Source organism: Rheinheimera gaetbuli (assembly GCF_054781935.1).
Map to the genome: position 1 here is coordinate 115,344 of NZ_BAAGTL010000012.1, position 230,686 is coordinate 346,029.

The window sequence follows — 230,686 nt, forward strand, 5'->3', positions numbered from 1 at the left end:
TAAGCATGACTACCGCTGGTCTCGATTTATTTCGCGCAGACTACTCTGCAAACGGCCGTGCAGATTTTACTATCGCCAGGCGGATGTTAAATGACCGAAGATTAGAGTTTTTTCCCGTCAAGAGACACAGCGAACAATTCATACGGTTTGTAAACGCACTGTTTCCTGAAACGGCGTTATTAAACTGTACCGCGCTATCACCAGAATTTATCGATCAGTTTCATTACCTGAGTTGTGGATTGCCGGCAATTATGTCTCGTCTAGCAAGCCAGCACCATGAATTCTTGATCCAGTTAGTTGAGAAAAAAGGGCGGAACTCAATGCGCACTGATGATGTAAAACTGCTGTTGTCGGTGTACAAAAATCAATTCACATTCATCGATCCTGCATTGAGTAGCTTAAGGCTTGGGCTAGTGAATGAATTCGAGAAACGAGCGTCTGCAACGACAATTCAAAGATCGGCTCCTCTTAAAAAGAAGGTCGCCCCAAAGGAGACTGTTGTAGTTTCAAATAGCATGTTTTCACCTATCAAAAGCGATAACAAGGATAGTCGAGCAACGTCCACCCTCAAGACAGGGGAAATTTAGTATGTATTGGTCTTTTAAACCAACGCTATTGCCAGACGAGCACATGTTATCTGGTGTTGTGAGGATGTTACTTTTGATGGGGCAAAAAAGCTTGCAGTCTGCTCAAGGGCAACTATTGGGTCGCACTGTACCGTTAAGCAATTCCGTTATTGTTCATTCGGCGATGAAACATTATCTGGACGATGCGACAACTAAACCCGACAGGCAAAAATTATTACTAAGGCACTCTCTTTTGGGCTACTACAGCCATGGGCTGCCATACAGAGCTGTAAGGGCCGCCTTGGATGACACCATGCGTGATATAACAACACCGCGAATTCCGCAATTAACTAAGTTAAAGTTTGCTGGTGTTTGGCGATATTGCCCGTTATGTGCAGAGAGTGATTTGTTGCAATATGGCACGCCATACTGGCGGACGAGTCATCAGATCCCCTCATCAATTACCTGCAATCATCATCCAGAAACTCTCTTGATTAGTGGCTGTGAATACTGTGGTTCCGGTATTAAAGATTTAATTGAGCAACCGCTACCGGTTGTTGGCTCGTGCCCTCATTGCAACGCTAGTCTGGAAGCCAAAAACTTCAATCACAATGATGTAACAAAGTGGGTTCAGATACAGGGCTTAAAATTATTATATGAAACAGATGATTTGATCCGGCTTCGATTTAGCCATGCCATGAAATACGGCGTTGCCTTTAGGGCCAGCGTTAAAGGTATTTCTGGCTGGCAGCGTATTGATGCTGCTGAGCGTCGTTTTGATGCATGGCTGCGTGAAAATACTTTGGGAATTTACTTCACACCGGATGTCATGGAAAGCGACGATAGAGTTAAACGACTCTATAGCGCGATCCGTTACGCTGAATCTGTTCCTCCGGTCTGTCACTTGCTGGCGTATCAATTTCTGGGGATAAGCGATTTTAGTCAGTTGGAGTTGGAAGATGACAAGATTTCACCTGTCGCTACAGCCGAATGAAACCTTATACAGTGTGTTAAGTCGCATAGCGATAAGCATGGGTTACCCAACCGCAGGTATCGCACTTCAATTGCTTTTTGGCTCTAAGAACAAGCAATTGTCCTCAGCTTTTATTTCTGTCATTCCCCAGTTATCTGAGCTTACCGGGATTGATCGGCGCACTTTGACAGAGTATCACACGGTACTGCCTTTGTTCCGCTCCTTTGTGCCAAAAGAACGGTATCAAGTTGCTTTGGTGGAGCTTGCCGATGGGCGTAACGCCACACTAGATAAATTGCTATCTACATCGGCCAATGGCATGAAACTCTCGGGCGAAATGCGTTATTGCCCTTTGTGCTGTAAAGAGCAAACGCAAAGGTATGGTTATCCGTACTGGTATATTCACCATCAATTACCAGGAGTATATGTTTGTCTTAAACATCAACAGGTTTTGATTGCAGTAAAGGTAATTCGTAAAAAGTTAGCGCTACCTGGAGATACTAATATTTTGCACTATGCAAAACGGGATTTGCTGTTGAAGTTGGCGACATTCGCAACCGACGCTTGGAAAATGCCACTGGTTAACTACTGTGCAAAACGTTATCGCCATTGTATCCGAGAGAGATTAGACAGGTCCGGGTATGGTACTGAGCAAGGACGTATCCGGCAGGAAAAATGGCAACGTGAATTTACAGCGAATTGGACAGCATACAGTTATATTCCAGACATAGCTGAACTGTTGGAAAACGAAGCTGGTTTGTACCTGCAATCATTTTTCTACAATGAAGTTAAGGTGTTATCTCCTTTAAAAAATTTATTGGTGTTGGCGTGCCTGTTTGATAGCTGGCAAGACTTCAAAGAGTTTTACCGGTTGTTTGATGAGCAGAAAAATGAAGAGCAAGAATCGCCAGTTATTACAGATAAAGCGGTGAGAGTTCCTCACTATATTCCTGATCAACACGGCAGCCTGAGAAGCTTTGCAAAGCGTATTAATTGCTCAGTTATCACGGCCAAAAAAATTGCGCTGCAACAAGGTGTACAGATTGATCGCCGGCCGCAGCTATTGTTTGGTGCAGAGCGAGACATGATAAAACAGTTGCTTAAAGACGGCCTCTCAACAGCAGCAATTGCCGCAAAAATTGCCTGTAGCGTGGCATCGGTAGAGCAAATATTGACACAAAACCCCGATATCGTTGCCCTCCGTAAGAATTTGCGTTTAAAAAATACCCGACAAAAACACCGCACGACTATTCGGCTGTTACTTAATAACCACTCAGGCTGGCGCCGTAGTGACGTGCAAAATGAGGCAAGGGCCGCATATACCTGGCTATATAAGCATGATTCGGATTGGCTGTATCAGCAGTTGCCAGCAGAAACTCCGCGACAGCAGCGGTGGTCGCATTGACGAGTTATGAACTGGTTAATAAAAAATAATTGTAAATTTAGATGAGTTTATTTGACAAAATAAATTCATAATCTAATCTAAATTCGGTCCAGAGAGTTGTAAGATTGTTCATCGTTGTTGGATTGTTGAAACGGAAAGTTTTAACAACACGTGAGGAATGTTACTGCTCGCTGATCTTGTCAAGTTGTTTATCACCGATCCCCTCGTTGTCGTCTTGAATTCTTTCTATTTAGAACTGCGAACCTAATCGATATTGGGGGCATACATGGCTGAGCACATTCTAATTTGGGTTGGATCTTCATTATTTTTTTTGGTTTTTATTGCGTTTCTTGGTCTCAACATTAACAAGAGGCTACTAGGTATTCTGATTGATTCCCGTGGAAAAATGAGTTTGTCTCGTCTCCAGTTATTTCTTTGGACAATGTTGTTCGTCCCTTCAATATTTACTGTCGGAATTGCTCATGATTCTATGAATATTTTGCTATCACCAGAGCTGTGGGCCTTAATGGGGATTAGCTTAGGGTCTGCTACCGGTTCAATAATGATAAAAGGAGTTAAAAGTGCTCAAGAACCAGCGGTAGATTATTTGAATTTAGCTAACTTCTCTAAAAGTAGGACTGGTCTACTGCAAACAAATTCGGAGAGCACTCAAGCAAAATTTGTAGATATGTTCAAAGGAGAAGAAATTTCTGATTTCGATTACATGGACATTTCAAAAGTACAAATGTTCTTTTTTACTATTGCTGCATGGATGGGATATGTTGGTGTTCTTTATACACATCCGTTTACTGAAATTAATGGTCAGATTGCTTTTCCCGCCCTCTCTGCTGGAATAGTGACGCTCATTGGAATTAGTCACACAGGTTATTTGACCGTTAAGGCTTCAGACAAAACACCCAAAAGTCAACTCTGACTGCTTAGAGCTGGATAGTATGGATGAAATTGAACCCGACGTTTATGTTGCAGGATAAGAAGAATGATAAGGAATTGGTCAGGGTGATTACAAAGTAGCAACTAATTTAGGCTTATTTTAATTCTATTGGTTTACGTCATGTAAGCAACTGCTGTTATTTGTTTTATAAATTAGCACTATAACTCTGACCCGTGTGGGGAGGCGAAATGTCGTCATTGGTATATGGTGGCTTTGATTTACGTATTGGCGACCGTGATCGTGAGTCGGGCGTGTCTGGTTCTAAGCATCGTTATGGCGGTAAGGACGTAGACCCCACTCAGCTGCCGCATCCTGACCCCGGTCACGTCAAACGGCTCCAAATGGATCTAAAGACATTCGGATTCGCTATCGTGGGGGAGCCTGATGGTGTTTTCGGTACAAAAACGGAATTCGCGGTTCGCGAGTTCCAAGTTTATGCGCGGCTGCGCCAGGTGGCGTATCAGACGTCGATTTACGATCCCGATACGATCTACGCCGATACACTAGTATCCAAAAGCAATCAGAACCCCTATACGGGGCCGGTGACGGGCAGTGCCAATGCCGAAACACGCGCCCGGTTAGAATTATGGGGCGATATGAAATACCGCTGTCCTGTCGTGATCGAAGCATGGCGGATACATGGCGGGCAGATGGTCGAGTGCATTGAGCAGAACCTTTGGCATTCAAAGGATCTTCGTGATAGCAAGTTGAGAATGTTCGCCCGGGACTTTAGCGGGCGCTATGGAGGAACGTGGCCGCCTGTGCCGGACGGCAAAAACGACCGGGCGGTTGTTGGCGAATACACCGGCAGCAAGACCAGCCGTTACGTCGGCGGTCCTATATCGATGGCGCCGAGGCATGTCTGGCCATCGGCAGAAATTCTTCCAGGCAACATCGTCGGTAAGGCTTGGGCAGATATGTCCGCAGCCGAGCGTTCGACGTTCCGGGTCATCCGGACGATTTCTGAGGCTGAGGCGAGTGGGTATTTCGATAGCGTCAATGCCTGGGACACTGCCGTGTTGTCCCTTGGGTGCTACCATCACACGATCCTCCTTCTTGCATATAACAAAGAAAAAAAGAAATGGATACTCGACAAAGGGGAATTCGGCGCGAATCTAGTTTATATCAAGAAGAAATTTCCTGGGGCTTATGAGCGTTTCGCGGCCCAATGCGGCATCCATGTCGACGAGGATTGGGACCGCGACCGAACGAAGATATACGTCAAGGGTTTGCGAAAATACGAAGCTTGGGTGCGCGTGAAGGATCAAGACGACAACTGGATCGACACAAAGGACTTGAAGTACGCGGAGTACTTTAGGAGTTGGCACTGGTTCTACCGTGCACAGATGGCGATGCGCACTGACGCGGATTTACAAAAATCGTTCTGGCTCATGACTCGCATCAGAATCCGTGACGTTCTTGATACGCCATGGCCGAAGGATGACAAGTTTGAGCTTCGTTTCAATAAAGGGAGCGTCGATCGGGCTGCGACTATTGGCGATGTATTCAAGTCGGAATTAGCGACCGCGCTGATTATGCGTTGGCACGTCAACCGCCCGGCGCCCGTAGTAAGCAAGGGCGGAACATTTCTGAAAAAAATTCTTACTATTGCCAAGATTACTGAGAAAAACACTGCGAAGTGGACCGACAAGGATGAGACAAAGCTGATCAGTGCGATCATAAAGCTTCTCGAAACCGATCGGAGAGCGGGTCCAATTCAACTCTTTAAGGATTTTACAAAGATTGACGGATGGCCGAGTACGCTTGGCTCGTTGCACGGGTCGAAAGGGCGGTCCGCCCTGCGTCATAACGTCGACAAGAATGGAATGGCTCCGTTGGGGCGGCAAAGGATCGGCAACGGTGCATTCCAACTCGATACTGAGGGATTGTGACATGAAGCTTGTATCTCTGCGTATGATACTAACTTTATTGTGCATAGCTGCTACCGGAGGCTGCAGTATCGGCCATTTAAACGAAGTGGTGTTGCTGGCGCATGGCCCGGCGCCAGATGTATGCGAGTTATTTGAAAGTGATTCCGCGTATGGCAGAACGAATATGCAGCCCATGTTTAAGCCTGTGGGAAACGAATTGGTCTCATGTTCGTCGCAAAAAAATAAGAACTACTATCCAGCCTTGAGGCTACATTTTGGTGACAGGGTTAATCTTCATCAACTGACATTTGGGCAAGCGACATACAACTACATCAGTGTCTTTGACATTCGCCCACCCATTGATTTGGCTCTTACGTTTGTATTGCGCACTATCGGTGATGATGGGGCTTTAGCAGACGAAGAAGAAATTTTTTTGCATGCCATTCAGTCGGTTGCTCGAGCCGAAAATTATGGGGATACAAATGGCTCAGATGGGGCTACGACCATGGCTATTGCTGAAAAGTTTTCCGATCCTGATGTCAGACGGTCTTTGTGGAACAAAATGCCTGATGCACTACGCCTAGTTAACGTAGAACAGTACGATGAAAATAAAAAAGATCGGACGCGCTGGCAGTTAACAATAAATATGAAAGCACTGTGCAGCGTTTTTCCAGACCGCAATTTGTTCGAAAAGGCTTACGGCTCGATTGCGGCTGTTTGCGAGGACGATGTTTTCCGCCCTATCGATTTCGGGCAACGGGGCTTTCGGCATCCAGCGTATGCGGCAGCGTTCTTTGAATCAGGCGAAGCAGAGAGTAGAACTTACTACGATACTATCCCGGTCTCTGGCACATTCAGTTTCGTCGCCGTAGAAGCCCGCGGCGCTTCAATGCGGACCCCCGGTAGCCCCGAACAGAATTGGAGTTTGAAGGAATGGCAGGCTGCGGGAATATGCAGGTTTGACTCTATTCCCTCCGAAGTTGCTGTGATCCGGCGTTTGAAATTGAAAGGAGTCGGGCTGGTCGACTGGATAAGGATAATCTATGGCGACGTCGCCAAACCGCTAGTAACACACAAAGTTCAAATTGCTAATAATTTACCTACAGATCAGTCAGGACCACGTCGCCATCTAACGAAAGTGCGTGGCGGCTATCCATATCGTATAGATGCAGATGATCTCGATAAATTGCACCTGAGCGATATCACTGAGATCGAATGGGGTAGGGAGCCTGACGATGGAGCGTGGCTGGCTCGAAAATGGTCTGAATCCATAACTTCGCAGTGCGAACTGTGACGAGGGAGCTAAGGGCATGAACAGCACACTAAACCTTTTTGGAATTCCGCTGCTCTTCGATGATAACGGGTTGAAATACGACTCGCTAACTTACGAAGATCGGACATACGCCTGCATGGTTGAAGGTAAATTTAAGAACGCCGAAAGGACGCTGTTCGAATTAAGTGTCGACGGTGAACTCCCGAACGGTCGGTTAAAGTTACATCAGCAATTTAAGTGTACCGTAAACTCGGGTGTCGTTTACTTATTAGCGACTGCTGCAAAAATGATAGTGCCTTCCGCTGTGCTTCACCTCGACATTGAGTACCTGCGGACAAATATTTCTGTTGAACCAGACTCGAGTGGACGATTTGGAGTCGTCGTAATTGATGGGGCAAGTCCCGTAAAAAGTTATCTGTTGGAAGGCGGGTACAACGATGGCATCGAGACTGTCTCCTTGTTGAAGGACTCTTGGCGGTCGACCTCTATTGTGTTTGATATTCCGTTCGCTGCAATGCGTGCGATGCCGTCCAATACATCTGTCCGTTTCACCGATTTGATGGTGTCATCGAGCCGAGCACGAATTGAGAAGAAACAACAACTACCTGTTCGCGAGATCACTATTATCGGCGAAAATCTGAAGATCTATGCGTCGTCTTCCACTGGAGCACTGATGTTGCATCCAGACATTCTTGACACGAGGCGAGTTCGGCCCGTGGTCGGAGACAACGATTTCCTGTATCAATATGCCTTGGTAAACGGTCAGTTGACATGGTCGACTAGATTTGGTCACGAGAATGAAGATACCAGGCTTCGTTGGGTCGCAATAGATAGTGACGCCGATCCTGGCATGGTAGTGTTCCGTCACATTGATGAACACGGTAACCCGATAATGCTTGTGCCGCGTAATTCATCGGAAGGATTTCGCATTGGATATCGTAACGGTCTAATGTTCGATGTAGAGCGGAGTAAAAATGCGATTGACTGGGAACTCACCAACCGCGGTGCTTGCGTAGTGTTAGACCAGGATGAAAACGGAGCACGCATTCCCCTTGACTGTGAGTTGCGCGGCATGGACCCACTCGTATTGTATGGCCGCCCGCGCAAGACGGAGCCGGACGAAAACGATGACCCCTTCGACGACCCATACTGGTTAACCGGCGGCAAGGTGATATACGCCAGCCGCGTACCGGTGGAGCTGCACGGGCTTCTTAAGGGAACATACATGTGCTGCCCCCCGGACGTTGCGCAGGATGCCTGGGACCGCGGGCTGACGGGGCATGCAGCGCAGATCGTCGTCAACCCGGTCGAAGGCTTGAACCAGCAGGAAATCTTCCACAAGAGCGAAATCCTCCTAAAGCCGTCGTCGAATTGGGACGTCGCCGCCGAGATTGAGGAACGGCGCGTCTACAACGGAATTGCGCCAACCTTTGGAACCCCCGAGATACTGAAGCGGGTGGCCAAATCGACCAAACAGGTTGCAGTCCGTCTGCCATTGATTGACACCGCCTACGCGCTCGCCAACCTTGCCGGCGTTGGTCGGGGAAATACCGAAGGTGACAAACTCGGCGACGCTCCGATCTTGCGCGAAGGAGTCAAGTGGCTGAACGAGCTCGACGGCCAGTTCAGTCGAATGGAAATCTACGCTGCACCGGAATTGAAGGCGAATACCCATGTGAGTGGGCGCGGGCTTGTTCCGGCAGCAGCACAGCCGTTCGAAACGGTGATTACCTTGCCGCCGACTACTGCATGCAGCATCCTCGCAACCAGATTGCCTGGCCCTACAATGCTCGCGAATGTGATCTACAATCACGGCGGCGTCGTCGAGAATACGGCAGTCACAGTCTTGCGCCGGTTCGAATCGGCGTTTCACTACGGCGGTAATCGCGACCCTCAGTCCCAGAGCGATGTCATCGCCGTTCAAAACCGCATCGACACTTTGCTCAACCCAATACGGAACAACTTTTTCGAGAAGTTCCTAGACCCGGAAGGACTGAACTCGCTTACAAAAGAAGCCGTCATCGCGCTTAAACGGTATCTGGGTAAAGATCGTCCGTACACTGAGGATGGGGAAGGCGATGCACCGGATGCTTTTTTCAGCGACATGCTGGGGCGTACAATAGAACTGTTGGAAAATGAGGTACCGATATGGGGGATAGATGATGATGAACTCGACTTCCTTCGCACGTACTTGAATACGATTGACGCGCAGGAGTTTGAGGATTTTTGGCGCGCTCGTATCGACGAAGACTTCCTTACAAAAGGGTTCTTCGACTTCGTTTTCGCGCCGCCAGACGGCCAGACTTTCCGCCGCGCGGTTTCGGCGATCTATCCCGAACTCAAAGGCCTGAAGGACCCCACGAAATACAAGAATTTCGTCGCTGAGGAGTTGAAGGTGCACGTCGATGTGCTCCGCGAGCACGTGCTGCCCTTCACGTCTGTCGAGCTAGAGCATTTTCAGAAGCTGCTCAGCGGTTTCCCAATCACGTTCGAAGAAGGTGTTGACGCCTTGCAATTGCTCGCTCGCAATATCTGGGAAGAGCATCAGGACGAAGTAATGGATTCCCTGCGCCGCGAGTTCGGTCCATATCTAACCGACGACGTGTATGCGGCGCTGCTGGAGCGGACGGATCAGGCCGCGCAGTTCCTTGACATCCTGAAAGAGGTGAGCGGGCTTTTCGAAAAACTGAAGAACCTTGGCGACCTAAAGACCTTTAAGCCTGAATATCTTTTCTTCACGAAAAGATTCAAAACGAAGCAACTTGGCGATCAGACGAATGCGGAGAAACTCTGGTCGCAAAAGTTCGATCTCTGCAGGCTAGGCGACTCCATCAAATGGAACTTCTTCTTAGACTCTGAGGCTTCCGTTCTAGTCAAACTAACTGAAAAGAAATCCCTTCCTGAGCTCCTGCGCTCTCTGGAGGCCGAATACAAAACGCTGGCCAAGCCCAATCCTCTCGGATTGCCTTCGATCCCGCCCGACGAGGACGTGCAGGGTAATAGCACACCGCTCGACCGTTTCATTGATATGTTGCATCCCGCCTTGAAGACCGCCGACTGGACGGGTGTTTTTGTGATATCGCCGACGGCGGACATCAGCGAGGACGTCATTCTCCGTGACCTCGCCGGGCTGGAATACATCCAAGCAGCGTATGCCGCGATCGGCGGCGCCCGGCCGCATGGTCACGGACAGCAAGGCCCAGCCATAGATGTTATCGCGTCGATTTTTAACGAAGAGCCTAAACCGAAGGGTTCGAAAGGGTCAACGGAGAACCGAGGCGACCTTGACTTCGCGCTCGTCAAATTCGACGTGACTATCAAGAATACGAAGGTCGAGGAAGGCGAGATCGTCTTTCGGTTGGACCCTCAGACCCTTTGGGGGCGCACATGGCGCGACGACGAGTCTGACGACGAGGAAAAGAAGAAGCTGCGCCGTATGTTCGTCCGGGGCTCTATTCCAAAGGAGGAAAAAGCCTCCGGCGAGGAGAAAGCGCCGCCGTCATTCGAATTTGCTGCTTGGTTCGATCCGCCGAAGACGATCGACATCGACGTCGCGTTCATCAAGTCGTTTACCCTAAAATCTATTCGCGTTGGACGTCACAAGGGGCGCACGGCGATGGAAATAGACGGCAAGACGGACTTCCAGAAATACAGTGTTCCTGCCTTGGGAATCGAGATATTCGAGGGAGGAAACGGCAAAGTTGAGCCGCTGCAGCTGAGCGATTTCCGCATATTCCTGCCAGCTTTGACGGGGGGCAAGCAGATCGACTTTGGCGTGTTCCGCGATCTGGATTTCGACTTTCCGTCAATCAAGTTCGCGATCCCCAGGCCTCGAGGGCTCAATCTCTGGGGTATTGAGATCGTCCCAAAAGGGCTTGGTTTCTTCCGACGTTCGATGGAGAAGGGTTTTAGGGATCTGGAGGCCGGGTACAATTGGCTGGACGGTCTTAAGCTTGGTGGAGCCACCGACGGCTTGTCCGTCCCACTGATCGAGTTCTCGGTTGACTTCGGCAAGCTGCCGGAGTTCGGTGGCAGCAACCTTAAGGGCCTCAAGTTTCAATTGGCGCTGGCGATTGGCTGGCAGGACAACAGCCCCCAGTGGACTGCTCTAGGTCTCTCGGGACTGGATGCGAAGGACATTACGATCGATCTGTTCCGACTACTCACCCTCAAGATCGGCGATTTCAAGCTCGACCGCTTCAAGGTCGAGGATCCGACCGGGACCCACGAACCGGCAGTCGACGCAGGCGGCATTCTGGCAAAGGACGTCGAACTGAAACTGCTCAACTGGTCACCGCTACCGGAAGATAGCGAACTGAGCATGCTCTTCTTCCAGCCCGACAGTCGCACCAAGCAGGACAAGGCTGGGTTGGTGTATTACGGAATCAAGGACCGCGATCAGGTCAATGATGACTTCCTGAAGATTTTCTGGGTTCTTATTGGGCACAACCTAGCCCTTGATCCAAAGGTTCTGAATTTCCTGATGTTCGAGAACAGCGATGGCGATTACACATCGATTATGGATGACATTGTGCCGCGCGATGCACGCGGTGAGCGTGGCAAGATCATCAAGGCCAAGGTACTAAGCGAAGAGAGCTGGCTTGCGGGCGTTTCCTTCGGTCTTGGCGACATCCTCGACGAATGCAGCTTCGTCCTGCACGACAAACACTATTATGGCATTCGCCTCAGCGCGTTTTGGGTGGAGTCTATTTTCGGCCAGCGCACGATCGAGCTTGCCTATATTCCGGGCACCGTACCGCAGTCGGATCGATTCCGGACCAATCTTCGATTGCCCTTCCTGGATATGTTCGGGCTCATGCGCTCTGGTGAGTTCGCATTGGAGTGGGCGCCGAATTGGGACTACCTGATAGATGTCGGCTTTCCTTGGAAGACCAAGAACGGCGCCAACTGGTTCCGGTCTTTCGCGGCTGGCCAGGGCGTCGAGGCTAAGATCGGATTCTATTTCGACAAGCGGACCGAGCTGGTGCCGACCGGCGCCAAGACACTAACTATCTCGGCTGGCATGGGGTATTACGTCGGGTACTACTGGGGCAGCGGCAACGGCACGGCCTATGTGAGAGCGGGAATCGGCGTGTTCGCGATACTCGAAGGCAAGGTCACGTTTGAAAACAGCTCGGGAGGCAATCCGTTGCGTGGTGCCGTCGTCCGTCTCGAAGTGACCGGCGTCATCGGAATCTTCGCCTATGGCGAAGGTGGCATTGATGTTTGGATCCTGAGTGCGCGTTTCCGGGTCGCTGCGATCGCCGCAATCGAAGCCCAGATTCTCCTGCAGCGCGGTTCGCCCACATCGCTCAACTACACGGCTTATTTGTACGCTTACTACTCAGGGTCCGTGCGTGTGGGATCCGGGCCATTCAAATGGACGTTCAGAGTCAGTGGCCGGATCGGCACTGAAGTCACTGGCAAACTGTTGTTGAATTAGGAGTCATACAATGTCCGGGGGAAAACTCTATATCCACTTCGACACATTCTATCCGTCGGCCTACAAACCGAATCAACCGGTCGATGGTGCTGAAACTTATGAATCCGAACGCCGATACATTTATGTGGTGGCGAACGCGTATTGGTTACCGCCTGAAGAGGACGGTGATCCAGGTGGTTTAGCAGACTATTTCCAGTGGACCGGAGCCAAGCTCGACGAGCATGGCCAGGTCGTTCTGCTTGATGAAAATGTTTTCACGACCATGGACGTGGCCAGTCAACAACGCATGGTGCCTGTGCCGTTCCCGCCGATGACCGACCTTCGGTTCGGAGCTACTTGGGCGCCGCAATACAGCGGCATCGGATCCGTCATCGTTTCAGGCGCGTTGGGGCGTTACACGGTTGCACCTTCGGATCCCGATCCTACCGACCCACTGCAGTTGCCTGCCGACATGTGGCCTGTTTTCGCTGTTGCCAACTTCAGCGTTCCGACCGCGCAACGGTGGATGGATATGACACCGCCGCAGTGGACCGACGTCATCGAATGGTGCTGCGCCATCATTCCGCGGTTGAACGAAAAGTCCGACCAGCTGACCGGATTCGAGAAGAAGGCCTACGAACTTTACAAAGAAGATGCCGTGCTCAACCCGCCACAGGAAAGTGTACCGGAGGCGCGCGATATCCGGGATCCGAACAGCGACGATGTACTGCATCGTCAGTGGCGTGAAAAACTGCGACCGAAGGATTGGGACGAGCAAACGGACGACGTTCCACTCGCTGGGCTGATATTCGAAACGCTGGTCGGTGGTGGGAGCATGCTGAAGTTCGTGGGAACAGCGCCTAAATTCCTCGTCGACCCGGCGAAATTGGCGAACAGGCCAGAACTCGTGCTCTCGAATGCATTTCTAGAAGGCTCGCACGACGCCGGCAAGGAGTTGACGGGTATGAGCTACCATCGCCGGCTCTGGGAAAGCATGAAAGCGATAGTTGGGAAACCTTTTGCCGAAGGTGAGGCAGAGGATATTCGCGAAGGGCGTATAAAAGGCGAGCAAACCGCCTCGCAGGCGCTCGGACAATTGTTCGGGTATGGAGAGCGACTGCGCTGGAAAAAGCCGTCACAACCGGAAGGGGCCGCTCGGTTCATGGTTCCACAAGAAAAAAGCGAGCGGATAGCGAATCTGACGTCGAAGGGCGGGCCGTTGCATCACATTGCCTCCGGTCCGCAAAAGAAGATTGACGACTGGTTCGGGACGAATGCCCATTCGTTGCTCGGACAGGTCTTTAGAATCGGTCCACTCGCCGATGATCCTGAAAGCGGTGAGCTCAAGGTCGATGAATTACATGTAACGGAACTCTCCGTTGGGGCCGGTATCGACCTCGCGGCGGCGCGAACGCAACTCGCTGGTGTGCTTCGCGATCACATTAATGACGCAAACGAAGCTTTATCGCAGACATTCGCGGTGCGGCTCGAGCGGGATCGGGACAATCCGAATGGCCTGGTTTTCTATGCGCCGAAAATGGCACTCGGAGCTCCTTCGAAACTGACCTCGCCTGACGGTGGACTGATATTCGAACCTCCTGGCGTGCTGTTGGATTCGGTCGATCCGACACCGCGCGTCGACATGCCTGCGGCGAAAGATCCAAAAACATTCGGACAGAAAAACAACCTGTTGATCTTCAACCCAGCGCGTACCGCGTTTAGAAGTTCGGAATTATATCGACCGAAAATTCTGACTGATGATTATTGTCACTACTTCAGGGTCAAGTTGGAGGTTAACAAGGAACTCTTGCCATACGCCGATGAGACTGTTTTGCGGCTCACGCTACAAAACAAACTCGAGCCTGAAGAGTGGAGTTTCATAGCACCCATTTTCGAAAGCCTTGCCAAACCGGGATCTGACCCATATTGGACCCAGCGGGCGCCGGCGGTTTGGGTTGCGATTGACCTTGCCGAAGGTCCTGGCGAGGGAGTTGCGAAAACGGAGCGCGAGTTTTTTGAGGCGGGAGCCGTCCTTTCGATGGTTTCGACTAAGGACTTGCACGGCCGCAACGAAAAGATAGAGTTACTTTTACGCGATCCTGATGACCGAATTATGAGTTGTTTGAAGCGAGCGGCCAATGCCGCAAACAAACGCGGCAAAGAGGATCTACGCTGCTATTTGGCCGAATTTGTCGTGAATGTGTCCTTCGACGTTGACGGAGAATATGCGAACCTTTGGCAGTGGACAGGCGCCAATCCGACAGACACGCTCCCGCTGTTCATGCTAAACGGCGCGTTCACGAGCCGTGTCAGCCGCTCCGTCGAGCGATTAACGGAGAGGTTCCAGACTACTCTATCCCCGTCGCCTTGGGCAATCGGCAACGTTGGTGAGCGCATCGACGATCATTTTGGCAATTTCAACAAACTGCGATTGGCGCTGTTAGACCCCACCGTCGATGGCGCCAAACCGAAATTTCTGAATTACCCGGATGCGTTGGCGAACCTGATCACGCAGGCGGAAGCGCAAAGCCAGTATCCCGGCGAATTGGTTCGTAGCATCGACTGGGCGGAGCCGCCCAAGCCTAACGGACCGCACTACACCTACCTGGTTCCGCACATTTTCGCGCAGGAGATCGGTGAGGATCCGATGGAAAATGAAAAAATGCGGTTTGAAGGTTACCGTGATGCCGGCCGGGTGTGGCAGCTCACAGGCAATGTCGAGCATCAGTATTCCTATCGGTTTCCGTTCATTGCTGGCAATGGCGGTGATGATGACGGGACCCTGCGGCTGCAGCTCACGACGGACATCCGGCATCCGAGCGAACTCAGCCGGCGAGGAGTAGAAGGTGTTGTCGATGATTATAATGAGCGCAAGCAAAGCAAAGAACTTAGAAACCTGATTGCCTTCGATCATCGCCCTGGAAGCCCCGCTGAAGATGAATTGATTTCCATCTTTTTCCCTAGAAACGCGCTCAGGACGATGTTAAGGGCGTATGACAATGCAGAGCAGAATAATTCCAAAGGTGCGGTTCGCCCCGCGCAATTGCGTGAGCTCTACGAAAGTCTGCTGGATTTCCGTTTTGCCCTGCGTGCGCAAAGCGGGGATACCGATCTGACCGCAGGCGATCTGACCCTGTTGCTGGAGCGTTGGAACTTCGACAACGATAATCCCGTGGTCAGCGAGGCAGAGATTTTCGGTTTGAGCCCATATCCGAGCATCTCCGCCAATATGTTATGCGTTGAGACGGGTACCTTGTCTCTTAGGCAGCTTAAAGATATGAGCAAGACTGCGTTGGATACGTTGGATACTCTCTTGGATGGGACATTTAAGAACTTTGTCGACACACTCAGATCGCATGCGGCGCTCCCTGATCTACCAGAGTTCAAAAACGACGCGCCGTGGTTGCAACTAGATATTCCTATCGACCGCAGCGACACGACGCCCTGGAAATGGGAAGGTCAAAGCACGGCGTCGTTGTACGAGGATACCAACGCTATCCGCGTTGGGCTAACCATCAAACGACCCGCGTGGGCAGTGGCAGACGATACTTACGGCAAGGGATCGTTCTTTGGCATGACCTCTTACCAGACGGATATTTCCAGGGCCCCGGCGCTTCAGGGCGAGAGCTTTGAAAACGACGGTCTGCGTGAGCGCGCCAAGGCGGAATTGGCCGAGTATTTTGATCGCGACGCGGCGGAATTGTCGCCGCTGCACAGTAAGTTCATGTGGCTCCCGTCCTTGGATATCGACCCCAAGTCGAATCCCGTAATGCCGGTCGACAGCCCGTCTGATCCGGACAAATACGACCCGCAGCGGTACAAGCGGTTGTTCGGCGAAGTCCTACCGGTTCTGAATTTTCCGACTGGATCACGGCGTGACGTTCGCGAGGTCGTGAATGTTTATTATGTACCACACGCCTTCATTCCCTTGCAGGCGCACCCGTCAATGCGAGAAGCAAAAACCACTACTGAGTTTGCGCAGTTTCTGGTTCGCGCTATAGGCGAGATAGCCTCGAGCACTCTACCTTCCGAAATCGGCTTGGTGGATGAAGTAATCGATCCTGCCACGGCGCTTCTGCTCCGGACCACTTGCCGAGAATTGCTCGAGGACGATGGCGGCATCGCGGACAGTATTGCCAAGCTCGTTACGTTTGTAGATGACAGGGCGACGATATCGCAAAGCTGGGACGACCCAAACATCGATCCGGATACGCTAACGCGTCGGCAGGCTGAAAAGATACTCTTCAATCAAGTGTATAAAATACTCGACGACCGCGACACGCTGATCAAGGGAACGCTTCGTGCAATGCTGACCCGGGAGCCGAACCTGTTCGAATCGGCCAAGGGCTTCGGCATAGGACTATTCGACGACGTCACGTTCTCGGAACGCCTATACGACATTCAATTGCGAAAGGAAATAAGGCGCATCAACAGTGGCGGCGCCAATATGATGGTCGGGCCAACTCAAGACACTGATCGGATGTCATTCGCGCAATTTCTTGGCGAAGGCCGTGAACGCTTCTTCATCGATGTACTTGATGACAAGAGCTACGACAACGAGTTTAAGATTGACCAGAATACTTACGAAACTCGGGTCAGCTACGACGACGAATGGCAGGATGTCGACCATAGTCAGGCCGATCGTGACGGGCGGCGCGTGGAGATTGTGCGTGATCTCACGCGTATCAAGACCCGGGGGGGCGCGCTCGGTCGCACCGCCGAAGACCACATCGAACAAGATCACCAATTCAAGACCGCCAACGATCAGGTCCCGCGAAACGTCGAACTTAACGTCGTTCACTACAATCCGGAATGGCGCATTCGAGACGAAAAAAATAATGTGTCGGATTTGCTTTACATCCTTCCTTCCCGCTGGTTACCACCCATGCCGGTGACGCTTCAGCCAAAGCAAGATAGCGGCTCTGACAGTAATGGCGGGGTAAATGATGACAAAAGTCTCTGGCGGTCGGTCATCATGCGTGACTGGGCAAAGCCGCCCACCGGTCATTTGGAGAAAGAGTTCGAAAACGAGGCCAAGAGGGTGTTGGATCGCAAGGCCGAGGTCAGCCTGCCCTCGACTGGTAATGACGGCGGAAAGCGTAAGGCTACGCGATTGGAAGAGTCGATCCAAATCGCCGACGGCAAGGACGCCGAAGGATGGCATCACATAGAGAGCTATCTGAGCCACTACTACTTTATCATCGATGCAGACGAGGAGGGGCGTGGGGCCGATCCGCTGTTCTCGAACGATGCAATCGAAATTTTCACCGAAGTGGCCGACAAACCCTTCAAAAAGACTCCGCGCGACATAAAATCGGAGCACGCGAAGCCAGTTTCAGAATTGCACAAGTGGTTCCTCTACAGCCGTCGGCTTAAACATGGTACGAGCGAGACACTTTCCAACGACGAACAGCAGAAGGATATGAAGCTCGCCGACGTCGTTAGAGAACTCAAACTATGGATCAAAGATTTCGCTTCTCCAGATGCCTTCCCGTTCACTGAAGGCTTGTCTCTGTTGCGCGGACGGACGAAAGCTTCCGCGGAAAACCGGGGCTCTCTCAACGACATCACGGACGACGGCGATCGGTACGCCACTTGGTCACGATATTGGTTCAGTGGCGGCGCATGGAAGTTGGAACACAAGCAATCCGAAGGTGGTCCAGACAACGATATAGGCAACGTCGTTGCGGCGGAGATCTTTACCTTCGATGATCAGGACCCGAAGGACGCGAACCAGCAGTACGTCTTACGCGTCACCGTGCTGGACGAACCCTGGAAATTTACCCGGGCTCGTATTCGAGTGCGGCGGAATTTCCGCGATGTCGACGGCAATAACGATCCCGACATCAATCCGATTTTTGTCTTGACGAGTCCTTTGTCGGAATGGAGCGACTATGGGCTTCAACCGCTCGAAATTGGTCCAGCAGATTTCAAGTACTGGTCCATTCCAGAAGAGGTGTCGCGGTTGCTTGTGGTACCTGATGCTCAGAATGGCGTGCCATCACTTAATCAGTGGTACAACGCGAATATGTCGGACGTGAAGTCCTTCGGCCCACTCGTCAGGACTGCAACAATAGATACGAAGTTCACTGTTCAGCAGTCGGGATGCACGAAGACCTACAACTATTGGAACATTTATGAGATGTCCAAAGCGGTGCGCGAGGTCGGCGGAACGGTTGAGTACCCAGTAAAACAACGGTCCCTCCGGGTTGGGACTAACGGCGGCCTTATGGGTGGTGTCGATGAATTAGAATGGAATGTAGCTAGACAGTTCCTGAATCCGGTCGATGGCGCGACTTTGGAGAATCTGGCAACGGTCATCAAAAAGTCGGAAACGCCTGGAACTGAGTTGATCATGCGCGTTACCTGGAACATGGGTGGCCAGGACGAACCAATCCTAACAGTCACCTGGCCGGTTAAATTTGTTCAAAACTAGACGTACGGATTAAACGAATGAGAAGTAATCAATGTTAATTCGAGGATGATGACCTCTATGTCAGGTAATTACAAATTTGTGTCTTGGTGTCGTATGTTTAAGCGTTCGAACCTTGCTCAAATTGGATGTTAAGGAATTCACATGGATAACTATGAAATTAGTTCCGGCTTAGCGGTCGTGGCTATTATAGAACTTGTCAAATGGTTGAAAATGCCTTAACTCAACAGTTCAAGGATTAGGACCTTGGAAGGTAAATGGTATGGTGCTGTAGTCCAACCATCGCCGACTGATTCAAGCAATGTTGAGTACAAGATTATGCTTGATTTAAAGGTCTCATGGAGACGAGTCCAAGGGACACTTGAAGTCGAAACTTCTGCTATCGTTAATATCAAGCGACCCGTTAATATTCATTCACTCAAAGGCATTTTCCGTTTCTCAAAATACTTCCAAGGCTCTTATTCTAGCGAAATTGACGGGAAAGTTCACTTTGGACGTTTTTTTAGCTCTTGCTGACGAGGTAAGCATTTTGGCAGGTGGGGTTGCCGGAAATGGGAAAACCAGTGGCAGAATAATCATTGGAACTGTAAAGGTAGAAAAACGTTTAAATCATGAATATTTTACAACTATGATCACGTTAAAATTCTAATTATTCGTTCATTCCTGAGTTTATCAACTAGTCACAAACTTATTTAAAAGTTAATTCCGGCCTTTAGAATAAAAATGGCAATTTGTCACAAACTTAATTAAAAATAGTGTTGCTTAACTTGTTGACTTTATTGGATGGCGAGTCACAAACTTAATTACACGCTGACAAATTTTTATGTAATAACAACTAAAACCCCGGCCACCGTGCCGGGGTTTTTTATCAGCTGGTTTTGAGAATAGCCGGCCTTAAAAATCTGCCAACACTTATTTGTATAAATAATGTGAATTAAAAGTTTTAATTACGACGCTGATAGGGCAGAATTTCCTATCATGTTTATCTGCCAGAGTCTTCGTATGCAATTTCGCCTATTTGTAGTTACAACCTCCTTGTTTAGTGCGCTGGTAAGCTGTGCTGCATTGGGTACTGCAGAGCAAAATGCCAGAGTGCCGCTGGATCGTCTGCAAGCGCTAAACAACGGCAACCCTGTTACACCTTTACCGCCTGCATTTTCAGCGCAGGCAGCAAAAGGTATCGCTAATGATCAGCTTGCCATGTATCTGGCCGGTGTTATCGACAGTGGTGAAGGGCAAAGCTGGTGCGTAGCTGCATCTAATTTGCCACCGCATGAGGTTAATCAGCAGCTGTTGACAGAGCTACAACGTGATTTGGAACAGAAGAAATTTGCCGCGACAGCTAACTCCGCAGTATTGCTGGCCAGCAAGCTGAAAATTTTATTTCCTTGTAACTAACGTAAGTAGGGATGCGTTATGTCAGTTATCAAATACCAAGCTGTTGCCGATGCGTATGAAAAATACAATGCTTATGGCACCAGCGAACTTTATCAATTACTTGGCTGGGATGATCTAATCGGCCGGCCGGAGTGGGCCAATACCTGCGCGTTACCTAACCTGCAGCCGTAGTTGTTATTTCACCGCTGATGAAGTGCGTTTTTGACAGCTAAACTAGAGCGTATTCTCACGCGCTCTTTGACCTTGATTGTTCCCGAGCGTCGTTATGCCGCCTTCCCGGCACCCTTCGTTGCAGAGAACAAGTTCTGGCCAACGGTTACCCGTATCGACGACGTATACGGTGACCGTAACCTGATTTGCTCATGCCCAAGCCCGGAAGCGTATCGGTAAGCGTTTAGCGTTTATCGCTTAAATTGGCAATTGCAGAGCATATTTTTTAGGGCTATGCTTATGTCATTGCTGGTAATGACATCATATAAGCTATCATTTTATGAAAGTTGTGGTAGATACCAATGTGCTGATCGCGGCTTTACTAGGCGGGAAAGGGCCTAATAGAGCAGTTATACGACATTGTTTAACGGGTAGGTTGCTGCCACAGTTAGCTGCCGCGTTGTATTTTGAATATGAAGATGTGTTTGAGCGACAGACTGTATTAACGCTATGTAAGTTGAACAGTGAGCAACGACAGCTGTTTTTAGATGCCTTTTTATCTGTGTGCCAGTGGAATCAGCTTTATTTTCGCTGGCGTCCTAATTTGCGGGATGAAGGTGATAATCACTTGGTTGAACTCGCTGTAGCAAGTAATGCCAAATATTTGATAACGAACAACGTCAAAGATTTTCGTTTTGCTGAGTTACGCTTTCCGGCTTTAGAAGTGATTAAGCCTGAACAGATTTTGGAGGTACTAAGATGACAACGCTTACAATCAGAATGCCGGACGACAAAGCCAGCAGGCTTAAAGCACTGGCGCAAAGCCGCAATATCAGTGTTAACAAACTTATAGAAGAACTGTCTACCATTGCACTGACTGAATATGACGCGCAAGTCAGGTTTGAAGTACGTGCAGCCCGAGCTAACGCAACTCAGGGGTTAGCGCTGCTTGATGAATTAGAAAAGCTGGAACTGGCTGATTAAGTGCTAAGCGGTTATTTAGTAAATAATTCCCAATAGAACCACAGGGCTAAACTATGACCAACTCTGCCTTATCGGGTGCTTTTATTTCTATTCTGCTGGTGCTCAGTGTGTTTTGGTATTTAGCATTTTCTCACTCAGAGCACACTGTAGTGGATACACCGCAACCCGGGATGGATTATGCTTCATGTGGTCGGGGCATGAATGCTGATGTTGTATACCTTAGTACTGAGGGGCTATATCGTTATCATGGCGCAGTCTACGATGCTGCAGAACTACTACAACATATACGCAGGCATTTTGGAGTAAACAGTATTAATGAAGTTATTGTGGTGGCATCGTCAGAAACTGAAGTAGATAGAGTGCTGTATGTATCAGGTCTGATACAGCAACATTTTCCTCAGCTTCGTCTGAGTTGGCGACGGCAGGAAACCGGAGTATCAGCATCAACAAGCTGATGTCAGTTTAGTTGCAATTAACCCGTCTGATATGTTGCCTGAGCCATCACCTGCTGCAGTACCGCAATAATAATATCGATATCTTGCTGGCTGGTGCGCCAGTTGCTAAATGCGGCACGGATACCTTTTTGGCCCAGCCAAACGCCGGGAGTCATAAACACCTGGCCAGTTTCATTAATGCGTTTAAGGATCTGATCTACCTCAGAGTCTGCTACCTTAGGTTTGAATATCACCACATTTAATTTGCACGGGGTTAATAGCTCAAAGTGTGGCGAGGTTGCTATCCAGTTAGCCAACGCGGCAGCTTGACGACAGTTTTCTGCTACCAGGGTCTGATAACCTTGCCGGCCATACGCCTTTAAGCTCATCCATACCGGTAATGCCCTAAATCGCCGTGAGTTTTCAATACTCCAGTCCATTAAAGATTGGGTTGCGACGTTGGTAGCCAGATAGGGTGCTGTGACTGAACAGGTTTGCTGCAAATAATGGCTATGCCGGGTATAAAAAATGCCGCAGTCGTACGGCACATTAAGCCATTTATGTCCGTCGCTGGTAATGGAGTCAGCCAATTCTATGCCGTCGGTTAGATGCTGATGTTCTGGCAGTAAACGCGAGAACAAGCCAAAAGCACCGTCAACATGCATCCAGGCATTATGCTGCTTGCACAGTGTGGCGATTGCTTGCAGATCATCAAAGTCGGTACCGGTTACTGTGCCGGCGCTTGCCAGCACAATTTTACCCGGGCTGGAACTGGCAGCCAGTGCCATTTTCAGCGAGGCAACGTCCATCGCTTCTGAGCCGGGCAGGCAGTTTATCTGGGTAAGTTGCTCCCGGCCAAGCCCTGCCAAACTGAGCGCTTTGAACGAACTGGCATGCGCTGTAGCGGCAAACACTTCGATGTTGGCCTGCGCTAATCCCTGACAAGCAATATCGATACCTTGTTGTAGGCCGGCGAATTGGCGACCGCACAGTATGCCCAACAGGTTGGAAGCGGTAGCCCCTGTGGTTAGTAAGCCCTCGAAGTGATCAGGTAACTTAAACAATGAACGCAACCACTGCATAACTTGCAGCTCAACCGCAGTGCTAATGGAGTCGCCGGGTTTAGATACATTTTGGTCAGTTGCGGCAACCAACCAGTCAGCCAGCATGGCAGCAGGGGTGCTGCCTCCCGTGACAAAACCCAGATAGCGAGGGCCGGCAGACGCGCTTAAGTAAGGGGCAATAGTACGGGTAAAATGCTCAAATGCTACTAAGGTACCCATGCTAGCTTGTGGCAGCGGGTCTGCTGCCAGCTTAGGATCGCCCAAAACGGCTACGCTTCGCTGCGGTAGCGTTTGCAAAAAAGTGTGGCACCAGGCGGTGATCTCTGTGCTGAGTTTTGTTAGTTGCTGGAAATCTTCGCTGAGTTGGTTCATATGCAGGCTCCGGATAAAAAGTACCGTTGTAGTATCCGGTGCGGGCAAAAAAGAATACAGTACCAACTTTTATGTAAAAAAAGAGCACAGTATGGCGTTTCGTTACCGGGAGTTGGCTGAGGTATTGATACAACAGATCCAGTCTGGTTATTTGTTGCCCGGGCAGCGTTTGCCATCTATTCGCGCAATGAGCCAGCAACGTGCGCTGAGCATTACTACGGTTAAGCGCTGTTACGAATTGCTTGAGGCGCAAGGCTATTTGCTGTGTAGGGCACAAACGGGTTTTTATGTGCGCGAGCGGCCGGTTCGTCAGCTAGAACCAGAATTTCCGGTATTTGATCACGCCAGTCAGCAGGTTGATAATCTGGTATTGATTGCTGAAATACAGCAGTCAGCAATGAATGAAGATCGCGTGCAGCTGGGCACTGTGCAGCTGGCGTCAGCGCTTATTCCGGTTGCCGCCTTACAACGCAGCTTGGTTCGGGCAAACCGGCGCGCTCAGGCGCGGGCGTTGGCGTACAGCCCATCTGTTGGTGAACCTGTGCTGTTGCAGGCATTAAGTGCGCATTTTCAGCAGGATGGCATTAGCTGTGCCCAGCAAGACATGATTGTTACTAACGGTTGTATGGAAGCGTTAAGTCTTGCTGTCAGTGTTGTCACTGAACCTGGTGATACTTTGGCCCTGCCATCACCTTGCTACAGCGGTCAGTTACAACTGTTGGCGAGTATGGGGCGGCGAGTGGCAGAAATTCCCTCTACCGCCAAAGGTTTTGATTTGGGTCGGCTGGAGCAGTTGATGGCTAGCAAGGCGGTCAGTGCTTGCCTGGTTAGCAGTTCGTTTCAAAATCCGTTGGGCTATTGCCTGTCCGTGGCGGATAAGCAGCATATAGCTGAGCTGGCCAGGCGTTATCAATGCCCGGTAATTGAAGATGACGTATTTGGCGAGTGTGGTTATGCCAGGCAACGACCGCTGCCAATAAAATCCTGGAGTACGGAGGGTTGGGTTATCTGGTGTGGTTCGGTGTCTAAGACGTTGGCGCCTGGCTATCGTATTGGCTGGTGTGCCGGTGGGCGTTTTTATCTGCAACTTAGGCAAGCGCTGTTAGCCCGGCGTTTAGCGGTCAATACGCCATTGCAGTTGGCATTGGCTGATTTCATTTTAAGCGGAGAGTATCGCCGTCATCTGAACCAGTTGCGGATACAACTTGCCGATCAAGTTAATCGGTTATGTGACAGTTTACAGCAGCACATGGCGGAGCAAGGCCGATTTACCCGGCCTGACGGGGGCTATGCCATTTGGGTGCAGCTGCCAGAAAACTGTGATGCTATGCAGCTATATCAGATGATGAAAGCGCAGGGCGTTAACCTGGTGCCGGGTGTGGTATTTAGCGCACGTAATTTTTATGCGAATGCAATACGTCTAAGCGCAGGCAATCCCTGGAGTGAAGAATTGGAGCAAGCGGTAGCTCTTATTGCAAATACGGTTAAAGCCTTATCGAGGTATTTGTAGTGCTGGATGGCATGACGGTAATGCGTGGGACGTTGAAATTGTCGATTATCACTAATGGGGGAGTTATGTTTAAAAACGGCATGCGCGCAGTACACCCTGGTGAAGTATTGCGTGAAGATTATTTGTTACCACTAAATATGAGTGCCAATGTTTTAGCGCAGGCGCTACGGGTAACACCGGCACGGATCAATGAAATAGTGCTTTAAAAACGCGGTGTTACTGCTGACACGGCACTGCGTCTGGCTCGCTATTTTGGCGGCGATGCCCAAAGCTGGCTTAATCTGCAGGCGATATACGACCTTAAACTGGCTGAGCAACGAAGTGGTGAGCAAAGTAGCAAAGATATTTCACCTTATGCAGCTTTAACTTGAACATAGCTCTGCCAGATAGCGTTGGATCTTGTCGATAAATAGCCGTTATTTTAAGTTCATTATTTACATCAATGAGTTGTATTAGCTGTGGCTGTGTCTTTGGGGAGTGTTGCCAACAGAAATATCAATGAACCTGACAGATGCCAGCTTACAAGCTCGTTATTGGGCCTTCGCGCTATAAGCCTCAGTTCCCCACAGCGGCACGGTTGACAGGCTGTGCTTAAAGCTGCCGGAGGTTTCTTTGGTGGAGTAAGACAAATACATCAGAGTTTGATTTTCAGCATCGAAAATACGGCGGATCTTCATGGTTTTAAAGAAGATGCTTTTTGATTTGCTAAACAGCACCTCACCGTTTTTGCTTTTGTCTATTTGAGCAATCATTGCGGCGGTGATAGGGCCGGTCTGGCGACAGGCGATAGAACTGTCAGACGGGTCAGAGAAATCCAGATTAGCTTCGATACTGGAGACATGACAGGTAACGCCGGTTACTACCGGATCGTTAACGGCATCAAGCTTGATGTCCTTGGTGGTAAACAGTCCCAGCGATACATCACCCACTTCATTTTTGTCACAAGCTGCCAGCATTAGCAGCAATAATACACAGTAAACAGCGCGCATAGTGGGGCCTCCTTTGGTTAATTATTGCCATACTTTAGCGATAGCCATACTGGCACGTTGGCAGTCGGAAAAAAAGCAAAACTGCGGCAAAGCATTTTATCAGCCTTATCAAGCGGCCTCAGTGGCGCAGCCTTTAACAATTCAGCCAATCGGGTAACCAGGGTAGTTCTTGGTTTGCAATGACGATAATCAATAAACAGCTATACCTCTGAGCGTTGGCAAACACAAAGCAGCCTGGTTGTTTATGCCGGCCAGCTTATGTCGGCCAGCGAACAGACCAAAAAGTGGCAGTAATGTAGAACACTTGATGACACAGTAACCAGCATATAGAGGCGCTTTACTATGCAAACTGATCTTATAAAGGTAACCGGTATGAGCTGTGGCGGCTGCGCCACTAAGGTAACCCAAGCCTTGCAGGCTGTAAGCGGCGTTAGTGATGTAACGGTGACGTTCTCTGCCGGAGTGGCAGAGGTGCGTTACGACGAGATGCAAACCTCAGCCGAAAAATTAAAAGCGGCCGTAAAGGGCGCGGGCTATGGCGTGGATAAGGCTAACACTGCGGACATTGAACAGCCCAAAGGCGGCAGTTGTGGCTAACCAGTATCTGACAGAGATCACTAATCTATTCTCTGCTAAAGGGAGGGTAGGTTGATAACGGAAATGGGAGAGTATAATGACTGAACAGCAACAAGGCTCTGCACAAGGTGTTGTGCACGGCGTTCATCATCAACGCAATGATACTGTAAAAGACCCCGTTTGTGGTATGGCAGTTGACCCACAAGCGGCGAAGTATCGCAGCGAACTTCACAGTAAAACCTGGTATTTTTGCTCAGCACGCTGCCAGTCAACGTTCGAGGCAGACCCTGAACAATTCCTCAATCCAGAGGATAAGCCGGCAGAGTCTCTGCCCTCCGGCACAACCTATACCTGCCCGATGCACCCGGAAATTCGCCAGCAAAAGCCCGGTGATTGCCCAATTTGCGGTATGGCGTTGGAACCCGAAGAGGTGAGTTTGCAAGACGGCCCATCTGCAGAGCTGCAGGATATGACCCGCCGGTTCTGGATTGGCCTGGTGTTAACCCTGCCGGTATTTATGCTGGAAATGGGCGGTCATTTAATTAGCCTCGACCATCTCGTATCGCCGCAGCTGTCTAATTGGGTCCAATTGGTGCTGGCCAGCCCCGTAGTGCTTTGGTGTGGTTGGCCTTTCTTTGTCAGGGGTTGGAAGTCTGTGGTTAGCCGTAACCTGAACATGTTTACCTTAATCGCAATCGGTACCGGCGTATCGCTGCTTTATAGTTTGGTCGCGACGCTGGCGCCGCAGGTATTTCCCGCTACGTTTCGTTTGGCAGACAGCTCAGTGGCGGTTTATTTCGAAGCGGCGGCAGTGATTGTAGTGTTGGTGTTGCTGGGGCAGGTGCTGGAGCTGCGGGCCAGAGAGAAAACCTCAGGCGCTATTAAAGCGCTGCTTGGGCTATCTCCGGCCAGCGCGCGCAGAATAGACGAGCAAGGGTCGGAAACTGACGTCGCCCTTGAGCAGGTAAAAGTTGGCGATAGGTTAAGAGTGCGCCCGGGTGACAAAATTCCGTTAGACGGTGAGGTGCTTGAAGGTCGCTCAAGTGTCGATGAATCTTTGGTCACCGGCGAGCCGTTGGCCGTTAAAAAAGAAGTGGGTGCCCTGGTAATAGGTGGCAGCATTAACCAGCAGGGTAGCTTTATTATGCGTGCCGACAAAGTGGGTCGCGATACCATGTTATCCCGCATTGTGCAGATGGTAGCCAGTGCCCAGCGCAGTCGTGCGCCTATTCAGGCTCTGGCAGATAAAGTGGCGGGATGGTTTGTGCCGGTTGTTATCATTATTGCCCTGATTGCCTTTGTCACCTGGTCGCTGTTGGGGCCACCGCCTGCGATCACCTATGGTCTTATTGCCGCGGTCAGTGTGCTGATTATTGCTTGTCCTTGTGCCTTGGGTTTAGCCACACCCATGTCGATTATGGTAGGTATAGGGCGGGGCGCGCAAAGCGGGGTGCTGATCCGTGACGCTGAGGCGCTGGAGCGGATGGAAAAGGTAGACACCGTGGTAGTGGATAAAACCGGCACATTAACAGAAGGCAAGCCCCAGTTAACTAAACTGGTGCCCGCCGAAGGCTTTACCGAACAGCGTTTAATGCTGTTAGCCGCTGGACTGGAAAAACACAGCGAGCACCCGTTGGCTCAGGCGATCCTTGAAAAAGCAAAAGACATGAATTTGACCCTGCCAGAGGCAACAGACTTTGATTCGCCTAATGGTAAAGGGGTAAGCGGCAACATAAATGGCCAGCGGGTATTGCTGGGTAACCGTTTATTGATGCAGGCAGAAAACGTCGTCACCACTGGCTTTGATGATGAAGCCGAGCAGCTGCGTACGGATGGCGCTACGGTTATTTTCGCTGCAGTGGCTGGCAAAGTGGCCGGTGTGCTGGCCATAGCAGATCCGATTAAAACAACCACTGCAGCGGCTATTGCTGCGCTGCAAAAGGATGGCATCCGGGTGGTGATGCTAACAGGCGATAACCGTACGTCAGCAAACGCAGTGGCAAGCAAACTTCATATCGATGAGGTTGAAGCTGAAGTGCTGCCGGAAGATAAAGGCAAGGTTATTCAGCGGCTGAAAGACGAAGGGCGGGTGGTGTTAATGGCCGGTGATGGCGTTAATGATGCGCCGGCGCTGGCAACGGCCGATGTCGGTGTGGCAATGGGAACCGGCACCGATGTCGCTATTGAAAGTGCCGGTATTACTTTGCTACGGGGCAATTTGATGGGTATTGTTGAAGCCCGGACCTTGTCTGTGGCAACTATGCGTAACATCCGGCAGAATTTGTTTTTTGCGTTTTTCTACAACACAGCTGGCATACCCGTTGCCGCCGGCGTGCTGTATCCCTTTGTCGGCCTATTGCTATCGCCAATTATTGCCGCCGCCGCTATGTCGTTGTCTTCAGTCAGCGTCATTGTTAACGCGCTGCGTTTACGGGTCATAAAGCTGGCGCCGGACAGCAAGTAAGAGCATATTTTTAGTCACCCCCGTTGGGTGAAGCACGGATTTTAGTGGTAGAAACGGCCAGCAATGTTTGATAGGTTTTTAAGTTTATGACGCTAGACATACGGTTAATGACGCCGGCAGATTTAGCGGCGGTAGTTGCACTGCAAGACTGCTGCTACAGCGATGCCTTGTATGAAAGCCCCGCACTGTTAAGCCAGCGCTGGTGGCAGTGCAGGGCTCGGTGCCGTATTGGCAACGCCATGGTTTTGTTGTGGTTAACGAACTATCGGATAGTGCGATAAGTGCGCTGGCCGGTTATCATGGCGAGCAGGCGTGTTATATGCAATTAACTCAGATCACACAGGAAGCCTGATGTTACAAATCAATGCTACAGCAAGACTTCATTTTTCGCTGCTGTCTGAGCAAGACGCACAGTTGTTGTTTGAAGTAGACCAGGATGCAGAGGTAATGCGCTATCTGAACGGCGGTACGCTGACCAGCATGCAGAGCATTGTGGATGTGTTTGTGCCGCGGATGCTGCAGTACCGCAACCCGGCGTTGGGTTATGGTATCTGGCAGGTGCGGCGCAGTGATGACAATGTTTATTTGGGCTGGGTATTAATACGACCAATGGGTTTTAATACCGCCAACCCCAGCACAGATGACATTGAACTTGGCTGGCGCTTTAAGCGTGAGTATTGGGGCATGGGCTACGCCAGTGAAGCGGCAACAGCGGTGGCTGAGGCGGTGCTGTCGCAAAACCCTAAGGTGCAATTTATATCGGCGATAGCCATGCCGGATAATGCCGGTTCTATTGGTGTAATGCGCAAACTGGGTATGCAGTTTGTAAAACGCTTTTTGCATCGCGATGCGCTGGGCGATGTCGATGCGGTATTGTACCGCAGGAGCGTTAATGCGGCTGTCGCAACAGAGTAAGCTGGCTCAGGCAGTTGCTATAAGTAAAAAAAGCGCTGTAGCTTGTCAGCGTACAGCGCTTTTGTCTGTCGGGTCGGTGTTAACGGTCCAGGTTCATAACCTTGGTCCAGGCGTTGATAAAGTCGTCAACAAACTTTTTCTTTGAAGTATCAAAAGCATAAACTTCAGCTACCGCACGCAGTTCAGAGTTTGAGCCGAAGATCAGATCAACAGAGGTGGCACTCCATTTTTTGCTGCCTGTTTTACGGTCAAAGCCTTCGTATACACCTTCAGTGGCAGACTTTTTCCATACCGTAGACATGTCCAGCAGGTTGACAAAAAAGTCATTGTTCAGTGTGCCTGGCTTAGCTGTGAGCACGCCGTGTTTAGCGCCCTGATAGTTAGCATCCAACGCGCGCAAGCCGCCGACTAATACCGTCATTTCCGGTACAGTCAGATCTAGCTGATCGGCTTTGTCTATCAACATCTCAGTAGGTGATTTATAGCTAGCGGTAGCATCAAAGTAATTTCTGAAGCCGTCAGCAGTCAGTTCAAGCAGGCTAAATGAGTTAACATCGGTCATCTCCTGGCTTGCGTCACCACGGCCGGGTTTAAACGGTACTGTGATACTGTAACCCGCATCTTTAGCGGCCTGTTCTATTGCAGCTGCGCCGCCCAATACAATCAGATCGGCCAGTGAAACTTTACGTTTGCCTTTATTAAAGTCTGCTTGCACTTTGCTTAGCGCTGCTATTACTTTAGCGGTTTCAGCCGGGTTATTTACCGTCCAGTCTTTTTGGGGGGCCAGTGCAATACGGGCACCGTTAGCACCACCACGCATATCTGCATGACGGTAGCTAGCTGCTGCCCCCCATGCTACACGCACCAACTCTGGTACTGTTAAGCCTGTTTTTAAGATGCTGGCTTTTAGTGACTTTACATCTTTGTCATTAATGTTCGATTGGGTTTTTGCATCAATAGGATCTTGCCAAATCAGGATGTCTTTCGGTACTTCTTTACCCAAAAAGTTACGTGGTGGTCCCATATCGCGGTGTGTCAGTTTATACCAGGCTTTGGCAAAGGCTAAACGATACGCTTCCGGATCTGCCAGGAAGCGCTCGGCGATTTTGCGGTACTCTGGGTCAAACTTCAGCGCTAAATCGGCTGTGGTCATTACCGGCGGGTTAAACTTACCTTTAACGTGAGCATCCGGCACGATTTTATGTAGCGATTCATCGGTTGGGATCCACTGAATGGCACCGGCAGGGCTACGGGTTTGTTTCCATTCAAAGTTAAGCAGGTTGCTTAAGTACAATGACGTCCATTGAGTGGGTGCTTGTGTCCAGGCGCCTTCCAGGCCACTGGTAATGGTATCTTCTGAATGGCCTTTACCGCATTTGTTTTTCCAGCCCAGGCCTTGCTCTTCAATACCGGCTGCAGCAGGCTCCGGCCCCATGCAATCTGCGGGTTTGCGCGCACCGTGCATTTTGCCGAAGGTATGGCCACCGGCAATGAGCGCCAGGGTTTCTTCATCGTTCATTGCCATGCGTTCAAAAGCAACGCGAATATTTTTCGCAGAGCCCATTGGGTCCGGTACGCCTTTGGGGCCTTCCGGATTCACGTAAATCAGGCCCATGTGCGTAGCGCCCAACGGTCGTTGCAGCTTACCGTTGTTGTCTTCACGGTCACTGGCCAGCATTTCTACTTCCGGCCCCCAGTACACCATATCCGGTTCCCAGTCGTCGGCGCGGCCACCGGCAAAACCGTAGGTTTTAAAGCCCATGTTTTCCAGCGCAACGTTACCGGCCAGTACCATTAAATCTGACCATGACAGTGCTTCACCGTATTTCTGTTTAACTGGCCACAATAAGCGGCGGGCTTTGTCCAGGTTACCGTTATCAGGCCAGCTGTTCAGCGGCTCAAAGCGTTGTTGGCCACCGCCAGCACCGCCACGGCCATCCAGGGTTCGGTAAGTACCAGCGCTGTGCCAGGTCATCCGGATAAAGAACGGACCATAGTTACCAAAGTCAGCCGGCCACCAGTCTTGTGATTCGGTGAGTAGCGCATTGATATCTTTTTTTACGTTGTCCAAATTAAGCGTGTTAAAGGCATCGGCGTAACTGAAGTTAGGGCCGTAAGGGTTAGAGCGCTCATCGTGGTCACGCAGTGAAGAGAGATCTAGCTGCTGTGGCCACCAAAACTGGTTGTTTCGCACGGCCCCCAGCTGGGCACTACCCTGGCCGGTTGCACCGGCTGGCTTAGTCATTGTTTTGTCACTGGCAAAAACGGCGCCGGATACCAGCAACATACTAATAAGGCTGGCTAAGGCTTTTCTGTGAATGGTTCGATGTTTCATTGTTTGGTTCCTTTAGGTTAACGTTTTGTTGCGATGAAAGGCAACGTACTGATATCAATTAAACCGGTTAGCGTTTAGCTTTGAACCCAAGCTGCTGCCTAACCGTTTTGTGTAGCGGACGTTACAGTGCATTGCCCGCTTCGGAAAACAACAACAAAAATAGTATAGTAAGAATCTGATTGTTTTATGCGAATTAAAGCGATTGCCTTAATCTATATTATCGATATGTGACAAATGGCTGCCGTAAATAGCCACCAATACGTGCGCTTTAATACATAGTGTCGCCGCGTTAAATGCATTCAGTTTCATATGCGGAAATAGCAGCAATTAACAGTTTTTGTACTGGTGGCTCAGCCTTGTTTTAAGTCAGGATAGGGCTTTACTTTGCTATCAAAGGTTTTTGTATGTTAAAGCTAAACAGCCTGCGCACTGCGTTGAGCTTTGCTACCTTGCTGCTTATCGGTGAAGCGCAAGCGCAAAACCCGCTGGATTTTGGTTTATTAATTAATGGCAAACCCATTCGTACGGCAGACCCGTCAGCTCATGTCTGGCAGGATGGCCGCTTATATCTGTATACCTCGCATGATGAAGAGTGCCAGGCCGATTTTCATATGAAAGACTGGCATGTGTTCTCCAGCGATAACCTGACCGACTGGACTGCACATGGCGCCGTACTATCGGTTAGTGAGCTGAGCTGGGCGGATGACTATGCCTGGGCACCCGATGCAGCCTATAAAAACGGTAAGTATTACTTAGTGTTTCCGGCTGGTACCGGGATAAAAGACAGAGTAAACCCGAAAAATAGCACTAAATGGATGGGTATTGGCGTGGCCGAAAGCAACTCACCCGCCGGCCCGTTTACCGATGTAATAGGCGGGCCGCTGTGGCGTACGCCCTATGCTAATGACCCTGCGCTATTTATTGACGATGACGGCACGGCTTATCTGTATTTTCATGGTATTGATTTTGACTACCGCGTAGTAAAAATGCGCGACGATATGCGTGGTATTGCAGGTGACTTTATCAAAATGGACATGGGCGGCTACGAGCCGAAAATGGAAGGGCCCTGGGTGTTTAAGCGCGATGGTATTTATTACTTTACTATGCCCGAAAATAACCGCGTGCTGACCTACTATACGGCGACCAGCCCACTTGGCCCCTGGACCTACCGTGGTGAATTTATGGCGCAAGAACATCAAAGCAATAATCACCATTCGATAGTGCAATTTAATGGCCAGTGGTTGCTGTTTTACCATCGCTGGCTTGACACTGCTGCGTCAGGTTGCGAAAAAAGGCAGCGTCATGTGGCGGCAGAATACCTGCAGTTCAATGCCGATAGCAGTATTAGGCCGGTGCAAAGAACTGTCACAGGTGTGGGGCAAATTGCGCCACGCTAATTGCACATTGCTGTATACCAGTTGTAGCCAAGACGCTTAATGTGCTGCCAGTCTTCGTTATCTGTGTAGTGTTAACTGTTGCTTGCCCGGCAAACAAATTTGGTTGCTAAATGGTGATCAGGTATATTAGCTGCTGAGCACATTATATTGACTAAGCAGCAGGTAGTTGAATTGACTGCACCTTTACCTGAACACCTGACGCCAGGCCCAAGTGATTTATGGTTTTTACCGCTTGGGGGATGTGGCGAAATAGGCATGAACCTTAACCTGTATGGCCATGATGGTCGCTGGTTGATGGTCGATTGCGGTGTGACATTTTATAACCCATTGCAGCCAACACCCAGCCCTATAACAGCAGAAGTACAAGCCGCCGATCCGGCGTTTATCACTCAGCGTCGTGAGCAGCTTTGCGGCATTATTATTACCCATGCTCATGAAGACCATATTGGTGCCTTGCCATTTTTATGGCCGCGCTTTAATTGCCCGGTATACTGTACGCCTTTTAGCGCTGAAATTTTGCGCCGTAAACTGGCCCGTAGTGGCCGCTCGCAAGACATGCCAATCATTGAAATTGCGCCAGGTGGCACCTGCAATATAGGGCCATTTTTAATTAACTGGCTTAATATTACCCATTCGATACCCGAGCCGCAGGCGCTGTTAATTAGCACGGCTGCCGGTAAGGTGTTTCACACTGCTGATTGGAAAATGGATGCCGCACCCATTACTGGCAGGGCGTTTAAAGCGCCGGTGTTTAAACGGCTGGCAGCGCAGGGGATAACGGCGATGGTGTGTGATTCTACCAACGCGTTAAAGAGCGGTTTTTCACTATCAGAAACTGCCTGCTATCAGGCGCTATATGAAGTGATTTGCCAGGAACAACAACGTGTAGTGGTAAGTGGCTTTAGCAGTAATATCGGCCGGTTAATCAGTCTTGGCCGCATTGCCCAGCGCACTGGCCGGTATCTGGCGTTGTTTGGTCGGGCGATGGAAAACATGGTTGGCGCTGCCCGTGCCTGCGGTTACTGGCCAGACGATATTCCACTTATAGAACCTGCGCATGTTGGCTATTTACCGGCAGGTGAAGTATTAGTAGCCGCCACCGGCAGTCAGGGAGAGCCCAAAGCCGCACTCAACCGCATGGCAGAGCAGCGCCATCCGCATTTACTGCTGCAGGAAAACGATTTGGTGCTGTTTAGCGCCACACTGATCCCTGGCAACGAAATGTTAGTCAGTCGCTTGTTGGATAAACTTAAGCTGATCAAGGTGCGTACCTTACAGCCGGCTGACAGTTTATTGCCTATTCACGTATCTGGCCATCCGAATCAGGGCGAGCTGGATTTACTCTACCGTTACGTTAAACCGGCCATCGCCATACCGGTGCATGGCGAAGCGGCGCATATACAGGCAAATGCCGCTGTTGCGCGTGCGGCAGGTGTGCCACAGCAATTAACCGGGCAAAATGGCGATATTTTTGTGCTGGCACCAAAGGCACGCATCTGGCCGCAGGCTGTTGTTAGCGGTCGTATTGCCGCAGAGCACTAACGCCGGCTCGGTTATCGCCTTTTTACACAGGCAAACAGGGCGTTACCGGCGGCGTTGTCCCAAGGCGTTATTATGTCGTAGTCGTGCGCCAGTATGTGCACGTCAAAGTACGGCAACAGCAGCGCTTGCAGTTCATTAAAGCTGATGGCGACCATAGCATGCTGATCGCGCCATATTTGCGTATCATTGCCGCGGGTTTTGCTAATACTTAGCTTCAGTGCTTGTTGCTCGCCATCGCCGCTGTAGTGCCAGCCTGATTCAAACTGAAAAAAACTGTCGTCGTGTACGGTGCTGTGGCGCACGCTGCTGTTATTACATATGGTGGCTTTATCTACCGCATTAAAACAAAACACGCCACCGGGTGTTAACGCGGCGTGGGCGCTGGCAATACATTGCGCCAACAGGGCAAGACTCTGGTTGTAATGAATAGAGTATAAAAAACAGCTGATTAAATCGACCGGCTTATCCAGCGTAAAGCCAGCCATATTTTGCAGGATAAAATGAGCTTGTGGGCAGCGCGCTTTGGCTAAATCCAGCATAGGTTGGTTGATATCCAGCCCGCTGCACTGGTAACCGTAATCAATAAAATGGCGGATGTGCGGCCCGGTGCCGCAGGCTAAATCGAGGTGGTTGTTGCCGCCATTACCCAGCAACTGATGCAGACGGTGCACGGTATTGCTTTGTGCCGGATAATTGATGTCGCAGCACATTAAATCGTAGTAGCCGGATAAATCGGTGTATAACGCATTGGACGACATCATCGCTGCATACTGCCTGGGCGAAAATAGGGTGGCGCATTTTATAGCAGTTGCAGCATTTTGCGAAGCAGGATTATTAAGCGGGAACCACTATGCTGCTGTGGCAGCATGGTGCTAAAAGCGCTGCTGTAAATAAGCGATGATAGCGGCCGATTCATACAGCCACTTAACCTCGCCACAGGTACTTTCAATGCGCAGGCAAGGTACTTTTACCTTACCGCCGCCTTGTTCAAGTTCGTCACGGTATGGCTGATGATGCTGTGCATCACGTTTGGTAATATTAAGCCCCAGCCTTGCCATTTCTTTGCGCACCTTTATACAAAACGGGCAAGCCGCGAATTGATACAGTGCCAGTTGTTGGCATTCGGTGTCTACCCGTTGTTGCTCAGCCTGGCTGCGCGCTATGGCTTTTGGCGTAGTGAGTTTTTCTGCCAGTAACATAAAAGGGGTTAAGATAAAGCGAATCAGGCGGAAAAATAAACGGATAAACAAGCGCATAAACTACTCTGTTGGTTAAATTTTTATCGGCTAACACAGCAAAACGGCGTTAGTGTAACATTGCTATTGCAGTTATGCCTATGCTGCAGCGAGCCATAATTACCTAACCGCAGCTTTTCACCGCAGCGGATCTACGAACATTAAGTGTTAGCGTCTGGCGAAATATCAACGTGTCTTTGGCGTGAGGAGAGCATAGCTATACAGCCTACACAATATATGATTAATTAAGGTAACTTAAAGCGATCTTGTTTTTATTTATTGTTAATATTGATATTTATTAATGTGGCTTTATCCGTTAAAATTCGTCTGAATATTTAACATGCACCCAGGATATTACTTTGCCAAAGCCCTATTTGCCCACGTTATTGCTAAGCGCAGCAGTTTTTGCTGCACTGTTAACCTCAGGTTGTGTAAGTACAGCGAACGACAACCCAGCAAACACTACGACAGCTGATACCAGCCAACGTGCCAGTACAATATTTAGCTCAAGGCTGCAGGCGGCAGATGGCGTACAGACAACGTTGATAGCAGAAAACAGTGTTAAAGTCGCCTTTAATGGCAACAATATGTTTTCTCATGACGGCACTGGCATCAGTGCTCAGGCGCAGCAGCAGTTAGCACAGGTTGCTGCTGCGTTAAATAATATTCCTTATACTAATGCACTGGTGTTGGAGCACACTGATAGTTCTGGCCAACTGGCCTACAACAATAAATTGTCGCAACAGCGTGCCGAACAGGTAAGGGCCGTTTTGATACAGCAAGGTGTCGCTGTGCAGCAGGTAGCAGCCGAAGGCCGCGGACCAGCAGAGCCGATCGCTGATAACAAAACAGCTCAGGGCAGGGCGGCTAACCGCCGTGTTGAGTTGATAATAACATTTGAATAAAAGCCAACGTTAAGCGGGTAAACAAGGCGGGATTACCCCGCCTTGTTGCTTTGTAATGCGGTACTTTGTCTTAATATTGTTGCGGCGGTGTGTTTGTGAAATAACCTCTGTTACTCTATCGCCCTGACGATAAAGCAGGATCACTATTATGCAATTTAGTAAACTGGGCGCAGCTAATATCGATGTATCCCGTGTTTGTTTAGGCACTATGACCTGGGGCTGTCAAAACAGCCAGGCTGATGCTGACGCGCAGCTGGATTATGCACTGGCTCAGGGTGTTAATTTTATTGATACCGCTGAAATGTACGCTATACCGCCTGCTGCTGACACGTACGGAGCTACTGAGCGTATCATCGGAAATTGGTTAAGCCGCAACCGCACCCAGCGCAACAATATTGTGCTGGCATCAAAAATGGCTGGCAGCGGCCTCTCTTACATCCGTGGTGGCGGCGATATGACGCCGGCAACCTTGCTACAAGCGGTAGATGACTCGTTAGTGCGGCTGCAAACCGACTATATCGATTTATACCAGTTACACTGGCCTAACCGCGTATCGCCACATTTTGGTAAACACAGTGTCGGCCGTATTGGCTTCTCGCACGTTGATAGTGAGCAACAAACTGCACAAATGCTTGGCTTGCTGCAGGCACTTGATAGCTGCGTAAAGGCCGGTAAGGTCCGTTTTTGTGGTTTGTCCAACGAAACACCGTGGGGCATTAGCCAATACCTTCGCCTGAGCGCAGAGCATAATCTGCCGCGCATGGTGTCAATTCAAAATGAATTTAGCCTGTTGCATACAAAAGACTGGCCCTATTTGATTGAGCAATGCGTGCACGAAAACGTTGCTTATTTGCCGTGGTCACCGCTGGCAACCGGCGCATTAAGCGGTAAATACCTTGATGGAGCCAGGCCAAAAGGCGCGCGCTGGAGCATGTTGCAACGCCATGGTTTGTTTCGTGATACACCACAGTCGCAACAGGCCATAGCGGCTTTTACTGAGTTAGCACTAAGCCATCATGTTAGTGCTACGGGTTTGGCACTGGCTTGGGTTAATCAGGTAGATGGCGTAACGTCGACGATTATCGGCGCCACCGATATGACGCAGCTACAGCAAAATATCGCTGCCTTTTCAAAGCCATTAACCGCTGAGCTTAAGGAGGATATAGCGGCGTTTTTACAACAGCATCCATCACCTTTTTAGTCGGTAACAATATCGTTGCTTCGCGCCGCTGGAGGAGGCGCGCCTATCAGGTTTTTCTGCTGCTTTAGTACTCGTTTATGAAGAATCACTTGTACTGCCTGGCATAAAAGCCGGCCAGACTGCTGCAAAATAAGCCTGAAACGACAGCAAGCACTAGCCTATACCAGTGGCGATGTGCAGGAAAGCACCTGTCATAATAAAGAAACCTAACTGCAGACAAACCGTCAAAAAAGTACCTAATTAATGTAACTTAGAGTGTTTACTTTACTCCATCACTTTGATGTAGGTATAAAAAATGACGTATAACACTCCTAATAATTTCAAGAAAAGTACTTTAAGCGCGCTTATTTTAGCGTGTTTGGCCAATCAGGCTGTTGCTGATACCGCTAGCCTGGCCACAGAAGCCGATGTTGAACGAATTACCGTCACCACGCAAAAACGGGTACAAGCGATTAAGGATGTTCCGGTTACAGTGTCAGCCTTCACTGGCGAAATGCTAGAACAACTGGGTATTCAGGACTTGGATGTGCTGTCAGAAATTACTCCCGGCTTAATTATCCAAGAACAAAGCCCGAATAATCCCGGCTTTGTAATACGCGGTATCACCTCTGACAGTGGCTCAGCGCAGACGGCACCCCGCGTTTCTGTATATTACAATGGTACCGATATCTCCCGCTCACGCGGTTCGTATTTTGAACTGTTTGATATTGAACGGGTAGAAGTGGTAAAAGGCCCGCAAGCCACCTTATTTGGTACTGCGGCGTCAGTGGGCGCACTGAGCGTCACTACCAATAAACCGCAAGAAGAATTTGAATCCGCCATCAGTTTAGGCTTTGGTAATTTTGCGGCTAAAAATGCGCAAGGTTTTTTAACGGGCGGCACACAGCAAGTACAAGGCCGTTTAGCCTTTACCTATCGGGAGCGAGATGGCTATGTGAAAAATATCGCGGCCAATCAGCCAGACTTACACGGCATTGATCGGGTGGGTATTCGCCCATCTCTACGTTTCATGCCTCACGACGATCTAACCATTGATCTGGTGTATAACTACGAAAAAAATAACGATAGCGGTACCGCGTTTAAAAGCCGCCGCTTTGCGCCAACCGGTGGTGACACCAGCCCCTATAGTTTTGTCGAAGCCTCGGGTAGCCCTGTTGCCGCCCAGGTATTTGGCAAAAGTGATTTAGGTATTGAGCGCACTGTAAAAGATCTTAACCTCACGCTGAATTGGGAGCTAAGTGAGCAGTGGCAACTTACCAGCATCAGTGCCAAACGTAGTTTTGATTCTTTAGAAGTGTTTGATGCTGATGGTACCCAAGCATGGTTCTTAGAATTTGCCGAAGATGCAACCGGTGATCAGGTTAGTCAAGAGCTACGCTTAAACTATAATAGCGATAAACTAAACAGCTTCTTTGGCGTCAGCTATTTCGATGAAGAAGGCTCACAGCGCGTACCCTTTAGCACCGAAGAATCGATTTATCTTAATTGTATTGGTCAGCTTGCCGCATTAAACGTGCCTTGTATCAATCCAGATGGCAGTGTTACGGTATTAACGCCATTGCTTACGCAAGGCCAAGCTCAGATTTTACCGTATTCAGGCGTATTCCAAAACTTTGGTGAAAATACCGCTTATTCCGCTTTCGCCGATGTTAGCTATGCCTTCACTGACAAATTAGAAGTCAGCGCAGGCTTACGTTATGTCACGGAAGATAAAACCAGCCGTTATGCGTCAAACTTCCCTAATGCGGTGCTTGCGGGAGCCCCATTGCTACCTGTTGCCTCAACGGGTGGTGAGATTTTTAGCGCTGATGGCAGCTTTAGTAGCTGGTTACCGCGTTTTAACGCTCTTTATCGCTTTAATCCTAATGTGAATGTCTATGCTACGGTGTCTAAAGGCCGTCGCTCAGAAGTAGTAGATGTCGGTTCAGCAAACAGCAGCAATGGCACCATTCCAAGTATCACCGAGATCCCCGCTGAAACTATCTGGAACTACGAAGCCGGTGTTAAAGGCAATACGGAAAATAATCGCTTACGCTACGCCGTCTCGATGTTCTATCAGGATTATCAAAACTTCCAAGTGACCCTGCAAGATGATGCAGGTAACTTCTATACGGATAATGCCGGTAATGCTAAAAACATCGGTATCGAAGCTGAATTTAAGGTAGCTGTTAGCGACGAGCTAGAGTGGTTTAGTAATCTGGCCTGGATTGATGCCAAAATTGATGATAACAGCAGTAATGGCGATCTGGCCGGCAACCGCTTCCGCTTGCAGCCAGAATATACGCTCGGTACAGGCTTAATGTACTCGCGCGATTTAACGGCGGCGTACCGTCTGAATAGCTCAGTAATGTATACCTTCCGCAGTGATATCTTTTTTGAAGAAGATAATACGCCGGTTGCGGGTTTTGACATTAGCCAAGCTGCGGTGCAGTTAACCAGCCTGCGGATTGGCTTAGAGAATACCCAGCAAAACTGGTCGGTTACCCTCTCTGCCAGCAACCTGTTCGATAAGGCATACTTGGTGGATGCAGGTAACACGGGTGGCGCCTTCGGCTATCCAAGCTTTGTTCCTGGCGCACCACGTTTCATTGGCATTGAGTTCCGCAAAAGCTTTATGTAATTAATCTTATGCGCTGCGCACTCTCTAAGAGGGTGCGCTTTTTCTTTTTCAGCGTTTAAAATAGGTATTCTATGCGTTTATCCACTTTAGCCACCTTTCTGCTCACCAGCTGTTTATTTAGCCAAACACTCGCAGCAGAGCAACTTTATCAATCCCAGCCAACTGCCGCCTTACCCAGTTTAGCCAATAGCGGCAGCCATGCGGTGGGCGTAACGACCCTGACTATTGTCAATCCCGCCCAACTAGAACCACTAACGCAACAAATCGAAGATCGGCATTTGACCTTAGAGATCTGGTATCCAGCAGGCATTATTCCGGCAGACAGTCCCGCAGCTACCTATGAGAACGTCACCAAAAGCCACCGCCCGTTTCAGATCCAAGGCGTGGCTTTTCGTGATGTGCCAGCCGCCCAAGATCAGCGCTATCCGCTGGTGGTGCTGTCACACGGCTATACCGGCTATCGCACCCTGATGTATTATCTGGGTGAACATCTGGCCTCACATGGTTATGTGGTAGCCGCAATTGGTCATCCGCATTCAACCAATGCCGAGATTGATCAAAAAAATGCGCCATTTCGCGGTTTTTTAAATACGCTATTTCATCGCTCGCGCGATCAGCAATTTGTGTTGTCTTACTTTAAACAGCAGCCTGAGGCGCTCTCTGGCATTATTGACAGCCAAGCCGCGGCGGTGATTGGCTATTCCATGGGCGGTTATGGCGCCATTAATACTGTCGGTGGCTGTTTTAATTTTACGCCAGAAGGCATAAGTGCGCTGACCGGCCGACAAGATGCCGCCACTCAGCAAGCGTTACAGCAAGCACTCAACAGCTGTGCCGGTGGTCAGTATCAAAATGTGCAGGTCGATCCCGCCTGGAAAGCGGCAATTGCTATCGCACCTTGGGGCGGGCAACATCGCTTATTTAACGCCGATGCCTTAGCCAATATTCAAGTTCCTATGCTTTATACCGCTGGTGATCAAGACGATGTGTCGGGTTACGAGGGCATGCAATGGTTATACGAGCAAACCGGTAGCCCAGCGAAATATCTGCTTACTTTCCATCACGCCAGACATAATATCGCGCCGCATCCCGCCCCGGGCATTGCCCGTGAAACGCTGGTCGACTTTTCGCACTACCATGAGCCCGGTTGGTCTATTACGAATATTAACAACATTAACCGGCATTTTGCGCTAGCGATGCTCGATTGCCATGTGAAAGCCAAAGCCGGGCAATGTGCCTTTTTAGCGTTAAGTCCTACGCCAAGTGCAGGTAAAGCCAACGCGACGCAGCCAAGCGGTTGGGTAGGCTTTCCGGCACGGTTTGATACAGGTCTATCCTGGCGATATCAGCGTGCAGTAAGTCAATAATCGCTTAATGAAAAGCTGACTTAATGTCGCAACCGATGAATGTAAAAAAGTTGCTGTCGTTAAATGCTGAATGTAGTACAGTGACGCCGTTCAGTGTTTAACGTCAAATAAGCAGAAATCTACTTAATGCCGTATTCGTTTATAACAGCCAGCCGTAATTTGCGTAAAGTGAGTATCACTTTACTGCTTTTTATTCAGCTGTTATGTGCGTTGGCCAGTGCGTTTAATCTGGCGCCGGTGGCAGGCGAAACTGATATCCATCATGCTGGTTATAACCTTCTCGTGCCTGACCACGCTGAAGTGGCGGCTAGTAGTTTGGCTGCTGACGATGCCCATCAGCATGGCTGCGACCACTGCAGCCATTGCCATGCCAGCCATACGGGCTTGTTTAAAGCTGCCGTCGCGGTGGCGGTAGAACCGGATGTTCAGCCGGATTTCTATCTTAGCCATATACCGTTATTGGCCCAATCTGGTATTTACCGTCCTCCAATCGCCTGATTTTATTGTTGATTTATTTTTAGTCTGTCAATAATCAGGAATTATCTATGTATTGCATTTTTATAGGCAAACGCTTATCAGCGCTTGTCTTGCTGGTGTTATGGCTAGCAGCACTAAACACCACTGCGTTAAACGCTACTGAATTAGCCGCAAAACCGGACATACTTACGCTACAAGATGCGGCTAAACGGCTACTACAACAACATCCTCAATTGCAGGTATTTGACTGGCGTATACAAGCTGCTGCCGGTCAGCAGCAGTTGTCGGCCTTGAAACCGGGCTATGAGCTTGCTGTCAGCGCAGAAAACCTGCTGGGCAGCGGCGAGCTGGCCGGCGTGAAAAATCTCGAGCTGACCGTGGCCTTATCGTCAGTGCTGGAGCTGGGTGATAAACGTCAGGCCCGTATGGCTGCCGTGGGCGCTGAGCAGCAATTACTGCTGGCGCAGCGTCAGGCCGCGAGTTTGGATCTGCTTGGCGAGCTAACCCAGCGCTTTATCAGTGTACTGACTTTACAGCAAAAGCAGCAACTGGCCGACGATGCCATTGTCATTAGCGAGCAGGCGTTGCAAATGGTAAGCCTGCGGGTACAAAGCGGCGCAGCGCCACCAGCCGAGCAGTTACGTGCCAAAGTGCTGCTGCATCAGGTGCAGTTGCAGCGGGGGCTATTGCAAGCCGAGCTGGACAGCAGCAAGCTGGCACTGGCCAGCTTGTGGGGCGCGCAACAGGCTAACTTTAGTGTGGTGGCGGGTGACTTATTTGCGCTTAGCGAGAGTGCCGATTTTAATCGCCTGTATCAGCAACTGCTGAGTACCCCTCAACTGGCAGTATTTGCTGCCCGCCAGCGCGTGCAACAAGCCAGACTGGAGCGGGTACAAAGCCAGTCGGCCGCCGATGTGCGCTGGCAACTGGGACTGATGCGCTCGCAGCAAAGCGGCGATGTTGGCTTGCAGGCACAGTTCTCGCTGCCGTTGTTTAGCGCTCAGCGCAATCAGGGCGCGCTCAGCAGTGCCCAGGCAGAGCTGGAGGCTGAGCGCGGCAATGGCCAGTACGAGCTGTTACAACTGCGTGCCCGCCTGTATCAAGCCTGGCAAAGCCACCGTTATAGCGCCATGGCGGTAAGGGATCTGCAGCGTGATATTGTGCCGGCACTGCAACAGGCGCTGCAGCAAACCCAAGCAGCTTACCAGCGCGGCCGCTATGGTTACAGCGAGTGGTTGTCGGCGTGGCAGGCCTTGCTGGACGCCCGCTTGCAACTGGTCGATGGGGCCAGCACGGCGCTTAGTAATCAGGCAGTTATTGAACAGCTATCCGGTATGGCTTTTGGCGTACCGTCTTTTTCTTCCCCGGCTTTTTCTCAGCCCGTTATTTCTGCAGCAGGGACATCACAATGAATAACCGTATGATCATTATCACCGTTTTATTTTTACTGCTAAACGCCAATGCGCAGGCCGGGCCAGGGCATTCGCACGAGAAAGCATCGCAGCTTAAAGCAACAGCGTCGCCCAGCGCTGCCAATGAGCATGCTCATAGCGAGACCGTAACAATAAGTGCCGCTATGGCACAGCGCGCCGGGCTTAGTGTGGCGTCGGCAAGTGCCGGGCGTATTGAACGTCATTTGCCACTTTATGGCGAATTGAGGTTGCCACCGGCGCAACAGGCGCAGGTAAGAGCACGCTTTCCCGGTGTTATCACTGAAATAACGGTTGCTATTGGCGATGACGTAAAGCAAGGCCAGGTGCTGGCATACATTGAGTCTAACGACAGTTTGCAGCGCTACCCTCTGCTGGCACCCATTGCCGGGACGGTGGTACAACAGCTTGCCAGCCAGGGTGAATACAGCGCTGGTGAGCCGATACTTCTGCTGGCGGATGCCACAATGTTATGGGCTGAGCTAAAGGTGTTTCCGGCTATGCTCAATGACGTTAAACCCGGCTTACCGGTACATATCGACAGCCGCGCCGGGCGTATTGATGGCAGTCTGCTGCATATTGTACCCGCCGCGAATAAACCCTATGTGCTGGCAAGAGTGCCGCTGGATAATCGCACCGGTCGCTTCGCCCCCGGCGAGCGTATCAGTGCTTTGGTAGATGCCGAGATTATTACTGTGCCGCTGGTGGTAGATAATCTGGCGCTACAGCAATTTGAAGGTAAACCTGTAGTGTTTGTCCGTGAAGCAGAGCGCTATGAGCCACGGGTTCTGACACTGGGGCGCACTGATGGTCGCTACACTGAAGTGTTGGCCGGGCTTACGGTCGGCGAGCTTTACGTAAGCGCGAACAGCTATCTGGTAAAAGCCGAGCTGGAGAAATCCGCTGCTGAGCACAGCCATTAGGAGCACACCATGATTAATGCTTTAGTGCGCTTTGCTGTGATGCGCCGTTATCTGATGCTTAGCCTGATTATATTGTTGGTGGGCGCCGGATTTTACAGTTATCAGCGGTTGCCAATAGATGCCGTACCTGACATTACTAATGTGCAGGTACAAATAAACACCGCAGCAGATGGTTATTCACCGCTTGAGGTCGAGCAGCGTATTACCTTTGTCGTCGAAACGGCGCTGTTCGGCTTGCCACAACTGCAATACAGTCGCTCGTTGTCACGCTACGGCTTGTCGCAGGTTACCGTGGTATTTGACGAAGGTAGCGATATTTACTTTGTCCGCAACCTGATTAGCCAACGCCTGGCCAGTATTACTGCTACTTTGCCACAAGGTGTAGAGCCGCAGTTGGGGCCGGTTGCTACCGGGCTGGGCGAAATTGTCACCTATAGCCTGTCGTTGAAAAGCGGGGCTACAGATGCCGTGGGCCAGCCGCTTGACAGCATGTTTTTGCGCGAAGTACAGGATTGGATTGTCAAGCCACAGCTTGCTCAGCTCGATGGTGTTGCAGAAATCAACACCATTGGCGGCCACGATAAGCAGTTCCATGTGCTGCCTGCGCCGGAAAAAATGCTGGCGTTTGGCATCAACATGGTGCAGCTGGCCGAGGCACTGCGAAGCCACAATGCCAACCGTGGCGCCGGTTTTATTGAACATAATGGACAGCAATTGCTGGTGCGTTCTGAAGGGCAGCTTGGCAGTATCAGCGATATAGAGCAGGTTGTGGTGGCGCTGCAGGGCAACGTACCGGTGCGGGTAGCTGATGTCGCCGAAGTTGCACTGGGTAAAGCGTTACGTAGCGGGGCGGCCGGATTAAATGGCGAAGAAACCGTGCTGGGTACGGTAATGATGCTGCAGGGAGGAAACTCACGTACTGTTGCGGCTAACGCTGCAGCAAAACTGCAGCAGATTGCAGCCACACTGCCACAGGGCGTTGTGCTGCAAACATTGTACGATCGTACAACATTAGTAGATAAAACCATTGCCACCGTACAAAAAAACTTGCTCGAAGGCGCTTTACTGGTGCTGCTGGTGTTGTTTTTACTATTAGGTAATGTGCGTGCCGCGCTGATCACTGCTGCAGTGATCCCACTAGCGATGCTTGCAACGCTTAGCGGGATGGTAAGCAAGGGTGTATCAGCGAATCTGATGAGTCTTGGGGCGCTGGATTTTGGCCTGATCGTCGATGGTACCGTCATCATCGTCGAAAACTGCATGCGTCGTTTAGGGTTAGCACAGCAGCAACAAGGCGCTGTTTTAGCCTTGCGCCAACGATTAGCCGTGGTACACAGTGCGACAATGGAAGTGATTAAACCCAGCTTATTTGGTGTCGCTATTATTACCGTGGTGTACTTGCCGTTGTTTGCCTTAACTGGTGTTGAAGGCAAAATGTTTCACCCGATGGCGGCTACCGTGGTGATGGCGCTGCTGGCGGCGATGCTAATATCCGTTACGCTGGTACCGGCGGCGGTGGCGGTGTTTATGTCAGGTAGTATCAAACTGCACGAAAGCCCGATAATATGTGCGGCTAAGGTCGTGTACCGACCCTTGTTGCAGCGGGTGTTGCAGCTGCGTGTGTTGGTGCTTAGTGTTGCCGGCGCGCTGGTAGCATGTTGTTTGTGGCTTGCCACTACGCTGGGCAGCGAGTTTGTGCCGCAACTGGACGAGGGCGACATTGCTTTGCATGCGATGCGGGTAACCGGCACCAGCTTAACGCAATCGGTACAAATGCAGCAGCAATTAGAGCGGCAGCTGCTGCAGTTTGCTGAGGTAGCGCACGTTTTTAGTAAAACAGGGACGGCAGAAATTGCAACCGACGCTATGCCGCCGAATGTCAGCGACAATATCGTGATGTTAAAACCGCGCCATAGCTGGCCTGATCCGGATAAAACTAAGGCTGAGTTAGTCGCGCAAATGCAAACGGCGCTGCAGCAGCTGCCGGGTAACAATTACGAGTTTACCCAGCCAATCCAAATGCGCTTTAACGAGCTTATTTCAGGTGTTCGTGCTGATGTGGCGGTTAAAGTTTTTGGTGATGACCTCGATACGCTGCTGCAACTGGCCAACAGCATAGCGCAGCAAGCCTCGGTAGTGGCCGGCAGTGCTGACGTTACCGTAGAGCAGGTATCCGGTTTACCGGTATTAACAGTTAATCCTAAGCTAACTGAATTGGCGCGCTATGGCGTCAGTATTGCTGAGTTTCAACAGCTACTTAGTATGGCTATCGGTGGTGAAGAGGTTGGTTTAATTTATCAGGGCGATCGGCGTTTCCCACTGGTGTTGCGCTTGCCTGAGACAGTGCGTACTGATATTGCTAATCTGGCTTACTTGCCGGTACCGACACCTGACGGTGGCTATGTGCCGTTGCAAGAAGTTGCAACAATCGCTTTGCAGCAGATGCCTGCACAAATCAGCCGCGAAAATGGCAAAAGGCGGGTGGTGGTGTCGGTTAATGTGCGCCAGCGTGATTTAGGCAGCTTTGTTGCAGAGTTAACACAGCGAATTGATGCCGGCGTAAGCATACCCGCCGGTTACTGGCTGGATTACGGTGGTAGTTTTGAGCAGCTAAGCTCTGCCAGTCAGCGTTTGGCGCTGGTGGTGCCGGTTACGCTGCTGCTGATTATCATTTTACTGCTACTGGCATTTAATTCGCTAAAAGATGCGCTGATTATTTTTAGCGGTGTACCGCTGGCACTTACCGGTGGGGTGCTGGCGTTGTGGTTGCGGGATATGCCGTTGTCGGTATCGGCTGCAGTTGGTTTTATCGCCTTATCCGGGGTGGCGGTACTCAACGGCTTAGTGCTGCTGGCCTTTATTCGTCAGCTGTGGCACGAAAAAGGCGATTTGCTGTACGCGGTAACAGAGGGCGCCATTACCCGGCTGCGGCCGGTATTGATGACCGCGCTGGTAGCCAGTTTGGGGTTTGTGCCAATGGCACTTAATACCGGCACTGGTGCAGAGGTACAGCGGCCACTGGCGACAGTGGTTATTGGCGGTATTATCTCGGCCACACTGCTGACATTGCTGGTGCTACCCGTGCTGTACCAATGGTTGCATAGTAATGATAAGGCGCAGCCGGCTGACGCTGCCTGAGCTATTGGCGGCTTGATGTCACGCCGGTTTTTTTATGTAAATAATACCGCCGTACCACGGCGGGTGCTTTTTACACAAATAATACCGCCGTACCGCGGCGGTAAAGGGGCCACGCCAGTGTCAGGCCGCGCAGCAACATAAATACGCACAGCGCCAGCCACAGTGCATGGTTGCCTAAGCTATAGGCCAGGGCGTAACACAGTACAAAACCGGCAAAGCTTAGCAGCATGCCGTTGCGCATGGCCCGCCCCTGGGTAGCGCCAATATAAATACCATCCAGCAAATAGCTCCACACTGCCAGTAAGGGCAAGGTTATAAGCCACGGCAGGTAGTCGTTGGCAGTTTGCTGGACCGGCTCAATAGAGGTAAGCAGAGTAATTAGTGCTGGGCCGCACAGGTAAAAAAACAAACTAAACAACAGTGCTAATATCAGGCCCCACTGTGCCAAAATAACAAATAGATCCTGCAATTCGCTGTGATCTTTAGCGCCAACGGCTTTACCGGTGCAGGCTTCAGCAGCATAAGCAAAGCCATCTAAAGCATAAGACACCAGCAATAAAAAACTGATTAACACTGCGTTAGCCGCCACCACATTATCGCCAAGGCTGGCGCCCCGAAAAGCAAAAAAGGCAAAAACCAGTTGCAGGCACAGGCTTCGGATAAAAATATCGCGGTTAAGTGCAAATAAGCGGCTATAGTCGCTTAGTTGTTTAAGCACGCTGATACCAAGCGGGCCAAGCTGATATTGCTGCCACAGGCGGCGGGCTAAATAAAGCCCAAGCACTAAGGTGCTGTAATCGGCCACAACCGACGCTGCCGCCACACCCGCGACCAACCAGCCAAAACCCAGTACAAACACCACATCCAGCACAATATTCAGGCTTTGGTTAACCAGCAATAGCCACATGGGGTAGCGGGCATTGTGCAGGCCTAAAAACCAGCCCAGCAACACCATATTCAGCAGCGTTGCCGGCGCACTCCAGATGCGAATATCAAAGTAAATACCACCTTGTGTCAGTACCTCAGTGCTGGCAGCGCTTATTTGCTGCACTAACGGCCAAACAGCGCTGTGCAGCAGTAGCAGCAATATCGCCAGTGCCAACGCCACGCTGGCACCTTGCAGCAGGCTGTGGCGTATTGCCTGCGTGTTATCTGCGCCAAACGCCTGCGCGGTTAAGCCGGTGGTGCTCATGCGCAAAAAGCCCAACAACATAAACAGCAGGCTAATCACGCTGCTGCCAAGCGCCACTCCGCCTAAATACCAGGCATGGTCAAGATGACCCACCACGGCGGTGTCCACCAATGACAGTAGTGGAATAGTCAGGTTAGAGGCAATCATCGGCAGGGCAATTAACAACACCTGCTTTTGTTTCGGCCGGAAAAAGTTTAGCAAAGCGCGTGTATCATCAAGCAGTTATCAGTGTTTGGCATGTTAGCACATTATCCTGCCGTTACTCAGGCAACGGTCATTTTGTCTGGCAGTACCGCACCCGCCGGGCCCGATAATTTAACGGCGCAGCTGTCTAAGCATGGACATACTAAATGTTCTGTCTGAAGTTGAAAACCCACAGCAAGGCCCAATTAAATTCTGCAACCGTTAAAAATAAGGGAATAACGTGGAAATTAGTTTGCGCGAAGTAACAAAGGATAACTGGTTAGATGTTATTAACCTGCAAATAAGCCAGCAGCAACAAGACTATGTTGCGCAAAATGCGGAGTCGATAGCCGAATCACACTTTTACGAACATTACGTAAACCGCGCCATTTATCGCGGCGAAGAGGTGGTGGGGTTTTTACAGTATTACCAAGAGCTGGAAGAAGGCTTGCCGGATGAGTTTTATATCGCCCAATTTATGGTCGACCTGAAACTGCAGGGGCAGGGCATAGGTACTGAAGCCACCCGGTTGGCTATAGCAGAAATAAGCCAAATACCGCAGTGCAAAATTATCTCTATTTTGTATATGCCGGGCCATGATGCCATGCGCGATTTTTACGCCCGCTTTGGCTTTGTGGTTACCGAAGAAGATGAAAACGACGGTGTCGTGATGGAGCTTAAAGTACGAGACTAAAAGCCATTACCGCAGATTAACGCTTTTAAGCTGTAGACGTTAAATCGTGGCTATCGCAAATACTCAGCGGCAAGCGCTCGCTAACGCTGAGCCATATCCGCGCTTTATCCAAGCGCTTTGATATACCAGCGGCGAAGTTTGTTTGATATCGTCGCTGCGCATTTAGACGGCAGGTATGAGTGAAAAGCAGGGAATGCGTTTAATTTTGTTCTGACCCTAAAATTTTTGTTCTGACCCTAAAATTTATTCAGCCTCTTATTGCCCAGCGGTTTCCAACTCATGGCGTGCGGCCGTTGCCAGAAAATGGCTGCGATCACGGTATTTGTCCGGCGAGGTTTTTACTTTATTGTCTATTCGGCTGATTAAGGTGTCAGGTATGCTGATGTTAATCCGCTTGGGCTTACCTTCAAATGCCGACATATCGACATGTACCAACAGCCAGGCATCGCAAAAGGCATAGTCGGCTAATTTCTGATAGGCCAGTACACCGGCATCTCTAATATCCTGTACCGGCAAACCTTGTTCCTGCATCTGCTCCAGCAGCATAGTAATGGCTTCTGTAACCATCGGTGCTATATCTTCCTGACAATCTGCAGCGCTATAGCAACTGAAATTATCAGTGCACAGCGCAGGCACTACCAAGCCGAAAGCTTCACCGTTTTTGGGCTCTTCTATACCGACTGAAAAATACATACATCACCTCGCAGATGCAACAAGCTAAATACCTGCCGACTTCTTAATGGATTTAACTGTACCTATTGGCAGCGAACCTTTAGGGTGAGGCACAGCAAAGGTTTTTCCGGTAATGGGGGAGTACCAAATCTGGTGGCTGCCTTTACCCTGGCGTTTTAGCTCACAACCGGCTGCTGAGAGCTCCTTTATCAGATCCGTTGATTTCATTGCACCTCCCAACCTTGGAATAAGTATACACACAGATACACACACGGCAATGTGCAAAGTGATTTTCAGCCTCAGGAAGGCGAAAAATCGCTGGTATCGCAAATTTTAAGCGGCAAGCGTTCGCTAACGCTGTGCCATATCCGCGCCATATCAAAGCGGTTTGGTATACCAGCGGCGATGTTTGTTTGATAGCTTTACAGTAATAGTCAAACGACAGGTATGAAAAAAGCGGACTTAAAGTTTGGTTGAAGGGCGGGCTTTAGCCCGTCCCGGTTAGCGAAGCGAACGGTTTGAACCAGTTGTTAGAGGAATGCTCACGAGAACCATAACTTAAATACTGCTCCTGCAAGTGCTATTGCTATGCCAACAACAATTTTGGCGGCATGTTCTCTCCACCATGGCTCTGTCTTTTGATTGTTGTCAAAGGGTGATTTTGAATGCTGAATAAGTGAGTACATATCGCAATCTGAGTAATGCTCTGATGTTACATGTGCGTATAACCATCTAGGGTCTACTATTGGGACGTTCTCCCGCTTCAGGAAGGAATGCATTGCATCTCTATCAATTTCATCTGTGTGAAAGCCAATTCCAGTACAAAATAAACCAAAACGCTGATAGGTGATTTCAGGGCAGAAGTTTGAAATAAGAGATAATTTCTCACCTCCAATAAATGCAGAGGTAGCCTGTCCGTGTTAATGTCTTCGCTTTTATATAACAGCGAACGTCTTGTACAGGGCTTCTAAGGCTAATTCTGAAGTGGCGTTTACTGCGCCAATAACTTAAGTAGCCGCTCTTTACGGGCCAGGTAAACGTTATAGCCGTCATACTCTTGCCCTGATAAAGCAAGCGCTTTGTTGACTTGTGCGAGTGACTCTTCGTACTTCCCACTTTGCTCGTAGCCATAAGCTAGGCCATTGTAGGTGTCGGGTTTTTCCGGATAAAGCGTTATGCCGTATTTAAACAGTTTGATCGCTTCTTCAAGATCACCGTTATTAACGAAGTGGTAACCCAACTCCCGAACTACCCATTCCGGCGGCGGAGTCTGTTCGCCATATTGCTTTGATAGCCGGTTGTAATAATCTGAAATGGAGCGGGTTTCGCCGGTATAGGCTTGTATTGGCATTCGCAGCGGTAAAAACAGATTGTGATAGGCATTAAAAATGCCAGCGGTTGATGTTAAGCCATGTGATACGGTGTCGAACTTATCACTGATAAAGGTTAAGCCCTTGGGCGTGTTGGACGATATGAAGTTTTGCAAATCGTCGTAGCGCTCTCTCATAAAGCCGCTTTCTTCACCGATGTTCATATATAAATAGTTGTCTAAGGTTTTTGTTTTAGCCATAAACGCTTTAGTGCTTTTTGCCGTTGCGCCATGATTCCACCAAACGGCGGCACTGTAAGCTAAATGTGCCTGAAAAAGTTCTGGGTTGGTTTGCAGGGCATACAGGGCGAATACGCCGCCTGCGGAGGCACCCGCAATGACTTTAAAGTTATGAGTACGGTATTTATTATCCACGAAAGGGATAAGTTCGTTTTCTATAAAACTTAAGAACTTTGGCGCGCCGCCGCCAATGCCAAGCGGGCCCTGTGGTTCTTGATTGATTGTTGGAAATAAATCTCTCTGCCTGTCGGTATTTTCAATTGCAACAATAATAACTTCAGGCGCAGCGTTTGCTTCTTGCAGTCTCTCTAAAACCGCAGTAATAAGCGGGATGTTGCCTTTACCATCAAGCCGATAGATAACAGGATACTTTTTGTTGGGCGTAGACTCATAACTCTTAGGAAGTTGCACGGTGACCGTTCTGCTCTCGTTGAGCACATTAGAGTGAAGTGTGTCTGTCAGTAGTTTGTACTCTCCACCCGAACCTGATGCCTGCTGAGCAAAAACAGATGAAGCAATAACGGAGCAAACTATAAACAAAGTTATTCTTTTAGTGATATTGCTTTTTACCATTATGTATTCACCTATTTCACTATTTTTCATGAAGTTAACATACAGGCATGTGATTAGCAATCATAGCGTACCTTCTTTGGGGGCAAGGCGGCTTTGCTGTGCTTGCCCTAAACCAACTGCTGATACCGCTGCAAAAAATCGACAAAGGCGGTCACCCGTGCCGGGCGAAAACGCCCTGGCGGGTATACCGCGTAAATACCGGCTTGCGCTAAGCTCCAGTCGGGCAGTAGCCGGACGAGTTGGCCGCTGTTAACTAACTCGCGCGCGCTGTAGTCGGGCAGTATGCCAAGGCCGGCGCTGGCCAGCATGAGTGCCGTAATGGTATGGGTAGAGCTGGTTTTAAGCGGTGCCTGCAAATACTGCTCAACCTGCTGTTTTGCCCCGGTATGTCGGTTAGTGTGGCTAAAAGTCCACTGCTGCGGCTGGCTTAACGGCGTAAAAGCAATAAAGGCATGGCTGGCCAGGTCTTGCGGTTGCTGGGGTGTGCCGGCTTTTTCCAGATAAGCCGGCGCGGCCAGCAGCCATTGTTCAAAGCTGCCGAGTTTTCTGGCGTGCTGGCCCGAGTCTTTTAACCAACCGGCGCGGATGCTTAAATCGATACCTTCTTTAATGAGATCTTTAACCTGATCGCTGCTGCGAAACTCCACCTCTAAGGTAGGATGCAGCGCCATAAAGGCTACCACGGCGGGCGCCAGGATGCGGTTGGTGTAATCTTCTGGTGCGCTTAATACCAGCTTACCCTGTAATACTTTATCGCTGCTTTGTAATTGCTGTAAGGCGTGTTGCAGCTCGTCCAGTAGCGGCAGGCAATCGCGCAGTAACTGTTCGCCGGCGCGGGTTAAGCTGAGCTGGCGCGTGGTGCGGCGAAACAGCGCGACCCCTAATTGCTGCTCCAGCGCTTTTAACTGCAGGCTAATGGTAGTTTTACTGCAGCTCAGTTGCTCGGCAGCAGCGGTAAAGCTGCCGGCCTGTGCCAGGCGCTGCACCAGTTGCAGGCTATTTAAATCTGCTTGATTAGGCATGATTGTTTTAATTTATTAAACAGTGATTTTAATATTAATCTATTTTTCTGTGTTAATCGAGCCGCCATAATGTCGTCACATTAATTGTTCAGATAGCAACTTGTGAGGAAAATAGTATGGAATTAGTCATTTTAGGCGCATCAGGTTTTATCGGCTCGGCCATTACTGCCGAAGCATTGGCGCGCGGCCATAAGGTAACGGCGGTGGTAAGCCGGCCAGAGCGGCTGGCGGCAACAGCGGGTTTAAGCGTGTTAGGGCTTGATATTAACGACACTGCAGCGTTAACCAAGCTGCTTAGTGACAAAGCTGTGGTGATCAGTGCCTTTAGCGGCCACGCGCAGCAAGATGTAAAGGGCTATTACTTAAAGACGTTTAACTCGGTATTGAATGCGGCAACTGCAGCTCAAGTAGGCCGTTTGCTGGTGGTAGGCGGTGCCGCAACCTTACTGCTGGCTGATGGTAGCCGTTTATTGGATAGCCCCGGCTTCCCGGCAGAATACCGTGCTACTGCTGAAGGCGCGGCAGAAGTGTTACAGCAACTGCGTGGGCAAAACGCGCTTAACTGGAGCTTTTTATCACCGGCGGCAGAGATTTTCCCGGGCGACAAAACCGGCAACTTTCGGCTGGGGTTAGATAATTTACTTACCGACAGTGCAGGTAAAAGCCGCATATCTAACGGCGATTATGCTGCAGCTATGCTGGATGAAGCAGAGCAACCGCAGCATTTGAATAAACGCTTTAGCGTGGCGTATTAATAAGACCGTAAAATCACAGCACGCCAGGCAAAGCAGGTTATGCCAGGCGTTCGCGACGCCTGGCAGGTTTAAAGCGTTGCCATAGCAGAACCAAACCGCTTAGCGTAAACAGCAAGGACGCTGCTGCGGTGGTAATAAGCAGCGGGTTATTAAAGTTGCTGTGCTCCTGATAATCCATAATATGCAGCATCCAGAAAAAGTCGAACACACGCCAGCCGCTGGTTCTTACCCGTTGCACGAGGCCGGTTGCCGGGTCCAGATAAAAATGGGTGTTATCGGCATCGTTAAATTGCACCATCCATAGCGGCGGGTTCAGGCTTTTAACTTCCTGAGGCAGTTGCTGTAATAACTGTACCTTTTGCAATTGGCCTTGCCCAAGATATTGCGCCACTGCCAGTTGCCGGATTTCAGGTTCTGCTAATGCTGATACCGGTTTGCCGGTAGTGGCTGAATATCTGTAGTGTTGATCATCATCTGCTACCAGGTACACCGGGCTTGCGCTAAGTTGCTGGTCGCTAATATGTAGTTGCTGGCTGAGGCTTAAGCTGGCGTTCGCACTATGGTGTTTAAGTATGCTCGCCGGCGCTACAGATGCTGTATGCCAGGTTACGGTGCTACTGAAACGTAAATGCTCCCCCCGTACTTGCTCAATGGGCATAACCGCCATCACGAGGCCACTTAAAAACCAGAATATAATCTGGAGAACCAAGATTAAACCCAGCCAATTGTGCAACCAGCGGCAAGCTTTGATCATAAATACCACTCGACTACATAAAGTTAAAACGGATACCGGCATTTACCGAGCGGCCGGCACCTTTCAGTTGGCTAAAGCCGTTGCTGTTGTCCTGGCGGTATTCAGCGATATTGACGCCGCCAAGTGGCAGCTCATAGTCTTTATCCAGCAGGTTGCTGATGCCAAAACGCAGTGTTAGCTGATTATGTTGCCATTGGCTATTCAGATCCAATAAGGCGTAGCTGGCGGTTGGGTTTTCCAGCCGGCGACTGTCCAGACGGCTTTTGCCATCCTGCCATTGCCATTTTAGTGCAGTTTGCAGCTTACCCAGCTGATGTTGCAGCTGAACTGACGTATTAAATGGCCTTTGCTGGTAAAGGGGCTCGTTACTATTGTCGCGAGTAGCCCGGTTTACTTTGGCCTCTGCTTGCAACTGCCACTGACCCAAACGGGCGTCTGATGCTAACAGCCATTGGCCACTGGCTTCAACGCCATACAAGGTGGCGTCTAAATTAACAAACTGCAGCCGGTGGCGCAGGTTGTCGCCGGTATTAAAGCTGTCGGCGATGTTCACGTCGATAAAATCCGTTACCTTGGTATAAAATGGCCGCAGTTGCAGCATGGTGTTATCACTGCTGTAAAGATAAGCCACACTCACTGTGCGGGCGGTTTCGGGCTTCAGGTTAATATCGCCAATATAGCCGTTACCATCGCCAAACCAGCCAATCATGCTGATGGCCATTTGGCCCTGGCCCCAGCTGTAACGTTCATACAGGTTGGGGGCGCGGTTTTTCTGTGCCAGACCAAACTGCAGTTGCTGCGCATCATCCAACTGATAACTGGCCAAAAAAGTGAGATCTGCCAGCGTATCGCGCTGCTTACGGTCCTGCTGGTTAAAAGCCTGCGCGGCTACTGCATCGGCGGCCATCATGCCCATCATCATATTGCTGTAGGCCTGCACAGTACCTGTATTAGTGCTAACCTGCTCCAGCCGTACGCCATAGTTAAGCAGCAATTTTGCCGTTAATTGCTGGTTAAGTTCAGCAAAAATCGCCAGACGCTGGCGTTTGCCATCATTAATATTGATGTAATCGTTCGGGCCCATCATCATCGAGCCAGGCACTGCTGGCCAGATATCGTTTAAATGAAACTGATAAAACTCGTGGCCGACTTTTAGCGTACTGCCGCTTGATAGCGCAGTTTGCCAGTGCAGTTGATAACTGTAATCGTCACTGTCGGTCAACATCGGCATGGTGCCGGGCTTTTCTGCGGTAAAAAAGCCCATTTCGTGCTTAATGCCTTGCCAGTTTACCCGCGCCAGCAAGTCTCCATCAGCCAGAGGGCGCTTGTATTGCAGCGTGGCACCAAAGCTCTGGTTTTCTGTCATGTCCATATACTGGTTGGCAAAGCCCTGAAACGGAATGTACTGATGGCTAAGTTTAACCGCCAACTGCTCTTCGCCATCCTGCCAGGCGCCAACCAACTGATGGTTTTGCGCGCGGTACAAGGTGTCAGGTACCTTATCGTCGTTACCGTCGCGATAGCTGTTGGCATCGCTATAGGCGCCATCGTACTTCAGGCTGAATTGTTTGCTGGAAAACTCCGTGCCGCCACTGATATTAACTGCGTCGCCATTACTCTGATAACGGCTGCCAAGGTAACTTTGTTGGTGAGACAGGCCGGCGCTGTCGGTAAAGGTTGGATTGATGCTGCTGACGCTAATGACTCCGGCGATATTATCGCCAGCCATACTCACCGGGGAAATACCGGCGACTACTGTGACAGCATTTATCTGATTGGCGGAAATATACGACAGCGGCGGGTTCATTTCATTGGCACAGGCTGCGCCGATATCGCTACCGTCAATTAATACTTTAATGCGGTTGCCCATCATGCCGTTTAACAGCGGCAAGGCTGAAACCCCGCCCGCGGCAGAGAAATCAACGCCTTTTGCGCGCAATAACTGCTCGCTGTCGCTCTGGTTGGTTTGCCAGTTTAGCCCTTTTACTTCAATCACTTCAATCACTTCAAGCTCAGCACTGCTCGCCTGCGACAGCGCGCTGCAAGAGGTTAACAGTAACAGACTAAGGGCAGAATAGCGTAATGCAGGGCATTGGCGGCACGACATGGCGGGGGGCGTGGATAACATAAAGCAGTCCTTAACAAAAAAGTCAGGCTGCTAGTGTAATAAATTCAAACTATTATACGGGTGTGACATATTGTCGCAGCAAGTCGGGTTAACCTGCTGCCGTTACCAGGTAATACAGCAGCAGATGGCTGATACAAACCACCAACGTCAGCCGGTTGCGCAGAGCGCGATACTGGACGGGGTATTGCCGGTTAACGCCGCTGCGGTATTCTGCCAGACGCAATAACACAAACAAGCAGGCTTGGGCAGGTAAAAAGTATTCGCCGGCCAGCAGAAGTGCAATGATGCTGAGTACCGGAAAGGTCACGGCAAGCACGGCCAGCCGGTTTATTTTTGCTGTTGTCGCGCTGTTGCTGTGCAGCACAGGCCACAGTACACCTGCCATAAAACCTAATATCAATGCACTGTATAGCTGATACAGCTGCATAATATCGACGCTGCTAAGCCAGAGTTGTTGGCTGTACAGCAGCGGCAGAGCAATAAAGGGGATTAGGCCTGCGTAGCCAAGGCGGTTTATCAGCGTCATTCTGGTGCCTCCAATAGCAGTGCCAGGCGCTCTGGCTCGGTTAATATGCCTACCAACACTGTGCGCCGGCGCAGTTTACTCATGCGCTCGCCAGTATCGAGCAGCGCAGCTAAAAACAGTTCGGGTTGGTCGATACACTCTAAAATACTGTGCCAGTGTATGTAGCCGCTGTGTTTTAACTGGCCAGCCTCATAGCGGCGCTCCAGCGTGTGGCGTATATCCGTTATACGCCAGGGCTCGGCCAGCAGTTTATCGGCCATGGCGCGGTGCAGGTGCAATATGTGTTTATCTGTGGCCGCAGCAGGTTTGCTGACACTGCGCCTGCGCATTGTGGGTCGTGGCATAGTGCTTTATCTTAAATGGCGCAGTCGCCGCCTGAGCAGTTATTGCGTTTAGCCGCCCAGTAAGTATAGGCTTTTTTTGCCAACCAATAGCAGGGCGGCAGGCGTAAAAACGCTACCAGCCAGCTGTGCCCGGCCAGCTGCCAGTAGTGCAGCGTCGCGTCTATACCAATTAAAAAATGGTCATCTTGCCATAAATGAATTTGCTGCATCATGGCGGCTTTACTGACATCCGCAAAGCCGGTAAAGCCCTCTGCGCTGATATCTACCAGCTCAAGATGTGGCTTCAGTTTAGGCCCCAGCCAGTTTATCTCGCGCCGGCATAAGGCACAGCTGCCGTCATAAAACAATTTTTGCATTACATACTCATAAAAAAGCCCACTGCCAGCTATTACGCGGCTCGTGGGCTTTAGATCAAGCTTGTTTAGTCTACTTTAACAGCTCATCTACCGTACCCTGCGCCAGTGGGTGGTAGCCGGGGCGGGCTTTTTCATACACTGCACGGGCAAAAGCCAGGCCTTCAGGCGTAGTGGCCAGTTGCTTATAAAGCGGAATAATCAGCTTACGCCGGCCAATACCAATCAAATAGTGCTCCAGTGGTACGGCAATTTCCTGATAACCGGTTTTCAGTGCCAGTAAATACCAAGCGTGAGCAATTTCGCTGTTGGTTGACAGGGTTAAATTAAAGGTGCTGTCCAGTTTGGCCAGTTGCTCCGGCGTGATAGACAGCGGCAGGTTATTAATAAAATACAGCCACTCGTGCACTGTCCAGCTGTCGGTAGGCAGGCTGCTAAGTTCGCTGTTGCCATTAAGCCAGCTGTTGGCATGTTGCTGTACCTGGTTAAACGCATCAGATTGCGGATCCGGCGCAGTGGCCGGTAAGCCTGGCTGATAAATCCAGTTGTTGGCTTCATCTAATGACACAATCCCTGGGTATTTTTGCAATAAGTTGGCCGTTAGGTACTTAATAAAACGTTCGGTATCAATGCTTTGGAAGGCATGATCATCAAAGTATTGCCGGACAAAGGTGTCAAATTTATCGCGGCCGAATTTTTGCTCCAGAAACATTAAAAACAGCTGGCCCTTAGTGTAGGGTACGCCGCTGAACGCGTCGTCCGGATCACGGCCGTGTAAGTCGATATGTAAAATGCTGTCGTTGGCCGGTAACTCAGTCAGTTCATCTTTTAAGCCCTGTACCGACAAGGCTTGTTCCATCACGGCGCGGTCAACGCCGAACACTTGCTCCATAATGCGGTTTTCCACATAGGAGGTAAAACCTTCATTCAGCCACAAATCGCGCCAGCTGGCGTTGGTGACCAGGTTGCCCGACCAGGAGTGTGCCAGCTCGTGGGCAATTAAATTTACCAGGCTGCCGTCACCCGCTACAACGGTGGGGGTAATAAAGCTCAGCACCGGGTTTTCCATACCGCCAAACGGGAAACTGGGCGGTAAGATCAGCAAATCATAACGGCCCCAGCGGTAGTCGCCGTACAGCTGTTCGGTGGCGTCAATCATCGCCTGGGTGCTGGCAAATTCTTCCGCCGAGGCATTAAGAATATAAGGCTCGGCATAGACACCGGTTTGCTCACTCATGGCTTTAAACTGTATATCGCCGGCGGCGATGGCAATTAAATAGGCCGGAATAGCTTGTGGCATAACAAATTGGTAATCACCGTCGCGAATCATGCCAGGTTCATTATTGGCGCTCATAATAGCCAGAACATCGTCACGGCTTTGAATGCGTGCCGTGTAGGTCATGCGCACGGCCGGGGTGTCCTGAATCGGGATCCAGCTGCGGGCATGAATAGCCTGGTTTTGGCTAAACATAAAGGGCGTGGTTTTACCGGCGGTTTGTTCGGGCGTTAACCACTGCAGGCCGGAGGCTTTATCGGTAGAGCTGTAGTAAATACGCAGTGTTTGCGCCTGAAACGCCGGGCTTACCGTGAGTTTGCTGCCCAGCACGGCATCGCGCTCAGCTAAGGTAAAAGGCACTTTTTGCCATTGGCCGTCGGCCCTTTTGGCGTAAATACGCTCTATCAGCAGATCGCGGGTGTCCAGATACACCGTGTTATCTGTGCTGTTTAGCCAGTTAAGTTGCAAATCGGCAAAGCCGGTTAAGGCTTTTTGCTCAAAGTTAACCGCTAAGTCCAGGTGCAGGTGCTTTACCGTTACGGCATCAAAGTTGGCATAGCTGTAAGCATCGGTTGCAGCCAAAACATGACTGCTACACAGCAGCGCAGCACCCAGGGTGAGCAAACGTAAAGACATGGTGTTTCCTTAAAATCAACAGATGGCTGAGTGTAAAGGCAAACTCCGGCCAAATACAACTCTACAAATAGTAACAACTTAATGCGTAAAGCTTTGCTGTAATGCTTATTAAACACAACACGAGGTTTATATGAAACTGACCACACTTACTACTGCGCTGCTGTTAACCTTTAGCGGCGTTGCCCAGGCCAGCCCGCTGCCGGATTTTCCGTTTATTACTGTTACCGGTGAAGCCAAACTGGACGTAGCACCGGACAAAGCCCGAATTCATTTTGTCATCCGCCACACCGCGGCCAAAGCCGATGCGGCCACAGAGGCGGTGTACAAACAGGGCCGTGATTTAATGCAGTTTCTGGCGTCGCAGGGCATAACCGAAGCCGACATTGACGCCGCCCAGGTAAATAAAGAAGCACTGTACAAAGACTACAACGACAGAACCATTACCGGCTATGAAGCCAGCCAACCCATCAGCGTAACGCTGGATCAGCTGGGTAACTACGTGGCGGTGATGGATTATCTGTTTAAGCAGCCGCAGATTTTTTCTATTCAGGGCAGTTTCGACAGCAGTCAACGCGAACAGCACGAGCTTAAACTAAGCGAGCAGGCCGGCGCCGATGCCCGCCGCCGTGCTAATCATCTGGCTGGCGCTCAGGGCGTAAAAATCAGCAGTGTGTTTGCCATCAGCGAAACCGCAGGCTGGGGCAGTTTAGCTGGTGATTTTGGTTTTAGCGGCGGCGCAGTAAGCTACGGTGCACTGCGTAAAAGTGCCGAAATGGCCGACAGCAGCGGTAACCTGGTGCTGCCACGACATATTACGCTGCAAAAATCGGTGCATGTGATTTATAAAATTAAGCCGTGAAAAACCGGGCTAAACCCAGTCTGATCTTGAGATCCGACTGGGCTTTGGTTATGTTGGCACTATTATAAATTAGCCAGACATGTAGTAGCCAACTCTGATGAAGTCCGATTTTTCTGCCATTAAACTTACTGAATACAGCCACGGCGCTGGTTGCGGCTGTAAAATTTCACCGCAATTACTCGATAGCATCCTCAAAACCAACATCAATTTTACAGATACTAATTTGTTAGTGGGCAATACCAGCAAAGACGATGCTGCGGCTTATGACTTGGGTGATGGCAGCGCGTTGTTAAGCACCACTGACTTTTTTATGCCGATTTGTGACGATGCGTTTGATTTTGGCCGTATCGCCGCCACTAATGCTATTAGTGATATTTATGCCATGGGTGGGCAGCCACTTATGGCCATTGCCATTTTAGGCTGGCCGGTAACGAAATTACCGCCGGAGTTAGCGCAGCAAGTACTTGAGGGCGCGCGGCATAGTTGCAAAGAGGCGGGCATAGTGCTGGCAGGTGGCCACAGTATTGATGCGCCCGAGCCGATTTTTGGCCTGGCGGTCAGTGGTCGGGTTGCCATTGCACAGTTAAAACGCAATGACACTGCCAAAGCCGGCGACCGGCTGTATTTAACTAAACCATTGGGCGTAGGTATTTTAACCACGGCGCAAAAGCAAAAAAAGCTCAAACCAGAGCATGCCACACTGGCGCGCGATAGTATGGTGCAGCTAAACCGTATCGGTGCTGATATTGCCAAACTGCCGGGTATTCATGCCATGACCGACGTTACCGGTTTTGGTCTGCTGGGGCATTTATTAGAGATGTGTGAGGGCAGTGGCGTCAATGCCGAGCTGGACAGCCATGCGGTGCCGGTATTGCCGCACGTGGCAGACTATATCGCCCAAGGCTGTATCCCCGGCGGCAGCGCGCGTAACTTTGCCAGTTATGGCGCTAAAATATCACCGCTTGGCAAAGAGCAACAGGCACTGCTGTGCGACCCGCAAACCAGTGGTGGTTTGTTGGTAGCGGTAAGCCCGGATGCAGAAGCGGCCTTTATCCATCTGGCAGTAGAATACGATTTAACCCTGCAGCCAATAGGCGAGTTGCACGCGCATAAAAAAGGCCATCGCATCCGTGTGCGCTAAAGGCATTTGCTATGGGCAGTGATTTACCGCTGCTGGATAACTACCAGCAGATCCTGCAACTGCAGCTACCGCTACTGGATTTACGCGCACCGCTGGAGTTTAGCCGAGGTGCCTTTACTAATAGCTGTAATCTGCCGCTGATGAGTGACGCCGAGCGTGCCGCTGTGGGTACCTGCTATAAACAGCAGGGGCAGCAAGCTGCTATAGCACTGGGGCATCAGCTTGTGCAGGGCGAAGTGAAACAAAGCAGGGTTCAGAGTTGGGTTGCCTTTGCCAAAGCTAACCCGCAGGGCATGTTGTACTGTGCCCGTGGCGGTCTGCGCTCACAAATCGCCCAGCAATGGCTCAGTGACGCCGGTGTGGTGTACCACAGAGTAAAGGGCGGCTTTAAAGCACTGCGTCAGTCGGCAATCAACGTTATTGAGCAGGCGGCAACGCAGCCGTTGTTATTGCTGGCAGGCCCTACCGGTAGCGGTAAAACGCGATTGCTTAAGCAGTTAGAGGCGGTGGATTTAGAAGCGCTGGCAAATCATCGTGGCTCGGCATTTGGCCGCAAACTGGCACCGCAGCCCAGCCAAATTCGCTTTGAAAACGATTTAGCTGGCGCTTTGCTGCACCGCCAGGCCAATGCAACACGTTATCTGCTGCTGGAAGATGAAAGCCTGCTGATTGGCCAGCGTAATATCCCGCATCTGCTCTATCAGGCCATGCAGCAAAGCCCGCTGCTGTTGTTGCAAGAGCCGCAAAGTGAGCGCATAGAAGTGATATTGCAAGACTATATTGTTGAGCTGCACTTTGAGGCTACAACGGCACAGGGCGAGCAGGGCTTTGCGGTGTTTAGCAATATGCTGCAACAGGGTATGGCACGTATTGCCAGGCGCTTGGGTGGCGCATTGTACAGTGAATTAGCCGCTATGCTGAATCAGGCATTAGCTGTACAGCAGCACAGCGGTGATATCAATCTGCACCGGCTTTGGATAGCGCGCTTACTGAGTGACTACTATGATCCGATGTATCAGTATCAGCTGAATAAACGCGGACAAGCGGTGTTAATGCAAGGCAGTGCCAGTGAACTTAAGCAGTGGTGGCAACAACAGTTAATGAATACCTAATACCATAGCTTTAGTGCAGCGGCGCACTGCAGTTTACGCTGCAATAGCGCCAGGCTGCGCTGCTGATTGGCCGAGCTGTCGTTTAACCAGCAAATAAATACCGACACAAACAGGCTGGTTAATGCCAGCTCCTGGCCAATACGTGCCATGCCACTGGCGCTTAAACCGGCTGCTTCACGCAGCCATTGCACGGTGCGGCTAATGCGCAACACTCCAGCCAGCTGCAAGTGAATATGGCCCGGCTCCAGCTTATATAGCAGCATCTGGCCGCTAAGTTTATGGTACGGCGCCAGCGCTGCCAGCCAGTGTTGTGTTGCCTGCTGTAACCGTGCGCTGGCGGGCAGCTCTTTACTTATTTGTGCGCTAAGCAGCGCCATATCAGCACGGTCAAACCAGGCGTCGACTAACTCATCTTTAGTGCGAAAATGGCGGTAAATATCCGCCAGGCTAATGTGCATAGCTAAGGCGACTTGTTGTAATGTCAGCCGCTCCCAACTGGTTTTCGCTGCCAGTTGCAGTGCCTTGTCGAGAATTTGCTGTTGCATGGGGGCTACCTTGTATCTGCTGCAGATACTAAGTATAGGTATCTCTGCGTAAACGGCTGGTAAAGCGGTGTAAAACCGCTATAGTCATGCGATTAAGAGTGAAGTATTACAATGGATTAGCCAATGGTGATGTATGCTGAATGTCGCGCAGTTAATGACGCTGAAACCGGTAAGTGTTTCGCCCGATGATAGCCTGGCGGTGGTAAAGCAGATTTTTGATCATGTAAAGTTTCACCATGTGCTGGTGGTGGAACACGGCATATTGCTTGGCGTATTGTCTGACCGCGATCTGTTTAAAGCCCTTAGCCCGCATATCGGCACTGCAGCTGAAACCGTGCGGGATTTGGCGACATTAAATAAAAAAGTACACCAGGTTATGCGGCGCAAGCCAGTAACGCTGCAACCGCAGGCTAAGGTAATGAATGCGATTCAGTTGTTTAACAGCGAAGGGGTATCCTGCATTCCGGTGGTAGACAGCAACAACCGGCCGCAGGGTATTATCAGCTGGCGCGATATTATCCGCGCGCTGGACCGCACCGACAAGCGTACTGCGTCATAACCCTTTTACAGCTTTCCCGCCGCCTGGCAGAGAATAACGCATAATGCGGCCAAATACCGTGCTGTATTGGCGCACAAAGCTACCGGTATTGTATGGAATGCCGTATTTAGCGGCGATGGCCTGCACCTGTTTAGCCATTGCAGGGTAGTGCCGTGCCGGGATATCCGGATACAGATGGTGCTCTATCTGGCAGCTTAAATGGCCGGTTAAAATATGCAGCCAGGTTGGGCCGGTAAAATTAGACGAGCCCAGCATTTGGCGGTAGTACCATTGGCCACGGCTTTCGCCCTCGCACTCTGCAGCATTAAAGGCATACACCTCTTTGGTAAAGTGGCCGCAAAATATCACTGTTGATGTCCATAAATTGCGGATTAAATTTGCCAGTAAATTGCCGCACAATACCCACAACCACATAGGTCCGGCGATAAGCGGGAAAAATACATAGTCTTTAGCCAACTGGCGGGCACCCTTGCCAAAGAATGCTTTTTTCAGTTCGCTGTCGCTAACCTGCGTGTGGCGATCGGTCTTCTTTTTACCGGCAAAAACGCGCTGCGCTGCCAGTTCGTGATACGACACGCCCCATTGGAATAACATACTTAGCAACAGGTAAGTACCACCTTGCCACAGGTTACGCAGCCGCCAGCGAAAATCGTTACTTAAACGCAGCAGGCCGTAACCAAAGTCGCGGTCTTTACCTATGATATTGGTGTAAGTGTGGTGCTCAAAATTATGCGTGCGCTGCCAGGAGCCGGCATCACAAGCAATATCCCATTCGTAGCGTTTGGAATGCAGCACCGGGTCGTTCATCCAGTCGTATTGACCGTGCAGCACATTGTGGCCTATTTCCATATTGTCGAGAATTTTGGCCAGTGCCAACAACAATACGCCAGCAAGCCAAAGCCAGGGCGTAATAAAGCCCAGCACCATCAATACACGGCCACTAAGAGCGCTTAAACGCTGCACCAGCAATACCCGGCGGATATAACACGCATCGGCGTCGCCCAGATGCTGTTGTACCTGTTGTTTTACGTTGTCCAGCTCTTGTTCGAGTGCAGCAAATTGTTCTGTCGAAAGTGTCATCAATAATCCTGTTATAGCTTAATCACTAATTCAGTTACCGGTTGGCTGATACACAGCTGAATTTGTTCGGCGCCGTGGCCGCTTAACGCACCGCTGCGTATGTCACGCACCTGGCCGGATACTTTGTCGCAGACACATTGAAAACACACGCCCATACGACAGCCAAAGCGCGGCGCCAGATCATGTTGTTCGGCACTTTGCAGCAGGCTGAGTTGGCTGCTTAGCGTTACCGCCGTGCTGATGCCGGCGCGGATAAAATTAGCGTTTAGCAGCAGATCTGTTGTACTGCCTGAGGCCGGGGGCAGGGCTAAACCAAATTGCTCTTGCTGAATATTGGCATTATTTACGCCATGTTGGCTTAGTGTATTGCGCAGCTGCTGCATAAAGGTGTGCGGGCCACAGAGGTAAAACTGTTTATTGCGGATATCGGCGCAAAGTTGCTGCTGCAAGGTTTCTGCAGGCTCAGTGCGGCTATCCGACAGCAACAGGGTAAACAGTGGCTGCTTATCAGCCAGCTGCTTTAGCTCTTTGAGTAAGGCAGCGTTTTCTGCACCGCGTACCCGGTAATGCAGGGTTGCCGACGCTAACCAGTGGCGCTGGCTTAACAGCATAGCAGCAATGGGGGTAATGCCGGAGCCGGCAGCGATAAATACTGCAGGCATAGCAGGTTGATGCCAGTGAAAATCACCCTGCGCTGTGCTGATATTTAACACAGCGCCGTTTTGCAGCTGATTTAACAGCGGAGTAAATTCACCAAGGTTATTGATTTTGCAGCACAGTTCAATGTGCCGCTGGCTTTGCCACAGGCTAAGCGGCGAACAAATGCTGAACGGCCGGCTGATATAACGGCCATTATGATAAAGGGATAGCAGCAGATGCTGGCCCGGCACGAAGCCAGGCCAACGGCCGGATACCTGAAACGTCAGCTGCAGCATATCCGCCGTTTGCCATTGCTTCGCCAGTAAATGAGCCCGGTATTGGCCCGGTACAAAGCCCGGCCATAAGCGCTGCAACAGCGGTAGAAAATACAGCGTTAAGGAGGGCTGGTTACCCAGCATTAAACAAAAACTACGCCAGAGGCGGGCAAATAATGACTTCACTACAGCTTCACACGATCAGTTAATTTCGGCGTACAGTTGTACACTAAAATATCTGGTTTGGCCAGTTTGTTTGTTGTTTCACTGTGCTGGTATCTATTATGTTTATGAATATAAATGATTTAATTTTTATGGCTTATTTGCAAATGTCCTGCATTTCAGTGAACAGCTGTACATTTTGTGTTGTGCCTGTTGCTACTCAGCCTGTTCGAGAATAACCGGCCCGGTGCCTTCAGCGCCCAATACATCGTCCGGGTTATACAGCGGGCATTTGCTCATGCTCAGGCAACCGCAGCCGATACAGCCGGTAAGGTAATCACGCAGCTTTTGCAGGTAGGCAATACGGGCATCGAGCATTTTCTGCCAGTTGCTGGATAACAGCTGCCAATCTTCCAAGGTAGGCGTGCGGCTATCAGGCAGGGACAAAAACGCCTGTTTTACTTCTTCCAGGCTAATACCAACTTTTTGCGCGGCTTTAATCACCGAAATGCGCCGCAGTACTTCCGGCTTATACCGGCGCTGATTACCGTCATTGCGCCAGCTTTTGATCAGGCCCTTTTGCTCGTAAAAATGCAGAGTGCTTATCTTAACACCGCAGCGTTTAGCTACGCGGCCGACACTCCATGTCGCTTCTGTTGTCTTGCCCGCTTCTGTCCAGCGGATTGTTTTTGGCATTGTCTGCTCCGGTATTTTTTAATTCAATGGCAAAAAAGTGCTTTACCTTAACTTAGGTTAAGGTTTTAACCTGCCGGTCGACTTAATGCAAGGAGATAACTTATGTATTTAGAACAGGTTAATTCGATAGTTATTGATATATCAGCCGGGCGTAATTTCGCCGCTTTCGCGCAGCAGGAGGTAGTATGAAAATTCTTACTTTTGCTGCCAGTAATAATCCGCAGTCTATTAATCAGCAACCGGCGCTCAGTGTGGCTATGCACAGCAAGGCCGCTTAACTGCGGCTTGTTTAAACCAGCTAATTGAGCAAGATAGCTTGATAAAGCTGGCAATGATATGGAGGATTTAGTGATAAAAGTCGCAATAGTATTTCACTCCGCCAGCGGCACCACAAGACAACTGGCAGCAGCGGTGGCGGACGGTGCAGCTAAGGTGCAGGGTGTTACTGTAATACAAACCGAAATTGCTGGTAGTGATATTGTCGAGGGGCGGTTTTGTAACAGCAGTTTGGTTGAGCAACTAGACAGCGCCGATGCCATGGTGTTTGGTTCACCAACATATATGGGTTGCGTATCGGCACAATTTAAAGCTTTTGCCGATGCCAGTAGCGAGTGCTGGGAGCAACAGCGCTGGGCCAATAAAATTGCTGCCGGTTTTACCATTGGCAGCAATGTTAGTGGTGATCAGCTTAATACGCTGCAATATTTGCAAATTTTTGCCAATCAGCATGGCATGTTGTGGGCGGGGTTGGATATTCCCGGTAACCACCATGCAGCCGGGTTAAACCGGCTGGGTGCGCAATCTGGTCTTATCGCCCATTCCGCAGATGGGGTGTTGCACGAAACAGATTTACATACAGCACATTATTTAGGCCAGCGCGTGGCGCAGCTTAGCAAAAGGTTTGTCGCGTAAGCTTATCCTGGCCTCTTTGCATAAAAAAACCGCTTTCTGGCAGCGGTTTTTTTATTAAATTTATTAAGTTACAAGCCGAGCTTTGTCGGCATAGCCGGGGCTTTGCTGTGATCTTGTGGCGGGCTGGCATTGAGCTCGTTTAGCGTATGTTCGATAGCACGTTCCAGCTGCACATCAATGCCTTTGTTTACTGCGATAGGGTCCAGTTCTACCTCGATATCCGGCGCTACGCCTTCGTTTTCTACCCGCCATTCACCATCAGGGGTGTAAAAGCGGAAGAACGGCACCACATGAAAGCCGCCATCTATCATATCCGGGTTAGCCGAAATACCAATTAAGCCACCCCAGGTGCGGGTACCAATGGTTTTGCCTAACCCCAGGCGCTTAAAGGCCCACGGCAGGAAGTCGCCGCCTGAACCGGCATCCTGGTCTATCAGCATGGTTTTCGGGCCGTAAATTCCGGCGCCAGGCGTGGTAAACGTCAGGCCATCACGGTCTTTCCAGCCGGATAAAAACGGCCGGCCAAGAATTTCGGTAATGTAGTTTGCCGCCTGGCCGCCGCCGTTGCGGCGCTCGTCAATAATTACTGCGCTTTTGTCGGTTTGGGCGAAGAACATGCGGTTAAAGAAGTAAAAGCCACCGTCAGCGGTATTGGGCAGGTACACATAAGCCACTTTGCCGTCAGTTTTTTCTGCAACTAACTGACGATTGTGTTCTACCCAGTGCCATAGCCTCAGCTGATTTTCGTTGGCTATCGGCTCTACGGTAATATTGCGCCGGTTCAGGCCTTTGGCGTTGTCGGCAAGACTTAGCACCACTTGTTTGCCCAGGGTATTGTCTAACAGGGCGAACACGTTATCGTCAGCACGCAGTTCGCGGCCATTGATTGCCAGCAGGTAATCACCGGCTTTGGCGCTGGCGCCCGGTACATTTAATGGTGCTTGTAAAAACGGGCTCCAGCGGTCGCCCTGATATACCGTTTTAAACTGATATTTACCGTTGCTGATAGCAAAATCGGCACCTAACAGGCCGGCTTTACTACTACTTTCCTGATGCACATCACCACCGCCGATACGGTTATGGCCGACCTGCAGCTCGGCAATCATATCAACTAAAACGTCGTTTAGATCTTCGCGGCGCTGCACATGTTTAAGCATTGGCTGATACTTGCTATAAATAGCCTGCCAGTTTATGCCGTGCATATTGGCATCGTAAAAGTACTCTTGTTGCATACGCCAGGCATCATTAAATATTTGCTGCCACTCTGTCGCCGGGTCAACAAAGCTGCGCACGTCGGCCAGGCTTACGGCTTTGGCTTCTGGCTTGGTTTTGGCATCGCCCACCTGCAGGGTATTGGGCATACTTACCAATAACAGCTTTTTGCCATCGTTACTCAGGTGGTAACTTGCCAGGCTGTCTTTAACCTGTTCTGCTTTTTTCTCTTTAAAGTCATAGCGATATAAAGTGCCGTTGTTCTGGCCATTGCTACCTGGCGGTTCATTGCTGGCGCCAGGTTGGCTGCGCTCGATATAAAACAGGGCACCGTCATCAGCGACGCTTAAGCTGTCGTAGTTACGCTCGGCCAGTGGCAAAGCAATAATGCGATTTTGCAGTCCATTCAGGTCTATTTTTACTGGCTTCGCACCAGGTTTATCTGTGTCTTTATCTTTCTTCGCGGTTTTTTCTTCGGTCTTTTTCAGCGGTTCATCACCGGTTTCCGGTAACAACGGCGACTTGCCATCGCTTGCCAGCACGTAAGCATAAATGGCTTTGCGTACCGGCCGCTCACGGGTGGATAAATCCAGCCCAACCTGCGACGGACCGGTATTTACCGACGCAGTAAAGTACAGATAATCCTGGGTAAACACCGGATCGTCAGCGTGGCTCATACCATCGGTAATTTGTGTGGCTTTGCCAGCATTAAAATCAAACAACTTAATTTGGCTAAAATAGTTAGCGCCCGACACGGTATAGGCTAAGTAACGGCTATCCGTTGAGAACGACAGGCTAAAATCACCGCGCCGCTCTGAGCTGTCGATTTTTTGGCTGCGTTTGGTTTTAAGGTTAAACACATACAGATTTAAATGATTGTCGTGATAGGCCAGTAAATTGCCGTCGGGTGAAAAGCTCAGCAGGTTAAAATAGCCGGTGTCTGATAAGGCAAAGCTTTCGCCTGCGTTTAAACCATCTTGTGTCTGCAGCACCAGCTGATGTCTATTGCCAGCGTCAGAGATATAAGCCACTTGGCTGCCGTCCGGGCTCCACAGACCATCAAATTCGCGCACGCCGCTGCTGCGCGTCAGGTTGCGCGTACTGCCATCTTCTACCGGTACGGTAAAGACTTCACCCCGGGCCGATACTACCAGGCGTTGACCACTGCTGGATAGGCGCGCGCTGGTCAAGGTTTTGCTGGCATCTTTCCACTGTGGCCGCTTTTGCACGGAGGTGGTGTTAATATTCACCGTGATTGGCGTGCTTTGGCCGCTGCTAACATCAAAGTGGTGCAGATAGCCGCCAGCTTCATACACTATGCTCTTTCCGTGGCCTGCGGCGCTGCGCAGGTCCCAATCGGTATTGTTGGTTAGCTGTGTTACTTGTTTATCGGTGTAGCGGAACAGGTTTACCGCTTTGTTATCGCGGTCGGACAAGAAATACACGTTGTCGCCAAGCCAAAACGGGTTAAATTCATTGGCATTTGGGTGAGGGATTTTTTCCAGCTGTTGTTTTTCCAGATCAATGATCCACACTGGTGGTGTCATGCCGCCGCGGTGCAGGCGCCAGCCACTGGCCCCGCTGTGAGCCATGTTATTTGGCCGATACGCTAACTTTTTGCCATCGCTGTGTAAATCGCCTTCAAAGGCGACTGCCTGCATTAATTTGTCCGGGAAGCCGCCGCTCATACTCACTTTATATAGCTGGTTACTGCGGCTGTTGGCAATTTCGCGATTAGAGGCAAAAATGACGTTTTTGCCATCTGCAGTCCAGCCATTTACAGTATCTACACTTGGATGAAAGGTAAGCCTTGTGGCTGCACCGCCGATTACCGGCATCACATAAACATCGGTGTTATTATCGTATGCGGCAGAAAAGGCCAGCCATTGTCCATCAGGCGAGAATTTTGGTGCAAACTCACTGGCCGGATGCGTGGTAAGTTGACGTGGGTTTTGGCCATCTTTATCGCTAAGCCAAATATCGCCGCCATAAACAAAGGCTAAATGCTCTGCCGAGATATCCGGCTGGCGCAGTAAGCGGCTGCCGTCGCTGGCCATAGCAGAGCTGCTCGCCAGCGCACAAAACAGCGCAAGGTAACGTGGTTTAAACATAAGATATCCTTGTTGTTGTGGTTCTAGATAGGCAATCAGTAAAGCACATAGCAAGGGCTGGGCAAAATATCCGCTTGTAACAGTTGATGTCTGGCTGGAATCTTTTGCTAATGATATGGTCAGACAATCAACGTAAAAACAGAGGCAGAATCATGAACACCAAAGGTTTATTAGATCAGTTGTTTAGACAGGGTTCAGAGTTGTTATCGGGTAAAACGACGGCGCAGTCTGCCAGTGCCGGTGGTGGCGTAGGCGGTTTTTTATCCGGCAAAGGCGGCGCTGCGCTTGGCGGTGGTGCTTTAGGCTTGCTGCTTGGTAGTAAAAGCGGCCGCAAAATGGGCGGCAAAATATTAACTTACGGTGGTTTAGCGGCGCTGGGTGTGGTGGCGTACAAAGCGTATAGCAACTGGCAGCAACAGCAAGGCGGTACGGTGCAGCCCGCGCAGCCGCAAACGCTGGATCGGATACCAGCACCGCAGGCCGAGCAGCACTGCTATGGCGTGTTACGTGCGATTATCGGTGCCGCTAAAGCCGACGGCCATATTGACGATCGTGAGCGTGAATTGATTGACAACGAAGTTGCCCGGCTGACGTCAGACGGAGCTTTGCTGCAATGGTTTGATGCCGAGTTAAAAAAACCGCTGGACCCGGCTGATATTGCCAGCAGTGCAACGACACCAGAGATGGCTGCTGAAATGTATCTGGCCAGCATCCTGGTAGCAGATGAACAAAGCTTTATGGAAAAAGCCTATCTAACAGAATTGGCAGAGCAACTTAAGCTGGCGCCGGGGTTAAAGGCTGAATTAGAGCAGCAGGCGAAGCAGGCTGTTGCGGCAGCCTGACGGTAAGGCGTTTTTTTTGGCTGCCGCTTGAACTTAATCGCATAAGCGCCCATTATGCCGCTATACAGCCCGATGATGTGGCTGCAACGGTAAATAAGAGGTGTTATGCGCTGGTTTAGCGGCATAGCGATACTATTATATTTGTGCTTATTGTGTACGCCGCAAGCCTTTGCCGTGCACGACCCTCGCTTGTCACCGCTGGCTGATGCCGAGTTACTGGCGGTTTCGCCAACGCTACAACACTACCTCAATAATACCGCTGAACAAGCTGACTCTGACCCACCGCTACTGCCTGCTGCTGTAGACATTGTGACTCCGATGGGCAACACTACAGTAGTTTCAGTGAGCAACTGTGGTAGCCGCTCCAGCTTTTTCTCGGTAATTCAACCACGTGCACCTCCGGTACTTTCTTCGCACTAACTCTCTTTAGCAGCTTTGCTGCTGGTGTTTGTTGTCTGCAGGCTATGGCCATTGCCTGTCTGTATATGTGAAGGAACAATTATGCTTAATAAAAACCCGGCCTGGCGCTACGTTGTCGCGCTTGGCATGCTGCTGCTTGCGTTGTTGTACGCGCTGCCGAATATTTACCCACAAGACCCGGCCCTGAATATCAGTGCTAAAGCCGGTGCAGTGATAACAGAACACACCCGCGCTGAGTTGGAGCAACATTTTAGCCGTGCTGGTTTACCGGCTAAAACGGTGTCGCTGCAAAATAATCAGCTATTGGTCCGGTTTACCAGCCCTGAGCAACAGCTACGCGGTCGCGAGATTGCCGCTGTAGAGCTTGGAGATAACTATGTTACTGCGCTTAATCTGCTACCTGCCACGCCGGCCTGGTTAGAGGCTTTGGGCGCAACACCCATGAATTTAGGTCTGGATTTGCGTGGTGGTGTGCATTTTCTATTAGCGGTAGATATGCAGGCGGCGCTAGACAAACAACTTAATGACATGGAGCAGAGCTTTCGCAGTGATTTACGTAGCGACAACATTCGCTATCGCAGTGTGCAGGCTGATTTACAACAACAAATTGTGCGTGTTGAACTGCGCGCTGAGCTGGATTTAGCCACTGCTGAGCGGGCGTTAAAGCAACGTGACAGCGAGCTGGTATTCAGCGCTGACAAAGCCAGCTTAACGCTGCAGGTAGCGATGAGTGAGGCCAGAAAAAAGCAGATCCGTGAATACGCTATGACGCAAAACCTAACCATCATACGCAGCAGGGTAAATGCGTTGGGCGTGGCCGAGCCATTAGTGCAGCGCCAGGGCAGCGAGCGCATTGTGGTGCAACTGCCAGGGGTGCAGGATACCGCAAAAGCCAAAGAAATTTTGGCTACTACCGCATCGCTGGAATTTCGCCTGGTGGACGAAGATGCTGATCTGACTGGCGCATTGCTCGGCAGAGTACCAGCCAATACTGAATTGTTCTACAGTGCCGATGGCCGTCCGGTGCTGCTGGAAAAGCGCATTGTGTTGACCGGAGATCATATTAGCGGTGCCAGTGCCGGTTATGATGAAAATGGCCAGCCGCAGGTCAATATTAAACTGGATGCCCAAGGTGGTAGCAAGTTATCGGCATCCAGTAAAGATGCGGTGGGCCGGCGTATGGCATCGATGTTTATTGAGTATAAAGCCAGCACAGAACTGGCCGCAGATGGTACACCAGTGCTGGTGAAGCAACAGCAAGTGATTAACGATGCCACTATCCAGATGCGGCTGGGACGCGATTTTGTTATCAGCGGGCTTGGCACACCGGCGCAAGCACAACATTTGGCCAGCTTATTGCGTGCCGGCGCGCTGGTAACACCGGTACAGATCATTGAAGAGCGCAGCATAGGACCAAGCTTGGGCCAGGAAAACATTACACTTGGCTTAACGGCTATTGCCTGGGGCATGGCAGCTGTACTGCTGTTTATGTTGGTGTATTACAAGGCCTTTGGCATGGTAGCCAACATTGCACTGCTGGTTAATCTGGTGTTTATCATCTGCTTGCTGTCGCTGATCCCGGGAGCCACCCTGACGTTACCCGGCCTGGCGGGCATAGTGCTTACCGTGGGCATGGCGGTAGATGCCAATGTACTGATATTTGAACGTATTCGCGAGGAGCTTGCCGAGGGACGCTCGGTGCAGCAAGCAATACACCTGGGCTATGACCGAGCGTTTGCCACCATAGCCGATGCTAACATCACCACCTTACTGGTAGCGCTGATCCTGTTTGGTGTTGGCACCGGCCCGGTTAAAGGCTTCGCCGTAACATTGGCTATTGGCATTATCACCTCAATTTTTACTGCTGTGGTCGGCACCCGTCTACTGGTTAATTTATGTTGGGGTGGCCGCCGTTTGCAGTCACTGCCACTTTAAGGAGCGCGTTATGCAAGTATTTAAATTTTCTGCTCCGCTAAGCTTTATGCGCTACAAAGGCTGGGCAGTAGCCTTATCTGTGCTGTTACTGCTGGGCTCGTTGCTGTCTTTGGCTACCAAGGGGATAAACTGGGGGCTGGATTTTACCGGCGGCACTGTTATTGAAGTCGGTTTTGAGCAGGCCGCTGATTTAGTGGCCGTGCGCCAAACTTTGGATAGCGCGGGTTATGGCGATGCGGTGGTGCAGCTATTTGGTACCAGCCGTGATGTGATGATCCGCATACCGCTGCGCCCGGCTATTGACCAAGCTAGCCTGGGCGATAGTGTGGTAACGGCCCTGAACACATTACAAACTGCGCCGGTAACTAAGCGCCGCTTAGAATTTGTTGGCCCCAGTGTAGGCGAAGAGTTAAAACAGGATGGCGGCCTGGCCATGTTGGTGGCCTTGCTGGGCATACTGGCGTATGTGGCCATGCGCTTTGAGTGGCGGCTGTCGGTGGGCGCTGTGGCGGCGTTGGCGCATGACGTTATATTAACGCTGGGGCTGTTTTCCGTATTGCAGCTGGAATTTGATCTAACCGTATTGGCGGCAATACTGGCGCTGATTGGTTACTCGATTAACGATACCATAGTGGTGTTTGACCGCATTCGGGAGAGTTTTCGCAAATTGCGTGATGCTTCGGTAGCCGAAACGATTAACGAAGCGATAACCTCAACCCTAAACCGTACGGTAATAACATCACTGACAACAGTGTTGGTGCTGGTAGTGCTGTTTTACATGGGCGGTGCGCTAATTCATGGTTTTGCTACTGCATTGTTATTTGGTATTGCGGTAGGCACGTACTCGTCAGTGTATGTCGCCAGCGCGCTGGCGCAAATACTGGGCATTAGTCGTGCAGATATGTTGCCGGTAGTTGTTAGTGATGATGAAACAGCTGAGAAGCCTGTTTAGCAGCAACTGGCAGAGGACATTGTTGAGCAGCACCGGCGTGAGTATCTGTATACGCACGTAGCTTTGTTATAACTACTGCTTGATCTACCGGCGCTGCCTTATGTTAAGGTAGCGCCATGCTTCCATGTTAACCACTTCTAATGACAACAAAAACCTTCAGTTTTGGTCCGGCAACCTTAGTCACCGCCGCTTTTATTGGCCCCGGCACGGTCATTACCGCATCATTGGCCGGCGCTAACTATGGTTATGCACTGTTATGGGCGCTGCTGTTTTCCGTACTTGCTACTATGGTGTTGCAGGAAATGGCCGCCAGGCTGGGTATTGTCACCGGCCGTGGTTTGGGAGAGAACCTGCGTACGCTGGTGAGTGCGCCGCTGCTGCGTTGGCCGCTGTTACTGTTGGTTATTGCGGCTATTGTTGTAGGTAACAGCGCTTATCAGGCCGGCAATATCAGCGGGGCAGCTCTGGGTGCTGCTGCATTATTTGGTGATATTAAGCTGCTGCAGCCTGGGCAACTTTTAAGTACGGTTAATCTGTGGCCGCTTGTGTTTGGTGCTGTTGCTGCAACAGTGTTGTGGTTTGGCCAATACAAATGGATTGAGCGATGCCTGATTGTACTGGTGCTGCTGATGAGCCTGGCGTTTATTGGTACTATGCTGCTTACTAAACCCGATTTGCTGGCGCTGCTTCGCGGCGCTGTTTGGCCACAGCTGCCGGATGGTGCCATGTTGACGGTTGTAGCCCTGATTGGTACTACCGTGGTGCCGTATTCTTTGTTTTTGCATGCCGCCAGTGCGGCGCAAAAATGGCCGAAAAGCCAAATTGATACTGCAGCAGCGCTTAGCGCCTCACGTGCAGACATCGCTGTGGCTATTCCGCTTGGCGGCATTATCTCCATTGCGATAGTGTCTACGGCTGCGGCGGCTTTTTTTGGCAGCAACCAGCAGTTAGAGAATGTCTCGCAACTGGCGCAAAGTCTAACACCGTTATTTGGCAGCGCTGCTACCTGGTGCCTTGCCTTGGGGCTAGTGGCGGCCGGATTATCCTCTGCGATAACGGCTCCGCTGGCAGCAGCCTATGCGCTGGCGGGGATTATGGGCAAGCCTATTGATCTTAATCAGGTTTTATTTCGTGTCACCTGGCTGACTATTATCATCATTGGCGTACTGTTATCCTCGCTTGGCATTCGGCCGCTAAGTGTGATCTGGTTTGCGCAGGTAGCCAACGGCATTTTACTGCCACTGATTTGTTTGTGTTTGCTATTAGCCATGAATCACAGCGTACTGGCAGCTTATAAAAACAGCCGCTGGCAGAATGTGCTCGGCGTAGCAGTGCTGCTAATTAGCCTGTTACTGAGTGGCCGTAGCCTGGCACTGGCTTTTGCCTTAATTTAAGCTGTTAACAGTACAAAGCATGCTGATATTTCGCCGGTGCCAGTGGCGTAGTGGCACTGAGCCAGGCATAGCGGTGTTTGTGCAGTGCTATTCCAACCTGGCCAATACGCTCACTACAACTGCGGCGGCCCAGTATTGGCCACTGCTGTTTACCACCCGCCAGCCAGTCTGCGTGGCTTAGTACGTCGAGCTTGGTGGCAAAGTAGCTGTTTAAAGTTCCCACATCGCGCCAGTAATGCGGCAGGCTTTGTTCGCCTGGCAATGTGTTGTTGCTAAAATCATATACGCAGGCCCGGCCAGTGTTTATAAGCTGCGGTATAATATGGCAGCCAAAATCGACATGTTGGCCAGGTGTTATGCTATTAAGTGCTTGCTCCAGTGCTTTGGTGCTAAACAAATAATTGCCCATAGACACCAGGGCATATCCGGGGCGCTTTGGTATTTGCGGCACCTCGCTTTGTGGCTTTTCAATAAAACCCTGAATACAATTATTAGCATCGACAATAAACACACCAAACTGGCGTGCTTGCTCAACCGGCACTGCAACTGCTGCTACGGTTAAATCTGCCTGTTGCTGCTGGTGAAACTGCAGCATCTGACGATAATCCATTTTATAGATGTGGTCGGCGCTGAGCACGGCGACATGTTCTGGCTGATAATCACGGATTATATTGAGCTCGCGAGCTACTGCCCCTGCAGTACCGATATTCAGCGTCGCAGGCGCCTGGCAGCACGTTAAACTGCCATGTTGTTTAAAGCGTGCCAGCCAGTGCCGCTTTATATGGTTGTGTAAACGATGTGGCTGATACTGCGTTAATACCAGCAGATGATGGAAGCCTGAATGCAACAGATTGCTAAGAACGAAGTCAACAATACGGCGGCGAAACACAAAATTTAGTGCCGGTTTCGCTTGGTTTAACGTTAAGGGTTGCAACCGTTTACCGGCGCCACCCGCTAAAATAACACTCAGTACTGTACTCATGTTGTACCTCTACCAAGTAGGGAAGTAGGTCGTTAAATGTACAACAAGTGCAGATTTACGGTTTGATATGTATCAAATGAAAACTTGATATCGCTGTAGCGCCTGCTCAGGCGCTACAGCGAGTCAGGTTATTGGCCGATACGGGCACGAATTTCATTTACTAAGGGTGAGGCTTCAAAACCATTGCTACTTGCCCAGGCTGGGTAGTCAAACTCTGCCAGGGTTTTCGCTGGCATTTGTTTAACAATAAAGGTACCCGATTCATAGGCATCGCTGCGAATAGCAAATTGCAGCATATTTTCGTTATTGCATTTTACGCTGTCATAAATATTGCGCACGTTTAACTTGTTATCCGTTAGCATCTTGCGCAGCTGATTGCGGTTGTCATCTTTGATATAGCCACAGATGCTGGCGGCTAATTGATCATTAGCAATGGCAGGCATGCTCAGCAGCAGCGCCACGACAGGAACTAACAGTTTTTTCATAACCCCTCCACGGGTTTCTTTAGGATCGGCTGAAGTATAGCTGCAGTAAAGTAAACTGGCATTAGCAGGCTGAAAAATTCCTTTGAATATTTTCAGCAGCTTAGCATTTTTCTTCATCTAACAACGCTATACTGCGCAAGTATAAATATGCTGTGCAACAGACAATCAGGCCGGAGCCGCTATGACCACGCTGGAATATATATTACTGATGTTATTACTGGTCAGCGCCAGTGCGTTTTTTTCGGTATCAGAGATAGCATTGGCTGCATCACGTAAAATGCGTTTACGTTTACTGGCGTCAGAGGGTAACCTTAACGCAGAAAAAGTGTTGGCGCTGCAAGAACACCCGGGCAACTTTTTTACGGTTGTACAAATTGGTTTGAATGCGGTAGCCATTTTAGGCGGTATTTTGGGTGAGTCGGCGTTTACACCTTATTTTAATAGTTTGCTGGCGGTGTTTTTTACTGGCAGCTGGCTGCCGTCGTTAGCGTTTGCTATATCGGTATTTTTTGTCACCTCGCTGTTTATTCTGTTTGCCGATTTGATGCCAAAGCGGCTTGCGATGATTGCGCCTGAGACCATAGCGCTAAAAGTGGTCACACCAATGCTGTTTTTGATCACTTTTCTTAAACCCTTTGTCTGGCTGTTTAACGGTTTGGCTAATGTCTGCTTTAGCTTGTTTAAAGTACCTACCATGCGCAAAGACGATATTACGCCGGAAGATATTATCGCCATGATGGAGGCAGGTGCCCAGGCTGGCGTATTGCAGGAGCACGAGCATCAGTTACTGGAAAACGTGTTTGACATGGAATCCCGCACTGTAACGTCAGCGATGACGGCGCGCGAAAGCCTGATATTTTTCCCGTTAAATGAGTCACAAGACAATATTAAATCAAAGTTGGCTGAGCATCCGCATGCCAAGTTTCTGGTGGTTGATGGCGTGCTGGATAAGGTGGTGGGCTATGTTGATACCCGCGATATTTTGCTACAGGTGTTGCATGATCAGCCAATATCTCTGAAAAAAGAGGGCATAGTACGGGCGCCGCTAATTATTCCGGATACGCTGTCGTTATATGAGGTGCTGGAGCACTTTAAATCGGCAGGGGTCGATTTTGCCATTATCATGAACGAATACGCCTTGGTGGTGGGTATTATTACGCTAAAGGATGTAATGAGTATCGTAATGGGAGAGTTGGTAAGCTCTGAAGAGGATCAAATAGTAGCACGCGATGCTAATTCCTGGCTGGTTGAGGGCTTAACACCGCTACAGGATGTTATGCGGGTATTGGACATCAGTAGTTTTCCTGATGCGGAAAACTACGAAACCATCGCCGGTTTTATGATGTATACGCTGCGCAAAATTCCAAAGCGGACTGATTTTGTATTACACAGCGGCTATAAGTTCGAAGTGGTTGATATTGACAGCTATAAAATTGATCAGCTACTGGTCACCCGCATATCGGCAATTGAACCGGCAGATAAGCAGTAGCTTGACTGATAGTCGTTTTAAAAAGACTGTCAGCCGTTTTCTTTATTGTCATTGTCAGAGCTGTTATTGCCTGTGCTGACATTGTCGTCGGCTGGTGGGTTCGCCGCCAGTTCGAGCATTTTTTGCCGAAAGTTGGCCAAGCCCTGAGTCACTAAATCGTAGGTGCTGTTTACGCCGGTTTCTATGTCACCCTCGAAAACTTTAAGGCTTTTCAGAATATCTTTAGCGTCGCTAAAGCCTTTCTCCACTCCGGGCGTTATCAGCGCCATAAAATTGTCCAGAGTTTGCTCTTCTGTTTCAGCAGCGGCCAGTTCCTTATAACGGCTGTAAAACGCAGTGGCAAACGCGACAATGCGATCAGCCGTGGCTTCGGGTGAGGTGTCGATACCCGAGTCGTAGACTTTTTGCGCGGCATTTTCACCCAGTACCGGTGCTAATTCGGCGTTTATGCCCTCGAGAGCGGTTTTGTATAACAAGCTTAGGGTATCATTATTGCTGCGCAGCGATACCTGTTCATTGGCGCGCAGTATGGCAACATTTTGTGCTTGTTTTGCCTGGGCGGCGGCACTTTTGCCGCTGGTTTGGCCGGCAGTGGTATCGGTTTTAGCGGTATCTGCTTTTGTTGCACTATTGCCTTGCCTGGTATTGCCGACGGCAGCTGCATTGTTACCTGGTATTATGGCCATGAGTGAGCTCCTGAAATAGTCGCTTTAGTATAGTCTGTAGCAGGTTATCGGCGGTGCTTAGTTAAACTTTAGCTGTTTTTTGTTGCTCGTCTGGGCCGGCAAATCGTTTTATAATGGCGCCTTCCTTCGTCGTTGGGCTGCTGGCTTTGATTGATTATAAAACCGCTGCTTTTTATCGCTCTGCTTTTGCCTTATGTTTAGCGGCTGTGGTGGTATTTGCTAACTTACATCTGCTACAACCTTTGTTACCTCAGCTCAGTCGCGAGTTTGGCCTGACACCACTACAAGCCAGCTGGGCTTACACTGCGGGCACACTGTGTTTGGGCGTATCATTGCTGGTTTATGCGGCGTTGTCCGATGCCTGGGGCCGGAAAAATCTGCTTTTGCTTACCCTGACAGGTATGACACTAAGTACGCTGGCGCTGACTCAGGTAGACAGCTTTAGCGCCCTGGTATTCTGGCGGGCCGTGCAGGGTATATTTCTTGGCGGTTTACCGGCTATTGCCATTGCCTGGATGGGCGAAACCTATAGCAAGCCAGCCATGGTCGCGGCTGTCGGTTTTTATATCAGTGCTAATTCGTTAGGCGGGATCAGCGGCCGGCTAATGGCCGGCGCTCTGGCAGATCTTGGCCACTGGCAATGGGCATTTTGGCCGGTTGCGTTGCTCGGTGTATTAAGTTGTTACTTTATCTGGCGCTATTTGCCGGCGAGCAAGACCTTTGTTGCTAAACCATTTAGTTTGCGCCAGGCCTGCGTTGACAACTGGTTTCATCTGCGCCGGCCGCTGTTGTTGTTAACCTACCTTATTGGTGGGTTAAACTTTTTTATTTTCCTAAACCAGTACACCTATATTGGCTTTGTGCTGGCAGATGCCCCTTACAGCCTGTCCAGTTTTTGGATTGGCCTGTTGTTTATTACTTACTTTACAGGCACCTTCGGCTCAGCTATTTCCGGCCGCGTGGCGCAGCAGCTGCCCGTGCCACTAGGTATGGCGCTGGGTGTGATCATACTCATTTTGGGCACGTTAATAACGCTTAGCTCCAGTCTGTGGTTAATCGTGCTGGGGTTTTTTATCAATGCGTTTGGCTTTTTTCTTACCCATTCGCTGGCCAGTAGCTGGGTTAACCAATGCGCCAGCCGCGCCAAAGCCAGCGCCAGTGCATTGTATCTGGTGTTTTACTATGTTGGCGCCAGCAGCGGAGGCCTGTATTTGCAGCCGTTCTGGCAATGGCTCAACTGGCACGGCGTGGTAGTGGGGGCCTTGTTAATGTATGGCGTAACCTTGCTATTGTGTTTGTGGCTTTGGCTGCGCGTTAAGGCGCTGAAGGCCAGTCAGCTCTGATGGTGTTAGTGGCCGGTAGGCACCGCTGGGTAAGTCAGCCAATTGCAGTGTGCCCAGCGCCACACGTTTAAGCGATGTTACGCGATAGCCTAAGGTCTTACACATGTAGCGAATTTGCCGGTGTTGGCCCTCAGTCAGCACAATTTGAAATTGCGCAGCGCCACTGGCACTAACCTGGCAAGGCCTGGAGCTGTAACTTTTTGTTCCCAGTGTCCAGCTTACTCCTGCCGCCATTTGTTGCACAAAAGCGGTATTGATCGCTTTGTCGGTGTCGACGATATAGGTTTTGTTGTGATAGTGATCCGGGTGCATAAGCTGTTGGCTCAGGATGCCGTCATTAGTTAGCAGCAGCAAGCCGCTGGAGTCTTTATCCAACCGTCCTACGGCAAATAAACGCTGCGGTAACTGCATTAACACATGATAAAGGCTGGCCGGATCGTCCGGCCTGTTGTTGCAGTCTACGCCAATGGGTTTGTGATACAGCCAGTATTGTCGTTGTGCAGCTACCGGCAACGGCTGCTGGCCGATACTGATTTGATCAGTTTCACCAACCAGGTCGGTGTGCTTACCCGGCTTACCATTAATGCTGACAACGCCCGCGCTAATTAAGCGTTCTGCAGCGCGGCGCGAGCACCAGCCACAATGCGCTATCCACTTTGCCAGACGTTGCCTTGAGATCAGATTGATGTTATCTGCCATTAATATTCTAATTTCTGCCTGTTTCATTAAATTGTCTCCGGCATGTAACACAAATGACACAGGGTGCCCGCATACTTGCGCCTGTTCTACCTTCCTTCCTGGATTATATCTCACTAGTTAGTGACGGGAGCTTGCTCCCGTTTTTTCTTTTTTAAAAAAAATATCTGTGCTTTAAACCTTTGGCAGTACGCTATCGACTAATCAGTCAAACAATACAATAAAAGGCTATAGGGTTGATGGAGCTTGCAGCGGCAATCGATGCGGCGAAAGAGGGCGATAAGCTCGCCTTTAAAGTGCTGTATCAGCAGTTTATTGGCCGGGTGTATGCCATTTGTTTGCGGCTGTTGGCAAACCGGCAAAAAGCCGAAGAAGCCAGTCAGGATATTTTTTTAAAAGTCTGGCAGCAGTTACCAACGTTTCGCGGTGACAGCAGTTTTACCACCTGGCTGCACAGCATTGCCACCCGCACGGCGATAGATATCTGGCGTCAGGAAAAATATCTACGCCTGACCGACAGCAGCGATGAGCTGGAACTGACAGAACAAACGGTGCCCTGCCACAGTTTGCAGGCACCGTTAGAGCACGCCATAGTGCGCTTACCGCATCAGGCCAGAGCCGTATTTGTGTTGTTTGCCATCGAGGGGTATGGGCACCGTGAAATAGCTGCCATGTTGGGTATAGCCGAAGGCACGTCAAAGGCACAGTATCACCGGGCCAGACAATTATTACAGGAGTGGTTAGCCGATGAATGAATATCAGTTAGATGACGCTATCCGCAGTTTAAATAACAACATCGCGCCAGAGCGCGAGCTGTGGACCGATATTGTTAGCCGTCTGCCGGATCGCAGACCGGCCAGGCCGCCACTGGGTTACTGGGCCAGTGCAGCGGCGTTGCTGTTAGTGGGGCTGATTGGCTGGCAGTTGGCCATGTTGCCGGCAGGTTCGCAGCGCTCGGCAGCGATGCCGACGGCGGAGCTGGTGCTACTGCAGGTATATGAGCAACAAAAAAACCAGCAGTTGGCACAAATGGTTGCTGTTGCCGAGGGTTTCGATAACTGGCAGTTGCAACTGCAAATTTGGGATCAGGCCATCGCCCAGGTGCGCCAGGCCTTACAGTTTTATCCGGATGAACCGCAGCTGTTAGCGCAGTTGCAAAGCTTATATCAACAGCAGCTGTCGTATATTCAGCGGGCGACACTGCAACATCATTCAGTAATCAGTTAGGAGCAACACTATGAATAAATTAACAAAAACATGGGTAGTCAGTGTCGCAGCACTACTGCTGTTGCAGGTAATTCCTGTGGCATATGCCGACCAGCGCGACAGCGTAAACGAAAGCCGCGCCGTGGCCGCCAATGAAAAAATTTATATAGAGGTAATGAGCGGTGAGATAACCATTAAAGCCTCTGACAGCAACCAGTTTAAAATAAGCGGCAAACTTGATGAAAAGGCCACCGGCTATACGCTGGAATCAAAAGGCGGCTTTACCCGCTTTGAGATGACCATGCCACGTCAGGTGAATTATCGCGGCAGCGAGAAATCCAGTGGCGCTGATTTGCGTGTTGAGGTACCCAGTGGCAGTAGCATCGAGTTTAAAGGCGTAAACAGTGATGTAAGCCTGCAGGGTATTACCGGCGGCAGTAAAATCAGTACGGTAAACGGCAACATTGCTGCAGCCAACCTGTCAACCCTGGTACACTTAAACACCGTAAACGGCGAGATAGGCAGCAAAGACAACAGCGGCCAAATTGAACTGAGCTCGGTAAATGGCGAAATTATTGACGTTGGCTCATCCGGCCGGCTGAATTACAGTGTGGTAAATGGCAAAATTAAAGCCCGAACCAGCGCCGAAGAAGTGAGCGTAAGTACAGTAAATGGTGATGCCGAGTTAAAAATGACCAACACACAAGGTTTAAAACTGAGCACAGTAAATGGCGAAATTGAAGCCGAACTGGCCAATTCTGCCAACCCGCGCATCAGTGGTAGTAGTGTGAGCGGTGATATTGAGTTAAAACTGGATAGCAGTACCAGTGCCCGTTTCGATATTAAAGCCTCTGCCGGTGGTAGCATTAAAAACAAACTGAGCAATGATAAAGCCAGCAAAGCCAAATATGGCCCGGCGCGCAGCCTGCAATTTACCCTGGGCAGCGGTGATGGCAGTGTAGAGCTAAGCACCGTAAGCGGTGATGTCGAGCTGGATAAGCTGTAAGCGGGAAAATACCTATGGTATTTCTGTTAGCAAAAAGGCCGCGCAAGCGGCTTTTTTTGTAAGCGGTGCATTAATAATCAGATGAAGATTGTTGTTTTAGCAGTTTAGTGCGGCTTGCCTGGCTATTTATTGCGCTATCAGGCCGTAGTCTTTGTCCAGCACACTGATAATTTCTGCTTTAGGATCGGCAGACAAGGTTATTTTATGGCCAACCACTTTTTCTGCGATGCCTAAATAAGTGCGCGAGATATCCATCATCACCTCTGTCGGCAGTGCATTGTCGCGTGCCAAGGCTGCGCGCTCTGGCATGCGGTCTTTATTCAGCAGAATATCCGGCTCGGGGAAGTGGTTTAGCAGCCATTGCCTGAAGCCTTCTTTGGACTGCTCAACGATGTTGCCATTACGCCAGTTAGCGCCATCCCAAATGCGTGAGCTGTCTGGTGTGCCTACTTCATCCATATAAATCAGTTTGCTCTGGCCTTGTGCATCTTTGACATAGCCAAACTCAAATTTGGTATCAACAAACATCTGGTCCAGTTTCGCCAGCGCATCGCTTATTACGGCAAAACCTTGTTTTAACAGTTTTTCGTACAGGTCGATGTCGGATTTTTGCTCAAAGCCAAAGGCAGCGCTGTGGCGCTCGATGTCGGCGCGGGAAATATTAACGTCATCGGCTTCAGGTACGCCGTCCAATCCGGTCAGAATGCCTTTGGTCGATGGCGTAATTAAAATCTGTGGCAGCTTTTGATCTTTTTGCAAACCCTCAGGTAGGGTAATGCCGCAAAATTCGCGCTCGCCTTTACTGTAAGCGCGCCACATAGAGCCGGTAATATACTGCCGCGCGATAGCTTCAATTTTTAGCGGCCTGGCTTTTTGTACTATCCATACCAGCGGGTGCGGGATATCCAGAATATGGCTGTCGGCCAACCCATGCTGCTTAAACAGCGAAAACCAGTGGTTGGATATTGCATTTAGTGCGGCGCCTTTGCCGGGCACACCGTTTAAGCCGTGTTCGCCATGCCAGATGCAGTCAAAAGCTGAGATGCGGTCGCTTATTACCATAATGGCCAGCGGTGTATCAGCAGCAACCGGGTAGTTTTTTTCTCGGATAAGCCGGGCGCTGTCCGCTGCGGTTAACCAGTATACGCTGCGTACTTTGCCGGAGTGCACCGGTAGATCTGTACGAATAGGCAAGTCGTCATTGACTGCTAAAACCTGAGTTGCAAGAGTCATTTTCACTTCTTCTGAGGCTGGGAAAAAAGGCGGCATGAGTGTAGCAGAAACTGTTGCGTAACTGAATCAGTCTGCGCGCTGCAGCTGTTGTCTTATCGGGTAACTTACAAGTGTAATTAAGCGTAATTATCTGTTTTCATTAGTAAACTGCCATGGCTATCGCGGGCTGAAATCCTTACTCTGACGCCGGATTATTCTGGCTTTAGGATAGAGTGAATGAAAGCAACAGGTTTGACTTCGTGTGTGATATTGGCCTCGGCACTAGTGCTGAGTGCTTGTGGTGGCAGTAGCAGCAGTGATTCGGCAGCAGCCGCTAGTTATTTACAGTTTTATAATGGTGCGCCTGGCACCGGCAATTCGATACTCAGTGCCGGCGACACTAGTGCTGGCGCAGCAACCTATGGTGATGTGAGCTCAGTTGTCACGTTAAAACCTGACAGCTATACGCTGCAAGTTAAAGATGTTGCTAGCAGTACATCGCTGCTAAGTAAGGAACTGTCGCTGAGCGCAGACAACAAAGCGCTGTTTATTCTGACGCAGCAAGGCCAACAGTATGATTATCTAAACGTTAACGTTAGCCGTGCAGAACCAGAAGAGGGCAAGTTTAAGCTGCATCTGGTTAATTTATCTGCACAGAACACACAACTTGACGTATATATGGCGCAGGTTGGCAACGGCTTTAGCAGTGCCGAAAAGCTTGACAGTCTGAGCCAGAATGAAGTCAGTACTGAGGTTATTAGCAACGATATTGGCCAGTACCGCTTTTTTCTGACGGCTGCGGGCAGCCAGACACCCCTGTTTACCACTGAAGCGGTAAATTTTGCTTATCGCAATAGTTACGTGGTAATCGTGCGTGACAAGTTTGGCCCGATAGCTAACCAAATGTCACTGGACATTATTTTGAACTCGTCAACGGTTGCTGCCTACAACGATGTGGATGCTGCGGCGCAGTTTCGCGTGTACAACAGCCTGAGCACATCAGTAGCGCTGACATTGGACAATACCTCTGCTGGCAATGTTACTGCAGGGCAGCTAACGGCTTACAAAGCCAATGCTAAAGGTGACTTCAGTTTAACGGTGCATGACGACGACAACAATTTGCTGCTAAACAGTGCTTTGCTAAGTTTGGCTGCTGGTGAGAGCAAATCGGTGTTGTTGTATGGCAACGAACAAGGCGTAACTGAAGCCCTGGCAGTGACCGAAAAAGACAGCCCGCAGCAGAAAAGCCATGATCTGATAGTGGCGAACCTGGTACCTGATTTTGCCCGGTTGCAGTTTTATTTTGTTAAACAAAATGAAACCATTGCCAATGCCCGTTTTCATGTAAAGAACCTGGATTTTAAAAAGCAGCAATCGCTGACGTTGCCACAAGATTACTACGCCATTGCACTGGTACATGTTGCTGAAAATGGTAGTACAACCTTGTTGGATAAAACTGACTTGCTGCAGCTAACGCCGGGTAAGCATTATATGTTGTTGGCTGAGCAGGATGATACAGCGCCGTCAGGCTATAAGCTAACCCTGGCACATTAAAACGGTGTAAATGAAAAAGGCGATCAGATGATCGCCTTTTTAATGTCTGCAGCCGTTTAAAAGCGGTAGTTTGCCTGCACAGCAAGTAGCTGAGCTCTATTGCTGTAACGGCCTTGATAGCCGCTGTTGTACAGACGCTGGTCTTGCACATTGTATTCGTGCTCATCCACACTAACATCGCCGGTAAACAAGTAACCGTAGGCAAAATCCAGACTGAGTGTGTCACTCAGTTGCCAGTTTGCGCCAACAGTTAGCCATAGGCGGTCATCGGTAGGAATGCGTGCGGTTTTATGGCTTTGGCCTATCGGGTTTTCATCAAAGGCAACACCGGCTTTGAGTGTGAGCGCTGGTTGATAAATATAGGTAGCACCTACAGCGAAAGACCAGCTTTTATGCCAGTATTCCGGGATATAACCTATGTAGCCTTCGCTGTTTAAATTTGCCGGCCCCTGGGTGCTGAGCGAAATACTCGGTTTGGTATCATCGCTGATAATATCGATACTTTGAAACTTGCTCCATTGGGTCCAGGCTGCACTAAACTGCAACGATAACGCTGTTGTCAGCTGCTGATCCAGGCTAAATGCCGCAGTAGCTGGTGTAGTCAGGTCAAGCTTACTTTTTTCTGTCAATATAGCATTTGTTGCCAGCTTGCCAGTGCGGGCATCCAGCAGGGGCAGTTGTGGCATTCCGGGTACAGGCACCAAATAAGGCGCGCCATTTGCACTGGTCACCGGGGTGTTAGTAATAACAGAATCACCCTTAAGCGTATAGTTAACGGCTGAATGCCAGGTTAAGGCTAAACGGGTGCCTGCAATTGGCTCAGCGTACAGGCCCAGGGTATAACCAAAAGCAATGTCATAGCCTTCTACTTCGTAATGGCTGGCACAAATTGTATCGTTAAAAATGGCGCCCAGCAGAGGGCCTGCTTCACACAGGCCACTGTGATCTTTAAATTTGGATAAAGTACCTTCAGCATGGTTTAGCGAAATACCTATGCCGACAGACCATTGTTCGTTTAGTTTATATGCCAGTGCCGGTTGCAGGCTAACAACCTGTACCGCGGTTTCATCGGCAAAATAGCGGCCAACAAAATCATCGTCGTAGTTGGAAGACAAGCCAAAGGGCGCATAAAAGCCAATACCCCAGCTTAATTGTTCTGACACTTTATTGCTGTAAAACACAAAAGGTACCAGCTCGTTCAAACTATTTGCACCTTCTTCACGACCAATCACAGACTGACCGTTGGCACTTTGTGCGCTGGCATTGCGGTAGTTGGTTTTTGCGCTTATCAGGTTAAGGCCACCAGACAGTTGGCTGCCGTCAAGTTCAGTAAGAGCCGCGGGGTTTGAATATACCAGAGTGGCATCAGTAATTTGTGCACCACGCCCTGCATAGGCGTTACCCATACTACTGACTGACTGTTCAAATAATTTATAACCCTCAGCATGCGCTGACATGCTAGCAAGGCAGGAGAGAACGGCTAAAGACACGGCGGATTTTCTAATCATATACATACCCTGTTGAACGTAAAGGCGCCGATTATAGAGAGGTCAGACCTTAGAGTACATACTCTAGATCTTGTCCGCTTGTTGTTTGGCCGTTGCTGCAGTGGTTGTAATGACCAATAAATGGTTTTTTTGACTAACGATAATGACTATTTAGCACGGTTTAAAATAAAGTTTATGTTTTATGTCATTGAAAATATAGGTGAATTATTTATTTGGCTGGCTGGCATAGCAACTGCATTAGTGCCGTTAACTTGCTCAGTTTTTTGTTTTCTAAAGGATTAATAATGAAAACCCCACACAATTTTAAACTTACCGCCGCTGCAGCAATATTAGCCAGCATGTTACTAACCGGTTGTAATAACGCCAATAGTTCTACTGCTGCGACTACAACCGAGGCAATTGTTGCTATTCCGGTTGAAGCAGCATTAACCCGTCAGGGGCAAATCAGCAGCAGCTATCGCACCACTGCTACGCTGGAGGCGCGCGCAGAAGCTGAAGTGATCAGTAAAACCACCGGCATCGTGCAGCAAATACTGATAGAAGAGGGCGACAAAGTTGTTGCCGGCCAGTTGTTGGCCGTGTTGGACAATGAGCGTCAGCAATATAGTCTTAACAAAGAAAAAGCTGAATTAAACCGCCTGAGCAGCGAATTAAAACGCATGGAAGAGATGTACCAGCGCCAGCTGATTAGTGCCGATGTATTTGAAAAACTTAAATGGCAGTATGACTCGTTACAAGCTACGGTAAGCCTGGCTGAGTTGGCACTTAAAGAAACCGAAATTCGGGCACCTATCGACGGAGTGGTGTCACGCCGTTACGCCAAAGTAGGCCAATTGGTAAATCAGCATGCAACAAAATCGCTATTTCATCTGGTATCTAATCAGCAGCTAGAAGCCGTCGTGCATTTGCCTGAACAACAACTGGCGCAGGCTCGTGTCGGCCAGAATGCCATACTGCAATTTGCCGGTACAGCGCCGGTAAACGCCGAGTTAGTGCGGATCTCGCCAGTGGTAGATGCGTCCTCAGGTACCGTGCGGGCTGTACTGAAAGTGGCCAATGCGCAACAACAGTTAAAGCCTGGTATGTTTGCTCAGGTACAGCTGCAGTTTGATGTAAAAACCGATGCCTTGTTGCTACCCAAACGTGCTCTGATGAGCACTGACAATACGCAAACGGTATTCGTTATCGATACTGAGCAAAAAGTCAGCCGTAAGCAGGTGCATTTGGGTTATCAGGCAGATAACACAGTGGAAGTGTTGTCCGGTTTGGCACTGGGGGACCGGGTAGTGATTGCCGGCCAGTCAGCCCTTAAAGATGATGCTCTGGTAAACGTAGTGACAGAACGAGATTTTTAACAACCGGACTTTTCAGTAAGAAACGGCTTATCCTAAGCCAACCGTTGAAGCCCTGGACGGGCTGAGACGAGCCCCCAGGGATGGGTTCACGGCGTGTTGGTGTGGGTAAGCCGATTCTTACCTGCGCACTGAACTTAACATTACGACGACAATAATAACAACGCTCACAGGACATGACGCTATGAAGCTGGTCGATATCGCGGTAGCCCGCCCCGTTACTATCTGGATGTTTACCCTCGGTATTTTACTCTTCGGTCTGGTTGCCGCCGGCCGACTGGCGGTAAATTTACTGCCAGACTTATCTTACCCCTCGCTAACGGTGCGCACTGAGTTTATCGGTGCGGCACCGGCAGAAGTAGAACAACTGGTTAGTAAGCCGATTGAAGAAGCTGTAGGCATTGTTAAAGGTGTACGTAAGGTACAGTCGGTATCACGCTCGGGCCGCTCAGATGTGGTAATGGAGTTTGACTGGGGTACCGATATGGATTTAGCCGCACTGGAAGTGCGTGAAAAGCTGGATGTACTATTTTTGCCGTTGGAAATTGAAAAACCGCTATTACTGCGTTTTAACCCCAACCTTGACCCGATAGTGCGTTTAGCTCTAAGCCGGGAAAACGCCGGTGAAGCACTAAGCCCGGCGCAGTTAGTTAGCCTGCGTACCTTCGCCGAAGAAGATTTGCGCCGCGCGCTGGAGTCGTTATCCGGTGTGGCTGCTGTGCGGCCTGATGGTGGCTTAAGCCAGGAAATTCAAATTCTGGTGGACCCACAAAAGCTTAGCCAGTTGCAGCTGGATATCAGCCAGATCAGTAACCGTTTGCGCCAGGAAAACCTGAACCAGGCCGGTGGCCGGCTGGAAACGTCCAGTTATGACTATTTAGTACGTACCATTAATCAATTTGCCGACTTAAGCCAAATTGAAAACCTGTATATCGCCCAGGTCAACGGCAGCCAGGTGCGGCTTAAAGATGTAGCCGAAGTACGAGACAGCTTTGTTGACCGCCAGAGCATTACCTATATTGATGGCAAAGAAGCCATTGAAGTAGCCATTTATAAGGAAGGCGATGCCAATACGGTGCAGGTAGCAAAAACCCTTCTGGCACAGTTACCACAGCTGGAAAAAGCCTTGCCAGCCGGTTACCGGCTAACGCTGGTGTATGATCAGTCTGAATTTATTAAACAGGCCATCGACGATGTAAAATCTGCAGCGGTCGTTGGTGGCTTGCTGGCAATGCTGGTGCTGTATCTGTTTTTACGTAACGTATGGGCCACGCTGATTATTTCAATTTCTATCCCGGTATCTGTCATCGCCACTTTTAATTTGATGTACGGTCAGGGCATTACATTAAATATGATGAGCCTGGGCGGTATTGCGTTAGCGGTAGGTTTGCTGGTAGATAACGCCATTGTGGTGCTGGAGAACATTGCCCGGCATAAGGAGCAGGGTAAACCTGCCTTTGAAGCGGCTAAAGCCGGTACCAGTGAGGTGGCGATGGCTATTACGGCCTCTACGTTAACCACAGTAGCGGTGTTTTTTCCGTTAGTGTTTGTAGAGGGCATTGCCGGCCAGCTATTTCGCGATCAGGCACTAACAGTAACCTTTGCGTTGCTAGCCTCGTTAGTGGTTGCACTAACCCTTATTCCAACCATGGCTGCGCGTGAGCGTAGCGGCAAAGTGGCTAACGACGCACTAGTACCAGCCAGTTCTGCTGTTGAAGTTCGGCGCTGGCACTACTGGCCAACCTGGCCACTGCGGATGCTGGGTAAAGCACTGCGAGGTTTAGCGCTATTGCTGGTGACAGCTGCAACCCTATTGTTCCGTGTGCTTAGCCGTGGTTTAGCCTTACTGTTTAAACCGCTGCTCAATGCCGTACAGTGGTTGTTAAGCCATCTAGAGGCGGTGTACCGGCGCGCCCTAAGCGCTGCATTGCAACTAAAAGCGCTGACAATATGCCTGACGCTGCTGGCTGCAGCGGCCTGTTTTACCTTGTTACCACGTTTGGGGGCCGATGTAATTCCGGCCATGAGCCAGGGCGAGTTTTATGTGGAAGTGCAGTTGCCGGTAGGCAGCGCTATTGAACAAACCGATAAGGTGCTTACCACTCTGGCCGCACTTGCTAGTGAGCACACCGCAGTAAAACGCAGCTATGCCCAGGCTGGCACCGGCGCGCAGATGACAGTAGACCCAAGCATTGGCGGCAGCCACTGGGGCCGGTTGAATGTAGTATTACAACCAGGCAGCAGCCCGGAGCAAGAGCAGCAGGTGGTGGCCGCGCTACGGCAGCATTTGGCGCAGCAGCCTGATATCGCGGTAAAAATTGACCGGCCGCAACTGTTTAGCTTTAGTACACCGCTGGAGCTGGAGTTATCCGGCTATGAGCTGGCACAGCTGAAAACGGCTGCTGACAATCTGGTGTTAGCGCTGGAAGCTGATGCACGCTTTACCGATGTAAAAACCAGCTTACGGCCCGGTCAGCCGGAGATTACACTGTATTTTAATCATGGTTTGCTATCGCAACTGGGAATGAGTTCGCATGATGTAGCAAAACGCGTAGCGGCCTATGTTGGTGGCGAGCTGGCCGGGCAGTATTCAGTGAACGACCGTAAAGTGGATATTCGTGTGCGGCTAGCCGAGCAGTATCGCCAGTCAGAGCAGCAATTGGCACAGTTAATTATCAACCCGGGCAGCGACAAGCCGTTGCCGCTGTCAGCAGTGGCTGGGATTAAACGTGAAACCGGCCCGAGTGAAATTACCCGTATTGGCCAGCAGCGGGTGGCAGTGGTTAGCGCCAACCTGGCATTTGGCGATTTAGAACAAGCCACAAAAAGCGCGGCAGCTATTTTGGCGGCGCAAAGCTTGCCATATGGCGTAACGGCCGCGGTTGTGGGGCAAAGCGAAGAAATGCAGCGCGCCTATACGTCGCTGAGCATGGCGCTGCTGCTGGCGGTGTTTTTGGTGTACCTGGTCATGGCATCGCAGTTTGAAAACCTGCTGCAACCGCTGCTGATCCTGTTCACTGTGCCGCTGGCCGGTGCCGGTGCTATCCTGGGTTTGTGGTTAACCGACACCCGTTTATCAGTGATCGTGTTTATTGGTCTGATTATGCTGGCGGGTATTGTCGTCAACAACGCCATCGTGCTGATTGACCGTATAAATCAGCTACGCGCCGAGGGTATAGCCGTTAAACAGGCGATTATCGAAGCCGGCGCGAGCCGGTTACGCCCGGTATTGATGACGACATTAACTACCATACTAGGCTTGTTGCCGATGGCACTGGGCACCGGTGATGGCAGTGAAATTCGTGCCCCTATGGCGATAACAGTGATCTTTGGCCTGGCACTGGCCACGCTGCTGACCCTGCTGTTTATTCCGGTACTGTATGCGCTGGTAAGCCGCGACAAGGTGGTTAGCGTAGCCGCAGCGGAGGCCAGCGTATGAGCCAGCAACCGCTATGGTTAACCCGTTTTGCGCTGAGTCGGCCGGTGACAATTTGTATGTTGTTCTTGTCGATGTTGGTATTTGGCATTATTGCCAGCCGCATGCTGCCACTGGAAAAGTTTCCCGGCATTGATATACCGCAGATCTTTATTAACGTGCCTTACAACAACGCCACGCCCACCGAAATAGAGCGCCTTATTACCCGGCCACTAGAAGAAGCACTGGCTACCGTTACCGGCGTGAAGGAAATGCGCTCCTGGTCAAATGAAAACAGCAGTGAGGTATCACTGGAGTTTAACTGGGAAGAAAACATTAACAGCAAAAGCATTGAAGTGCGCGAGCGGCTGGACGGTATCCGCCATTTGTTGCCGGACGATGTCGAACGGGTGCTGGTGTTTCAGTTTAACACCAACGATATGCCGATATTTCAACTGCGCATTTCCAGCGAACGTGACCTTGCCATGGCCTACGATTTGCTAGAGCGGCAAATAAAACGGCCGTTGGAGCGCGTAGCAGGCGTATCAAAAGTGGAGCTGTATGGCGTAGAAAAACGCCAGGTAATTATCCGGCTAAACCCTGACAAAATGCGCGCGTTAAATATTGACGCGCAAAGTATTGTCCGCACCTTGCAAAGTAACAACTTTGCCATGACTGCCGGTGAGCTGCGCAACAGCGAAAACAGTATTTTGATCAAGCCGGTAGGTGAGTATCAGCAACTGGAAGAAATTGCTGCGCTGCCGCTGCGCCCCGGGCTTAGTTTGCGTGAGGTTGCCACCGTGCAACTGGAGTTGCCCAAGCGGGAAGATGGCCGCCACTTAGACCAAACCTATGCGGTGGGCATGAATGTATATAAAGAGTCAGGCGCCAATCTGGTTGCAGTGGCGCGTGCTGCGTTGGCGGTGGTAGAGGCGGCGGACAAGGATCCGGCATTTAACGGTATCAGCCTTTACATTATGGACGACATGGCCGATGGCGTTACCACCTCGCTTAGCGATTTACTTAGCGCTGGCGGTATCGGTGCCTTGCTGTCTTTTGCTGTGTTGTATCTGTTTTTACGTCATATCGGTACTACCATGGTGGTGGTACTGGCTGTGCCGGTGTCAATTTGTATCGCACTTGGCATCATGTATTTCCTGGATTACAGCCTGAATATCCTTAGCATGATGGGGCTAATGCTGGCCATTGGTATGCTGGTGGATAACGCAGTAGTGGTTACCGAGAGTATTTTTCGCGAGCGCGCCTTGGGCGGCGATGTAAAAGCAGCAACGGCACGTGGTGTGCGCCGGGTTAGCCTGGCGGTTGTCGCCGGCACAGCTACCACAGCCATTGTGTTTTTGCCTAATATTGTTGGTCAGAAAATGCAGCTGACCATCTTCTTAGAGCATGTGGCTATTGCTATCTGTTTATGTCTGGCCGTTAGTCTGCTAATGGCATTAACGCTGATCCCGCTATTAACTACCCATTTAACTATGCAGCCGGCACAGCAGCAACAGGCCGGTGCTGTTGAACGCGGCTACCGCAAAGCATTGAGCTGGGTAATGTATCACCCGCGCTGGTCGGCATTGTTTGCCTTATTGCTGCTGGTCAGCATTACGATACCGATGGCGGCAGTGTCCAGCGGTGATGAGGATAATGAAGACAGAGACCGCATTTTTGTTAATTACAATGTACAGGGTAATTATGCACTGGCTGAAATAGAAGCTGAAGTCAGCACTATGGAAGCTTACTTATATGCTAATAAAGACAGGTTTGATATCGAGTCGGTATATAGCTATTACCGTTCGGGGCACGCCAGCTCGACCATTATTTTAAAACCACAGCTTAGCCAAACAATGGCGGCGTTAAAAGAAGCTATCCGTAAAGATTGGCCGGCATTGGTACGTTCTAAACCGTCTTTTGGCTGGGGCAACAATGGCGGAATGCAGGTGCATCTGCTGGGTAGCTCTACTGAAGTACTGTTAAAGCTGGCTGCCGACATAGAACCGATGTTGTCATCTATTGCCGGGTTGGAAGATGTCAGCTCAGAAATTGCCCGTGGCCAGCAAGAATTGCAAATTCGTTTGCAGCTGGAACAACTACAACGCCACGGGTTAACCGCGCAGCAAGTTGCCGGCGCAGTGGCATTGGCGCTGCGGGGGACTAATTTGCGAACTTACCGCAGCCTGGAGCAGGGCGAGCTGCTAATGCGGGTGCTGTACGATGAAAAAGTCAGCCATTCTGAAGCTGAACTGGCCGCACTGCCTATTTTGAATAAAGATGGCGTGGTGATAAGCCTGCAGCAACTAGCCACGCTGACATTTGCGCCCAGATTGGATCAGATCCGTCGCTTTGACCGGCAAACCGGCATTGCTATCCGGATGAACCTGGCCAAAGACTATAAAATGGACACCGCACGTGCAGACATCAAAAAAGTGCTTGATCAGCTGGCGCTGCCGGCCGGTTATCGCTGGTCGTTTCAGGGCAGTTTCCAGCGCCAGGACGAGTCCCAACAGGTGATGCTGGTGAATATGCTATTGGCAGTGGCGATGATTTATATCGTGATGGCAGCGCTATTTGAATCTTTATTACTACCCACTGCGGTAATTGGCTCGCTATTGTTTTCCTTGGTGGGCGTATTTTGGACCTTTATGTTTACGGGCACCACTATGGGTATTATGGGCATGATAGGTATGCTGGTGTTAATGGGCATAGTGGTAAACAACGGTATAGTGCTGGTAGATCGCATTAACCAGGACCGGCAACAGCAACCGGATACCAGTCTGCGTGAATTGATTATCCATGCCAGTGAATCGCGGCTGCGGCCAATTCTGATGACGGTGTCGACTACCGTGCTGGGTTTACTGCCGCTGGCAATGGGCGGCACGCAAATTGGCGGTGACGGCCCAAGTTATGCGCCGATGGCCATTGCTATTATTGGTGGCCTGCTGTTTTCCACGCTAACCAGCCTGGTGCTGGTGCCGCTGACCTACTGGGGCCTGGTTAACCTGACCGCCGGCTGGGCCAGCTGGCGCGGGCATGCTAAACGTTGGGCTGATAAAGTCTGGGCCTGAGGACAATTCTGCCCTGATTAGCGCTTTACAGTGCCAGGCAGACTGATTAGAATGCCCGCGTCCTTGAGGGAGTAATCTGCTGCGGTGATTGACCGTGGCGCTACGGTCAACATACTTGTGCCCCAATGCACATGGCCGATGCGTTCAGCGCCCGCTGAATTGATGAGACTTAAGACACTACAGGGGCCCACTGCGGGAGCCACTGCGGTGTCTTATGTTATGTTCCCGCTAAGGTGAGTTGTTGATGGAAGCGTTGTTATCCTCTTTTACTGCTGTCGCTATTGCTGAAATTGGCGATAAAACCCAACTGTTGTCGTTATTTCTAGCCGCAAGGTTTCGTGCCAAAGGCGCTATTATTGCCGGTATTTTGGTCGCTACTTTGCTTAATCACGCAGCGTCAGCCTGGCTAGGCGTGTGGGTGGCGCAGTTTATTCCGGCTAACTGGCATAACTGGTTGCTTGGTGGGTCTTTTATTGCGGTGGCGCTGTGGTTGCTTATTCCGGATAAAGACGACAGCGAAGATACCGGCGTATTGCGTTATGGCGCCTTTGCCGCCAGCTGCATATTGTTTTTCCTGGCCGAAATTGGCGATAAAACCCAAATTGCTACGGTGTTACTGGCCGCCAGTTTTGAAGACGCAGTCTGGTATGTGATCTGGGGCACTACGCTGGGCATGTTGGCGGCAAATGTACCAGTGGTGTATGCCGGAACTTGGTTATTGCAACGGATACCGTTGAATATCGCGCGCTATTGCGCCTGTGCCGTGTTTATGGTGATTGGCGTGCTGATTGTTTTTTCCGGGCCCGGCCTTTAACTACTAACGCCGGTAATAAGTACCGGTCTGTAAATAATGCAGGCCTGCTGCGCTGTGTCTGCTATTTTGTTACAGTTTTTGTCATCATTTTATCAGTGTGCTGTTGTAGAATAGTGAGCCTTGCCTTGGTTCTGATCTTATTACGCCGTGACGCTGTAATGGGTTGGGGTTGTTCGTTTGGTTCGCAATACAGTACAAATACTATAAACGCCCTTGTCTAATATGCACTATCTGGTTGAATTTATGAATAAAATTAAAGCTTTTGTTATCGCAGTTATATTGTTGGCAGTAGTGTTTGCTGTATTGGCAGGGGTAAAGGGTAATCAAATTGTGATGATGATTGAATCGGGTGAGCAGTTTGTACCGCCGCCGGAGTCGGTCAGTACGACTGCAGTAGAGCAACAAAGCTGGAGTAATCATTTTACTGCAACCGGTACTGTACTTGCTGATGAAGGTATCACCATTTCAGCTGAGGTATCCGGTAAAGTTAAGCGTATCAGCTTTAAAAACGGTGCCTATGTTGAGGCCGGCACGGTGTTGTTAGAGCAAGAGTCCGGCAATGAACAGGCCCAGCTGCGCGCCGCATTGGCGCGGTTAACCTTAGCACAACAAAATTATCAGCGTCTGGTTGAGCTGCGCCGCGATAAAATTGCCAGCCAAAGCGAAATGGACGGCAGTAAACAACAGCTGGATTCGGCACAGGCCGAAGTTGACAGTTTACGCTCTACTTTAGATAAAAAAGTGTTGCGTGCGCCATTTTCCGGTCGTTTGGGTATTCGGGTGGTTGATGTTGGCGCCGACTTACAGCCCGGTACTGAGGTCGTGTCATTACAGGCCAGTAATGCGGTAAGAGTAAACTTCCCGGTGCCGCAGCATAAGTTGCCTGCGATGCGTATCGGCTTGCCGGTAAGCGTTAGTGTAAATGGTGATGCGGTACTGGTAAAAGGCGAAATTACCGCCATTGCACCACAGCTTAACAGTGCTACCCGTAATGCTGTGGTGCAATCGCTGTTGGATAACAACGCCAATGCCTTAGTGCCAGGCATGGCAGTAACGGTAACGGTGACATTAGAGCAGCCGTCAGATGTGTTAGTGGTGCCGGCAACCGCATTGATTTATGCACCTTATGGCGATACGGTCTTTGTCGTTGAAAAAGCCAAACAAGGCGAAGGCCTGGTTGCCAGGCAGCAGTTCGTCAGGCTGGGCGCGTCGCGCGGCGATTTTGTTGAAATTCTCGAAGGTGTTAAACAGGGTGACGAAGTGGTTACCTCAGGTGCGTTTAAATTGTTTAATGGTCAGAGTGTGGTTAAAACTGACAGCCCGGCGCCAAAATACAGCATAACCCCTACGCCGGCTGATGCCTGATATCGGTTAGTTTAAAAAAAACGTATTGAGATATTTATGAAATTCACCGATATTTTTATCAAAAAACCGGTATTGGCCATCGTCGTCAGCTTACTTATCTTGCTGGCAGGCTTTCAGTCGATGAGCAATATGACAGTGCGGCAGTATCCGCGCTCTGACATTGCCGTTATTAAAATTACCACCGTGTATGTCGGCGCCAATGCCGAGCTGGTGCGTGGTTTTATTACCACACCGATAGAGCGTGCTATAGCCTCAGCCGGCGGCATCGATTATATCGAGTCGCAAAGCACCATGGGCGTGTCGACAGTTACGGCGCACTTGCAGCTGAATTATGATCCGCTCAAAGCCATGACAGAAATCAGTGCTAAGGTGAATCAGGTGCGCGGCGAATTGCCGCCTGAGTCTGAGCTCCCAGCCATTGCGGTAGAAGCCGCCGATAGCCAGTTTGCTGCAGCCTATTTAAGTTTCTCTTCGGACATTTTGCAGCAAAACCAAATTACCGAGTTTTTAAGCCGCTCGGTACAACCGCGGCTAATTGCTATTGCCGGCGTACAAAAGGCCGACATCTTAGGCGGCCGTACTTTTGCTATGCGTATTTGGTTAAAACCAGAACAAATGGCGGCGCTTGGGGTAACAGCGTCTGATGTGCGCAAAGCACTGAGCGATAATAACGTGCAGGCCGCTATCGGCCAGACGCGCGGCGCCTACACTCAGGTAAATTTACGCGCCAATACCGATATGAAAAGCGCTGATGAGTTTAAGCGTATTGTGCTGCGTCAGAGTGACGATGGCGTAGTGCGGCTGGCTGACGTTGCCGATGTTGAACTGGGCGCTGATGATTACAATACCAACGTAAATTACTCCGGTGAAACGGCAGTGTTTATGGGCGTATTTGTCTCGCCCACGGCCAATTCACTGGACGTGATTAAAGCGGTAACAGAAGAGATGGCGCTGATCCAATCTGAGTTACCCTCCGGTCTTAGCGGTGAAGTGTCGTATGACGCGACTAAATATATTCAGGCCGCTATTGATGATGTGCTGAAAACCCTCGCCGAAACGCTGCTGATTATTGTCATTGTGATCTTTTTGTTCCTTGGCTTTAGCCGCTCAGTGTTGATCCCGTTGGTGGCCATTCCGTTGTCGCTGATTGGCGCGGTATTTATTATGAAGGTATTTGGCTTCTCGCTTAACTTGTTGACTTTATTGTCGATAGTACTGAGCGTGGGGTTGGTGGTAGATGATGCCATTGTAATGGTAGAGAACATTGAACGGCATATTCAGGATGGCTTAAAGCCGTTTAAAGCCGCTATTGTCGCCGCACGTGAGCTGGGTGGGCCTATTATTGCCATGACAGTTACCCTGGTGTCGGTGTATGTGCCGATTGGTTTGCAGGGTGGCTTAACCGGTACCTTGTTCCGCGAATTTGCCATTACGCTGGCTGGTGCGGTAACCATTTCGGCTATTGTTGCTATTACCTTATCGCCGATGATGGCGTCAAAAATGCTGAAACCACACAGCAGTTTAAAAGCGCCGCTGGATGGCATTTTTAACCGCTTTAAGCACTTTTATAGCCGGCAGTTAGATAAAAGCCTGAATAACCGCATTGGCGTTTATGTGTTCTGGATTGGTATCAGTGCGCTCTGTATACCGCTTTACAGCATGTCACCCAAAGAGCTGGCACCGGTAGAAGATCAGGGTGTTATCTTTGGTATTGTCGACTCACCGGCTAACTCGACGGTAGACCAATCGTCGTTTTATGCTAAGGCGGTCAACGAAGCCTTTATGTCGGTAGAAGAAACCGACTTCACCTTTCAAATCACCTTTCCAACCGGCGGTTTTGGTGGCATGGTCACCAAACCGTGGGATGAGCGCGAGCGCACGGTGTTTGACATGATGCCAGAAGTGCAGCAAAAGTTATCACAAATTGCCGGGGTGCGTATTTTACCCATTACACCGGCAGCACTGCCCGGCGGCGGCAATTTTCCGGTAGAGTTTGTCATTACCTCTACGGCAAATTCAAAAGAAATTTATGATTACGCGCTGCAACTGGAAAAGGTAATGCGGGAAAGCGGCACCTTTCCGTTTCAGCTTATCGATATGAAGGTCGACCAACCCGAATATTTACTGAACATAGACCGCGAAAAAGTCGCTGATTTAGGGCTGAATATGCGTGATGTGGTTAACGATTTAGGCACCTTACTAGGTGGCGGTTATGTTAACCGCTTTAATATGGCTGGGCAGAGTTACAAAGTGATCCCACAGGTAAAACGCAGCGAGCGTTTAACGCCGGACAGTTTGACCGATCTATACATCACCGGCCCCGGCGGTGAGATGATCCGTGTCGACCAAATCGCCAGCCTGAGCCACAGCACAGTGCCGCGCAGTATTAACCGCATGCAGCAGCTTAATGCAGTTAAAATCAGTGCCGTGACAATAAAACCGTTGGATGAAACGCTGCAGTATCTGGAAGCCGAAGCGAAAAAAATCCTGCCGGCCAGTTATTCCATTGATTACACCGGTGAATCGCGGCAGTTAAAGCGTGAAGGCAATACCTTTTTGCCTGCATTCCTGTTAGCTATTACCATGATTTTTCTGGTGTTAGCGGCGCAGTACAACAGCTTTCGCGACCCTATGGTGATTTTATTAGGCTCGGTGCCAATGGCGCTGTTCGGTGCTTTAGTGTTTACCTTCTTAAAAATACCGGCACCGATGCCGCACTTTACTGATGCCTTTACCAGCACGTTAAATATTTACTCGCAGGTGGGCCTGGTAACATTAATTGGCCTTATCGCCCGTAACGGTATCCTGGTGGTGGAATTTGCCAACAAGCTGCAAGAGCAGGGCAAAGCCAAGCTGGAAGCCATACGCGAAGCGTCAGTATTACGCTTGCGCCCGGTTATGATGACCAGCCTGGCCACCATTGCCGGCCATACACCGCTGATATTTGCTACCGGCGCCGGTGCCGGAGCGCGTAATTCTATCGGTATCGTACTGGTACTGGGTATGACCATCGGAACCTTGTTTACGCTGTTTGTATTGCCGTCGGTGTATATGCTGATTGCCAAAGATCACAGTAAAGACAAGTTAGCTGCAGAAGATGATATCGAGCCGGATACCGCGTCTGCATAAAGAATACTGATATCGCAAAAAGCCTGGTTTGTGCCAGGCTTTTGTTTATCCGCAACTTGCGTTTTACTTATCCGGCGCTAAATATTCCCGGTCATAAAAGGTGCGCAACCAGTGTGGCCGGTATATGGCCATTAAGGTTATTGCACTGCCGTTGAGCAAGGCTTCCGGAAACCAGATCAGCAACGACAACAGAGTGTAGTTATCAATGATAACACGCCAGCTGTAGCGGCCTTCCAGGCCAAACCAGAGTGACGTCAGGCCGATTTGCAGCACTATCGTCAGCGCTGCCGCGAGAAAACCGGCGACGAAAATGTACACAAACAGGTGCCGGCTTAAATAGCGATAACTGGCTAAAAATACGCCATAGCTAAACAGGCCGGGCAAGATAAAACCGCTAAGGGCAAACAGGCCGGCGTCTTGCCAGGGTAGTTTGCCAAAGCCAATCAGCATCAGCGTTGGCAGCAAACAAATCCAGCTGGCAATACGCCAGCCGTGACACAGCACCAGGCTGGTTAGCAGCAAAAAGTGCAGGCTCAAGCCATCTTTAATACCGGCCTGCACGCTCCAGAATAAGCTCAGCGCCACGGCAGAGGCAAAGACAAAATGCTGATAGCCGGGTTCATTACGCAGCTTCGGCAGTAATTCCCGCGGGTAGGCATACAACATCATCACCAAGGCCAACAGGGTACCGGCAATTTGCCAACTGGTCATAAGACACCATTTCGCTGCTCTGACATTGCGCTATTGTAACGATTGAGCCAGTTTCAGTCACGGCAGTAAAACGATGGTGAGTGGTATAAGTATAAAATAATCTCTGTTGATGCTTGCATGCATTGATTACATCTGTAATAGTAATTGTATTACAGATGTAATCAATGGGGCAACTTATGATTGAAATCAGCAATGCAGAGCTTAGTGTGATGCAGGTGCTATGGCAGCGTCAGCCGTTATCGGCCAATGACGTAGTGGCGGCACTGGGTAATGACAAAGACTGGCATGAAAAAACAGTAAAAACCTTATTAAACCGCCTGGTGGCTAAAGGTGCGCTGGGCTTTGATAAAGATGGCAGAGCCTATTTGTATTATCCGCTGGTGGCCCAACAGGATTATCAGCTTGAGCAAAGCCGCACATTTGTCGAGCGTTTGTTTGCTGGCCGGGTTGCTCCGCTGGTGGCGGGCTTTGCCAGCCAAAATCAGCTTAATGCTGATGACGTGCAGCAGTTAAAAAACCTGATTGCACAGTGGGAGCAGGAGCAGAAAAATGACTAGTTATCTGCTGCAACTGTCACTGCCTTTAACGCTATTGCTGCTGTTATTATTGCTGGCGCAGAAAGTGTTACTTAAACCCCTCGGTGCCCGCAGCGTTTATGCATTGTGGGCGGCGGTGCCGGTGTTTTTGTTGACCTCTATGTTGGTTTCCTTTTCACCGGTTGCGATTCACAGTGACGTGATAAAACGCTACCAGGTAGAGCTGCAACAGGTTTCCAGCGCTGTCAGTACGACAAATTGGTTGTTTTGGCTGTGGATGCTTGGTGTGGCGTTATGCAGCGGTTACTTACTGTTAAATTACTTCAATAGCAGGGCGCAGTATTTACGCGCGGCACCGCTACAGCTAACACCCGCAACACTGTATTGCCGCCAGGCCGACAATAACAGCGGCCCTTATATTGCCGGGCTTTTTGTACCGCGCATTTTATTGCCGCATGATTTCTTTACCCGCTTTGATGCTACCCAACAGCAGCTTATTTTGCAGCATGAGCTAACGCACTGGCGCCGTGGCGACTTACACCTGAATTACCTTGCACTACTGTTGCTGTGTTTATGCTGGTTTAACCCACTGTGCTGGCTGGCTTATAGCCGTTATCGTCAGGCGCAGGAGCTGGCGTGTGACGCCGTGGTAACACAACATGCCAGTAAGGCAGAAAGAATTGCTTATGGTTATGCCTTACTAAGCAGTACACAGCAGCCATCAGCAAACTGGTGGCCGCTTACTCACCACTATGGAGACTTTAACACTATGAAACAACGTATTATGCAGCTGCAGCGCCAGCAGGGGTTAAGCAAAACGGCGGTATTGCTGGTTTTGGCTTTAGTTACGTCAGTCACACTGATATTGCAGCAACCGGCAGTGGCCGGTGCAGACAAAGCCACTCAGCTTACTGCCGTATCACGGGTTGAACCGCGTTATTCAGTGCAAGCGGCACAGCAGGGGATCTCAGGGTATGTGCAGATCCAGTTTGATGTTGATGCACAAGGTAACGTAATCAATGCAGATGTTATTAAAGCGGTGCCTGAACAGGTATTTGCTAAAGAGGCGCTGTTTGCGGTGCAACAATGGAAATATACCGCCACAGGCCAGTTGCATAAGGCACAGCGGGTTCAGCTGGATTTCGAACTGGATGCACTAGCGCCTAGCGTAGAACGGCTAAGTGTTACGCCGCCAGCGCCGGCAAAAGGCTGATGTAGTGCAAGTGCAATAACGCAGCGTTAAAACTGCAGTGCCATGTATGGCGCTGCTTTATTGCATTTGTGAAACAGAGAGGACAACGATGACACCCGCTATAGATTTGGCGAAGCAGCAGGGTATAGCTTATACCGTGCATCAGTATCAGCATGATCCGGCAGCGGCATCCTATGGCCTTGAGGCAGCAGAAAAACTGGCGCTAAACCCGGCGCAGGTGTTTAAAACACTGGTGTTGCAGCTGGATGGCAAGCAACTGGCAGTGGCTGTGCTGCCGGTAAGTCAGCAGTTAAGTATGAAACTGGCGGCAAAGGCGTTGGGCGTAAAAAAAGCTGAAATGGCTAATGCAGCAGATGTAATGCGCAGTACCGGTTATGTTTTGGGTGGCGTTAGCCCGCTGGGACAGAAAAAACGGTTGCCAACGCTAATTGATAGTTCAGCAACGCCATTCAGCACTATTTACGTCAGTGCAGGCAAGCGCGGTCTGGAAATTGAGCTTGCGGCAGAGGATTTATGCCAGCTGTTACAGGCGCAGTTTGCCAAGATTTGCCTGTAGCGCTTGAAAACGGTTGCACTCAACGTTATTGGCGGTTAGCGTGTCGGCTTTAACCAACCGGATATTGCAATGAGCAGTGTGACCATTTTGGTCGATGTGCAAAACATCTATTACACCAGCCGCGAGGCCTTTGGCCGAAATTTTGATTACAACGCTTTTTGGCGTCAGGTTACTGCTGGCCGTACTGTAGTCAAAGCTATTGCCTATGCCATTGACCGGGGCGATGAGAAGCAGCGGCAGTTTCAGAATATTCTGCGCGCCATCGGCTTTAAGGTAAAACTTAAGCCCTTTATTCAGCGTGCTGACGGCAGTGCTAAAGGTGACTGGGATGTCGGTATAACGTTAGATGCAATTGAATACGGCCAGCACAGCAATGTACTGGTACTGGCCTCAGGCGATGGCGATTTCGGCCTGCTGGCAGACAAACTAACCACTAAATATAACACCGAAGTAGAAGTTTACGGTGTGGCAGGCTTAACCGCTCAGGCGCTGGTAAAAGCCGCCAGCCGTTTTATTGCGATTGACGAAGCCCTGCTGCTACCAAGGTAAATCGCGCTAACTCAACAGCCTGTTGCTGCGCTTAAGCCGGCGCTGGTTTGGTAGTATGGCAACATCAGGTTATTCGTAAATTACAAGCATGCCAATGAGGGAAAACGATGCTATCACGTAGCGTTATGGCGAAATGTCTGGAGCCATCCACAGAACACGATAAGCGCTATGTTTGGGTGGATATACTGTTAATTCTGCTGATTGGCCTGAATATTATAGCGTTGGTGTTGCAGTCAATAGAGCCGATTGACCGGTTGTATAACCGACATTTTTTCTATTTTGAACTGGTTTCTATCGGTATTTTTACGCTTGAATATGCCGCCAGGATTTGGAGCTGTGTTGATACCTTGCCATTTCAGCAACAAGCAGGTACTAACTTGCAAAAACGCTTACGTTATATGTGTTCGCCGCTGGCTATTATAGACTTACTGGCTATTTTACCGTTTTATCTTGGTTTCTTTTTTCACATCGATTTACGTTATTTGCGGGTGTTTCGTCTACTGCGCGTATTTAAACTCAGTCGCTACTCACGCGCCATGCAGCTGTTGCTAAACGTGTTTAAAGAAGAACGTTATTCGCTGTTTGCTGCGTTTTCGGTGTTGTTTATTATTATGCTGGTGGCGGCATGTGCTATGTATACTTTAGAAAAAGATGTGCAACCACAACACTTTAGCTCTATCCCACAGGCCATGTGGTGGTCGTTGGTTACTCTCACCACGGTGGGGTATGGTGATGTAACCCCGGTTACCGATTTGGGCCGCTTATTTGGCGGTTTAATTACTATTGTCGGTATTGGTATGGTAGCGCTGCCGGCGGGTATTCTGGCGTCGGGTTTTTCTGAGCAGTTATCCCGGCGGCGACAGTTTTTTCAACTGGCGCTGGAGCAGGCATTTAAAGATGGTAGAGTAATGGCTGATGCCGAGCCGGCGCTTAAACGTCTGCGTGCCGAGCTGGGGATCAGCCATACCGAGGCGGCGATTTTGCGTGAGTTGATGGAGAGGCGTTATCAGACGCTGCATCACAGTAGCGATGACAAATAAATGGCTAAGTTTTACACCTGTGCCTGCTGCAGTGGTCATTGCTGTTTAAGCCAAGAGTTGCTGAGCTTCTGGTTGGAGCGCCTGCAACATGCTGAACGTTTACTGCAGATCGCCGGGCGCTAACGATTATTACTTCGACTTATTTAACAACGCTTTTAAATCAGCAAAGGGGTTATGGGTCGCCGGCGCGACTTTTTGCTCAGTGGTGCCGCCGTACAGTATAAATTCGTGGAATTTATTGTGCTCGTTGTCGTGGCAATAAATACATAGTAACTCCCAGTTGCTGCCATCGGAGGGGTTATTGCTGTGGTTGTGATCAATATGATGCACGGTTAATTCGCGCAAATTGGAATGCACAAATTCACGGGCGCAGCGGCCGCACACCCAGGGGTACATCTTCAGCGCTTTATCGCGATAGCCTTGTTCCTGCTGCTGATAGGCCAGGGCGCCGCTGTTGGTTTTGCTCATAATGGTTCTGCTTTGCTGCGTGTTAACATTAAGGCCGATTTTAGCAGCCATAGCGGCTGAAGCAATGCTTGTTTAACTATTCTGCGCCCGGCATGCCATTAGCTGTCGTTGCGCAAACAAACGGATGTATTTATGTTAAGTGTTTCCCTGGGGCCGCTATCACTGCCCACTGCGGTATTGCTGTTGCTGTTAAGTAGTGTCTGCGGACTTATTGTCGCCCGTATTGTTGCAAGGCGCAGCGGCAATAGCGCTACAGACCCGTTGTTGCTGGTATTGCTTGGCGCTTTATTATTCGGCCGGTTAATCTTTGTTATCCGCTTTGCCGACAGTTATGACAGCCTGTGGCAGATGCTGGATTTTCGAGACCGCGGTATCGACATCGCCGCTACTGTATTGGCGGCGCTGGTATTACTGATGTTGCAGTTTAAACGCCATCCGCTACTAAAACGCGCTATGGCGGCTGGGGCCATCAGCACGGCTTTGAGTTTTTCGCTTGGCAGCGCCTGGTTACATTCGCAGCAACAACAGCAGGTACTGGCCGACATCCCCCTGGAGAGTTTATCGGGCTATCAGGTTGGGTTGGTGCAACTGGCACAGGGTAAACCTGTGGTGATGAATATCTGGGCCAGTTGGTGCCCGCCATGCCACCGCGAGATGCCGGCGCTGTTAAAAGCACAGCAGCAGTATGCCGATATCAGCGTTATTATGGTTAACCTGCAGGAAAATCGCGCTACCGTGCAGCAGTACTTGCGCCAACACCAGTTAGCTTTTGACAATGTGCTGCTGGATTACCGCGGTGATGTTGCCAGCTATTACGGTGCGCAGGGCGTGCCGGCTACCTTGTTTTTTTCTGCCGATGGCAGCCTGGCGGCAGCGCACTTTGGTGAGTTGTCGCATGCTATCTTGCTTCAGGGGATGGCCAAAGCCGGCAGGTGACATCTTTAAGCTGGCCACTCAATATTTTCTGGTGGCTTTTCTGTTAGCACTGAAACCCAGTGTTGCAGCGGCTTTGGTTTGGAGAAAAAGTAGCCTTGTACAACTTGAGCTCCTAGTGTCTTTAAAAAGCGACGCTGTGAGTCGGTCTCTACACCTTCTAAAATCAATGTTAGCTTAAGCGTCTTTGCCAGCTGCATTATGGATTGTACAAGCTGAGCTTGTCGCTGATCGCCGGGTAGGTGCAGTAAGAAGGTTTTGTCTAGTTTTATGGTACTAACCGGAAGTTTGCTTAAGGTACTTAAAGACGCCTGGCCAGTGCCAAAATCATCCAGCGCGATGTCGAAGCCAAGGCGGCTTAACACCTGCATTTTGTTAAATAGGGGTTGTTGATGCTGGACAATGCTGTTTTCTGTTAACTCAAGCTGTAGCATGTTCAGCAAAGGCGCTTGGTGCGTAGCCAGATCAATTAGCTGGTTGTAAAAGGCGTCACACAGTAGGTCTGAGCCGGTAAGATTAATTGCCACCGGATAGCGAATGTCTTGCGCCGTAAAGTGATTAATAATCTCTATCGCTTTTTTCAAAACAGCGGATGAGAGCTGCGAAATAAAACCATATTGCTCAGCCAATTCAACAAGATGGTTTGGTGCAATAAAGTTGCCTGCTGCATCTTGCCAGCGAAGCAGCGCTTCGAAACTGATAATTGTGCCATCAGGTGTTACTTTTGGTTGTAGCCAAAGCTGCAATGCATTTGCGACCAAGCCTTGCTTAAATTCATGCAATAAACGCAGCTGTTGGTTTTTCTGCTCTAATACATCGGCCTGGTAAAATGCCAGCGGTTTGGTATACGCATCGGCAGATTCCAGTGCCGCTTCGCACTGCTCAAGCATAAGTTCCGGTTGCGCAGTAACCTGGTTTGATACACTAATACCCAGCTCGTAGACAGGTTTAAAGTCGCCGTTGCTAAGCGCGAGTACTTTAGGCAACAGCCGGTGAATATTCGCTGTTTCTTCGCTAAATGAGGTACTGTGCTCTGGTAGTGGTAGCCACAATACAAACTTAACCCCACGTAATCTTGCCGCCAATGCTTGCTCGGGGATGCAATTACGGAACTCGCTGGCAAATGACGCTAACAGCTCGTCGCCGGCATGATAGCTATGTTGGTGGTTAAAGGCTTTTATGTTGCACAGCCTAACAATAATCATCAGGCTGCCAGCTTTACAAGTGGCGTATTGTTTTATTAATTGCAAAAAAAAGCGACATTCTGGTAGTGCAGTTAATTTGTCGTAGTTTCGCCACAAATTTTGTTTCTGTTTGTTGGAGGTGATTTTCTGGTGTAGTTGTTTTAGCTGTGTCAGATCATCCATTTGTACAAGATGATGTTGCTGCTCAGTGCGACACAGATGATTCAGCATGATATAGCCAGACGCAGAACCTTGTATCAGACATTCTGTCTCGTGGCCTAGCCAAAAATGCGCATTATCTGTGCCCTGTGGTGTTACCAGGGCGGCAATATTTTTTATACCTGTATGGTTACTGATCGTAATACCCAGAATCTGATCTGCTTTAGCATTTGCTTTTAAAATTTTGCCGTCATGGGTTAACAGCAACATTGCCTTACTTTGATGATCAAAAATATCCTCATACATGGTGTTACTTTGGCTTATAACGGTATTTTGTAGCTCAAGCGAGCGGGCATTACGCTTTAAGGTGCTAATAACCCGCATAACCGCCAGCGGGATACACAGGTTAAAAAATAAAAACAGTAAGCTATGCAAATAGATGGGTGTTGCTGGTAAAGTTATTGATATATCAAATAAATTTACCGGCCCCGTTCCCCATATCAAATAATAATAAGGGATAAAGTTAAGCAGCATTACAGCGATTGTCATGTTGCGTGAAAAAAACAACATGGCAATAATCGGAGCCGTATAAACAAAAATAACCCCGAGTTTTGACAACTCAAAATCGTCGATAAACAGCAGCATGCAAAACCCCGCGGCGAACACGGTTATCAATAGTAGGGTTTTGCTGAACTGCAGTAATTTGGACGAAAAATACAGCGCTAATAATAAGACCGTATAGAAACTTACAGTGATCCCGATAATGTACCAGGCTTTAACCTGGTAAGCTTGCCATGAGCTGTGTAAAACGATGACCAGCACCAACAGCAAGCCAGCACTTAGGATAATTCGTAAGGTACTTTGTTGCAGATGTTCTACCGAAGCAGAGTTGAGATCAGGCTCGGTTAACAGTAGTAAACGTTTAATACGGCTTAGCATAGGTTTTCCGTGTTAAAAGACTACAGAGCCATCCTTGCGGTGTTGTCTAAAGGTAACTTATTAAAATTATTAGTGTTCGGCTAGATGTTAACTTATTGCAGTATGATGCACAATGTTGCACAAATAAATACTTAGCCCGTGTAGTAAAAACATGTTAGCAACACTACCTGACACCAAAATGACAGTTCGTCTTTGCAGAGCTAAATTCATACTGCTCCGACGTTATGCGCTAAAGCCGCAAGCTCGCATATTGGTGAGACAAACTAAAAACTAAACCGGCCAGCAAACCAAGCAGAGGATCACTGTTATTAATTTTCTCACCAGATCTAACATAAAAACCCAGTTGGCTGTTGTATTACTGCTGGTTTTAGCCGCCCTATGGCTGGCAAACAGATATAGCAGCACAGCAGCTGTTGCAGCTGAAGGTGATAAACCGCAACCGCTGCAAGATAGCACTATAGCGCGTAAACCTGTAGAGAATGTAACTGCCGATCACGATCCGCTGAGCAACGCAAAGCTCGGTACAGCTACAGATAATGACGGCAAACTGGTGATTATGACAAGGCCAGACTGGGCGCTGGACAGCAATTTGCTGTCACACTTTAGTCGCTTAAATCACTCTGCACAGCAGGGCGATAGTGAAGCGGCCTATGTGTTGGGCATGAACCTGCGAAACTGTTATGTAGTGCCAGAAGACGCCGCCGCACTGGCTGAGCGGTTGCAACAAGCCTACCAGTTTAACGATAATGGCGAGGCAGCAGCACATATTTCTGAACGCTATGACTTTTGTTTGGGTGTTGATAAGCAACAGCGTAACCAGTTTTATGCTTATCTAGCCATGGCTGCCAGCAAGGGTTATGTGCCAGCACAAGAAGCGATAGCGATGATAACGCCAGAGCAGTATATGCTCGCGACAGGTTATGCCAGCCTCGAGCGTAATGGCTATGTCGCCAAACGTAGTGGCTTTATTCAACAGCAAGTCGACTTTTTATCTTCTGCTGCACAGCACGGCAGCCTTAAAGCGCTGATAAAGCTGTCGCAACTGCATCATGCACAAACTGTAGGGAAAGATGGCCGCTTACAAGCTTATGCGTTTAACCAGATGATTATGGAGCTAACCGACGACACCGAGTTGTACAACCGCTACAACTGGTTTCAGCAAAGGGGGCAGTCAGTATTTACGCCAGAGGAAATTGAGCAGGCAATGGCAATGTCAGAGCAGTGGTTAAGCATCATACAAGCCAATGGTACTTTGTACTTGCACAGCGACTAATAGCTGCTGGATGCGCCGCTTATGTCGTTTGCCTTTGCCGGTGAAACCCGCCATTCACTGCACGCTGCTTGATGGCGCAGTGCCGTTAAAACAGCACGGCCATTTTGCCGCTAAACCACAGCGCAGCGATTAATCCAGTGCAGCCCAGCGCGTTGATAGCAGTAAGCCATAGTTTACTTACCGGGCTGGCGCTGTGGCGGTTGATAGTGGCGAACAAGGCTGCTACGGCAATAATGTAGGTAGCAACAGGCAAAAACCAACCAGAGCTATAAGTGGCTGCCTGCATAAAAACAACCACGGCAAAAGTGGTTAGCACCAAATCGGTAGTTAAGGTTGGTTTTTTTGCTAAACGGTAAGCGTTATTGGTGTTGTTGTTTAACTGAGTCATAGTAGTGTCCTTTAGATTTTAATCAGTGTGTTTAACCAGCTTCATAACCAAGACACGGCAGCTAAGAGTAGTGTGACAAACTTTTTTAATTATTTTTTTGTCCATCAGGTTTGTATAGATAAAACAGCCGCAAGCCTGCACCTTGCAACCTAAAGGAACATTATGCGAATAACATTGTTAGTTGTTTTGTTACTTATGTCGTTTAACAGCAGCGCTAAAGACTGTGTTGTGTTGCTGCACGGCCTAGCCCGCAGCGCCAGTGCGATGGAGACTTTGCAGCAAGCGCTTGATGACGCCGGTTACCATAGCGTGAATGTTGATTATCCGTCGCGTGACTATAGCGTAGAAGCGCTGGCGCCGATGGCTATTACGCCGGCATTAGTGCAGTGCCGGGAAAAACAAAGCCGAGCTATTCATTTTGTTACCCATTCAATGGGCGGTATTTTGCTGCGCCAATATCTGCAGGATAACGTTATTACAGATTTAGGCCGCGTAGTGATGATGGGACCACCAAATCAGGGTAGCCAGGTGGTCGATAATTTAAAAGATGTACCGGGCTTTGAAGCATTTAACGGCCCGGCCGGTATGCAACTGGGCACCGGCAAGCACGACATACCCAAACAGCTGGGACCGGTCAGTTTTGAGCTGGGCGTTATTGCCGGTACCAGCTCTATTAACCTTATGTTATCTACCTTCTTGCCCAACCCGGATGATGGCAAGGTGTCGGTTGAAAATACCAAAGTACAAGGCATGTGCGCGTTGGTTACGGTAGCTGTATCGCATCCGTTTCTGATGAAACGGCAACAGGTCATTGACCAGGTGCTGCATTTTTTGCGCAGCGGCAGCTTTTTTGGCGACAGCGCACAGCAATTTGCTTGTCCGGCACAGTTAAAGACGAAGCTAAGTTGATTTAATTCTGTTACATGATTTTTGTCCCTTTAAATATAACAGCAAATAAAAGGTTTAATAATCTTGTTCGGTGGTTTTTGAGGGGGTGGGTAAAAGGCGAGACCTTATCCTGAATAAAGAGTAACTCGCTCCAGACTTACAACTTAAGTCACAGTATTTACAAAACGTTTGTAATTTAGTCCTGATTTTTATAACTATTTTCTTATCCCTCAAGTTTTTGCAAACATTTGCATCTCAGGACTTGAGCCTTAGCTCATTTAGCTTCTCAGCCAATTTAAGCTTTTTCTGGTTCTGATAATTTGATTTTTTACTGAACATGATGTTGACTGACGTATTGGTTAATAATTAACCAGAAAATAGTCATGTTTAGTAGGCGAAAAGGAGGACGTCATGGGTAACTTGCTTCGGCTTTTGGCAGGTATTATTTTAGGTATTTTCATTCCCGTATTCTTACTTTTTAATGTCATAGAGAATATCAATAATCTACAAAACTCTGTCAAAAACGACAACTCAGATAATATTATAAATTCATTTAGGGATGTCAAGCCATTGCTTAATACTGCCAATGATTACGCTTTATATTCTGTCATAATCGCTGAGCAAGCCAATCAGAAAACAATGATAAATAAACAAGTCATGAAGGTTGCAGTTATTCAGATAGGGTTTTCAGTTATATCAATAGGTTTGTTGTTTGTTGTATTGGGCTTTAATGATGGTGGGTTTGAAGCTTTTGGTTCAGGTGCAGGTTTTTCGTTTGATGTCAAAACAGGAGCTTCCGGGCTGGCGGCAATCATTATAGGCGCATCAATGTCAACGTTAGGTGGTGTCTTGAAAAATGAATACTGGACGGTAAAGCCTCCCGATTACATCGTTGAGTATTCAATGCCAGCAAGTGAAAGTATCCTGAAGAACTGCAAGAAAATTTTTATCAATCTCCCCAAAGACGACTTTCCGGAAAAGGTTTCTGTATGTGTACATGGTCAAACATTAAATTTACTTAAAAAGGAATATATAAATGATTAGATACTTTATTGCATCAATAGCAATTCTCCAATTCCTCTTTATGTCACATGTTAATGCAGACGAGAGTTGTAGCGAAGTAGAGATAAGTCTGGAAAATTTACAAGTGTTGGAAATTAGCCAATCTCAGATAATTAAAAGGGATGAAAAAATTTATGCCGTCGTATGCTTTATTATAAATGCTCCAATCAATATTGGCAGGGTTTCGGGTGGTGGTTGCGGTGGAAGTGGTAAATGCGGTGGTAACTTTTTGGTATTGGACAAATGGGTCTTTCCTATTAGAGATCCAGTTGATTATCCATCAAATGTAGAAGTATGGCATCGGTTTAGTCTAAATGAATTCAAAGGAAAAAGATTATCGATTGCAAAAAATGTCGAAATAGCTAAAGGGCTAATTTCTGAACGTGAAGAAGGTGAAATAATCATAATGGCACCTCAACTTGAAGTCGGTATCGACTCCTTTTTGAAAACAGAATTAGCCGACCCTAACATAAGGTTAGGTACAAGTCTCAATCCGGATACCATTAAGCATTTGAATGAAGCAGACAGCTTAAAACTCTTACTTGAAGACATGGATGGTGCAAAACTGATTAATATTCAGTCTCTTCCGGCTATAAATTACTGATAGTACACTTTATCAAAGTATTTAAGTAGGAGATCGAAGGAAGATATTGGTTAAACTGGATCTTTGAGTTCAGGCAAACGACAGCGTGCAGTTAATCGGTAACTAAAGCGAGCAAAACCTGCATAACTGCGCAGCATATTACTCTGATTAGTAGCTGTGTTAGTGAATAAGTATATTAGGTCTACACTGAACTCTGTTTTTGCGGACGAGGTGAAGTATGAGTATCTTTAACGATCTAAAGGATTCTCTGGCCGAAGCTATGAAGATTAAGCAAGGCCAGAAAACGACAAGCCGTGTGACCCTCTGTAAAGTGGCAGATGTTAAAACCCTGCGTGAAAGTTTAGCCATTACTCAGGCCCAGTTAGCCCAAGCGTTGAGTACCAGTGTTGATACGATAAAAAGCTGGGAGAGCAAGCGCTGCAATCCAACCGGCCTTGCAGCCAAAGTGCTGGCCACTATTCAGGATAACCCCGAGTTCTACCACCAATTGGCCGCGCATTAAGCTGGCTAGTACACCAAACTAATGCAGGGGCGCATTATTGCGCCCTTAACTTTTACAGTGGCTGTTAGTTATAGGCGCCGTTGGCATAATGTAACTCATAGCTGTGGCTGTAAATTTCCAGAATATTACCAAACGGGTCTTCCATATAAATCATGCGATACGGTTTCTCGCCAGGGTAGTAATAGCGCGGCGCTTTCATGCGCTTTTTGCCGCCGGCTGCAACAATGCGCTCTGCCAGGCCTTCAACATCCGGGTCTTGCACACAAAAGTGAAACACGCCGGTTTTCCAGTATTCAAAGTTGTTGTCGGGGTTTTGCTGATTGTTAAACTGGAACAACTCAACACCCACCCGGTCGCCGGTAGATAAGTGCGCAATGCGAAATTTCTGCCAACCTGCACCAAATACATCAGTGCACATCTGGCCGATGGCTGAATCATCTTCAATGATCTCGGTTGGCTGCATAATTAAATACCAACCCAGTACCCCGGTATAAAATTCTACCGCAGCTTCTAAATCCGGTACTGAAATACCAATATGCGAAAAGGTTCGTGGATACACCTTTGAATTATCTGCCATGGCTAAACTCCTGCTTTGTTAAGGTGTTGCTATGGTAGCTGGACAGGGTAGAAATAAAAAATTATGATTAGTTATAAAATTGATAACATGAATTTATAGATGCTAAATCCATTGTGGCTGCAAACCTTTGTTAGCCTGGTTGAAAGCGGCAGTTTTACCCGCACCGCAGAATTACGTTTTATGACTCAGCCAGGGGTAAGCCAGCACCTGAAAAAGCTGGAGCAAGCCTGTGACGCTGAGCTGTTGCTGCGCTTAGGCAAAGGGGTTGAGCTTACTGAGCAGGGCCGCAAGGTATATCAATATGCGCTGGCGTTGCAGCAACACGAGGATAAGCTGCTTGATAGCTTGAAGTTCGACTCACCATTCGAAGGGCATTGCAGCATTGCCTGTTCAGGCGCTTTGGCGCAGCGTATTTACCCTGCGGTGTTATTGCTGCAGTCGCAGCACCCGCGTTTGTGTATTGAGCTTGAAGTGGCACCGCAAAGCAGTATTTTGCAGGGTATAGCGCAATCCCATATTGACTTGGGTATCAGCACCAAGCGTGATGATAACGACAATTTCAGTTATCAAAGCTGCGGCAGCGAACCACTGGGTCTGATGTTGCCGGCAGATCGCGCTGATAATACTAATAGTGCTGATATTGTAAAAACGCTGCAATCACTGGGGTTAATTCAGCATCCGGACGCACTGCACTATCTGAACCTGTACTTCAGCCATTGTGGTGATGGCGCCCTGGCCTCGTGCGATCCGGCACTATTTAAACGCTCAGGGCGGATTAATCAGTTATCACAAATTTTACTGCCGGTAAGTATGGGGCTGGGTTTTACGGTACTGCCAGCCAGCACCTTACTGCAGTTTAGCGAGGCAGCAAAAGTGGCGATGTACCGGGCACCAAAGCCGGTGGTAGAGCCGTTATACTTTGTACAGTCGCGTCATCGCCAGTTAGCAGCCCGGTACGACACACTAAAAACAGCGATTTTGGCACGGTTAAGTAACTAGAAGTGCCGCGAGCAAAACCAACGTAAGGGCGCATTATTGCGCCCTTAGCTTTTGCAGCAAATAAAGCCTTGACCAAGTTTGGTTTTTCGGTAAATGTAACAACAAATTTAAGGTTAACTAACCTGTTCCGGTGCTAGCTGGAATAGCCAGGCAAACGGCAATATCTGGCACTGAGAGTTTGAGCCTGATAGTTCAGATAATTTTAGTTTTTTCAGATCCGGCGTTTTTTAAGGAAGTAATGTGTATACAGAATGGAAACCTAACAGCTGGATTGCCATATCTTTTGGCTTACTGTTTCAACCCTTTGTATTTTTATACGTAAACCGGCCACGCTATTTTTTCTTTTACATCGCTTTGACACTGGGCTGCATTTTTCTTACGCAGTATCCAATAGGCGCGGCACTATTTTCAGAAGGTGGCAAAGCGCAGTATTGGCCATACGCCATTACCATCGCTTGTGCCATACATGCCTATATCCTTAGCGCTAACTATGATGTTTCACAAAAAAGAAGCTGGTGGGCAAAATGGTGGACAACGTTGCTCTGTGTCATCGCGGTTTACTCGTCAGTGTTTGTTACCAAAACCTTCTTTTATGACGTGTACTCTATTCCCGCAGCATCAATGAGCCCGGCGTTAAATCCCAGAGATCATGTCGTTGTTAGTAAGCATGGTTTTGGTAACTATTCTTATGCTGGAATACCTGTGTTGCAAACTAAATCAACCGCGACAGTACAACGTGGTGACATAGTCGTGTTTAGAAAGCCCGAAAATGAAACAACAGATTTCATCAAGCGGGTAATAGCAGGTCCGGGAGATAAAATTTACTATCAACATAAACGCCTATATCTAACCAGAGCGTGCAATGGCTGCTCGGAATACGAGCTGATTGATAATGTGGAATTGGATAACGCAGCTGCGAGTGAGATTTCACAATATCAGGAGACGCTGGACGGGCAAAAGTATCAAATCCTGCAGAACACTGCTAAACCGGACTTTATACAACATTACTTCCGTCAACCGGGCATGCGCACTGGGGAATGGCTGGTTCCGGCCGGGCATTATTTTGTTATGGGGGATAATCGCGATAACAGTCTGGACAGCAGATATTGGGGCTTTGTGCCTGAGCAAAATATTGTCGGTAAAGCCGTGTATATTTTCTAACTAATTCAACGTAGGGGCGCATTATTGCGCCCTTAGCTTTTGCAGCAAATAAAGCCTTGACCCGTTTAGGTTTATAGCTAACTGTAATAGCATTATTTGTATGTAATTTAATCAGGTGAGAGTTTGCTCAATGAACATCCGTTCTGAACGGCTTGTGATGACGCCACTTACACAACAAGACTGGCCTCTGTTTCAGCTACTACACAAGACTCCCGACGTTATAGCGCAGTGTTTTGATGAACCAACAGACGCTGAGTTACAGCAGAAATTTCAGTCACGACTGCAGCCATGGCACAAAGACGCCAGCCACTGGCTATGTCTGGTTATGCGCCATCATGATACTGGTAAGGCTATTGGGGTTACCGGCATGGGAATGTCAGAGGGTAGGGCTGTAGTGGGGTATTTATTGCTGCCCGAGTTTCATGGTCAGGGTTTTGGCACTGAATCGCTACAAGCGCTTATTCAATGGGCCGCAGTGACACCGCGTATCAACCGCTTTAAAGCAGTGGTCACTGTAGGCAATGTGGCATCAGAGCGGGTATTGCAAAAAGCCGGGTTTAAGCTGGTAGCAAAGGAGCCAGATGCACATAGCATTGGCGGTAAACGCTATGCAGATCATATCTACCATTTTGACGCGGAATGATACTGCCAGCCTGCTAAACTAGATCTAGTTTATCAACGGAGCCTTGGTTCAGAAATGAAGACAAAACTGCTGGATTACGACGTAGCACAGCACCTGCGTACACCAGAGGAGATGGCGGCCTACCTTGAAGCCTCAATAGCCGAATGTGATGGTGATGCCAGCTTTGTTGCCAAAGCGCTGGGGGATATTGCCCGTGCCAAAGGCATGGCAACACTAGCGCGTGATACCGGCCTTGGTCGAGAGAGTTTATACAAAGCCCTATCGGCTGATGGCAATCCGCAACTAAGCACGGTATTAAAAGTCGCCAAAGCGCTTGGCTTGCAATTTAGCGTCAAGCCAGCGGCATAACGGCCATATCAAACCAACAGAAGGGCACAGTAATGCGCCCTTAGTTTTTGTAGCAAATAAAGCCTTGACCAAGTTCAGTTTTTCGGTAAATGTAACAGCAGATTTAAGGTTAGATAGCCGGTTCCATTGTAGCTGAAGTAGGCAAAAGACAAGACCTGCTCTTAGATTCTATAGCATAGGCCACGAATATGATTGAGTCATTACAAGCAGAAAATTATAAATCTTTTAGAAAAATAAATTTTGATATCAGTAATATCAATATCCTTTTAGGTGCAAATAGTTGTGGAAAAAGTTCTATCACGAATCTGTTATTAATGTTGTCGCAAACTGCGGATAATTACAATTCTTATGGTAGTCTGCTGAGGTTGAATGGAGGTAAGTCAAGTCTGGGAGAGCCAATAAATATTTTCCCTGATAAATGCATTGATAATGAAATAAAGATTGGCTGGGGGCTCACGGATGATTTTATTGAAAAGGGTTTGAAGCAGTTAAGATTAGTAGATGTGGTAGATGAACTCGATAGTTATTGTAGATTCATAGCATATACAGCAAGAAGGAAGAACAACAATGTTGATATGGATATTTATCGAAAAGCGATGGAGTATTTGGCTGTAGTATATAATAGCGCTATGTTTGAAAGCGATTCGCTGCTCAAGGATGGTATAGTTGATTCTTTTAAGGTCGGACTAAATAATGCGTTAAAAACGACTTTTAAATTTCATAATTCAGAAGATTTTGATAAATACAAATTTGAGAAAATAAAAACATCTAGATTAAATGATTTGATTGACGTTTTTACTATTCCTGAGAGCGTTCGTAAAGTTAAGTATATCGAATATTCAATATTATATAACTCAGCTCGGCAAGAGTGTGAGTTGAAGCGATTGAGTATATTTAACTCAAGTAAGAAGTTAGTGATTGGGGTGGTTGTATCTAAGTCTAAAAAGATTGAGTTATTGAGTGACATTTATTGTAAGTATTCTCTAGAAAGATCAAGGTTAGATATAGTTAGAGATATTGACTTAAATAACTTTACTTTATTAAGTGATGATTTTTCAGTTAAATGTAAAAACCCTTTTTCTAAGTATATTCGTTCATACATTGGTGGTGTCCTTAGGTTTTTTTCAAAAAGTATAGCAGGTAGTAATCTAAATCATGTAACTCCGCTACGGGCTTTTCCTCAGCGATATTATTTGCTTGAGAAATCCGCACAGCACAATGTTCTAAACTCTAATGATGGTTCTCAATTAGCTGAGATATTAAAAAATAATCCTATAGTTTTGGACAGAGTAAACGAATTGTTTAAAGACTTTGGAATTAAAATATCTACGGCAAAAACGAACGACATAATACATCGAATTACCGTGAAGCAAAACAATGTAACCGTGGAGTTAACGGATGTTGGTTTTGGTATTTCACAAGTTTTACCAATATTAGTTCAGGTCCTTCTTTGTCCGCCCCACTCACTAACTATAATAGAGCAGCCTGAAATTCATTTGCATCCCAAAATGCAAGCTTGGTTAACAAATGTTCTTGTTTCAATATCAGTTAAAGAAGATAAAAAGCTAATAATAGAAACTCACAGTGATATTATTATTAAAAGGCTTCAAATTTTGTTCTTAGATCCAAGTGTAGAATTTTCTAAAAATAACATAAACATATATCACTTAGATAGAAAAGATGATGGTATGACAGATATATCAAAAGTTAATTTTACTGCTGTTGGGGATATTTCTTGGCCTGATGGATTTATGGATCTGGAAATTGATGATGCAATAAAGTTTCAGAGGTTAAAGGTAGAAAAAATTAAGCATTTGAAAGAGGTTGATGATGTTTAATTTTAACTTGTACTGCTTCTGTCCTGATTTGATTTCAGAAAAGATATCGGAGCCAGAATTTTTTATTGATGTTCTTCTTCCTAGTACAGTTAATTCTCCTCACCATTTGTTATTGGATGATAGTGAACTGCTTTGGCTTGAGTACTTGGAGAGGGCAGGTAAAAACAAGAGTGCATTTGATAATTTGAATACGTGGAGGAAAAGTTTAGAAAGAAAGGGGAATAAAGTTCTTTTCTCAAAAGTTGATAAATCAATGCGCGTAGATGAAAATTTTCTTGCGGAAATCGCTATAAACGCTCCTTCTACATCTCGGCGGTATATTGTTACAAATAAAAATGATAATTTTTTACCTGATTTGCAACGATTAAAATCACAAAGCGTTCACCTTATATCTGAGTTTAACATTGTAAAATCATCTGAGTATGAATTTAATGGGGTTTCGTTTAATAAGCATGATTTTCTTGTTCATCTAATTCATGCAATCTCTTTTGTGGTTTATACGCGAAGGAACAAACTTGAGAACGAACACAATGATTATTTGCGAGATTTACTAAAATTTAAAGGGTACGAGGTACAAGACCAGCCGAGGTTAGGAAGTTCAGGCTCAGGAAAAGGCGTAGGAAATCTTGATCTTGTAATTACTCAAGGAATGAAGTGGCTAACAATAATCGAGCCATTGAGACTTACGTCTGTGGATAAAGGTAATATAACGTCCCACTGTGAAAAATTAATCTTCAACTACAATCCTTTAATGCTTGTTTCAACATATCTTGTCGTTTATTACATCGGAAATCCTTCGGGTTTTAAAGAGTTTTATGCAAAGTATTACAAATTTGTATCTGAACTTTCGCCATTAGAGTTTTCGTCTACAGTTGATTTCGAAAGTGTGTCGGATGTTAACTGTGATTACGATGCAGTTTTAGCGTTCACGCAGCATGGGAATATTAACGGTAGTAAATTTCAATGTAATCATGTTTGTGTATCTTTTTCGGAGTAATGGCATATCAATTGAGTAGGTTGAGTTTTTAGCCTCGCACAATTTGTGTATTTTTGCCAAGATGTGCAAGTTTATCTTGTTATTGGTATACAACTAAATTAGCTGTCTGTATAGGTAATGGACAGCTAATTATTTTGTGAATTCGCCTTTCCCCTTTACTCCTTGTATAATACGCGCCCTTGATACACTCTGGTGCTTAATTTATGTCCACTGTTGCTACTACCATTTCCCGCAAGTCTGCCCCTGTAGCACGCATGGCGCCTGAGCGCGACTTATTCAGCTACCCGAAATACTGGGCCGAGTGCTATGGCACGGCGCCGTTTTTACCTATGTCGCGCGCCGAGATGGATACGCTTGGCTGGGACAGCTGCGATGTTATTTTGGTAGTAGGCGATGCCTATGTAGACCATCCCAGCTTTGGTATGGCGGTAGTAGGGCGCATGTTAGAAGCCCAGGGCTATCGCGTTGGCCTTATTTGCCAGCCGGATTGGCACAGCAAAGACGACTTTATGCGCCTGGGCAAACCAAACCTGTTTTATGGCGTGTCGGCCGGTAACATGGACTCGATGATTAACCGCTACACCGCCGATAAAAAGCTGCGCCATGACGATGCGTATACCGCCGGTGATATTGGCGGCAAGCGGCCGGACAGGGCTGTAACCGTGTATACCCAGCGTTGTAAAGAAGCCTATAAAGATGTGCCGGTGATTATTGGCGGCATTGAGGCCAGTTTGCGCCGTATTGCGCACTATGATTACTGGTCAGAAAAAGTACGCCGTTCAGTAATCTTTGACGCCAAGGCTGATATTTTAATTTACGGTAACGCCGAGCGGCCGTTGATTGAAGTGGCGTATCGTATTGCCTCTGGTGTACCGGTAAGCGAGATACAGGATGTGCGCGGCACGGCGGTTATTCGTAAAGAGCCGCTGCCGGGCTGGCGTGGGGTGGATTCTACTGCGCTGGATAAAATCGGCAAAATTGACCCGGTGCCCAACCCTTATGGCGCCGATGATGTGGGTTGCAGCAGCTATTCTGAATTCGCCAAAGCCGGTATTGACCTGACCAAGCCTGCAGAAGTGGAAGCCAAGCCGATTTTAGTGCAGCCGCCACGGCAAAAACCTTGGGAGCAAACCTACGTTAAGCTGCCGGCGTTTGAACAGGTAAGCGTTAATAAGCCGCTGTATGCTCATGCCTCGCGGATATTACACCAGGAAACTAACCCCGGTTGTGCCCGGGCGATAATGCAGCGCCATGGCGATCGGCATATTTGGGTTAACCCGCCGGCCTTTCCGCTTTCTACCGAAGAGATGGATTTAGTCTTTGGCCTGCCGTATCAGCGCGTGCCGCACCCGGTGTATGGCAAAGAAAAGATCCCCGCCTACGAGATGATTAAAACCTCGGTCAATATTATGCGCGGCTGCTTTGGCGGCTGCTCGTTCTGCTCGATTACCGAGCATGAAGGCCGCATTATTCAAAGCCGCTCGAAAGAGTCGATTATGCAGGAGATCAAGGATATTCGCGACAAAGTACCTGGTTTTACCGGCGTGATATCCGATCTTGGCGGCCCGACGGCCAATATGTACCGCTTAAACTGTAAAAACCCCAAAGCCGAGCAAACTTGCCGTCGGCCCAGCTGTGTTTACCCCACCATCTGCGAGCACATGGACACCGACCAAAGCCCGACGGTAGAACTGTACCGCGAAGCCCGTACTTTACCCGGTATTAAAAAGGTACTGGTGGCCTCCGGCGTGCGTTATGACCTGGCGGTGGAAGATCCGAATTACGTGCGCGAGCTGGTGCAGCACCATGTTGGCGGCTATTTAAAAATAGCGCCGGAGCATACCGAGAATGGCCCGCTGTCGAAAATGATGAAGCCGGGCATGGGGGCTTACGATAAGTTTAAAGAAATGTTCGACCGCTTTAGTAAAGAAGCCGGTAAAGAGCAGTTTTTAATTCCGTACTTTATTGCTGCCCACCCGGGCACCACCGATCTGGACATGGTGAACCTGGCGCTATGGTTAAAAGAGCGTGATTTTAAGCTGGACCAGGTACAAAACTTTTACCCCAGCCCAATGGCGAACGCGACCACCATTTACCATACGGAAATGAACTCGCTGAAAAACATCAATAAAGCCAATGACGAAGTGGTAGCCGTACCGAAAGGCGAGCGGCAGCGCCGTTTGCATAAGGCGATACTGCGCTACCATGACCCTAAAGGCTGGCCGCAAATTCGCGAAGCGTTAATAAAGATGGGCTTAAAGCACTTAATTGGCCGCAGCAAAGGCTGTTTAGTGCCGGAAGAGGGCAAAGACGAGCAGTTTAGAAAGCCGCTTAAGGGCGGCCAACCGGCGCTTAGCCGCCATACCGGTTTAAACCCGGCAGCCAAAGCGATTGCCAAACAGGGTAAAAAGCCAGCGCATGGTAAAAAGCCGTTTAACGCCAGCGGTAAGCCTGCAGCCAAAAACGGCGCCGCTAACGCTAATGGCCAGAAGTCGCAGCGGTCTAAAGGCTAATGCAGCGGCTGTTTTTCAGCCTTAAATTCTCCGCAGGGCAGCAACAACAGTTGCTGCCTTATCAGCAGCAAGCACTGAATGTATGCCCGGGCGCTAAAGCTGTTGCTAGCGAAAACCTGCATTTAACGCTGTTTTTCTTAGGCCTGACAGATAGCGTACAGCAACAGCGACTGATTAGCGCTGCCGGGCAAATTAAACTCGCCCCGTTTAGCATCACGCTGGATACCTTAAGCTGTTTTATTAAGCCGAAAATACTGTATCTGGCACCGTCTCAGCTACCCGATGCGCTGTTGCAGTTACAGCTGCAAGTGGCAGAGTGTTGTAAGGCAGAGGGTTTTAGCGATATGCATGACAAGTACCGGCCGCATATTACTTTGGCTCGGCAGGCGTTATGTGCCGGGCAATTTCAGCAGCCGGTAACGCCACTAACACTTCACATCAGTGAGTTTGCCTTGTATCAGTCAGCGCAGTTTAACGGCCATTTACAGTACCGGCCACTTTATAATTTTTTACTGATATAACAACTATTTACCATCATAGGGTTAAGCGTTTTAAGGCAAACTGCTATAGTTCATCAGTGATTAATTTTCGCGGCTTATACTCGTTACAAACACCTTAACTACGCTACCTGATTAACAAGGATTGGTTATGCCTGCCTCTGCGTCATTTCTCAGCAAAATTTTCGGCTCGGTAAACTGGACGGCCCCCGGCTGGTTGCAGCAGCTGTGTCAGAGCGCCAAACAGCGCCCGGCTGGCTTTTGGGGCGGCCTGGCACTGGTGCTGGCCATTGTCGGCGCGGCCGGCGGCGGTTATTACTATTATCAGCAATTACCCAAACCGTTAAAAGTTATCGCGACAGTATACAGCCCGGACGTTGGGCATTATCAGGATGATGTAGAGCAACCCACGCCGCTGCGGTTGCAATTTAGCTATGATATCAGCGACCAGGCCGGGCGCATTGCGCCTGTGCCACAGCTTTCGGCGGCGCGGCTGGATTTAATTGGCGAAGTGCTTAGCAGCGGGGGCAGTATTAGCCCAGCGATTGCTGGCAAATGGTTGTGGCAGGATGACAATACCCTTACCTTTACACCAGCGCAGGCCTGGCCTGCGGCAACAGCGTATCAGCTGACACTGGATAACAGCATTTTTGCCGCTGATACTCTGCTGGCTAAACAACAATACCGTTTTGAGACAGCGCCGTTAACGGCTGCTATTAACCGGTTGCGGTTTTATCAGCATCCTACTGAACAAAGTACCCGGCAGGTAGTGGCGACGTTAAATTTCAGCCATCCGGTAGACAGCGACAGTGTGAAGAATTTGCTGTCGATGACGATGCGACCTGATGGCGGCGATGTACGCAGCAAAGGCAAAGCGCTGGAATTTAGTGTTACAACAGATAAAACCGGCCGCGAGGTGTATCTGCAGTCGGCAGCACTAACCTTACCAGAGCGCGAGCAATATTTAACCGTACAATTAAAAGCCGGGGTGCAGGCACAAACCGGCAACGGCAAAACCAGCCAAGATCACTCGCAGCAGCTGTTGGTGCCGGATAAAAGCAGCTTTTTAAAGGTGCAACAGTTACGCGCCGAAATTGTGTTTAGCCCAGAGCAGCAACCAGAGCAAATGTTGTTACTGGAATTAACCGACCGTATTAGCCGTGCCCAGCTACAACAAAACCTGAAACTGTACCTGCTGCCGAAGCACCCTAAACGCAATTCCAATTATTGGGCGCCGGGTGAGGTGACCAGTGCTGTGTTGCAGCAAGCGACGTTGTTAACGCCAGAGCTAATGCCTACCGCCGCGCCGGACGACAGTGCCTTTAGCCTTAAATTGGATGTACCGCCAGGCCACAGTGTGTTTGTTAGCCTGGCTAAGGGCTTGTTATCTGTCAGTGATTTTACGCTGGCAAATGAATACCGCAGTGTGGTGCAAGCGCCGCAGTATCCAAAACAGGCCAAACTGGTCGGTGAAGGTGCCTTGCTTAGCTTAAGTGGCGATAAAACCCTGCAGCTGTTAACGCGCGGGGTGACGGGCATAAAAGTGACACTGCATAAGCTATTGCCAGAGCATTTGAACCACTTTATCAGCCAAACCGGTGGCGATGTCAGCCAGCCATATTTTTACAATTATCAGTTTGATGAAAGCAATATCAGTACGGTGCATCAGCAAACCTTTAGCCTGGCACAAGCGCATCCAAAACATGCCAATTATCTGGCTTTACCATTACAACCGTACTTGCAGCAAGCCGGTATGGGGGTGTTTTTTATTAAAATAACCGAGTTTGATGCCAGATACCCGCAGCGACAAGGCACCGAGCTGGACAAGCGGGTCGTGCTGGTAACCGATTTGGGTTTGCTGGTAAAACATAATGCCGACACCTCGCAACAGGTTTTTGTCATGTCGGTTGCTGATGGCAAACCGGTAGCCGGGGCACAGGTAGCATTGCTGGGTAAAAACGGTGTGGCGGTGCAAAGCGGTACAACTGATGCACAGGGCAGTGTTGTGCTGGGCAAAACCACGTCGCTGCTGCGTGAGCGCCAGCCGGTAGTGTATCTGGTTAGCCGCCAGCGTGGCGCGATAACCGATAGTAGCTTTATTCCTTATAACAGATACAGCCGCCAGCTGGACTACTCAAAGTTTGATACCGATGGCCGTTATCAGGACGAGCACAGCGACAAAGCACTCAGTGCCTATATGTTCAGCGATCGCGGTATTTACCGCCCGGGCGAGCAGGTGCAACTGGCCGCTATTATCCGCAATAGTGATTTATCCCTGGCTGGCGCAGATTTACCGCTGAAAATTCAGGTTAATAGCCCGCGTGGTAATACCTTTTGGCAGCAAAATTTTAGTTTAACCGGCCGGGGCTTGCACAGTTTTAGCCTGGATACGGCAGTACAGAGTGAAACGGGTAATTACCATGCCTCTGTTAGCTTGCTCGACGCTAAAGGCAATGCCACCCGGCATTTGGGATCGGTTAGCTTTGTGCTGGAAGAATTTTTGCCGGATACGCTGAAAATAAACAGCCGCTTTAACCAAAGCGCCAAAGGGTGGTTGGCACCGGCAGATTTAAGTGCCCAGATCCAGCTGGATAATCTGTTTGGTACACCGGCGCAGCAACGCCGGGTTAGCGCCAGCTTAGAGCTTATCCCGGCAGACTTTAGCTTTGCGCAGTACCGCGATTACCGTTTTATTACGCCAAAGCAGGACGAGCAACGCAGCCGTGTGCGACAAAGCCTGGATGCGCAACAAACCGATGCTGACGGTAAAGCCAGTTTTAACCTGCCATTGGCGCAATACAGTGGTGGTACGTACCGGCTGGTAGTCAACAGTGAAGGCTTTGATGCTGGCGGCGGACGCAGTGTAAAAGCCCTAAGCACGGCCTGGCTGTCGCCATTGCCAGTATTGGTGGCGGTGAAAGCCGACGGGGAATTGGGTTATCTGAAACGGCAACAAAGCCGCAAGCTGGCGTTTATTGCCGTAGACAACAACCTAAACCAGGTGGCGCTGGCGGACATTAGCCTGAAACTGATAGAAAAACGCCCGCTGTCATCTTTGGTTAAACAGCAAGATGGCACCTTTGCTTATCAAAGCATAGTGCAGCAGGTTGAGCTAAGTAGCAGTACTTTTACGATTGACGCTACAGGTAGCGAATACACTGTGCCTACCGACAACGCCGGTGATTTTGAGCTGCAGCTGCATCACGATGGACAACGGTTAGGTAACCTGGCATTTAGTGTGGTTGGTGCAGGTAACAGCAGTGCCATGCTGGAGCAAAACGCGGCGTTAAGCGTAAAACTGGATAAAACCGATTACAGCGCGGGTGACTGGATCGAGCTGAGTATTACGGCACCCTATACCGGTACCGGTTTAATTACCATTGAAACTGACAAAGTGCATAACTTTAGCTGGTTTAGCAGTGATACCACCAGCAGCATCGCGCGTATTCAGCTGCCGGCCGACCTGGAGGGCAATGCCTATGTTAATGTGGCCTTTGTCCGTGCCAACGACTCGGATGCCTTGTTTGTCAGCCCACTTAGTTATGCTGTAGTGCCGTTTAATATTGATCGCAGCGCCCGCACACTGGCAATAACACTAACCGCGCCAGAGGAAGTCAGGCCCGGCAAACCTTTTACACTGGGTTATCGCACCGATAAACCGGCAGATTTATTGTTGTACGGGGTAGACGAAGGTATTTTGCAGGTTGCTGGCTACACATTGCCCGACCCGTTAGCGCATTACCTGCAAAAGAAAGCACTGCAGGTACGCAGCTTGCAAATGCTGGATCTTATTTTGCCCGAGTTTAGCGCCTTGCAGCGTCAACTGGCCGGTATTGGTGGCGACACGGAGCTTATGGCGCTGACGGCAGCACGAATGATGATGGATAAAAACCTCAACCCCTTTGCCCGCAAGGCTGAGCAGCCAGGCGTATTTTGGCTGGGTGTTGTAAAGGCAAATAGTCAGATGGGTAGCGCTGAAGTGACACTGCCTGAAAGCTTTAGTGGCAATATTAAACTGATGGCAGTGGCGGTGGCAGACAGTGCCCTGGCTGCCAGTAGCCGAGACGTGCGGGTGCGCGGGCCTTTTGTATTAACACCCGAGGTACTGCAAAGTGCAGCGCCGGGAGATGAGTTTGATATCAATGTCAGCGTTGCCAATGGTATTAAAGACTCGGGTACTGATGCACCGGTGCAGGTAAGCCTGCAGCTGCCCGCTGCGCTAACCGCAATTGGTGATGTTAGTATGCTGCTGAATATTAGCGAGGGCAGTGAGCAGAGCGCGCGTTTTAGGGTGAAAGCCGGCGCGGCACTGGGGGAGGCCACTATCCGCTTTACGGCCGGGTATCAACAGGGTGATATTGCTGAACAGGCCTCGCGCGACGTTAGCCTGAGTATTCGCCCGGCGACTGCCTATTTAACGACGCTAAATGCCGGTTACAGTAAAAGCGGTAACGCCGAAATATCGACCCGCTATCCGCTGCATAGCGAATTTGCCGAACTGAATGTGGCAGCGTCGGCCAGTCCGTTGGTATTGGTAGAGGGCTTTACCGACTATCTTGCGCGTTACCCGCATGGTTGTACCGAACAGGTGGTGTCGCAGGTGTTTCCGTGGGTTGGTCTGGTGCAACAGCCTTCATATCAGGCGCGTTGGCCAGAGCTAAGCGAAAAGTTTGCCGTGTTAATACAAAAGCTGGCGGAGCGCCAGCAAAGTGATGGTGGCTTTAGCTTTTGGCCTGGTGGTTACAACAGTGCTGATATTCCCAGCATTTATGCCATGCACTTTTTGCTCAGCGCCCGCGAGCAGGGCCTGGCTGTACCGGATTACCTGTACCGGCAGGGGCTTGAGTACCTGCGCAACACGGCACGCCAGAGCGGTGCAAACCTGTATCAGGCGCGCGCCCGGGCGACAGCAATTTATTTACTGACCCGCAGTGGTGAGGTCACGACTAATTATTTAACCGAGTTGCATGAGCGGCTGGAAAAACAGCATCAACAAGCCTGGCAGGGCGATATTACCGCCAGCTATATGGCAGCCAGCTACCAATTGCTGCAAAAGCCTGAGCTGGCGCGCGGTTTGGTTAACAATTACCGTATGGGTAAGGCATCAAAAATGCAAACTGCTTATCTGGCCCGCACCGGTACCCAGTTTGCCCCCTATGCTAACCCGGCATTTCAATCGCAGCTAAGTCAGGATGCGCAGCATCTGTACTTGCTGGCCAGCCACTTTGCTGACGACGCCCGTAAGCTGGCACCGCAAGATATATTGCGTCTGCTGCAACCGGTATTTGATAAGCAATACAATACCTATGCCACGGCTTACACCGTGCTGGCGCTGGCAGCTTATGATCAGTTGCTTACCCCGGCGCAACTTGCTGCACCGCAGTTCTATCAGCTTAATGCTGATAGCAGCAAAGCTGTGCTGGCACCGGCAGATAATCTTGCGGCATTACCCAAGCGCGAATTTAGTGTGCTGGCAGAGAAAATTCTACTGCAAAGCCAGCACCCACTGTTTTATGCCCTTAGCGAAGCAGGCTTTGCTGTCACACCACCAACAAAGGCTGTTGCACAGCAACTGGAAGTGACGCGGGATTATCTTAACCACGACGGCAAGCCGGTAACGGCGGCACGTCAGGGGGACGAGCTAACCGTGCGCTTGCGGGTGCGTAGCCTGAACAATAGCTGGCATGCCAATGTGGCGGTGGTAGATTTATTGCCGGCGGGCTTTAGTGTTATTCGCAGTTCAGTACCACGTGAGCAGCAAGGCTGGCGAGCTGATTATATCGATATCCGTGAGGACAGGCTGGTATATTACGCCACTTTTGGCCCGCAAATGACTGAGCTGCGTTATCAGGTTAAAGTTACTGCCGCCGGTGATTTCACCTTGCCGCTGGTGCAGGCTGAATCAATGTACGATAACAGTGTACGTGCCAGTACTGCGCCAGGCCGCTTTGTGGTGCAGGCTAAAAGCCAATAATGCGGCTTACTGCACTGCGCCGATTGTACAACAGCAAGCTGCTTTGGCTGGCCGTACTGCCGCTACTGCTAATGCTGCTGGCATTAGTGTTGCTTGCGTTTAGCCCAAAACCGGCGTTATACCCGGATTATCGCCAGGCCAGTGCTTATTTTGCTGCCGATGGCAGTTTGCTTAGCCTGCGCCTGGCAGATGATCAGCGCTACCGGTTAAAACTGCCGCTGAGTGATATTGCGCCAAAGCTTATTCAGGCAACGTTGTGGTATGAAGATCGGCGGTTTTACCAACATATTGGCGTTGATTTTACAGCAGTAGCCCGGGCATTTTGGCAAAGTGTACTGCAAGATGGCCGCCGGCAGGGCGCCTCCACTTTGACGATGCAGCTGGCGCGGCTGCGGTTTGGCCTCAATAGCAGTACCCTGGCTGGCAAACTGCAACAGGTGGCGTATGCGCTTTATCTGGAATGGCATTACGACAAAGACAGCTTGCTTGAAGCCTATTTTAACTATGCCCCTTATGGCGGCAATATTGAGGGCGTAGCGGCAGCCAGTTTGATTTACTTCGGTAAACAGGCCAGCGCGCTAACCTTGTCTGAAGCGCTGGCGCTGACATTAATCCCCCAAAACCCAAATCAGCGCAGCCCGCTAAGCCGCAAAGGCCAACAGCAACTGGAGCTGGCCCGCCAGCGTATAACCGCGCTGTGGTTAGCGCAACATGCACTGCCAGCAGATCTCGCCAGCTTACTTACTCTGCCATTACAATATAAAAACCGTGACGCTTTACCCTACAAGGTACCGCATCTGCTTAACCGGCTGCAGGCCGGGGGCGAGCGTGGTGGGCGGTTTTATACCAGTATTGATACTAGTTTGCAGCAACGCATAGAGCAGCAGGTAAACCGTTATCTTAACCGGTATCGCGATAAAGGTTTTGTTAATGCCAGTGTATTATTGGTTAAGCGCAGCAGCTTGCAAATAAATGCCTACCTGGGATCTGCCGATTTTAACAACGCGGCTATTGCCGGTCAGGTAGACGGTGTTAGCGCGTTGCGCTCGCCCGGTTCTGCGTTAAAGCCCTTTGTCTATGCGCTGGCGTTGCAGCAGGGGCATATTCATCCACAAAGCCTGCTTAGTGATTTACCGCGCCGTTATGGCAGTTTTAACCCGGAAAATTTTGATCGGCAGTTTGTCGGGCCACTCAGTGCCACCGAAGCATTAATTAACAGCCGTAATGTACCGGCGGTGCAACTGCAGGCTAAACTCAGCCAGCCGGATTTTTACAGCTGGTTAAAGCAGGCGCAGGTGCTTTTACCACAAAAAGCAGAACACTACGGCCTGGCGCTGGTGCTCGGCGGGATGGAAATTAGCATGCAGCAATTAGTGCAGCTGTATGCCATGCTGGGTAATGGTGGTAGCTGGCAGAGCCTGCAGTGGCAGGCTGAGCCGTCACCAGCAGCACCACAACCACTGTTAAGCGCAGAAGCGGCGTTTTTAACCCTGGATATGTTGCGCCAGCACCCGGCACCGCAGCCTGGCTTAATTAGCCACTTAACACAAAGTAGGCCGGTGGCATGGAAAACCGGCACCTCGTACGCTTTTCGCGATGCCTGGGCCATAGGTCTTAGCGGCGACTACGTGCTGGCGGTATGGCTGGGTAATTTTGACGGCAGCAGCAACCCTAATCTGGTGGGGCGCACCGCGGCCGGCCCGTTACTGTTTGAGCTGCTATCGTTATTGCAGCCGGATCTGCAGGCAGAGCAACAGTTGTTTACGCCCTCTGCAGTACTTAATGTCAAACAAGTGCCACTGTGCAGCCGCAGCGGTGACTTGCCAAACAAATATTGCCCGCAAACCCGGCCGGGTTGGTTTATTCCCGGCGTGTCGCCGGTTAAGTTGTCTGATGTGCACCGGGCGGTGCCGGTGTCTGTCGATTCCGGCTTGCGGGCCTGTCAGCACACGCCGCCGCATACCGAACTAAAGGTATTTGAATTCTGGCCATCAGATATTCAGCAGGCCTTTAGCCGGGCCGGCATTATGCTGCAACAGCCGCCTGCTATGGCCAATGGCTGCCTGCAGTATACACAGGGCCGGCCGCCGCTTATCCGCTTACCCCAACCCGGGCTGCAATATCAGTTGGATAGTCAGAATAAAACTTTGCCGCTGCTGGCCACGCTGGACGGTGCAGCAACAACCGCTTATTGGTTCGTTGATAACCGGTTTATCGGAGCCTCACAAGGCGGCGACCCGTTGTTGTGGCAGGCGCAGGCGGGGCAGTTTCGTATCAAAGTGGTGGATGACTCCGGCAATGTGGCAGATGTTATGACAGCAGTAGCAATAGCAAATTAGTAGCCCTTACAATTCTTTGTTGTCACAATTGAGTCGGTTTGTTAACATCGGTTTCCGCTTTGGGGGTTTATAAGGAAATACCATGCAAAATGCTGTAAGGGTTGTGCTGCTTTTCGTGGCACTGATAACGCAAGGTCAGGCTCTTGCTGCGGACAAGCCGCAGGATATGGTGGCACTGCTTAGCCAGAATCCAACCTATACCAATGTACAAATTTCACCGGATGGCCGCTTTATTTCAGCGGTTGTTAACATAGATAACAAATCCGCTCTGGCGATTATTGAGCGCAAAGATTTTAAGATGGTCAATGCTGTCCGCTTTCCCGGTCGGGAAGAAGTTGGGGGCTATTTTTGGGCTAATAACGAACGATTAGTGATTAAATTAGCTGAAAGCAAGCCCTGGAAGCAAGAACCATCATATTATGGTGAGTTGTTTGCAGTAAACTGGGATGGTTCCCGGTCGGCGTTGATTTACGGCTATCGTGCCGGTGAAATGCAAACTGGCTCGAATATCAAAAAGCGCGAAGCAACCCGCGGCTGGGCTGATGTTGTTAGTGTATTGCCGGGCAATGATAAGCAGATTTTAATTGCCAGTACGCCCTGGAGTGATGGCGGTGACAGATTAGCTGAGCTGATGCTGCTGGATATTTACAACGGCAGAATGCGTAAAGTTGGGCACTCACCAGCACCATACGCCTATTTTATTGCTGATCAGGATGGTGCTTTAAAGCTTGCGGTTGGTGTAGATAAAAACGATAACAAACAGGTGTTCCGCTATAACCCGAAAGATAAAGACTGGTCGGTTGTACCGCAATCAAGCTTTGGTAATAGTTTCACTGCTATTGGCCTGGATGAGACCGGAGACTCTGTCTATGTACTGGATAATTTACGTCAGGATAAAGCCGGTTTATTTAAACTGCGTTTAGCTGATTTTAGTTACCAGGAAATTTTTACCGATAAAAATGTCGATATTTCTGATTTTGAACACACTAAAAATGATAACCGCATTTTTGCCTTAAAACTGGACGACGGCTTGCCCAACTATGTGTTGCTATCAGACAAATATACCGAAGCACAGGTGTTTAAAGACTTGTTGGCGACCTTTCCCGGTAATGCGGTTACCATTACCAGTAAAACTGATAATGAACAGTTTTGGGTTGTGGCGGCCTATGCCGATAGCAATGCAGGCAGTTATTATATCTTTGATAAGAAAAACAATAGTTTAAGAAAGCTGTTTGATACGATGCCTGCACTGGCCAAAACTCAGCTGGCAACCACCCAGGCAGTGTCATTTACCTCGTTTGATGGCACTGAGATACACGGTTATTTTACTGCCGGTATCGGTAACAGTGCCAATAAACCGCTGATAGTAAATGTTCATGGCGGGCCTCACGGTATTCGTGATAGCTGGGGTTTTGATCGTGAAGTACAGTTGCTGGCAACGGCAGGTTATTCGGTGTTGCAATTAAATTACCGGGGTTCAGGCGGCTATGGCCTTAAGCACGAGTTAGCAGGATATCTGCAGTGGGGCGATGCGATACAGCAGGATATTATCGCCGGCACCCGCTGGGCTATTAGCACTGAAAAAGCCAAAGCGGGCAATATTTGTATTATGGGAGCCAGTTTTGGCGGTTATTCAGCGGTGCAATCGGCGGCATTAGCACCTGAGTTGTATCAATGTGTGGTAGCGGTTGCCGGTGTTTACGACTTAACCATTATGAAAGATGAAGGTGATATACCGAAGATGGCTTTTGGCGTGGCGTTTCTGGAAAAGGTGCTTGGTAAGGATGAGGCAGTACTGCGGCAGTTTTCACCGGTTAACCATGTGAGTAAATTGCAGGCCGAGGTATTTATTGCTCATGGTAAGCGTGACGAGCGTGCCCCGCTGGAACATGCCACCCGCTTAAAAGATGCCATGGATAAAGCCGGTAAAAAATACCAGTGGTTGCAGTTTAATGATGAAACCCATGGTTTTTACTCACCGGAAAACCGCAGTGTGTACTATCAGCAATTACTGGATTTTGTTGGCCAGCATTTAACGTTGTAAGGTTTTTATTGTAAAGTGAATACTGTAAGCCCGTTGTTATAACGGGCTTTTTTATTGCCGGTTTGCCGGTTATTTGCGTTAAAGCCCATTGTGCTGTAGCTCAATCAGCGTTAGGTTGAATTTTAACCGGATGTGAAAAGGCGACATAACAATGAAAAAAACACTACTATTCACCATATTAAGCTGTGTGCTCTGTGCAGCAGGTGCGTTGCAGGCAGAAACCACGGCTTTGGTTGGCGGCCGGCTGATTGATGGTTATGGCCACCAACCGCTGGCAAACAGCGTTATTTTAGTACGAGACGGCGTTATTGAACAGGTTGGCACAGTAGCAACGCTACCGGTGCCAGACGGTTACACTGTGGTGTCTACCGAAGGCATGGATGTGCTGCCCGGCCTGTGGGAAAACCATGCGCATTTAATGCTTAATGGTCATGCCAATTATGTGCATTGGGATAAGGCTTATATTAACCGGTTGTCGGATGAAATTATGCCGGCCAGTGCCTTGCAGCTGTTATTGGCCGGTATTACCAGCGCCCGTGATTTGGGCGCGCCGCTGGCAGATTCTATCAATGTGAAACAGCGTATCGAAAAGGGCGAAATCCCCGGCCCGCGTTTATTTGTCTCCGGCCCGTTTTTGCAGCACCGGGCTTACCCCGGCACGGAAGCGTTTCGCTGGAGCATTAAAGGCGTAAAAGATGCACAGCAAAAGGTAGATAAACTGGCGGCAGCCGGCGTGGATATTGTAAAGCTTATCGATCAGGACAAAATGACGCTGGAAGAAGCGCAGGCCATTGTAACTCAGGCGCATAAGCACGGCCTTAAAGTGGTAGCTCATGCGCACCGGCCGGACGAAATTCGCCGTGGCCTGAGTATCGGCGTAGATAACTTTGAACATACCGGCCTGACTACAGCACCGGCTTTTCCTGATGATGTCATGAACTTGCTAAAAGAGCGTACCGCTACCGGCCGGGTAGCCGGTGGCCCGCTGTTTTGGACACCGACGGTTGAAGGCTTATGGAATTATGATCTGACAGTGGCCAACCCTGAACACCTGGATGCCAATTGCTGGCAGCGCGGCTTAAAACCGGACACTATCGCCGATATTAAACAGTCGCTGAAACAGCCGGGTAAGCTGGCGTATATGCAGCTTACACCGCTGCGCAAACCAACACTTAAACACAAAATTGCCCAGTTGCGTGAGGCTGGCGTGGTGTTTTTAGTTGGCACCGACAGCGGTATTCCGACCAAATTTCATTGTCAAAGCACCTGGAATGAACTAGCCGTTTGGGTGGATGTAATGGGTATCTCACCGATGGATACCATTCGGGCTGCGACTTACTGGCCTGCAGTGATGATGGGCGTATCAGACAAGTTGGGTACGGTAAGTGAAGGCAAGTACGCTGATATTATTGCTGTTAAAGGCGATGTGCTGCGTTACATTAATAAGCTGTCTGATGTAAGCCTGGTAATGAAACATGGCAAAATTTACCGCCAGGATGGTCTGGTAGTCGAAAGCGCCTTGTAACTGGCGCTTGTTGTACTTGGTGATGCTGCGCTGAACCGGTAAACTAGGCGCAGCTGTTACCGGGGGATTTATGTATTGCCAGTATTTTGAAACCAGCCGCTGTCAATCTTGTCAGTGGCTTGATAAAAGTTATCCGCAGCAACTGGCAGATAAACAGCAACATTTAGCCGCATTACTACAGCCTTTTGTCCCGGAACAGCTGCTTGCACCGATGGCATCTGTTGAGGCAGGTTTTCGCTACAAAGCCAAAATGGTAGCGCTGGGCACGCTAGACGAACCGCTGCTGGGCATTATTAATGCACAAGGCGAAGCGGTCGATTTAGCTGACTGCCCATTGTATCCGCCGGCGTTTGTGTCGGCCTTTGCGCTATGCAAGGCCTTTATCCAACGCGCCAAGTTAGTCCCTTACGATGTTAGCGTCCGGCGCGGCGAGCTGAAGTTTATTTTGCTTAGCCAAAGCCGGCACAGTGGCCGTTTTATGCTGCGTTTTGTGCTGCGCTCAAAAAACTGCCTGGCATCGATTGAAAAACACTTACCCTGGTTATTGTCACAGTGGCCAGAGCTGGAGGTGTGCTCAGTAAACCTGCAACCTAAAGCAGCCGCGCTGCTGGAGGGCGAAGAAGAAATTGTCCTGACAGAGCAAACACTGTTAGCCGAGCAGCTAAACCAGGTGCCGCTGTATTTAACGCCGCAAAGCTTTTTTCAAACTCAGCCGGTGATGGCCGCCGCGCTCTACCAAACGGCAGCCGATTGGGCTGTGCAGTTGCAACAGCGACAGGGTGACTTCAGCCAGATTTGGGATCTGTTTTGCGGTGTCGGCGGCTTTGGTTTGCACCTGACTAAACCAACACAACAGCTAACCGGCATTGAAATTGCGCCTGCTGCCATTGCCAGCGCCCGGCGCTCTGCAGCGCAGTTGGGGTTAAACAAGGTGCAGTTTCAGGCGCTGGACTCGGCCGCATTTGCCGCTGCCGCAGCACAGGCACCGGATTTACTGGTCGTTAACCCGCCGCGGCGGGGGTTGGGGGAGACACTGTGCCGGGATATACAACGCTTAGCGCCGCACTGGTTAATTTACTCCAGCTGTAACGCCCAAACGCTGGCGCAAGACCTTGCGGTACTAGCAGATTATAAGCTTTTGAAAGTGCAGCTGTTTGATATGTTCGCCCACAGCAATCATTATGAGGTACTAACACTGCTGCAAAGACGGGTTTAATCCGCGCAGTTGCATCCTGCATATCTCAGTATATACTGTATTAATATGCAGTATTATTGGGTGTATTATGTCGGCATTACTTCAACAATTAGCCAGACGCCAGCTGCTATGGCATGGCAACAGCCAGCAGGCAGCCTATCAGGCGGTAACATCTGGCTACCCGCAGCTGGATCAACAACTGGCCGGCGGCTTTCCATCTACCGGCCTTATCGATATTCAAACCGATACCGGTATCGGCGAGCTAAGGCTGCTGCTGCCCTATTTGCAGCAACAACAACAGCGCAGTGGCCGTTTGCTGGTGTTTATCTCGCCTCCGGCACAGCCTTGTGCCGATATGCTGGCCGCTGCCGGCATAGTGCTGTCGCAGTTAGTGATTATTACGCCTAAAACGGCCAAAGAGGCGCTGTGGGCAGCAGAGCAGTGCTTGCAAAGTGGTTGCGCCGCCGCGGTATTAATGTGGCAGGTACCGCTGAAGCTGGCGTTGGCACGGCGTTTACAGTTGGCGGCAGAGCAAGGCGCCGCCAGTTTGGTGTTGCTGCGCCAGCCGGCAGCTGGCATGAGTTTGCCGGTAAATTTAAGCCTGGAGTTAAAACCGCACCGGCAGGGGCTGCAGCTTAGCGTGCATAAGCGCAAGGGCGGCTGGCCGGCAGCGGCATTTTTACTGGATATGCAGCAACACTGGCCGGCGCTGTATCCGGCGGCGGACAGCGCAGTGTTACCACAGCGTAAGGCCGGCTGAAATGGCGCTGTACCTGTATTTGCATTTTCCATCTTTGCAATGCGACAGCTTAACGGATGCCGTAAGCAGCAGCTTACCGGTAGCGATAGTGGATGCACAGCATTGCATAGTGCAATTAAACGCCCCGGCCGCACAGCAGGGCGTTAAATTACATATGGGGCTGGCCAGCGCCGCGGCCTTGTGTAACACACTGCACCTGCTGCCTTATCAGCAGCAACAGCAGCAGGCGGTATTAATGTCGATTGCACAGCAGTTGTATCAGGTTAGTGCTGATATTGCCTTGGATGAACCGGACGGCCTGTACTTACGCTTATGTAATATGTTGCAGCTATATCAGGGCTTGGCTGGTTACCGTGCGGCGTTAATGGCCGCTCTGGCGCTATTACCATATCAGTATTATTACGCCAGCGCTGCTACGCCATTAGCGGCAAAATGTCTGGCGCTGCAGCGGCTTAATTTACTGACAGAGGACTGCACCGGCACAGATGCAGCCCTTAAAAGCAGCCCGCTTAGCTTTACTGAGCTGGAGCCGGATATCCAACAGCAGCTGCAACGTTTGGGTATTGATAGCGTGGGACGTTTACTGGCGTTATCGACAGCGGAGCTGGCACGGCGTTTTGATAACCGTTTAGTCAGCTATCTTGGCCGTTTACGCGGTGAGTTTTTTCATGCGCTGGATTATATCCGGCCCGGGCCCGGCTTCAGCCGCTATCTGGAGCTGCTATATGACATCAGTGATATGGCGGTGCTCAGTGCGCCGCTTAGCAAGGTGCTGCAGCAACTGCAGCAACAGTTGGAGCGCAATAATGCCTTGTGCCATCAACTGACACTGCGTTTGTATTGCCGTGACAGCGAGACAAAAAGCTACAGCGTCGGTTCGGCACAGGGCGAATATCGCGCGGTAAACTGGCTGAAACTGTGTCAGCTACAGCTGGAAAGCCATCGCCTGACTGCGCCGGTATATGGCCTGCAGCTTGAGGTGATACAATTTGCACCGCAGCAGGTGCAAAGTGACGACTTATTTCAACCACAGCAGGGCAATGTATCGGCCTTGCAGCTGGTGTCGTTGCTGCAAGCCAGGTTAGGCCGCAATGCAGTAAGTGGCCTTAGCCTGCAAAACCAGCATTTACCCGAGCAAGCCAGCGGCCGGCCGCTGCCGTTGTTGCAAACCAAACCGCTGGCCGTGGCTTTGTTGCAACGGCCGGCATTTATCTTGCCACAGCCGCAGCCACTGCAAGAGGCGGTAGACATTAGCAGCGGCCCCGAGCGCTTGTGTCCCGATGGCTGGCAATTGGCTGCCCAGCGTGATTACTTTATTGGCCGCAATAGCAAAGGCCAGTGGTTGTGGCTGTATCGCACGGCGCAGCAACAATGGTTTGTGCACGGTTTGTTTAGTTAGCTGCCGCCTATGAGTTACGCCGAACTGTTTTGTCAAAGCCACTTTAGTTTCTTGCGCGGCGCGTCCAGCCCGCAGGAGCTGGTGCAACAAGCGGCAGAACTGGGCTACAGCGCGCTGGCACTGACCGATGAATGCTCGGTGGCCGGTATAGTGCGGGCTTACCGGCAAATTAACGAGCAAGCGCTTAATATTAAACTGATTGTCGGCAGTTATTTTAAGCTCGATAAGCTTAAGCTGGTATTACTGTGCCCGGACAAAGCGGCTTATGCTGAGCTGTGCCGCGTGATCAGTAACGCCAGGCGGCGCAGCACTAAGGGTGAATATTGCTTAACCGAATGGGATCTGATGTCATTGCAGCACTGTCTGCTGCTGTGGTTGCCCACCGGCGATAACGACAGCGATACACATTGGGCCCAGTGGCTGCAAAAATATCACGGCGAGCGGCTGTGGCTGGCGCTGCGCCGTGAGCTTAACCATAACGAAGCGGCTTTTAATCGCTATTGCTGGCAGTTGGTTCAGCAGTATCAGCTAAAGGCTGTCGCCTGTGGTGCCGTGCTGATGCATATTCCCGAGCGGCTGGCACTGCAACACTGCATCACAGCGATTAAAGCCGGTAAACCTATAGCCGAACTAGGCCGGCAGCTGCTGAGTAATGCCGAGCGCGCCCTGCGCCCGCTGGCGAAGCTGGAAAAACTGTTTAGCGCTGATTTACTGCAGCAAAGCGGTGTGATTGCCGCGCGCTGCACTTTTTCGCTGCAGGAGCTGAAATACCAGTATCCCAGCGAGCTGGTGCCGGCAGGCGAAACCGCCGCCGGTTATTTAGCGCGGTTGGTTGTAGCAGGCAGTGCATTTCGCTTTCCGGCTGGTGTGCCAGCGCGGGTGCAAGCCATTATCGACAAAGAAATGGCGCTTATCACCGAGCTTAACTACGAATACTTTTTTCTCACCATTTATGATGTGGTGCAGTTTGCCAAAACGCGCGGCATTTTGTATCAGGGCCGCGGCTCGGCGGCTAACTCGGTTGTGTGTTATTGCCTGGAAATAACCGCGGTCGACCCGCAGAAAATTCAGGTGCTGTTTGAGCGGTTTTTATCGCGGGAGCGCAAAGAGCCGCCGGATATTGATGTCGACTTTGAACACGAGCGGCGCGAAGAAGTTATCCAGTATCTGTATCAGAAATACGGCCGGGAACGTGCGGCGCTGGCCGCTACGGTCATTAGCTATCGCTTTAAAAGTGCGTTGCGCGATGTCGGTAAAGCGTTGGGGTTGCCGATTAGCCAGCTGGATTTTTTAGTGAAAAACATCCAGCGCCGCGACCCGGCACTAAGCTGGCAGCAGCAACTGGCTACGCTGGGGCTTGACAGCAATAGCCAAATTACACAACAGCTTATTACGCTGGTGGAGCAACTTCGCGGTGCCCCGCGGCATTTATCGCAGCATGTCGGCGGCTTTGTTATCTCACAAGGGCCCTTGTATGAGCTGGTGCCGGTAGAGAACGCCGCTATGGCCGACAGGACCGTGATCCAATGGGATAAAGACGACCTGGAAACGCTGCAGTTGCTAAAAGTGGATGTGTTGGCGCTTGGCATGCTTACCGCTATCCGCAAGTGTTTTACACTGCTGAAACAACATCAGCAACAGGAGCTCAGTATCGCCGGCATTAGTGCGCTGGGTGATGATGCTGCGGTGTATCAGATGATACAAAAAGCCGACACCGTCGGAGTGTTTCAAATTGAATCGCGGGCGCAAATGAGCATGTTGCCCCGGCTTAAGCCGGCCTGTTACTACGATTTAGTGGTACAAATTGCCATAGTACGGCCCGGGCCCATTCAGGGCGATATGGTGCACCCGTATTTAAAGCGCCGTGATGGCAAAGAAGCAGTGGATTATCCGTCTGAGGCGGTAAAAACGGTGCTGCAGCGCACCTTGGGCGTGCCAATATTTCAGGAGCAGGTTATCGCGCTGGCAATGGTGGCCGCCGGCTTTAGTGGCGGCGAGGCCGATCAGCTGCGCCGGGCTATGGCCAGTTGGAAGAAAACCGGCGAGCTGCTGCAATTTAAGCACAAACTGATTGATGGCATGCAAAGCCGGGGCTATGCGCTGGAATTTGCCGAGCGTATTTATCAGCAGATTTGCGGCTTTGGTGAATACGGTTTTCCTGAGTCACATTCGGCCAGTTTTGCGGTATTAGCCTATGTTTCGGCCTGGCTGAAATACTACTATCCGGCGGCCTTTTGTACTGCTTTGCTTAACAGTTATCCAATGGGGTTTTACAGCCCGGCGCAGCTGCTGCAGGACGCGCGGCGCCATGGGGTTACGGTGTTGCCATTGTGTGTTAATCAGTCGCAGTGGGATCACGGCCTGCAACAACAAGGTAAGGCCATACGGCTGGGTCTACGGCAGATTAAAGGTTTAAGTCGTGCCGGGGCAGAGTTACTGCAGAAGCTGCGCCCGGCTGGCGGCTATCGTGATGTACAACAATTGCGCCAAACCGGGCTTAGCCGCAGCGACTTACAAGCGCTGGCCAGTGCCAATGCGCTGAGCAGTATCAGTGGTGATCGTTATAACAGTCGCTGGCAATTACTGGATACGCAGCACAGCCTGCCGCTGTTTGCCACAGAGCATGAGCTGTTGTCAAAGGTGGCGCAGGTTGCACAACCGGCGCCGGCTTATTTAACGCCACCGGGTAAAGTAGAAGAAATGCTGGAAGACTACGCGGCCACCGGCCTTACGCTGTCAACCCATCCGTTGGCACTGCTGCGCCAGGCCGGCAAATTACCGCGCAGCGTGCCGGTAGACCAGCTGCACCGGGTGCGGCATAACAGCCCGGTGCGGGTGAGCGGCCTGGTAACGTTGCGGCAAAGGCCGGGCACCGCCGCCGGCGTCACCTTTATGTCACTGGAAGATGAAACCGGCACTGCCAATGTGTTGGTGTGGCTGGCCACAGCGCAGGCACAGCAAAAAAGCTTTTTAACCGCCACTATTTTACAGGTAGACGGTATTTTGCAGCGCGAGGGTGAGGTAACCCATATTATCGCCGGCAAGCTGGTTGACTTATCCGCGCTTTTGGCTGAACTTAAGCTTTCCTCACGCGATTTTCATTAACGGGAACTGCTATGTTATTGCAAGCCTCACAAAGCCTGGTATTACTGATTGATATGCAGCAAAAGCTGGCACCGGCTATTTTCGATAGCAAAGAAGTCGAGCAGGCCGCAGCCTGGGTGTTGCAGGTGGCCGTGCAGCTGGAGGTGCCGGTGTGGGCCACCGAGCAATACCCGCAAGGTATAGGTGCGACCTTGCCGGCGCTGGCAGAGTTGATACCCGAAACGCAGGTGCTGCAGAAAATGCATTTTAGTGCGCTTAAAGAGCCGCATATTGCCAGCAGCCTGGCCTGTACTGAACGCAAGCAAATTGTGGTGCTGGGCACTGAAGCCCATGTCTGTGTGCTGCAGTCGGTGATGGACTTATTGGCGCTGGGCTATCAGGTGTTTGTGGTGGAGGAAGCCGTAGGCTCACGCACCGAGCAAAATAAACAACTGGCCTTAAGCCGTATGCAGCAGGCCGGAGCACAGATTATCAGCAAAGAAATGCTGGCATTTGAATGGTTAGAATGTTGCGGCACTGATACCTTCCGCCAGATCAGCAAAGGCTGGATCCGCTAATGCGCTGCTGCTGGTTACTGCTATTTTTGGCGCTGCCACTGCAGGCCGATACGCTGATTGACCAGCAATTGCCGGACTTTTATCAGCAACTGCTACCACAAACAGTCTATCCGCTGAGCTGGCAACCGCAGCACTTTAACGATATTCAGTATTGGCGGGCACAGGGTCGGGCAGCGCTGCGCGAAGCTTTGCTGTGGCCGGATGAGCCGGTTGATTTTGCCGCAACACTGCTTAAAACCGAAGCGCGCGATGGCTACAGCGCCCAGCTCTGGTCGGTGCAGCTAACCAAACAAAGCCGGGTGCAGCTGATGCTGTTGCAACCCGATGTGGCCAAGCCTGCGCCGGCGGTATTGCTGCTGCATGATCACGGTGCCCGCTTTGATATTGGCAAAGAAAAATGGATACAGCCGTTTGCGACAGACGAGCGCTTACCATCAGCGCAGCAGTGGGCAGATAAGTACTTCAGCGGTAACTTTGTCGGCGATGCACTGGCTAAACAGGGCTATTTAGTGCTGGCGGCGGATACCTTTGGTTGGAGTGATCGCGGGCCGGTAGAGTTTAGCGCCCAGCAGGCCCTGGCCGGTAATATGTTTATGCTGGGCCGTTCACTGGCCGGTATGGCCGCTTATGAAGATTTACGTTTGGTACAGTATTTAAAGCAGCTATCACAGGCCGACAGCAGCCGGCTGGCCGTACTGGGTTTTTCGATGGGGGCATTTCGCGCCTGGCAACTGGCGGCATTAACCGACGATATTAAGGCCGGAGTAGCGATAGCCTGGTTAAACAGCTACCGGCATTTAATTTCACCTGGCAATAATATTCTCAAAGGCCAGTCGGCGTTTTACATGTTGCACCCGGGCTTAGCGGCAAAACTGGATATCCCCGATATTGCCGCGCTTGCTGCCCCCAAAGCGATGCTGTTTATTAACGGCGGCAAAGACAAGCTAATGCCCAAAGCCGGGGTAGACTATGCCTACACGCAACTGGCAACAGTGTGGCAGGCGTATGGTGCGGCCGATAAGCTGATGACGACACTGTATCCGCACTACGGCCATGAGTTTAACGCCGAGCAGCAACAGCAGGTGTTTAACTGGTTAGCGGCTCAGTTGGCAAGTAACTGATCGAGCAGCATAGCCAGCCTTACCGCGGCCTGTTGTATGCGCTGCTCTAAAACGGGCTGATACTGCCTAACATAATGTTCATCGAGTAACATACCGGGTTTATAATGCTGATAAATTTCCACCGTGATGGCTGCAGATTCGTTGGCCCAGCTTAGTACATCGCCTTGTTGCCACGCTAACTGTTGTTCTGTGCTGATTTGTGCAAGCAAGCTGTTGGCTTTTGTTGGCTCAGTTTCATAGCCCAGCTGTTTTAGCAACGCAAAATCCCATACGCCGTGCAGGTTGTTTGGCTGACCAAAAAAATACACCGCAGTGCGGTTGCCACCCAGGTCATCGGCAAAACTTACATGCAGTGGTTGATGTAAGTCGGCAATATGGTGGGCTAAAAATAATAATGCCTGCCAGTCGGCCTGGTTTTGTGCCAGCCGTTGTTGCATATCGCTGATAGCCGACAAAATACAGCCCTGAGCCGGGCAGTGCAGCATGCTGACAGCCGTTTCGCCGCGCGCCATATTGACATAATGATGTGGGGCGCTCCATTTAAACGCCTCTTGCGAGCGTACGTCATCCGGCCATGAGCACGCATTGGCAAACGCCGTGTGAGGCGACGGTTTCAGTAGCGTATCAATTTTTATTTTGCTATCGCTATTTACCAGTTGATAAGCTAAATCACACACCAGCTGATGGCCGGTTTTGCCAAAGGCAAACACGGGCTGGCTTAACAGCAATAACACTGCGGCGATAACAATACGCATTGCTTACTCCGGCACCAGCTGATGCACCTGAAACTCACCTTGTGCACTTAACAGCGGTGTTAGTTCATTAAGTGCTGCACGCATATCATTCGCAAGAGTATAAGGCGGGTTAATCACTAACATACCGCTGCCGGTCATGCCAAAGCCGCTGCTATCCGGCAGCGGGCAGTATTCAATGCGCAGCTGATCTTTAATGCCGGTGGCGACAATAGCGCTGATAAATGCCTCTACCGCTGCGCGCTCGATAACCGGATACCAGATAGCATAGGTCGCCTGCGGAAAACGCTGATAAGCGCTTTGTAAACCGGTAACCACATCCTGGTATTCGGTTTTTAGCTCATACGGCGGATCGATTAATACCAGGCCGCGTTTATGCAGCGGTGGCAGCATGGCTTTAAAACCGGCCCAGGCGTCCATATGCTCTATCCGGCTGTGGCGACGGCGGGCAAACTGGCTGGCCAGAATAGGGTAGTCGGTCGGGTGCAGCTCGGTGGCCTGAATGCTGTCGCCTGCGCGTAGCAGCAAGGCGGCAATTTTCGGTGAGCCCGGGTAAAACGCCAGCTCGCCGTCAGGGTTAAGTTGTTTTATCAAGGCAATGTAATGCGCTAAAGCCGGGCTTGTCGCCTGATACTGCCACAGTTTGCCGATACCGCCCTGATACTCACCGGTTTTTTGCGCCTGCTCGGCCAGCAAGCTATACAAGCCGGCACCGGCGTGGCTGTCGTGGTAGCAAAAGGGTTTATCTTTTTGCAGCAGGTAGTCAACAATAGCAACCTGCACCAGATGTTTAACCACATCGGCATGGTTTCCGGCATGATAACTGTGGCGATAACTGAGCATAAACAAGGCCTGTAGCGGCAAATTTAAAGGCCGTCAGCATACTGCGCACGCAGAAAAATACAAGCCGTTTTACGTTGTTAACCACTTTAAATAAGTAACAAACACCATATAAAAGCAGGCGGCAAAGGCTAAATAATTTATGCTGCCCATCACGGCTTTAATCCGCAACGACGTAAGCTTAGGCTCTATAAGCGAACTGTAAGATATAAAAAACAGACCGAATAAATAAGGAAACCAATATACAACCAGCGGGGGTTTAAAAAAGTAAGCGTCTATATATAAAGGCTTGTTTAAACACCAAAATACCAGCCAATGGGCTCCCAGCCAGAAAGCGTACATAAACGCAGCCATCAGCACCTGAGTTAGTAAGCCGGCGATAGCAGAGGCGAAAGGAGGCAGTGACGCTGGCGCATTATCAGGTTTGGCTTGTAAAGCCTGCTGTTGTATTAGCTTAAACTGTAGCAGCATGAAGAGGGTCATCATGGGCGTGAAAGCATTAAGCACATACATCCACCAGCTAGCGGTTTGCGCCATCAAATCACCTTCTCTAATAGCCACTGCACATGATTTACCAGCAGCAATATTGTCGCTATAAGGATAAATGGCGCAAAAATAAAGCCAGCGACATTACCCTCCAAGCCATGGCGTGAGGCCAGAGTAGCTAACGTAAATGCCGTTACTACGTAGGCAAAAAGCCAGCTCCAACCGGGTTGCACCAGCGCTATATCTTCGGCTGTGAGCGGTTGCTGTGCTAAAGGCTGCAACAGCAGGATTTTAAACCCGATAAAAGCACTACAGGCCACAACACAAAAGATAGCGTACAGCACAAGGTTAATGCGTTGTGAGTTTCCACCAACATCGTAAAATGCGTTAAGTTTCAGGTAGCGCAATGCGCTATCTTCAGAAAAGGCAAACATGTATGCCAGCAGGATGATTGGGTTTAAAAAGGTATAAGGAATAATATTAAGCAGTGTCAGGGTGTCCATACCATATAGTCCTGGCTGGTGCAGAATAGATCTGACCAGCCTTAAAACGAATTCAGTTAGCTTACCATTTCAATTGCCTGGCGAGCTACGCGATACATGGCTTCCAGTGTGACTTTAAACACCCAGCGAATAAAGCGCACACTAAGTTCGGTAATTGTGGTTGCCACTTTACCGGCAAATACCAGCATATGACCAAGTAAGCCCATTACCTGTGTTTCAAATTGCGGCGACATAAGCGCGACTTTCTCAATCGTGGCGGCCAGGTAATCATAAAACGTCATTATACCGCTTATGCTCATTTGCACCGATACGGCTGTTAAGAACCCCGCATCCTTCAATAAGGTTATAAGCGCATGAGTTAGTCGTTCTTGCCAATGAGTGCTAAAACTGCACTCAAAGCGGCGGTCGTACATTAACCGCACGGCTTTAACCACGTCGCCTTTGCGTTGTAAATCTTCCCACTGACCGCGAGAGGTTGTGACATAGCCCGGGTTTTCCATCATTGAATGCGACGAAATATTCATACCAGTCGCTGCCGTCAACAGCACACTGCTGCCATTAAGCGGCGCGTGGTAAAACGGCCATACCGGCACCATAGGCACAGGATCATCGCCATGCAGACAGCGATATATTTTATCTATACTACCGGATGATTTAAGCGCAAAATCGTTTAACCCTACTCGTGGAGCACCATAGGTATATAACGCTACACGATTACCAAAACGCTGTTTAATCCAGATAGCGGCAAGGCTGGCTAATGCACCACCTAAGCTGTGGCCTGCACAATGTACTACGCCATTGCTGTTGGTATTTAATAGCGGAGCCAACTGTTTTTCCAGCGCAGGCTGCATACTCTTAAACACTTTTTGAAACCCGGAATGCACCGCACTGTTATTGTCAGCGGTGGCTAAACTGGCATTAGCGTTACTAAACCAGTCACGGCCACTTGTAAATTTGGTTCCTCTAATCCCTAAAGCTACATCACCGGTAAAATGACCTTTACCTTTGCCTATAATGGCAAAGCCAGTTGTGCGATTAAACAGAGTAGAGATTACACTGCCTGAAGTGCCATGAACCACGCCTCCAGTCTGGTTGAAGTCAAAGTGCTCAGTGATAAACCTTTTCCCGGCAGTGTAATTTTGTCCTGCTTTTATATCCTGAGCTTCGTAAGGGGCTCGCGCCAGCCATACTGCGGTTTTTGGGGTAATAGTCTTCATAGTCCGTCCTTGTATATGGGTTTGGCGTTAAAGGCTCTCAATATTTTTTGCGTCTTCATCTATCAGCCGTTGCAACTCTTCATCTGAGAATACTGCTGTGCCAGAGTGGGTAAATCGACATTTTGATGAAAATGCTGGTGCAATGTCTGCCAGTTCAGGATTTTCTAGATACTTAAGTTGTTCTGTTTTGGTGGCGGCTGCTAATTCGCATTGCATATCACTGAGTATTAGGTCGAGGCTCTCGTAATTCAGGTGATTAAGGTTCGCGATACGAAAGACCAAATCTTGCTTATCTTTGCTCGGATAATCTGTAACATACAGCTCCATTGACACGCTGACATCAAATAAGACACGGCGAACTTTTTTGGTTTTCTGCGGAAAATGAAAACGTCCGTTGTCATCAGTACTTGTGCTGTCGTAGCGTTCTTCACCTTCATAGTAAGATCTGCGCTTAATTTCTCTGTTCGCTACAGGCTTACCATGTTCGGTGACCACTCCCTGTATTTCGGGCGACCACTTAATTTCTGTTCGTTTTAACCAATCAAACACACCTGCCTCCACGTTTGTTGCTAACACAGTAATTACCAGCGCTAAGCCTGCGGCCATCGCCTTGCTGCAAAGAGGCTGCCATCCAAGCATTATTGCAATCCTGTTGTTTATTTATGGCCGACATTTTAATGTTGAGCTGGTTAATGTCAAATATGTTTTTTAAATGTAAATTTAATTTGCGCTTTACAGATTGGCTCTTTCAACTGGATGTTGCGGCGCAAAATCGTTTAACCCTACTCGTGGAGCACCATAGGTATATAACGCTACACGATTACCAAAACGCTGTTTAATCCAGATAGCGGCAAGGCTGGCTAATGCACCACCTACTTTTTAGGTAAGTCAGACATCTTTTAGCCCTGTCTATTAAAGTCGAGAAGAAGCTGAAGAATTCGTTAAATCGTTTGTGGCAAACGTACTTGTTGTTCTTGTTCATCAACTTTATGCTGCATTAACAATGTCTGATGATAGTCCTGTGCTTCTGCTGCTTCGAGAATTTCTATGTCAGGCATTACAGCTTTAAGTCGTGTTTCTATTTCCTTAAGTGGCACTCTGAAAAACTCTTTACGGTTATTCACCATGTTCAAACGGTACTTATCAAAGTGTCGATGCAGTTCTGATTCAAGCGATGGTGCATCTTCTGAGTAAACCAGTGCATGAACGTCAAAAGTGAAGGGGACGCTGGCGTCACCGAGTTCTCGAACTCTGTCCATTGGCTCTAAACGTCTTGTCATGCCAATCTTGTAGACATCATGACCAAATGAGCCAATGTTGCTGATAACGTATACATAACCTGATTTGGTTTGTTGTGCCATAGAAAGAGCGCGTTCAGCCTTTGCTTGAGCCTCTGCCAATTGCCGTTCTAAATCGGCAAGTTCATTCTGAAGTTTGGCTAAATCTTCGCCTGTAGCTTTCTCAGCTTCAGCTTTTGCTTTTTCTACCAGCAGCGCAAATTTCAGTTCTTCTTTTTCTGCGTTTTCCCGATCTCTGATTAACTGCTGTTCTTCTCGCAATCTGCGCCGCTCTTCGGCCTGTTCCTCTTTTTCTTGCCTTAACTTGTCTGCATACTCGCAAGTTAGCCGTAACTCATTGATTTTTAAAGCGAAGTGGATTTCAGAAATCTCGATGTTATTCGATTTATTCAACTTGTTTATAGCGTCTTTAGCTTTGCTAATACGCTCTTACTGTCTCAATTTCATTTCTTATACTGGTCAGCACATTGGTCTGTCTGGTGATTTCGGAGTCTATATCAATAATGCCGGAATACTTGCTTTTAACTGATGACAACTCAGCGCTTGTTTGACTGAGTGTTTTATTGGCTAAACCAAGTTCTTGTTGAAGCTTTACAGCTTTGGTTACGGAACTGCGCCACAATAATAAAAGAACTATCGATAGCAGGAAAAATGCGACGATGCTGTATCCAGCAGTCTGAGGGGTTAAAAAGTCCATTTTGGTCCCGCTAGTTTCCAATTCAATACAGAACATTAACTGAAAAAGCTCCGTTTTCAAAGTGCAGCTCTATGCCGATCTTTGTTTTAGCTAACGTGAAGAATAGATACGGCTTTTTAGTCAACCATCTGCCATGTGTTGATCAAGTAGAGTTGCTTACTGCAAAACAGAAGTAATGTTGCTTAGTAGCTGCTAAAATTCGCCGCATTAATGATTGCTGGCCTTTAGGCTGATACAGGAATACCGATGTCGCAACACCGCCCGAATAAGAACAAAACCGCCAATCCTTTACACAAGCCTTGGACTAAAACCGAAAAGGCTGCCGCCGGTAAGCCTAAACGCAACACCACAGCTGCCAAACCACAGGCGGCTAAACCGGTAAAGTCGGTGCAGGGCGATGAGATTAAGGTATATAGCCCAAATGCTTGCCGAGTGCTGTTTCAAGAGCGGCCTGAAGCGGTGATTAGGCTTTATGTATCAGAGAAGGTAGCACCGAAATTTTCGGACGTAATGAAGTATTTAGCCGCGACGAAAAAAGCCTATCACATCGTCGAAGAGGCGGAATTGGAGAAGGTGTCTGCCAGTACCCATCATGGTGGCGTGGTCATGCTGGTTAAACGCAAACCGATACAATCTCTGGCGCAGTATCTGCAAAAGAAAGGGCTTAAAAAAGACTGTCTGATGGCTTTCGATGGCGTCTCAAATGCACATAATTTAGGTGCCATAACCCGCAGCTGTGCGCACTTTGGTGTTGGCGGCATTATTATGAAGCAACCTGAGCTGCTGCAATCTGGCGCTGCACTGCGCACAGCAGAGGGCGGCGGTGAGTTTGTTGATGGCTTAAGCTGCGATAACCTGCCGCTGGCATTGCAGCTGTGTAAAGAAGCTGGCTATACGCTAATTACTACCTCAAGCCATGGTGGCAGCTCGTTGTACAACACGGCATTGCCAGCCAAAGTGGTGGTGGTGTTTGGCGAAGAGATGTTTGGCGTGTCGCAAAACGTGGCTAAAAGCGCTGATATTGCGCTGCAAATACCAGGCTCTGGCAAGGTAGAATCACTTAACGTCAGCGTAGCGGCCAGCCTGATCTTAGGCGAATGGTACCGCCAGCAGTTATAGCGGTTAAACGTTAGCGGCTTAAGTGTCGGTAGTGGGTTTTGCCAAACGTTATCAGCTATGGCACGACTCAATTGCAGCCGCTGTTCCAGCCGTCCTTGCTCAATCTCCATATATTGCCCGGTGACTGGCGGTTTTAAATAGTGGCGAACGGTAAAGTATGCTTGTCCCTTGTCAGTTATTTATCAGCAAAACGTAATGAAATTCCCTATTTTATTGCTGGTTATTCCTGAGCATACGGCTAGGCTTGATACACTGCCGGGCTGGTGCTGATGTACCGTCTGTAGTAGCTGTGGTTAACAGCCGGCTAGTGGGTAGTCGGCGGCAACCGAAAAGCCTTAACAGAGTAGGTACAGCTAGCAGGGAGAGAGTCATGCCAAATCTTGTGCAGGAGCTCAATAGTTTAGATTTCAGTGTCTATATCGGTGGTCCGTTGCAGGCCGCTGTACAGGCACAACATGCGGCGTCGATGTCGCAGGTGAGTTTTATTCAGGCGGTAGGGTTTGAAGATAACGGTGGCAGCAAAGCCTTACGCTATGTCGACTTTGACTTTACCAAGTCAACACCTAACCCTCATGTTGGCAAAACCGCGCAGCAATTAACTGATGAAGGTTTGCCGCCCGGCACCGATGTTACCAGTAACTTTATCTCGACAGACGTGTCGATAAAGGTGCCATTTTTAACCATGCTGACGATACCGGCACTTAGAATTGAAGAAATTACTATCGATTTTAATGCCAAGCTCACCTCTACTGAAACCTCAAATGTCTCCAGTGAGTTTGCTGCCAGCGCCGAGCTGGGCATTAACTACAAAATTGTAAATTTTAAAGCTTCGGCGTCGTATAAGCGCTCGTCGACACGCGGGGTAAGTGTAGAGAAAACTTATAACCTTGGTGTTAAGGTAACTGCACTGAATGATGAAATTCCGGCGGGGTTAGACCGGATCCTGACGATGCTGGAAGACAGTATTGTCAGTGCCTGATTGGCGTTAGTACGGGTTTGTGCCGGTGGCGCTGCTGCCGGCCTTTTTAACAGGGATAGCAGCATGCCGAATTTAAACGAATACCTGGGCAGTATTATCAGCAGTATTACCAACGCCAGAGTCATGGCAGATATTCAAACTGTAAAAGTGGCTGAAGAGTACGCCAAACATGACTTACTGAAACATTTCGCCGTGCCGCATATGCGCGTAGGCGATGTTGAGCTTACTATTCCTGTGGCACTGGATGTACTGACAGAAAAAACCGAAACCCAGTATCAACCTATTGATAATAATAAGTTTAATAGTTTAATGTACAAAGAGCTGACTAACAGCCTGGGCCGCACCAGTTTACCGTCTAAAGCATCAAAAGCCTTGCGGGCGACATTGGTACAACAAACGCATAATCTGGAGCAGTCGCTGCGCATTAAGCAAGATATGGCACCGGTTGAGGAATATAGCCAACTGGCTGCCCGTCAGTTGGTACAACTGGCAGAGGAGTATCAGCTGGTAAGCCGTGAAAGCCTGCCGAAGCTTAATATTGAGCAGATAACGTCCAGAGTAGTGGCTGCTGCAACACAGGAAATTAAGGTATTAAGCCAGCGCAAGGTCATTGAAAATTTAAATGTGATTGCTGAGTCGCACAAGCTGCGTGAAGAAAAGCCGGAAAACATTATTTATATTAAGCTGAAAATCTCGGAAGACGGTATGGAGTGGCAGCAAATGGAAAGCAGTAACGGTGAGATCAGCCGCCGGTTATTGCCGGAATAACCGCTATGCAAAAGTCGAATGTGCATTTGGTTAACGCCTTAACTGACTTGCTGTTGCAGTTTCCGTCGTTGGTAACCGGGTTTGAGCGCAAGCAGCCGCAGGCGCTTGTGGCATTGCAGACCTGGATTGCTGCAGCTGAACAAGTGCTGAGTAGCTATGGCTTGGTTGCCAGTGCAGAATTAGCCGGTTTGCGTAGCAAACTCAGCGTGCCGGTGCACCGTGACGAGCATCGCGGTAAATTGCGTAAACAGCAACTCGTTGAGGCGGTAGAGATGTTGTATCCATTGCAGCAATGTCTGCAGCAAACACTTGCACCGTATCAGCAAAAGCTGCAGCAGAGCGCTGAGTTAATACGACATTTGCTGAGTGTGATTAGCCAGAGCGGGGCGCTGCATTACGATGCGGCGGCGGGTTTTGACAGCTTTGTGCAGCAATTGTGGCAATTAATTGGCCGACATGATCAGCTAAAAGCCGGTGCGGTACAGCTGCGCAGCTGGTTATCGCAGCAGGACATTATACTGCTGCTGGCGCAAGAGGTTAACCCGGCAGATTTTCCGTAACGGCGTCGGGTTTGTTTTGGCTGATAAACAAAAAGCGTGGCAGCAGTTCACCGGCAATGTCCACGTTTTCAGTAAACATTTGCAGCGGCCGCGCCCAAAGGCCAAAATCGCCGTACAGCGCGCGGTAAATTACCAGCCACTGTTCAGTTTCACTGTGCCGTGCACAATCAATAACCTGATAATAAGCGCCCTTGTAATGTTGGTAGTAGCCGGGTTGGATAGGGGGGTTAAGCTTGTTGTTCATACCAGCTCTCGAAGATAATTTTCGCCGATAAACTGTCCACTTTGTCTTTGGTCAGGTTGCGATAGCCGCCGTCGGCAAACAGCATGCTGCGGGCTTCAGTGGTGGTAAGGCGTTCGTCATGCAGTTCTACCGGCAAGCCAAAACGGCCGTGCAGCCGGTTGGCAAACTTACGCGTTCGCACGGTAAAGGGTTGTTCGGTGCCATCCATATTCAGTGGTAACCCCACCAGCAATAACTGTGGTTTCCATTCGTTAATCAGCTTTTCCAGCACAGCCCAGTCCGGGGTGCCGTCCTGAGCTTTAAGTGCGTTAAGCAGTGAGGCGGTGCCGGTAAGTTCCTGACCTACCGCCACGCCGATGCTTTTGGTACCGTAATCAAAGGTTAAAATGGTGCGACTCATTAAGCGTGACCGGCCTCATTGGTTAGCTGCCACGGCTTAATGCCAATTTTTGCTGTGGCACTTTGCCATTTTTCGGCATGGCTTAAATCAAAAATAATACCGCTGTCGGCCGGAATAATTAACCAGGCGTTGTCGGCAATTTCCTGCTCTAACTGTCCGGCAGTCCAGCCGGCATAACCCAGCGCCAGAATAAATTTTTCCGGTGCGTTATCGGTGGTTAAATCAAACAAAATATCTTTTGAGGTGGTAACCATCAGCTCGTCATTTAAACGCATACTGCTGCTGTAACCTTCTTTGGCGGTGTGCAGCACAAAGCCTCTGTCGTGCTGTACCGGGCCGCCAGCACAAACGTGCGCGGTGGCCGCAGAGCTTGTTGCATCAAATTCAATCTGTAGTTGTTGCAGCAAATCGGCTACTTTTACTTCCAACGGGTGGTTAATAACAATACCCATTGCCCCTTCATCATTATGTTCACAAATATAGGCAACACTGCGTTTAAACAGCGGATCATCTAACGACGGCATAGCAATTAAAAAATGATTCTGAAAATTCTGCATAGTGACCTCGTTACAACGTGGTTGTCACTGGCGGGCTGCCAGCAGCTGCTCAATTTCATCAAATAACAAACCGGTGATGCTGATTGGAAACGCCGCTTCAATTTCGCGGATACAGGTTGGGCTGGTAACGTTTATTTCGGTTAGCTTGTCGCCGATGACATCCAGGCCGACAAAAATTAACCCTTTGGCTTTTAGTGTTGGTGCTACCGCATTGGCAATGGCCAGGTCAGACTCGGATAAAGGTCTGGCTTCACCACGGCCGCCGGCTGCCAGGTTGCCGCGGGTTTCACCGCTAGCCGGTATGCGTGCTAAACAGTATGGCACGGGTTTACCGTTTACTACCAGAACTCGTTTATCACCGTCACTGATTTGCGGGATAAAGCGCTGTGCCATCGCATAGCGGCTGCCGTGTTCGGTGAGCGTTTCAATAATAACACTGACATTAGCATCACCCGGTTTTAAGCGGAAAATAGAAGCGCCGCCCATGCCATCCAGCGGCTTTAATATCACATCTTGCTCGGCCTGGTAAAACGCTTTTAAACGTTTGGCATCGCGGCTAACCAGGGTTTTCGGCGTGTGTTGGCTAAACCAGCTGGTGTACAGCTTTTCGTTGGCATCGCGCAGGCTCTGTGGTTTATTTACAATAAGCGTGCCATGATCTTCAGCGCGTTCCAGTATATAGGTAGCGTAAATATACTCTGTATCAAACGGCGGATCTTTACGCATTAAGATCACATCCAGTTCGCTAAGGTTAATGTCCTGCTCAGTGCCAAACTGATACCAGCCGGCAGGGTCTTCTTGCACTGTCAATAATTTAGTGGCAGCACGGGCCTGGCCTTCCAGTAAATATAAGTCTGCCATCTCCATGTAGTGGATTTGATAACCACGCTGTTGTGCCTGCAGTAACATGGCGAAGCTGGAGTCTTTTTTAATATTGATAGCCGATATCGGGTCCATCACTATGCCAAGCTTAACGGGTTTACTCATCTTGTGTCCTCAGGCCAGATCGCCAAATTGCAGTTGTAATGCGCTGATAGCGGTAAGTGCTGCAGTTTCGGTGCGCAGTACCCGTGGCCCCAACTGAATGCCATTAAAGCCAGCAGCCGTGGTGAGTGCCATCTCCTGTTCACTAAAGCCGCCTTCAGGGCCTATTACTAACCGGATATAAGGGTTGGATATAAGTGTCTTAATGGTGTCTTTGGCCCACGGATGCAAGGTTAGTTTTAATTCTTTTGTGTCTTGAGCAAGCCAGCTATCAAGTGACACAGCAGGGTGCACAGTAGGCACCACACTGCGGCCACTTTGCTCGCAGGCACTGATGGCAATCTTTTGCCATTGCTCATTGCGTTTGGCTAAACGCTCACCGTCCAGTTTTACACCACAGCGTTCGGTAAATAACGGCGTAATTTCAGTCACACCCAACTCTACCGCTTTTTGAATGGCAAAATCCATCCGGTCGCCGCGTGAAATGCCCTGGCCCAGATGAATTTTCAGCGGTGATTCAACCGGATTTGGCTGCTGTGCGCTGGCAGTTACGTTCACACGCTTTTTATCGCTATTGCTGATATGGGCGCTGTAGTTAAAACCATCGCCGTTAAACAACACAAGTTCACTGCCAACAGGCATGCGTAGCACACGGCCGACATGGTTTGCCGCGTCGTCATCAAGGGCAAATTCGTGGTTAAGTGCAATAGCACCATGGTGATAGATTCTGGGAATACGCATACAAACTTCTGCTAATGAACAATGCCGTTATGTTAGCAGGCGGCAACGGCGAGCGACAGAAAAAACAAACCCTGCCAAAGCAGGGTTTGTAGTTAATTTAAGCAGACTTAGTTTGTGGCTGGGTAGCTGTAACTGGAGCCCAGGCCTAGTGGGATATCTAACGCCCAGAAGCCGAGCAAGAACGCAGTCCACAGTACCAGCATTACCACTGAATAAGGCAACATAAGCGCTACAAGGGTACCTATACCGCTATTTTTGACATACTTCTGACAAAATACCACGATCAGCGGGAAGTAGGGCAGTAGTGGCGTGATGATATTGGTAGAGGAGTCACCAACCCGATACGCAGCCTGTGTTAGATCAGGTGATACGCCAAGCTCCATCAACATAGGCACCATAATCGCGCCAATAAGTGCCCATTTTGCCGATGCAGAACCTACTACCAAATTAACAAAACCCGACAAGAATACGATACCCACCAGCGTCATGCCTAAAGGAAGGCCCATGGCTTTGAGCGCATTGGCACCTTTTAAGGCCAGCAGCACGCCCAGGTTAGACTGGCTGAAAGCATATAAAAACAAGGCACAGAAAAACGCCATAACAATGTAATAGCCCATACCACTCATGGCATGACTCATTCCAGCGACGACATCACGATGGTTTTTCACTGAGCCTGAGACATAGCCATAGACAATACCCGGCACCAGGAAAAAGATAAAAATAATGCTGACAATAGATTTCATCAATGGTGCAGCAGCGGTAAGTAGCGGGTTAACACCCGGTAATACCTGCTCAGGTTTCGCTGCCCAGGGCGTCGTTTCTGGTAATGCTATGGTTAACACTAACAAGACGATTACTGCCAACATGGACAAGCCAGCCGCTTTCAAACCACGTAATTCGTTCGGCTTTAGTGCGTCCATTGTTACCATCTGTGAAGTATCACCGTCTACTTTGGTGGCTTTTAAGCGTGGCTCTATCACTTTGTCGGTAAGTATCCAGCCAATAATAACAATCAGAAAAGTAGAGGCAGTGGTAAAGAAATAGTTATTCAGCGGATTTACCGTTACCGTGGGATCTAAAATTTGCGCCGAAGTTTGTGTTAAACCTGCTAGCAACGGGTCAAGGCTGGAGGGTAAGAAAAACGTAGCAGAAAATCCGCCTGATACACCAGCAAAGGCAGCAGCAATACCGGCCAGCGGATGACGCCCCGCGGCATAAAATATTACTGCACCCAGCGGTACAACTAACACGTAGCCAGCATCTACTGCGACATGGCTTAACACACCAACGGCAACTAACACGGGTGTTAACAGCATTTTAGGTGTTACGGTTAAAATAGAGCGCAAACCGGCGTTAATAAAGCCGGTATATTCTGCTACCCCCAAACCCAGCATGGCAACCAGCACTACGCCTAAGGGGGGGAAGGTAACAAAGGTATTAACAATGTTGGAAGTGAAATTGGTTAATGCATCGCCAGACAGTAAATTAACAATTTGTATTTGTTGGCCTGAACGCGGATCTAATTCGGTAAAGGTTACGCCGGATAGTAGCCATGAAATAACCCAGACAATCACCATCAGCAAGGCAAATAACACAGCTGGATCGGGTAACTTGTTACCTACGACTTCTATCGCATTGAGCGCGCGGTTAAGCCAACCGCTTTTTTCAGCAGGCGCAGTATGTTCTGACATTTTGGTTCCTTTCTTATAGTTTTGTTTCACTCTGCCTGCAGACAGAGGACCCTGGATACAACACAACGGCTTATAATACACAAAAAGCCGCAGATGATAAGGCTAAAGTGTGCTGGCTGCTGCCAGCCGGTTGTGAAAAAGGAGAGCCTTGCTCTCCTTTTCGGGTAGTAATGTCGCTATTATTTAGCGTACTGGCGCAAAATGTCTGCTTTGTCGGTTTGCTCCCATGGGAACTCTTCGCGGCCAAAGTGACCATAGGCTGCAGTTGGCAGGTAAATTGGCCGCGCCAGCTTTAACATTTCAATTAAACCGTACGGGCGCAGGTCAAAATGCTCGCGTACCAGCTTAATCAGTTCGTCTTCGCTCAGTTTGCTGGTGCCAAAGGTTTCCAGACTGATCGAGGTAGGCTCTGCTACACCGATGGCATAAGACACTTGCAGCTCACAGCGATCGGCCAGGCCGGCGGCAACAATATTCTTCGCCACATAACGTGCAGCATAAGCGGCTGAACGGTCTACTTTGGACGGATCTTTACCGGAGAAAGCGCCACCACCATGACGTGCCATGCCGCCATAGGTATCAACAATGATCTTACGACCAGTTAAACCACAATCGCCCATAGGGCCACCGATAACAAAACGGCCGGTTGGGTTAATAAAGAATTTAGTTTTGCTGGTTAACCATTCTGCCGGTAGCACTGGCTTAATAATGGTTTCCATTACTGCTTCACGTAAGTTTTCAGTGCTGATGGTGTCGCAGTGCTGGGTAGACAGTACTACAGCATCGATACCTACCGGTTTGCCGTCTTCGTATATAAAGCTAAGCTGTGATTTTGCATCAGGGCGTAACCATGGCAAGGTTCCGTCTTTACGCACTTGTGCCTGGCGCTGCACCAAACGGTGTGAATAGGTAATAGGTGCTGGCATTAACACGTCAGTCTCATTGCTGGCGTAACCGAACATTAAACCCTGGTCGCCAGCGCCTTGCTCTTTTGGATCGGCACGGTCAACACCCTGATTAATATCTGGTGATTGCTTGCCAATGGCGTTTAACACGGCGCAAGAGTCGGCATCAAAGCCCATATCAGAGTGGGTATAGCCAATTTCACGCACTGTTTTACGGGTGATTTCTTCAATATCTACCCAGGCTGAGGTGGTAATTTCGCCGCCAACCAACACCATACCGGTTTTAACGAAGGTTTCGCAGGCTACGCGGGCTCTTGGATCTTGTTCAAGGATTGCATCCAGTACGGCGTCTGAAATCTGGTCAGCGATTTTATCCGGGTGTCCTTCAGATACCGACTCAGAAGTAAAAATATGTTGGGCCATAGGTTGTATTCCACTAAATAAGGTTAATGCCGTAAGTTTGCCGGGCAAAACAGCCAGCGAACCAAAAAAATAGGCGCGTATTCTAGAGAAAGTACCATTACTTTGCCAGAAAAATCTGCCGCCCAGACGTCTTTAATGCTATTTTAAGTTGCTACTTACGTTAGCACAGCTTGTTGGATCTGCCAGCTAGCAAATTCTGTTAACCGGCAGATTTAAATTTGCCATACGGCGGACGCTCTGGGAAAATAGCGCGCCGTACGTCTTAACATGTCAGCATTATAATAATCAGCTTCGTCAGGTGAAGCCGCGCAATGTCAGGAGTGAAGATGCCATCTCGTAAACAACTCGCCAACGCGATCCGTGCCTTAAGCATGGATGCAGTGCAAAAAGCTAAATCAGGACACCCGGGCGCCCCTATGGGCATGGCTGATATTGCCGAAGTGTTGTGGCGTGATTTTCTAAAACACAACCCGCAGGACCCACAGTGGCCAAACCGCGATCGGTTTATTTTATCCAACGGCCATGGTTCTATGCTGCTGTATTCTTTGTTGCATTTAAGTGGTTACGATTTAAGCATTGATGACCTGAAGCAGTTTCGTCAGTTACACTCCAAAACGCCTGGTCACCCGGAGTACGGTTATGCGCCGGGCGTAGAAACCACTACCGGCCCGCTGGGGCAGGGCATTACTAATGCGGTGGGCATGGCGATTGCTGAAAAAGCTTTAGCCGCGCAATTTAACCAGCCTGGCTACGACATTGTTGATCATCATACTTACACCTTCCTCGGTGACGGCTGTTTAATGGAAGGTATCTCGCACGAGGCCTGCTCATTGGCCGGCACTTTAGGCTTAGGTAAATTAATTGCCTTTTGGGATGACAACGGCATTTCAATTGATGGCCATGTTGAGGGCTGGTTTACCGACAATACCCCGGCGCGATTTGAAGCCTATGGCTGGCAAGTAATCAGTAATGTTGATGGCCATGATGCCGCTGCTGTGGAGGCTGCTATTACGCAGGCCAAGGCCGACACCACTAAGCCGACATTAATATGTTGCCGCACGGTAATAGGATACGGTGCGCCAAATAAAGGCGGCAGCCATGATTGCCATGGTGCACCGCTGGGTGATGCTGAAATTGCTGCAGCACGTGATTTTTTGCAGTGGCCGCATGCACCATTTGATATTCCGGCTGATATTTACGCTGATTGGGACGCCAAAACCAAAGGTAGCGCGCAGCAACAAGACTGGCAGCAATTGTTTGCCCGTTATAGTGCAGCATTTCCTGAGCTGGCCTCTGAATTCAGCCGTCGTGTAGCTGGCCAGCTACCGGCAAATTGGGCCGAGCAATCTCAAGCTTACATTGCACAGTTACAGGCCAATCCTGCCAATATTGCCAGCCGTAAAGCTTCACAAAATGCATTAAATGCTTTTGGCCCGTTGTTACCCGAGTTTATGGGCGGCTCGGCGGATTTAGCCGGCTCTAACCTGACTATCTGGTCTGACAGCAAGCCACTTACCGCTTTAGATGCCAGCGGTAATTACATTTACTACGGCGTACGTGAGTTTGGTATGTCGGCTATTATGAATGGTATCGCGCTGCATGGCGGTTTTGTACCTTACGGCGCTACCTTTTTGATGTTTATGGAATATGCGCGTAATGCGGTGCGCATGGCAGCACTTATGAAGCAGCGGGTGATCTTTGTTTACACTCATGATTCTATCGGTTTAGGTGAAGATGGCCCTACGCACCAGCCGGTTGAGCAACTGGCGGCGCTGCGTGCTACGCCAAATCTGATGAACTGGCGCCCTTGCGATCAGGTAGAGTCGGCAGTCGCCTGGAAAGCGGCAATTGAGCGCACTGACGGTCCGACAACATTAATCTTCACCCGGCAAAATCTGGCGCAGCAAGCGCGTAGTGCGCAGCAACTGGCAGATATTGCCCGTGGTGGTTATATTCTGCGTGACTGCGCAGGCACGCCAGAGCTTATTATTATCGCTACCGGCTCTGAAGTTGAGCTGGCAATGCAGGCTGCTACTAAGCTGGCAGAGCAGGGGACTGCAGTGCGCGTAGTCTCAATGCCATCTACCGATGTGTTTGAGCTACAAGATGCCACGTACCGCGAAGCAGTATTACCGGCATCGGTAACTAAGCGTATTGCCGTTGAAGCTGGCATTACCGACTGTTGGTATAAATATGTTGGTTTAACCGGTAAAATTATCGGCATGACCAGTTTTGGTGAGTCGGCGCCGGCCGAGCAGTTGTTTGAACACTTTGGTATTACCAGTGAAAAAGTGCTCGAAGCGGCTGAGCAGTTACTGGCGTAATGTTTAATACAATGGGATCAATTCTGGTCCCATTTTTCTATGTGGTGTTATGGCAATCAGACTGGCAATAAACGGCTTTGGCCGTATCGGGCGCAATATTTTACGCGCTATTTATGAAAATGGCTGGCAACATGAGCTGCAGGTAGTAGCAATTAATGAGCTGGCCGACGCTAAAGGTGTAGCGCATTTGCTGAAGTATGATACTTCACACGGACGCTTTGGCTTTAGTGTCGGCGCCTACGACGGTGGTATTACTGTAGCTGAGCATAAAATAGCCTTGTTTTCCGAGGCTGATCCGCTGGAGTTGCCATGGAGCGAGCTCGAAATTGATGTGGTACTGGAATGTACCGGCGTATTCCACAGCCGCGAGCATGCCAACTGGCATTTAACGGCGGGCGCGAAAAAAGTATTGTTTTCGCACCCGGCTGACACCGATATCGATGCCACTATTATCTATGGTATTAACCACAGTAGTTTAACCGCAGATATGACGGTGGTGTCGGCAGGGTCTTGCACCACTAACTGTATCGTACCGGTGATCCAGGTATTGGATCAGCATTTTGGCGTTGAAAGCGGTACTATCACTACTATTCATGCGTCGATGCATGATCAACAAGTTATAGATGCCTACCATCCGGATTTACGCCGTACCCGCGCGGCCAGCCAGTCAATTATTCCGGTCGATACTAAATTGGCGCTGGGCATTGAACGTATATTACCGAAGTTTGCCGGTCGCTTTGAAGCCATAGCGGTACGGGTACCCACCGTTAACGTGACGGCAATGGATTTAAGCGTCACCCTGCATCAGGACGTTAGCATAGCCGCGGTTAATCAGGTGCTGAAGCAAGCTCGCATTGGTGAACTGGCCGGTATTTTGGATTACACCGAAGAACCTTTGGTGTCAGTGGATTTTAACCACGACGCGCATTCTTGCATTGTGGATGGTTCACAAACCCGCGTTAGTCATAAACGGCTGGTAAAATGCCTGGTGTGGTGTGACAACGAATGGGGCTTTGCTAATCGTATGCTCGATACTGCAAGGGCGATGATGTAAACGAATTTACTACTAGGAGCAACAAATGTCTGTTATTCGCATGAGCGATTTGGATCTTAACGGCAAACGTGTACTGATACGTGAAGACTTAAATGTGCCGGTAAAAAACGGCAAAGTAACCTCAGATGCAAGGTTAAAAGCGGCCATGCCTACCATTGAATTAGCGTTGAGCAAGGGCGCAAAAGTAATGGTGATGTCGCACCTGGGCCGGCCACAAGAGGGCGAGTATGAGGCAGAATCATCGCTGCAACCGGTGGTGGATTATCTGGCAGAAGCATTAACTGCACCAGTACGTTTAGCCGCTGATTATCTTAATGGTGTCGACATTGCCGCAGGCGAGATAGTGGTGTTTGAAAACGTGCGCTTTAATAAAGGTGAAGGTAAAAACGACGATGCGCTGGCGCAAAAGCTGGCGGCATTGTGTGATGTCTTTGTTATGGATGCCTTTGGCACCGCGCATCGCGCTCAGGCTTCTACCCATGGTGTGGCGAAATTCGCGCCTGTAGCCTGTGCCGGCCCGTTATTAGTAGCAGAGTTGGAAGCGCTGGCGGCCGCGCTAAAAAACCCGAAACGGCCTTTGGTAGCCATTGTCGGTGGTTCTAAAGTCTCTACCAAGCTTACCGTGCTGGAGTCGTTATCCGGCATAGTTGATCAGCTTATTGTTGGCGGCGGTATTGCCAACACCTTTATTGCCGCTAACGGCAATAATGTTGGCAAGTCTTTATATGAGGCTGATTTAATGCCTGAGGCGCAACGTCTGATGGCACAAGCCAAAAGCCGTGGCGGTAACATCCCGGTACCTACCGATGTGGTTGTTGGGCAAGCGTTCAGCGAAACAACACTGGCAACGTTAAAGCCGGTATCAGCGGTTGACAATGAAGACATGATTTTTGATATCGGCCCTGATACCACAGCAGAGCTGGTTAACATTTTAAAATCAGCTGGCACTATCGTTTGGAATGGCCCGGTAGGTGTGTTTGAGTTTGAACAATTTTCCGCAGGCACCAAAGCACTGGCACAAGCGATTGCTGACAGTGATGCCTTTTCAATTGCCGGCGGTGGCGATACCCTGGCCGCGATTGATAAGTACAATATTGCTGACAAAGTGTCCTATGTGTCGACTGGCGGTGGTGCCTTCCTTGAGTTTTTAGAAGGTAAAACTCTGCCGGCAGTGGCTATACTGGAACAACGCGCACTACCACAATAATAAAAACGTCATATTAAAACTGTACCCTAAAAGATTAAGAGAGGATTTCATGGCCCTTATTTCCCTGCGTCAAATGCTGGATCATGCTGCCGAATTCGGCTACGGCATACCGGCTTTTAACGTAAATAACCTTGAGCAAATGCGTGCAATCATGCTGGCTGCCGATAAAACCGACAGCCCGGTCATAGTGCAGGCATCTGCCGGCGCGCGTAAATATGCAGGAGCGCCTTTTTTGCGCCATTTAATTCTGGCTGCGGTAGAAGAGTTTCCGCATATTCCGGTGGTAATGCACCAGGATCACGGTACGTCGTTGGGTGTATGCCAGCGCTCTATTCAGTTGGGTTTTTCGTCGGTAATGATGGATGGCTCTTTGGGTGAAGACGGTAAAACACCAATGGATTACGCCTACAACGCTGATATAACCCGTAAAGTTGTCGAAATAGCGCATGCCTGTGGTGTGTCTGTAGAGGGCGAGTTAGGTTGTTTAGGGTCACTGGAGACCGGTGCGGCTGGCGAAGAGGATGGCATAGGTGCAGATTGCATTTTAAGCCATGACCAGATGCTAACTGACCCAGAGGAAGCCGCTCAGTTCGTGCGGGAAACGCAGGTTGATGCGTTGGCAATTGCTTGTGGTACCTCACATGGTGCGTATAAGTTTAGCCGGCCACCGACAGGCGATATTCTGGCTATTGATCGGATAAAAGCCATACATGAACGCATCCCCGATACCCATCTGGTAATGCACGGCTCATCGTCAGTACCACAGGAGTGGCTGAAAATCATCAATGAAAACGGTGGTCAGATCCCAGAAACCTATGGCGTTCCGGTAGAGCAAATTCAGCAGGGTATTAAGTACGGTGTGCGTAAGGTAAACATTGACACAGACTTGCGTTTAGCCTCAACCGGTGCTATTCGTCGTTATATGGCACAGCATCCGGCAGAGTTTGACCCGCGCAAATATTTACAAGAGTCAGTCAAAGCTATGACAGAAATTTGTATTGCCCGTTATGAGGCATTTAATGCCGCAGGACACGGCAGTAAAATAAAGCCCATTTCATTGGATGATATGGTGGCACGGTATCTGTCAGGTCAACTGACACCGAACATTAAATAAGCAAATAATTTAATAAGTTATATCTATTTAATTTTTAAATGTTTAACTGTGCATAATTTGGGTAAAAAGCTGCAAAGTATAACAGGAACAGAGCAGACCTCTGGACGCCTGCGTCGTCTTGACAAGGTCGTTTTTAACTGTAATGATGCGGACGGTTTACCCTCTAACCGAGGGCTTTGTTGTCTCCGTAAACAACATGCCCTTACTACTTCAGGTTACGTTAATCAGCAATAATTGGTTGGGAACTATGTTTAACAATAAAATTCGCAAGAGTCTTGTTGCAACAGCTCTGGCCGGTACTTTCGCTCTGTCGGCGAATGCACTGGCAACAGATTTAAAAGCGTTGCATCAGGAAGGTAATCAAATTCAGCGCGCAGCTGTGCAGTCTCAAGAAAAAATCAACAATATCTTTGACCAGTCTCAGGAATTGCTCGGTGAGTACCGCCAGGTTGTTGACCAAACAGAAAACCTGAAAGTGTATAACGATTTTCTGGCCACTTTGGTTGCTGACCAGCAACGTCAAATTAACTCTATTCAGCGTCAGATTGATGGTTTAGAAAATACTAACAAAGGCACAGTGCCGTTAATGTTCCGTATGATTGACGCATTAGAGCAGTTTGTTAAAGCCGATATTCCGCTGCGCACTGAGCGTCGTATGCAGCGTGTAGAAAACCTGCGTGAAAACATGGCTCGCTCTGACGTACAGCGTTCAGAACAGTTCCGTCAAATTCTTGAAGCATACAGCATTGAGATGGGTTACGGTTCAGAATTAGCTGCATTCCAGGGTACTTTGACCATCGGCGGCAGCGAAATGACAGTCGATTACGTGCACTTAGGCCGTTTGGTCTTAATGGCACAGTCATTAGATGGCAGCACTGGTTGGGTATGGAATAAATCAACGCAAAGCTGGGACGAATTACCAGATTCGTACATGAATTCAGTGACCAATTATATCAAGATGGCGCGTCGTGAAGCCCAGCTTGAAATGGATCGTGTACCTTTATTCGCAGCGGAGTAAGAGCAAATGAGCATGAAATTTAAATCTTTCGTCGTAGCTGCGGCAGTAACGCTTTCCGCGTCTATGACTTTTAGTGCAGTAGCTGATACCGCCAAGTTGGATCAGTTACTTGAACAAGTAAAAAAACAACGTGTTATTGAAGGCCGGGTTAATCAGGAGCGCGAGCGAGCGTTTTTAGCTGACCGTGCAGATAAACAAGCATTATTAAATACAGCTAAAAAAGCTTTCAGCGATGAAGAAGCCCGTGGTAAGCGTTTGCAAAAGCAATATGCTGACAACGATATTCTTATTGCACAAAAGCAAACTGAACTTGAAAGCGCTCTGGGTACCATGGGTGAGGTTTTCGGTGTAATTCGTCAGTCTGCTAACAAGGCAATCGGTGATATTTCTACATCATTGATCAGTGCTCAGTACCCAGACCGTGATGTACCACTGCGTACTATCGCTGAAGCTAAAGAAATACCATCTTTGCAAGAGATGGAAGATCTGTGGTTAGCTATGCTGACCGAGATGACTGAGTCAGGTAAAATTGCCAGCTTTGATGCTGAAGTAGTAAAACTGGATGGCGGTACTGAAAACCGGCGCGTAACCCGTTTTGGTACTTTCCACGTGACTGCTGAGCAAGAGTATCTGTTACGCAATGATACTACTGACCAGTTGCAGCCGTTAGGCCGTGCTCCGCAGGCGAAAATTCATGATTCTGTAGCAGACTTCCACAAAGCATCTGCTGGCGAGTTAGTAGGTTTCTACCTGGATCCAACTAAAGGTAACTCACTGCTGCGGTTGAACCAGCAGCGCAACACTATGATGGATTACTACCATCAGGGTAAACAAGTTGGTTACCTGATCACTATCTTATTGGCGATTGGTTTACTGATTTTTGCTGAGCGCTTTATTGTACTGAGCGTTGTTGGCGCGAAAATCCGTGCCCAGCTGAAAGATTTGGCTAACCCATCAAAAGACAATCCGCTGGGTCGTATACTGACGGTTTATCACCAGAATACTTCTGCCGACGTAGAAAACCTGGAACTGAAACTTGACGAAGCTATCCTGCGTGAAACACCAAAAGTTGACCGTGGTATTGGTATTATCAAACTGTTCGCTGCAGTTGCACCGTTAATGGGTCTGTTAGGTACCGTAATCGGTATGATTCAAACGTTCCAGACCATCACATTATACGGTACTGGTGATCCAAAACTGATGGCCGGTGATATCTCTCTGGCACTTGTTACAACTGCACTGGGTCTGATTGCAGCTTTACCGTTGATCTTTTTACACAGCGTTGTTGCTTCAAAAGCGAAATCAATCCTGCACGTTTTAGATGAGCAAAGCGCCGGTATCGTTGCTGCTCATGCGGAGAAGGAGAAAGCCTAATGATGCTCCAGCTTATTGAGCTGTGGGAATCGGTACAGGATTTTATACATACCGGTGGCAACGTGTTATACGTTGTCGCCCTGGTGCTCTTCGTTATGTGGTTTATGATGCTAGAGCGCTACTGGTACGTGACATGGGTATTCCCGAAACTAAAACGAGATATTATTGCTCGTTGGGATGCCCGTGCAGATACCACATCATGGTATGCACATAAAATTCGCGATACCTGGATTTCCGAAGCTACGCTTCAATTGGATCAAGGCATGTTGCTGATTAAAACGCTCGTAGCTATGTCACCTTTAGTTGGGTTACTAGGTACGGTTACCGGGATGATTGCAGTGTTTGATATTATGGCTGCAATGGGAACAGGTAATCCAAGAACTATGGCTGCTGGTATTTCGATGGCTACAATACCAACAATGGCGGGTATGGTTGCTGCATTATCAGGCGTATTTTTCAGTTCGCGGCTGGAAGTTAAAGTTAAACGGGAAAAAGCAGATCTCGTTGACAGCTTACCGCATCATTAAGAGAGATTTTTATGGCACGTAAACGTATTCGTGAAGACGATGAAGCCGCAATCGACATTACGCCGATGATGGATATCGTGTTCATTATGCTTATCTTTTTCATCGTTACGACGTCTTTCGTTAAGGAAGCGGGTATCGATGTTAATAAACCAGAAGCAGCTCAGGCGCAGAAAAAACCAAGCGCTACCATCTTTATTGCTGTCCGTGCAAACGGCGAAATTTGGATGGACAAGCGTACTGTTGATATTGAGCGGGTTTCTGCCAACATTGAACGGTTAAGAGCTGAATCGCCAACCGACACTATTATTGTGCAAGCGGATAAAGAAGCTAAGCACGGTATAGTGATGGAAGTGATGGATCAGATTAAAGCAGCTGATCCGGCATTGGTGATTAGTATCGCCGGGGAGACTAAGTAATTATGGCACGTTTCCTGACATCGTTATTAATCGGTGCTGTGGTAACGTTCGTGCTGTTTCTGATTATGGCTCTTCTGGTTAAAGGTTCCGGAGAGCGTTCGGTGGTAGATCAAGAGCGTATAGTGATTGAACTAAACACTACGCCACCCGATTCAGATACACAGACACGTCGGCCACCACCACCACCACCACCGCCACCGCCGGCGCAGCCGCCAAAGGCTCCGCAGCCTGAGCCTGATACGGCAAATGCTGGTGGTACTATCGGCTTTAATATGCCGGGATTAAACCTGGGTTCTGCAAACGCAGGCTTAGGTGACCCGTCAGGCATGATGCGCGACGGTGACGCAACACCCATCGTGCGTATTGAGCCACGTTATCCGGTACAAGCAGCCCGTGATGGTTTGCAAGGTTGGGTGCGTCTACGTTTTAGCATAATGGAAGATGGCAGTGTTGATGAGGTTGAAGTAATTGAAGCCGAACCACGTCGCGTATTTGACCGTGAAGCTATTCGTGCACTGCGCCGCTGGAAGTACAGCCCTAAAGTGGTTGACGGCAAGCCGTTAAAGCAAACCGGGCAGGTAGTTCAGCTTGATTTCACTCTCGATATGGCAGGAGGTTAATATGAAAAAGTTTAATAAACTTACCTCAGCTCTGGTTGTTATGGCCGCCTTGGGCGTAGCTGTAGCACCGGTATCGGCTGCGGTGCAGCCGAATATGGCCAAAGTGGAAGAACGTAAAGCACGTAAAACACAAATAGTTGGTGAACGCGTTGGTAAAACATTGGTTAAAGCCTTTGATTTATACAACGAAGATAAAGTTGACGAAGCTATAGCTGTTTTGCTTGATACTAAATCCAGCAACGAGTTTGACACTGCTACGCTGAACCGTTTTTTAGGTAATTTATATGCCACTAAAGACGAAAAGCAGGCGATTAAATATCTGACTCTGGCGGTAAAGCCTGATCAACTGACATTTAATGACCAGGCAGCGACAATGAAGCTATTGGCTGATTTGCTTATTCAGGACAAACAGTATCAGAAAGCGATTAAAGCTTATGAAGACTGGATTATGTTTACTGGTGAGCAAAATGCAGATGCCTATTTGCGTATTGCTAATGCCTATTGGTTGACAACGCAGTACGATAAGGTGCTGCCAGCTGCTGACGATGCTATTCGTTTTTCACCAAAACCAGCTGAAGGCCCATACCAGCTCAAAATGGCTGCTTTATATGAATTAAAGCGCTACAAAGAGTTGATCTCTGTTGTTGAGACTATGGTTCAGTTGTTTCCGGAGAACAAGCAGTTTTGGGTTTATCTTGGCAACTTTTATACCTTAACTGAAGAGTATGGTAAGTCTTTAGCTACGCTACAGATGGCATATTCTCAAGGGTATCTGGAAAAAGACTCTGAAGTGCGGATGCTGGCACAAATGTTTGCGAATAATAATATTCCTTACAAAGCGGCCAGTGTGATGGAAAAGCACATGAAGGAAGGCTTGGTTAAGAAAGATAAAAATAACATTAGTTTTATCGCTTCTAACTATCAGTCTGCCCGCGAGTTTGCCCGCGCCGCCGAGTATTACGGCGAGTTGGCTAAACTGACCAACGACGCCGATGCATATCGTCGCCAAGGTTCTGCTTTGGTATCTGTTCAGAAGTATAACGAAGCTATTGCAGCTTTTGATAAAGCTCTTGCTCTGAACGTAGATAAGCCTGGTCCGGTTTATATGAGTCTGGTAGATGCTTACTTTAATCAGAAAAAGTACAAAGAAGCCTATGCAGCTTTGATGAATGCGAAGAAAGATCCTGCCATGTCACGTCAAGTGCGTAGCTGGGAGTCATACATCAAAGATAAAGCGAAACAAAAAGGCATTACGCTGTAATAAAAAACCCCACGTTAGTGGGGTTTTTTTTATCTGCAATATAACCGGGTAGATTAATTACTATAACTGTTGGCTTTCGGCTTCTAAATTACGCAAATCGTGTAGACGGTACTTATCTATTAATGCATACAAGGTTGGCCGGGTAATACCCAAACTGTCAGCAGTTTTAGATAAATTTCCATTTGCCAGGGTGTAAGCGTGGCGAATAGCATGAGTTTCTGCCTGTTCACGTACTTTTCTTAAGGTTTCCGTTTTACTGCTTTGGTTACTTAACCCTAAGTCAGCTTCAGAAATATGTTTGCTGTCGGCCAGAATAACGGCTGATTTCAATTTATTTTGTAATTCGCGGATATTACCTGGCCACTGATAGTGCAACATCGCTTGCATAGCTGATTCGCTAAAGCCTTGAACCCGGCAGTTAAACTCATCATTAAAACGATGTAACAAGGCTTTAGCAATGACAATTATGTCGTGGCCGCGTTGGCGTAGTGGTGGTATGGTCAGGCTAATTTCACTGATACGGTAGTATAGATCTTCACGGAAGCTTTGCGCTGCAACCATTTCAGCCAGATTACGATGGGTGGCGCATATTACCCTGACATTTACTTCGATTTCCTGGCGGCCACCGACACGTTCAATGACGCGCTCTTGCAAAAAACGTAGCATTTTAGCTTGCAGACTAAGGGGCATATCGCCTATTTCGTCCAATAACAAAGTGCCGCCATTTGCGCATTCAATTTTTCCCAGCGTGGTTTTATTTGCTCCGGTAAAAGCGCCTTTTTCATAACCAAACAGCTCACTCTCCAGCAAATTTTCTGGAATAGATGCACAGTTGATCGCGACAAAAGGTTTGTTTATACGCGGGCTTTGGCGGTGGATTGCCCGGGCAAACACCTCTTTACCTGTGCCGCTTTCACCAAGCAATAGTGTGGTTATTTCAGTGGGGGCGATTTTCTCTACTGTACGACAGGCTTTTAAAATAGCTTCGCTATTGCCGATGATATCGCTATTGTTAACATTCGCTGATTTAAGGGCACGATTTTCTGTTTCAAGCTCGCTGATTTTGAATGCTCTGGCTAAAATAATATTCAGGACGTCGGTATTTATCGGCTTTTGATAGTAGTCGTACGCACCAAGTGCCACAGCTTTTAACGCATGTTCATTATCGGTATTGCCTGTGATAACAATGACCTTGCAATCAGGTTGTGTTGCCAGAATATCACTGAGGCAGGCAAGGCCCTCAGAGGCATTTGCCGGATCGGGCGGTAGGCCTAAATCCAGTGTCACAACCGCGGGCTCATAGCGACGTAACTGCGTTAATGCACTGGACCTGTCGGCCGCAAAAACCAGTTCGTAATCACTTAAACTCCATTTGAGCTGCTTCTGGATCCCAATATCATCTTCAATAACCAAAACTGTTTTCATGCCACGATCCTTGTAGTTACAACCTGATACTTATTAGTGTAACGGAAGCGTTAAAGTAAAGGTAGTTCCAATACCTTCAGTACTTTTAACCAAAAGTTGCCCGTTATGTTGTTGGGCAAAGTGTAGCGCATCATAGGCTCCCACGCCCATACCTGAGTTGCCTTTTGTTGAGTCAAAGGGTTTAAATAGTCGAGTACTGATAAAATCTGCGGACATGCCGCAACCATTATCAGTGATCTGCAAGATAAATTGCGCCTGCTGCACATCCAGCGATACATCAATACGGCCATTTTCAGCTGTTGCATGCTGTGCGTTGTCCAGCAGATGATAGATAACGCTGCTAAAGCGATCTTTATTAAGCTGCAATTGGCATTGTTTAAGTACACGAAGCTGCGGTAGTGGTTTCTTCGCCGCACAACGTTGTGTAATAACGTGCTGGATTACATCAGCAGCATCAAAGATGCTTACGACATCATTGTTAAGCCGCTTACAGCTTAGTTGCGCTAACATGTTTTCCAGACGCTGTTGCATGGCTGAAAGGGTGTCGAAGGTGTCTTCAATAAATTCCGGATTGTGCCTGTGTTTTTTTGCGTTTTGTAATGTGAGATCAATTTGAGCTTTAACGTTTTTCAAATCATGTACTACAAAAGCAGACATACGACTGAATGCGGCAAACTGTGCATTTTCACTGAATACTTTACTTGCTTCCATTAGCAGTAAATAACTTGCTGCTTGCTCGGTAACTAACATCAGGTAGTCACGCAATTCCCAGTTTAATTGTTGTTTATCAATGTCGGGGGTATTAATCATACATAATCCCCACAACTCGCCCTCGGCGTGAATGGGTAGCAGTAATTGTACATCAAGGTTGTATAAATCTTGCTGTTGTTTGACAAAGCTGTTGTCGAGGTCAGACAGATCGACTATCCAGTGTTGGTCGGCAAAACGTTGTTTATAACGGGATATTAGTTCTAGTTCGTCAGGTGTTAGCTCGCTGCGATTAGTTATTGCCAGGCAATAAGGTGTTGTGGTGTACGGTAATCTAACCAGGCAACCCCGGCTATAGCCCACAGCACTTAGCCAGGCGTGTAAAATGGCATCATATTGATTCGCTTTACTCAGATCGATTTGACGGAGCAGGCGTGTCAGCTCGAGCCATTTCAAACGATAATCAAATTTGTTGGCAAAGAAATGTTTTTCGATAAACACTTTGAGCTTTCTGCGCAAAGCGCCGGAAAACAGCAGAAACGCCAGCATCGCAAAACCCAGCGCAAAGAAGGTAGCTTGCAGCAGGTTTGACCAGTTTCCGCCAATATATCGGATATAAAACCCAGCAATTGCAATAAGACACAAGTAAGCACCAGATGCCAGTACCAGTGAACTTTGTAGCACGATATCCCTTGAGACATAAACGCTGATACCCCAAGCGCTGATGCGTCGTACTGACAGTATCATAAATGGCAGCAATGCTGCGCAAACATAACCTCTTGCGGCCCAAAGCTGGTTGTCTACCTGAGCAAATAAAGCAGACTCTGCCAACAAGACAAAATCAAACAGCAGGCAAAGCCCAAGGCTTATAACCATAGGTTTGTATTGCCACCGGTCATCACCGGCGCGTCGATACAACGCTTCGAGAAACGCTAATTGTAAAATGCACAGCGCCAGACTGCCGGTGAAAATAAGGTTATCGGATATCAGTTGCCAATAGCAAAGCGGATACCATAGCAATAATATGGCGGTTAACAGTTGCGCTGCTTTGTTACGGATAAGCAGACTGAAGTTGCTGGTTACAGAGTTAAGAGCACTGATTAGAAATAACAGCAGGACATAGTATCTTAATAGTTCAAACAGTAGCGATATGCTCGAACTATAAGGCGTAACAGTATATAGCAAGTAGTAAGCTGCCCAGGCGCAACATATCAGTGTCCAGCCCAATAGCAGTAAACGTGGCAGGTTTTTGACCCTGGTTACCACTAGTAACAAAAAGAAGATCAAACTGGCTGCAGCGGCGAGCGCGTAGCCCACTTTGTCTAGTGCAAGATATGGCAGAAAATCCATTTATTATGGTCCGTTAAATAAAACATCAGAGATACAGTTAGTCTGCTAACAGCGGTAATAAGAACTGTACCGGTATAGCATAGCTAATGGCGCTGGGATCACTGAGTACAGCTTCACGGGTGGATTTGACAAACACTTTGTTGATGATGCCGATTACCTGAGCTGTACGGGCATCGTACAACGGGCTACCGCTGTTGCCTGGGTACGCTGTAGCGTCGAGTTGATACACCATATAGGGCTGCTTTAATCGCAGTAACGCTGCAGTCTGCAGCTGGCTGGAATTATCAGCAGGAGCAGCGATAGGGGTTATCGCTGAAATAATGCCCTTATGCGTTGCCGGATAAAGGCCGAGTACATTGGTTATAGGAAAGCCGGTGAAAGCGATTTCGGTGCCTTCAACGCGTAGCTTAGCGTCAGCAAGCTCGGTAGATGGCAGGGCGGTGTCAATGGATAGCACCGCCAAATCGTATGCTGGTGCCGTTTTTGTCTGTGTTATGCTGTGCATCTGTATGTCAGAGCCAGTGCCGGACAACACCACATAACGCTCATTTCTTACTGCACTCAGTACCGGCGCAATGACGTGGTAGTTGGTGACAATTTTTTTACCATCAGCAACAACAAAACCAGTGCCAGTTAACCGTACTCTGGGCGAGCCTAGCGGATCATGTACGCCGATGGCAACGATGGAGGGTTTAATTTTACTGATGCTGTCACTTAGGGACATTTCTGCCTGACTGGTCCAGGTTAGGATCAACAGCATCACGGATAACATCTTTCGCAACATTTCGACAATCCATATCTAAGTATTTGTGCTATTGAGTAATCTTAGCGCAGTTTCTGCTAAATAGCTGCGCTATTCTGTGGCGCTAACCAGATTATGTCTCATACTAAAACAGTTGTTATCAGTCTAAGGATAGTGCTGAGATGCCTAATAAGACCAACACAGAAATAGTACCCATTTTTTCCGGTGGTGGTACCCGGTTAAGTTGCTATATCGGTATTTTACACGCATTGCTGGATATGGGCTTTGTGTTTCGTCATCTGGTAGGCGTGTCCGGAGGTAGCATAGTTGCGGCACTGTACGCTGCCGGTTGGAGTCTACCGGATATTAAAGCGTTGGCTTTGCAAACCGATTTTAGGCAATTTTGGAGTTTTTCCTTTTCATCATTGATCCGCACAGGTGGGTTATGTAACGGCAACAAACTGGAAGCCTGGTTGGACAAGCAGTTAAAAGGGATAACGTTTGCCGAATTGCCCTATGATTTACACATACTGGCAACAGACATTAATGGCGGTGGCCCTGTTGTTTTTAATCGTGATAAAACACCAGATTTTAAAGTATCTAAAGCAGTGCGTTTTTCTATGTCTATTCCGCTGTTTTTTTCGTTTCAGCAGTTTGAAAATCATATTATGACCGATGGTGTAATCTTGTCTGAAGATGCGTTGCACCACGATTGGTCAGGTGCTGGATTGCCATTAATGTGTTTTCGTTTAAAAAGCGATGCCGAAGCCAAGCCATTGCAACCGAGGCGATATTTTCCTGCAGTGTCTTACATCATGATGTTGATCAGAACCTTTATGAGTGCAGTATCACGTGAATACGTGCATGCCGAGTACTGGCATAATACGATAGTGGTGAATACAGGTAGTGTATCTTCTGTCGATTTTGCCATGACAGCTGAACAAAAAGAGCAGCTATTTGATATAGGTTATAACACGGTAACCAATATAGTACCGCGTAAACTGTCGGTATTGTTTCAGCCTCACAGTACTAAAGATATCGGTTGATATGGTGTTAAACTAAATTCATAAGCCACCGCTATAGTGGCTTAAAAATATTGGCTGTTTAGCACTTGCCGCGACGAATTATCTCTTGAGCCATTAAATCTGCGACCACGCTGGTAGACTGTTGTTCAGCGTCTGCACGACGGAAAATAGTCTGCAGAGTGTCGTAAATTGCCAGTACTTTAGCTGTTGATTCATCAGCGTTATAACCTTGCGGACGCATTTCAAAGGCTACGTTGATAATTCCACCGGCGTTAATAACGTAGTCTGGCGCATACAGAATGCCTTTTTGCCGTAATACTTCACCATGACGTGCTTCTTTTAATTGATTGTTGGCACAGCCACCTATTACCCGGGCTTTTAACTGTGGAATGGTGTCATCGTTAATAGTAGCGCCCAGTGCACAAGGTGCGTAAATGTCGGCATCCACAGCATAAATCTCATGCAAGCCTACTGCTGTGGCACCAAATTGATTAACCGCGCGTTGCACGGCGTCTTGATTAATATCAGTAACAATCAGGTGTGCGCCTTCTTTATGCAGGTGCTCGCACAGATAGAAGCCAACACTGCCTAGACCTTGTACCGCTACTGTTTTACCTGCCAGATTGTCAGAGCCAAACTGGTGTAACGCGGCAGCTTTAATACCACGGTAAGTACCCAGTGCAGTAAAGGGGGCAGGGTTGCCACTTTTACCCTCTAAACCAGCAACATAAGGTGTTTCTTTGTTGACGTTCATAATATCACCGGTAGTGATATTGACGTCTTCAGCACTGTAATAGCTACCAGACAGCCGGTGCACCATGCGGCCAAAAGCGCGGAACAACGCTTCAGATTTAATGGTTTTGGCATCACCAATTATAACGGATTTGCCACCACCTAATGGCAAGCCTGCCATGGCGTTTTTGTAGGTCATACCGCGTGACAAGCGCAGCACATCATTAATGGCTGCCTCATCTGATTCGTAATTCCATAAACGGCAACCGCCTACAGCCGGACCCAGTGCGGTGCTGTGTACAGCGATAATAGCTCTTAAACCGGTTTCTGCGTCGGCGCAAAATACCACTTGTTCATGATTTTCGAATTCAGGATGATTAAAAACTGCCACGACCGATTCTCCGTTTTGCACTGCTGCTTGCGACAGTGCTGACTTTGTTAGTTAGGTTGGTTCTGCTCCAACTTTTGCGCCGCGCAATGTAACATTTCACCTGGGGTTTCACCACAACACCACTAAAAAATACCCTGGTCAGTCCAGTGTGTTGTCGACAATCTTTCGCAACACTTGATTGTTGAAACTGACTCCCCTAAAGTAACGCCACTAATCGTTGAGGATGTAAAGTTATGAGTGAGCAGTTAACTCAGCAACAAATTGAACTGGCGGAGCAAACCAGACAAGAATGGGTTAGAACCCAGTATCAAAAAGCTAACGAGTATTTAGCCAGTAAAGGCATATTGCCAGATAATGTAGCTGTGTCTGAAAGCCGTTATTTGCCGCCGTACTTTGCGGTATGGAAACTAAATACTAAAGATAAAAAGTCGTTTTGGGTTATCAGCGGTGATTTACCTACCGACCATATGCCGTTTTCTACAGCAAACAATGCCAGAGAAGCAGTGCGGGCTTTTTCATTACATTGGCAATTGAAAGCACAGCAGATCATTGATGCGGGAGTTACTGAGCAAACGCAAAAAGATTTTGCTAATTTGCTGGTTAACAGGGCGCACAGTTTATACGATATGTTCAATGCTGATGAGCTGTGGCAACAAGAATCTGTCAGCTAACAAAGTGTTTAGCTGACATTAATAAAAAAAACCGCACCGAGTGCGGTTTTTTATTTTCAATCCTAAATCCCCTGCTATTGAAGGGGGGATCGTTTACTCACTAAAGTACCAGTAAGCTTGGTTTATCAGATTGGTTATTAGCATTAATCGCTCTGGTGAGCTAATAAAATGCTGGTTTTGTGCAGCGTCAAGTTCAGTGTAATCACACAATAATTGCGCCGTTGTCAGTTCATTCGCAGGTAGCGTTATCTGATCACCATTGATAAATAGCAACAGGTCGCTGTCAGCGTTTTGCTGGTAATAACAGCAGCGTAAGCCGCCCGTGCGTGTTAGTACCGAACCTTCTTCAAGGTATTCTGCAATTTCATCATTGCCATAATGCGGGTCGGGTTCATTTAAATCTAACTCATGTTTAGCCCGGGTGATCAGGCTGCCAAACCAATGTGGCAAGTGCTGCCGGTCTGCAATAAGCTGTTGCAGTAATTGCTGTATGCTGTCCAGATCGGTGTCACAGATTTTGCCGACTGAAACGGCTGCTGGCCGGGCGGCATCAGTGAAACGTTGGCCAGTGATATCGTGGTCAATCAGGTAATCAGCCACGCCGATAAGCAGATCTTTTTGTGCCGGAGCACGAAAACCGACAGAGTAATTTAAACTGTTTTCAATACTAACGCCTTCATGCGGGCAACCTGGCGGAATATACAAAATGTCGCCGGGCTCTGTTATCACATCAATACAGTCGGTAAAAGCGCTAACCTGCAACAGACGCGGGTGCGGGCATAGCTGCTGCAAACTGCTATCGGGCATGCCAACGCGCCAACGCCGCTTACCTTCACCTTGAATAATAAATACGTCATATTGATCCAGATGCGGCCCGACACCGCCACCGGGTGCAGAAAAACTGACCATCAAATCATCAATACGCCAATTGGGTATAAAACGAAACGGATCAAGCAATTTGGCTGCTAGCGGGTGCCAATGATCAACCGCTTGTACCAGCAAAGTCCAGTTGCTATCGCCAAAAACACTGAAATCTGTAAATGGGCCAGTGTGCATATCCCATTGTTGCTTTGTACAGCTTACAATACGCGATTCTATCTCTTCTTCAGTAGCTAGACCGGCCAGCTCGTCTGCAGTTAAGGGGTCCGTGAAATTTTGAAAACCGCCTTTTAGCAATAGCGGTTTTTTCTGCCAGTACTCATTGAGAAATTCAGTGATACTCAGCTCACCTAAATGCAGTTGGTACATATGATCTTCCTAAGAAAAAAGGCGCTGTATACAGCGCCTTATCGTTAATCTGATATTACAGCGTATCAGTTATTTGTATTGCAGCGCCGATGTAATTAGCCGGTGTCAGCTGTTTTAGCTGCGCTTTTACCTGTTCTGGCAGCGCCAGTTTATCAATAAACAGATGTAAGTCTGCCTGGTTGATCCGCTTGCCACGGGTAAGTTCTTTTAACTTTTCGTACGGCTGTTCAATCCCGTATTTACGCATTACGGTTTGCACCGGCTCAGCCAGTAGTTCCCAGTTTGCATCTAATTCTGATAGCAAGTTGGCGGCATTAACTTCCAGCTTGCTGATACCTTTTAGTGTGGCCTGATAAGCAATCAGCGTATAGCCAAAACCCATACCCAGATTACGCAGTACGGTAGAGTCTGTCAGATCACGCTGCCAGCGTGATACCGGTAATTTGGCTGATAAATGGTTAAACAGCGCATTGGCTATGCCCAGGTTACCTTCAGAGTTTTCAAAGTCGATGGGGTTAACTTTGTGCGGCATGGTTGATGAGCCAATTTCACCAGCAATAGTGCGTTGCTTAAAGTGGCCAAGCGCGATATAGCCCCAGACATCGCGATCAAAATCGAGCAAAATAGTGTTAAAACGTGCAATCGCATCAAACAATTCGGCAATATAATCATGCGGTTCGATCTGAGTAGTGAACGCATTCCAGCTCAGGCCAAGGCTGGTAACAAACTGTTCAGATATAGCATGCCAGTCAAGTTCAGGGTAGGCCGACAAGTGGGCATTATAATTACCAACAGCGCCATTCAATTTACCTAGTATCTCGACATTAGCAATTTGCTCACGCTGGCGCTTTAATCGCATATAAACGTTAGCCATCTCTTTGCCCAGTGTCGTTGGCGAAGCTGGCTGGCCGTGAGTACGAGCCATCATCGGCACAGTCTTGTGCTGTTCAGCCAGTTGTTTAATGGCGTCGAGCAAGGCGTCACATTGCGGCAACAACACAGTATTTCTGGCTTCATTTAACATCAAGCCGTGCGATAAATTGTTAATGTCTTCAGAGGTGCAGGCAAAGTGAATAAATTCGCTAATCGCTGACAGCTCGGCGTTAGATTGTACTTTTTCTTTTAACAAGTACTCTACTGCTTTGACGTCATGATTGGTGGTGCGCTCGATGTCTTTTACCCGCTGGGCATCATCTAAACTGAAATTGTCGACAATGTCATTTAGTAGCTGATTTGCCAGTGCCGACAGTGATGGTACTTCTGTGATACCTGCAGTAGCTGCAAGCTGCTGCAGCCAGCGTACTTCAACCGTTACCCGGTATTTAATCAGGCCGAACTCACTAAAATACTGACGTAAATCAGTGGTTTTGCTGCCATAGCGCCCGTCAACGGGCGATATAGCGGTAAGGGCGTTCAGTTGCATACGAGCTCCTATAAACCTGGTGACGGTAATTGCGACAACATCTGTTGTGCCTGCGCGACCAGCTTGCGACGTTTAAAAATAAAGTTAAGACGGCTACCACCAGCCTGGCGCCACAATACGGCGCTGCGAATAGCGGCTAACAACAGGGCGCGTACTTTGTGCTGTACGGCGGTTTGTTTCAGTAAGTCAGGTTGACCATAGATTTGAATGCGGCTGCCAAGGCTACTAATGCACTCGGCGTAGATATCGGCCAGATTTGCCAGCATGTTGTCGTCGGTAATGGCAAAGTGCTGTAACTGTCGCTGCAAATGCTGCAGTTTATCACCAAGCGCTTTCATTTTGGCGGGTGTTTTATGCAGCCGGCGCTCTAGTGCGAGTACGCCAACAATATAACGGGTTAATTCGACATCTTTTTGTGGCTTGTCGCCCAACTGATCGACGATCAATTTTAAACCGGTGACCAGATTTTCGGCTTTATTGCCATAAATTTGTAGTGGTTCATCAGCGCTTAACACGGCCACACTACTTAGCATGGTTGTGAGGGCGTCACTGTTAACTTCGGCACTGCGTGCAACTTTTTGCACCAGTTGTAACGCCTGACATAACCCTGCCAGCGCAATAATCTGGGTGGAAAGTGAATACTGCATAATTAGTTTATCGCCTCGTCAATGATGCCACCGCCTAAGCACACCTCGTTCAGGTAAAACACCGCTGACTGCCCGGGCGTTACCGCTTTTTGTGCTGTATCAAACAGCACGGTAACGCTGCCATCAGGCTTTGGTGTAAGTAAACAGGGAATATCCGTCTGACGATAGCGGGTTTTTACACTGCAGCGCACCGGTTGTTGCGGGCCGGTGCGATCAGTCCAGTGTAACTGGCTGGCAATCAGGCCGTTAGCCAGTAAGCTGGGGTGGTCGTGGCCTTGCGCCACTATAAGCTGGTTAGACTCGACATCTTTAGCAACCACATACCAGGGCTCTTCACTGCCGTCTTTAGTGCCGCCGATGCCCAAGCCTTTGCGTTGGCCAAGGGTGTGATACATCAACCCTTCGTGGCGGCCAATAATGTCACCGTCGACACTGACAATATCGCCCGGTTGAGCGGGCAAATATTGCTGTAGAAAATCTTTGAATTTTCGCTCACCAATAAAGCAAATACCGGTACTGTCTTTTTTATTCGCAGTAATTAAGCCTTGTTGCTCTGCAATTAAGCGCACTGCTGGTTTTTCCAGCTCACCCACCGGAAACAGGGTTTGTGCTACATGCTCTTCCCCCAAAGTGTAGAGGAAGTAACTTTGATCTTTGTTGCTGTCCAGCCCGCGCAGCAATTGCCAATGCCCGTCATGATGACGGCGGCGCACATAGTGGCCGGTAGCAATATAATCTGCGCCCAGTGCTTCTGCAGCAAACTCAAGAAAGGCTTTAAACTTAATTTCTTTGTTGCACATAATATCGGGGTTAGGTGTGCGTCCTGCTTTGTATTCTGCCAGAAAGTACTCAAACACGTTGTCCCAGTACTCGGCAGCAAAGTTTACTTTGTGCAGCACGATACCCAGTTTGTCGCACACCTGCTGTGCATCCGCCATGTCTTCAGCTGCGGCACAGTATTCGTCGTTGTCGTCTTCTTCCCAGTTTTTCATAAACAGGCCTTCAACCTGATAACCTTGCTGCAATAGCAAATAGGCTGAAACGGAAGAATCTACCCCGCCGGACATACCAACGATGACTTTTTTACTGCGATTTGCACTGATAGGATCTGACATAGCACCTTATTCAACAGGGCGAAAAAACAAGGCGCGGATTATACACTACTTTTGCCATATGCGCATGTTATCGCACGGCTTGAATTAGCTGCAATGGTAAGCGCACGCCCTGGCGATACAATGCAATAGCATCGCTTACCAATGCGCTGCGCAAGGGAAGGGGGGCTTTGTCTATTTCAGCGCTGCTAAGCCAGTGTAATGCGGCAATATCGCTGTCTTGTGGCGCGTAAACAGCAGGTAGTTTTGTTGGCTCAAATATAAAGTTAACCCGGACATAGCGGTGGCCATTGGCTGCTTTTAATTGAGAAATGCCCAGCCAGGCACTGGGTTCTAGCGCTAAACCGGTTTCTTCCAGCAATTCACGCTTTACCGCGCTAACTAAGTCTTCATCTTGTTCGACATGGCCAGCCGGTTGGTTTAACACTCGTTTGCCGGTTAACTTGTCAGTTTCTTCTACCAACAGAAACTTGTGCTCAAAGCAGACTATGGCCGCAACAGTAAGGTGTAGCATGTCTCTGCTCATGGTATTGCTAATATCCTTATTTAAGGTTTAACACTGTGTATTGGCCCGGGGCCAAATCAGCAAGCGTCCAGTCGCCAATTTGTGCGCGGATCAAGCGTAAGGTAGGAAAACCAACAGCGGCTGTCATACGCCTTACCTGACGGTTACGGCCTTCAGTGATGGTTAGACTTATCCAACCGGTTGGGATGTTAGCACGCTGGCGCACCGGTGGTTGGCGCGGCCAAACCTCTGGCTCTGGCAAACGCTGCGCTATAGCTGGCGAAGTTAAACCATCATTTAACAGCACTCCTACCGCTAACTGTGCCAGCGCTTCGTCAGTTATTTCACCTTCAAGCTGCACCCAATAGGTTTTTGCCATTTTGTGTTTAGGGTCGGCAATACGATGTTGAGTTTGACCGCAATTAGTTAGCAGCAGCAAACCTTCGCTGTCGCGATCTAACCTACCGGCAGCATAAACATCCGGCAATGGGATATAATCTGCCAGCGTGGCACGCGGTGTAGGACTATTGTCGGTGAACTGACACAACACATCATAGGGTTTGTTAAACAGCACCAATAATGGCTGTCCGACTTTGGTCGTATTGCGTTTTTTCGTATATGGATTATTTTGCCGATTGTGTTTGTTGCTAGCGGATTTCACTGTTGTTTGTTCTCTGGAATTTATAGCATTGAGCTGTGATTTCGCAGCTGTAAGCCAAGCTGAACACCAGGCTGGCTGTGTGCAGTTTTGCTGCAACTATGACCAGTGTGTAGTAACAGCCCGTTACCTATTTTATTCAATGTCTTGCTGCTATACTACCGCCGCTTGCAACAATTGCGTTTAAAACATACACATCGCACGGATGTAGTGCGACTGGCGCCTCGTGCCAGCTGTTCGCAAACACTTTACAGGAATTAACATGTCAAAAGAAATTGCAAAAATCATTTATACTGAAACTGACGAAGCGCCGGCGCTGGCGACCTATTCATTGCTGCCTATTGTACAGGCATTTTCTGCAGCTGCTGGCATTGCCGTTGAAACCCGTGATATCTCATTGTCGGGTCGTATTATTGCCAACTTTCCAGACTTCCTGCAAAGCGAGCAGCGCATTGCAGACGCATTAGCTGAACTGGGTGAACTGGCTAATCAGCCAGAGGCTAATATTATTAAGTTGCCAAATATCAGTGCGTCTATTCCGCAGTTAAAAGCCGCTATTAAAGAGTTGCAGCAACAAGGCTATGCGTTGCCAGATTATCCGGCTGAGCCAAAAGATGATAAAGAGCGCGATGTTAAAGCGCGTTATGACAAAATTAAAGGCAGTGCTGTAAACCCGGTGCTGCGTGAAGGCAACTCTGACCGTCGGGCTCCGGCATCGGTTAAACAGTACGCGAAAAACAACCCGCATAGCATGGGAGCATGGGCAGCAGATTCTAAATCTCATGTTGCGCATATGACGCAGGGGGATTTTTACGGCAGCGAAAAATCGACTACGTTTGCAAATGCCGATACATTGAAAATTCAACATATCGCCAAAGACGGTACTGTATCGGTACTGAAAGAAAAAGTGTCTGTACTTGCAGGCGAGGTAATTGATGCTGCCACGATGAGCAAGAATGCTCTGCGGGCTTTTTACCAGCAGGAAATTGCGGCTGCTAAGCAACAAGATGTGCTGTTGTCACTGCACTTAAAAGCCACCATGATGAAGGTGTCTGACCCTATTTTGTTTGGCCATGCCGTTACAGTATTTTTTAAGCCGGTGTTTGAAAAACATGCTGCTTTGTTTGCTGAACTGGGTGTAGATGTAAACAACGGTGCCGGCGATATGTTCGCTAAAGTGGCTACCTTGCCACAAGCACAACAGGCTGCCGTGCTGGCAGATATTAAAGCCTGTTACGCTGTACAGCCAGAGTTGGCTATGGTGAACTCTGATAAAGGTATTACCAACTTGCATGTTCCCAGCGATGTGATTATCGATGCGTCTATGCCGGCAATGATCAGAAGCTCCGGTAAGATGTGGGGTACGGATGGTAAGTTAAAAGATACCAAAGCCATGATCCCCGACCGTTGTTATGCTGGCGTTTATCAGGAAACAATCGATTTTTGCCGTAAAAATGGTGCTTTTGACCCGCGCACTATGGGCTCAGTGCCGAACGTTGGCTTGATGGCACAAAAAGCCGAAGAATACGGTTCACATGATAAAACCTTTGAAATTGCTGCTGATGGCAAAGTGCAGGTAGTAAATAGCAAAGGCGACGTTGTATTTGAACACAATGTAGAACAAGGTGACGTATGGCGTATGTGTCAGGTAAAAGATGCGCCTATTCGTGATTGGGTGAAGCTGGCGGTAAACCGTGCCCGCTTAAGCGCGACTCCGGCAGTATTCTGGTTAGACAGTGACCGTGCTCATGATGCGCAGATTATCAACAAGGTTAAGACGTATTTGCAAGACCATGACACAGCTGGCCTGGATATTCAGATATTGTCGCCAGTAGAAGCAACACGCTTGTCACTGCAGCGCATGCAACAAGGTTTGGATACTATCTCCGTAACCGGCAACGTGCTGCGGGATTATTTAACTGACTTATTCCCAATTCTGGAGCTAGGCACCAGTGCCAAAATGTTGTCAGTGGTGCCGCTGATGAATGGCGGCGGCCTGTTTGAAACCGGCGCGGGTGGCTCAGCACCAAAACATGTTGAACAATTTATCGAAGAAAACTATCTGCGCTGGGACTCACTGGGTGAGTTCTTGGCCTTAGCGGCGTCATTAGAACATTTAAGCCAGGTAACAGGTAACATTAAAGCCAAAGTTCTGGCCGATGCGTTGGACAATGCAACTGCTAAGTTTTTGGACAAGGATAAATCACCGCGGCGTAAATTGGGTGAGCTGGACAATCGTGGCAGCCACTTCTATCTGGCGCTGTACTGGGCTGAAGCACTGGCAGCGCAAAATGCCGATGCAGAGTTGCAGCAGCGTTTTAGCAAACTGGCTGATACCTTGACACAGCAAGAAGCCGCCATAGTGGCTGAGCTTATTAATGCTCAGGGTAAAGCTGTTGATATCGGTGGCTATTTCCGGCCAGATCCGGCGCTGGTATCTGCAGCAATGCGGCCAAGTAAGCTATTCAACAAGGCGTTGGAGAGCGCTTGATATTTAGGGCATTGCAATAAAAACAAAAGCAGGCTTAGGCCTGCTTTTTTGTTTTTTGTCACACGGAGCGATGTTACTCTGACAGATCACCGGGTAATTTAATATTCACAGCGTGTAAGCCTTTAGGGCCTTCTGACAAGTCGAACTCAACGTCTTGTCCTGCCTTTAGCGTGCGGTAGCCGTCCATGCTAATGGTTGAATAATGTGCAAAGATATCTTCGTCACGGCCATCTTCACGGATAAATCCAAATCCTTTGGCATTATTAAACCATTTTACTTTACCGGTAGCCATACAACTTACTTCCTTCTCTAAGTTAGCTAAATTCTGTATTCTTTGTCATGATAGTGGGAATGTTGTTAATCCCAACAACTACTGTAGATAATTTGTTCAGACAGTCAAGTTATTTGCAAAATTAAACTTAAAATTTACCTAAAATTAACTGAAAGCTCCTTTGATGGAATACACAGGCATGGCTATAGTTTATGAGCGGCAATAAACAAACGAATGAACAGCATGGTGATCTGGAACAGCTGACCCGGCAGCGTGTGGCACCTCCTCCCATGTACAAGGTGGTTTTGCACAACGATGATTACACCCCGATGGATTTTGTCATTGATGTGTTAAGTCGGTTTTTTAACATGCAATATGAGCAGGCGACAGAAGTGATGTTGAAAGTGCATTATGAAGGTAAAGGCGTCTGCGGCGTGTTTACTGCTGAAATTGCCGAAACGAAAGTGCAGCAAGTGACGCAGTATGCCAAAGAGCATCAGCACCCGTTGCTATGTTCTATGGAACGCGCATAAGGTTATTATTGGCATGATTCTGGTGTCGTTACTCAGGTGGATTAGGAGTGGTGTATGTTGAATAAAGATCTTGAGTTAACTCTGAATTTGGCTTTCAGGTTCGCGCGTGAACGCCGTCATGAGTACATGACGGTAGAACATTTGTTGCTGGCTTTGCTGGACAACCCCGCCGCAGGCGAAGCATTACGCTCTTGTGGCGCCAATATAGAAAAACTGCGTCATGAATTGGCCAGTTTTATCGATTCTACAACGCCAGTGCTGCCTGAAGGCGAGATTGAGCGTGATACCCAGCCAACGCTAGGCTTTCAGCGTGTTTTGCAGCGCGCCGTGTTTCATGTGCAGTCATCAGGTAAATCTGAAGTCACTGGTGCCAATGTATTAGTTGCTATTTTTAGCGAGCAGGAATCACAAGCGGTTTATTTGCTGAAGAAAATCGATATCACCCGTCTAGATGTGGTTAACTTTATTTCTCATGGTGTGATGAAGACTGAAAAGTTGGAACAACATGATGAACATGCTCAGGACGAATCGACCGATACTGCTGCTGATGACAGTAAGTATTTAGAAAATTTTACTGCCAACCTGAATATACAGGCCAAAAATGGCTTTATTGACCCATTGATTGGTCGTGAGCATGAAGTTGAACGTGCTATCCAGGTGTTATGCCGGCGCAAAAAAAACAATCCTTTGCTGGTCGGTGAAGCTGGTGTAGGTAAAACAGCTATTGCTGAAGGCTTGGCTTATCGCATCGTGCATAATGAAGTTCCTGAAGTGATTGCTAACGCTACCATCTATTCATTGGATATGGGCGCTCTGCTGGCCGGGACTAAATACCGTGGTGATTTTGAAAAACGACTTAAGTCGTTGCTGAAAGAGCTGGAGCGGGAAAAAGACGCTATTTTGTTTATCGATGAAATACATACAGTTATTGGTGCCGGCGCAGCCTCTGGTGGGGTAATGGATGCCAGTAATCTAATCAAACCGTTGTTATCAAACGGTAAGTTACGCTGCATGGGCTCTACAACTTATCAGGAATTTAAAAGCATTTTCGAGAAAGACACTGCTCTGGTGCGACGCTTTCAGAAAATTGATGTAGTAGAGCCCAGTGTTGATGACACCACCCGAATATTATTAGGTTTAAAAGAGCGTTACGAGCAACACCATAACGTGCGTTATACGCAAAAAGCCATTCGTGCAGCTGCGGAATTGTCTGCCAAGTATATTAATGAGCGGCATTTGCCTGACAAGGCGATAGATGTGATTGACGAAGCCGGCGCCAGCCAGCGCTTGCTGCCATCGTCTAAACGTAAAAAAGTGATTAACGTGCCGGAGATTGAGCATGTTATTGCCAAGATGGCACGGATCCCGGAGAAGTCGGTTTCGGCGTCAGATAAAGATGTGCTGGCCAATCTGGACCGAAACCTAAAACTGGTGGTGTTTGGTCAGAATGAACCGATAGAGGTTTTAACGTCGGCAATCCGGCTATCTCGCTCAGGTTTGGGTAACGAAGAAAAACCGATTGGTAACTTTCTGTTTGCTGGCCCTACAGGGGTGGGCAAGACTGAAGTTACCAAACAACTGGCAAAAGCCTTGGGCGTAGAATTACTACGCTTTGATATGTCAGAGTATATGGAGCGCCATGCCATCAGCCGCTTAATTGGCGCGCCGCCGGGCTATGTTGGCTTTGAGCAGGGTGGCTTGCTAACTGATGCTGTATCAAAACAACCTTATTCGGTTGTATTGCTGGATGAAATCGAGAAAGCCCATAGCGATATATACAATATTTTGCTGCAGGTAATGGACCATGGCACCTTAACTGATAACAATGGCCGTAAAATAGATTTTCGTAATGTCGTTCTGGTGATGACAACAAATGCCGGGGTGCAGGAAACAGTTCGTAAATCAATAGGCTTTAAACAGCAAGATCATAGTCATGATGCTTTATCTGAAATTAACCGTACCTTTAGTCCGGAGTTTCGCAACCGGCTGGATGGCATTATCTGGTTTAAACACCTTACGCCAGAGATCATTTTGCAAATAGTCGATAAGTTTATTTGTGATCTGCAGGTGCAATTGGATAAAAAACAAGTATCTATGGAACTGTCATCAGCCGCCAGACAGTGGTTGTCTGACAAAGGTTATGATCAAGCGATGGGAGCCAGGCCGATGGCAAGGGTGATTCAGGAGCATTTGAAAAAGCCGTTGGCAAACGAAATATTATTTGGCCGCTTGATCCACGGTGGTGATGTTAGAATTGACCTTGTTCAGGATCAGCTGAGTTTTGACTATCAAACAGAGCGGGAGATCGCACTGGCAGATTAATATTTTTCTGCGACTTAAAAACAAACCCGGCACCAGGCCGGGTTTGTTTTATACAAGATGTTGCAGTGGTATTAACGTTGACGAAATACGATGCGGCCCTTGGTCAGATCGTATGGTGTCAGTTCCACCGTTACTTTGTCGCCAGTCAAAATACGGATATAGTTCTTACGCATTTTGCCGGAAATATGAGCGATAACGACATGGCCGTTTTCCAGTTCAACTTTGAACATGGTATTTGGCAGGGTATCCAAAATGGTACCTTGCATTTCAATTACGTCTTCTTTCGCCATTCAGCGTACGTGCCTCTTAAATTGGGTGATCCTGTAAAAAACTGCGCAGATTGTGCCGAAATCGCCAGCATAAGTAAAGCGGCAAGCGCTTTTTTAACCAAATGAATGCCATATTCCGGCAATAAAGCGCTGTTGTGGCAAAAATGCGGCCTTATATGCCATTTTATTGCAGGCATCAATTTGGTATCCCAGGTAAAGCCAGTCTTTGTTTAGCTCGATGCTAACCTGTAATAAAGCCAGTATAGCCAGTACGCCGGGTGAAAATGAGCTAAATGCCGGATCGTAAAACGTATACACCGCAGAGAGAGCATCGCTGGTAACATCCACTATGGTGATTGCCACCAATTGTTGTTGCCAATATTGTTCAAGTAGCTGAACTTTTAGCCAGCTGCAGCTCAGCATGCTTTGCAATTGTTCGCGCGAGGGAGGAAACATGCTGCCATCAGCATGTTTGTGGCAGATATAGTCAGCGAATAAACTATAGTAATCAGCCGTTGTTTGCTGCGTTATTTGGTAATGCCAGCCAGCGCGGCTGGCTTTACGTAGTAAACGCTTTTGGCTGCGGCTAGGCTGGAATGTATCAGCGGCAATGCGGACTGACTGACATGCCTGACATGAGGGGCAATGAGGTGTGTAAACTTGCTCACCACTGCGACGGAAATTTAGTTGCAGTAACTGCTGATATAAGTTGTCGCTGATCGGTTGATCCGGTAGCAGAAATACCAATTGTTCGGTCTGCTCTGGCAGATAGGCGCATGGCGTTGCTGCGCTAAGGCCAAACTTTAGTTCAGGCATGGTTAGCTTCCAGTTCAACAAAGCGGCTGTGCCAGTGTCGTTCAGGCAAAGGTCTGGTGCATTGTTGCTGCAGTAAATGCATATACTCATTGCGCGATAAAGGTGTTGCACCAAGCTGCAATAAAAACGGGTTGGGCATCTGACAGTCTATCCAGCCTGGTGCTTCGTGCTGCAAATGTTGCTGCAACATAATCATTGCCAGTTTGGCCGCATCAGGCACCAGATTAAACATAGATTCACCGCAGAACAGACTACCAATCTGGACGCCATAAAGCCCTCCGACCAGTTTATTTTGTTGCCAGACCTCAACACTATGGGCGTGGCCTAAATGATGTAATGCAATATAGGCTTGCTGCATTTGCGGCAAGATCCAGGTGCCGGCCTGTTTCGCTCGGGGGGCGGCGCATTGGCCAATCACCTGACTAAACGCTTTATTGACACTAAAACTGAAATTAAAACGGCGTAGTTGTTTGGCAAGGCTTCGATTTACTTTTAAGCTGTCGGGTGCAAAGACAGCTCGTATTGACGGACTCCACCATAACAGCGGATCGCCTTCACTGAACCAGGGAAAAATGCCTCTTGTATAGGCACTTAACAGACGTGTCGGCGATAAATCCCCACCCATAGCCAATAAACCATCGGGTTGCTGCAGCGCATGCTGCAGCGCAGGGAAGCTGTCATCAGTTAGCGATAATTCCGGCAGATAAATAGCCACAATAGACCACGTATTACTTGGCCAGTGCATCCAGATAGCGTTCGGCATCCAACGCTGCCATACAGCCGGTACCGGCGGAGGTAATGGCCTGCCGGTAAATATGATCAGATACATCTCCGGCGGCAAATACACCGGCAATACTGGTTTGGGTGGCATTGCCATCGCTACCACTGTGAACTTTCAGGTAACCGCCATTCATTTCCAGTTGGCCAGCAAAAATGTCAGTATTTGGCTGATGGCCAATAGCAATAAAAACGCCCTGTAATGCTAACTCTTCAGCTGCTTCGCCACGGGTTGATTTTAATCGCACACCCGTTACACCCATATCATCACCTAATACTTCTTCCAGCTCGCGGTGGGTGTGTAGCACGATATTACCACTGCTAACTTTAGCCATTAGGCGGTCTACCAGAATTTTCTCTGCTTTGAAGCTGTCGCGCCGGTGCACCAAATGTACTTCAGCAGCGATATTCGATAAATACAGTGCTTCTTCAACGGCGGTATTTCCTCCACCAACAACCGCTACTTTTTGGTTGCGATAAAAGAAGCCGTCGCAGGTTGCACAGGCAGAAACGCCACGGCCGCTGAATGCCTGCTCAGAGGGTAACCCAAGATATTTGGCCGAAGCGCCGGTACAAATGATTAATGCATCGCAGCTGTACACTGCGTTGTCGCCTGTAAGAATAAATGGGCGCTGTTGCAGGTTAACGGTATGAATGTGATCAAACACAATTTCAGTGTTAAAGGTTTCAGCATGTATCCGCATACGTTCCATCAACGCAGGGCCTGTTAAGCCATGCGCATCACCTGGCCAGTTTTCTACTTCAGTTGTGGTGGTTAATTGGCCGCCTTGCTGCATACCGGTAATTAACACCGGGTTAAGGTTGGCACGGGCAGCATAGACTGCAGCGGTATAGCCCGCCGGGCCTGAGCCTAAGATAAGCAGGCGACTGTGTTTTACATCTGACATGAATTTCTCCGGAAACAACATAATAAAGCGGGTTATGGCGTCGATTCTAAAGAATTGCAAGCCTAAGCGAAAGTAGCGGAGGATATTTAGTCATAGCGGCAAAGGTCAAGATTTAGCAACACTTGTTATCACTGACCGTAAAGTAGCAGCTAAAAATCGGTCAATATTAAGGTTTATAATCCGCGCAAGATTAACACGTGTGATTAAGTGTTTTTACTGAAGTAGTAAGTTCCTGTAAAAGTCATTTTGTTTCTGATAGTTATATTTATTTCCCGCAACGGGGATCTATCTGCAATTTATAATATATTTGTAATTGATTTGTAATGTTTATCTGTATTGGTTGGCTACGTTTTGAACTGCAGGACGCTGGAGTGCAACAAGGACAATAATAATCAATCAAGGGTAACACAATGAAAAAAACTACTACTTTGCTGGCAATCGCCTCTGCCGGCTGTTTTGCGTTAAGCCTCACCTCTGTTGCTGTTGCTGAGGGTATGAAAAAGACAGATCCAGGTTTGGACTTGTTACAGCTTAATGATGACACTACAGAGCAGTTTATAATTAAGTTTAAAGATGAAACAACGCAGAAATCAGCAGATGGCCAGTCAGGTCAGTCTCTAGTCTCTTCTTTAAGGGCTAATAAAGTTTTGGCCAAGGCCAGTATTAAGGCCCTGGCACACTTGCCATCAGTTAATGCCAGCGTAGCAAAACTCACGGCAAAGCAACGGGCTTTATTGGCTAATGATCCTCAGGTGGAGTACATCGAGGAAGATTCTAAACGCTATTTGATGGATGTTATCACACCGCTGGCGCAAACAACGCCATATGGTATAACGATGGTACAAGCTAATCAGGTTAGTGATAGTAGTGCGGGTAACACCAAAGTCTGTGTTATTGACACAGGCTGGGCTGCTGGTCATGAAGATTTACAAAACTCCGGTGTTACCGGTTTTTCATTTTCTGGCCACGGTAGTTGGAATACCGACGGCAACGGCCATGGTACTCATGTCGCCGGTACTATGGTCGCGCTAAATAATAACAGTGGTGTGGTTGGCACTATTGGCTCGGGTCAGGCGGGCGTGCATATTGTTAAAATTTTCAACAACTCCGGCAATTGGACAACCGCATCGAACTTGATCACTGCTATTCAGTCTTGTAAAGATGCAGGTGCCAAAGTGGTGAATATGAGCTTGGGTGGCAGCTCGTCTAACCAGACTGAAAATACAGCCATGACTAATTTTTACAATGGCGGTATGTTACTGGTTGCCGCAGCCGGTAACGGCGGCAATACCAGCTTTTCTTATCCTGCATCCTATAATGCTGTAGTCTCGGTTGCCGCAGTTAACTCCAGCGCCAGTCTGGCGAGTTTTTCACAGCGTAACTCACAAGTTGAAATTGCCGGTCCAGGTGTCGGCGTTAGCTCAACCTGGAACAACGGCGGTTACAACAGCATCAGCGGTACATCGATGGCATCGCCGCATGTGGCCGGCGTAGCGGCATTGGTGTGGAGTAACCATCCAGGTTGTAGCGCAGCACAAATTCGCAATGCGTTAAATACGACTGCTGAAGATCGTGGTGCCGCCGGGCGCGATACATCTTATGGTTGGGGTATAGTTAAAGCTAAAGCCGCCCACGATTACCTTACTAATAATGGCTGCGGCGGGGGTAATCCACCACCACCACCACCAACAAACGGTGCTACTTTCCCTAACTTGTCGGGTACCACGGGGCAGTGGTTAAGGGGTAGTTATACAATACCATCGGGTGTGTCGTCGGTAACCTTCCAGATTTCCGGTGGCAGTGGTGATGCCGATTTGTATGTGCGGTATGGCTCTGAGCCAACGACAACAAGCTACAACTGCCGTCCATATTTAAATGGCAATAATGAGGTCTGTACGTTTAACAACCCGCAAGCAGGTACCTGGCATATCGGTATTCGTGCTTATAGTGCCTTTAGTGGTGTAACTTTCAGTTATCAATACTAATTATACCAAACAGGCCGGAGCAATCCGGCCTGTTATTTTAAGCCGACACTTTACTGTTATGCTGACAATACGTAGTAATACACGGCAAAAAAATGCAATACGCTGCCACCCAATACAAACAGATGCCAGATAGCATGATGCAGAAATAGCTGCTTCCATGCATAAAAAATAACACCAATTGAGTAACTTAAACCGCCCAGCAAGAGTAACAATAAGCCGCCGCTTGCCACGTTGTTTAACATAGGTTGAATGGCAATAAGAACCAGCCAGCCCATGCCAAGATAGAAGCATAGCGACAGTTTTTTGTATTTAAGCCCGGTTGCTAATTCAATAATAACGCCTGCTAAAGCGACTGACCAAATCAGGGCAAATAATGGCAGGCCCCAATTATCGCGCAAATTTATCAGGGTAAAAGGGGTATAGGTACCGGCAATCAGAATAAAAATAGCGGCATGATCTAACTGACGCAAACGACGTTTAACGTCAATGTTGCTAATGGCGTGATATAGCGTAGAGCTGCTGTATAACAGGATTAAACTGCAGCCGTACACCAAACTACTGGCAAGGTGCCAGACATCGCCATGCTCTAGCGACAGCGCTAACATTAAAACTAATGCCACAATGCTAAGTAATGCCCCCAGACCGTGACTTAACGCATGCAATAGTTCTTCAAATGGTGAATAGGAGGTACTGGTCATAGTCACGCAGTTCAGCTTGTGTGTGTTAAGGTGTAGCGGCTAAAATAGCAGTTTTTCAGAAGAAGTGCTTGTTGTGCAACAAAAACCGTTATTGGTCGTACTGGGGTATGTTTGGCCGGAACCAAATTCGTCGGCTGCCGGCTACCGGATGTTAAGTTTGCTGCAGCTTTTTTTGCAGCAGGACTGGAGGGTTATCTTTGCCAGCGCTGCAGAAACAGGGCCTCACCGTTATCCACTAGCTGATATGGGCATCACTGAGCAGAGCATCCGGCTAAACGACAGCAGCTTCGATCACTGGTTAGCTGAACAAGCGCCGCAAGCAGTAATGTTTGACCGTTTTATGCTGGAAGAGCAGTTTGGTTGGCGGGTTGAGCAAGCATGCCCGGCGGCACTGCGCATTTTGGATATGGAAGACTGTCATGCACTGCGTGATGCGCGCCAACGCTGCTTTAATAGCAACACACCGCTTGATGCGGTAGCGCTTAACTCCGAGCTGGCGCTGCGCGAGATAGCTGCCGTTTATCGCTGCGATGTGACACTGGTTATTTCTGAGTACGAAATGCAGCTGTTGCAGCAGCATTATAAGGTGCCGCTACAGTTGCTATGTTATTGCCCGTTTTTAGTCAGCGAACCTCCTGCGCAGAGCGTGCCGCAATACGCTGAGCGTAGCGACTTTATCGCTATTGGTAATTTTCGTCATGCACCAAACTGGCACAGTGTACTGTGGTTAAAACAACAGATTTGGCCGCTAATTCGCCAGCAGTTGCCCAAAGCGCAGCTACATGTCTATGGTGCTTATCCGCCGCCTAAAGCCAGCGCATTGCACAACACACGGGAAGGTTTCTTGGTTAAAGGTTGGGCCGATGATGCCATGACCGTTATGAGCCAAGCCCGGGTATGCCTGGCGCCATTAGCGTTTGGCGCTGGGCTAAAAGGTAAATTGCTTGATGCCATGCGCTGCGGTACGCCAAGTGTTACGACTGATATTGGTGCGGAAGGTATGGCTAATAGCGAGCAATGGCCGGGGTTTATTGCTAATGACGCTAAAGCTCTGGCAGATGCTGCAGTATGCTTATATCAACAGCAAGACATTTGGCTGCAGGCTCAACAAACAGGGTTTACTGTATTGCACAGCCGGTTTAGTCTGATGCAACATCAACATCGGCTTTGGCAAAGCCTGCAGCAGAGTATGGCCAATATACAACAACATCGGGCGAACAACTTTACCGGCTTGATGCTCAAACACCATGCATACCGTAGTACAAAATTTATGGGGCAGTGGATAGAGGCAAAAACACGTCTGGCTGAACTAAGCAGCCAGACAGACGCTGATTAGCGACAACCGCGTGGTTGACGCTGGGCACTAGTGCGCTCGGCCCATAGTGCAGAGGCCGACTTACCGCCAGTACTGTTGTTTTTTGCTGTTTTAGTGGGTTTGGCCGCGCTTTTCACTACAGCAGGCTTTGCCACAGCAGCTTGCGGTTCGGCGCTGTTGTAACTGGCGCCTAATTCTGCCAATTCGGCCAGACGGATATTTTTTCCGCCATCTACGCTGAACCAGCCGGGCTTTTGCTCCAATTGCGGTGCTTTACCAAAAGCGGCGGTGTAAGCTGCGGTAAAATCGGCAACAACCTGATCTTTGTCCAATTTGCTCATAAGGGTCCTTAACTGACATTATTTGCGCATTTAGCTCGCTATTTATACAACATTTTGTGGCCATAACACAAATGTGCCTGATTTTTTTAGCTGTTGCAGTACAATACGGCTACCAACAACAGCGGAAAGCCAGTCGATGATAGATCGCGACCAGTTAGTTGAATTTCTAAATACAGAGTTACAAAGTGATAAAATTCGTGATTATTGTCCCAATGGTTTGCAGGTAGAGGGCAAGGCGAAAATTGCCCGGCTGGTTACCGGGGTTACTGCCAGCCAGGCGTTACTGGATGCAGCCGTGGCAGTAAAGGCTGACGCGATATTGGTGCATCACGGCTATTTTTGGAAAAACGAAACCGCGCCTGTAACCGGTATCAAGAAAAAGCGTCTGCAGACCTTACTGTGCCATGACATCAATTTATTGGCTTACCATTTACCGCTGGATGTGCATCCGACGCTTGGCAATAACGCGCAATTAGGGCACTTACTTAAAGCGAAAAATATCACTGCTGTTACCACCGCAGAGCCCAATGGCGTGTTAATGCAGGGCGAGCTGACACCGATTTTGCCGGTACAACAACTTGCTGCCAGCTTAGAGCAGGCGCTGGGACGGCACGTACTGTTGCATACCTCAGGCAGCAATGCGGTCAGTAAACTGGCGTGGTGCACCGGTGGTGGGCAGGGCTATATCGAGCAAGCCGCGGCGGCCGGTGCGCAATTGTTTATTAGCGGCGAGGTATCAGAGCAAACAATTCATTTATCGCGTGAGCTGGGTATTCATTTTATCGCCGCCGGCCACCATGCTACCGAGCGCTATGGTGTTAAAGCGCTGGGCGAATTTATTGCGCAGCAGTTTGCTTTAGATGTGCAGTTTATTGATATTGATAATCCGGCATGACAAAAAAAACTGATCGCAGCTTTGATGGTATCGCGGCCAAATTTGCGCAGAATATTTACAGCAGCACCAAAGGTAAATTGCGCCAATTAGTCCTTCTTCGGGATTTAGCCGAACTTACGCTATTACAGCAACCATGTCAGATCCTTGATGTCGGCGCCGGGCAGGGGCAGTTAGCGCTGGCTCTGGCTGCGCAGGGTCATAGTGTGCATTTAACCGATATTTCTGCCGACATGTTACAACTTGCACAGCAACAAGCACAGGAGCAGGGCGCTGATAATGTCAGTTTTGCGCAGATTGGTCTGGCGGAGCTGGCGGCCACACAACAGCAACAGTATCAGCTGGTGTTGTGCCACGCCATGCTGGAGTGGCTGGCACAGCCTGAACTGGCTATTGCCCAACTGCGGCAGCTGTTACTGCCGGGAGGTGTGTTATCGCTAATGTTTTATAACAAAGATGCTAAACGTTTTGGCAATATTTTGTTCGGCAACTTCGATTATGTCGCAGCAGATTTTCAGGTAAAGAAAAAAGTCAGCTTAAACCCACAACATCCGTTGACCCCAGCCGATGTGCTGCGCTGGTGTGAACAAGCTGGCTTTAGTGTGCTGGCTAAAACCGGGGTGCGTTGTTTTCATGATTACTTACGCGATCGAAGTCAGCAGCAAAGCCATTTCGAGCAGTTACTCGCGCTGGAGTTGCAATACAACCGCACTGAGCCTTATGCATCGCTGGGCCGTTATCAGCATTTATTACTGCAGGCAGTTTAGTCAAACTCAAATTTGTACAGCAAATCAACGGCGTTATCTAAGCTGTTTACAGCTTCCAAATACAGGTTTCGCATTACGCGGTAGCGCAGGGTAAATTCGCCAACAGCATTAAAAATGCCATAGCCGTATTTAATCTGCAGATCGCGTGATAAGTAGCCGCTTACTGTTACCTGCGAGTTATCTCCGGCACCGGCTGTATCCAGCGTAAGATCGCGAACACCAAATGCTTCGCCCAGCTCACCAACCACAGCGCCGGTAGAAGAAATAGACAAGCCAATAAGGCTGGTGGTAAGCGCTGAACCGGCGCTGCCTGAATCGCTGCCGATATCACGGCCCATAAGCAAATATGCCAACGCATTAGCCTGCGGCTTGGCCGGCTCGGAAAAAATACTGACCGTTGGCTCATCTGCCGGGCCAATAACGCGGATACCTGCAATAACATCATCTTCCATATTGGCCGGATTACGGATAGCTTCCACATTTAAAAACGGCTGATCGGCCGGGCCGTTAAAGCTCATTTTACCCTGACGGATGACTAAGTCCTGGCCATAAGCCCGAAAAGTGCCGTCTTGCAGGCTGACGTCACCGTTAACCGTTGGCTGTTGCTTCGGCTGCTGGCGCACTCTTAAATTCCCGCCAAGGCGGGTTTGCAGGCCAAAAGCCGATAACTGTACCCGTCTGCCCAACACAACATTAACATCGGTTTGCAGCGCAAAAACGGTTTGCGCATTTTTGGGGATGGGCTGCAATGCTTCGTCCAGCAACACCTGGTCATCTGATATCTCCACCGCAGTTTGCGGCAGACTATCGATGTTGATGCGGGCAAACGGAATTTGCACCGTGCCGCTAAGCGATGTAATGCCGGGCCTTGCTGTTAAGGTGAGATCCGGGGCCACTTGCAACTGTGCCTGTGGAATTTGCAAGCTTAGCTCATCGCCTTTTATTTTAACGCTTGCTTGCCAGTTATCTATTTGTGGCCATTTTGCGTCACCATTTAAATCTATCCGGCCCTTGCTGGTAGTTACCAAACCCTCCAGTGTTGCTTCTTGTCCGTTAAACGTAAGCGCTATGTTGGCATCTGTCACATCCAGCGGGGCTTGTTTACCGGCCAGTTTAAACCCACTTAGCGCCAGCTTGCCGTTAATGTCCGGATGGTTTAAGTCACCGCTAAAGCGCAAGTCGCTGTTCAGTGTGCCTGCAAGCGCACTGTTTTGCTCCAGCAAGGGTTGCAAGAAGGCCAGGCTGAACTGCTGTAGCAGCAGCTTACCCTGGAGTTGACGCGAAGCGGATGGTATGTCGCTAATGCTGACTTCAGTTTGTAATGTGCTGTCGCTGTCAAACTGCCAATTCAGGCTGCTGCTAAGCTTATCGTCAGCCAATCCCGCATCCAGTGTCCAGCTTTGCCAACTCAGTGCAAGAGGTTGTTCTGCCTGATAGTGCCAGCCGCCGTTGCTGCCATTAATCTTGAGCTGTGCCTGTGGTTGTTGGTCCTGCTGCCAGTTGACGCTGACATACGCATCAACTTGGCCTTGCAATGCCATCTGCGCGGGTAAAAAATCAGCCAGAGCGGACAGGGCAAACTGCTTTAGGTTAAACTCGAGTGCTATCTGTCTGGCGCTGATTAGCAGAGGTTTAACTGCGCACAGCTCAGCAGGGGCTTGCTGCCAACAGTGTGGCTGCACAGTGAGCTGGGTGTTGGCAAAACTGTAATCAAGTGTCGCACTATCAACCAGGTGCCAGGGCCCCGCCAAGCTGTCAAGCCTGGCGCTTAGCAATGTGCCTTGCCAATATTCGTTTGCTTTGAATCTGCCTGTCAGTTCTAAGTCGGCATTGTGCTCTGCACCGCTCAGGTGCAGAGTCAGTTGATGCTGTAATTCGCTGCCGCTGAGTGTCAGCTGCAGTTGGTCAATACTTTGCTGCTGATAGTTAGCGTTGCTCGCTTGCAACAATACCGTTGCCGTGATATTGCGCTCGCTGTTTACGCTAAAATCGGTGTCCAGCGTTAACCGCTGAAGGCTTGCGTCCTGCCATTGCAGCGCATTGGCACTAAGCGATCCTGTCAGCTTTGGCGTCTCGCGTTGGCCTGTAATGTTGAAGTCAGCGCTGATGTTGCCTTGCGTGCCTTGTATGCTTTGCGCCAATGTCGGTATAGCAACTTTCATTGCCAGTTGCCATTGTTGATCCAGTGAGCCGGTCAGTTGGATCTGGTTTTGAGCATGGCGCAGCGTCAGGCCGGGAGTTTCTAATTTGTAGTCGCCTTGTCCGCTGTGATCAGCCACGCTTAAACTGCCTTCCAGATTAAGCCCATAGTCACGTAAGGTGCCGTTAAGGTCTATTTGCGGCAGAGCCAACTGCCAGCCGCCCTGCGGTGTCAACTGGCCGCTAAACTGCATATTGCCGTTTAGCTCACCATTATAGTCCGGCCAGAATTGGCCAGGCTGAATGTGGTTTAACTGCATTTTGCCAAGCCAGTATAATTGCTGTTGCCAATTTAGCTCAGCCTGGCCGCTAAGCTCGCCGCCAAGGCTGTTAACCACAATGTTTTCCAGCGTTACACCAGCCAGGCTGCTGTGGCCATTTAATTGCACATGGCTGGCTGGCAGCTGGTTACCGCTTAAGGCTAATCCTGCATCAAAACGCAGCTGCTCCAGGCTGCCGTCGGCGGCCATTTGCAGCTGGTTCAGCTGTATTTCTGCGTTGCCACTTAGTGGCCATTGTACCTGTGTGGCATATAAGCTGGCATTTATCGGTAGGGTGCTGTCTAACAGGTTTAGCCACAGCGACAATTCAGCATCCAGCAGCTCACTGGCTTTGGCGTGCAGTTGTAAGTTACTTAAGTCGCCATCCAGCGTTAGGCGTAGTCTTTGACCTGCCAGTGTAGTGTCTTGTAGTAACAGCCGGATATCGGCTTTGAGCGGATAGTTGCCAACCGGTTCTAATCTGGCTGAGGCATATAAGGTGGCTCGCGGATGGCGAATATCCAGCTGCGTCAGCGTGATTTGCTGCGGTAGCAGTTGCAGGCTGAATGCCAGCTCACTGAGGGTGTGTGCTTCAGGCTCTGCTCCTTGCTGGTGAAGGGTGAAATCAGTCAAACGAAAGCGGTCGATAAACACACTCAGCGGCAAGGTGATATCTTGCAGGTGCGGCACCTGGTAGGCAAAGGCGTCATTAGCTACAGTATCTGTAGTTTGCGGCAATGTTAGGGCAACCTGCTGCCAGTGCGGCTGATTTAGTTGCACTTTATTACCCCACAGCTGCGCTGCGGTGTCAAATTGTTGCCAGTGTAATGTCGTGCCGCCAACCACAACTGTGGCATCCTTCAGTTGCAGCTGAGTAATATCAATGGCAAAGGGTAGCCATAATCTTGCCGCGGGTTGCGGGGGAACTGCCGGCGGTGGATTGTCGGTGTCAGCAATACTAAGCCGCATGCCTTGCAGTGCAAGCTGCTCCACACAGAGTGTAAAGCGCAATAAACAGCCGTTACTAATCTGCAGAGTGCTTTGCTCTAACGTCAGCGTTAGCGCATCATCTTGCCAGCGTAAACCATGCAATGTATTGCCGCCGAGCAAGCTGCCCTCGCTGCGCTCAACGCTGAAACCATTGACCAGATGCTGTGCCAGCCACAAGTTAAAGCTTAGCCCGGCTGGGCTATACAACAGCGTAAACACTATGGCAAAAAGCACAGCGCTGGGCAGCACTAGTGTCCAGTTCAGCCATTTTAATGTGCGTTTGCGCCAATGTTTAGCCCTTTGGTGGCTCATAATTCGGGCCCCAAGGCAAAGTGCAGTTGAAAACCTTTGTCAGGGCCATCCAGACCCCAGGCAAGGTCAAGCCGCACCGGCCCAACAGGAGAGGCCCAGCGCAAGCCGAAACCAACGCCCTGCACCCAATCGGGTTTGTCATCCCAGGCGCTACCGTAATCACTGAATGCTGCCAGCCACCAATTTCCCTTCACACGGTACTGATATTCCAGCGCAGCGGTTGCCATATAGCGGCCGCCGGTTAGCTCATCTTCGTTGTTACGTGGTGATACGGTTTCATAGCCATAGCCCCGTATACTGTTATCGCCGCCGGCAAAAAACCGTAGTGAGGGCGGTAATTGTGACAAACCTTCCATCAGGATAGCACCACCATCAAGCCGGGTTACAAAGCGATGATTGTTACCGGCACTGCCAATCCAACCAATGCGACTACGTAAGCGCGCAAAGCTGGCATCTGAGCCCCAGGCCTCATCTGATACCTCAACGCCCAGTAATAACCGGTTGGCCGAGGAGGGCATTGGGCCACCTGACTGTTTGCTGCGGTTATAGCTTATTCCTGGCATGATCAGACTGATACTGTCATTTTGGTCAGCCTGGACAAAGTCTTCATATAACCAACGCACAGAAGCGGTGCGGTACCAGTCGCTTTTCAACAGCCAATGGCGCTCTAACGCCAAATTAGACTCACGGCTTTGCGTGTCCTGATTATCACGGTTACGAAAACCAAGTTGTACTTGATAAAAGTCATTGGCGACGCTGGCCAGCGGTAATTTATAGGCCGCCTCTACGCTTTGCTCGATGTCTGACAAAGCAAGTTTGCTGTGGAGACTATGGCCTGCTTTATTAAGCCAGGGTTTAGTCCAATTTAGTTTCAATCGCGCTTTAACGTCGGTAGAGTAACCGATACCTGCTTCTATAATGTTGCGCCGTTCCGGCTGCAGTGCCACATTTATCGGCAGCCTAAAATCCTGCAGTTGTGTGGTGTTGCCTTCAAGTAAAATTGACGAAAACCAGCCGGTAGCGGCTAATGCTTGGTTAAGCTCGCCCAACTGACTGGCCAGATAATAGTCACCGCGGCTAAAAGGCACTAAAGTGAGCAGCCCTGGCTCTGCTATTTGGTTACCACTAAAGCTTACGTTACCAAATTTGTAGCGAGTACCAGAGTCAAAATGTAAACGGACAAAGGCTTGCTTTAGCGCGGGTGCAACCTCAAGCCGGGCTTGCGTGAAATCCGCATCAAAGTACCCTTTACGCAGTGCCAGGCTTTTTAAGGCACTTTTGAAACCATCATAGGCGCCATGATGCAACACCTGGCCTTGCTTAGGTGCCTGAGTTGCCAGCAAGGCGGCAAAATCAGCATCTGTTGTGGCATCGCCAGACAACTTTATATCGCTTTGGCTAATCCGCACGGGTTCGCCAGCGTGCACGTGAACTTGCAGCACCCGTGGTGTGGCTTCGTCGTGTGTTATGGTAATTTCGCTGTGGTAATAACCCAGTGCTTGCAAAGCAGTTTGAATTTCCTGCTGTAATGTAGCTTGAAACCGCAATCCCGGAGTGTTGTCGGCATCAATGTATTTTTGCAGATAAATAGCGATATTATCGCGTAAATCGTCATTTACCCCGCTAATGTTAAAACGATAAGCTGTAGTTGAACGCGCGGGAAAGCTAATACTGAGTATAACTGCCAGCACTGCTGTTATAAAAAAACCGCGGTTTTGCATTGGCGTGTAAAAGTCCCGTTTTAAGAAAATGAAAAAACTAAATGTGCGGGCTATTATGGCTCACGCTGCTTGCCAATGTACACCGCGTTGCCTAAATAGAGACTGAACAGACCTCGCAATATGTGGATAATACAACAGCACAGTACAACTGAGGTGGCGATTTCAGTTATACTGCCGACACGGCAAAGCGGTAGTATAACCGCCATCTGACAAGGGCAGTACTATGAAAAGTGTTGTTATCAGCGGCTCGGGCCTGTTTACGCCTGAGCACATTATTACCAACGATGAATTGGTCGCCAGCTATAACAAGTATGTCGACCAGTTTAATGCGGAACATGCCGAAGCCATTGGCTGCGGCGAAACGCTGGCACTGGAGCACTCCAGCAGCGATTTTATTGAAAAAGCCTCTGGTATCAAAGCGCGCCATGTGTTGTACAAAGATGGTATTTTAGACCCGAATGTGATGCACCCGGTTTTTGAGCGTCGTAGTGAAGATCAAGCGCCGGAAATGGTAGAGATGGCGTTGTCGGCAGCACGTGAAGCCATGGCGCAGGCGAATAAAACCGCAGCAGATATTGATTTGATTATCTGTGCCGCCTCAAATATGCAGCGGCCTTACCCTGCATTATCAATTGAGCTACAACAACTGTTGGGTGTTGCCGGCTATGCTTTTGATATGAATGTAGCGTGCTCTTCGGCTACCTTTGCCATCAGTAATGCGGTAAACGCTATTCGTGGCGGCACGGCTAAAGTTGTGCTGGTGGTAAACCCCGAATTTGCCTCGCCACAGGTGAATTACCGCAGCCGCGACAGTCATTTTATTTTTGGTGATGTGTGCACCGCGACCATCATCGAGGCAGAAAACAGCTGCACGGCTGATAATGCCTATCGCATCAACGGAATGCGGCTGAAAACCGAGTTTTCCAACAATATCCGCTGCGATGTTGGTTATACCGAACACTGTTTAACGGCTGACCCACTAGTACATTTTTTTAAACAACAGGGTCGAAAAGTGTTCAAAGAGCTACTGCCTATAGTGGCAGAGGTTATTCAGGCAGAAATGGCAGAGCAGCAAGTTAAACCGGAGCAACTGAAGCGATTATGGCTGCACCAGGCCAATATCAATATGAATATTTTTGCCGCGAAAAAAATTCTTGGCCGCGATCCGTTGCCGGAAGAAGCACCGTTGGTGCTGGACACTTATGCCAATACCGCTTCAGCCGGCTCGGTTATCGCGTTTCATAAGTACAAGCAGGGTATTAATGCTGGCGAGTATGCCATTTTGTGCTCATTTGGTGCTGGTTATTCGGTGGGTTGTTTAGTACTGCAAAAGTGCTGAGCAAAGAAGCGCTAATACCTGATCATAAAAGGGCAGCACAGGCTGCCCTTGGCTGCAAATTACAAGCGTACGACTGAGTTGTGGTCATATGATACTGGCGACGGTTGATAACTGTCTGCTGCATCATCATTGAGCCAGGTACCGCCGTTTACCAAATAGCGGAATTGATAATCCTTATTTTTTTCCAGGTTGAGTGTGGCGGTAAAGTCGCCACTTTTGCTTTTCTTCATTGGCAACGCAGCCGGATCCCAGTCATTAAATTCGCCCAGCAAGGCCACGTGCTCAATATTTTCCAGCCGCTGAGCTGGCAACGTAAATGTGACCTTGCACAGCGGTTTAGTTTTAAGATACTGCTTATTAATACTCATAGTTTCACCCTCAATGCTAATGATTTTCCGGTATACGTCCGTCAATGTCTGCAGTACATATTGCGCTGTTAATATGTTTAATTTATGAACACTTTTTGGCAATGCTTACCTTAAGAAAAATTAGCAGTTGCAGCAAATATTAATTTTAAAGGTTGATATAACTGAATTTGCAGAAATAGGCTGTGGTTGCCTGAAATAGCAGTTGTAACAAGATATTACTAAATAATCATCAGTTGTGATACCGGCAGTAGGCGCAACCTCGGATATTATGATGTCCGGCTGTCGCCAACCCCTTGTATTTCGCTAGTTGACGGCGCTTGATACAAAATCAGGTTTAACTATTACGGCAGAAAAAAAGGCGTGAAGTTAGCAAAGCTGATACAAAGCGTAACATTCTGCCAATTACTTTGCACAGCTATCGTTTTAGTATATAGCCAGTGCAAATTTAAAAATAACGTGGGAATCAACATGGCAGCAAAAATTATAAAGATTCTGATACCAGTAGCTGTAATAGGCATTGCAATAGTTGCTGCCGGTAGTCTGACCAGTATGCGCAAGCCGCCGGAAAAAAAAGAAGAGCAGCGCCAGGCGATTTTGATTACGGCTCAGCCAATTGAACAACAGGATCTGGTTTATGGTATCCAGTCACAAGGTACTGTCAAGCCCAGACTGGAGACCAGTTTAGTTTCAGAAGTGAATGGCCGTATAGTCGACGTTGCAGACAGTTTTATCGAAGGAGGCTTTTTTAACGCCGGTGATTTGTTAGTCCGGGTTGAGCAGGCTGATTACCTTACCAATGTCAAGGCTGCGGAAGCGAGTCTGGCCAATGCGCAGGCTGCTTTAGAAGAGGAAAAAGCCCGTGGCCGGGTTGCCGAAGAAGAATGGCGCTCTTTTACCGATGGCACTGCGCCGGAGCTGGGTTTACGGCGGCCGCAGCTGGCTGGCGCGTTGGCAAATGTTCGCTCGGCTGAAGCCGAAGTAGAGCGGGCAAAACGTGATTTGGCCCGGACAGAAATTCGAGCGCCCTATGCCGGTATGGTCAGAAGCCGTGCGGTAAATCTTGGGCAGTTTATCAGCCGGGGCACAAGCGTAGGTGTGGTTTATGGTACTGATATCGCTGAAGTGCGCTTGCCGATTACTGACAACGATGCTGGTTTTGTGCAGTTGCCACAATCTATTGATGATCCTTTTCAATCTGAAGTCACGTTAACGGCCGTTGTGGCCGGAGCAATCACGCAATGGCCTGCAAAACTGGTGCGTACCGAGGGTGTGTTAGATGAACGCAGCCGGGTAATTTATGCCGTAGCACAGGTTGACGACCCATACCGGCGAAATTCACCCGGTGCTACGCCGCTGCGTTTTGGTCGTTTTGTACAGGCCAGAATTGCCGGTGTAGCAACCACTGATGTTGTTGTGATCCCGCGGCATTTATTGTTGGCACAGCAACAAGTGTTAGTGGTAGATGCTGACGATCAGCTGCAGTTTCGTGATGTTGTAATTGAACGCTCTGATGAGCAGTTTGCCTATGTCCGCAGTGGGTTTTTAGCAGCAGATCGCTTGGCCACATCTGCTATTGCTAACCCATTAGCGGGTACGCTGGTGAGGATTGCCGGTACTGACTCTGCTACCGAGCTAACTGCAGATGAGCAGGGCGAGGCGGCTGCGGTGCTAACTTCGCAGGTTAAGGAGTAAGCCAATGGATACCAACAAAGGCTTAATTGCCTGGTTTGCCCGCAATAGTGTGGCAGCCAACCTGCTGATGGCGATTATTCTGGTCGCAGGTGTGTTTTCATTGTTTACCATTAAAAAGCAAATTTTTCCGGAAATTGTGCTTGAGCAGGTCAATATTCGCGTGCCTTATTTAGGTGCGGCACCGCAGGAAGTTGAAACCGGGGTTATTGATAAGATTGAAGAAAGTCTGCGCGGTGTTAACGGTATTAAGCGTGTTCGTTCTACTGCGGTTGAAGGGTTGGCGACAGTGCGTGCTGAAATAGCCAACAACTACGATGTGCAGGAGGTGATGGACGAGATTAAAACACAGGTATCGGCTATTTCATCCTTGCCAGAGCAAACCGAAAAGCCGGTGGTATACCGGATGCGGTTTCAAAGCAACGTAATGTGGTTGTCATTGTACGGTGATGCCAGTGAACGCACATTAAAAGAGTTGTCAAAAGATGTGCGTGATGAGCTGAAAAAACTACCCGGTATTAGCAAAGTAGATGTAGTTGGCGCACGTGATTACGAAATTGCTATTGAGCTATCCGAACTCAAGCTGAAGGAATATGGCCTGACGTTTGATCAAGTTGTGGCGGCCATTCGCGGCAGCTCAGTTGACTTACCTGGTGGCTCTATTAAATCTGAGAGTGGCAATATTTTGCTGCGAACTAAAGGTCAGGCCTATTTTGCACAGGATTTTGAAGATATCGTGCTGCTTACCTTCGCAGACGGCACCCGTTTAGCGTTAAAAGATATTGCCAGTATTAATGACGGCTTTGTCGAAGGTGAAGACTTGTCTACCTTTGACGGCAAAAACTCAGTATCCATTCGGGTTGATGCGGTAGGTGATGACAATACACTGAAAATAGCAGAGCAAGTTAAAAGTTATGTTGAGCGTAAGCAAAAAGAGCTACCGTCTTCGGTATCAATAGCGCATTGGGGTGACTCGAGCTATTACCTGCAAGGCCGGCTTGATTTAATGAGCAATAATTTGCTGATGGGCGCCTTTTTGGTGTTGTTGGCATTAACATTGTTTCTTGAGTTTCGTATTGCGTTCTGGGTGATGGTGGGTATTCCGGTATGTTTTCTTGGCGCTATGGCCATGCTGCCGCTGCCGTTATTTAATGTGTCGATCAATATGATCAGCTTGTTCGGCTTTATTCTGGTGCTGGGCATAGTGGTAGATGACGCGATTATTATCGGTGAAAGCGCCTACAGCGAGATTGAGAAACGTGGCAAATCGGCTGAAGCGGTAATCGCTGGCGCGAAAAAAGTAGCCATGCCTGCCACCTTTGGTGTGTTAACTACCATTGCGGCGTTTACTCCTATGCTGATGGTTGGTGGTGCTCAGGCGCCTATTTGGGGGTCAATTGCCTGGGTAGTGGTGTTGTGTCTGATTTTCTCACTGGTAGAGTCAAAAATGATCCTACCAGCACACATTGTTAATATGGATACCAAGCCTTGGGATCCTGAGCGAAAAGGTGTGTTTTACAGTTTAGGCCGCAGCTGTAGCAATAGCTTAAAAGCCGTACGTATGACTATTGCCGGCGCAATGCAGCGCTTTGTTACTAACCGCTATCAGCCTTTTGTCGAACGCTGTATTGAGTATCGCTATATTACTATGGCGGTGTTTTTTGCTATGTTAATTTTGATGTTTGGCGTGCTGGGCGGCGGCTTGGTGCGTTGGGTATTCTTTCCAAATATCCCCAGCGATTTTATTAACGCCAACCTCATCATGCAGCAAGGGGCATCTAATCAAGCTACCGCTAATGCTATGCGTGAAGCCGAAGCAGCCCTGATGCGGGCAAACCAGCAGCTAAACGACGAGTATGACGAGGACATCGTTAAGCACAGGCTGATGTTTCTACAAAGTGATACTGCCGGTCAGCTCGTTGTAGAGCTGGAAAAAAGCGAAGGCCGCGAAATTGATGGTTTTGAAATTGCTAATCGTTGGCGCGAGCAAATGCCGGAGATCCCTGGATTAAAAGCCTTTAAAATTAATGCGTCCACTGGCGGTGGTGGTGGTGCCGATATTGCATTACAGCTGCGCGGCACCAATCTGGATAATCTCAAATTAGCTACAGAAGAGTTAAAAGCCCGTTTGGGTGAGTATGCCGGCGTGTACGATATTGAAGATAACCTGCTGGGCGGTAACGACGAAATTGTGTTGCAACTTAAACCTGAAGCGCATTTGCTCGGTTTAACCCTGTCTGATGTGGCGCGCCAGGTGCGCTATGGCTTCTACGGTGCCGAAGCACAACGGGTGCAGCGAGATGGTGAGGAAGTTAAAGTGATGGTGCGTTATCCGCGTGACGAGCGCAGCTCTGTCGGCAGCCTCGAGAATATGCGCATTCGGACCAAGGATGGTGGTGAAATTCCGTTTGCACAAGTTGCCAGCTATACATTGCAGCCTAGTTTCAGTGCTATTAACCGGGTTAATGGTGAGCGGGCAGTTACCATTACTGCTGCTGCAGACAAAGCAACTGTAGAGCCGGGTAAAGTGGTTGGTGAGATGAAGAAGAAAATAATCCCGGAGATTACGGCTAAATATGAAGGTGTTACCGGCGAGCTAGACGGTGCCAGCCAGGATGAAATGGATGCGCAGGTCGATTTGATGAAAGCGGGGGTGTTTGCGCTATTTTGTATTTATGCATTAATGGCGATACCGCTGAAATCCTATAGTCAGCCGCTAATCATTATGAGCGTGATCCCTTTCGGTTTGGTTGGTGCCGTAGTAGGGCACATGGTGCTAGGCCTTAGCATGAGCATTATGTCGATATTCGGTTTAGTCGCCCTGGCAGGTGTGGTGGTAAATGACTCTTTGGTAATGGTTGACTTTGTTAACCGGGCACGTGCAGAAGGTCTGTCAGTGCGTGAGGCGGTGTCGCAAGCCGGGGCGCAGCGTTTTCGGGCGATTTTGCTGACCTCGTTAACCACCTTTGTCGGTTTGGCGCCAATTGTGCTTGAGAAAAGCTTACAGGCAAAAATCGTAGTACCAATGGCTGCGTCGCTGGCATTTGGTATTTTGTTTGCCACCGTTATTACACTGCTGTTGATACCGGCGCTTTACGTCATACTTGAAGATGTGAAAAACCTGTTCCGCAAAAAGGAGCATAAACAAGATACACGACTGGGCTCAGTGGTATCTAAATAAGATAGTATTGCTGATAAAAAAGCCACGCTAAATGCGTGGCTTTTTAATTTTCTGGCTCAATTTAATAGGCTTGGGTATGTACGTCACGCACGGCACGACCTGAAGGATCGGTCATTTGCGCCATTTTGGCATCCCAGGCTAATGCCTCAGGCGTCGAGCACGCTACTGATTTACCGCCAGGCACACAGGCAATAGCGCCAGCGTGTGGGAAATGCTCCTCAAAAATGACCCGGTAGTAGTATGCTTCTTTGCTGTCTGGTGTGTTTACCGGGAAGCGGAAGCTGGCGGTAGCCATTTGTTGATCAGTCACTTCTTTTTCGGCATGGGCTTTTAAGCTGTCAATCCAGCTGTAACCAACACCGTCAGAGAACTGCTCTTTTTGGCGCCATAAAATTTCATTTGGCAGCACGCCATCAAACGCCTGGCGCAGAATATGCTTCTCCATTTTGCCGCCACCGCACATTTTTTCCTGTGGGTTTAAGCGCATGGCTACGTCCATAAACTCTTTATCTAAAAAAGGCACCCGGGCTTCAATACCCCAGGCCGACATGGCTTTGTTGGCGCGGTTACAGTCGAACATATGCAAGCGGTCCAGTTTACGCAAGGTTTCTTCGTGGAACTCTTTAGCGTTTGGCGCCTTATGAAAGTATAAGTAGCCACCAAACAGCTCGTCTGAGCCTTCGCCCGACAGCACCATTTTAATGCCCATCGCTTTAATTTTGCGTGCCATTAAATACATAGGAGTAGAAGCACGGATGGTGGTGACATCATAAGTTTCCAGAAAGTAAATGACATCGCGTAACGAGTCTAAACCTTCCTGCACGGTAAAATGTACAGTGTGATGCACTGTACCTATAGCGTCAGCTACCTTTTGAGCCGCGATTAAATCCGGCGACCCGGCCAAACCCACGGCAAAAGAGTGTAAACGGGGCCACCAGGCTTCAGACTGGCCGTCATCTTCAACCCGGCGTTTGGCAAATTGCTGGGCAATAACTGATGTAAGTGATGAATCCAAGCCGCCTGACAACAGCACCCCATAGGGTACGTCAGACATCAGGTGGCTTTTAACACTGTGTTCCAACGCTGCTTTAAGCTCGGTAAGGCTTGCCGGGTTGTCTTTTACTGCGTCAAAACTTTGCCAATCGCGTGTGTAATACTTGCGCAGCTCACCGACTTTACTGTCAAAGTAGTGGCCTGGTGGGAACTCTTTAATTTGTTTGCACACCGGTACCAAAGCTTTAAGCTCTGAAGCCACAAACAATTGGCCATGTTCGTCATAACCGTAATACAGCGGAATAATGCCGATATGGTCACGGGCAATTAAATAACGGTTTTGTTCAGCGTCGTACAAAATAAAGGCAAACATGCCCTGTAACATATCGATGAACTCAGTGCCGTGCTCAAGATACAACGGTAATATGACTTCACAGTCTGACTTGGTTTTGAATGGATAAGGGCTGCCGAGCCCTTTTTCGAGCTGCTTATGATTGTAGATCTCGCCATTCACTGCCAGAATGTGATTTCGATTATCATTAATCAGAGGCTGGGCGCCATTTTCAGTATCTACAATCGCCAGGCGCTCGTGCACTAAAATGGCATTGTCGTTATTCCATACGCCAGACCAGTCTGGCCCGCGGTGACGTAATAACTTGGATAACTGTAGCGCCTGCTGGCGCAAGGCTTTAACATCAGTTTTGATGTCAAGCACCCCGAATATCGAACACATGATAACCTCTATTAAATTAATTCGAATAAACCCACTGGTTTAAACACATTGTTTGGCAGTATGTACGTCTAAACGCACCCCCTGAATGTGCCATGCCATGGTAAAATTGCAAGCGCTTTTTCGCGCTTTTTATAAGTAATTAACGCTGAGAACTTTCAGCTGCAGCAACAGAAAATACTGCTTATGCAAAAAACTGATGTAAAAAACCGCTTTACGCCACCGCTAGATTGGGATGCGAGCCTATTACACCGCAGCCCGATTTTTGCAGATCTTTGTCAGCGTGTCAGCCTGGAACCGCTATCGCAATGGCCCGATGTCGCCTGGTTTAATCAGTGCGTGCCGCATGCGACTGTGCGTTTTGTTGACAACGATGCGCTAGCTGCCGATGGCCGCTATTACGAAGAATATATTTATGCAACCCGGTGTGTGCCAACACGAAAAGACAACTGGCACGACTTTTTTGGTGCGTTAATCTGGTGTTTATTTCCTAAAACCAAAAGTCTGTTAAATCAGTTGCATATGGACGAAATAGCCCAGCATGGTTTAAAACAGCGCAGTAGACTACGTAATAAACTCACCTTGTTTGATGAATGCGGTGTAGTGTTGTGTCTGGAGCCAGCTGCCAATGGACATGCAGACCTGCTGCGCCAGCATCAGTGGCAGCAGAGTTTTGTTAAAAAACGGCAAGAATGGTGGCATGGCGTACGGCCAATAATTTTTGGCCATGCTATATACGAAATGGCCACTGCACCTTTTATTGGTTTAACCGCTAAGGCACTGTTTGTCGAGGTGCCTGCAGGTTTTAGCCAATGGCCTTTAACAGCTGCTTACAGTTTTATTGATGACAAACTGCTTGAACAAATTGCTAACCAGGCGCTACTTCTTGATAATCAACAGCTAACGCCTTTGCCTTTATTGGGCGTACCAGGCTGGTATAACGATAATGAATCCACCGGTTTTTACCAAAATACTGACTACTTTCGGCCGCAGCGCGTTACTTAGCGGCCTTAACAACGGGATGGTTGCATGATTGAAATTCAGGACTTAGCTAAAGCCTTTGCGCTTAGCAAAAATAACAAATTGTCTGATACGGAAAAGCAGGACGTACGTTACAGCAAAGATGCCTTTCATTCTGTACGCAATGTCAGTTTCAACTGTGGTAGCGGTGAAGTGCTGGGGCTGTTGGGACCCAATGGTGCCGGTAAAACGACTACTTTGCGTATGCTGTCTACGGCGCTGAAACCAGATGCCGGCTCTGTGCTGTTAAATGGCGTTGATGTGTTAAAGCAGCCGGTAAAAGCGCGGCAGCAGATTGGCTTTTTATCGGCCGATACCGGCTTATACGGCAAGCTCACCGCTTATGAAAATATTGCCTATTTTGGCCGTTTACACGGCATGAAAGAGCAGCAGCTGAAGCAGCGTATTGATGAGTTATTTAGCTTATTAAATATGCATGATTTTGCTAACCGCAGGGCCGACAATATGTCGACCGGTATGAAGCAAAAAACGGCGATTGCCCGTGCTGTAGTGCATAGCCCCAAGGTGGTTATTTTAGATGAGCCAACCACAGGGTTGGATATTATGACAGTGCAAACTGTACTGGATTTTATTAAAGGCTTAAAAGCCGCCGGCACGCCGGTGATCTTCTCTACTCACCATTTAGATGAAGTGGCCTCGTTGTGTGACAGGGTGGTCGTTATAGATAAAGGTATCAGCGCCTTTTCCGGCGATATTCACCAGTTTAAAGCCTTGGCTGATAACGGGGATTTGCGTGACGCCTTTTTGTCGGTGTTACAAGGTGAGATTGGTAAGCAACAGCAAGGAGCAGCGTAAATGTGGCAGGTTTATTTTAAAGAACTTACAGAATTGATGCGGGATAAAAAGACGCTTATTTTCGTTATTTTACTCCCTATTGCTATTTTCCCGGTGCTGTTTGCCATCGTTGGTGCGGTGATGGCGACCACGACAAATAAAGCGATGCAAGAGCAACACCGTTACGTGATTATTAACGAGCAGCAGGCACCGGAATTTGCCGAAGCACTGTTTTATCATAAAAACTTCAAGAAAGTAGACACCTCGCTCAGTACCGAGCAAGAGCTGATCAGTGCCATTCGCAACGAAGAATTTGATGTGGCGCTGGTGATCCCGGCAGACTTTGCCAGTCGCAAAGCGGCGGTACAGCAAACAGAGTGGCAACTTATTTATAATAGCTCGTCGCAACTTGATTTTATGTATAACCACTTCAATGACATACTGACTACTTATACCGAAGAGTTACAGCGCGGTGCCTTAAGCCAGCTTGGTGTAGATTCGGCAAACTTAAATGCCATTATTAAACCGGTAGAACTAACCCGGGTTAACACGGCGGAGCAACGTGAAAACCTGGGGGAGAGCTTAGGGGCTGTTTTAGCTTATGCTCTGGTGCTACTGTGTTTAAGCGGCGCCATGTATCCAGCGGTAGATATGGGCGCGGGCGAGAAAGAGCGGGGCACACTGGAAACCTTGTTAATATGTCCGATCAGCCGTACGTCTATCGTGTTAGGTAAGTTTTTAACCGTGTTAACTACAGCACTAATGACGGCGTTGATAACCGTGGTAAGCCTGGGCGTTTGGGGTGCTATTATTAGTGCTTTTGCCGATTTATCTAAAGTATCAGAAGCCCTTGCAGCTATTTCTGTGGTTGATTTAATGTTGATGTTTTCGTTATTGCTGCCTACCGCTGCCATATTCGCCGCGTTATTACTGGCTATTTCAATCTATGCCCGCACTTTTAAAGAAGCACAGAATTATATGAGCCCGTTAATGATCGTGGTGATAGTGCCATTAATGGTGGCGATGGCACCTGGTATGGAGTTAGATGCCACAACCGCATTAATACCATTGACCAATATTGCCCTGGCTATTAAAGAGTTATTAAAAGGCACTGCAGATTACGGTTTGCTGGCACTAATATTCGCTTCAACGGCGGCGATTGCTGCAGCGTTGATTGCCTTTTGTGTTCGCTGGTTCCAACAGGAAAAGGTGCTGTTTCGCTAATTAAGTTAGGCCAAGTTTCCTAACAAGCCACAACGCCAGCTATATGCTGGCGTTGTTATTAGTAATGATTCAATTTCACAAATACTATTGATAATGGTTCTTAATAATATTAAAATGCCAGCGTACTGTTACCTGGAGTGCTGTTATGTACGTCTGTTTATGTAAAGCTGTGACCGACAAAACCATTAAACAAAAAGTGGCCGAAGGCGTAGCAAGCATGCGTGAGCTGAAAATGTGCACCGGTGTGGGCAGCCAATGTGGCAAATGCACCTGTCAGGCACAACAAATTTTGCATAACGAGTTAGTACGCTTGTCAGATAACAACCTCAATTTAGCCCAACCTGCGGCTTAGTTTGCATTTGTATTCTTTTTTATAGCATTTAAATTCTTTATCTATTCATTTCGTTGATTGTTATGGTCATAATAGCCGCCTCAAATTAGGCTAAGCTCTGGCTTGGTGGATCGGTGGAGGCAAAATCAGCGTATGGACAAAATTAAACAGGTCGCGATTGTCGGTGGGGTACACGGCAATGAATTTTCAGGCATTTATTTAGTTAAGCAATACCAGGCTAAGCCTGAACTAGTTAGCCGAAGTAATTTTAATACTGAATTAGTATGGGCCAACCCCGAGGCCCATTATGCCAACAAGCGTTACCTGCACAGTGATTTAAACCGCCAGTTTAAAAATATCGATTTAGCCAACCCGAATTTAGCCAACTATGAACAAAGCCGCGCTAAAGTGCTTAACACGCAGTTAGGTCCCAAGGGCAACGCCAAAACCGATTTGCTGATCGATTTACATAATACCACCAGCAATATGGGTGCCTGCCTGATCCTTACCCAAGCCGGGCCGTTTTATAACCAGTTGGCTGCCTATGTAAAAATGCTGATGCCAGAGGCCATTATCTCGCGTGATGAAGATCACTTTGCCGCCGAAGACCATGCGCTAATGTGTACATTGGGCCGCTATGGCGTGTTGGTGGAGGTTGGGCCGCAACCGCAATCAGTGTTAAGGCAGGATATACTGGAGCTGATGGATAAGATGACACGGCATATCCTTGATTTTGTTGAACTGTATAACAGCAATAACCTGCCCGCCCTGCCAAAACATACTGAAGCCTTTCGTTATTTGCACAGCATTAAGCTGCCGATGAATGACAAAGGAGAGCGTATCGGTATGGTACATAAAAATGTGCAGGACAAAGATTACCAGCCAATAAACCCGGGCGATGCCATTTTTACGCTGTTTGATGGTACCGAGATTTATTACGACGGCGATGTGACCGTATACCCAACCTTTATTAACGAGGCGGCGTACTACGACAATAATTTAGCAATGTCGTTAAATGAAAAAGTGCTGATTACGCTGGACGATGAATAACAGATGCACAGATTACAGGCCAGGACACACCTGGCCTGTCGTGGGTATTACAGCGTATCGTAACGCTGTTTCTTTTGGATAAGTTCAATAGCATAGTTGTCGGGGTCGCGCACAAAAGCAATTTCAGTGCTGCCGCCCTTTACCGGGCCAGGTTCACGGCTGATTACGCCACCCTTAGCGCGGATCTTGTCACAGGCCTCGTATACGTTTTCTACTTCCAACGCGATATGGCCATAGGCATTGCCCAAATCATAGCTGTCGGTACCCCAGTTGTAGGTCAGCTCCAGCACGGTGTGTTCACTTTCATCGCCGTAACCAACAAATGCCAGCGTATATTTATACTCAGTGTTTTCTGACTGGCGTAGCAGTTTCATACCCAGTATCTCGGTATAAAAGGCGATGGATTTTTCCAGGTTACCCACGCGCAGCATGGTATGTAGCATTCTCATATAAACTCCTGTTCGGTTTGGTGTTTAAACGCGCACTGCAGGTGGCAATGGTAACATATTCTGTGATCCCGGCAGGATACCTTTGTACCAAAAGCGGATATTCGTTCGGGCACTTAACTTCTGCAAACCCCTGCATATAATGCCAACGCCTGGCTCAAGTTTTGTTAGACGGGTTAGCCCGTATTTGTCGCCGACACAAATATCAGTTGTACCTGTAAGTTGTTGTAAGTTTTAAAGATGCGGTGTAATGTTCTGTACATTAAATTTACAAAGACAGGTCGCCCTGTCGAATAAGCGTTGTGTTTGCATGAGGGTATCGTGATAAACGTATATATAGACAACAATATTTGGGATTTTCTTTTTAATAATAATCTCAACCTGCTTGATTACTTTCCAGCGGATAAATATCGTCTATTAATCACCAAGCATGGTCGTTTTGAAATTGAGCAAATGCCTGATACAAAGGATAAAATTGAGTTAAAGCAATTCATATTCTCGGTTCTTGCTGCTGATGTGGAAGAGAAGCATACTTTTGGTTTTTCAAATCCCGCTCACTCCAGCGCTGAGCAGCGTCGTTCTGGTTTCGGAAAGGGCACCCTAACATGTGTGACTGAGAGTAGAGAAAGAGCAAGACTAAAAAGTGAATTTGGAAGCACAAAGAAGCGGAAAGAAAGCCAAATCCTTTATAAGCAAGAGGCTGATATAGAGCTAGGTGCTTTATCAGTAAATAATTTTGTTCTCACATTAGACAGAAAGGACGGCCCTTTAAAGCGAGCAAGTGAGAACGGCGGAAAAGTTATCTTTCTAAATGAGATTTGCTCGGAATTGGGACACCAAGCTCTTAATCAGGCAGTCAAATTTATTGAAAGCAAAATATAAGATGGCGCTATTGGTGCAATTATCGAGACTGGTGACTTGGTGTGTTCACCAGCCATCTAAAAGCTTTGCGCTGTGTTAGTAAGTCGGAGAGTGAATTGGCATGAAGGTGATAGCAGCGTTTGCCTAACGTTCAGCAATGCAAACGTGAAAGTAGAAGCTTGTCTATTTGGAAGTTCAAATCTTCCTGAAACTTTGATTAAAACCCGAGAGGGAAAAACGACTGTCCTGAAAACACCAAAAGAGAGGAGAAAGCCTATGAAAATAAATAGTTTAGTAACCAAAGTTTTGCGTTGGGTCAAGGCGACTGTTATCACTGTTTCACTGGGGTCAGTCGGTGCGATCCACCTTCAGCCCAATGCGCTCTCACCACATAACATGGCCAGTTAGCATCGCTCCCGTTGGTCGCTGGAACTCAAACCCGCGGCTGGCTGCATTAACTGTGTTCCAGGAGAACCAATGAGCAAAATTATTGAATCACTTTTGGACAATGCTTATCAAGATACGCAACTCTTGATCGGTAATGATCAAAAGGGAGATGACTTATCTATTGCTAGAGATGTAGATTTTACGTTGTACGCAAAAGATCGAGGTAAAGGTGAGTTGGTTGCAAGTTTTATTAACGACAATAACTATGGTGTAGCGACTTACGAAGAAGTCTCAGATAACCATCGAATTACCGTTGTCATAAATATGCCAACCACTCAAAACCTAATATGCACTGTATCGGGTCTAATGACTTGCTTGGCTGCATTATATGAACTGGAGTATGACGGTTGGGGTTTTGCGCTAAAAACAAACACATAAGAAGCTGCTATCGTGGCTGGGTCGGCTACGCTGCGCTCTAGCCGCCCAAAAGCTTTGCATTATGTGCCAAGGAGCTAAGGTGTATAAATTCTGGTTTATTGCAGTTTTTGCACTTTTAACTGGTGAATCGATTGCATGTAGCTGTGCCGGGTATGACATTGAAGAAAGCTACCATAAATATCCTTCAGTTTTTGTCGGTACTGTTGAAAAAGTAGACGTGATAAAAAGAAGGGAGCCAGGTTCGTGGTTTAGCTACGTCGAGTTAATGCAAGTGACGCTAAAACCAGACAAGCTTTTTAAAGGCAGCTCGGCTAAAAAGTTGATAGTGATGACACGGCCTGGTTATGGTGCATGTGGCTTCCCGTTCAAATTAAACCAGCAGTACGCTGTGTTTGCTTATCAAGATAATAAAGATTTAGCCGTAAGTTCTTGTAGCCCAACTATCCATACAGAAAAAGGTGCACAGCATTACGAAGCAGAGCGGTTAACAGTATTAAACTTTTTAGCGTTGCAAAACGGCAGATAAACAAAGTACCTTAGCTTCCATTGCTTGCCTGATACGGCTTATTGATCTGTCTTGTCTTTAAACTCACACAAATCCTCAATTAAACACGAGCCACAGCGCGGTTTTCGCGCGACACAAGTGTAGCGGCCGTGCAGAATAAGCCAGTGGTGCACGTCGAGTTTAAACTCGTCTGGCACCACTTTAAGTAGTTTGTGTTCGACCTCGTCGACATTTTTCCCGGGTGCCAGTTTAGTGCGGTTTGATACGCGGAAAATATGCGTATCTACCGCTATGGTTGGCCAGCCAAAGGCCGTGTTAAGCACCACGTTAGCGGTTTTGCGGCCGACTCCGGGCAGGGCTTCTAAGGCTTCGCGATTTTGTGGCACCTGGCCGCCGTGTTGTTCAACCAGTATGCGGCAGGTTTTAATTACATTTTCGGCTTTGGTATTAAATAAGCCGATGGTTTTAATGTAGTGCTTTACTCCGTCGACGCCTAACTCCAGCATTTGCTGTGGCGTGCGGGCAACCGGAAAAAAATGTTTAGTGGCTTTGTTTACGCCGACATCGGTGGCCTGGGCTGATAGCAGCACGGCGATTAACAGCTCAAACGGTGAGCTGTATTCCAGCTCGGTGGTCGGGTGTGGATTAGCCGCGCGCAGCCGGCTTAACATCTCGATACGTTTTTGTTTATTCATAGCTTTAACTGCGCAGTTTACTGCACTGCTCCGGTAACGCGGGCGCGGGCGATACTGCCTTTTTCAACCGTCTGTTGCTGCTTAAGTTTGTTGTCTATCACGTTTTTCAGTGCGATTAACAGCCCCATGCCAATAAAGGCACCCGGCGGCAACATCGCCAATAAAAAGTGGCTGTCTACGCTAAACAGCTCAATGCGCAGCGCTTTGGCCCAATCGCCCAGCAGTAAATCGGCGCCGTCAAATAAGGTGCCCTGGCCTAGTATTTCGCGCATGGCGCCCAGCGCCAGCAGCACCAGCATAAAACCCAGCCCCATCATAATGCCGTCAATGGCAGAGGGTAGTACGGCATTTTTTGAGGCAAAGGCTTCGGCACGGCCGATAATGGCGCAGTTGGTGACAATTAACGGAATAAAAATACCCAGTGACAGATACAAGTCATACGTGTAGGCGTTCATCAGCAATTCTACAGCGGTAACCAGGCTGGCAATAATCAGTACAAACACCGGGATGCGTATTTCGTTGGCAACATGGTTACGCACTAAAGAGACCGCTACATTGGAGCCCAGCAGCACGAGCAGCGTAGCCGCACCCAGACCCAGCGCATTGGTTACCGTAGCCGTTACAGCCAGTAACGGACATAGGCCAAGTAATTGCACTAGCCCTGGATTGTTTTTCCACAGACCTTGTAAGCTTAACTCTTTAAATTGGCTCATCAGTGGCTTGTACCTTATTAATCTGTGCAACTAGCGGGCAAGGTGTCCAGCTCTGGATGCTGCTGAACATAGAGTACGGCGTTGCGTACTGCATTGATAACGGCGCGCGGTGTGATAGTTGCACCGGTAAATTGATCAAACTCTCCGCCATCTTTGCGCACGGCCCATTTTGCGGCGTTATCGACGGTGACAGTTTTATTGTTGAAACTAAACATCCAATCAGAGCGGCGGGTCTCAATTTTATCACCCAGGCCAGGTGTTTCTTTGTGCTGCAGTACCCGGCTGCCTAATACAGTGCCATCAGGGGTCAGTGCAACAATTAAATCTATATTACCGCTGTAGCCATCCGGTGCGGTGGTTTCAATAATATAGGCATTTAGCTTGCCATCCTGACGCCAGCGATACAAGGTTTGAGCCGACGCTTTGCCCAGCAGACTTTCATCGGTTACCTGCAAGCAATCTTGCAACAAGGCGCGGCCGGCATTCACACCGGGTAACACTTCAGACAACATCGCCAGCTTGGCGGCCAGCCGCTGCTCGCTGATCCGCGGTGCGGTTTGCTGATTAACCAGGCTGAGTATGGCGACACAAACTGCTGCTGCTGCACCCAGTGCCAGCGCGTTTTTACTGATAGCACGGATCATTTCAGTTCACTCCGCGTACGATGGCCATAAGTACGCGGCCGGGTGTAGTAGTCGATCAAGGGTACCGCCATATTTGCCAGTAATATGGCAAAGGCATAAGCGTCTGGGTAACCGCCAAAATTACGGATCAAAAACACCAGCAGGCCAATCAGGGCGCCGTAGTATAAGCGGCCAATATTGGTGGTAGAGGCGGATACCGGATCGGTGGCAATAAAAAATGCCGCCAGCATAGTACCGCCACTAAATAGATGGAACAGCGGGCCAGCAAGGGTATCTGGTGCAAACAAGCTGCCAAACGTGGATAACAAAAAAATACTAGCGATAACCGCAGCTGGAATGCGCCAACTGATGATTTTTTGTTGGATAAGCAGCAAACCACCGGCCAGGTAAGCCAGATTTACCCATAACCAGCCGCTACCGGCAAACGCAAAAAATACCGGAGCTTGCAGGCTTTCTGACAAGGTTAAACCCTGGCTTAAATCGATACGTAGCGTGTCTAATGGCGTTGCCATTGTGACGCCATCAACGTTGCTCTGCAGTTGCGATAAGCTAAAGCCACTGCAGCTGTATTGGGTAAATATACTGCACACTGCATCCAGCGGAGTAAGTGAGACCTGTTGCAATGAAACGGGCGGTAGCCACTGTGTCATCTGCAATGGAAACGATACCAGCAGCAATACGTAAGCAGCCATTGCCGGGTTAAACAGATTATTGCCCAGACCGCCGTACAGTTGCTTCACCATAATGATAGCAAAAGCAGTACCTATGACGATGATCCACCACGGTGCATAAGGCGGAATGGCTATAGCCAGTAACACTGCGGTTAATAGAGCACTGTTATCGCGCAGGCGCGGCAATACACTTTTACCGCGTAATTTCAGTATTGCCGCTTCACTAAGCCAGGCGGTGATAATCGCCAGCAACAATTGTATCAGTACACCATAACCAAATAATACGGCTTGCACTGCAATGCCTGGCAAACAAGCCAGACATACCATACGCATGATTTGTGCAGTGCTGCGCTGGTTATGCTGATGTGGTGAGCTGGCAATTTTAAAACTCATGAGTTCTCACTATCGGCTTGTTTACGTGCTTTGGCCCTGGCAATAGCAGCGGCAACGGCGGCTTTGCGTGGGTCTTCTGCAGGCGCGGTTGTCTCAGCTACCGGGATGTCGTCAGCCTGAGCAGCGCTCTGTTGTTTGGCTTTTGCCCTGGCAATGGCAGCGGCAATCGCGGCTTTGCGTGGGTCTTCTGCAGGCGCGGTTGTCTCAGCTACCGGTATGTCGTCAGCCTGAGCCGGGCCCTGTTGTTTGGCTTTTGCCCTGGCAATGGCAGCAGCAATAGCGGCTTTACGCGGATCGCTGTGTGCTGCCGTCGCTTCAGATGCTGTAGCCTGTGGCTCTGTTGCATCAGAGCAGGTTTCAGGGTTTTCCATAGCGGCTTTTTTGGCCTTAGCTCGGGCCAGGGCGGCAGCTACTGCTTCGGCTTTGCTATCGCGGCTGTTGTTGGCCGAATCATGGCCGGCTGCAGCGTCACCGGCTGCGGGTGGTGGCCCTTCAGCCTGTTGTTGCATTTTTTGTTGTTGATATTCGCGAGCCTGCTGCTTTTTCAGCTCACGCTCAGCCAGAATGTGTTCTTTGCTGCGTGCTTCATTTTGCTCGGCTGATGTCTGGGTTTGCTTGGCTTTAATTCGCGCCAGAGCGTCCGCGACAGCATGGTTAGCACCGCTGGCTAGTTGCTGTTGCTGCCGTGCTGCTGCCAGTTCCTGATTGCGCTGCAGCCGTAGCTGCTTTTCTCGTTCCAGACGTTCATTGCGCGCTTCAAAGCGCGCTTTGGCTTGCTCTGCTTTTAGTGCTTCACGCTGCTGTTCGCGAATATCAGCCTTAGCAATACGATAGTATTGCACCAACGGGATTTCACTAGGGCAAACATACGCGCAGGCGCCGCATTCAATACAATCTGCCAGATTATATTCGGCCAGTTTGTTCACATCTTTTGCTTTGCTGTACCACAGCAGTTGCTGAGGTAATAACGTAGCGGGGCAGGCATCGGCACAGGCACTACAACGAATGCAATCTATTTCGTTGTCCGCAGATGGCAGTTCTTCCGCTGTCGGCGCTAAAATACAATTTGTGGTTTTAACAACCGGCACCGCCAGATCGGGCAGAGTAAAGCCCATCATAGGCCCACCCATGATCACGCGTTGCTTAGGTTGCGGCTGAAAACCGCAGGTGTTAAGCAGCGCTGATACCGGGGTGCCTATCAGCGCCAGCACATTCTGCGGCTGGCTTAACGTTTCGCCTGCTACGGTCACAATCCGCGAAATTAACGGATGGTCGTCCAGCACAGCCTGGGCTATCGCGAAAGCTGTGCCGACATTATGCATAACTATACCAATGTCTATTGGCCTGCGGCCATTTGGCACTTCTTTATTGGTTAATAGCTGGATCAGCTGTTTTTCACCACCAGAGGGATACTTAGTCGGTACACTACGTACATAATAGTGTTCACGTTGGCTGCAGGCGGCCATCATTGCTGATGCGGCTATGGGTTTATCATCTTCAATACCAATCAGCACTGCTTTAGGGTTTAGCAACTGGCACAGAATATCGATGCCTTTAACAATGGTGGTTGCCGCTTCCTGCATTAACAGGTCATCGGCGGTGATGTAAGGCTCGCACTCTACAGCGTTAATAATTAAGTAGTCGACCGGTTGCGATACCCCGGTTTTCAAATGTGTTGGAAAACCCGCCCCCCCCATACCGGCAATGCCGCTATTTTGGATCCGGTTTAACAGTGTCAGTTTATCGCAATTGGCCAAGTGCAGCGGTTCGCGTTTACGCCAGGTTTCTAAACCATCCGGTTGCATTACTAGTGTTAGCTCAGGCAGGGCCGACGGGTGCGCGCTGGTATGTGGGCCGATACGTAGCACCGTGCCCGATGTTGGCGCATGCACCGGCACAGCCATAGAGTTATCTGCACTGGTCAATGGCTGACCTTTTAGTACATGTTGTCCTTCGCGTACCAGTATCTGCCCGGCAACGCCGATATGCTGGCGCAATGGAATATATAAACGATCGGGTAACGGCATAACAGCAATGGGTTTTTGGTTCGTTTGCTGTTTGCGCGTTGGGGGGTGGACACCCCCGTGGAAATCCCACAGCACACCGGCTTGAATTTGTTGAAATAAACCTGGCATGGCGTTACTCCACCATCCTTACTGGTATTGCTGCTAAATCCCACTTCCAACGCTCGGGAGTTGTGGCAACCGCTACCATATCAATACAATCTACCGGACAGGGCTCTACACAGAGATCACAGCCGGTGCATTCGTCAGTTATTACTGTGTGCATCAGTTTAGAGGCGCCAACGATAGCGTCTACCGGACAGGCCTGAATACACTTAGTGCAGCCGATGCATTCATCTTCACGAATGTAAGCGACCCGTTTTACTGTTTCAGTTTGGGCGGCGTTGAGGGGTTTGGCCTCCACGCCCATCAGGTCTGCCAGCTTACGAATCGTCGCTTCACCGCCTGGTGGGCATTTATTGATGTCATCACCGTTGGCGATAGCTTCAGCGTAGGGTTTACACCCGGGGTAACCGCATTGCCCGCATTGCGTTTGTGGTAAAATGTCATCAATTTGTTCTACCAGAGGGTCGCTTTGAACTTTAAAACGAATGGCTGCAAAGCCCAACACAGCGCCAAATATCAATGCCAGGCTGCCAAGCGCCACAAGTGCTGTAAATAATGTCATCAGGCTTTCACCAACCCGGTAAAGCCCATAAAAGCCAACGACATTAAACCGGCGGTAATCATTGCAATGGCTGCACCTTTAAAAGGCACGGGTACATCAGCCGCAGCAAGCCGTTCGCGCATGGCTGCAAACAAAATAAGAACCAATGAAAACCCAACTGCTGCCCCAAAGCCATAAACTACTGAGTTAACAAAATTATGCCGGGCGTTGACGTTCAATAAGGCCACCCCTAACACAGCACAGTTGGTGGTAATAAGCGGCAAAAAGATACCCAGCAGACGATAAAGTGTCGGGCTGGTCTTGTGCACCACCATTTCTGTAAATTGCACCACAACAGCTATAACCAGAATAAAACTCAAGGTGCGAAGGTACAAAAGATCAAGAGGCGCGAGCAAGTAGTGATCGACCAGGTAACTGCATAAAGAAGCCAGCGTTAGCACAAAAGTGGTTGCCAGCGACATGCCAATAGCGGTTTCTAACTTGCCAGATACCCCCATAAAGGGGCATAAGCCGAGAAATTTTACTAAGACAAAATTGTTTACCAGTACGGTACTGATTAACAACAGCAAAAATTCAGTCATCGCGTCGCTCTGGAAAAATTGAGGGCCATATTATGCTATTAAGCGCAGTGTGACACAACCGGATAAAATATGCGGGTATTACGACTGCGCCGCTGCGCAGCCTGTAAAAAGATGTTGAGGCGCATCACTGCACCCTGTTTTACATGGGCGCGGGTTTACCGACGTAGTAGCCTTGATTGCCGTCTATAAACAACGACTCGAGCATGTGTTTCTCTTCCTGGGTCTCGACACTCTCGGCAAACACACCAACACCAATCCGATGCGCAAGATCAATCATTAACCGCATAAAATACTGATTGTTCTTATCTTCGTTTATATGACGGGTATAACTACCGTCCATTTTTACGTAATCCGGTTTCATATCACGGAAAAACTTAAACGAGGTAATGCCAACACCAAATTTCTCTACTGTAACGCGCGCGCCGGCACGATGGATCATATCAATAAAACGTTTACTGGTTTTCAGATTCTGCTGCAGGCCAAACTCGGTAACTTCGAAAACCAGTTTTGCTGCAATATGCGCGTCTTTTAGTAAGCGGCGTTCCAACCAGATAATAAACTGATCATCATGAACGCAGCGGGCTGACAAATTGATACCGAAATACTGATCTTGCAGATTTTTGTTTTTGATGGTGGTTAGCGCCGTTTCTATAATCAGCCGGTCAACAGCAATAATGCGGTCCAGCTTCTCTGCCATCGCCAAAAATGATGCCGTGGGCAAGATTTGGCCTTCTTGTGTTTTAAAACGAACCAACACTTCTGAGTACGCCTTGGCAGAGCGATTAGATGGTTGGATTAATTGCACCAACAAACTTAGCCGATGATTATTAAGTACATCGTCAATCACATTGCGCCAATTTTGGTTACCATAGCTGCCCGCTGCCATCTCCAGACCGGCAGATTCTTTTTGTAAGTGCCATGCATTAGGCTGCTTTGTCTGTGCCAAACTGATAGACGTATCGGCAATGGCCAGCAACTCACCAAGAGCTTTGCCTGATTCATAAGCCACCAGGCCGGTATAGGCAACAGAGTCAAGTTCGGCATTTTTTTGATATTCATTGAAGCGGCTTTGCAATTGTAATGCAAAGTTCTCCGCTTCTTTAGGTGTTACCCTGGGCAACAAAATGCCAAAATCCGAGCTGTTTAAACGAAATATCTTGTGCTCTTTATAAGTACCACAAAGCTTTCTAACGATGTCAGATACTTCACGGATATAGGTATCGCCTTCCTGATAACCACGGGTTTGGTTGAGTGTTTGCAGTTCTGTACAGCGGGTAATAGCAAAAACACCAAAATCGCTCTGTTCACTTTGGCGGATGTTTTCTTCATAAAATTGCACAAAGCGATTGCGGTTTGGCAGATCGGTTACCGGGTCTTTGTAAGCCTCTTCAGCGATCTGATGGGCATTGGCTGCCATCTCGTTATATTGTGAGCGGGTATAATTGGCCAGTTTTTGTAGTGCTATATTAATATCAGCAAATTCAGCCGGGATTTTTTGCCAGTCGGGCTCCGCTTTTTGTGGGTCTTTAATAAATCGATCAATCAGCTCGTTGACCGCGTCTGTGGTGCGGCGATAGCTGCGTCCAATACTGCTTTTACTTAGCAGCACCGGTATCCAGCCTAATAAAAACGGCAGAAAAAATAATACCAGCAAAACGGACTGAAATTGTACCAAGCGCTCGCTAAAATCGAGTTGGTAGCTCAGTTGGATATTTTGTTCTTCGCTACGGATAGTCCGTGGCTTGAATTCGCTGCCGAAAGCTTGCAATAAGGCACTGGCTAACGCCGCTTTATTACCACGTAGATTTTGTTCATGCAGTATAGTGCCGTCCAACTGGCTAATACGCAAACTACGCAATGCAAAACTGCGGTCGAGCTGCCGGCTTAAAACTTTGCCATCACCAGTAATATGATTGCTAAGAATTTGTTCGATAGTGATGTTGGCATTTTTTTCGGCGGCAGACAGCTGCTGCTGTGTATAGATGACCAATGTTGCCAGCGCAGCAATAGCCAGTACCACTGCTGACAGCAGCTGGCTTACAAGCAAAGTTCGCAGTATTCTCATAAGCAATGACCACCAGGTTAACCAGTTTCCTTGTCCTAACGCTTAATATAGTTTTAGGCTCAACCAATAGAAAGCTAATTAAATCAAAAAAATACTGATAAATACACAATTAAAGTCAGAACGACAGAAAAACACTATAAGAGAGTGGCTCCCCAGACTGGACTCGAACCAGTGACCTACGGATTAACAGTCCGCCGCTCTAACCAACTGAGCTACTAGGGAATAGAAAGAAATATCAGAGTGCTACAACCAAAAATGGCTCCCCAGACTGGACTCGAACCAGTGACCTACGGATTAACAGTCCGCCGCTCTAACCAACTGAGCTACTAGGGAATTGTACTGCTGGAATTACAGTGTGTTGTGTGCTGTTGGCTCCCCAGACTGGACTCGAACCAGTGACCTACGGATTAACAGTCCGCCGCTCTAACCAACTGAGCTACTAGGGAACAGCATTCAACGGGGCGCAATACTAATGCCAGCTCCAGGTACTGTCAACACTTTGGTATAGGGATTTTTATCAATATCGTTTACTTGCGTATTGTTTAAACAAAGCGTTGTTTTATACACCAGTTTTCGTTGTGTTTTTTTTCAAATTGGCATCGCGCATTTTTGCTTAGTCGCAAAGTACTGATTAACGTGGCTTGCGTAGAGTTACTCACAGTTTCTGTGGATAACTCTGTGAGTTAGCGGGGTGTTAGCTGGGGGAAGGCGTATCGCCGCTGCTTTTGCCGCGGGTCAAGTCAGTTGCGATGAAAAAAATTATCTATTAAAAACAATTGTTTGCGTTTTTGCTGCGTGGTGGGTGTTTTTTCGCTGTACTTAAAATTTGCGGCTGTGCCAAAGCGGCGCTAATGTGAACTGTTTTCGCGGCGTCAGCATGAATTTTTGTTGGTTTAACATGTAAATTCAGGCTTTAATCAATTTTGCATGGTTGTCAGTCTGGCTTTTCTTTACAATAACCCAACGCCGTATCCAGCCTGAGACTATGACAACTTCGACCAACAAATCCGGTTTTTCACTTACCAGTGATGATATCCGCGCTACGCTCATCAGGATGACGCTACCGATGTTAGCGGGCATGCTGACATTAATGACTTTTAACCTGGTTGATACCTTTTTTATTAGTATGCTGGGTACAGATCAGTTGGCTGCCATCAGCTTCACCTTTCCGGTATCATTTTCATTAATCAGCCTGGCAATTGGTTTAAGTATTGGTACTTCAGCAATAATAGCTAAAGCACTGGGTGCCAAAGAGCTAACTGCTGCGCGTACTGATGGCCAAGTGGCCTTGTGGCTGTCTGCCGCACTAGTGGCATTACTGGCTTTGGCAGGTTTTGTGTGGTCAGACGCGCTGTTTAAAGCATTGGGCGCCGAGGGCGCGGTGTTACAATATATCCACGATTATATGGATATCTGGTTTTGCGGTGCAGTGCTATTGGTGCTGCCTATGGTAGGCAATGCTATTCTGCGTGCAGCCGGTGATACCCGTACCCCCAGTATTATTATGGCGGGATCCGGTTTAGTTAACGCCGTGCTGGACCCGATACTAATTTTTGGTGTCGGGCCTATTCCGGCCATGGGTATGCAAGGTGCAGCTATTGCAACTGTTGTGTCCTGGCTGGTCGGTTCGGTACTGATTATTCGTTTGCTTATAAAGCGTGATTTAATTACTGTCACGGCGGTTAGCGCCCACCAGTTTATTCGTATAAGTCGAAAAATTCTGCGCATCGGCGCACCAGCGGCCGGCGCGAATATGCTAACGCCGCTTGCGATGGCGGTGTTAACAGCCATTATGGCAAGCTATGGCCCACAGGCCGTTGCAGCTTACGGTGTTGGCGCACGCCTGGAAAGCATAGCTTGTCTGGTAGTGTTAGCCTTATCAATGACACTGCCGCCGGTGGTAAGCCAGAATTTTGGTGCGGGTTTATTTGGCAGGGTTCAACTTGCTTATCATTTATCGGCCCGTTTTGTCATGTTGTGGCAGTTAGCGGTGTATTTGTTGCTGGCTGTGTTAGCTATGCCCCTGGCTGGTTTGTTTAGTGAAGACCCAGAAGTCGTTCGCATTATATGTTGGTTTATCTGGATAGTGCCGCTGAGTTACGGTTTACAGGGCATTATAATTCTTACCAATTCCTCTTTTAATGCCTTGCACCGTCCGGCAAATGCATTATGGCTTAGTCTTATCCGTTTATTTGTATTTTATGTTCCACTGGCTTGGGCCGGAGGGGAGTTGTATGGTGTGGTTGGGTTGTTCGCCGGTTGTGTCGTGGCAAACATTTTTACCGCATTTATAGCCTGGCGTTGGTTTAACCGCACAGTGCAGGGCTGCGGGCAGGGGGGAGTGTGAGCAGAGACTTTGATTTGATATCGCCATATCAGCCAGCTGGCGATCAGCCGCAGGCGATTGACAAGCTGGTAGAGGGGCTGGAGTCTGGCCTTGCACATCAGACATTACTGGGCGTTACCGGCTCGGGTAAAACCTTTACCATGGCTAATGTGATTGCCCGGGTAAACCGG

Annotated in this window: 196 protein-coding genes, 3 tRNA genes and 2 pseudogenes (2 of these 201 only partly in view); 120 read left to right on the top strand and 81 right to left on the bottom strand. The window is 49.0% G+C overall.

Annotation, left to right across the window (positions count from 1 at the left end; genetic code table 11):
* From ACYVIC_RS11180 to ACYVIC_RS11245, 14 genes are all read left to right on the top strand, one after another.
* Window positions 1-587, top strand: the 3' end of a protein-coding gene (locus tag ACYVIC_RS11180) for an ATP-binding protein (RefSeq protein WP_460859953.1). The gene continues 787 nt to the left of window position 1, outside the view; only the last 587 of its 1,374 coding nucleotides appear in the window; its start codon lies off the left edge, out of view; the stop codon is at window positions 585-587.
* 1 nt (window position 588) lies between these two features.
* Window positions 589-1,560: a TniQ family protein gene (locus ACYVIC_RS11185; RefSeq protein ID WP_460859955.1), complete on the top strand. Its 972-nt coding sequence runs from the start codon at window positions 589-591 to the stop codon at window positions 1,558-1,560.
* Entirely contained in the window at window positions 1,526-2,944 is a 1,419-nt protein-coding gene (locus ACYVIC_RS11190; RefSeq protein WP_460859956.1) for a TnsD family Tn7-like transposition protein, read from the top strand. The genes ACYVIC_RS11185 and ACYVIC_RS11190 overlap by 35 nt, the downstream gene beginning before the upstream one ends.
* A gap of 265 nt (window positions 2,945-3,209) precedes the next feature.
* Complete coding sequence (locus tag ACYVIC_RS11195) at window positions 3,210-3,857, top strand: hypothetical protein (RefSeq protein ID WP_460859958.1); 648 nt, start codon at window positions 3,210-3,212, stop codon at window positions 3,855-3,857.
* A 206-nt stretch (window positions 3,858-4,063) separates the two neighbouring features.
* Window positions 4,064-5,767 (top strand): peptidoglycan-binding domain-containing protein, encoded by a 1,704-nt coding sequence (locus ACYVIC_RS11200; protein ID WP_460859960.1) that lies wholly within the window; start codon window positions 4,064-4,066, stop codon window positions 5,765-5,767.
* 1 nt (window position 5,768) lies between these two features.
* Window positions 5,769-7,040, top strand: a complete 1,272-nt coding sequence (locus ACYVIC_RS11205; protein ID WP_460859962.1) for a hypothetical protein — start codon at window positions 5,769-5,771, stop codon at window positions 7,038-7,040.
* Between the two features lie 16 nt (window positions 7,041-7,056).
* Window positions 7,057-12,462: a hypothetical protein gene (locus tag ACYVIC_RS11210; RefSeq protein WP_460859964.1), complete on the top strand. Its 5,406-nt coding sequence runs from the start codon at window positions 7,057-7,059 to the stop codon at window positions 12,460-12,462.
* Between the two features lie 10 nt (window positions 12,463-12,472).
* Window positions 12,473-18,877, top strand: a complete 6,405-nt coding sequence (locus ACYVIC_RS11215) for a hypothetical protein (protein ID WP_460859967.1) — start codon at window positions 12,473-12,475, stop codon at window positions 18,875-18,877.
* Between the two features lie 999 nt (window positions 18,878-19,876).
* Complete coding sequence (locus tag ACYVIC_RS11220) at window positions 19,877-20,272, top strand: Rap1a/Tai family immunity protein (RefSeq protein WP_460859969.1); 396 nt, start codon at window positions 19,877-19,879, stop codon at window positions 20,270-20,272.
* A gap of 18 nt (window positions 20,273-20,290) precedes the next feature.
* Window positions 20,291-20,443: a hypothetical protein gene (locus tag ACYVIC_RS11225; RefSeq protein WP_460859971.1), complete on the top strand. Its 153-nt coding sequence runs from the start codon at window positions 20,291-20,293 to the stop codon at window positions 20,441-20,443.
* Window positions 20,444-20,473: 30 nt separating this feature from the next.
* Complete coding sequence (locus ACYVIC_RS11230; protein WP_460859973.1) at window positions 20,474-20,662, top strand: hypothetical protein; 189 nt, start codon at window positions 20,474-20,476, stop codon at window positions 20,660-20,662.
* A gap of 100 nt (window positions 20,663-20,762) precedes the next feature.
* Entirely contained in the window at window positions 20,763-21,185 is a 423-nt protein-coding gene (locus ACYVIC_RS11235; RefSeq protein WP_037055200.1) for a putative toxin-antitoxin system toxin component, PIN family, read from the top strand.
* Complete coding sequence (locus ACYVIC_RS11240; protein ID WP_027672366.1) at window positions 21,182-21,406, top strand: hypothetical protein; 225 nt, start codon at window positions 21,182-21,184, stop codon at window positions 21,404-21,406. The genes ACYVIC_RS11235 and ACYVIC_RS11240 overlap by 4 nt, the downstream gene beginning before the upstream one ends.
* A gap of 53 nt (window positions 21,407-21,459) precedes the next feature.
* Window positions 21,460-21,861 (top strand): hypothetical protein, encoded by a 402-nt coding sequence (locus ACYVIC_RS11245; protein WP_305976861.1) that lies wholly within the window; start codon window positions 21,460-21,462, stop codon window positions 21,859-21,861.
* 17 nt (window positions 21,862-21,878) lie between these two features.
* On the opposite strand, the gene ACYVIC_RS11250 is transcribed toward ACYVIC_RS11245, so the two are convergent.
* Complete coding sequence (locus ACYVIC_RS11250) at window positions 21,879-23,276, bottom strand: pyridoxal phosphate-dependent decarboxylase family protein (RefSeq protein ID WP_027672364.1); 1,398 nt, start codon at window positions 23,274-23,276, stop codon at window positions 21,879-21,881.
* A 91-nt stretch (window positions 23,277-23,367) separates the two neighbouring features.
* On the opposite strand from ACYVIC_RS11250, the gene ACYVIC_RS11255 reads away from it, so the two are divergent.
* Both ACYVIC_RS11255 and ACYVIC_RS11260 read left to right on the top strand, forming a co-directional pair.
* Entirely contained in the window at window positions 23,368-24,786 is a 1,419-nt protein-coding gene (locus ACYVIC_RS11255) for an aminotransferase-like domain-containing protein (RefSeq protein ID WP_460859978.1), read from the top strand.
* Window positions 24,787-24,851: 65 nt separating this feature from the next.
* A pseudogene (locus ACYVIC_RS11260) lies at window positions 24,852-25,157 on the top strand (HigA family addiction module antitoxin).
* 159 nt (window positions 25,158-25,316) lie between these two features.
* Here ACYVIC_RS11260 and ACYVIC_RS11265 read toward each other — a convergent pair.
* Window positions 25,317-25,775, bottom strand: coding sequence for a CreA family protein (locus tag ACYVIC_RS11265; RefSeq protein ID WP_460859979.1), 459 nt, complete (start codon window positions 25,773-25,775; stop codon window positions 25,317-25,319).
* Window positions 25,776-26,117: 342 nt separating this feature from the next.
* On the opposite strand from ACYVIC_RS11265, the gene ACYVIC_RS11270 reads away from it, so the two are divergent.
* From ACYVIC_RS11270 to ACYVIC_RS11285, 4 genes are all read left to right on the top strand, one after another.
* Entirely contained in the window at window positions 26,118-26,372 is a 255-nt protein-coding gene (locus ACYVIC_RS11270; protein ID WP_460859981.1) for a heavy-metal-associated domain-containing protein, read from the top strand.
* A gap of 76 nt (window positions 26,373-26,448) precedes the next feature.
* Window positions 26,449-28,815 (top strand): heavy metal translocating P-type ATPase, encoded by a 2,367-nt coding sequence (locus ACYVIC_RS11275; protein ID WP_460859983.1) that lies wholly within the window; start codon window positions 26,449-26,451, stop codon window positions 28,813-28,815.
* A gap of 202 nt (window positions 28,816-29,017) precedes the next feature.
* Window positions 29,018-29,167 carry a hypothetical protein gene (locus tag ACYVIC_RS11280; protein ID WP_460859984.1) on the top strand — a complete coding sequence of 50 codons (150 nt, stop codon included), beginning with the start codon at window positions 29,018-29,020 and terminating at the stop codon, window positions 29,165-29,167.
* The gene (locus tag ACYVIC_RS11285; RefSeq protein ID WP_460859986.1) at window positions 29,167-29,730 is read left to right on the top strand and encodes a GNAT family N-acetyltransferase; all 564 of its coding nucleotides are present in this window, start codon (window positions 29,167-29,169) and stop codon (window positions 29,728-29,730) included. The genes ACYVIC_RS11280 and ACYVIC_RS11285 overlap by 1 nt, the downstream gene beginning before the upstream one ends.
* Window positions 29,731-29,809: 79 nt before the next feature.
* On the opposite strand, the gene katG is transcribed toward ACYVIC_RS11285, so the two are convergent.
* Complete coding sequence (gene katG / locus ACYVIC_RS11290) at window positions 29,810-32,065, bottom strand: catalase/peroxidase HPI (RefSeq protein WP_460859987.1); 2,256 nt, start codon at window positions 32,063-32,065, stop codon at window positions 29,810-29,812.
* Between the two features lie 404 nt (window positions 32,066-32,469).
* On the opposite strand from katG, the gene ACYVIC_RS11295 reads away from it, so the two are divergent.
* Entirely contained in the window at window positions 32,470-33,462 is a 993-nt protein-coding gene (locus ACYVIC_RS11295; protein ID WP_460859989.1) for a family 43 glycosylhydrolase, read from the top strand.
* Window positions 33,463-33,633: 171 nt separating this feature from the next.
* The gene (locus ACYVIC_RS11300) at window positions 33,634-35,004 is read left to right on the top strand and encodes a ribonuclease J (RefSeq protein ID WP_460859990.1); all 1,371 of its coding nucleotides are present in this window, start codon (window positions 33,634-33,636) and stop codon (window positions 35,002-35,004) included.
* Window positions 35,005-35,015: 11 nt separating this feature from the next.
* Here the strand turns inward: ACYVIC_RS11300 and ACYVIC_RS11305 are convergent, their stop codons facing one another.
* Both ACYVIC_RS11305 and ACYVIC_RS11310 read right to left on the bottom strand, forming a co-directional pair.
* Window positions 35,016-35,765, bottom strand: a complete 750-nt coding sequence (locus ACYVIC_RS11305; RefSeq protein WP_460859992.1) for a class I SAM-dependent DNA methyltransferase — start codon at window positions 35,763-35,765, stop codon at window positions 35,016-35,018.
* Window positions 35,766-35,876: 111 nt separating this feature from the next.
* A complete protein-coding gene (locus tag ACYVIC_RS11310) occupies window positions 35,877-36,260 on the bottom strand; it encodes a glutaredoxin domain-containing protein (protein WP_460859993.1) in 384 nt (127 codons plus the stop codon).
* Window positions 36,261-36,598: 338 nt separating this feature from the next.
* On the opposite strand from ACYVIC_RS11310, the gene ACYVIC_RS11315 reads away from it, so the two are divergent.
* The 8 genes from ACYVIC_RS11315 to ACYVIC_RS11350 all read left to right on the top strand — a co-directional run bounded on the left by ACYVIC_RS11315 (window position 36,599) and on the right by ACYVIC_RS11350 (window position 48,300).
* Window positions 36,599-37,144 carry an OmpA family protein gene (locus ACYVIC_RS11315; protein WP_460859995.1) on the top strand — a complete coding sequence of 182 codons (546 nt, stop codon included), beginning with the start codon at window positions 36,599-36,601 and terminating at the stop codon, window positions 37,142-37,144.
* Window positions 37,145-37,292: 148 nt separating this feature from the next.
* Entirely contained in the window at window positions 37,293-38,345 is a 1,053-nt protein-coding gene (locus ACYVIC_RS11320) for an aldo/keto reductase (protein WP_460859996.1), read from the top strand.
* Between the two features lie 295 nt (window positions 38,346-38,640).
* Window positions 38,641-40,965, top strand: coding sequence for a TonB-dependent receptor (locus ACYVIC_RS11325; RefSeq protein WP_460859998.1), 2,325 nt, complete (start codon window positions 38,641-38,643; stop codon window positions 40,963-40,965).
* Window positions 40,966-41,036: 71 nt separating this feature from the next.
* Window positions 41,037-42,332, top strand: coding sequence for an alpha/beta hydrolase family protein (locus ACYVIC_RS11330; RefSeq protein WP_460860000.1), 1,296 nt, complete (start codon window positions 41,037-41,039; stop codon window positions 42,330-42,332).
* 126 nt (window positions 42,333-42,458) lie between these two features.
* Window positions 42,459-42,830 carry a hypothetical protein gene (locus ACYVIC_RS11335; RefSeq protein WP_460860003.1) on the top strand — a complete coding sequence of 124 codons (372 nt, stop codon included), beginning with the start codon at window positions 42,459-42,461 and terminating at the stop codon, window positions 42,828-42,830.
* 47 nt (window positions 42,831-42,877) lie between these two features.
* On the top strand, window positions 42,878-44,221 hold the full coding sequence (locus ACYVIC_RS11340) for a TolC family protein (RefSeq protein WP_460860005.1): 1,344 nt from the start codon (window positions 42,878-42,880) through the stop codon (window positions 44,219-44,221).
* Window positions 44,218-45,162, top strand: coding sequence for an efflux RND transporter periplasmic adaptor subunit (locus ACYVIC_RS11345; RefSeq protein ID WP_460860007.1), 945 nt, complete (start codon window positions 44,218-44,220; stop codon window positions 45,160-45,162). Before ACYVIC_RS11340 ends, ACYVIC_RS11345 begins: the two co-directional genes overlap by 4 nt.
* Before the next feature lie 9 nt (window positions 45,163-45,171).
* Window positions 45,172-48,300 carry an efflux RND transporter permease subunit gene (locus ACYVIC_RS11350; protein ID WP_460860009.1) on the top strand — a complete coding sequence of 1,043 codons (3,129 nt, stop codon included), beginning with the start codon at window positions 45,172-45,174 and terminating at the stop codon, window positions 48,298-48,300.
* A gap of 70 nt (window positions 48,301-48,370) precedes the next feature.
* Here ACYVIC_RS11350 and dinF read toward each other — a convergent pair whose 3' ends face one another.
* Window positions 48,371-49,693, bottom strand: a complete 1,323-nt coding sequence (dinF, locus tag ACYVIC_RS11355; RefSeq protein ID WP_460860011.1) for an MATE family efflux transporter DinF — start codon at window positions 49,691-49,693, stop codon at window positions 48,371-48,373.
* A gap of 223 nt (window positions 49,694-49,916) precedes the next feature.
* Here dinF and ACYVIC_RS11360 point away from each other — a divergent pair, with 223 nt between their 5' ends.
* On the top strand, window positions 49,917-50,369 hold the full coding sequence (locus tag ACYVIC_RS11360) for a GNAT family N-acetyltransferase (protein ID WP_460860014.1): 453 nt from the start codon (window positions 49,917-49,919) through the stop codon (window positions 50,367-50,369).
* A gap of 255 nt (window positions 50,370-50,624) precedes the next feature.
* Here ACYVIC_RS11360 and ACYVIC_RS11365 read toward each other — a convergent pair whose 3' ends face one another.
* From ACYVIC_RS11365 to ACYVIC_RS11380, 4 genes are all read right to left on the bottom strand, one after another.
* Window positions 50,625-51,062 (bottom strand): type II toxin-antitoxin system HicB family antitoxin, encoded by a 438-nt coding sequence (locus ACYVIC_RS11365; RefSeq protein WP_460860015.1) that lies wholly within the window; start codon window positions 51,060-51,062, stop codon window positions 50,625-50,627.
* A gap of 24 nt (window positions 51,063-51,086) precedes the next feature.
* Complete coding sequence (locus ACYVIC_RS11370) at window positions 51,087-51,269, bottom strand: type II toxin-antitoxin system HicA family toxin (RefSeq protein ID WP_082694684.1); 183 nt, start codon at window positions 51,267-51,269, stop codon at window positions 51,087-51,089.
* A 763-nt stretch (window positions 51,270-52,032) separates the two neighbouring features.
* Window positions 52,033-53,253: an alpha/beta hydrolase-fold protein gene (locus ACYVIC_RS11375; protein WP_460860017.1), complete on the bottom strand. Its 1,221-nt coding sequence runs from the start codon at window positions 53,251-53,253 to the stop codon at window positions 52,033-52,035.
* Between the two features lie 77 nt (window positions 53,254-53,330).
* Window positions 53,331-54,245, bottom strand: coding sequence for a LysR family transcriptional regulator (locus tag ACYVIC_RS11380; RefSeq protein ID WP_460860019.1), 915 nt, complete (start codon window positions 54,243-54,245; stop codon window positions 53,331-53,333).
* 116 nt (window positions 54,246-54,361) lie between these two features.
* On the opposite strand from ACYVIC_RS11380, the gene ACYVIC_RS11385 reads away from it, so the two are divergent.
* A complete protein-coding gene (locus ACYVIC_RS11385) occupies window positions 54,362-55,000 on the top strand; it encodes an NAD(P)-dependent oxidoreductase (protein ID WP_460860020.1) in 639 nt (212 codons plus the stop codon).
* Window positions 55,001-55,037: 37 nt separating this feature from the next.
* Here ACYVIC_RS11385 and ACYVIC_RS11390 read toward each other — a convergent pair whose 3' ends face one another.
* The 6 genes from ACYVIC_RS11390 to ACYVIC_RS11415 all read right to left on the bottom strand — a co-directional run bounded on the left by ACYVIC_RS11390 (window position 55,038) and on the right by ACYVIC_RS11415 (window position 61,017).
* Window positions 55,038-55,796, bottom strand: a complete 759-nt coding sequence (locus tag ACYVIC_RS11390; protein ID WP_460860022.1) for a PepSY domain-containing protein — start codon at window positions 55,794-55,796, stop codon at window positions 55,038-55,040.
* Complete coding sequence (locus tag ACYVIC_RS11395) at window positions 55,768-57,882, bottom strand: TonB-dependent receptor (RefSeq protein WP_460860024.1); 2,115 nt, start codon at window positions 57,880-57,882, stop codon at window positions 55,768-55,770. Before ACYVIC_RS11395 ends, ACYVIC_RS11390 begins: the two co-directional genes overlap by 29 nt.
* Window positions 57,883-57,970: 88 nt before the next feature.
* Window positions 57,971-58,408, bottom strand: coding sequence for a DUF3429 domain-containing protein (locus ACYVIC_RS11400; protein WP_460860026.1), 438 nt, complete (start codon window positions 58,406-58,408; stop codon window positions 57,971-57,973).
* Complete coding sequence (locus ACYVIC_RS11405; RefSeq protein WP_460860028.1) at window positions 58,405-58,752, bottom strand: hypothetical protein; 348 nt, start codon at window positions 58,750-58,752, stop codon at window positions 58,405-58,407. Before ACYVIC_RS11405 ends, ACYVIC_RS11400 begins: the two co-directional genes overlap by 4 nt.
* Before the next feature lie 11 nt (window positions 58,753-58,763).
* The gene (locus ACYVIC_RS11410; RefSeq protein ID WP_460860029.1) at window positions 58,764-59,108 is read right to left on the bottom strand and encodes a thiol-disulfide oxidoreductase DCC family protein; all 345 of its coding nucleotides are present in this window, start codon (window positions 59,106-59,108) and stop codon (window positions 58,764-58,766) included.
* Window positions 59,109-59,178: 70 nt separating this feature from the next.
* Complete coding sequence (locus ACYVIC_RS11415; protein ID WP_460860031.1) at window positions 59,179-61,017, bottom strand: M1 family metallopeptidase; 1,839 nt, start codon at window positions 61,015-61,017, stop codon at window positions 59,179-59,181.
* Between the two features lie 130 nt (window positions 61,018-61,147).
* Here ACYVIC_RS11415 and ACYVIC_RS11420 point away from each other — a divergent pair, with 130 nt between their 5' ends.
* From ACYVIC_RS11420 to mnmH, 3 genes are all read left to right on the top strand, one after another.
* Complete coding sequence (locus tag ACYVIC_RS11420; protein WP_460860033.1) at window positions 61,148-61,876, top strand: SIMPL domain-containing protein; 729 nt, start codon at window positions 61,148-61,150, stop codon at window positions 61,874-61,876.
* A gap of 97 nt (window positions 61,877-61,973) precedes the next feature.
* Window positions 61,974-63,017, top strand: a complete 1,044-nt coding sequence (gene selD / locus ACYVIC_RS11425) for a selenide, water dikinase SelD (RefSeq protein ID WP_460860034.1) — start codon at window positions 61,974-61,976, stop codon at window positions 63,015-63,017.
* An 11-nt stretch (window positions 63,018-63,028) separates the two neighbouring features.
* Window positions 63,029-64,129: a tRNA 2-selenouridine(34) synthase MnmH gene (mnmH, locus tag ACYVIC_RS11430; protein ID WP_460860037.1), complete on the top strand. Its 1,101-nt coding sequence runs from the start codon at window positions 63,029-63,031 to the stop codon at window positions 64,127-64,129.
* Here the strand turns inward: mnmH and ACYVIC_RS11435 are convergent.
* On the bottom strand, window positions 64,126-64,674 hold the full coding sequence (locus ACYVIC_RS11435) for a TetR family transcriptional regulator (protein WP_460860039.1): 549 nt from the start codon (window positions 64,672-64,674) through the stop codon (window positions 64,126-64,128). The genes mnmH and ACYVIC_RS11435 overlap by 4 nt on opposite strands.
* 133 nt (window positions 64,675-64,807) lie before the next feature.
* On the opposite strand from ACYVIC_RS11435, the gene ACYVIC_RS11440 reads away from it, so the two are divergent.
* Entirely contained in the window at window positions 64,808-65,233 is a 426-nt protein-coding gene (locus tag ACYVIC_RS11440) for a CBS domain-containing protein (protein WP_460860041.1), read from the top strand.
* Here the strand turns inward: ACYVIC_RS11440 and ACYVIC_RS11445 are convergent.
* The 3 genes from ACYVIC_RS11445 to soxR all read right to left on the bottom strand — a co-directional run bounded on the left by ACYVIC_RS11445 (window position 65,228) and on the right by soxR (window position 68,085).
* Window positions 65,228-66,313, bottom strand: coding sequence for a fatty acid desaturase family protein (locus ACYVIC_RS11445; protein ID WP_460860043.1), 1,086 nt, complete (start codon window positions 66,311-66,313; stop codon window positions 65,228-65,230). The genes ACYVIC_RS11440 and ACYVIC_RS11445 overlap by 6 nt on opposite strands.
* Before the next feature lie 11 nt (window positions 66,314-66,324).
* The gene (locus ACYVIC_RS11450; protein WP_460860044.1) at window positions 66,325-67,413 is read right to left on the bottom strand and encodes a flavin reductase family protein; all 1,089 of its coding nucleotides are present in this window, start codon (window positions 67,411-67,413) and stop codon (window positions 66,325-66,327) included.
* A gap of 192 nt (window positions 67,414-67,605) precedes the next feature.
* Window positions 67,606-68,085 (bottom strand): redox-sensitive transcriptional activator SoxR, encoded by a 480-nt coding sequence (gene soxR, locus ACYVIC_RS11455; RefSeq protein WP_460860046.1) that lies wholly within the window; start codon window positions 68,083-68,085, stop codon window positions 67,606-67,608.
* 348 nt (window positions 68,086-68,433) lie between these two features.
* On the opposite strand from soxR, the gene ACYVIC_RS11460 reads away from it, so the two are divergent.
* Window positions 68,434-68,997 carry a flavodoxin family protein gene (locus ACYVIC_RS11460; protein ID WP_460860047.1) on the top strand — a complete coding sequence of 188 codons (564 nt, stop codon included), beginning with the start codon at window positions 68,434-68,436 and terminating at the stop codon, window positions 68,995-68,997.
* 68 nt (window positions 68,998-69,065) lie between these two features.
* Here the strand turns inward: ACYVIC_RS11460 and ACYVIC_RS11465 are convergent, their stop codons facing one another.
* Window positions 69,066-72,320, bottom strand: coding sequence for a S41 family peptidase (locus ACYVIC_RS11465; protein ID WP_460860049.1), 3,255 nt, complete (start codon window positions 72,318-72,320; stop codon window positions 69,066-69,068).
* 152 nt (window positions 72,321-72,472) lie between these two features.
* On the opposite strand from ACYVIC_RS11465, the gene ACYVIC_RS11470 reads away from it, so the two are divergent.
* The 5 genes from ACYVIC_RS11470 (at window position 72,473) to ACYVIC_RS11490 (ending at window position 77,863) form a co-directional block, all read left to right on the top strand.
* Complete coding sequence (locus tag ACYVIC_RS11470) at window positions 72,473-73,162, top strand: tellurite resistance TerB family protein (protein WP_460860051.1); 690 nt, start codon at window positions 72,473-72,475, stop codon at window positions 73,160-73,162.
* 105 nt (window positions 73,163-73,267) lie between these two features.
* Window positions 73,268-73,582: a hypothetical protein gene (locus ACYVIC_RS11475; RefSeq protein WP_460860052.1), complete on the top strand. Its 315-nt coding sequence runs from the start codon at window positions 73,268-73,270 to the stop codon at window positions 73,580-73,582.
* Between the two features lie 81 nt (window positions 73,583-73,663).
* On the top strand, window positions 73,664-75,517 hold the full coding sequence (gene secD, locus ACYVIC_RS11480) for a protein translocase subunit SecD (protein WP_460860054.1): 1,854 nt from the start codon (window positions 73,664-73,666) through the stop codon (window positions 75,515-75,517).
* Between the two features lie 10 nt (window positions 75,518-75,527).
* Window positions 75,528-76,469 (top strand): protein translocase subunit SecF, encoded by a 942-nt coding sequence (gene secF, locus ACYVIC_RS11485; RefSeq protein WP_460860056.1) that lies wholly within the window; start codon window positions 75,528-75,530, stop codon window positions 76,467-76,469.
* A gap of 140 nt (window positions 76,470-76,609) precedes the next feature.
* Window positions 76,610-77,863, top strand: coding sequence for an Nramp family divalent metal transporter (locus ACYVIC_RS11490; protein ID WP_460860058.1), 1,254 nt, complete (start codon window positions 76,610-76,612; stop codon window positions 77,861-77,863).
* A 4-nt stretch (window positions 77,864-77,867) separates the two neighbouring features.
* Here ACYVIC_RS11490 and ACYVIC_RS11495 read toward each other — a convergent pair whose 3' ends face one another.
* Window positions 77,868-78,845 carry a sugar phosphate nucleotidyltransferase gene (locus ACYVIC_RS11495; protein ID WP_460860060.1) on the bottom strand — a complete coding sequence of 326 codons (978 nt, stop codon included), beginning with the start codon at window positions 78,843-78,845 and terminating at the stop codon, window positions 77,868-77,870.
* A gap of 128 nt (window positions 78,846-78,973) precedes the next feature.
* On the bottom strand, window positions 78,974-79,330 hold the full coding sequence (locus ACYVIC_RS11500) for a DUF3718 domain-containing protein (protein WP_460860061.1): 357 nt from the start codon (window positions 79,328-79,330) through the stop codon (window positions 78,974-78,976).
* 181 nt (window positions 79,331-79,511) lie between these two features.
* On the opposite strand from ACYVIC_RS11500, the gene paeA reads away from it, so the two are divergent.
* A complete protein-coding gene (paeA, locus tag ACYVIC_RS11505) occupies window positions 79,512-80,819 on the top strand; it encodes a polyamine export protein PaeA (RefSeq protein ID WP_460860063.1) in 1,308 nt (435 codons plus the stop codon).
* A gap of 29 nt (window positions 80,820-80,848) precedes the next feature.
* Here the strand turns inward: paeA and ACYVIC_RS11510 are convergent, their stop codons facing one another.
* A complete protein-coding gene (locus ACYVIC_RS11510; RefSeq protein WP_460860065.1) occupies window positions 80,849-81,505 on the bottom strand; it encodes a DUF5610 domain-containing protein in 657 nt (218 codons plus the stop codon).
* A 113-nt stretch (window positions 81,506-81,618) separates the two neighbouring features.
* On the opposite strand from ACYVIC_RS11510, the gene ACYVIC_RS11515 reads away from it, so the two are divergent.
* Window positions 81,619-82,848, top strand: coding sequence for an MFS transporter (locus ACYVIC_RS11515; RefSeq protein ID WP_460860068.1), 1,230 nt, complete (start codon window positions 81,619-81,621; stop codon window positions 82,846-82,848).
* Here the strand turns inward: ACYVIC_RS11515 and ACYVIC_RS11520 are convergent.
* Window positions 82,792-83,574, bottom strand: coding sequence for a pseudouridine synthase (locus tag ACYVIC_RS11520; protein WP_460860069.1), 783 nt, complete (start codon window positions 83,572-83,574; stop codon window positions 82,792-82,794). The genes ACYVIC_RS11515 and ACYVIC_RS11520 overlap by 57 nt on opposite strands.
* 209 nt (window positions 83,575-83,783) lie before the next feature.
* Here ACYVIC_RS11520 and ACYVIC_RS11525 point away from each other — a divergent pair, with 209 nt between their 5' ends.
* Genes ACYVIC_RS11525 through ACYVIC_RS11535 form a run of 3 tightly spaced genes read left to right on the top strand, consistent with a single transcriptional unit; the run spans window position 83,784 to window position 85,756 of the window.
* Window positions 83,784-84,299: an RNA polymerase sigma factor gene (locus tag ACYVIC_RS11525; RefSeq protein ID WP_460860468.1), complete on the top strand. Its 516-nt coding sequence runs from the start codon at window positions 83,784-83,786 to the stop codon at window positions 84,297-84,299.
* Window positions 84,292-84,771, top strand: coding sequence for a hypothetical protein (locus ACYVIC_RS11530; RefSeq protein WP_460860071.1), 480 nt, complete (start codon window positions 84,292-84,294; stop codon window positions 84,769-84,771). The genes ACYVIC_RS11525 and ACYVIC_RS11530 overlap by 8 nt, the downstream gene beginning before the upstream one ends.
* A 10-nt stretch (window positions 84,772-84,781) precedes the next feature.
* Window positions 84,782-85,756: a DUF4097 family beta strand repeat-containing protein gene (locus ACYVIC_RS11535; protein ID WP_460860073.1), complete on the top strand. Its 975-nt coding sequence runs from the start codon at window positions 84,782-84,784 to the stop codon at window positions 85,754-85,756.
* A gap of 126 nt (window positions 85,757-85,882) precedes the next feature.
* On the opposite strand, the gene ACYVIC_RS11540 is transcribed toward ACYVIC_RS11535, so the two are convergent.
* A complete protein-coding gene (locus ACYVIC_RS11540; RefSeq protein WP_460860075.1) occupies window positions 85,883-86,989 on the bottom strand; it encodes a phosphoribosylaminoimidazolesuccinocarboxamide synthase in 1,107 nt (368 codons plus the stop codon).
* Window positions 86,990-87,205: 216 nt separating this feature from the next.
* Between ACYVIC_RS11540 and ACYVIC_RS11545 the strand changes: the two genes are divergently transcribed.
* Complete coding sequence (locus ACYVIC_RS11545) at window positions 87,206-88,522, top strand: DUF4397 domain-containing protein (protein WP_460860076.1); 1,317 nt, start codon at window positions 87,206-87,208, stop codon at window positions 88,520-88,522.
* 56 nt (window positions 88,523-88,578) lie between these two features.
* Here the strand turns inward: ACYVIC_RS11545 and ACYVIC_RS11550 are convergent, their stop codons facing one another.
* Window positions 88,579-90,030, bottom strand: a complete 1,452-nt coding sequence (locus ACYVIC_RS11550) for an OmpP1/FadL family transporter (RefSeq protein WP_460860078.1) — start codon at window positions 90,028-90,030, stop codon at window positions 88,579-88,581.
* 284 nt (window positions 90,031-90,314) lie between these two features.
* Here ACYVIC_RS11550 and ACYVIC_RS11555 point away from each other — a divergent pair, with 284 nt between their 5' ends.
* The 6 genes from ACYVIC_RS11555 (at window position 90,315) to ACYVIC_RS11580 (ending at window position 103,179) form a co-directional block, all read left to right on the top strand.
* Complete coding sequence (locus tag ACYVIC_RS11555) at window positions 90,315-91,385, top strand: efflux RND transporter periplasmic adaptor subunit (protein WP_460860080.1); 1,071 nt, start codon at window positions 90,315-90,317, stop codon at window positions 91,383-91,385.
* 181 nt (window positions 91,386-91,566) lie between these two features.
* Window positions 91,567-94,821 carry an efflux RND transporter permease subunit gene (locus ACYVIC_RS11560; protein ID WP_460860082.1) on the top strand — a complete coding sequence of 1,085 codons (3,255 nt, stop codon included), beginning with the start codon at window positions 91,567-91,569 and terminating at the stop codon, window positions 94,819-94,821.
* Window positions 94,818-97,871, top strand: coding sequence for an efflux RND transporter permease subunit (locus ACYVIC_RS11565; RefSeq protein ID WP_460860084.1), 3,054 nt, complete (start codon window positions 94,818-94,820; stop codon window positions 97,869-97,871). The genes ACYVIC_RS11560 and ACYVIC_RS11565 overlap by 4 nt, the downstream gene beginning before the upstream one ends.
* A gap of 244 nt (window positions 97,872-98,115) precedes the next feature.
* Entirely contained in the window at window positions 98,116-98,685 is a 570-nt protein-coding gene (locus tag ACYVIC_RS11570) for a TMEM165/GDT1 family protein (RefSeq protein ID WP_460860087.1), read from the top strand.
* 243 nt (window positions 98,686-98,928) lie between these two features.
* Entirely contained in the window at window positions 98,929-100,050 is a 1,122-nt protein-coding gene (locus ACYVIC_RS11575; RefSeq protein ID WP_460860088.1) for an efflux RND transporter periplasmic adaptor subunit, read from the top strand.
* A 36-nt stretch (window positions 100,051-100,086) separates the two neighbouring features.
* Window positions 100,087-103,179, top strand: coding sequence for an efflux RND transporter permease subunit (locus ACYVIC_RS11580; protein WP_460860091.1), 3,093 nt, complete (start codon window positions 100,087-100,089; stop codon window positions 103,177-103,179).
* A 63-nt stretch (window positions 103,180-103,242) separates the two neighbouring features.
* On the opposite strand, the gene ACYVIC_RS11585 is transcribed toward ACYVIC_RS11580, so the two are convergent.
* On the bottom strand, window positions 103,243-103,890 hold the full coding sequence (locus tag ACYVIC_RS11585) for an energy-coupling factor ABC transporter permease (protein ID WP_460860093.1): 648 nt from the start codon (window positions 103,888-103,890) through the stop codon (window positions 103,243-103,245).
* A 176-nt stretch (window positions 103,891-104,066) separates the two neighbouring features.
* On the opposite strand from ACYVIC_RS11585, the gene ACYVIC_RS11590 reads away from it, so the two are divergent.
* From ACYVIC_RS11590 to ACYVIC_RS11610, 5 genes are all read left to right on the top strand, one after another.
* Window positions 104,067-104,447: a BlaI/MecI/CopY family transcriptional regulator gene (locus ACYVIC_RS11590; protein ID WP_460860094.1), complete on the top strand. Its 381-nt coding sequence runs from the start codon at window positions 104,067-104,069 to the stop codon at window positions 104,445-104,447.
* A complete protein-coding gene (locus ACYVIC_RS11595; protein WP_460860096.1) occupies window positions 104,440-105,639 on the top strand; it encodes a TonB family protein in 1,200 nt (399 codons plus the stop codon). Before ACYVIC_RS11590 ends, ACYVIC_RS11595 begins: the two co-directional genes overlap by 8 nt.
* An 88-nt stretch (window positions 105,640-105,727) precedes the next feature.
* Window positions 105,728-106,195, top strand: a complete 468-nt coding sequence (ybaK, locus tag ACYVIC_RS11600) for a Cys-tRNA(Pro) deacylase (RefSeq protein WP_460860097.1) — start codon at window positions 105,728-105,730, stop codon at window positions 106,193-106,195.
* 69 nt (window positions 106,196-106,264) lie between these two features.
* Window positions 106,265-106,744 (top strand): LabA-like NYN domain-containing protein, encoded by a 480-nt coding sequence (locus ACYVIC_RS11605; RefSeq protein ID WP_460860100.1) that lies wholly within the window; start codon window positions 106,265-106,267, stop codon window positions 106,742-106,744.
* A gap of 107 nt (window positions 106,745-106,851) precedes the next feature.
* Window positions 106,852-107,784: an ion transporter gene (locus ACYVIC_RS11610; protein ID WP_460860102.1), complete on the top strand. Its 933-nt coding sequence runs from the start codon at window positions 106,852-106,854 to the stop codon at window positions 107,782-107,784.
* A gap of 129 nt (window positions 107,785-107,913) precedes the next feature.
* Here ACYVIC_RS11610 and ACYVIC_RS11615 read toward each other — a convergent pair whose 3' ends face one another.
* Window positions 107,914-108,252, bottom strand: a complete 339-nt coding sequence (locus ACYVIC_RS11615; RefSeq protein WP_460860104.1) for a YajD family HNH nuclease — start codon at window positions 108,250-108,252, stop codon at window positions 107,914-107,916.
* A gap of 132 nt (window positions 108,253-108,384) precedes the next feature.
* On the opposite strand from ACYVIC_RS11615, the gene ACYVIC_RS11620 reads away from it, so the two are divergent.
* Window positions 108,385-109,188, top strand: a complete 804-nt coding sequence (locus ACYVIC_RS11620; protein ID WP_460860107.1) for a TlpA family protein disulfide reductase — start codon at window positions 108,385-108,387, stop codon at window positions 109,186-109,188.
* Window positions 109,189-109,193: 5 nt separating this feature from the next.
* Here ACYVIC_RS11620 and ACYVIC_RS11625 read toward each other — a convergent pair whose 3' ends face one another.
* Window positions 109,194-111,467, bottom strand: a complete 2,274-nt coding sequence (locus tag ACYVIC_RS11625; RefSeq protein ID WP_460860109.1) for an EAL domain-containing protein — start codon at window positions 111,465-111,467, stop codon at window positions 109,194-109,196.
* A gap of 343 nt (window positions 111,468-111,810) precedes the next feature.
* Here ACYVIC_RS11625 and ACYVIC_RS11630 point away from each other — a divergent pair, with 343 nt between their 5' ends.
* A complete protein-coding gene (locus ACYVIC_RS11630) occupies window positions 111,811-112,740 on the top strand; it encodes a hypothetical protein (RefSeq protein ID WP_460860111.1) in 930 nt (309 codons plus the stop codon).
* A gap of 85 nt (window positions 112,741-112,825) precedes the next feature.
* Here ACYVIC_RS11630 and ACYVIC_RS11635 read toward each other — a convergent pair whose 3' ends face one another.
* The gene (locus ACYVIC_RS11635) at window positions 112,826-113,128 is read right to left on the bottom strand and encodes a hypothetical protein (RefSeq protein WP_460860112.1); all 303 of its coding nucleotides are present in this window, start codon (window positions 113,126-113,128) and stop codon (window positions 112,826-112,828) included.
* Window positions 113,129-113,290: 162 nt separating this feature from the next.
* Here ACYVIC_RS11635 and ACYVIC_RS11640 point away from each other — a divergent pair, with 162 nt between their 5' ends.
* From ACYVIC_RS11640 to nadS, 4 genes are all read left to right on the top strand, one after another.
* Window positions 113,291-114,037 (top strand): esterase/lipase family protein, encoded by a 747-nt coding sequence (locus ACYVIC_RS11640; protein WP_460860114.1) that lies wholly within the window; start codon window positions 113,291-113,293, stop codon window positions 114,035-114,037.
* Window positions 114,038-114,427: 390 nt separating this feature from the next.
* The gene (locus ACYVIC_RS11645; protein ID WP_460860115.1) at window positions 114,428-115,060 is read left to right on the top strand and encodes a hypothetical protein; all 633 of its coding nucleotides are present in this window, start codon (window positions 114,428-114,430) and stop codon (window positions 115,058-115,060) included.
* Complete coding sequence (locus tag ACYVIC_RS11650) at window positions 115,053-115,682, top strand: hypothetical protein (protein ID WP_460860117.1); 630 nt, start codon at window positions 115,053-115,055, stop codon at window positions 115,680-115,682. Before ACYVIC_RS11645 ends, ACYVIC_RS11650 begins: the two co-directional genes overlap by 8 nt.
* A 217-nt stretch (window positions 115,683-115,899) precedes the next feature.
* Complete coding sequence (gene nadS, locus ACYVIC_RS11655) at window positions 115,900-116,184, top strand: NadS family protein (RefSeq protein WP_460860119.1); 285 nt, start codon at window positions 115,900-115,902, stop codon at window positions 116,182-116,184.
* A gap of 64 nt (window positions 116,185-116,248) precedes the next feature.
* Here nadS and ACYVIC_RS11660 read toward each other — a convergent pair whose 3' ends face one another.
* Window positions 116,249-116,761 (bottom strand): lactoylglutathione lyase family protein, encoded by a 513-nt coding sequence (locus tag ACYVIC_RS11660; RefSeq protein ID WP_460860120.1) that lies wholly within the window; start codon window positions 116,759-116,761, stop codon window positions 116,249-116,251.
* Between the two features lie 99 nt (window positions 116,762-116,860).
* Here ACYVIC_RS11660 and ACYVIC_RS11665 point away from each other — a divergent pair, with 99 nt between their 5' ends.
* The 18 genes from ACYVIC_RS11665 to ACYVIC_RS11750 all read left to right on the top strand — a co-directional run bounded on the left by ACYVIC_RS11665 (window position 116,861) and on the right by ACYVIC_RS11750 (window position 145,776).
* Complete coding sequence (locus tag ACYVIC_RS11665) at window positions 116,861-117,760, top strand: LysR family transcriptional regulator (RefSeq protein ID WP_460860122.1); 900 nt, start codon at window positions 116,861-116,863, stop codon at window positions 117,758-117,760.
* A 240-nt stretch (window positions 117,761-118,000) separates the two neighbouring features.
* On the top strand, window positions 118,001-118,921 hold the full coding sequence (lepB, locus tag ACYVIC_RS11670) for a signal peptidase I (protein ID WP_460860123.1): 921 nt from the start codon (window positions 118,001-118,003) through the stop codon (window positions 118,919-118,921).
* Window positions 118,922-119,051: 130 nt separating this feature from the next.
* A complete protein-coding gene (locus ACYVIC_RS11675; RefSeq protein WP_460860125.1) occupies window positions 119,052-119,564 on the top strand; it encodes a GNAT family N-acetyltransferase in 513 nt (170 codons plus the stop codon).
* Window positions 119,565-119,618: 54 nt separating this feature from the next.
* Window positions 119,619-119,912, top strand: a complete 294-nt coding sequence (locus tag ACYVIC_RS11680; RefSeq protein ID WP_460860126.1) for an addiction module antidote protein — start codon at window positions 119,619-119,621, stop codon at window positions 119,910-119,912.
* Between the two features lie 188 nt (window positions 119,913-120,100).
* On the top strand, window positions 120,101-121,750 hold the full coding sequence (locus ACYVIC_RS11685) for an AAA family ATPase (RefSeq protein WP_460860128.1): 1,650 nt from the start codon (window positions 120,101-120,103) through the stop codon (window positions 121,748-121,750).
* Window positions 121,740-122,747, top strand: coding sequence for a hypothetical protein (locus ACYVIC_RS11690; protein ID WP_460860130.1), 1,008 nt, complete (start codon window positions 121,740-121,742; stop codon window positions 122,745-122,747). The genes ACYVIC_RS11685 and ACYVIC_RS11690 overlap by 11 nt, the downstream gene beginning before the upstream one ends.
* Window positions 122,748-123,001: 254 nt before the next feature.
* A complete protein-coding gene (locus ACYVIC_RS11695; RefSeq protein WP_460860469.1) occupies window positions 123,002-125,260 on the top strand; it encodes a YgiQ family radical SAM protein in 2,259 nt (752 codons plus the stop codon).
* Window positions 125,260-125,781: an RNA 2',3'-cyclic phosphodiesterase gene (gene thpR / locus ACYVIC_RS11700; RefSeq protein WP_460860131.1), complete on the top strand. Its 522-nt coding sequence runs from the start codon at window positions 125,260-125,262 to the stop codon at window positions 125,779-125,781. The genes ACYVIC_RS11695 and thpR overlap by 1 nt, the downstream gene beginning before the upstream one ends.
* 127 nt (window positions 125,782-125,908) lie before the next feature.
* On the top strand, window positions 125,909-131,731 hold the full coding sequence (locus ACYVIC_RS11705; RefSeq protein WP_460860133.1) for an MG2 domain-containing protein: 5,823 nt from the start codon (window positions 125,909-125,911) through the stop codon (window positions 131,729-131,731).
* Entirely contained in the window at window positions 131,731-134,070 is a 2,340-nt protein-coding gene (gene pbpC / locus ACYVIC_RS11710) for a penicillin-binding protein 1C (protein ID WP_460860135.1), read from the top strand. The genes ACYVIC_RS11705 and pbpC overlap by 1 nt, the downstream gene beginning before the upstream one ends.
* 82 nt (window positions 134,071-134,152) lie before the next feature.
* On the top strand, window positions 134,153-136,114 hold the full coding sequence (locus ACYVIC_RS11715; protein ID WP_460860137.1) for an alpha/beta hydrolase family protein: 1,962 nt from the start codon (window positions 134,153-134,155) through the stop codon (window positions 136,112-136,114).
* Window positions 136,115-136,265: 151 nt separating this feature from the next.
* Window positions 136,266-137,639, top strand: coding sequence for an amidohydrolase family protein (locus ACYVIC_RS11720; protein ID WP_460860138.1), 1,374 nt, complete (start codon window positions 136,266-136,268; stop codon window positions 137,637-137,639).
* A gap of 70 nt (window positions 137,640-137,709) precedes the next feature.
* The gene (gene rlmC, locus ACYVIC_RS11725; protein ID WP_460860141.1) at window positions 137,710-138,855 is read left to right on the top strand and encodes a 23S rRNA (uracil(747)-C(5))-methyltransferase RlmC; all 1,146 of its coding nucleotides are present in this window, start codon (window positions 137,710-137,712) and stop codon (window positions 138,853-138,855) included.
* A 67-nt stretch (window positions 138,856-138,922) separates the two neighbouring features.
* On the top strand, window positions 138,923-139,594 hold the full coding sequence (gene imuA, locus ACYVIC_RS11730; RefSeq protein ID WP_460860142.1) for a translesion DNA synthesis-associated protein ImuA: 672 nt from the start codon (window positions 138,923-138,925) through the stop codon (window positions 139,592-139,594).
* 1 nt (window position 139,595) lies between these two features.
* Window positions 139,596-140,993 carry a Y-family DNA polymerase gene (locus ACYVIC_RS11735; protein WP_460860144.1) on the top strand — a complete coding sequence of 466 codons (1,398 nt, stop codon included), beginning with the start codon at window positions 139,596-139,598 and terminating at the stop codon, window positions 140,991-140,993.
* 9 nt (window positions 140,994-141,002) lie between these two features.
* Window positions 141,003-144,098, top strand: a complete 3,096-nt coding sequence (locus ACYVIC_RS11740; protein WP_460860146.1) for an error-prone DNA polymerase — start codon at window positions 141,003-141,005, stop codon at window positions 144,096-144,098.
* Between the two features lie 11 nt (window positions 144,099-144,109).
* Window positions 144,110-144,655, top strand: a complete 546-nt coding sequence (locus tag ACYVIC_RS11745; protein WP_460860148.1) for a hydrolase — start codon at window positions 144,110-144,112, stop codon at window positions 144,653-144,655.
* Window positions 144,655-145,776, top strand: a complete 1,122-nt coding sequence (locus ACYVIC_RS11750) for a dienelactone hydrolase family protein (protein WP_460860149.1) — start codon at window positions 144,655-144,657, stop codon at window positions 145,774-145,776. Before ACYVIC_RS11745 ends, ACYVIC_RS11750 begins: the two co-directional genes overlap by 1 nt.
* Here the strand turns inward: ACYVIC_RS11750 and ACYVIC_RS11755 are convergent.
* From ACYVIC_RS11755 to ACYVIC_RS11795, 9 genes and pseudogenes are all read right to left on the bottom strand, one after another.
* Window positions 145,758-146,531: a S1/P1 nuclease gene (locus ACYVIC_RS11755; protein ID WP_460860150.1), complete on the bottom strand. Its 774-nt coding sequence runs from the start codon at window positions 146,529-146,531 to the stop codon at window positions 145,758-145,760. The two genes, ACYVIC_RS11750 and ACYVIC_RS11755, sit on opposite strands and share 19 nt — an antisense overlap.
* Window positions 146,532-146,534: 3 nt before the next feature.
* A complete protein-coding gene (locus ACYVIC_RS11760) occupies window positions 146,535-147,371 on the bottom strand; it encodes a 23S rRNA (adenine(2030)-N(6))-methyltransferase RlmJ (protein WP_460860152.1) in 837 nt (278 codons plus the stop codon).
* A gap of 69 nt (window positions 147,372-147,440) precedes the next feature.
* Complete coding sequence (locus ACYVIC_RS11765; protein WP_460860154.1) at window positions 147,441-147,905, bottom strand: hypothetical protein; 465 nt, start codon at window positions 147,903-147,905, stop codon at window positions 147,441-147,443.
* On the bottom strand, window positions 147,905-148,357 hold the full coding sequence (locus ACYVIC_RS11770; RefSeq protein WP_460860155.1) for a hypothetical protein: 453 nt from the start codon (window positions 148,355-148,357) through the stop codon (window positions 147,905-147,907). The genes ACYVIC_RS11765 and ACYVIC_RS11770 overlap by 1 nt, the downstream gene beginning before the upstream one ends.
* Before the next feature lie 56 nt (window positions 148,358-148,413).
* A complete protein-coding gene (locus tag ACYVIC_RS11775; RefSeq protein ID WP_460860157.1) occupies window positions 148,414-149,574 on the bottom strand; it encodes a lipase family protein in 1,161 nt (386 codons plus the stop codon).
* Between the two features lie 27 nt (window positions 149,575-149,601).
* Entirely contained in the window at window positions 149,602-150,213 is a 612-nt protein-coding gene (locus ACYVIC_RS11780) for a DUF6795 domain-containing protein (protein WP_460860159.1), read from the bottom strand.
* Between the two features lie 93 nt (window positions 150,214-150,306).
* Window positions 150,307-150,435: pseudogene (locus ACYVIC_RS11785) on the bottom strand (lipase family protein); the annotation flags it as partial.
* An 80-nt stretch (window positions 150,436-150,515) separates the two neighbouring features.
* Complete coding sequence (locus ACYVIC_RS11790; RefSeq protein WP_460860160.1) at window positions 150,516-151,265, bottom strand: GIY-YIG nuclease family protein; 750 nt, start codon at window positions 151,263-151,265, stop codon at window positions 150,516-150,518.
* A gap of 25 nt (window positions 151,266-151,290) precedes the next feature.
* Window positions 151,291-151,569 (bottom strand): hypothetical protein, encoded by a 279-nt coding sequence (locus tag ACYVIC_RS11795; RefSeq protein ID WP_460860162.1) that lies wholly within the window; start codon window positions 151,567-151,569, stop codon window positions 151,291-151,293.
* 246 nt (window positions 151,570-151,815) lie between these two features.
* Between ACYVIC_RS11795 and ACYVIC_RS11800 the strand changes: the two genes are divergently transcribed.
* From ACYVIC_RS11800 to ACYVIC_RS11815, 4 genes are all read left to right on the top strand, one after another.
* Window positions 151,816-152,688 (top strand): tRNA/rRNA methyltransferase, encoded by an 873-nt coding sequence (locus tag ACYVIC_RS11800; RefSeq protein WP_460860164.1) that lies wholly within the window; start codon window positions 151,816-151,818, stop codon window positions 152,686-152,688.
* A gap of 370 nt (window positions 152,689-153,058) precedes the next feature.
* Window positions 153,059-153,667, top strand: a complete 609-nt coding sequence (locus ACYVIC_RS11805) for a DUF2589 domain-containing protein (RefSeq protein ID WP_460860166.1) — start codon at window positions 153,059-153,061, stop codon at window positions 153,665-153,667.
* A 63-nt stretch (window positions 153,668-153,730) separates the two neighbouring features.
* Window positions 153,731-154,435 (top strand): hypothetical protein, encoded by a 705-nt coding sequence (locus tag ACYVIC_RS11810; protein WP_460860168.1) that lies wholly within the window; start codon window positions 153,731-153,733, stop codon window positions 154,433-154,435.
* Between the two features lie 5 nt (window positions 154,436-154,440).
* Window positions 154,441-154,995 (top strand): hypothetical protein, encoded by a 555-nt coding sequence (locus ACYVIC_RS11815; protein WP_460860169.1) that lies wholly within the window; start codon window positions 154,441-154,443, stop codon window positions 154,993-154,995.
* Here ACYVIC_RS11815 and ACYVIC_RS11820 read toward each other — a convergent pair.
* The 7 genes from ACYVIC_RS11820 to metK all read right to left on the bottom strand — a co-directional run bounded on the left by ACYVIC_RS11820 (window position 154,973) and on the right by metK (window position 160,940).
* Window positions 154,973-155,239 (bottom strand): DUF1653 domain-containing protein, encoded by a 267-nt coding sequence (locus tag ACYVIC_RS11820; RefSeq protein WP_460860171.1) that lies wholly within the window; start codon window positions 155,237-155,239, stop codon window positions 154,973-154,975. The two genes, ACYVIC_RS11815 and ACYVIC_RS11820, sit on opposite strands and share 23 nt — an antisense overlap.
* The gene (gene ruvX / locus ACYVIC_RS11825) at window positions 155,223-155,639 is read right to left on the bottom strand and encodes a Holliday junction resolvase RuvX (RefSeq protein WP_460860172.1); all 417 of its coding nucleotides are present in this window, start codon (window positions 155,637-155,639) and stop codon (window positions 155,223-155,225) included. The genes ACYVIC_RS11820 and ruvX overlap by 17 nt, the downstream gene beginning before the upstream one ends.
* The gene (locus tag ACYVIC_RS11830) at window positions 155,639-156,196 is read right to left on the bottom strand and encodes a YqgE/AlgH family protein (protein ID WP_460860174.1); all 558 of its coding nucleotides are present in this window, start codon (window positions 156,194-156,196) and stop codon (window positions 155,639-155,641) included. Before ACYVIC_RS11830 ends, ruvX begins: the two co-directional genes overlap by 1 nt.
* 24 nt (window positions 156,197-156,220) lie before the next feature.
* Entirely contained in the window at window positions 156,221-157,183 is a 963-nt protein-coding gene (gene gshB / locus ACYVIC_RS11835) for a glutathione synthase (RefSeq protein ID WP_460860176.1), read from the bottom strand.
* Between the two features lie 9 nt (window positions 157,184-157,192).
* The gene (gene rsmE, locus ACYVIC_RS11840; protein WP_460860179.1) at window positions 157,193-157,921 is read right to left on the bottom strand and encodes a 16S rRNA (uracil(1498)-N(3))-methyltransferase; all 729 of its coding nucleotides are present in this window, start codon (window positions 157,919-157,921) and stop codon (window positions 157,193-157,195) included.
* Window positions 157,922-158,028: 107 nt separating this feature from the next.
* Window positions 158,029-159,612 carry an AbgT family transporter gene (locus ACYVIC_RS11845; protein ID WP_460860181.1) on the bottom strand — a complete coding sequence of 528 codons (1,584 nt, stop codon included), beginning with the start codon at window positions 159,610-159,612 and terminating at the stop codon, window positions 158,029-158,031.
* A 179-nt stretch (window positions 159,613-159,791) separates the two neighbouring features.
* Window positions 159,792-160,940 (bottom strand): methionine adenosyltransferase, encoded by a 1,149-nt coding sequence (gene metK, locus ACYVIC_RS11850; protein ID WP_460860183.1) that lies wholly within the window; start codon window positions 160,938-160,940, stop codon window positions 159,792-159,794.
* 326 nt (window positions 160,941-161,266) lie between these two features.
* Between metK and tkt the strand changes: the two genes are divergently transcribed.
* From tkt to ACYVIC_RS11900, 10 genes are all read left to right on the top strand, one after another.
* Window positions 161,267-163,264 carry a transketolase gene (gene tkt, locus ACYVIC_RS11855; RefSeq protein ID WP_460860184.1) on the top strand — a complete coding sequence of 666 codons (1,998 nt, stop codon included), beginning with the start codon at window positions 161,267-161,269 and terminating at the stop codon, window positions 163,262-163,264.
* Between the two features lie 49 nt (window positions 163,265-163,313).
* A complete protein-coding gene (epd, locus tag ACYVIC_RS11860; protein WP_460860186.1) occupies window positions 163,314-164,318 on the top strand; it encodes an erythrose-4-phosphate dehydrogenase in 1,005 nt (334 codons plus the stop codon).
* Window positions 164,319-164,343: 25 nt separating this feature from the next.
* Window positions 164,344-165,525, top strand: a complete 1,182-nt coding sequence (locus ACYVIC_RS11865) for a phosphoglycerate kinase (protein WP_460860187.1) — start codon at window positions 164,344-164,346, stop codon at window positions 165,523-165,525.
* Window positions 165,526-165,574: 49 nt separating this feature from the next.
* Entirely contained in the window at window positions 165,575-166,639 is a 1,065-nt protein-coding gene (gene fba / locus ACYVIC_RS11870) for a class II fructose-bisphosphate aldolase (protein WP_460860188.1), read from the top strand.
* A gap of 247 nt (window positions 166,640-166,886) precedes the next feature.
* Window positions 166,887-167,657 carry a DUF3450 domain-containing protein gene (locus ACYVIC_RS11875; RefSeq protein WP_460860190.1) on the top strand — a complete coding sequence of 257 codons (771 nt, stop codon included), beginning with the start codon at window positions 166,887-166,889 and terminating at the stop codon, window positions 167,655-167,657.
* A 12-nt stretch (window positions 167,658-167,669) separates the two neighbouring features.
* On the top strand, window positions 167,670-169,031 hold the full coding sequence (locus tag ACYVIC_RS11880; protein WP_460860191.1) for a MotA/TolQ/ExbB proton channel family protein: 1,362 nt from the start codon (window positions 167,670-167,672) through the stop codon (window positions 169,029-169,031).
* Complete coding sequence (locus ACYVIC_RS11885) at window positions 169,031-169,558, top strand: MotA/TolQ/ExbB proton channel family protein (RefSeq protein WP_460860193.1); 528 nt, start codon at window positions 169,031-169,033, stop codon at window positions 169,556-169,558. Before ACYVIC_RS11880 ends, ACYVIC_RS11885 begins: the two co-directional genes overlap by 1 nt.
* A gap of 11 nt (window positions 169,559-169,569) precedes the next feature.
* Window positions 169,570-169,974: an ExbD/TolR family protein gene (locus ACYVIC_RS11890; protein ID WP_460860195.1), complete on the top strand. Its 405-nt coding sequence runs from the start codon at window positions 169,570-169,572 to the stop codon at window positions 169,972-169,974.
* A gap of 2 nt (window positions 169,975-169,976) precedes the next feature.
* Window positions 169,977-170,594, top strand: coding sequence for an energy transducer TonB (locus ACYVIC_RS11895; protein ID WP_460860197.1), 618 nt, complete (start codon window positions 169,977-169,979; stop codon window positions 170,592-170,594).
* A 1-nt stretch (window position 170,595) separates the two neighbouring features.
* Window positions 170,596-171,855 carry a tetratricopeptide repeat protein gene (locus tag ACYVIC_RS11900; RefSeq protein WP_460860199.1) on the top strand — a complete coding sequence of 420 codons (1,260 nt, stop codon included), beginning with the start codon at window positions 170,596-170,598 and terminating at the stop codon, window positions 171,853-171,855.
* Between the two features lie 60 nt (window positions 171,856-171,915).
* On the opposite strand, the gene prsR is transcribed toward ACYVIC_RS11900, so the two are convergent.
* Genes prsR through ACYVIC_RS11915 form a run of 3 tightly spaced genes read right to left on the bottom strand, consistent with a single transcriptional unit; the run spans window position 171,916 to window position 176,122 of the window.
* Window positions 171,916-173,280 (bottom strand): PEP-CTERM-box response regulator transcription factor, encoded by a 1,365-nt coding sequence (prsR, locus tag ACYVIC_RS11905; protein ID WP_460860201.1) that lies wholly within the window; start codon window positions 173,278-173,280, stop codon window positions 171,916-171,918.
* A 33-nt stretch (window positions 173,281-173,313) separates the two neighbouring features.
* Entirely contained in the window at window positions 173,314-175,338 is a 2,025-nt protein-coding gene (gene prsK / locus ACYVIC_RS11910; protein ID WP_460860204.1) for an XrtA/PEP-CTERM system histidine kinase PrsK, read from the bottom strand.
* A gap of 37 nt (window positions 175,339-175,375) precedes the next feature.
* Window positions 175,376-176,122 carry a S1 family peptidase gene (locus tag ACYVIC_RS11915; RefSeq protein ID WP_460860206.1) on the bottom strand — a complete coding sequence of 249 codons (747 nt, stop codon included), beginning with the start codon at window positions 176,120-176,122 and terminating at the stop codon, window positions 175,376-175,378.
* Between the two features lie 140 nt (window positions 176,123-176,262).
* On the opposite strand from ACYVIC_RS11915, the gene ACYVIC_RS11920 reads away from it, so the two are divergent.
* A complete protein-coding gene (locus tag ACYVIC_RS11920) occupies window positions 176,263-177,126 on the top strand; it encodes a patatin-like phospholipase family protein (RefSeq protein WP_460860208.1) in 864 nt (287 codons plus the stop codon).
* A 58-nt stretch (window positions 177,127-177,184) separates the two neighbouring features.
* On the opposite strand, the gene ACYVIC_RS11925 is transcribed toward ACYVIC_RS11920, so the two are convergent.
* The gene (locus ACYVIC_RS11925) at window positions 177,185-178,228 is read right to left on the bottom strand and encodes a Leu/Phe/Val dehydrogenase (protein WP_460860210.1); all 1,044 of its coding nucleotides are present in this window, start codon (window positions 178,226-178,228) and stop codon (window positions 177,185-177,187) included.
* A 233-nt stretch (window positions 178,229-178,461) separates the two neighbouring features.
* Between ACYVIC_RS11925 and ACYVIC_RS11930 the strand changes: the two genes are divergently transcribed.
* The gene (locus ACYVIC_RS11930) at window positions 178,462-178,899 is read left to right on the top strand and encodes a DUF4826 family protein (RefSeq protein ID WP_460860212.1); all 438 of its coding nucleotides are present in this window, start codon (window positions 178,462-178,464) and stop codon (window positions 178,897-178,899) included.
* 93 nt (window positions 178,900-178,992) lie between these two features.
* On the opposite strand, the gene ACYVIC_RS11935 is transcribed toward ACYVIC_RS11930, so the two are convergent.
* From ACYVIC_RS11935 to ACYVIC_RS11960, 6 genes are all read right to left on the bottom strand, one after another.
* The gene (locus ACYVIC_RS11935) at window positions 178,993-180,147 is read right to left on the bottom strand and encodes a ribosomal protein uL16 3-hydroxylase (protein WP_460860214.1); all 1,155 of its coding nucleotides are present in this window, start codon (window positions 180,145-180,147) and stop codon (window positions 178,993-178,995) included.
* A 55-nt stretch (window positions 180,148-180,202) separates the two neighbouring features.
* Complete coding sequence (gene purB, locus ACYVIC_RS11940; RefSeq protein ID WP_460860216.1) at window positions 180,203-181,570, bottom strand: adenylosuccinate lyase; 1,368 nt, start codon at window positions 181,568-181,570, stop codon at window positions 180,203-180,205.
* 8 nt (window positions 181,571-181,578) lie between these two features.
* Window positions 181,579-182,217, bottom strand: coding sequence for a high frequency lysogenization protein HflD (hflD, locus tag ACYVIC_RS11945; RefSeq protein ID WP_460860218.1), 639 nt, complete (start codon window positions 182,215-182,217; stop codon window positions 181,579-181,581).
* Window positions 182,218-182,219: 2 nt separating this feature from the next.
* Complete coding sequence (gene mnmA / locus ACYVIC_RS11950; protein WP_460860219.1) at window positions 182,220-183,332, bottom strand: tRNA 2-thiouridine(34) synthase MnmA; 1,113 nt, start codon at window positions 183,330-183,332, stop codon at window positions 182,220-182,222.
* A 67-nt stretch (window positions 183,333-183,399) separates the two neighbouring features.
* The gene (locus ACYVIC_RS11955; RefSeq protein ID WP_460860221.1) at window positions 183,400-183,855 is read right to left on the bottom strand and encodes an NUDIX domain-containing protein; all 456 of its coding nucleotides are present in this window, start codon (window positions 183,853-183,855) and stop codon (window positions 183,400-183,402) included.
* A gap of 16 nt (window positions 183,856-183,871) precedes the next feature.
* Window positions 183,872-184,411, bottom strand: a complete 540-nt coding sequence (locus tag ACYVIC_RS11960) for a pseudouridine synthase (RefSeq protein WP_460860470.1) — start codon at window positions 184,409-184,411, stop codon at window positions 183,872-183,874.
* A gap of 343 nt (window positions 184,412-184,754) precedes the next feature.
* Here ACYVIC_RS11960 and ACYVIC_RS11965 point away from each other — a divergent pair, with 343 nt between their 5' ends.
* The gene (locus ACYVIC_RS11965) at window positions 184,755-186,983 is read left to right on the top strand and encodes an NADP-dependent isocitrate dehydrogenase (protein ID WP_460860223.1); all 2,229 of its coding nucleotides are present in this window, start codon (window positions 184,755-184,757) and stop codon (window positions 186,981-186,983) included.
* Between the two features lie 73 nt (window positions 186,984-187,056).
* On the opposite strand, the gene cspD is transcribed toward ACYVIC_RS11965, so the two are convergent.
* Window positions 187,057-187,275 (bottom strand): cold shock domain-containing protein CspD, encoded by a 219-nt coding sequence (gene cspD / locus ACYVIC_RS11970; RefSeq protein WP_335737662.1) that lies wholly within the window; start codon window positions 187,273-187,275, stop codon window positions 187,057-187,059.
* A gap of 191 nt (window positions 187,276-187,466) precedes the next feature.
* Between cspD and clpS the strand changes: the two genes are divergently transcribed.
* Window positions 187,467-187,787: an ATP-dependent Clp protease adapter ClpS gene (gene clpS, locus ACYVIC_RS11975; RefSeq protein WP_460860226.1), complete on the top strand. Its 321-nt coding sequence runs from the start codon at window positions 187,467-187,469 to the stop codon at window positions 187,785-187,787.
* A 54-nt stretch (window positions 187,788-187,841) separates the two neighbouring features.
* Window positions 187,842-190,109, top strand: coding sequence for an ATP-dependent Clp protease ATP-binding subunit ClpA (clpA, locus tag ACYVIC_RS11980; RefSeq protein ID WP_460860227.1), 2,268 nt, complete (start codon window positions 187,842-187,844; stop codon window positions 190,107-190,109).
* Window positions 190,110-190,180: 71 nt separating this feature from the next.
* Here the strand turns inward: clpA and infA are convergent, their stop codons facing one another.
* The 4 genes from infA to trxB all read right to left on the bottom strand — a co-directional run bounded on the left by infA (window position 190,181) and on the right by trxB (window position 192,879).
* On the bottom strand, window positions 190,181-190,399 hold the full coding sequence (infA, locus tag ACYVIC_RS11985) for a translation initiation factor IF-1 (RefSeq protein WP_008610216.1): 219 nt from the start codon (window positions 190,397-190,399) through the stop codon (window positions 190,181-190,183).
* A 93-nt stretch (window positions 190,400-190,492) separates the two neighbouring features.
* Window positions 190,493-191,194: an arginyltransferase gene (locus tag ACYVIC_RS11990; protein WP_460860230.1), complete on the bottom strand. Its 702-nt coding sequence runs from the start codon at window positions 191,192-191,194 to the stop codon at window positions 190,493-190,495.
* Window positions 191,187-191,957, bottom strand: a complete 771-nt coding sequence (aat, locus tag ACYVIC_RS11995) for a leucyl/phenylalanyl-tRNA--protein transferase (protein ID WP_460860232.1) — start codon at window positions 191,955-191,957, stop codon at window positions 191,187-191,189. Before aat ends, ACYVIC_RS11990 begins: the two co-directional genes overlap by 8 nt.
* Complete coding sequence (gene trxB, locus ACYVIC_RS12000; RefSeq protein ID WP_460860234.1) at window positions 191,923-192,879, bottom strand: thioredoxin-disulfide reductase; 957 nt, start codon at window positions 192,877-192,879, stop codon at window positions 191,923-191,925. The genes aat and trxB overlap by 35 nt, the downstream gene beginning before the upstream one ends.
* Before the next feature lie 410 nt (window positions 192,880-193,289).
* Here trxB and ACYVIC_RS12005 point away from each other — a divergent pair, with 410 nt between their 5' ends.
* Window positions 193,290-194,864, top strand: a complete 1,575-nt coding sequence (locus tag ACYVIC_RS12005) for a S8 family serine peptidase (RefSeq protein ID WP_460860235.1) — start codon at window positions 193,290-193,292, stop codon at window positions 194,862-194,864.
* Window positions 194,865-194,920: 56 nt separating this feature from the next.
* Here the strand turns inward: ACYVIC_RS12005 and trhA are convergent, their stop codons facing one another.
* The gene (gene trhA / locus ACYVIC_RS12010; protein ID WP_460860236.1) at window positions 194,921-195,562 is read right to left on the bottom strand and encodes a PAQR family membrane homeostasis protein TrhA; all 642 of its coding nucleotides are present in this window, start codon (window positions 195,560-195,562) and stop codon (window positions 194,921-194,923) included.
* Between the two features lie 73 nt (window positions 195,563-195,635).
* On the opposite strand from trhA, the gene ACYVIC_RS12015 reads away from it, so the two are divergent.
* On the top strand, window positions 195,636-196,898 hold the full coding sequence (locus ACYVIC_RS12015; protein ID WP_460860238.1) for a glycosyltransferase family 4 protein: 1,263 nt from the start codon (window positions 195,636-195,638) through the stop codon (window positions 196,896-196,898).
* Here ACYVIC_RS12015 and ACYVIC_RS12020 read toward each other — a convergent pair.
* Window positions 196,895-197,218 carry a hypothetical protein gene (locus tag ACYVIC_RS12020; RefSeq protein WP_460860240.1) on the bottom strand — a complete coding sequence of 108 codons (324 nt, stop codon included), beginning with the start codon at window positions 197,216-197,218 and terminating at the stop codon, window positions 196,895-196,897. The two genes, ACYVIC_RS12015 and ACYVIC_RS12020, sit on opposite strands and share 4 nt — an antisense overlap.
* A gap of 136 nt (window positions 197,219-197,354) precedes the next feature.
* Here ACYVIC_RS12020 and ACYVIC_RS12025 point away from each other — a divergent pair, with 136 nt between their 5' ends.
* Together ACYVIC_RS12025 and ACYVIC_RS12030 are read left to right on the top strand one after the other, a co-directional pair.
* Window positions 197,355-198,113, top strand: coding sequence for a Nif3-like dinuclear metal center hexameric protein (locus ACYVIC_RS12025; protein ID WP_460860242.1), 759 nt, complete (start codon window positions 197,355-197,357; stop codon window positions 198,111-198,113).
* Complete coding sequence (locus ACYVIC_RS12030; RefSeq protein WP_460860243.1) at window positions 198,110-198,877, top strand: methyltransferase domain-containing protein; 768 nt, start codon at window positions 198,110-198,112, stop codon at window positions 198,875-198,877. The genes ACYVIC_RS12025 and ACYVIC_RS12030 overlap by 4 nt, the downstream gene beginning before the upstream one ends.
* On the opposite strand, the gene tamB is transcribed toward ACYVIC_RS12030, so the two are convergent.
* Entirely contained in the window at window positions 198,874-202,638 is a 3,765-nt protein-coding gene (tamB, locus tag ACYVIC_RS12035; protein ID WP_460860244.1) for an autotransporter assembly complex protein TamB, read from the bottom strand. The genes ACYVIC_RS12030 and tamB overlap by 4 nt on opposite strands.
* A complete protein-coding gene (gene tamA / locus ACYVIC_RS12040; protein ID WP_460860246.1) occupies window positions 202,635-204,359 on the bottom strand; it encodes an autotransporter assembly complex protein TamA in 1,725 nt (574 codons plus the stop codon). The genes tamB and tamA overlap by 4 nt, the downstream gene beginning before the upstream one ends.
* Window positions 204,360-204,582: 223 nt before the next feature.
* Between tamA and ACYVIC_RS12045 the strand changes: the two genes are divergently transcribed.
* Window positions 204,583-205,698, top strand: coding sequence for a beta-ketoacyl-ACP synthase III (locus tag ACYVIC_RS12045; RefSeq protein WP_460860249.1), 1,116 nt, complete (start codon window positions 204,583-204,585; stop codon window positions 205,696-205,698).
* Window positions 205,699-205,757: 59 nt separating this feature from the next.
* On the opposite strand, the gene ACYVIC_RS12050 is transcribed toward ACYVIC_RS12045, so the two are convergent.
* Window positions 205,758-206,066: an isoamylase early set domain-containing protein gene (locus tag ACYVIC_RS12050; protein WP_460860251.1), complete on the bottom strand. Its 309-nt coding sequence runs from the start codon at window positions 206,064-206,066 to the stop codon at window positions 205,758-205,760.
* A 468-nt stretch (window positions 206,067-206,534) separates the two neighbouring features.
* Here ACYVIC_RS12050 and ACYVIC_RS12055 point away from each other — a divergent pair, with 468 nt between their 5' ends.
* Window positions 206,535-207,758 (top strand): efflux RND transporter periplasmic adaptor subunit, encoded by a 1,224-nt coding sequence (locus ACYVIC_RS12055; protein WP_460860253.1) that lies wholly within the window; start codon window positions 206,535-206,537, stop codon window positions 207,756-207,758.
* A gap of 4 nt (window positions 207,759-207,762) precedes the next feature.
* Entirely contained in the window at window positions 207,763-210,936 is a 3,174-nt protein-coding gene (locus ACYVIC_RS12060; RefSeq protein WP_460860254.1) for an efflux RND transporter permease subunit, read from the top strand.
* Between the two features lie 61 nt (window positions 210,937-210,997).
* Here the strand turns inward: ACYVIC_RS12060 and asnB are convergent, their stop codons facing one another.
* Window positions 210,998-212,662 carry an asparagine synthase B gene (asnB, locus tag ACYVIC_RS12065; protein ID WP_460860256.1) on the bottom strand — a complete coding sequence of 555 codons (1,665 nt, stop codon included), beginning with the start codon at window positions 212,660-212,662 and terminating at the stop codon, window positions 210,998-211,000.
* Window positions 212,663-212,845: 183 nt separating this feature from the next.
* Here asnB and ACYVIC_RS12070 point away from each other — a divergent pair, with 183 nt between their 5' ends.
* From ACYVIC_RS12070 to ACYVIC_RS12090, 5 genes are all read left to right on the top strand, one after another.
* Window positions 212,846-213,664: a DUF3025 domain-containing protein gene (locus ACYVIC_RS12070; protein ID WP_460860258.1), complete on the top strand. Its 819-nt coding sequence runs from the start codon at window positions 212,846-212,848 to the stop codon at window positions 213,662-213,664.
* A gap of 24 nt (window positions 213,665-213,688) precedes the next feature.
* Entirely contained in the window at window positions 213,689-214,495 is an 807-nt protein-coding gene (locus tag ACYVIC_RS12075; RefSeq protein WP_460860260.1) for an ATP-binding cassette domain-containing protein, read from the top strand.
* Window positions 214,496-215,698, top strand: a complete 1,203-nt coding sequence (locus tag ACYVIC_RS12080) for an ABC transporter permease (protein ID WP_460860261.1) — start codon at window positions 214,496-214,498, stop codon at window positions 215,696-215,698. It begins immediately after the preceding gene.
* Window positions 215,699-215,843: 145 nt separating this feature from the next.
* Complete coding sequence (locus ACYVIC_RS12085; RefSeq protein WP_460860263.1) at window positions 215,844-216,050, top strand: bacterioferritin-associated ferredoxin; 207 nt, start codon at window positions 215,844-215,846, stop codon at window positions 216,048-216,050.
* 132 nt (window positions 216,051-216,182) lie between these two features.
* Complete coding sequence (locus tag ACYVIC_RS12090; RefSeq protein ID WP_460860265.1) at window positions 216,183-217,079, top strand: aspartoacylase; 897 nt, start codon at window positions 216,183-216,185, stop codon at window positions 217,077-217,079.
* 47 nt (window positions 217,080-217,126) lie between these two features.
* Here the strand turns inward: ACYVIC_RS12090 and gloA are convergent, their stop codons facing one another.
* Window positions 217,127-217,528: a lactoylglutathione lyase gene (gloA, locus tag ACYVIC_RS12095; RefSeq protein WP_460860267.1), complete on the bottom strand. Its 402-nt coding sequence runs from the start codon at window positions 217,526-217,528 to the stop codon at window positions 217,127-217,129.
* 318 nt (window positions 217,529-217,846) lie between these two features.
* On the opposite strand from gloA, the gene ACYVIC_RS12100 reads away from it, so the two are divergent.
* From ACYVIC_RS12100 to ACYVIC_RS12115, 4 genes are all read left to right on the top strand, one after another.
* Window positions 217,847-218,407 (top strand): hypothetical protein, encoded by a 561-nt coding sequence (locus ACYVIC_RS12100; protein ID WP_460860269.1) that lies wholly within the window; start codon window positions 217,847-217,849, stop codon window positions 218,405-218,407.
* A 144-nt stretch (window positions 218,408-218,551) separates the two neighbouring features.
* A complete protein-coding gene (locus tag ACYVIC_RS12105; RefSeq protein WP_460860272.1) occupies window positions 218,552-218,794 on the top strand; it encodes a hypothetical protein in 243 nt (80 codons plus the stop codon).
* A gap of 69 nt (window positions 218,795-218,863) precedes the next feature.
* Entirely contained in the window at window positions 218,864-219,211 is a 348-nt protein-coding gene (locus ACYVIC_RS12110) for a ribonuclease E inhibitor RraB (RefSeq protein WP_460860273.1), read from the top strand.
* 79 nt (window positions 219,212-219,290) lie between these two features.
* Complete coding sequence (locus ACYVIC_RS12115) at window positions 219,291-219,737, top strand: hypothetical protein (protein ID WP_460860275.1); 447 nt, start codon at window positions 219,291-219,293, stop codon at window positions 219,735-219,737.
* A gap of 38 nt (window positions 219,738-219,775) precedes the next feature.
* On the opposite strand, the gene nth is transcribed toward ACYVIC_RS12115, so the two are convergent.
* The 11 genes from nth to ACYVIC_RS12170 all read right to left on the bottom strand — a co-directional run bounded on the left by nth (window position 219,776) and on the right by ACYVIC_RS12170 (window position 228,615).
* Window positions 219,776-220,411, bottom strand: coding sequence for an endonuclease III (nth, locus tag ACYVIC_RS12120; protein WP_460860277.1), 636 nt, complete (start codon window positions 220,409-220,411; stop codon window positions 219,776-219,778).
* A gap of 17 nt (window positions 220,412-220,428) precedes the next feature.
* A complete protein-coding gene (locus ACYVIC_RS12125) occupies window positions 220,429-221,124 on the bottom strand; it encodes an electron transport complex subunit E (protein WP_460860280.1) in 696 nt (231 codons plus the stop codon).
* 17 nt (window positions 221,125-221,141) lie between these two features.
* The gene (gene rsxG, locus ACYVIC_RS12130; RefSeq protein WP_460860282.1) at window positions 221,142-221,768 is read right to left on the bottom strand and encodes an electron transport complex subunit RsxG; all 627 of its coding nucleotides are present in this window, start codon (window positions 221,766-221,768) and stop codon (window positions 221,142-221,144) included.
* Window positions 221,765-222,832: an electron transport complex subunit RsxD gene (gene rsxD / locus ACYVIC_RS12135; protein WP_460860284.1), complete on the bottom strand. Its 1,068-nt coding sequence runs from the start codon at window positions 222,830-222,832 to the stop codon at window positions 221,765-221,767. The genes rsxG and rsxD overlap by 4 nt, the downstream gene beginning before the upstream one ends.
* On the bottom strand, window positions 222,829-224,967 hold the full coding sequence (rsxC, locus tag ACYVIC_RS12140; protein ID WP_460860286.1) for an electron transport complex subunit RsxC: 2,139 nt from the start codon (window positions 224,965-224,967) through the stop codon (window positions 222,829-222,831). Before rsxC ends, rsxD begins: the two co-directional genes overlap by 4 nt.
* Before the next feature lie 4 nt (window positions 224,968-224,971).
* Window positions 224,972-225,523, bottom strand: a complete 552-nt coding sequence (gene rsxB / locus ACYVIC_RS12145; protein ID WP_460860287.1) for an electron transport complex subunit RsxB — start codon at window positions 225,521-225,523, stop codon at window positions 224,972-224,974.
* Complete coding sequence (gene rsxA / locus ACYVIC_RS12150) at window positions 225,523-226,104, bottom strand: electron transport complex subunit RsxA (protein ID WP_460860289.1); 582 nt, start codon at window positions 226,102-226,104, stop codon at window positions 225,523-225,525. The genes rsxB and rsxA overlap by 1 nt, the downstream gene beginning before the upstream one ends.
* 139 nt (window positions 226,105-226,243) lie before the next feature.
* Complete coding sequence (locus tag ACYVIC_RS12155; RefSeq protein WP_460860291.1) at window positions 226,244-228,169, bottom strand: EAL domain-containing protein; 1,926 nt, start codon at window positions 228,167-228,169, stop codon at window positions 226,244-226,246.
* A gap of 145 nt (window positions 228,170-228,314) precedes the next feature.
* Window positions 228,315-228,391: transfer RNA gene (locus tag ACYVIC_RS12160), tRNA-Asn, on the bottom strand.
* 34 nt (window positions 228,392-228,425) lie between these two features.
* Window positions 228,426-228,502 (bottom strand) — tRNA-Asn (locus ACYVIC_RS12165).
* A gap of 36 nt (window positions 228,503-228,538) precedes the next feature.
* A tRNA-Asn gene (locus ACYVIC_RS12170) sits at window positions 228,539-228,615 on the bottom strand.
* Window positions 228,616-229,154: 539 nt separating this feature from the next.
* On the opposite strand from ACYVIC_RS12170, the gene ACYVIC_RS12175 reads away from it, so the two are divergent.
* Window positions 229,155-230,516 carry an MATE family efflux transporter gene (locus tag ACYVIC_RS12175; protein ID WP_460860293.1) on the top strand — a complete coding sequence of 454 codons (1,362 nt, stop codon included), beginning with the start codon at window positions 229,155-229,157 and terminating at the stop codon, window positions 230,514-230,516.
* Window positions 230,513-230,686, top strand: partial view of an excinuclease ABC subunit UvrB gene (gene uvrB / locus ACYVIC_RS12180; protein WP_460860295.1) — the 5' portion only. The gene runs 1,824 nt beyond the window's last position; only the first 174 of its 1,998 coding nucleotides appear in the window; the start codon lies at window positions 230,513-230,515; the stop codon falls past the right edge of the window. The genes ACYVIC_RS12175 and uvrB overlap by 4 nt, the downstream gene beginning before the upstream one ends.

Bases quoted from the DNA above. Each gene is read 5' to 3' on its own strand.
- ACYVIC_RS11810 (WP_460860168.1), top strand. From the start codon at position 153,731: ATGCCGAATTTAAACGAATACCTGGGCAGTATTATCAGCAGTATTACC.
- katG (WP_460859987.1), bottom strand. From the start codon at position 32,065: ATGAAACATCGAACCATTCACAGAAAAGCCTTAGCCAGCCTTATTAGT.
- ACYVIC_RS11305 (WP_460859992.1), bottom strand. From the start codon at position 35,765: ATGATGTCGTCCAATGCGTTATACACCGATTTATCCGGCTACTACGAT.
- ACYVIC_RS11650 (WP_460860117.1), top strand. From the start codon at position 115,053: ATGATTAGATACTTTATTGCATCAATAGCAATTCTCCAATTCCTCTTT.
- ACYVIC_RS11500 (WP_460860061.1), bottom strand. From the start codon at position 79,330: ATGAAAAAACTGTTAGTTCCTGTCGTGGCGCTGCTGCTGAGCATGCCT.
- ACYVIC_RS11865 (WP_460860187.1), top strand. From the start codon at position 164,344: ATGTCTGTTATTCGCATGAGCGATTTGGATCTTAACGGCAAACGTGTA.
- ACYVIC_RS11965 (WP_460860223.1), top strand. From the start codon at position 184,755: ATGTCAAAAGAAATTGCAAAAATCATTTATACTGAAACTGACGAAGCG.
- ACYVIC_RS11375 (WP_460860017.1), bottom strand. From the start codon at position 53,253: ATGAAAAATAGTGAAATAGGTGAATACATAATGGTAAAAAGCAATATC.
- ACYVIC_RS11270 (WP_460859981.1), top strand. From the start codon at position 26,118: ATGCAAACTGATCTTATAAAGGTAACCGGTATGAGCTGTGGCGGCTGC.
- ACYVIC_RS11820 (WP_460860171.1), bottom strand. From the start codon at position 155,239: ATGAACAACAAGCTTAACCCCCCTATCCAACCCGGCTACTACCAACAT.
- ACYVIC_RS11395 (WP_460860024.1), bottom strand. From the start codon at position 57,882: ATGTTATCCACGCCCCCCGCCATGTCGTGCCGCCAATGCCCTGCATTA.
- secD (WP_460860054.1), top strand. From the start codon at position 73,664: ATGCTTAATAAAAACCCGGCCTGGCGCTACGTTGTCGCGCTTGGCATG.
- ACYVIC_RS11385 (WP_460860020.1), top strand. From the start codon at position 54,362: ATGGAATTAGTCATTTTAGGCGCATCAGGTTTTATCGGCTCGGCCATT.
- ACYVIC_RS11470 (WP_460860051.1), top strand. From the start codon at position 72,473: ATGAACACCAAAGGTTTATTAGATCAGTTGTTTAGACAGGGTTCAGAG.
- ACYVIC_RS11220 (WP_460859969.1), top strand. From the start codon at position 19,877: ATGCAATTTCGCCTATTTGTAGTTACAACCTCCTTGTTTAGTGCGCTG.
- ACYVIC_RS11190 (WP_460859956.1), top strand. From the start codon at position 1,526: ATGACAAGATTTCACCTGTCGCTACAGCCGAATGAAACCTTATACAGT.
- rlmC (WP_460860141.1), top strand. From the start codon at position 137,710: ATGTATTGCCAGTATTTTGAAACCAGCCGCTGTCAATCTTGTCAGTGG.
- ACYVIC_RS11590 (WP_460860094.1), top strand. From the start codon at position 104,067: ATGATTGAAATCAGCAATGCAGAGCTTAGTGTGATGCAGGTGCTATGG.
- mnmH (WP_460860037.1), top strand. From the start codon at position 63,029: ATGGGCAGTGATTTACCGCTGCTGGATAACTACCAGCAGATCCTGCAA.
- ACYVIC_RS11235 (WP_037055200.1), top strand. From the start codon at position 20,763: ATGAAAGTTGTGGTAGATACCAATGTGCTGATCGCGGCTTTACTAGGC.
- ACYVIC_RS11245 (WP_305976861.1), top strand. From the start codon at position 21,460: ATGACCAACTCTGCCTTATCGGGTGCTTTTATTTCTATTCTGCTGGTG.
- ACYVIC_RS12085 (WP_460860263.1), top strand. From the start codon at position 215,844: ATGTACGTCTGTTTATGTAAAGCTGTGACCGACAAAACCATTAAACAA.
- selD (WP_460860034.1), top strand. From the start codon at position 61,974: ATGAAGTCCGATTTTTCTGCCATTAAACTTACTGAATACAGCCACGGC.
- ACYVIC_RS11465 (WP_460860049.1), bottom strand. From the start codon at position 72,320: ATGTTTAAACCACGTTACCTTGCGCTGTTTTGTGCGCTGGCGAGCAGC.
- ACYVIC_RS11595 (WP_460860096.1), top strand. From the start codon at position 104,440: ATGACTAGTTATCTGCTGCAACTGTCACTGCCTTTAACGCTATTGCTG.
- cspD (WP_335737662.1), bottom strand. From the start codon at position 187,275: ATGGCTACCGGTAAAGTAAAATGGTTTAATAATGCCAAAGGATTTGGA.
- ACYVIC_RS11285 (WP_460859986.1), top strand. From the start codon at position 29,167: ATGTTACAAATCAATGCTACAGCAAGACTTCATTTTTCGCTGCTGTCT.
- ACYVIC_RS12050 (WP_460860251.1), bottom strand. From the start codon at position 206,066: ATGAGTATTAATAAGCAGTATCTTAAAACTAAACCGCTGTGCAAGGTC.
- ACYVIC_RS11920 (WP_460860208.1), top strand. From the start codon at position 176,263: ATGCCTAATAAGACCAACACAGAAATAGTACCCATTTTTTCCGGTGGT.
- ACYVIC_RS11750 (WP_460860149.1), top strand. From the start codon at position 144,655: ATGCGCTGCTGCTGGTTACTGCTATTTTTGGCGCTGCCACTGCAGGCC.
- ybaK (WP_460860097.1), top strand. From the start codon at position 105,728: ATGACACCCGCTATAGATTTGGCGAAGCAGCAGGGTATAGCTTATACC.
- trxB (WP_460860234.1), bottom strand. From the start codon at position 192,879: ATGTCAGATGTAAAACACAGTCGCCTGCTTATCTTAGGCTCAGGCCCG.
- ACYVIC_RS11435 (WP_460860039.1), bottom strand. From the start codon at position 64,674: ATGCAACAGCAAATTCTCGACAAGGCACTGCAACTGGCAGCGAAAACC.
- ACYVIC_RS11675 (WP_460860125.1), top strand. From the start codon at position 119,052: ATGAACATCCGTTCTGAACGGCTTGTGATGACGCCACTTACACAACAA.
- ACYVIC_RS11605 (WP_460860100.1), top strand. From the start codon at position 106,265: ATGAGCAGTGTGACCATTTTGGTCGATGTGCAAAACATCTATTACACC.
- aat (WP_460860232.1), bottom strand. From the start codon at position 191,957: ATGCCGAACGCTATCTGGATGCACTGGCCAAGTAATACGTGGTCTATT.
- ACYVIC_RS11715 (WP_460860137.1), top strand. From the start codon at position 134,153: ATGCAAAATGCTGTAAGGGTTGTGCTGCTTTTCGTGGCACTGATAACG.
- trhA (WP_460860236.1), bottom strand. From the start codon at position 195,562: ATGACCAGTACCTCCTATTCACCATTTGAAGAACTATTGCATGCGTTA.
- ACYVIC_RS11805 (WP_460860166.1), top strand. From the start codon at position 153,059: ATGCCAAATCTTGTGCAGGAGCTCAATAGTTTAGATTTCAGTGTCTAT.
- ACYVIC_RS11740 (WP_460860146.1), top strand. From the start codon at position 141,003: ATGAGTTACGCCGAACTGTTTTGTCAAAGCCACTTTAGTTTCTTGCGC.
- ACYVIC_RS11665 (WP_460860122.1), top strand. From the start codon at position 116,861: ATGCTAAATCCATTGTGGCTGCAAACCTTTGTTAGCCTGGTTGAAAGC.
- ACYVIC_RS11540 (WP_460860075.1), bottom strand. From the start codon at position 86,989: ATGACTCTTGCAACTCAGGTTTTAGCAGTCAATGACGACTTGCCTATT.
- ACYVIC_RS11570 (WP_460860087.1), top strand. From the start codon at position 98,116: ATGGAAGCGTTGTTATCCTCTTTTACTGCTGTCGCTATTGCTGAAATT.
- ACYVIC_RS11890 (WP_460860195.1), top strand. From the start codon at position 169,570: ATGGCACGTAAACGTATTCGTGAAGACGATGAAGCCGCAATCGACATT.
- ACYVIC_RS11420 (WP_460860033.1), top strand. From the start codon at position 61,148: ATGAAACTGACCACACTTACTACTGCGCTGCTGTTAACCTTTAGCGGC.
- prsK (WP_460860204.1), bottom strand. From the start codon at position 175,338: ATGGATTTTCTGCCATATCTTGCACTAGACAAAGTGGGCTACGCGCTC.
- thpR (WP_460860131.1), top strand. From the start codon at position 125,260: ATGCAGCGGCTGTTTTTCAGCCTTAAATTCTCCGCAGGGCAGCAACAA.
- tamA (WP_460860246.1), bottom strand. From the start codon at position 204,359: ATGCAAAACCGCGGTTTTTTTATAACAGCAGTGCTGGCAGTTATACTC.
- ACYVIC_RS12060 (WP_460860254.1), top strand. From the start codon at position 207,763: ATGGATACCAACAAAGGCTTAATTGCCTGGTTTGCCCGCAATAGTGTG.
- ACYVIC_RS11255 (WP_460859978.1), top strand. From the start codon at position 23,368: ATGGCGTTTCGTTACCGGGAGTTGGCTGAGGTATTGATACAACAGATC.
- clpS (WP_460860226.1), top strand. From the start codon at position 187,467: ATGAGCGGCAATAAACAAACGAATGAACAGCATGGTGATCTGGAACAG.
- ACYVIC_RS11705 (WP_460860133.1), top strand. From the start codon at position 125,909: ATGCCTGCCTCTGCGTCATTTCTCAGCAAAATTTTCGGCTCGGTAAAC.
- ACYVIC_RS11560 (WP_460860082.1), top strand. From the start codon at position 91,567: ATGAAGCTGGTCGATATCGCGGTAGCCCGCCCCGTTACTATCTGGATG.
- ACYVIC_RS11565 (WP_460860084.1), top strand. From the start codon at position 94,818: ATGAGCCAGCAACCGCTATGGTTAACCCGTTTTGCGCTGAGTCGGCCG.
- infA (WP_008610216.1), bottom strand. From the start codon at position 190,399: ATGGCGAAAGAAGACGTAATTGAAATGCAAGGTACCATTTTGGATACC.
- rsxB (WP_460860287.1), bottom strand. From the start codon at position 225,523: ATGACATTATTTACAGCACTTGTGGCGCTTGGCAGCCTGGCATTGATA.
- ACYVIC_RS11335 (WP_460860003.1), top strand. From the start codon at position 42,459: ATGCCGTATTCGTTTATAACAGCCAGCCGTAATTTGCGTAAAGTGAGT.
- ACYVIC_RS11760 (WP_460860152.1), bottom strand. From the start codon at position 147,371: ATGCTCAGTTATCGCCACAGTTATCATGCCGGAAACCATGCCGATGTG.
- purB (WP_460860216.1), bottom strand. From the start codon at position 181,570: ATGCAACTGAACGCCCTTACCGCTATATCGCCCGTTGACGGGCGCTAT.
- ACYVIC_RS12030 (WP_460860243.1), top strand. From the start codon at position 198,110: ATGACAAAAAAAACTGATCGCAGCTTTGATGGTATCGCGGCCAAATTT.
- ACYVIC_RS11320 (WP_460859996.1), top strand. From the start codon at position 37,293: ATGCAATTTAGTAAACTGGGCGCAGCTAATATCGATGTATCCCGTGTT.
- ACYVIC_RS11660 (WP_460860120.1), bottom strand. From the start codon at position 116,761: ATGGCAGATAATTCAAAGGTGTATCCACGAACCTTTTCGCATATTGGT.
- ACYVIC_RS11330 (WP_460860000.1), top strand. From the start codon at position 41,037: ATGCGTTTATCCACTTTAGCCACCTTTCTGCTCACCAGCTGTTTATTT.
- ACYVIC_RS12080 (WP_460860261.1), top strand. From the start codon at position 214,496: ATGTGGCAGGTTTATTTTAAAGAACTTACAGAATTGATGCGGGATAAA.
- ACYVIC_RS11415 (WP_460860031.1), bottom strand. From the start codon at position 61,017: ATGTCTTTACGTTTGCTCACCCTGGGTGCTGCGCTGCTGTGTAGCAGT.
- ACYVIC_RS11780 (WP_460860159.1), bottom strand. From the start codon at position 150,213: ATGCTTGGATGGCAGCCTCTTTGCAGCAAGGCGATGGCCGCAGGCTTA.
- ACYVIC_RS11930 (WP_460860212.1), top strand. From the start codon at position 178,462: ATGAGTGAGCAGTTAACTCAGCAACAAATTGAACTGGCGGAGCAAACC.
- ACYVIC_RS12090 (WP_460860265.1), top strand. From the start codon at position 216,183: ATGGACAAAATTAAACAGGTCGCGATTGTCGGTGGGGTACACGGCAAT.
- tkt (WP_460860184.1), top strand. From the start codon at position 161,267: ATGCCATCTCGTAAACAACTCGCCAACGCGATCCGTGCCTTAAGCATG.
- ACYVIC_RS11440 (WP_460860041.1), top strand. From the start codon at position 64,808: ATGCTGAATGTCGCGCAGTTAATGACGCTGAAACCGGTAAGTGTTTCG.
- ACYVIC_RS11445 (WP_460860043.1), bottom strand. From the start codon at position 66,313: ATGACACTTTCGACAGAACAATTTGCTGCACTCGAACAAGAGCTGGAC.
- ACYVIC_RS11690 (WP_460860130.1), top strand. From the start codon at position 121,740: ATGATGTTTAATTTTAACTTGTACTGCTTCTGTCCTGATTTGATTTCA.
- gshB (WP_460860176.1), bottom strand. From the start codon at position 157,183: ATGAGTAAACCCGTTAAGCTTGGCATAGTGATGGACCCGATATCGGCT.
- ACYVIC_RS11795 (WP_460860162.1), bottom strand. From the start codon at position 151,569: ATGGACTTTTTAACCCCTCAGACTGCTGGATACAGCATCGTCGCATTT.
- ACYVIC_RS11535 (WP_460860073.1), top strand. From the start codon at position 84,782: ATGAATAAATTAACAAAAACATGGGTAGTCAGTGTCGCAGCACTACTG.
- ACYVIC_RS11620 (WP_460860107.1), top strand. From the start codon at position 108,385: ATGTTAAGTGTTTCCCTGGGGCCGCTATCACTGCCCACTGCGGTATTG.
- ACYVIC_RS12055 (WP_460860253.1), top strand. From the start codon at position 206,535: ATGGCAGCAAAAATTATAAAGATTCTGATACCAGTAGCTGTAATAGGC.
- ACYVIC_RS11610 (WP_460860102.1), top strand. From the start codon at position 106,852: ATGCTATCACGTAGCGTTATGGCGAAATGTCTGGAGCCATCCACAGAA.
- epd (WP_460860186.1), top strand. From the start codon at position 163,314: ATGGCAATCAGACTGGCAATAAACGGCTTTGGCCGTATCGGGCGCAAT.
- ACYVIC_RS11340 (WP_460860005.1), top strand. From the start codon at position 42,878: ATGTATTGCATTTTTATAGGCAAACGCTTATCAGCGCTTGTCTTGCTG.
- ACYVIC_RS11195 (WP_460859958.1), top strand. From the start codon at position 3,210: ATGGCTGAGCACATTCTAATTTGGGTTGGATCTTCATTATTTTTTTTG.
- ACYVIC_RS11495 (WP_460860060.1), bottom strand. From the start codon at position 78,845: ATGAGTACAGTACTGAGTGTTATTTTAGCGGGTGGCGCCGGTAAACGG.
- ACYVIC_RS11800 (WP_460860164.1), top strand. From the start codon at position 151,816: ATGTCGCAACACCGCCCGAATAAGAACAAAACCGCCAATCCTTTACAC.
- ACYVIC_RS11915 (WP_460860206.1), bottom strand. From the start codon at position 176,122: ATGTTGCGAAAGATGTTATCCGTGATGCTGTTGATCCTAACCTGGACC.
- ACYVIC_RS11205 (WP_460859962.1), top strand. From the start codon at position 5,769: ATGAAGCTTGTATCTCTGCGTATGATACTAACTTTATTGTGCATAGCT.
- ACYVIC_RS11370 (WP_082694684.1), bottom strand. From the start codon at position 51,269: ATGAAATCAACGGATCTGATAAAGGAGCTCTCAGCAGCCGGTTGTGAG.
- prsR (WP_460860201.1), bottom strand. From the start codon at position 173,280: ATGAAAACAGTTTTGGTTATTGAAGATGATATTGGGATCCAGAAGCAG.
- ACYVIC_RS11265 (WP_460859979.1), bottom strand. From the start codon at position 25,775: ATGCGCGCTGTTTACTGTGTATTATTGCTGCTAATGCTGGCAGCTTGT.
- ACYVIC_RS11555 (WP_460860080.1), top strand. From the start codon at position 90,315: ATGAAAACCCCACACAATTTTAAACTTACCGCCGCTGCAGCAATATTA.
- ACYVIC_RS11955 (WP_460860221.1), bottom strand. From the start codon at position 183,855: ATGAGCAGAGACATGCTACACCTTACTGTTGCGGCCATAGTCTGCTTT.
- ACYVIC_RS12155 (WP_460860291.1), bottom strand. From the start codon at position 228,169: ATGAGAATACTGCGAACTTTGCTTGTAAGCCAGCTGCTGTCAGCAGTG.
- ACYVIC_RS11845 (WP_460860181.1), bottom strand. From the start codon at position 159,612: ATGTCAGAACATACTGCGCCTGCTGAAAAAAGCGGTTGGCTTAACCGC.
- ACYVIC_RS12045 (WP_460860249.1), top strand. From the start codon at position 204,583: ATGAAAAGTGTTGTTATCAGCGGCTCGGGCCTGTTTACGCCTGAGCAC.
- ACYVIC_RS11530 (WP_460860071.1), top strand. From the start codon at position 84,292: ATGAATGAATATCAGTTAGATGACGCTATCCGCAGTTTAAATAACAAC.
- rsmE (WP_460860179.1), bottom strand. From the start codon at position 157,921: ATGCGTATTCCCAGAATCTATCACCATGGTGCTATTGCACTTAACCAC.
- ACYVIC_RS11490 (WP_460860058.1), top strand. From the start codon at position 76,610: ATGACAACAAAAACCTTCAGTTTTGGTCCGGCAACCTTAGTCACCGCC.
- ACYVIC_RS11720 (WP_460860138.1), top strand. From the start codon at position 136,266: ATGAAAAAAACACTACTATTCACCATATTAAGCTGTGTGCTCTGTGCA.
- ACYVIC_RS12025 (WP_460860242.1), top strand. From the start codon at position 197,355: ATGATAGATCGCGACCAGTTAGTTGAATTTCTAAATACAGAGTTACAA.
- ACYVIC_RS11515 (WP_460860068.1), top strand. From the start codon at position 81,619: ATGGCGCCTTCCTTCGTCGTTGGGCTGCTGGCTTTGATTGATTATAAA.
- ACYVIC_RS11345 (WP_460860007.1), top strand. From the start codon at position 44,218: ATGAATAACCGTATGATCATTATCACCGTTTTATTTTTACTGCTAAAC.
- ACYVIC_RS11685 (WP_460860128.1), top strand. From the start codon at position 120,101: ATGATTGAGTCATTACAAGCAGAAAATTATAAATCTTTTAGAAAAATA.
- ACYVIC_RS11775 (WP_460860157.1), bottom strand. From the start codon at position 149,574: ATGAAGACTATTACCCCAAAAACCGCAGTATGGCTGGCGCGAGCCCCT.
- ACYVIC_RS11880 (WP_460860191.1), top strand. From the start codon at position 167,670: ATGAAATTTAAATCTTTCGTCGTAGCTGCGGCAGTAACGCTTTCCGCG.
- ACYVIC_RS11645 (WP_460860115.1), top strand. From the start codon at position 114,428: ATGGGTAACTTGCTTCGGCTTTTGGCAGGTATTATTTTAGGTATTTTC.
- ACYVIC_RS11695 (WP_460860469.1), top strand. From the start codon at position 123,002: ATGGCGCCTGAGCGCGACTTATTCAGCTACCCGAAATACTGGGCCGAG.
- ACYVIC_RS11390 (WP_460860022.1), bottom strand. From the start codon at position 55,796: ATGCCGGTATCCGTTTTAACTTTATGTAGTCGAGTGGTATTTATGATC.
- ACYVIC_RS11520 (WP_460860069.1), bottom strand. From the start codon at position 83,574: ATGAAACAGGCAGAAATTAGAATATTAATGGCAGATAACATCAATCTG.
- rsxC (WP_460860286.1), bottom strand. From the start codon at position 224,967: ATGCCAGGTTTATTTCAACAAATTCAAGCCGGTGTGCTGTGGGATTTC.
- ACYVIC_RS11895 (WP_460860197.1), top strand. From the start codon at position 169,977: ATGGCACGTTTCCTGACATCGTTATTAATCGGTGCTGTGGTAACGTTC.
- imuA (WP_460860142.1), top strand. From the start codon at position 138,923: ATGTCGGCATTACTTCAACAATTAGCCAGACGCCAGCTGCTATGGCAT.
- ACYVIC_RS11185 (WP_460859955.1), top strand. From the start codon at position 589: ATGTATTGGTCTTTTAAACCAACGCTATTGCCAGACGAGCACATGTTA.
- ACYVIC_RS11640 (WP_460860114.1), top strand. From the start codon at position 113,291: ATGCGAATAACATTGTTAGTTGTTTTGTTACTTATGTCGTTTAACAGC.
- clpA (WP_460860227.1), top strand. From the start codon at position 187,842: ATGTTGAATAAAGATCTTGAGTTAACTCTGAATTTGGCTTTCAGGTTC.
- ACYVIC_RS11410 (WP_460860029.1), bottom strand. From the start codon at position 59,108: ATGCAAAAATTGTTTTATGACGGCAGCTGTGCCTTATGCCGGCGCGAG.
- ACYVIC_RS11990 (WP_460860230.1), bottom strand. From the start codon at position 191,194: ATGCCTGAACTAAAGTTTGGCCTTAGCGCAGCAACGCCATGCGCCTAT.
- asnB (WP_460860256.1), bottom strand. From the start codon at position 212,662: ATGTGTTCGATATTCGGGGTGCTTGACATCAAAACTGATGTTAAAGCC.
- ACYVIC_RS12005 (WP_460860235.1), top strand. From the start codon at position 193,290: ATGAAAAAAACTACTACTTTGCTGGCAATCGCCTCTGCCGGCTGTTTT.
- ACYVIC_RS11210 (WP_460859964.1), top strand. From the start codon at position 7,057: ATGAACAGCACACTAAACCTTTTTGGAATTCCGCTGCTCTTCGATGAT.
- metK (WP_460860183.1), bottom strand. From the start codon at position 160,940: ATGGCCCAACATATTTTTACTTCTGAGTCGGTATCTGAAGGACACCCG.
- ACYVIC_RS11380 (WP_460860019.1), bottom strand. From the start codon at position 54,245: ATGCCTAATCAAGCAGATTTAAATAGCCTGCAACTGGTGCAGCGCCTG.
- ACYVIC_RS11550 (WP_460860078.1), bottom strand. From the start codon at position 90,030: ATGATTAGAAAATCCGCCGTGTCTTTAGCCGTTCTCTCCTGCCTTGCT.
- ACYVIC_RS11475 (WP_460860052.1), top strand. From the start codon at position 73,268: ATGCGCTGGTTTAGCGGCATAGCGATACTATTATATTTGTGCTTATTG.
- ACYVIC_RS11215 (WP_460859967.1), top strand. From the start codon at position 12,473: ATGTCCGGGGGAAAACTCTATATCCACTTCGACACATTCTATCCGTCG.
- ACYVIC_RS12020 (WP_460860240.1), bottom strand. From the start codon at position 197,218: ATGAGCAAATTGGACAAAGATCAGGTTGTTGCCGATTTTACCGCAGCT.
- ACYVIC_RS11615 (WP_460860104.1), bottom strand. From the start codon at position 108,252: ATGAGCAAAACCAACAGCGGCGCCCTGGCCTATCAGCAGCAGGAACAA.
- ACYVIC_RS11625 (WP_460860109.1), bottom strand. From the start codon at position 111,467: ATGCTAAGCCGTATTAAACGTTTACTACTGTTAACCGAGCCTGATCTC.
- soxR (WP_460860046.1), bottom strand. From the start codon at position 68,085: ATGCCAAAAACAATCCGCTGGACAGAAGCGGGCAAGACAACAGAAGCG.
- ACYVIC_RS11350 (WP_460860009.1), top strand. From the start codon at position 45,172: ATGATTAATGCTTTAGTGCGCTTTGCTGTGATGCGCCGTTATCTGATG.
- ACYVIC_RS11585 (WP_460860093.1), bottom strand. From the start codon at position 103,890: ATGACCAGTTGGCAAATTGCCGGTACCCTGTTGGCCTTGGTGATGATG.
- ACYVIC_RS11545 (WP_460860076.1), top strand. From the start codon at position 87,206: ATGAAAGCAACAGGTTTGACTTCGTGTGTGATATTGGCCTCGGCACTA.
- ACYVIC_RS11250 (WP_027672364.1), bottom strand. From the start codon at position 23,276: ATGAACCAACTCAGCGAAGATTTCCAGCAACTAACAAAACTCAGCACA.
- ACYVIC_RS11525 (WP_460860468.1), top strand. From the start codon at position 83,784: ATGGAGCTTGCAGCGGCAATCGATGCGGCGAAAGAGGGCGATAAGCTC.
- rsxD (WP_460860284.1), bottom strand. From the start codon at position 222,832: ATGAGTTTTAAAATTGCCAGCTCACCACATCAGCATAACCAGCGCAGC.
- ACYVIC_RS11400 (WP_460860026.1), bottom strand. From the start codon at position 58,408: ATGACGCTGATAAACCGCCTTGGCTACGCAGGCCTAATCCCCTTTATT.
- ACYVIC_RS11580 (WP_460860091.1), top strand. From the start codon at position 100,087: ATGAAATTCACCGATATTTTTATCAAAAAACCGGTATTGGCCATCGTC.
- ACYVIC_RS11295 (WP_460859989.1), top strand. From the start codon at position 32,470: ATGTTAAAGCTAAACAGCCTGCGCACTGCGTTGAGCTTTGCTACCTTG.
- ACYVIC_RS11635 (WP_460860112.1), bottom strand. From the start codon at position 113,128: ATGACTCAGTTAAACAACAACACCAATAACGCTTACCGTTTAGCAAAA.
- tamB (WP_460860244.1), bottom strand. From the start codon at position 202,638: ATGAGCCACCAAAGGGCTAAACATTGGCGCAAACGCACATTAAAATGG.
- nth (WP_460860277.1), bottom strand. From the start codon at position 220,411: ATGAATAAACAAAAACGTATCGAGATGTTAAGCCGGCTGCGCGCGGCT.
- ACYVIC_RS11815 (WP_460860169.1), top strand. From the start codon at position 154,441: ATGCAAAAGTCGAATGTGCATTTGGTTAACGCCTTAACTGACTTGCTG.
- ACYVIC_RS11310 (WP_460859993.1), bottom strand. From the start codon at position 36,260: ATGCGCTTGTTTATCCGTTTATTTTTCCGCCTGATTCGCTTTATCTTA.
- ACYVIC_RS11510 (WP_460860065.1), bottom strand. From the start codon at position 81,505: ATGGCCATAATACCAGGTAACAATGCAGCTGCCGTCGGCAATACCAGG.
- nadS (WP_460860119.1), top strand. From the start codon at position 115,900: ATGAGTATCTTTAACGATCTAAAGGATTCTCTGGCCGAAGCTATGAAG.
- ACYVIC_RS11935 (WP_460860214.1), bottom strand. From the start codon at position 180,147: ATGTACCAACTGCATTTAGGTGAGCTGAGTATCACTGAATTTCTCAAT.
- ruvX (WP_460860172.1), bottom strand. From the start codon at position 155,639: ATGAGTCGCACCATTTTAACCTTTGATTACGGTACCAAAAGCATCGGC.
- ACYVIC_RS11830 (WP_460860174.1), bottom strand. From the start codon at position 156,196: ATGCAGAATTTTCAGAATCATTTTTTAATTGCTATGCCGTCGTTAGAT.
- ACYVIC_RS11875 (WP_460860190.1), top strand. From the start codon at position 166,887: ATGTTTAACAATAAAATTCGCAAGAGTCTTGTTGCAACAGCTCTGGCC.
- ACYVIC_RS11755 (WP_460860150.1), bottom strand. From the start codon at position 146,531: ATGCGTATTGTTATCGCCGCAGTGTTATTGCTGTTAAGCCAGCCCGTG.
- mnmA (WP_460860219.1), bottom strand. From the start codon at position 183,332: ATGTCAGATCCTATCAGTGCAAATCGCAGTAAAAAAGTCATCGTTGGT.
- ACYVIC_RS12175 (WP_460860293.1), top strand. From the start codon at position 229,155: ATGACAACTTCGACCAACAAATCCGGTTTTTCACTTACCAGTGATGAT.
- ACYVIC_RS11770 (WP_460860155.1), bottom strand. From the start codon at position 148,357: ATGGACACCCTGACACTGCTTAATATTATTCCTTATACCTTTTTAAAC.
- fba (WP_460860188.1), top strand. From the start codon at position 165,575: ATGGCCCTTATTTCCCTGCGTCAAATGCTGGATCATGCTGCCGAATTC.
- hflD (WP_460860218.1), bottom strand. From the start codon at position 182,217: ATGCAGTATTCACTTTCCACCCAGATTATTGCGCTGGCAGGGTTATGT.
- ACYVIC_RS11275 (WP_460859983.1), top strand. From the start codon at position 26,449: ATGACTGAACAGCAACAAGGCTCTGCACAAGGTGTTGTGCACGGCGTT.
- ACYVIC_RS11735 (WP_460860144.1), top strand. From the start codon at position 139,596: ATGGCGCTGTACCTGTATTTGCATTTTCCATCTTTGCAATGCGACAGC.
- rsxG (WP_460860282.1), bottom strand. From the start codon at position 221,768: ATGATCCGTGCTATCAGTAAAAACGCGCTGGCACTGGGTGCAGCAGCA.
- gloA (WP_460860267.1), bottom strand. From the start codon at position 217,528: ATGAGAATGCTACATACCATGCTGCGCGTGGGTAACCTGGAAAAATCC.
- ACYVIC_RS11680 (WP_460860126.1), top strand. From the start codon at position 119,619: ATGAAGACAAAACTGCTGGATTACGACGTAGCACAGCACCTGCGTACA.
- ACYVIC_RS11745 (WP_460860148.1), top strand. From the start codon at position 144,110: ATGTTATTGCAAGCCTCACAAAGCCTGGTATTACTGATTGATATGCAG.
- rsxA (WP_460860289.1), bottom strand. From the start codon at position 226,104: ATGACTGAATTTTTGCTGTTGTTAATCAGTACCGTACTGGTAAACAAT.
- ACYVIC_RS12070 (WP_460860258.1), top strand. From the start codon at position 212,846: ATGCAAAAAACTGATGTAAAAAACCGCTTTACGCCACCGCTAGATTGG.
- secF (WP_460860056.1), top strand. From the start codon at position 75,528: ATGCAAGTATTTAAATTTTCTGCTCCGCTAAGCTTTATGCGCTACAAA.
- ACYVIC_RS11575 (WP_460860088.1), top strand. From the start codon at position 98,929: ATGAATAAAATTAAAGCTTTTGTTATCGCAGTTATATTGTTGGCAGTA.
- ACYVIC_RS12125 (WP_460860280.1), bottom strand. From the start codon at position 221,124: ATGAGCCAATTTAAAGAGTTAAGCTTACAAGGTCTGTGGAAAAACAAT.
- ACYVIC_RS11885 (WP_460860193.1), top strand. From the start codon at position 169,031: ATGATGCTCCAGCTTATTGAGCTGTGGGAATCGGTACAGGATTTTATA.
- ACYVIC_RS11325 (WP_460859998.1), top strand. From the start codon at position 38,641: ATGACGTATAACACTCCTAATAATTTCAAGAAAAGTACTTTAAGCGCG.
- ACYVIC_RS11900 (WP_460860199.1), top strand. From the start codon at position 170,596: ATGAAAAAGTTTAATAAACTTACCTCAGCTCTGGTTGTTATGGCCGCC.
- ACYVIC_RS12110 (WP_460860273.1), top strand. From the start codon at position 218,864: ATGAGCAAAATTATTGAATCACTTTTGGACAATGCTTATCAAGATACG.
- ACYVIC_RS12075 (WP_460860260.1), top strand. From the start codon at position 213,689: ATGATTGAAATTCAGGACTTAGCTAAAGCCTTTGCGCTTAGCAAAAAT.
- ACYVIC_RS11200 (WP_460859960.1), top strand. From the start codon at position 4,064: ATGTCGTCATTGGTATATGGTGGCTTTGATTTACGTATTGGCGACCGT.
- ACYVIC_RS11405 (WP_460860028.1), bottom strand. From the start codon at position 58,752: ATGCCACGACCCACAATGCGCAGGCGCAGTGTCAGCAAACCTGCTGCG.
- ACYVIC_RS11240 (WP_027672366.1), top strand. From the start codon at position 21,182: ATGACAACGCTTACAATCAGAATGCCGGACGACAAAGCCAGCAGGCTT.
- ACYVIC_RS11765 (WP_460860154.1), bottom strand. From the start codon at position 147,905: ATGGCGCAAACCGCTAGCTGGTGGATGTATGTGCTTAATGCTTTCACG.
- pbpC (WP_460860135.1), top strand. From the start codon at position 131,731: ATGCGGCTTACTGCACTGCGCCGATTGTACAACAGCAAGCTGCTTTGG.
- paeA (WP_460860063.1), top strand. From the start codon at position 79,512: ATGACCACGCTGGAATATATATTACTGATGTTATTACTGGTCAGCGCC.
- ACYVIC_RS11365 (WP_460860015.1), bottom strand. From the start codon at position 51,062: ATGTATTTTTCAGTCGGTATAGAAGAGCCCAAAAACGGTGAAGCTTTC.
- ACYVIC_RS11225 (WP_460859971.1), top strand. From the start codon at position 20,291: ATGTCAGTTATCAAATACCAAGCTGTTGCCGATGCGTATGAAAAATAC.